207 protein-coding genes, 1 tRNA gene and 3 pseudogenes (2 of these 211 cut by a window edge) are annotated in these 226,760 nt (G+C 64.2%); 105 read left to right on the forward strand and 106 right to left on the reverse strand.

The window, feature by feature from the left end:
• Positions 1–488, forward strand: partial view of a DUF3137 domain-containing protein gene (locus N7E70_RS11790; RefSeq protein ID WP_263006446.1) — the 3' portion only. 448 nt of this gene lie to the left of the window's left edge; 488 of the gene's 936 nt are visible here — the last part of the coding sequence; the start codon falls outside the window, past its left edge; its stop codon occupies positions 486–488.
• A gap of 111 nt (positions 489–599) precedes the next feature.
• Here the strand turns inward: N7E70_RS11790 and N7E70_RS11795 are convergent, their stop codons facing one another.
• Positions 600–857, reverse strand: coding sequence for a SemiSWEET family sugar transporter (locus tag N7E70_RS11795; protein ID WP_263006447.1), 258 nt, complete (start codon positions 855–857; stop codon positions 600–602).
• A 463-nt stretch (positions 858–1,320) separates the two neighbouring features.
• Between N7E70_RS11795 and N7E70_RS11800 the strand changes: the two genes are divergently transcribed.
• Positions 1,321–1,563, forward strand: a complete 243-nt coding sequence (locus N7E70_RS11800) for a DUF1344 domain-containing protein (RefSeq protein ID WP_067959585.1) — start codon at positions 1,321–1,323, stop codon at positions 1,561–1,563.
• Positions 1,564–1,707: 144 nt separating this feature from the next.
• On the opposite strand, the gene N7E70_RS11805 is transcribed toward N7E70_RS11800, so the two are convergent.
• Positions 1,708–2,121 (reverse strand): hypothetical protein, encoded by a 414-nt coding sequence (locus N7E70_RS11805; protein WP_192315124.1) that lies wholly within the window; start codon positions 2,119–2,121, stop codon positions 1,708–1,710.
• Positions 2,122–2,369: 248 nt separating this feature from the next.
• On the opposite strand from N7E70_RS11805, the gene N7E70_RS11810 reads away from it, so the two are divergent.
• Positions 2,370–3,308: a diacylglycerol/lipid kinase family protein gene (locus N7E70_RS11810; protein WP_263006448.1), complete on the forward strand. Its 939-nt coding sequence runs from the start codon at positions 2,370–2,372 to the stop codon at positions 3,306–3,308.
• A gap of 153 nt (positions 3,309–3,461) precedes the next feature.
• A protein-coding gene (locus N7E70_RS11815; protein WP_263005224.1) for an IS630 family transposase occupies positions 3,462–4,405 on the forward strand; the annotation gives its coding sequence in 2 pieces (ribosomal slippage) (positions 3,462–3,798 and positions 3,798–4,405; 945 coding nt in all).
• Between the two features lie 12 nt (positions 4,406–4,417).
• Here the strand turns inward: N7E70_RS11815 and N7E70_RS11820 are convergent.
• From N7E70_RS11820 to N7E70_RS11835, 4 genes are all read right to left on the reverse strand, one after another.
• The gene (locus N7E70_RS11820; protein WP_263006449.1) at positions 4,418–4,639 is read right to left on the reverse strand and encodes a DUF6500 family protein; all 222 of its coding nucleotides are present in this window, start codon (positions 4,637–4,639) and stop codon (positions 4,418–4,420) included.
• Positions 4,640–4,848: 209 nt separating this feature from the next.
• On the reverse strand, positions 4,849–5,766 hold the full coding sequence (locus tag N7E70_RS11825; RefSeq protein ID WP_263006450.1) for an NAD(P)-dependent oxidoreductase: 918 nt from the start codon (positions 5,764–5,766) through the stop codon (positions 4,849–4,851).
• Positions 5,767–5,773: 7 nt separating this feature from the next.
• The gene (locus N7E70_RS11830; RefSeq protein ID WP_263006451.1) at positions 5,774–6,985 is read right to left on the reverse strand and encodes a mandelate racemase/muconate lactonizing enzyme family protein; all 1,212 of its coding nucleotides are present in this window, start codon (positions 6,983–6,985) and stop codon (positions 5,774–5,776) included.
• 88 nt (positions 6,986–7,073) lie between these two features.
• Positions 7,074–8,690, reverse strand: a complete 1,617-nt coding sequence (locus tag N7E70_RS11835) for a GMC family oxidoreductase (protein WP_263006452.1) — start codon at positions 8,688–8,690, stop codon at positions 7,074–7,076.
• Between the two features lie 181 nt (positions 8,691–8,871).
• On the opposite strand from N7E70_RS11835, the gene N7E70_RS11840 reads away from it, so the two are divergent.
• Positions 8,872–9,264, forward strand: coding sequence for an acyl-CoA thioesterase (locus N7E70_RS11840; protein WP_154384803.1), 393 nt, complete (start codon positions 8,872–8,874; stop codon positions 9,262–9,264).
• Positions 9,265–9,463: 199 nt separating this feature from the next.
• Here N7E70_RS11840 and N7E70_RS11845 read toward each other — a convergent pair whose 3' ends face one another.
• A complete protein-coding gene (locus tag N7E70_RS11845) occupies positions 9,464–9,832 on the reverse strand; it encodes a winged helix-turn-helix transcriptional regulator (protein ID WP_067959608.1) in 369 nt (122 codons plus the stop codon).
• A 102-nt stretch (positions 9,833–9,934) separates the two neighbouring features.
• On the opposite strand from N7E70_RS11845, the gene N7E70_RS11850 reads away from it, so the two are divergent.
• Entirely contained in the window at positions 9,935–10,540 is a 606-nt protein-coding gene (locus N7E70_RS11850; RefSeq protein ID WP_154384804.1) for an NADPH-dependent FMN reductase, read from the forward strand.
• Positions 10,541–10,709: 169 nt separating this feature from the next.
• On the opposite strand, the gene N7E70_RS11855 is transcribed toward N7E70_RS11850, so the two are convergent.
• The 6 genes from N7E70_RS11855 to N7E70_RS11880 all read right to left on the reverse strand — a co-directional run bounded on the left by N7E70_RS11855 (position 10,710) and on the right by N7E70_RS11880 (position 17,190).
• On the reverse strand, positions 10,710–12,080 hold the full coding sequence (locus tag N7E70_RS11855) for an IS1182 family transposase (protein ID WP_192316544.1): 1,371 nt from the start codon (positions 12,078–12,080) through the stop codon (positions 10,710–10,712).
• 245 nt (positions 12,081–12,325) lie between these two features.
• The gene (locus N7E70_RS11860) at positions 12,326–13,615 is read right to left on the reverse strand and encodes a hemolysin family protein (RefSeq protein WP_263006453.1); all 1,290 of its coding nucleotides are present in this window, start codon (positions 13,613–13,615) and stop codon (positions 12,326–12,328) included.
• Between the two features lie 93 nt (positions 13,616–13,708).
• Positions 13,709–14,416 (reverse strand): LssY C-terminal domain-containing protein, encoded by a 708-nt coding sequence (locus tag N7E70_RS11865; RefSeq protein ID WP_067966277.1) that lies wholly within the window; start codon positions 14,414–14,416, stop codon positions 13,709–13,711.
• Between the two features lie 147 nt (positions 14,417–14,563).
• Complete coding sequence (locus N7E70_RS11870) at positions 14,564–15,565, reverse strand: extensin-like domain-containing protein (RefSeq protein ID WP_263006454.1); 1,002 nt, start codon at positions 15,563–15,565, stop codon at positions 14,564–14,566.
• 112 nt (positions 15,566–15,677) lie between these two features.
• The gene (locus N7E70_RS11875; protein ID WP_263006455.1) at positions 15,678–16,262 is read right to left on the reverse strand and encodes an extensin-like domain-containing protein; all 585 of its coding nucleotides are present in this window, start codon (positions 16,260–16,262) and stop codon (positions 15,678–15,680) included.
• Between the two features lie 502 nt (positions 16,263–16,764).
• Positions 16,765–17,190 carry a DUF3775 domain-containing protein gene (locus N7E70_RS11880; RefSeq protein ID WP_067959620.1) on the reverse strand — a complete coding sequence of 142 codons (426 nt, stop codon included), beginning with the start codon at positions 17,188–17,190 and terminating at the stop codon, positions 16,765–16,767.
• 154 nt (positions 17,191–17,344) lie between these two features.
• On the opposite strand from N7E70_RS11880, the gene N7E70_RS11885 reads away from it, so the two are divergent.
• Positions 17,345–17,695, forward strand: coding sequence for a DMT family protein (locus N7E70_RS11885; RefSeq protein ID WP_067959623.1), 351 nt, complete (start codon positions 17,345–17,347; stop codon positions 17,693–17,695).
• A gap of 61 nt (positions 17,696–17,756) precedes the next feature.
• Complete coding sequence (locus N7E70_RS11890; protein WP_263006456.1) at positions 17,757–18,329, forward strand: tetratricopeptide repeat protein; 573 nt, start codon at positions 17,757–17,759, stop codon at positions 18,327–18,329.
• Positions 18,330–18,373: 44 nt separating this feature from the next.
• Here the strand turns inward: N7E70_RS11890 and N7E70_RS11895 are convergent, their stop codons facing one another.
• Positions 18,374–18,847, reverse strand: coding sequence for a hypothetical protein (locus N7E70_RS11895; protein WP_263006457.1), 474 nt, complete (start codon positions 18,845–18,847; stop codon positions 18,374–18,376).
• Positions 18,848–18,973: 126 nt separating this feature from the next.
• Here N7E70_RS11895 and N7E70_RS11900 point away from each other — a divergent pair, with 126 nt between their 5' ends.
• The 6 genes from N7E70_RS11900 to N7E70_RS11925 all read left to right on the forward strand — a co-directional run bounded on the left by N7E70_RS11900 (position 18,974) and on the right by N7E70_RS11925 (position 22,165).
• Positions 18,974–19,513, forward strand: coding sequence for a tetratricopeptide repeat protein (locus N7E70_RS11900; protein WP_263006458.1), 540 nt, complete (start codon positions 18,974–18,976; stop codon positions 19,511–19,513).
• Between the two features lie 158 nt (positions 19,514–19,671).
• The gene (locus N7E70_RS11905; protein WP_263006459.1) at positions 19,672–20,571 is read left to right on the forward strand and encodes a LysR family transcriptional regulator; all 900 of its coding nucleotides are present in this window, start codon (positions 19,672–19,674) and stop codon (positions 20,569–20,571) included.
• 70 nt (positions 20,572–20,641) lie between these two features.
• Entirely contained in the window at positions 20,642–21,100 is a 459-nt protein-coding gene (gene msrB / locus N7E70_RS11910) for a peptide-methionine (R)-S-oxide reductase MsrB (RefSeq protein WP_263006528.1), read from the forward strand.
• Entirely contained in the window at positions 21,097–21,606 is a 510-nt protein-coding gene (gene msrA / locus N7E70_RS11915; protein WP_067959640.1) for a peptide-methionine (S)-S-oxide reductase MsrA, read from the forward strand. Before msrB ends, msrA begins: the two co-directional genes overlap by 4 nt.
• 268 nt (positions 21,607–21,874) lie before the next feature.
• Positions 21,875–22,018, forward strand: a complete 144-nt coding sequence (locus tag N7E70_RS11920) for a hypothetical protein (protein ID WP_246790387.1) — start codon at positions 21,875–21,877, stop codon at positions 22,016–22,018.
• Positions 22,019–22,033: 15 nt separating this feature from the next.
• A complete protein-coding gene (locus N7E70_RS11925) occupies positions 22,034–22,165 on the forward strand; it encodes a hypothetical protein (protein ID WP_263006460.1) in 132 nt (43 codons plus the stop codon).
• A 122-nt stretch (positions 22,166–22,287) separates the two neighbouring features.
• On the opposite strand, the gene N7E70_RS11930 is transcribed toward N7E70_RS11925, so the two are convergent.
• Entirely contained in the window at positions 22,288–23,421 is a 1,134-nt protein-coding gene (locus N7E70_RS11930; RefSeq protein ID WP_263006461.1) for a PQQ-dependent sugar dehydrogenase, read from the reverse strand.
• Positions 23,422–23,702: 281 nt separating this feature from the next.
• On the opposite strand from N7E70_RS11930, the gene greA reads away from it, so the two are divergent.
• The 6 genes from greA (at position 23,703) to N7E70_RS11960 (ending at position 29,052) form a co-directional block, all read left to right on the forward strand.
• Positions 23,703–24,176 carry a transcription elongation factor GreA gene (gene greA / locus N7E70_RS11935; protein WP_067959647.1) on the forward strand — a complete coding sequence of 158 codons (474 nt, stop codon included), beginning with the start codon at positions 23,703–23,705 and terminating at the stop codon, positions 24,174–24,176.
• A 43-nt stretch (positions 24,177–24,219) separates the two neighbouring features.
• Entirely contained in the window at positions 24,220–25,305 is a 1,086-nt protein-coding gene (locus N7E70_RS11940; protein WP_067959649.1) for a glycosyltransferase family 4 protein, read from the forward strand.
• Positions 25,306–25,600: 295 nt separating this feature from the next.
• The gene (locus tag N7E70_RS11945) at positions 25,601–26,455 is read left to right on the forward strand and encodes a glycosyltransferase family 25 protein (RefSeq protein ID WP_263006462.1); all 855 of its coding nucleotides are present in this window, start codon (positions 25,601–25,603) and stop codon (positions 26,453–26,455) included.
• A gap of 12 nt (positions 26,456–26,467) precedes the next feature.
• Positions 26,468–27,241 carry a glycosyltransferase family 25 protein gene (locus N7E70_RS11950; RefSeq protein ID WP_263006463.1) on the forward strand — a complete coding sequence of 258 codons (774 nt, stop codon included), beginning with the start codon at positions 26,468–26,470 and terminating at the stop codon, positions 27,239–27,241.
• A gap of 44 nt (positions 27,242–27,285) precedes the next feature.
• Positions 27,286–28,077, forward strand: coding sequence for a glycosyltransferase family 25 protein (locus tag N7E70_RS11955; RefSeq protein WP_263006464.1), 792 nt, complete (start codon positions 27,286–27,288; stop codon positions 28,075–28,077).
• A gap of 102 nt (positions 28,078–28,179) precedes the next feature.
• Positions 28,180–29,052 (forward strand): FkbM family methyltransferase, encoded by an 873-nt coding sequence (locus tag N7E70_RS11960; RefSeq protein WP_263006465.1) that lies wholly within the window; start codon positions 28,180–28,182, stop codon positions 29,050–29,052.
• 29 nt (positions 29,053–29,081) lie between these two features.
• Here the strand turns inward: N7E70_RS11960 and N7E70_RS11965 are convergent, their stop codons facing one another.
• Positions 29,082–29,552, reverse strand: a complete 471-nt coding sequence (locus N7E70_RS11965) for an Lrp/AsnC family transcriptional regulator (protein WP_067959664.1) — start codon at positions 29,550–29,552, stop codon at positions 29,082–29,084.
• Between the two features lie 240 nt (positions 29,553–29,792).
• On the opposite strand from N7E70_RS11965, the gene trxB reads away from it, so the two are divergent.
• The 5 genes from trxB (at position 29,793) to N7E70_RS11990 (ending at position 33,221) form a co-directional block, all read left to right on the forward strand.
• Positions 29,793–30,767, forward strand: a complete 975-nt coding sequence (gene trxB, locus N7E70_RS11970) for a thioredoxin-disulfide reductase (protein ID WP_154384817.1) — start codon at positions 29,793–29,795, stop codon at positions 30,765–30,767.
• Between the two features lie 32 nt (positions 30,768–30,799).
• Positions 30,800–31,696, forward strand: a complete 897-nt coding sequence (locus N7E70_RS11975) for a LysR family transcriptional regulator (protein ID WP_067959672.1) — start codon at positions 30,800–30,802, stop codon at positions 31,694–31,696.
• 292 nt (positions 31,697–31,988) lie between these two features.
• Positions 31,989–32,303, forward strand: coding sequence for an ArsR/SmtB family transcription factor (locus N7E70_RS11980; protein WP_067959677.1), 315 nt, complete (start codon positions 31,989–31,991; stop codon positions 32,301–32,303).
• A 2-nt stretch (positions 32,304–32,305) separates the two neighbouring features.
• Positions 32,306–32,773 carry an SRPBCC family protein gene (locus N7E70_RS11985; RefSeq protein WP_263006466.1) on the forward strand — a complete coding sequence of 156 codons (468 nt, stop codon included), beginning with the start codon at positions 32,306–32,308 and terminating at the stop codon, positions 32,771–32,773.
• A 28-nt stretch (positions 32,774–32,801) separates the two neighbouring features.
• Complete coding sequence (locus N7E70_RS11990) at positions 32,802–33,221, forward strand: GFA family protein (protein WP_263006467.1); 420 nt, start codon at positions 32,802–32,804, stop codon at positions 33,219–33,221.
• A 47-nt stretch (positions 33,222–33,268) separates the two neighbouring features.
• Here the strand turns inward: N7E70_RS11990 and N7E70_RS11995 are convergent, their stop codons facing one another.
• Positions 33,269–33,808, reverse strand: a complete 540-nt coding sequence (locus N7E70_RS11995) for a methyltransferase family protein (protein WP_192315154.1) — start codon at positions 33,806–33,808, stop codon at positions 33,269–33,271.
• Between the two features lie 756 nt (positions 33,809–34,564).
• Here N7E70_RS11995 and N7E70_RS12000 point away from each other — a divergent pair.
• Positions 34,565–34,999, forward strand: a complete 435-nt coding sequence (locus tag N7E70_RS12000; protein WP_246340511.1) for a GFA family protein — start codon at positions 34,565–34,567, stop codon at positions 34,997–34,999.
• A 106-nt stretch (positions 35,000–35,105) separates the two neighbouring features.
• Here N7E70_RS12000 and msrP read toward each other — a convergent pair whose 3' ends face one another.
• Positions 35,106–36,065: a protein-methionine-sulfoxide reductase catalytic subunit MsrP gene (msrP, locus tag N7E70_RS12005; RefSeq protein ID WP_263006468.1), complete on the reverse strand. Its 960-nt coding sequence runs from the start codon at positions 36,063–36,065 to the stop codon at positions 35,106–35,108.
• 175 nt (positions 36,066–36,240) lie between these two features.
• A complete protein-coding gene (locus N7E70_RS12010; protein WP_263006469.1) occupies positions 36,241–38,292 on the reverse strand; it encodes an elongation factor G in 2,052 nt (683 codons plus the stop codon).
• 297 nt (positions 38,293–38,589) lie between these two features.
• Between N7E70_RS12010 and N7E70_RS12015 the strand changes: the two genes are divergently transcribed.
• Both N7E70_RS12015 and arsK read left to right on the forward strand, forming a co-directional pair.
• Positions 38,590–40,179: an ABC transporter substrate-binding protein gene (locus N7E70_RS12015; protein ID WP_263006470.1), complete on the forward strand. Its 1,590-nt coding sequence runs from the start codon at positions 38,590–38,592 to the stop codon at positions 40,177–40,179.
• A gap of 253 nt (positions 40,180–40,432) precedes the next feature.
• Entirely contained in the window at positions 40,433–41,626 is a 1,194-nt protein-coding gene (gene arsK, locus N7E70_RS12020; RefSeq protein WP_263006471.1) for an arsenite efflux MFS transporter ArsK, read from the forward strand.
• Positions 41,627–41,657: 31 nt separating this feature from the next.
• On the opposite strand, the gene N7E70_RS12025 is transcribed toward arsK, so the two are convergent.
• Together N7E70_RS12025 and N7E70_RS12030 are read right to left on the reverse strand one after the other, a co-directional pair.
• Positions 41,658–42,572: a pyridoxal-phosphate dependent enzyme gene (locus N7E70_RS12025; protein WP_067959700.1), complete on the reverse strand. Its 915-nt coding sequence runs from the start codon at positions 42,570–42,572 to the stop codon at positions 41,658–41,660.
• A gap of 115 nt (positions 42,573–42,687) precedes the next feature.
• Positions 42,688–43,365: a winged helix-turn-helix transcriptional regulator gene (locus N7E70_RS12030; protein WP_263006472.1), complete on the reverse strand. Its 678-nt coding sequence runs from the start codon at positions 43,363–43,365 to the stop codon at positions 42,688–42,690.
• A 97-nt stretch (positions 43,366–43,462) separates the two neighbouring features.
• Here N7E70_RS12030 and N7E70_RS12035 point away from each other — a divergent pair, with 97 nt between their 5' ends.
• A complete protein-coding gene (locus tag N7E70_RS12035; protein ID WP_067959704.1) occupies positions 43,463–44,956 on the forward strand; it encodes an MFS transporter in 1,494 nt (497 codons plus the stop codon).
• 103 nt (positions 44,957–45,059) lie between these two features.
• Here N7E70_RS12035 and N7E70_RS30910 read toward each other — a convergent pair.
• A pseudogene (locus N7E70_RS30910) lies at positions 45,060–45,431 on the reverse strand (DUF3291 domain-containing protein).
• Between the two features lie 145 nt (positions 45,432–45,576).
• On the reverse strand, positions 45,577–46,023 hold the full coding sequence (locus N7E70_RS12040; RefSeq protein WP_192315163.1) for an Rrf2 family transcriptional regulator: 447 nt from the start codon (positions 46,021–46,023) through the stop codon (positions 45,577–45,579).
• 211 nt (positions 46,024–46,234) lie between these two features.
• On the opposite strand from N7E70_RS12040, the gene N7E70_RS12045 reads away from it, so the two are divergent.
• Positions 46,235–47,128 carry an NAD(P)/FAD-dependent oxidoreductase gene (locus N7E70_RS12045; RefSeq protein WP_263006473.1) on the forward strand — a complete coding sequence of 298 codons (894 nt, stop codon included), beginning with the start codon at positions 46,235–46,237 and terminating at the stop codon, positions 47,126–47,128.
• A 71-nt stretch (positions 47,129–47,199) separates the two neighbouring features.
• Here the strand turns inward: N7E70_RS12045 and N7E70_RS12050 are convergent, their stop codons facing one another.
• From N7E70_RS12050 to N7E70_RS12065, 4 genes are all read right to left on the reverse strand, one after another.
• Positions 47,200–49,086 carry an MFS transporter gene (locus N7E70_RS12050; protein ID WP_067959711.1) on the reverse strand — a complete coding sequence of 629 codons (1,887 nt, stop codon included), beginning with the start codon at positions 49,084–49,086 and terminating at the stop codon, positions 47,200–47,202.
• Between the two features lie 329 nt (positions 49,087–49,415).
• On the reverse strand, positions 49,416–49,586 hold the full coding sequence (locus N7E70_RS12055; protein WP_018428911.1) for a hypothetical protein: 171 nt from the start codon (positions 49,584–49,586) through the stop codon (positions 49,416–49,418).
• 125 nt (positions 49,587–49,711) lie between these two features.
• On the reverse strand, positions 49,712–50,104 hold the full coding sequence (locus N7E70_RS12060; protein ID WP_154384827.1) for a hypothetical protein: 393 nt from the start codon (positions 50,102–50,104) through the stop codon (positions 49,712–49,714).
• 220 nt (positions 50,105–50,324) lie between these two features.
• Positions 50,325–51,527, reverse strand: a complete 1,203-nt coding sequence (locus N7E70_RS12065) for a pyridoxal phosphate-dependent aminotransferase (protein ID WP_263006474.1) — start codon at positions 51,525–51,527, stop codon at positions 50,325–50,327.
• A 280-nt stretch (positions 51,528–51,807) separates the two neighbouring features.
• Between N7E70_RS12065 and N7E70_RS12070 the strand changes: the two genes are divergently transcribed.
• The 3 genes from N7E70_RS12070 (at position 51,808) to N7E70_RS12080 (ending at position 54,262) form a co-directional block, all read left to right on the forward strand.
• Positions 51,808–52,719 (forward strand): EAL domain-containing protein, encoded by a 912-nt coding sequence (locus N7E70_RS12070; protein ID WP_182573279.1) that lies wholly within the window; start codon positions 51,808–51,810, stop codon positions 52,717–52,719.
• Positions 52,712–53,548: an EAL domain-containing protein gene (locus N7E70_RS12075; protein ID WP_182573278.1), complete on the forward strand. Its 837-nt coding sequence runs from the start codon at positions 52,712–52,714 to the stop codon at positions 53,546–53,548. The genes N7E70_RS12070 and N7E70_RS12075 overlap by 8 nt, the downstream gene beginning before the upstream one ends.
• Positions 53,549–53,650: 102 nt before the next feature.
• Positions 53,651–54,262 (forward strand): glutathione S-transferase family protein, encoded by a 612-nt coding sequence (locus N7E70_RS12080; RefSeq protein ID WP_067959727.1) that lies wholly within the window; start codon positions 53,651–53,653, stop codon positions 54,260–54,262.
• A 286-nt stretch (positions 54,263–54,548) separates the two neighbouring features.
• Here the strand turns inward: N7E70_RS12080 and N7E70_RS12085 are convergent, their stop codons facing one another.
• A complete protein-coding gene (locus tag N7E70_RS12085; protein WP_067959730.1) occupies positions 54,549–54,758 on the reverse strand; it encodes a cold-shock protein in 210 nt (69 codons plus the stop codon).
• A 333-nt stretch (positions 54,759–55,091) separates the two neighbouring features.
• Here N7E70_RS12085 and N7E70_RS12090 point away from each other — a divergent pair, with 333 nt between their 5' ends.
• Positions 55,092–55,418 carry a hypothetical protein gene (locus N7E70_RS12090; protein ID WP_154384829.1) on the forward strand — a complete coding sequence of 109 codons (327 nt, stop codon included), beginning with the start codon at positions 55,092–55,094 and terminating at the stop codon, positions 55,416–55,418.
• A gap of 92 nt (positions 55,419–55,510) precedes the next feature.
• Here N7E70_RS12090 and N7E70_RS12095 read toward each other — a convergent pair whose 3' ends face one another.
• Entirely contained in the window at positions 55,511–56,029 is a 519-nt protein-coding gene (locus tag N7E70_RS12095) for a methylated-DNA--[protein]-cysteine S-methyltransferase (RefSeq protein ID WP_263006529.1), read from the reverse strand.
• 235 nt (positions 56,030–56,264) lie between these two features.
• Between N7E70_RS12095 and N7E70_RS12100 the strand changes: the two genes are divergently transcribed.
• Both N7E70_RS12100 and N7E70_RS12105 read left to right on the forward strand, forming a co-directional pair.
• Positions 56,265–57,359, forward strand: a complete 1,095-nt coding sequence (locus N7E70_RS12100) for a lytic transglycosylase domain-containing protein (protein WP_263006475.1) — start codon at positions 56,265–56,267, stop codon at positions 57,357–57,359.
• A 2-nt stretch (positions 57,360–57,361) separates the two neighbouring features.
• Positions 57,362–57,850 carry a GNAT family N-acetyltransferase gene (locus N7E70_RS12105; protein ID WP_442866510.1) on the forward strand — a complete coding sequence of 163 codons (489 nt, stop codon included), beginning with the start codon at positions 57,362–57,364 and terminating at the stop codon, positions 57,848–57,850.
• Between the two features lie 70 nt (positions 57,851–57,920).
• On the opposite strand, the gene N7E70_RS12110 is transcribed toward N7E70_RS12105, so the two are convergent.
• From N7E70_RS12110 to N7E70_RS12125, 4 genes are all read right to left on the reverse strand, one after another.
• Entirely contained in the window at positions 57,921–58,286 is a 366-nt protein-coding gene (locus N7E70_RS12110) for a hypothetical protein (protein ID WP_067959738.1), read from the reverse strand.
• Positions 58,287–58,511: 225 nt separating this feature from the next.
• Positions 58,512–58,886, reverse strand: a complete 375-nt coding sequence (locus N7E70_RS12115; protein ID WP_246340509.1) for a hypothetical protein — start codon at positions 58,884–58,886, stop codon at positions 58,512–58,514.
• Between the two features lie 307 nt (positions 58,887–59,193).
• Positions 59,194–62,688, reverse strand: coding sequence for a carbamoyl-phosphate synthase large subunit (carB, locus tag N7E70_RS12120; protein ID WP_263006477.1), 3,495 nt, complete (start codon positions 62,686–62,688; stop codon positions 59,194–59,196).
• A 391-nt stretch (positions 62,689–63,079) separates the two neighbouring features.
• Positions 63,080–64,084 carry an NADP-dependent oxidoreductase gene (locus tag N7E70_RS12125; RefSeq protein ID WP_263006478.1) on the reverse strand — a complete coding sequence of 335 codons (1,005 nt, stop codon included), beginning with the start codon at positions 64,082–64,084 and terminating at the stop codon, positions 63,080–63,082.
• Positions 64,085–64,214: 130 nt separating this feature from the next.
• On the opposite strand from N7E70_RS12125, the gene N7E70_RS12130 reads away from it, so the two are divergent.
• Positions 64,215–64,811, forward strand: a complete 597-nt coding sequence (locus N7E70_RS12130) for a TetR/AcrR family transcriptional regulator (RefSeq protein WP_263006479.1) — start codon at positions 64,215–64,217, stop codon at positions 64,809–64,811.
• Positions 64,812–64,908: 97 nt separating this feature from the next.
• On the forward strand, positions 64,909–67,305 hold the full coding sequence (locus N7E70_RS12135; protein WP_263006480.1) for a DNA/RNA non-specific endonuclease: 2,397 nt from the start codon (positions 64,909–64,911) through the stop codon (positions 67,303–67,305).
• 47 nt (positions 67,306–67,352) lie between these two features.
• Here the strand turns inward: N7E70_RS12135 and N7E70_RS12140 are convergent, their stop codons facing one another.
• Complete coding sequence (locus N7E70_RS12140; protein WP_263006481.1) at positions 67,353–68,108, reverse strand: metallophosphoesterase family protein; 756 nt, start codon at positions 68,106–68,108, stop codon at positions 67,353–67,355.
• Between the two features lie 2 nt (positions 68,109–68,110).
• Complete coding sequence (locus N7E70_RS12145) at positions 68,111–68,452, reverse strand: ArsR/SmtB family transcription factor (RefSeq protein WP_067959756.1); 342 nt, start codon at positions 68,450–68,452, stop codon at positions 68,111–68,113.
• Positions 68,453–68,600: 148 nt separating this feature from the next.
• Between N7E70_RS12145 and N7E70_RS12150 the strand changes: the two genes are divergently transcribed.
• The 7 genes from N7E70_RS12150 to N7E70_RS12180 all read left to right on the forward strand — a co-directional run bounded on the left by N7E70_RS12150 (position 68,601) and on the right by N7E70_RS12180 (position 76,825).
• A complete protein-coding gene (locus N7E70_RS12150; protein WP_263006482.1) occupies positions 68,601–69,773 on the forward strand; it encodes an MFS transporter in 1,173 nt (390 codons plus the stop codon).
• A 183-nt stretch (positions 69,774–69,956) separates the two neighbouring features.
• Positions 69,957–72,506 carry an AMP-binding protein gene (locus tag N7E70_RS12155; protein ID WP_263006483.1) on the forward strand — a complete coding sequence of 850 codons (2,550 nt, stop codon included), beginning with the start codon at positions 69,957–69,959 and terminating at the stop codon, positions 72,504–72,506.
• A gap of 115 nt (positions 72,507–72,621) precedes the next feature.
• The gene (locus N7E70_RS12160; protein ID WP_263006484.1) at positions 72,622–72,810 is read left to right on the forward strand and encodes a hypothetical protein; all 189 of its coding nucleotides are present in this window, start codon (positions 72,622–72,624) and stop codon (positions 72,808–72,810) included.
• Between the two features lie 117 nt (positions 72,811–72,927).
• The gene (gene ypfJ / locus N7E70_RS12165; RefSeq protein ID WP_263006485.1) at positions 72,928–73,839 is read left to right on the forward strand and encodes a KPN_02809 family neutral zinc metallopeptidase; all 912 of its coding nucleotides are present in this window, start codon (positions 72,928–72,930) and stop codon (positions 73,837–73,839) included.
• A 14-nt stretch (positions 73,840–73,853) separates the two neighbouring features.
• Positions 73,854–74,771 (forward strand): aldo/keto reductase, encoded by a 918-nt coding sequence (locus tag N7E70_RS12170; RefSeq protein WP_263006486.1) that lies wholly within the window; start codon positions 73,854–73,856, stop codon positions 74,769–74,771.
• Between the two features lie 198 nt (positions 74,772–74,969).
• Entirely contained in the window at positions 74,970–76,226 is a 1,257-nt protein-coding gene (locus N7E70_RS12175) for a TCR/Tet family MFS transporter (RefSeq protein WP_263006487.1), read from the forward strand.
• Positions 76,226–76,825, forward strand: coding sequence for a YdeI/OmpD-associated family protein (locus N7E70_RS12180; protein WP_263006488.1), 600 nt, complete (start codon positions 76,226–76,228; stop codon positions 76,823–76,825). The genes N7E70_RS12175 and N7E70_RS12180 overlap by 1 nt, the downstream gene beginning before the upstream one ends.
• A gap of 43 nt (positions 76,826–76,868) precedes the next feature.
• Here the strand turns inward: N7E70_RS12180 and N7E70_RS12185 are convergent, their stop codons facing one another.
• The 3 genes and pseudogenes from N7E70_RS12185 to N7E70_RS30840 all read right to left on the reverse strand — a co-directional run.
• Positions 76,869–77,390 carry a hypothetical protein gene (locus tag N7E70_RS12185; RefSeq protein WP_263006489.1) on the reverse strand — a complete coding sequence of 174 codons (522 nt, stop codon included), beginning with the start codon at positions 77,388–77,390 and terminating at the stop codon, positions 76,869–76,871.
• 168 nt (positions 77,391–77,558) lie between these two features.
• The gene (locus tag N7E70_RS12190) at positions 77,559–78,320 is read right to left on the reverse strand and encodes an ABC transporter ATP-binding protein (RefSeq protein WP_263006490.1); all 762 of its coding nucleotides are present in this window, start codon (positions 78,318–78,320) and stop codon (positions 77,559–77,561) included.
• 61 nt (positions 78,321–78,381) lie between these two features.
• Positions 78,382–78,636: pseudogene (locus N7E70_RS30840) on the reverse strand (ABC transporter substrate-binding protein); the annotation flags it as partial.
• 298 nt (positions 78,637–78,934) lie between these two features.
• Between N7E70_RS30840 and N7E70_RS12195 the strand changes: the two are divergent.
• The 3 genes and pseudogenes from N7E70_RS12195 to N7E70_RS12205 form a co-directional block, all read left to right on the forward strand.
• Positions 78,935–79,276 carry an ArsR/SmtB family transcription factor gene (locus tag N7E70_RS12195; RefSeq protein ID WP_263006491.1) on the forward strand — a complete coding sequence of 114 codons (342 nt, stop codon included), beginning with the start codon at positions 78,935–78,937 and terminating at the stop codon, positions 79,274–79,276.
• Positions 79,277–79,302: 26 nt separating this feature from the next.
• The gene (locus N7E70_RS12200; RefSeq protein ID WP_263006492.1) at positions 79,303–79,788 is read left to right on the forward strand and encodes an SRPBCC family protein; all 486 of its coding nucleotides are present in this window, start codon (positions 79,303–79,305) and stop codon (positions 79,786–79,788) included.
• Positions 79,789–80,043: 255 nt separating this feature from the next.
• Positions 80,044–80,619: pseudogene (locus tag N7E70_RS12205) on the forward strand (alpha/beta fold hydrolase); the annotation flags it as partial.
• 211 nt (positions 80,620–80,830) lie between these two features.
• Here the strand turns inward: N7E70_RS12205 and carA are convergent.
• Positions 80,831–82,033 (reverse strand): glutamine-hydrolyzing carbamoyl-phosphate synthase small subunit, encoded by a 1,203-nt coding sequence (carA, locus tag N7E70_RS12210; RefSeq protein WP_263006493.1) that lies wholly within the window; start codon positions 82,031–82,033, stop codon positions 80,831–80,833.
• Between the two features lie 289 nt (positions 82,034–82,322).
• Here carA and N7E70_RS12215 point away from each other — a divergent pair, with 289 nt between their 5' ends.
• Positions 82,323–82,772: a GatB/YqeY domain-containing protein gene (locus N7E70_RS12215; RefSeq protein ID WP_115733732.1), complete on the forward strand. Its 450-nt coding sequence runs from the start codon at positions 82,323–82,325 to the stop codon at positions 82,770–82,772.
• Between the two features lie 126 nt (positions 82,773–82,898).
• On the opposite strand, the gene N7E70_RS12220 is transcribed toward N7E70_RS12215, so the two are convergent.
• The 3 genes from N7E70_RS12220 to N7E70_RS12230 all read right to left on the reverse strand — a co-directional run bounded on the left by N7E70_RS12220 (position 82,899) and on the right by N7E70_RS12230 (position 86,900).
• Positions 82,899–83,483 (reverse strand): glyoxalase superfamily protein, encoded by a 585-nt coding sequence (locus N7E70_RS12220; protein WP_263006494.1) that lies wholly within the window; start codon positions 83,481–83,483, stop codon positions 82,899–82,901.
• A 205-nt stretch (positions 83,484–83,688) separates the two neighbouring features.
• The gene (locus N7E70_RS12225) at positions 83,689–84,852 is read right to left on the reverse strand and encodes an amidohydrolase (protein ID WP_263006495.1); all 1,164 of its coding nucleotides are present in this window, start codon (positions 84,850–84,852) and stop codon (positions 83,689–83,691) included.
• A gap of 383 nt (positions 84,853–85,235) precedes the next feature.
• A complete protein-coding gene (locus N7E70_RS12230; protein ID WP_263006496.1) occupies positions 85,236–86,900 on the reverse strand; it encodes a Na/Pi cotransporter family protein in 1,665 nt (554 codons plus the stop codon).
• Between the two features lie 353 nt (positions 86,901–87,253).
• Here N7E70_RS12230 and dnaG point away from each other — a divergent pair, with 353 nt between their 5' ends.
• Together dnaG and rpoD are read left to right on the forward strand one after the other, a co-directional pair.
• Positions 87,254–89,194, forward strand: a complete 1,941-nt coding sequence (gene dnaG, locus N7E70_RS12235; RefSeq protein WP_067959808.1) for a DNA primase — start codon at positions 87,254–87,256, stop codon at positions 89,192–89,194.
• Between the two features lie 325 nt (positions 89,195–89,519).
• Positions 89,520–91,544 carry an RNA polymerase sigma factor RpoD gene (gene rpoD, locus N7E70_RS12240; RefSeq protein ID WP_263006497.1) on the forward strand — a complete coding sequence of 675 codons (2,025 nt, stop codon included), beginning with the start codon at positions 89,520–89,522 and terminating at the stop codon, positions 91,542–91,544.
• A 113-nt stretch (positions 91,545–91,657) separates the two neighbouring features.
• Here the strand turns inward: rpoD and N7E70_RS12245 are convergent, their stop codons facing one another.
• The 3 genes from N7E70_RS12245 to N7E70_RS12255 all read right to left on the reverse strand — a co-directional run bounded on the left by N7E70_RS12245 (position 91,658) and on the right by N7E70_RS12255 (position 93,742).
• Positions 91,658–92,296, reverse strand: a complete 639-nt coding sequence (locus N7E70_RS12245; protein ID WP_263006498.1) for a DUF930 domain-containing protein — start codon at positions 92,294–92,296, stop codon at positions 91,658–91,660.
• A gap of 98 nt (positions 92,297–92,394) precedes the next feature.
• A complete protein-coding gene (locus N7E70_RS12250; protein WP_263006499.1) occupies positions 92,395–92,952 on the reverse strand; it encodes a class I SAM-dependent methyltransferase in 558 nt (185 codons plus the stop codon).
• Positions 92,953–92,983: 31 nt separating this feature from the next.
• The gene (locus N7E70_RS12255; RefSeq protein ID WP_263006500.1) at positions 92,984–93,742 is read right to left on the reverse strand and encodes an SDR family oxidoreductase; all 759 of its coding nucleotides are present in this window, start codon (positions 93,740–93,742) and stop codon (positions 92,984–92,986) included.
• An 86-nt stretch (positions 93,743–93,828) separates the two neighbouring features.
• On the opposite strand from N7E70_RS12255, the gene N7E70_RS12260 reads away from it, so the two are divergent.
• Positions 93,829–94,437, forward strand: a complete 609-nt coding sequence (locus N7E70_RS12260; protein WP_263006501.1) for a TetR/AcrR family transcriptional regulator — start codon at positions 93,829–93,831, stop codon at positions 94,435–94,437.
• Here the strand turns inward: N7E70_RS12260 and N7E70_RS12265 are convergent.
• On the reverse strand, positions 94,434–94,820 hold the full coding sequence (locus N7E70_RS12265; protein ID WP_263006502.1) for a DUF1801 domain-containing protein: 387 nt from the start codon (positions 94,818–94,820) through the stop codon (positions 94,434–94,436). The two genes, N7E70_RS12260 and N7E70_RS12265, sit on opposite strands and share 4 nt — an antisense overlap.
• A 72-nt stretch (positions 94,821–94,892) precedes the next feature.
• On the reverse strand, positions 94,893–96,098 hold the full coding sequence (locus N7E70_RS12270; protein ID WP_263006503.1) for a citrate synthase family protein: 1,206 nt from the start codon (positions 96,096–96,098) through the stop codon (positions 94,893–94,895).
• A 74-nt stretch (positions 96,099–96,172) separates the two neighbouring features.
• Here N7E70_RS12270 and N7E70_RS12275 point away from each other — a divergent pair, with 74 nt between their 5' ends.
• Positions 96,173–97,255: a citrate synthase gene (locus tag N7E70_RS12275; RefSeq protein WP_263006504.1), complete on the forward strand. Its 1,083-nt coding sequence runs from the start codon at positions 96,173–96,175 to the stop codon at positions 97,253–97,255.
• Positions 97,256–97,374: 119 nt separating this feature from the next.
• Positions 97,375–97,629 carry a putative hemolysin gene (locus tag N7E70_RS12280; RefSeq protein ID WP_154384850.1) on the forward strand — a complete coding sequence of 85 codons (255 nt, stop codon included), beginning with the start codon at positions 97,375–97,377 and terminating at the stop codon, positions 97,627–97,629.
• A 4-nt stretch (positions 97,630–97,633) separates the two neighbouring features.
• Here N7E70_RS12280 and N7E70_RS12285 read toward each other — a convergent pair whose 3' ends face one another.
• The 4 genes from N7E70_RS12285 to N7E70_RS12300 form a co-directional block, all read right to left on the reverse strand.
• Positions 97,634–98,290, reverse strand: a complete 657-nt coding sequence (locus N7E70_RS12285) for a methyltransferase family protein (RefSeq protein ID WP_263006505.1) — start codon at positions 98,288–98,290, stop codon at positions 97,634–97,636.
• A 155-nt stretch (positions 98,291–98,445) separates the two neighbouring features.
• Positions 98,446–98,706, reverse strand: coding sequence for a YiaA/YiaB family inner membrane protein (locus tag N7E70_RS12290; protein WP_263006506.1), 261 nt, complete (start codon positions 98,704–98,706; stop codon positions 98,446–98,448).
• Positions 98,707–98,747: 41 nt separating this feature from the next.
• The gene (locus N7E70_RS12295; protein WP_263006507.1) at positions 98,748–99,686 is read right to left on the reverse strand and encodes an IS481 family transposase; all 939 of its coding nucleotides are present in this window, start codon (positions 99,684–99,686) and stop codon (positions 98,748–98,750) included.
• A gap of 94 nt (positions 99,687–99,780) precedes the next feature.
• A complete protein-coding gene (locus N7E70_RS12300) occupies positions 99,781–100,479 on the reverse strand; it encodes a PspA/IM30 family protein (RefSeq protein ID WP_263006508.1) in 699 nt (232 codons plus the stop codon).
• 75 nt (positions 100,480–100,554) lie between these two features.
• Here N7E70_RS12300 and N7E70_RS12305 point away from each other — a divergent pair, with 75 nt between their 5' ends.
• Positions 100,555–101,235 carry a TetR/AcrR family transcriptional regulator gene (locus N7E70_RS12305; protein WP_263006509.1) on the forward strand — a complete coding sequence of 227 codons (681 nt, stop codon included), beginning with the start codon at positions 100,555–100,557 and terminating at the stop codon, positions 101,233–101,235.
• 42 nt (positions 101,236–101,277) lie between these two features.
• On the opposite strand, the gene N7E70_RS12310 is transcribed toward N7E70_RS12305, so the two are convergent.
• Both N7E70_RS12310 and N7E70_RS12315 read right to left on the reverse strand, forming a co-directional pair.
• Entirely contained in the window at positions 101,278–103,446 is a 2,169-nt protein-coding gene (locus N7E70_RS12310) for a right-handed parallel beta-helix repeat-containing protein (protein ID WP_263006510.1), read from the reverse strand.
• A 306-nt stretch (positions 103,447–103,752) separates the two neighbouring features.
• Positions 103,753–104,022: a DUF2798 domain-containing protein gene (locus N7E70_RS12315; protein WP_263006511.1), complete on the reverse strand. Its 270-nt coding sequence runs from the start codon at positions 104,020–104,022 to the stop codon at positions 103,753–103,755.
• Positions 104,023–104,257: 235 nt separating this feature from the next.
• On the opposite strand from N7E70_RS12315, the gene N7E70_RS12320 reads away from it, so the two are divergent.
• Together N7E70_RS12320 and N7E70_RS12325 are read left to right on the forward strand one after the other, a co-directional pair.
• Positions 104,258–104,869 (forward strand): LysE family translocator, encoded by a 612-nt coding sequence (locus tag N7E70_RS12320; protein ID WP_192315216.1) that lies wholly within the window; start codon positions 104,258–104,260, stop codon positions 104,867–104,869.
• An 84-nt stretch (positions 104,870–104,953) separates the two neighbouring features.
• The gene (locus N7E70_RS12325; protein ID WP_263006512.1) at positions 104,954–105,424 is read left to right on the forward strand and encodes a GNAT family N-acetyltransferase; all 471 of its coding nucleotides are present in this window, start codon (positions 104,954–104,956) and stop codon (positions 105,422–105,424) included.
• A gap of 24 nt (positions 105,425–105,448) precedes the next feature.
• On the opposite strand, the gene N7E70_RS12330 is transcribed toward N7E70_RS12325, so the two are convergent.
• Positions 105,449–106,279: an N-acyl homoserine lactonase family protein gene (locus N7E70_RS12330; RefSeq protein WP_263006513.1), complete on the reverse strand. Its 831-nt coding sequence runs from the start codon at positions 106,277–106,279 to the stop codon at positions 105,449–105,451.
• 152 nt (positions 106,280–106,431) lie between these two features.
• Here N7E70_RS12330 and N7E70_RS12335 point away from each other — a divergent pair, with 152 nt between their 5' ends.
• From N7E70_RS12335 to N7E70_RS12350, 4 genes are all read left to right on the forward strand, one after another.
• Positions 106,432–107,325: a helix-turn-helix domain-containing protein gene (locus N7E70_RS12335; RefSeq protein WP_182573264.1), complete on the forward strand. Its 894-nt coding sequence runs from the start codon at positions 106,432–106,434 to the stop codon at positions 107,323–107,325.
• Between the two features lie 131 nt (positions 107,326–107,456).
• Entirely contained in the window at positions 107,457–107,750 is a 294-nt protein-coding gene (locus tag N7E70_RS12340) for a GYD domain-containing protein (protein ID WP_067959851.1), read from the forward strand.
• A gap of 104 nt (positions 107,751–107,854) precedes the next feature.
• Positions 107,855–108,145: an HlyU family transcriptional regulator gene (locus N7E70_RS12345; protein WP_067959855.1), complete on the forward strand. Its 291-nt coding sequence runs from the start codon at positions 107,855–107,857 to the stop codon at positions 108,143–108,145.
• A 139-nt stretch (positions 108,146–108,284) separates the two neighbouring features.
• Positions 108,285–108,986, forward strand: coding sequence for an outer membrane protein (locus tag N7E70_RS12350; protein ID WP_263006514.1), 702 nt, complete (start codon positions 108,285–108,287; stop codon positions 108,984–108,986).
• A gap of 63 nt (positions 108,987–109,049) precedes the next feature.
• Here N7E70_RS12350 and N7E70_RS12355 read toward each other — a convergent pair whose 3' ends face one another.
• From N7E70_RS12355 to N7E70_RS12375, 5 genes are all read right to left on the reverse strand, one after another.
• Positions 109,050–109,739: a glutathione S-transferase family protein gene (locus N7E70_RS12355; protein WP_263006515.1), complete on the reverse strand. Its 690-nt coding sequence runs from the start codon at positions 109,737–109,739 to the stop codon at positions 109,050–109,052.
• Positions 109,740–109,756: 17 nt separating this feature from the next.
• Positions 109,757–110,347, reverse strand: coding sequence for a VOC family protein (locus N7E70_RS12360; RefSeq protein ID WP_263006516.1), 591 nt, complete (start codon positions 110,345–110,347; stop codon positions 109,757–109,759).
• A 191-nt stretch (positions 110,348–110,538) separates the two neighbouring features.
• The gene (locus N7E70_RS12365) at positions 110,539–112,161 is read right to left on the reverse strand and encodes an ABC-F family ATP-binding cassette domain-containing protein (protein ID WP_067959867.1); all 1,623 of its coding nucleotides are present in this window, start codon (positions 112,159–112,161) and stop codon (positions 110,539–110,541) included.
• A gap of 145 nt (positions 112,162–112,306) precedes the next feature.
• The gene (locus tag N7E70_RS12370) at positions 112,307–112,606 is read right to left on the reverse strand and encodes an AzlD family protein (protein WP_263006517.1); all 300 of its coding nucleotides are present in this window, start codon (positions 112,604–112,606) and stop codon (positions 112,307–112,309) included.
• Positions 112,603–113,343, reverse strand: coding sequence for an AzlC family ABC transporter permease (locus N7E70_RS12375; protein ID WP_263006518.1), 741 nt, complete (start codon positions 113,341–113,343; stop codon positions 112,603–112,605). Before N7E70_RS12375 ends, N7E70_RS12370 begins: the two co-directional genes overlap by 4 nt.
• Before the next feature lie 171 nt (positions 113,344–113,514).
• On the opposite strand from N7E70_RS12375, the gene N7E70_RS12380 reads away from it, so the two are divergent.
• Complete coding sequence (locus N7E70_RS12380; protein ID WP_067959879.1) at positions 113,515–113,973, forward strand: Lrp/AsnC family transcriptional regulator; 459 nt, start codon at positions 113,515–113,517, stop codon at positions 113,971–113,973.
• Positions 113,974–114,026: 53 nt separating this feature from the next.
• On the opposite strand, the gene N7E70_RS12385 is transcribed toward N7E70_RS12380, so the two are convergent.
• Positions 114,027–116,513 carry a PIG-L family deacetylase gene (locus N7E70_RS12385; RefSeq protein WP_263006519.1) on the reverse strand — a complete coding sequence of 829 codons (2,487 nt, stop codon included), beginning with the start codon at positions 116,511–116,513 and terminating at the stop codon, positions 114,027–114,029.
• A gap of 398 nt (positions 116,514–116,911) precedes the next feature.
• Positions 116,912–117,547 carry an FMN-dependent NADH-azoreductase gene (locus N7E70_RS12390; RefSeq protein ID WP_263006520.1) on the reverse strand — a complete coding sequence of 212 codons (636 nt, stop codon included), beginning with the start codon at positions 117,545–117,547 and terminating at the stop codon, positions 116,912–116,914.
• 110 nt (positions 117,548–117,657) lie between these two features.
• Here N7E70_RS12390 and N7E70_RS12395 point away from each other — a divergent pair, with 110 nt between their 5' ends.
• On the forward strand, positions 117,658–118,593 hold the full coding sequence (locus N7E70_RS12395) for a LysR family transcriptional regulator (protein ID WP_067959886.1): 936 nt from the start codon (positions 117,658–117,660) through the stop codon (positions 118,591–118,593).
• Between the two features lie 3 nt (positions 118,594–118,596).
• On the opposite strand, the gene N7E70_RS12400 is transcribed toward N7E70_RS12395, so the two are convergent.
• On the reverse strand, positions 118,597–119,202 hold the full coding sequence (locus N7E70_RS12400; RefSeq protein WP_263006521.1) for a TetR/AcrR family transcriptional regulator: 606 nt from the start codon (positions 119,200–119,202) through the stop codon (positions 118,597–118,599).
• A gap of 69 nt (positions 119,203–119,271) precedes the next feature.
• Between N7E70_RS12400 and N7E70_RS12405 the strand changes: the two genes are divergently transcribed.
• Entirely contained in the window at positions 119,272–119,697 is a 426-nt protein-coding gene (locus N7E70_RS12405) for a VOC family protein (RefSeq protein WP_067959892.1), read from the forward strand.
• A 74-nt stretch (positions 119,698–119,771) separates the two neighbouring features.
• Here the strand turns inward: N7E70_RS12405 and N7E70_RS12410 are convergent, their stop codons facing one another.
• The 5 genes from N7E70_RS12410 to N7E70_RS12430 all read right to left on the reverse strand — a co-directional run bounded on the left by N7E70_RS12410 (position 119,772) and on the right by N7E70_RS12430 (position 124,753).
• Complete coding sequence (locus N7E70_RS12410) at positions 119,772–120,296, reverse strand: hypothetical protein (protein ID WP_083948758.1); 525 nt, start codon at positions 120,294–120,296, stop codon at positions 119,772–119,774.
• 539 nt (positions 120,297–120,835) lie between these two features.
• Positions 120,836–121,264, reverse strand: coding sequence for a PACE efflux transporter (locus N7E70_RS12415; protein WP_067959901.1), 429 nt, complete (start codon positions 121,262–121,264; stop codon positions 120,836–120,838).
• Between the two features lie 187 nt (positions 121,265–121,451).
• Positions 121,452–121,670 carry a hypothetical protein gene (locus tag N7E70_RS12420; RefSeq protein WP_157097055.1) on the reverse strand — a complete coding sequence of 73 codons (219 nt, stop codon included), beginning with the start codon at positions 121,668–121,670 and terminating at the stop codon, positions 121,452–121,454.
• Positions 121,671–121,825: 155 nt separating this feature from the next.
• A complete protein-coding gene (locus tag N7E70_RS12425) occupies positions 121,826–122,362 on the reverse strand; it encodes a TIGR00645 family protein (protein ID WP_067959907.1) in 537 nt (178 codons plus the stop codon).
• Positions 122,363–122,668: 306 nt separating this feature from the next.
• On the reverse strand, positions 122,669–124,753 hold the full coding sequence (locus N7E70_RS12430; protein WP_263006531.1) for an OmpA family protein: 2,085 nt from the start codon (positions 124,751–124,753) through the stop codon (positions 122,669–122,671).
• A 202-nt stretch (positions 124,754–124,955) separates the two neighbouring features.
• On the opposite strand from N7E70_RS12430, the gene N7E70_RS12435 reads away from it, so the two are divergent.
• Both N7E70_RS12435 and N7E70_RS12440 read left to right on the forward strand, forming a co-directional pair.
• Positions 124,956–125,402 carry a YcgN family cysteine cluster protein gene (locus tag N7E70_RS12435; RefSeq protein ID WP_263006532.1) on the forward strand — a complete coding sequence of 149 codons (447 nt, stop codon included), beginning with the start codon at positions 124,956–124,958 and terminating at the stop codon, positions 125,400–125,402.
• A 208-nt stretch (positions 125,403–125,610) separates the two neighbouring features.
• Complete coding sequence (locus tag N7E70_RS12440; protein ID WP_263006533.1) at positions 125,611–126,015, forward strand: hypothetical protein; 405 nt, start codon at positions 125,611–125,613, stop codon at positions 126,013–126,015.
• A gap of 216 nt (positions 126,016–126,231) precedes the next feature.
• On the opposite strand, the gene N7E70_RS12445 is transcribed toward N7E70_RS12440, so the two are convergent.
• A complete protein-coding gene (locus N7E70_RS12445; protein WP_115731300.1) occupies positions 126,232–126,945 on the reverse strand; it encodes an SIMPL domain-containing protein in 714 nt (237 codons plus the stop codon).
• 136 nt (positions 126,946–127,081) lie between these two features.
• Between N7E70_RS12445 and N7E70_RS12450 the strand changes: the two genes are divergently transcribed.
• Both N7E70_RS12450 and N7E70_RS12455 read left to right on the forward strand, forming a co-directional pair.
• Positions 127,082–127,157: transfer RNA gene (locus tag N7E70_RS12450), tRNA-Ile, on the forward strand.
• Between the two features lie 284 nt (positions 127,158–127,441).
• Positions 127,442–128,947 (forward strand): winged helix-turn-helix domain-containing protein, encoded by a 1,506-nt coding sequence (locus tag N7E70_RS12455; protein ID WP_263006534.1) that lies wholly within the window; start codon positions 127,442–127,444, stop codon positions 128,945–128,947.
• Positions 128,948–129,100: 153 nt separating this feature from the next.
• Here the strand turns inward: N7E70_RS12455 and N7E70_RS30915 are convergent, their stop codons facing one another.
• From N7E70_RS30915 to N7E70_RS12485, 6 genes are all read right to left on the reverse strand, one after another.
• Positions 129,101–129,814 carry a hypothetical protein gene (locus N7E70_RS30915; RefSeq protein ID WP_442866511.1) on the reverse strand — a complete coding sequence of 238 codons (714 nt, stop codon included), beginning with the start codon at positions 129,812–129,814 and terminating at the stop codon, positions 129,101–129,103.
• Between the two features lie 34 nt (positions 129,815–129,848).
• Positions 129,849–130,265: a hypothetical protein gene (locus N7E70_RS12465; protein WP_263006535.1), complete on the reverse strand. Its 417-nt coding sequence runs from the start codon at positions 130,263–130,265 to the stop codon at positions 129,849–129,851.
• Positions 130,266–130,355: 90 nt separating this feature from the next.
• Positions 130,356–133,463: an efflux RND transporter permease subunit gene (locus tag N7E70_RS12470; protein WP_263006536.1), complete on the reverse strand. Its 3,108-nt coding sequence runs from the start codon at positions 133,461–133,463 to the stop codon at positions 130,356–130,358.
• Positions 133,460–135,103: an FAD-dependent monooxygenase gene (locus N7E70_RS12475; protein ID WP_263006537.1), complete on the reverse strand. Its 1,644-nt coding sequence runs from the start codon at positions 135,101–135,103 to the stop codon at positions 133,460–133,462. Before N7E70_RS12475 ends, N7E70_RS12470 begins: the two co-directional genes overlap by 4 nt.
• Positions 135,100–136,239, reverse strand: a complete 1,140-nt coding sequence (locus N7E70_RS12480; protein ID WP_263006538.1) for an efflux RND transporter periplasmic adaptor subunit — start codon at positions 136,237–136,239, stop codon at positions 135,100–135,102. The genes N7E70_RS12475 and N7E70_RS12480 overlap by 4 nt, the downstream gene beginning before the upstream one ends.
• A 417-nt stretch (positions 136,240–136,656) precedes the next feature.
• The gene (locus N7E70_RS12485; RefSeq protein WP_263006539.1) at positions 136,657–136,959 is read right to left on the reverse strand and encodes a hypothetical protein; all 303 of its coding nucleotides are present in this window, start codon (positions 136,957–136,959) and stop codon (positions 136,657–136,659) included.
• Between the two features lie 106 nt (positions 136,960–137,065).
• On the opposite strand from N7E70_RS12485, the gene N7E70_RS12490 reads away from it, so the two are divergent.
• The 3 genes from N7E70_RS12490 (at position 137,066) to N7E70_RS12500 (ending at position 140,558) form a co-directional block, all read left to right on the forward strand.
• On the forward strand, positions 137,066–138,226 hold the full coding sequence (locus tag N7E70_RS12490) for a DUF930 domain-containing protein (RefSeq protein WP_263006540.1): 1,161 nt from the start codon (positions 137,066–137,068) through the stop codon (positions 138,224–138,226).
• A gap of 174 nt (positions 138,227–138,400) precedes the next feature.
• On the forward strand, positions 138,401–139,567 hold the full coding sequence (locus N7E70_RS12495; RefSeq protein WP_263006541.1) for an MFS transporter: 1,167 nt from the start codon (positions 138,401–138,403) through the stop codon (positions 139,565–139,567).
• 31 nt (positions 139,568–139,598) lie between these two features.
• Positions 139,599–140,558 carry a GlxA family transcriptional regulator gene (locus tag N7E70_RS12500; protein ID WP_263006542.1) on the forward strand — a complete coding sequence of 320 codons (960 nt, stop codon included), beginning with the start codon at positions 139,599–139,601 and terminating at the stop codon, positions 140,556–140,558.
• Between the two features lie 130 nt (positions 140,559–140,688).
• Here the strand turns inward: N7E70_RS12500 and N7E70_RS12505 are convergent, their stop codons facing one another.
• The 8 genes from N7E70_RS12505 to N7E70_RS12540 all read right to left on the reverse strand — a co-directional run bounded on the left by N7E70_RS12505 (position 140,689) and on the right by N7E70_RS12540 (position 152,132).
• Positions 140,689–141,501: an ATP-binding cassette domain-containing protein gene (locus tag N7E70_RS12505; protein ID WP_263006543.1), complete on the reverse strand. Its 813-nt coding sequence runs from the start codon at positions 141,499–141,501 to the stop codon at positions 140,689–140,691.
• Positions 141,494–142,531 (reverse strand): ABC transporter ATP-binding protein, encoded by a 1,038-nt coding sequence (locus tag N7E70_RS12510; RefSeq protein WP_263006544.1) that lies wholly within the window; start codon positions 142,529–142,531, stop codon positions 141,494–141,496. Before N7E70_RS12510 ends, N7E70_RS12505 begins: the two co-directional genes overlap by 8 nt.
• 1 nt (position 142,532) lies before the next feature.
• Complete coding sequence (locus N7E70_RS12515) at positions 142,533–143,429, reverse strand: ABC transporter permease (RefSeq protein WP_263006545.1); 897 nt, start codon at positions 143,427–143,429, stop codon at positions 142,533–142,535.
• Positions 143,426–144,433, reverse strand: coding sequence for an ABC transporter permease (locus N7E70_RS12520; RefSeq protein WP_263006546.1), 1,008 nt, complete (start codon positions 144,431–144,433; stop codon positions 143,426–143,428). The genes N7E70_RS12515 and N7E70_RS12520 overlap by 4 nt, the downstream gene beginning before the upstream one ends.
• Positions 144,434–144,490: 57 nt before the next feature.
• The gene (locus tag N7E70_RS12525) at positions 144,491–146,062 is read right to left on the reverse strand and encodes an ABC transporter substrate-binding protein (RefSeq protein WP_263006547.1); all 1,572 of its coding nucleotides are present in this window, start codon (positions 146,060–146,062) and stop codon (positions 144,491–144,493) included.
• Positions 146,063–146,146: 84 nt separating this feature from the next.
• Positions 146,147–149,998 (reverse strand): hydantoinase B/oxoprolinase family protein, encoded by a 3,852-nt coding sequence (locus N7E70_RS12530; RefSeq protein ID WP_263006548.1) that lies wholly within the window; start codon positions 149,996–149,998, stop codon positions 146,147–146,149.
• 17 nt (positions 149,999–150,015) lie between these two features.
• Positions 150,016–150,753 (reverse strand): IclR family transcriptional regulator, encoded by a 738-nt coding sequence (locus N7E70_RS12535; RefSeq protein ID WP_067960057.1) that lies wholly within the window; start codon positions 150,751–150,753, stop codon positions 150,016–150,018.
• A 224-nt stretch (positions 150,754–150,977) separates the two neighbouring features.
• Entirely contained in the window at positions 150,978–152,132 is a 1,155-nt protein-coding gene (locus N7E70_RS12540; protein WP_263006549.1) for a M20 aminoacylase family protein, read from the reverse strand.
• A gap of 154 nt (positions 152,133–152,286) precedes the next feature.
• Here N7E70_RS12540 and N7E70_RS12545 point away from each other — a divergent pair, with 154 nt between their 5' ends.
• Positions 152,287–153,459: a M20 aminoacylase family protein gene (locus N7E70_RS12545; RefSeq protein ID WP_263006550.1), complete on the forward strand. Its 1,173-nt coding sequence runs from the start codon at positions 152,287–152,289 to the stop codon at positions 153,457–153,459.
• A 150-nt stretch (positions 153,460–153,609) separates the two neighbouring features.
• Here N7E70_RS12545 and N7E70_RS12550 read toward each other — a convergent pair whose 3' ends face one another.
• The 4 genes from N7E70_RS12550 to hglS form a co-directional block, all read right to left on the reverse strand.
• Positions 153,610–154,905, reverse strand: a complete 1,296-nt coding sequence (locus tag N7E70_RS12550) for an NAD(P)/FAD-dependent oxidoreductase (protein WP_263006551.1) — start codon at positions 154,903–154,905, stop codon at positions 153,610–153,612.
• A gap of 158 nt (positions 154,906–155,063) precedes the next feature.
• Positions 155,064–156,578, reverse strand: coding sequence for an L-piperidine-6-carboxylate dehydrogenase (gene amaB / locus N7E70_RS12555; RefSeq protein WP_263006552.1), 1,515 nt, complete (start codon positions 156,576–156,578; stop codon positions 155,064–155,066).
• Positions 156,579–156,627: 49 nt separating this feature from the next.
• Entirely contained in the window at positions 156,628–158,049 is a 1,422-nt protein-coding gene (locus tag N7E70_RS12560) for an FAD-binding oxidoreductase (RefSeq protein WP_263006553.1), read from the reverse strand.
• Complete coding sequence (hglS, locus tag N7E70_RS12565; RefSeq protein WP_263006554.1) at positions 158,049–159,440, reverse strand: 2-oxoadipate dioxygenase/decarboxylase HglS; 1,392 nt, start codon at positions 159,438–159,440, stop codon at positions 158,049–158,051. Before hglS ends, N7E70_RS12560 begins: the two co-directional genes overlap by 1 nt.
• Before the next feature lie 113 nt (positions 159,441–159,553).
• Here hglS and N7E70_RS12570 point away from each other — a divergent pair, with 113 nt between their 5' ends.
• Complete coding sequence (locus N7E70_RS12570; RefSeq protein WP_067960082.1) at positions 159,554–160,453, forward strand: LysR family transcriptional regulator; 900 nt, start codon at positions 159,554–159,556, stop codon at positions 160,451–160,453.
• Positions 160,454–160,477: 24 nt separating this feature from the next.
• Here the strand turns inward: N7E70_RS12570 and N7E70_RS12575 are convergent, their stop codons facing one another.
• Positions 160,478–161,335 (reverse strand): MurR/RpiR family transcriptional regulator, encoded by an 858-nt coding sequence (locus N7E70_RS12575; RefSeq protein WP_263006555.1) that lies wholly within the window; start codon positions 161,333–161,335, stop codon positions 160,478–160,480.
• Between the two features lie 290 nt (positions 161,336–161,625).
• Here N7E70_RS12575 and N7E70_RS12580 point away from each other — a divergent pair, with 290 nt between their 5' ends.
• The 9 genes from N7E70_RS12580 (at position 161,626) to N7E70_RS12620 (ending at position 172,204) form a co-directional block, all read left to right on the forward strand.
• On the forward strand, positions 161,626–163,215 hold the full coding sequence (locus tag N7E70_RS12580; protein ID WP_263006556.1) for an ABC transporter substrate-binding protein: 1,590 nt from the start codon (positions 161,626–161,628) through the stop codon (positions 163,213–163,215).
• A gap of 18 nt (positions 163,216–163,233) precedes the next feature.
• Positions 163,234–164,160, forward strand: coding sequence for an ABC transporter permease (locus tag N7E70_RS12585; protein ID WP_154386365.1), 927 nt, complete (start codon positions 163,234–163,236; stop codon positions 164,158–164,160).
• Entirely contained in the window at positions 164,157–165,008 is an 852-nt protein-coding gene (locus tag N7E70_RS12590) for an ABC transporter permease (RefSeq protein WP_263006557.1), read from the forward strand. The genes N7E70_RS12585 and N7E70_RS12590 overlap by 4 nt, the downstream gene beginning before the upstream one ends.
• Before the next feature lie 2 nt (positions 165,009–165,010).
• Positions 165,011–165,964, forward strand: coding sequence for an ABC transporter ATP-binding protein (locus N7E70_RS12595; RefSeq protein ID WP_263006558.1), 954 nt, complete (start codon positions 165,011–165,013; stop codon positions 165,962–165,964).
• The gene (locus N7E70_RS12600) at positions 165,961–166,950 is read left to right on the forward strand and encodes an ABC transporter ATP-binding protein (protein ID WP_067960101.1); all 990 of its coding nucleotides are present in this window, start codon (positions 165,961–165,963) and stop codon (positions 166,948–166,950) included. The genes N7E70_RS12595 and N7E70_RS12600 overlap by 4 nt, the downstream gene beginning before the upstream one ends.
• Positions 166,951–167,020: 70 nt before the next feature.
• On the forward strand, positions 167,021–168,376 hold the full coding sequence (locus N7E70_RS12605) for a serine hydrolase domain-containing protein (RefSeq protein WP_067960104.1): 1,356 nt from the start codon (positions 167,021–167,023) through the stop codon (positions 168,374–168,376).
• Positions 168,377–168,537: 161 nt separating this feature from the next.
• Positions 168,538–170,028, forward strand: a complete 1,491-nt coding sequence (locus N7E70_RS12610) for a M81 family metallopeptidase (RefSeq protein ID WP_263006559.1) — start codon at positions 168,538–168,540, stop codon at positions 170,026–170,028.
• 28 nt (positions 170,029–170,056) lie between these two features.
• Positions 170,057–171,316, forward strand: a complete 1,260-nt coding sequence (locus tag N7E70_RS12615) for an NAD(P)/FAD-dependent oxidoreductase (protein ID WP_067960110.1) — start codon at positions 170,057–170,059, stop codon at positions 171,314–171,316.
• A 123-nt stretch (positions 171,317–171,439) separates the two neighbouring features.
• On the forward strand, positions 171,440–172,204 hold the full coding sequence (locus N7E70_RS12620; RefSeq protein ID WP_067960113.1) for a GGDEF domain-containing protein: 765 nt from the start codon (positions 171,440–171,442) through the stop codon (positions 172,202–172,204).
• Between the two features lie 36 nt (positions 172,205–172,240).
• Here N7E70_RS12620 and N7E70_RS12625 read toward each other — a convergent pair whose 3' ends face one another.
• Genes N7E70_RS12625 through N7E70_RS12635 form a run of 3 tightly spaced genes read right to left on the reverse strand, consistent with a single transcriptional unit; the run spans position 172,241 to position 176,083 of the window.
• Positions 172,241–174,328 carry a polysaccharide deacetylase family protein gene (locus N7E70_RS12625; protein ID WP_263006560.1) on the reverse strand — a complete coding sequence of 696 codons (2,088 nt, stop codon included), beginning with the start codon at positions 174,326–174,328 and terminating at the stop codon, positions 172,241–172,243.
• Positions 174,325–175,269 (reverse strand): glycosyltransferase family 2 protein, encoded by a 945-nt coding sequence (locus N7E70_RS12630; RefSeq protein ID WP_263006561.1) that lies wholly within the window; start codon positions 175,267–175,269, stop codon positions 174,325–174,327. Before N7E70_RS12630 ends, N7E70_RS12625 begins: the two co-directional genes overlap by 4 nt.
• Positions 175,270–175,279: 10 nt before the next feature.
• The gene (locus tag N7E70_RS12635; RefSeq protein WP_246670837.1) at positions 175,280–176,083 is read right to left on the reverse strand and encodes a glycosyltransferase family 2 protein; all 804 of its coding nucleotides are present in this window, start codon (positions 176,081–176,083) and stop codon (positions 175,280–175,282) included.
• Between the two features lie 744 nt (positions 176,084–176,827).
• Here N7E70_RS12635 and N7E70_RS12640 point away from each other — a divergent pair.
• Both N7E70_RS12640 and N7E70_RS12645 read left to right on the forward strand, forming a co-directional pair.
• A complete protein-coding gene (locus N7E70_RS12640) occupies positions 176,828–177,169 on the forward strand; it encodes a hypothetical protein (RefSeq protein ID WP_263006562.1) in 342 nt (113 codons plus the stop codon).
• A 154-nt stretch (positions 177,170–177,323) separates the two neighbouring features.
• On the forward strand, positions 177,324–178,364 hold the full coding sequence (locus tag N7E70_RS12645; protein ID WP_263006563.1) for a hypothetical protein: 1,041 nt from the start codon (positions 177,324–177,326) through the stop codon (positions 178,362–178,364).
• 58 nt (positions 178,365–178,422) lie between these two features.
• On the opposite strand, the gene N7E70_RS12650 is transcribed toward N7E70_RS12645, so the two are convergent.
• On the reverse strand, positions 178,423–179,490 hold the full coding sequence (locus tag N7E70_RS12650) for a GNAT family N-acetyltransferase (RefSeq protein ID WP_263006564.1): 1,068 nt from the start codon (positions 179,488–179,490) through the stop codon (positions 178,423–178,425).
• Positions 179,491–180,015: 525 nt separating this feature from the next.
• Here N7E70_RS12650 and N7E70_RS12655 point away from each other — a divergent pair.
• From N7E70_RS12655 to N7E70_RS12675, 5 genes are all read left to right on the forward strand, one after another.
• A complete protein-coding gene (locus tag N7E70_RS12655) occupies positions 180,016–180,852 on the forward strand; it encodes a glycoside hydrolase family 16 protein (protein ID WP_083948543.1) in 837 nt (278 codons plus the stop codon).
• Positions 180,849–183,323: a phosphotransferase gene (locus N7E70_RS12660; RefSeq protein WP_263006565.1), complete on the forward strand. Its 2,475-nt coding sequence runs from the start codon at positions 180,849–180,851 to the stop codon at positions 183,321–183,323. Before N7E70_RS12655 ends, N7E70_RS12660 begins: the two co-directional genes overlap by 4 nt.
• Positions 183,320–185,215, forward strand: a complete 1,896-nt coding sequence (locus N7E70_RS12665) for a hypothetical protein (RefSeq protein ID WP_263006566.1) — start codon at positions 183,320–183,322, stop codon at positions 185,213–185,215. The genes N7E70_RS12660 and N7E70_RS12665 overlap by 4 nt, the downstream gene beginning before the upstream one ends.
• Positions 185,216–185,545: 330 nt before the next feature.
• Positions 185,546–187,564 (forward strand): tetratricopeptide repeat protein, encoded by a 2,019-nt coding sequence (locus N7E70_RS12670; RefSeq protein WP_263006567.1) that lies wholly within the window; start codon positions 185,546–185,548, stop codon positions 187,562–187,564.
• Between the two features lie 44 nt (positions 187,565–187,608).
• Positions 187,609–189,951, forward strand: a complete 2,343-nt coding sequence (locus tag N7E70_RS12675; RefSeq protein ID WP_263006568.1) for an SEL1-like repeat protein — start codon at positions 187,609–187,611, stop codon at positions 189,949–189,951.
• A gap of 6 nt (positions 189,952–189,957) precedes the next feature.
• Here N7E70_RS12675 and N7E70_RS12680 read toward each other — a convergent pair whose 3' ends face one another.
• Positions 189,958–191,073 carry a hypothetical protein gene (locus tag N7E70_RS12680; protein ID WP_154386354.1) on the reverse strand — a complete coding sequence of 372 codons (1,116 nt, stop codon included), beginning with the start codon at positions 191,071–191,073 and terminating at the stop codon, positions 189,958–189,960.
• 79 nt (positions 191,074–191,152) lie between these two features.
• Entirely contained in the window at positions 191,153–191,842 is a 690-nt protein-coding gene (locus N7E70_RS12685) for a N5-glutamine methyltransferase family protein (RefSeq protein ID WP_263006569.1), read from the reverse strand.
• Between the two features lie 283 nt (positions 191,843–192,125).
• On the opposite strand from N7E70_RS12685, the gene asnB reads away from it, so the two are divergent.
• From asnB to nadE, 4 genes are read left to right on the forward strand one after another with little or no spacing between them, the layout of a single operon-like run.
• Positions 192,126–194,069: an asparagine synthase (glutamine-hydrolyzing) gene (asnB, locus tag N7E70_RS12690; protein ID WP_263006570.1), complete on the forward strand. Its 1,944-nt coding sequence runs from the start codon at positions 192,126–192,128 to the stop codon at positions 194,067–194,069.
• Positions 194,070–194,091: 22 nt separating this feature from the next.
• Complete coding sequence (locus N7E70_RS12695) at positions 194,092–194,379, forward strand: acyl carrier protein (protein WP_067960158.1); 288 nt, start codon at positions 194,092–194,094, stop codon at positions 194,377–194,379.
• A gap of 17 nt (positions 194,380–194,396) precedes the next feature.
• The gene (locus N7E70_RS12700) at positions 194,397–195,932 is read left to right on the forward strand and encodes a class I adenylate-forming enzyme family protein (RefSeq protein ID WP_067960160.1); all 1,536 of its coding nucleotides are present in this window, start codon (positions 194,397–194,399) and stop codon (positions 195,930–195,932) included.
• Complete coding sequence (gene nadE, locus N7E70_RS12705; protein ID WP_263006571.1) at positions 195,929–196,930, forward strand: NAD(+) synthase; 1,002 nt, start codon at positions 195,929–195,931, stop codon at positions 196,928–196,930. Before N7E70_RS12700 ends, nadE begins: the two co-directional genes overlap by 4 nt.
• Before the next feature lie 51 nt (positions 196,931–196,981).
• Here the strand turns inward: nadE and N7E70_RS12710 are convergent, their stop codons facing one another.
• The 3 genes from N7E70_RS12710 to N7E70_RS12720 all read right to left on the reverse strand — a co-directional run bounded on the left by N7E70_RS12710 (position 196,982) and on the right by N7E70_RS12720 (position 199,115).
• A complete protein-coding gene (locus N7E70_RS12710; RefSeq protein WP_067960166.1) occupies positions 196,982–197,638 on the reverse strand; it encodes an SH3 domain-containing protein in 657 nt (218 codons plus the stop codon).
• Between the two features lie 79 nt (positions 197,639–197,717).
• Positions 197,718–198,026, reverse strand: a complete 309-nt coding sequence (locus N7E70_RS12715; protein WP_067960169.1) for a MoaD/ThiS family protein — start codon at positions 198,024–198,026, stop codon at positions 197,718–197,720.
• A gap of 9 nt (positions 198,027–198,035) precedes the next feature.
• The gene (locus tag N7E70_RS12720; protein WP_067960172.1) at positions 198,036–199,115 is read right to left on the reverse strand and encodes a WD40/YVTN/BNR-like repeat-containing protein; all 1,080 of its coding nucleotides are present in this window, start codon (positions 199,113–199,115) and stop codon (positions 198,036–198,038) included.
• Positions 199,116–199,419: 304 nt separating this feature from the next.
• On the opposite strand from N7E70_RS12720, the gene N7E70_RS12725 reads away from it, so the two are divergent.
• Positions 199,420–200,739, forward strand: a complete 1,320-nt coding sequence (locus tag N7E70_RS12725; RefSeq protein WP_263006572.1) for an NAD(P)H-dependent oxidoreductase — start codon at positions 199,420–199,422, stop codon at positions 200,737–200,739.
• A gap of 96 nt (positions 200,740–200,835) precedes the next feature.
• A complete protein-coding gene (locus N7E70_RS12730; RefSeq protein ID WP_246670835.1) occupies positions 200,836–201,252 on the forward strand; it encodes a DUF1801 domain-containing protein in 417 nt (138 codons plus the stop codon).
• A 73-nt stretch (positions 201,253–201,325) separates the two neighbouring features.
• Here N7E70_RS12730 and N7E70_RS12735 read toward each other — a convergent pair whose 3' ends face one another.
• Together N7E70_RS12735 and N7E70_RS12740 are read right to left on the reverse strand one after the other, a co-directional pair.
• On the reverse strand, positions 201,326–202,384 hold the full coding sequence (locus N7E70_RS12735) for a succinylglutamate desuccinylase/aspartoacylase domain-containing protein (protein WP_263006573.1): 1,059 nt from the start codon (positions 202,382–202,384) through the stop codon (positions 201,326–201,328).
• Positions 202,385–202,503: 119 nt separating this feature from the next.
• Positions 202,504–203,604: an NADH:flavin oxidoreductase/NADH oxidase gene (locus N7E70_RS12740; protein WP_263006574.1), complete on the reverse strand. Its 1,101-nt coding sequence runs from the start codon at positions 203,602–203,604 to the stop codon at positions 202,504–202,506.
• A 135-nt stretch (positions 203,605–203,739) separates the two neighbouring features.
• Between N7E70_RS12740 and N7E70_RS12745 the strand changes: the two genes are divergently transcribed.
• The 9 genes from N7E70_RS12745 to N7E70_RS12785 all read left to right on the forward strand — a co-directional run bounded on the left by N7E70_RS12745 (position 203,740) and on the right by N7E70_RS12785 (position 214,291).
• A complete protein-coding gene (locus N7E70_RS12745) occupies positions 203,740–205,041 on the forward strand; it encodes an amidase (protein ID WP_263006575.1) in 1,302 nt (433 codons plus the stop codon).
• On the forward strand, positions 205,038–205,292 hold the full coding sequence (locus N7E70_RS12750; RefSeq protein ID WP_263006576.1) for a DUF2087 domain-containing protein: 255 nt from the start codon (positions 205,038–205,040) through the stop codon (positions 205,290–205,292). Before N7E70_RS12745 ends, N7E70_RS12750 begins: the two co-directional genes overlap by 4 nt.
• Positions 205,293–205,386: 94 nt before the next feature.
• Complete coding sequence (locus tag N7E70_RS12755) at positions 205,387–206,445, forward strand: sugar phosphate isomerase/epimerase family protein (RefSeq protein ID WP_263006577.1); 1,059 nt, start codon at positions 205,387–205,389, stop codon at positions 206,443–206,445.
• A 79-nt stretch (positions 206,446–206,524) separates the two neighbouring features.
• Complete coding sequence (locus N7E70_RS12760; RefSeq protein WP_263006578.1) at positions 206,525–207,697, forward strand: Gfo/Idh/MocA family protein; 1,173 nt, start codon at positions 206,525–206,527, stop codon at positions 207,695–207,697.
• A gap of 224 nt (positions 207,698–207,921) precedes the next feature.
• On the forward strand, positions 207,922–210,147 hold the full coding sequence (locus N7E70_RS12765) for a right-handed parallel beta-helix repeat-containing protein (RefSeq protein ID WP_263006579.1): 2,226 nt from the start codon (positions 207,922–207,924) through the stop codon (positions 210,145–210,147).
• Positions 210,148–210,306: 159 nt separating this feature from the next.
• A complete protein-coding gene (locus N7E70_RS12770) occupies positions 210,307–210,753 on the forward strand; it encodes a universal stress protein (protein ID WP_263006580.1) in 447 nt (148 codons plus the stop codon).
• Between the two features lie 194 nt (positions 210,754–210,947).
• Positions 210,948–211,970 (forward strand): amino acid ABC transporter substrate-binding protein, encoded by a 1,023-nt coding sequence (locus tag N7E70_RS12775; RefSeq protein ID WP_263006581.1) that lies wholly within the window; start codon positions 210,948–210,950, stop codon positions 211,968–211,970.
• Between the two features lie 76 nt (positions 211,971–212,046).
• Positions 212,047–213,195, forward strand: a complete 1,149-nt coding sequence (locus N7E70_RS12780; RefSeq protein WP_263006582.1) for an amino acid ABC transporter permease — start codon at positions 212,047–212,049, stop codon at positions 213,193–213,195.
• Between the two features lies 1 nt (position 213,196).
• Positions 213,197–214,291: an amino acid ABC transporter permease gene (locus N7E70_RS12785; RefSeq protein ID WP_263006583.1), complete on the forward strand. Its 1,095-nt coding sequence runs from the start codon at positions 213,197–213,199 to the stop codon at positions 214,289–214,291.
• 74 nt (positions 214,292–214,365) lie between these two features.
• Here the strand turns inward: N7E70_RS12785 and N7E70_RS12790 are convergent, their stop codons facing one another.
• Positions 214,366–214,860: a YciE/YciF ferroxidase family protein gene (locus N7E70_RS12790; RefSeq protein WP_263006584.1), complete on the reverse strand. Its 495-nt coding sequence runs from the start codon at positions 214,858–214,860 to the stop codon at positions 214,366–214,368.
• 204 nt (positions 214,861–215,064) lie between these two features.
• Here N7E70_RS12790 and N7E70_RS12795 point away from each other — a divergent pair, with 204 nt between their 5' ends.
• A complete protein-coding gene (locus N7E70_RS12795; protein ID WP_263006585.1) occupies positions 215,065–215,358 on the forward strand; it encodes a DUF1236 domain-containing protein in 294 nt (97 codons plus the stop codon).
• Between the two features lie 126 nt (positions 215,359–215,484).
• On the opposite strand, the gene N7E70_RS12800 is transcribed toward N7E70_RS12795, so the two are convergent.
• From N7E70_RS12800 to N7E70_RS12830, 7 genes are all read right to left on the reverse strand, one after another.
• Positions 215,485–216,534, reverse strand: a complete 1,050-nt coding sequence (locus N7E70_RS12800; RefSeq protein WP_263006586.1) for a sulfate/molybdate ABC transporter ATP-binding protein — start codon at positions 216,532–216,534, stop codon at positions 215,485–215,487.
• Positions 216,535–216,547: 13 nt separating this feature from the next.
• Positions 216,548–217,432, reverse strand: a complete 885-nt coding sequence (gene cysW / locus N7E70_RS12805; protein WP_269441459.1) for a sulfate ABC transporter permease subunit CysW — start codon at positions 217,430–217,432, stop codon at positions 216,548–216,550.
• Positions 217,425–218,276 (reverse strand): sulfate ABC transporter permease subunit CysT, encoded by an 852-nt coding sequence (gene cysT, locus N7E70_RS12810; protein WP_115731359.1) that lies wholly within the window; start codon positions 218,274–218,276, stop codon positions 217,425–217,427. The genes cysW and cysT overlap by 8 nt, the downstream gene beginning before the upstream one ends.
• 22 nt (positions 218,277–218,298) lie before the next feature.
• Positions 218,299–219,327 (reverse strand): sulfate ABC transporter substrate-binding protein, encoded by a 1,029-nt coding sequence (locus N7E70_RS12815; protein ID WP_263006589.1) that lies wholly within the window; start codon positions 219,325–219,327, stop codon positions 218,299–218,301.
• A 220-nt stretch (positions 219,328–219,547) separates the two neighbouring features.
• Positions 219,548–219,958, reverse strand: coding sequence for a DUF7674 family protein (locus tag N7E70_RS12820; protein WP_263006590.1), 411 nt, complete (start codon positions 219,956–219,958; stop codon positions 219,548–219,550).
• A 5-nt stretch (positions 219,959–219,963) separates the two neighbouring features.
• Entirely contained in the window at positions 219,964–222,063 is a 2,100-nt protein-coding gene (gene pbpC / locus N7E70_RS12825) for a penicillin-binding protein 1C (RefSeq protein ID WP_263006591.1), read from the reverse strand.
• 167 nt (positions 222,064–222,230) lie between these two features.
• Positions 222,231–226,760: the 3' portion of an alpha-2-macroglobulin family protein gene (locus N7E70_RS12830; protein ID WP_442866519.1), read on the reverse strand. Its footprint extends 906 nt past the window's final position; 4,530 of the gene's 5,436 nt are visible here — the last part of the coding sequence; its start codon lies beyond the right edge, outside the window — the gene reads right to left on this strand; it ends in the stop codon at positions 222,231–222,233.

Below are 226,760 nucleotides of genomic sequence, written 5' to 3' on the forward strand. Positions count from 1 at the left end.
AGCTGTACGAAACACTGCTCACGCAACGGGCGGAAAAGCACGACTCCACGACCTTTCAGGGCGTGATCGTGGCGTTTGGACTGAAGAAGCCGTTTGAGGGTACGCTGGTCGCAACGATCCGGACCAATGCGGTCCTGAGCTTTTTCGGCGAACTCTTTGGCAGTGGCCTGAAGGAACTCCGGTCGGGGGTCCAGGACCTTGATATGGCCTACGAGTTCCGTAGCGACAATGTCGAGGCTGCGCAGCCGCTGGTGTCGGGGCAGATGGCGCAGGCGCTGACCTGGCTCAAGGAGGCATGGCCGGGCGAGCCGGCGCGGATCGCGCTGTCGGGCACGAGCGGATTTCTGCTGTTGCCACACCAGAAGGATTTTTTCGAGCTGCCGGCGTCGGATGTGGCTCTCGACTACAAGGTGCATGTCGAGCCGATGATCGCCGACATGGCGACGATCCTGGCGACGGCCTCGCTGGTGCGCAAAATCGGGTCGTAGGGCGCGGTTGGAGCGGCGCGCGTCCGTACGGACGCGCAAAAGAATGCTCCAATACCTTGAAGCGCTGTATTGTGCTTTCCGAAATCCGAATCCGGTATTCGGGCCGATCCGCTAGCCGAAGCGGAGCTTGAGCCCGACGATGGCGAGGATGAAAACCAGCGTGACGATGTTGGACACGATGACCGGCAGCGAGCCGAGTGCGATGCCGTAGACGATCCACAGCGAGATGCCGGTGGCGAGTGTGGCGTTGGTGCCGAGCGAGATGTCGCTTGTCTTGCGCTCCCGCAGGATCTTCATGATCTGCGGCAACCAGCACAAAGTGGTCAGGATGGCGGCGACGGCGCCGACGATTTCAAACAGGGGGTTCAAGACGGGAGCTTCCCAAAAGCACAAATCGTGCGGCGCGAGCTATGCCAGAATCACCGGCTGCTGTGAAGGCAACCGGGCGAGCTGGACCAACGAAACGACGGCGCAAAACGTCGCGGGAGGGTGGCGGCCCGCGCGGAAAAAATCTGTCCACGCCGATGTCGAACGGCGTTTCGTGATCGGCCATTCCGGAATCGGACCTTGGGGTGGCGGCGCGATGACGGCGGTGTGACGCCGGTCAGCGTATGGCTGGCAAGGGCTAGGGCGAGATCGGGGTGATGGCGAAGCATCCAGACATGTGCCGGTTGCGGTCAAATGCGGCGGAAATAAGCCTATGATTACGTTCGATAATTTCACGCTTCGTGATTTGCGTCGGACCATTCCGCAGGTCAGTCTCCATCTCGTTCGGCGGGCCTTGCTACGAGGGCAGGACCAGCCGGGACAGACCTGAACGGGAGCACCAGACATGAACAAGATCCTTGCAACGACCGTCGCTTCGCTCGCCTTCATCGGTGCCGCCTATGCCGCCGAGGTCCAGGGCACGGTCCAGTCGGTCGATCCGGCGACACGCTCGATCACGCTCGACGACGGCAAGACCTATGTCATCCCCGAAACCCTCAAGGTCGACGGCCTGGCCGCCGGCGCCAAGGTCAAGGTAACAGTGGACGACACGACAGGTGCTGTGACCGCGATTGAAGCAGCCTCGTAACGGCCGTCTGCACAGCCGCCCTGCCGGCACTGCCATGCGCCCGGCGGGTTGGGTGAGGTTCTTGAGACCTTCCAAGACGCAGAACCAAACTATGGCCGGCCTCTTCCCGAGGTCGGCTATTTTTCATGCCGCCGGACGGTCGGCTCAGAAGCCGATATTGGCCGCCAGCCAGCTCGACGAGCGTTTTGCTGCGGCAACCGTGCCGGCGGCGGCATCGCTGAGGCCGCTGCGCGCCAGCGCATAGCCATTGGCGGTGCGATAGAGGACCGAGCGTCCGCCTTCGACGATGCCGGCAACGGTGGTCCGCTCGGCTGGCTCGGCTTGCTTGATTTCGGCCGGGGCCGATGCCAACTGCGGCTCGGCAAATACCGTGGTGCGGCAGATGCCGGTCACCAACGGATAGGCGTGGTTGCCTTCTCGCAGGATGCGGCTCTTCATCGCCGCCTCGCAGTCGGCGACTGACGTCCACTGTGCCGGCGTCTCGCCGATATATTCGCAAAGCTTGGCGTCGCAGTCGCAACCGACGATGGTCATGGCGACAAGGGCAGACTTGATCACGGTCCGAATCCTCAAGGATTGTTGACGCCGCGATTTCTCCGCTCCGATCGCGGCGCCAGTTGGCCGCAATCATGGCATGACGGTGGCGTTATGCATGCGCGGCAGCGTTGTAGCCATCCGGCGACATGTTCTTCCGCCAAGGCGGCCGACAGGATGTGAACTTCGCAACCTTTCCCTTGCGCATTTGCCTCTGCGGCTAACAATAAGGCGGAGGCGGCGGCGCGTTGGCTGCCGGGGAGGGTACGTTCGTGAAAGTCGGCGTCGTCAGGAATCCGGTGGCCGGCGGCGGCAGACTGGACACGCATTGGACCGAGGTTGCGGCAGCGCTGACGCAGCGCTTTGGCGAAGTCGAGTTTCGCGAGACGACCGAGCCGGGCGACGGCGCGGTTCTTGCCCGCGACCTGGTGGCGCTTGGCTGCGAACTGGTCGTCGCCGCGGGCGGCGACGGCACGATCAGCGAGGTCGCCGACGGGCTTTTGCAGATGCAGGCCGAAACCGGCGATGCGGCCATTCTCGGCGTGCTGCCCTGCGGCACCGGCTCCGACTTTGCTCGCGGTATGGGCATTCCCGTCGAAATATCTTCGGCGATCGCGCGCATTGCCGAGGGCAGCGACCGTCTGATCGACGCTGGCCGTATCTCCTTCGTCGAGGACCATGGCCGGCTGGCGAGCCGACATTTTGTCAACATCGCCAGTCTCGGCATGTCGGGGGCGACGGTGCGGGCGGTCAACAACGACCGGCGCAAGCGCTGGGTGCCGGCCAAGGCGCTGTTCTTCTGGCGCACGGTGATCGAGTTCGTGCGCTACCGCTTCCAGGACGTACGCATCACCGTCGACGATGGCGAACCGGTCGAGGCCAGGGTGGCGCTCGTGGCGGTGGCCAACGAGCGGTTCTTCGGTGGCGGCATGATGATCGCCCCCGATGCCGTTCCCGATGACGGGCTGTTCGACATCGTCATCCTGCGCGCGGCGAGCAAGCTCAAGCTGATTCTCGACCTGCGCCTGCTTTATGGCGGACGCCACCGCAACCATCCCGCCATCACCATTCTGCGCGGAAGCAAGGTGACGGTCGAGCCTTTGGGCGATCCGCTCGCCAATGCCGCGCTCGTCGACATTGACGGCGAGTCGCCCGGGCATATTCCGGCGACCTACGAAATGGTGGCGAAGGCTTTGAAGGTGAGGTGTTGATTCAAGGGGCTCGGGTTCTGAGTCCGACGATTGGCGTAAGTCGCTGAAATTGAAGAGGTGGAAGCTAGAGCACGTCCCGCAATCGATGAATCGATTGTGAAGTGACGGGCGCGTTCGGTGCTGATTCAACATCTATCTCGATGGAGGTGGAGTATGGGGAAGGCACTGAGCGGAGATCTTCGGTTGCGGGTCTTGAAGGCTTCAGACGAAGGCATGTCGGCGCGCAAGGCGGCGGCGCGGTTCGGGGTGGGCGTATCGAGTGCGATCCGCTGGATTGCGCGGGCGAAGATCGGCGAACTGGCGCCGCGGCCGCAGGGCCGCCGCCGCGCTTCCAGTCTCGACGCGCATGAAGGCTTCATCGTCGGGATGATCGAGGAGCACAAGGACATCACGCTCAACGAGATGGTGGCTCGCCTGGAGGGGGAACAGTCGGTGCGGATCAGCCGCAGCGCGCTGAGCGCCTGGCTTGGCCGGCGCGGCTGGACGTATAAAAAAAGTCCGCGCACGCATTGGAGCAGGACCGCCCCGACATCCTGATGCGCCGCCGTGCCTGGTTCGACGGCCAACTCGACCTCGAGCCGGCGCAGTTGGTGTTCATTGATGAAACCGGACTATCGACCAAGATGGCCCGCCTGCGCGGAAGAGCGCCACGCGGCGAGCGTTGCCGTGCCGGTGTGCCGCATGGCCACTGGAAGACCACCACCTTCACCGGAGCGCTGCGGCTGACAGGCATGACCGCGCCCTTCGTCTACGACGGCGCCATGAACGGCAACGTGTTCCTCGCCTATGTCGAGCAAGTACTGGTCCCGACGCTCAAGCCCGGCGATGTCGTCATCATGGACAATCTGCCCGCTCACAAGGCTGCCGGCATTGGCGATGCGATCGAGGCTGCCGGCGCGAGACTGCTCTACCTGCCGCCCTACAGTCCTGACTTCAACCCCATCGAGAACGCATTCTCGAAGCTCAAGGCTCTGCTGCGCGCAAAGGCCGAGAGAACGATTGCGGCACTGTGGGACGCGGTCGGATCGGTCATCGAACTCTTCACCCCCGCAGAATGCGCCAACTACTTCAAGGCAGCCGGCTATGACCCAGATTAAACAGGATGCGCTCTAAGCTTCCATCGCTCTGACCATGGCTTCTATCTTGGTGGCCTTTTCGAAGTGGTCGAGCTTGTGGGTCCTGATCCACCATTCGGCAGCCTCCATCAGAAGCTCTGGGTCGTCGTTCCTGTTGGCGAAGAAGGCGTAGAAGGACAGTCCGACGTCGGGGCCCTTGGCGGCGATCTTGCGCGCGCAGACGTCGAGGATTTTGGCACGCAGGCTAGGCCGCATCGGAGAATCCTTCTCGGGTGGTGTGGCGAGAGGTAAGTCGAGCCGAGGGCGGTGTCAAAAGGTGCGAGAAGAGGGGCGGTGCCAGGCGCGTTTGGCCGCCCCTTGTGGGAGGCCGATCCGTGAAGCGGAGCTGGGCTCAGAGCCTGGCACCCCCATCCCGGCGCTACGCGCCGACCTTCCCACAAAAGGAAACGTAAGAGGCGTCAGCCTCACAGCTTCGACGGGAATCCCGGCGCGCGCAGGTCGGTGGCCGTCGCGTCCTCCAGGAGCTTGACGATCATCGTCGACCAGGCGTCGCCGCCATAAGCCGCCTTGCCCTGTTCGAAGATGGCGTTGACGCGGGCGGCGAGGTCGAGCGGGACGCTGCTCTCACGGGCCATGGCGAGCGCGAAGCCGAGGTCCTTGAGCGCCAGGTCCATGGTGAAGCCGATGTCATAGGAGCCGTTGAGCACCAGTTGGCTCTCGGTCTCGTGGACGAAGCTGTTGCCCGAGGAGGCAACGATGGCGTGGTAGGCCTGGGCAAGGTCGAGGCCGCCCGTCTTCGCCAGCATCAGCGCCTCGCCGGCGGCGACGAGATGGATGAAGGCGAGCATGTTGGTGATGACCTTGATCACGGCGGCCGAGCCGATCGGCCCCATCAGGAAGGCGCGGGCGCACATCGCCTCAATGGCCGATCGGTGGCGCTCGTAGAGCGCCGCGTCGCCGCCGACAAGTGCAGTGATCTTGCCCTCGGCGGCGAGATGCACGCCGCCTGTGACGGGGCATTCGAGCGTGTAGACGCCGGCCTCAGTGGCCAGGTCGGCAAGGCGCAGGATTTCGTCGCGGCCGTTTGTCGACATCTCGATCCAGGTGCCGCCCTTGGGCAGGCCTGACAGCAACCCGTCGGGGCCGACCAACACCGCCTCGCTAACCCTGGGCGAGGGCAGGCAGGTGATGGCATTGCCGGCGCGGGCGGCCGCGTCCGCAGGGCTTTTTGCAGCGGCGGCACCCCGCGCAACGAGGTGCTCGACGGCTTCGGGGGTTCGGTCGTAGACGACGACCTCGAAGCCGCCGCGCACAAGGCATGCCGCGAGATTGGCGCCGAGATGGCCAAGGCCGATGAAGGCGTAGGCGAGGGGCTGGGTCACGCGCGCCTCACGGCATCAGCGGGGTCTGCACCATCTGCAGGTGCAGGTGGGGACCGTCATATGGATTGGCCTCGCACACCGCCTCGTCGAGCTCGACGCCGAGGCCGGGCTCTTTCGACGGGATGACATGGCCGTCCTGCCATTCGATCTTCTTTTCCAGCAGCTTGGCGTGGAAGCCGTCCCATTGCTTGAGCGATTCGAGGATGAGGAAATTGGGTAGAGTGACGGCGAGCTGGATGTTGGCTGCACCGACGATCGGGCCGCAATAGCAGTGGGGTGCGATCTGGATGTGGTAGGCCTCGGCCATGGCGGCGATCTTCTTGGTCTCGAGAATGCCGCCGGAGCGGCCGAGATCGGGCTGCAGGATAGTGGCGGCGCGGTTTTCGATGACGCGGGCGAACTCGAATTTTGTGGTCAGCCGCTCGCCTGTCGCGATCGGGATCGATGTGCCGCGCGCGACCTGGGCCATCACCTCCGGCATGTCGGGCGGCACCGGTTCTTCGAACCACAAGGGATCGTAGGCCTCGATGGCGCGCGCCATGCGCAGGGCGCCGGATGCGGTGAACTGGCCATGCGTGCCGAACAGGATGTCGGCACGGGTGCCGACGGCCTCGCGGATGGCCTTCAGCATGCGCACCGACAGGTCGATGTCGATGAGGCGGGGCTGGTGGCCGTCATAGGCGGTCCAAGGACCGGCCGGATCGAGCTTCACGGCGTCGAAGCCCTGGTCGACATAGAGAGCTGCACATTCGGCTGCCATGTCGGGGTCGTTGTAGACGTTCTTGGGAGCAACGTCCTCGGTATGGACGCTGCCGGTGTGTGGATAGAGATAGGTATAGGAGCGCAGCGTCTCGTGCACCTGACCGCCGAGCAGCTTGTAGACGGGCTTGCCGGCCTCCTTGCCGACGATGTCCCAGCAGGCCATTTCCAGCGCCGAAAAGCAGCCCATGGCCGAGACGTCGGGGCGCTGGGTGAAGCCGGAGGAATAGCTGCGGCGGAACAGGTTTTCGATGTCGTGCGGGTCCTGTCCCACGAGGTAGCGCTCGGCCATGTCCTCGATCATTCGCGCGGTGACATGGGCGGAGAAGGTGGCGTTGTAGGCCTCGCCATAACCAACGACGCCGCCGTCGGTGGTGAGCTTGACGAAGATGAAATACTTGCCGCCGATGCCGGGCGGCGGGTTATTGACCACGAAGGTCTTGACGTCGGTGATCTTCATCGATGGTCCTCCCGGTCGCGTGACATCGTCGATTTTTGGCGTAGCCCTCAGGGTAAGGATGAGCGGCTGCGCCAACATCGGAAACTGCTCACCCCGCATCCTCCAGCACCAGCTGCGCGCCCTTCCAGCCAGTCATGATCGAGGCGGCGTTGGTGTTGCCGGTGATGTTGTCGGGGAAGATCGAGGCGTCGATGACGCGAAGCCCGGTGAGGCCGTGGACGCGCAACCGCGGATCGACAACCGAGCTCGTCGGATCCGGGCCCATGCGGCAGGTCGACACCGGGTGATAGACGGTGCCCGAGCGCTTGCGGAAATCCTGAATCAGGTCGGCGTCGGAAGTGATTGACGGGCCTGGCAAAACCTCTTCTGCGATGATGTCTGCGATGGGCGATTGCGCAGCGATGCGGCGCAGGAATTTGACCGCGTCGAGCATCTCGGCGACGTCGCTGTTGGTCGAATAGGCGTTGACGGTGATGCGCGGCTGCACGGTCGGATCGGCTGAGCGGATCATGATCTCGCCGCGGCTCGACGGGCGGCAATTGGACAGGCCGATGGAAAAGCCGGGGAAGGGGTCGGGCGTCAGGATCGGGCGCTCGCCGGCCTTGGGCAGCACGGTGGAAAAGACCTGGAAATAGAGTTGCATGTTGGGGCGGGCGCGGCTCAAGTCGGTGCGGAAGAAGCCGCCACCCTGGTTCATGCTCATCGACAGCGGGCCCGAGCGCAGCAGAAGATACTGCATGCCCGCCAGTGCCTTGCCCCACCACGGGCGCAACAGCTGGTTGAGGGTCGGCACCTTGGCCTTCCAGGTGTAGTTGATGCCCTGGTGGTCCTGCAGGTTTCGACCGACATGTTCGTTTGCGTGCAGCACATCGATGCCGAGATCGGCGAGCAGGGCTGCTGGGCCGATGCCGGAGAGCTGCAGCAACTGCGGCGTGTTGACCGAACCACCCGACAGGATCACTTCGCGCCCGGCGCGGGCCGTCTGCTTGGCACCGTTCTGCAGATATTCGACGCCGCAGACGCGCTTGCCCTCGAACAGCACCTTGGTGACCAGTGCATCTGTCTCGACGGTGACGTTGGCGCGCTTCATCGCCGGGCGCAGGAAGCCGCGCGCCGCCGACATGCGGCGGCCGCCTTGGGTGGTGATTTGATAAACACCGACGCCCTCTTGGGCCGCACCGTTGAAGTCCTGATTCAAGGGCAGGCCGGCCGCTTGCGCGGCAGACAGGAAGCGATGGGTCAGCGGATGGACGTTCTTCCTGTTGTCGGTGACGTGGATCGGACCGCCAATGCCCCGCAGGTCGGTGCCGCCTGCCTGGTTGTCTTCGATCGCCCTGAAGGCTGGCAGGAGATCGTCAAAACCCCAGCCCGGATTGCCGGCCTCGCGCCAGGCGTCGAAGTCTTCGGCAGCCCCCCGGATCCAGACCATGGCGTTGATCGAGCTCGACCCGCCGAGGATTTTTCCACGTGGCCAGTGGTCCTTGTTGCCGGCAAGGCCGGGGTCGGCTTCGGCCGCGTAATTCCAGTTCACCTTGGGGTCGAAGAAGGTTTTGCCGTAGCCGAGCGGCATCTGGACGAAGAAGCGGCGGTCGGTGCCGCCGGCCTCGAGAACCAGCACCGAGAAGCGTCCGCTCGCCGACAGCCGCTCGGCCACCACCGAACCGGCGGAGCCCGAGCCCACTACAATGAAATCGAACGTCTGCATGCTGTCGGCTGCCTGTCGAAATTCCACGATGCGGTCAGACTATCGCCTCAGTCGCAGGCTTCGGCGTCGGTTGCGGCATGGCCTGTGAAAAATACGACCGGGCGATGCAAGAGATGCGTCGTTGACGCGGCTGCTGCCACGACGATACGGGTGGTCAGAGGAAATTCTGAGGGAAAAGACGATGGTTCAGTATGCCGATGGCCAGCCGACGGGCGAGCTCACGCTGCGGACGCTGGCGATGCCAGCCGACGCGAATGCAGCCGGCGACATCTTCGGCGGCTGGGTCATGGCGCAGATGGACCTTGCCTGCGGAATTCGCGCCGCCGAGCGCGCGCGCGGTCGCGTGGTGACGGCAGCGGTCAAGGAAATGGCCTTCGCCAAGCCGATGAAGATCGGCGACACTTTGTGCATCTACACCCATGTCGAGCGTGTCGGCCGCACCTCGATGACGCTCAAGGTCGAGGCCTGGGCGCAGCGTTATCTCTCCGACCTGATGGAAAAGGTGACCGACGCCGATTTCATCATGGTAGCGCTGGACGGGCAGGGCAAGCCGAAGCCGGTGCCGGCGGAGTAGGCGCGCGTCCCTCAAGGCTTGAGCCGCGTGCGTCGGCGGTGTCAGCACTTCACCTGCCCATGGATGCAATGCGCTGGCTCTAATGTCCGGCGCTGCCACGGTTCTCATCCTGAGGTGTGAGCCGGCAGGGCTAATGTGATTTTGGCGCGGCGTGCGCGGCGAGCTCTCAAAGGGCGCAGCGAAGATGCCGCCGCGCGCGTCACTCCACCGTCGTATCGAACTTCATCCGTGCCTCGGCGACACGGGCCTGGTTGAGCCTCGCCCACTCGCCGAGCGCGAACACCGGCACCAGCAGTTCGCGGCCAAGGTCGGTGAGCTCGTAGTCGACGCGCGGCGGGATTGTCGGGAAGACGGTGCGGGTGACGAAGCCGTCGCGCTCCAGGCCGCGCAGGGTGGTGGTCAGCATCTTCTGTGAAATGCCACCGACGGCGTGGCGCAGTTCGTTGAAGCGCATCGGACCGTCGCCGAGCTTGCCGACGACGAGCACCGTCCATTTGTCGCCGACGCGCTGCAGGATATCGCTGACGGCGCGGCAATCCTCGGTGCGGTGCGGGTGCCTCGGTATCAAAAAAGTGCCTCCTTGTGCGGTTGATTTTCAGTCACCTATATAGCGTCGGTATCCATTTGTTACCAGTGTCGTTCAGATACTCACGCCCGAAAGGTTCCTACCATGTCCAAACCCAAGATCGCCATCGTCGTCGGCTCGACGCGCGCCGCACGCTTCGCCGACACGCCGGTGGAGTGGATTGCCAGGATCGCAAAATCCCACGCCGATATCGAGGTCGAAATCGTCGACCTCCGGGATTTCCCGCTGCCCTTCTTCGACGAGGTCGCCTCGTCCGCCTGGGTGCCGTCGCAGAACGAGGTTGCCCAGCGCTGGCAGAAGAAGGTGGCCGAGTTCGATGGCTACATCTTCACTGCCGCCGAATACAATCACGGTCCGACCGCCGTGCTGAAGAACGCGCTCGATTATGCGGCCACCGAATGGAACAAGAAGCCGGCCGGTTTCGTCGGTTATGGCGGTGTCGGCGGGGCGCGGGCCGTCGAGCAGCTGCGCATGCATGCGGTGGAACTGCAGATGGCGCCGACCAAGGCCGCCGTGCACATCGTCTGGGCAGACTTCCTGGCTGTGCGCCAGGGCGAGAAGCAACTCTCCGACTTTGAGCACCTCAACCAGTCGGCGAACGGGCTGGTCTCCGAGATTGCCTGGTGGGCCAAGGCGCTGAAGGTCGCGCGCGAGGCCGACGTTCTTGCCGAAGAAGCCAAGGCTGCCTGAGCAGCTTCGGACCTTTTCCTCCCAAGGGAGTCTGGGGCGGCCTTGTGCCGCCCTCAGACTGCTGACAAACCCCGTCGAATTTCGGCGGGGTTTTGTTTTGTGGGTTGATTGAGCTTTTGGATTGATGTCGGGGAGCAGATGCCAAGGCCGTTGCGAGCCGGCTTTGGCCTCATGCGAGGCTTGGTTTTGGCTTTGGCCAGAGGCTGATTGCGATCTTTTTCATGTTCTGGGCGGCGGCTGCGATCAGGCACTGGCAGGCGACGCGTGTTCGCCCTCGGAAGCGGGCATAGCGATGGCCGAAGAGCTGCTTGGCATCGGCGAAGGATCGCTCGACCGTCTCCTTGCGGCGTCGATAGATCGCCTTGCCCCATGCGGTTAAGCGGTTGGCATCGACCCGCTCGCGGACATCCTGCCAGACATGGCGCGTGATGGTGCGCTCGGCCTTGGCGTTTGATGTGCAAGACGCCAGCAGCGGACAGTTGCGGCAGATCGTCGGGTCGCTCCTGTAGTGGCGATAACCGCCGCGATCGGTGGTGGCGTAAGTGAGCAACTGGCCCTGCGGGCAACGATAGCCGTCAAGGTCCGGCTCATGGACGAAAGCGCCCTTCCTCATCTTGCCAGGCTTTGGCCGGGTCGGGTTGCGATAGCCGACGACACCGTGGATGTTCCTGTCCTCCAGGCCCTTGGCGATGCCTGGCGTGGCATAGCCGGCATCCAGCCCCGCCGCCGTGACGTCGAAGCCGAAACGCTCCACCTGGCGGTCGAGCCGGTCGAGATAGACGATCGAGTCATGCACGTTGGCCGGCGTGGCAAACGTGTCGGTGATGATGCCGAAGCCGCCATCCACCGTGCGGTGATCGAGATAAAAGAAGCCCTTCGGCTTGCCCTCGCGCACCATATAGCCAGCCTCAGGATCGGTGCGCGAGACCTTCGTCTCTTTCACCGCAGGCTGCCGCTCCTGCTCCTTCAGCGCCTTCTGGCCGTGCAACGCCCGTTCGGCATCGATCGCCCGGTCGAGCTCGCCCCAGTAGTCGGCACGCGACTTGGCGACCATGGCAAGGTCGTACTTGCCCTTGTTGGCATTGGCCTTCAGGTGCGTGCTGTCGGTGTAGAGCACCGTGCCGTCGACCAAGCCTGCCCCGATCGCCTGCTCGACAATGCGGTCGAAGATCGCCTGCGCGATCGTCTCGTCCTGGTAGCGCCGGCGTCGGTTCTGCGACAATGTCGAGGCGTCGAACACCTTGTCCGTCAGCTTCAGCCGCAGGAACCACCGGTAGGCGACATTGACCTCGATCTCTCGCACCAATTGCCGCTCCGAGCGCACCCCGAACAGGTAGCCGATGAACAGCGCCTTGAACATCAAGGTCGGATCAAGTGGCGGGCGACCATTGTCGGCGCAGTAAAGCGGCGCTGTCAGATCGTGGATGAACGAGAAATCGATAACACCATCGATCTTGCGCAGAAGGTGATCAACTGGAACCAGTTGATCGAGCGTGACGATCTCAAGTGCGGTTTGTTCAGGGCCGGCTCGCTTCAACATCACCCACTGAATCACAAACCCCCAACTCTCGCCAGGGGTTTGTCAGCAGTCTGGGGGCGGCCTTGTGCCGCCCTTTTTCGTTGTGCCTTTGGGGCACCTGCCATGCCGTGACAGCCAAGAGTCAGACACGGTCCAAAACCATGACGGCAAAACGTCGGCCCAAGACCATCACCAAGCCTCGCAACGCGAGCTGCAGTGGCTCAGCGGCCCGGTGTATCCGGGCCAGCACCAACCCGGTCGCTGTGTCAGCCGGGCAGCTTCGACGCCAGCACCTTGTCGATGCGGCGGCCGTCGAGGTCGACGACCTCGAAGCGCCAGCCCTGCGCGTCGACGCATTCGCCGGTCGCGGGCAGGTGATGCATATGCGACAGGACGTAGCCGGCGACGGTTTCGTAGTCGCGGTTCTCCGGCAGGTCGATGCCGAGCTGGTCGGCCATCTCGTCGGCCTGCATGTAGCCGGCGAGCAGCCAGGAGCCGTCCTCGCGCTGGACGGCATTGTCGACGTCGTCCTCGTCGAGGTCGGAGCGGAACACGCCGGTGATGGCTTCAAGGATGTCGGCGGGCGAAACGACGCCTTCGAAATGGCCATATTCGTCATGGACCAGCGCCATCGGCACGTCGGACTGCTTGAGGGTGGCGAGCACGTCGAGCGCGTCGGCCTGATCGTGCACGATGGGTGCTGTGCGGACATGCTTACGCGGGTCGAAAGCACGGCCGGCAAGCAGCGAGGCGAGCAGTTCGCGGGTCTGGATGACGCCGACCATGGCGTCGACGGAGCCTTCGCCTGCGGGCAGGCGAGAGTGCTGGGTTTCCATCAGGAGCTTGCGGGTGGCGGCCTCTTCGGCCTGCAGATTGATCCAGTCGACTTCGGTGCGCGGGGTCATGACGGCGCGCACGGCGCGGTCACCCAGGCGCATGACGCCAGCGATCATGCGGCGTTCGTCGGATTCGATGGTGCCATGATGCTCGGCCTCGGCGACCAGCATCTTGATCTCCTCGTCTGTGACCTTTTCCTCGCTCTCGCCGCGCTGACCGAGAAGCCAGAGCACCGAGCGGCCGGAAATGTCGAGCAGCCAGACCAGCGGCAGCGCGACCTTGGCAAGCAGCGACATGGCGGGGGCGACGCGAGAGGCGACGCCTTCGGGGTCGCGCAGGGCGATCTGCTTGGGCACGAGTTCGCCGATGATCAGCGAGCCATAGGTGATGATGGCAACGACGATGCCGACGCCCAGCGCATTGGACGCGCCGGCACTCATGCCGTTGGCGGCGAGAAAGCCGCTCAGTCGTTCGCCGAGCGTGGCGCCCGAGAATGCGCCGGAGAGAACGCCGACGAGGGTGATGCCAATCTGCACCGACGACAGGAATTTGCCCGGGTTTGCGCCGAGTTCTAGTGCGCGCCCGGCGCCCTTGACGTTGCGGTCGATCATCGCCTTGAGGCGGGCTGGACGGGAAGAAACGATGGCAAGTTCGGACATTGCCAGAAGGCCGTTCACACAGATGAGGACGACCACGATAGCGATTTCAGCGTATAACATGATGCTCGCTGCATAGCATTGCTTAAGGCCTTTCGAAAAGACGGCAGCAAAAATACTCTTCCCCAGCGGCACAAGAGCGGGTCGAGGCTGGGGCTATCTGTCAGGCACCAGAACTGCCATCAGCATCTTTCCGTCGGTGTAATAGGGGTCACCCTCGCCATTGCGGCCGGCCTTGGTCAGGCCGATGCCTGACATCGTCTTTACCTCGATGATGCGTCCGGCCGATGTCAGATCGCCGATCAGCGAATCGCGCTCGGCATCGATGTCGGGTCCGATGTGATGGGTGACGGCGCCGGTGTCGTGGCTGACGCCTATGCCGCGATCGAAGCTCGCCGCACCGTACCAGGTCGGGCGCCCGTCGGCACCGGGCGTGAAGGTCAGCCACAGCCGAACATGGTGGCGGACGTCGGCGCTTTTGCCGACAGGCTTTTCGAATGCGAGATCCTGGCGCCGGCCGTTGAACAAGAGCGTGCTGACGGGCGCGTCGGCATAAGGCCGGTCGAGCAGCACGCTTTCGCCGATTTCCAGCGCTGATTTCACCGACAGTTTGTCGGCGCGATCCCAGCCGGCGGCGGCAAACGCGGCGGTCACGTCCAGCTCGCTGCCGACGAGGCCGATATTGATCGGGTCACCCGGGATGCCTTGTTCCGTCGTGGTGAGCAGCGATTCAGGCCGGGGGCCGTCGCGCAGGAAACGGAGCGACCAGAATTCAGGAGCCGCGAAATAGGCGAGCGCGAGATAGCTCACGCAGAGCGCAATGAACCAAAGGGTCGCCTGTCGGTGCAGTTTTCCCCGTAGCATCAAACCCCGCTGCCGATGGGTCGAGCCAAAGCAGTGGCGCGACATTGAACTCGGGACAAATCATGGGTTGCATCGGCAGATTAAGTATTAGAGATGTCTTTTGTAAAGCGCATCTTGCCTGGCTTCATGACACGTGGCGCGCAAACGCTAGCGGCAGGCGCGGTACCCGTTGCGGCGCTGCTTGATGTCGAAGTGGAAATGGTTGCGGTGGTCATAATTGTAGCCGGGGCCAAGCACGGTGTTGAAATAGCTGCAGCCGTCGGCGCGAATGGTGTTGAGGAAGCCGCGGGTGCGGAAGGCGAACAGGCCGGGCTTTTCGACGTCGATGTCGCGGCCGCTGTTCAGCTCGATGCGCATGATGTCCAACGCATTGCCCTTGCCATGTTCTGACAGGGTGCGGGTGCCGGCGATCTTGCGGCAGGAATAGCTCGAGCCCTGGTGGATGGTCTTGACGCCGGAGAAATAGCGCAGCCGGGCGGAGGGGACGAGGTCGCGCTTGGTCCAGGCGGCGAAACTGGCGGCCATCTGGCAGGTGACGACAGCTGCCGGCTTCATCTGCACCGAGCCGATGGCCGACACCTTGACCGGATAGTCGATGCCGCAGGCGGCACCGTCGCGGATCGGCGGCAGGTCGCGGTAGGTGACGTCGAGTTTCTTCAGGTCGCTGCGGCAGTCAACCTCGTCGGCCGGCATGACGGCAGGCCGTATCGGCGCACTTTGTGGCTCGTTGGAGGGATCGTCGAGCTTGGGATAGGCGACCATATAGGGGTTGGACGGCACCAGCGTCTGCATGCCGCGCCCCTGGGCAGGCGCGAGCGCGGCGGTCTGCACAGGCTGTGGCGCTTCAGGCTGGATCTGCTCGAACTGCGCGGCCTGTGCGTCGAGCGTCGGCTCGATCATGGGCGCCGCCTGCGCGACAAGCGCCGGATCGGACTGTGGCTCGACAATGACAGGAGCGGCCTGTACGGGGCCGAGCGACGCTGTCTGGGAGCCGACATCGACGGCGGGCTGGAGCGCGAACACATCGCCCGATGTGCATGAGCTGAGGCCGAGGCCGACGGCGACAAGGGTCGTGGCGAGCAGCAGCGTGCGCTGGCGCGCGGCTCGCGGCGATCCGACCGGGATGGTGGCGCGCGAATCTGCGGCCATGCGAAGGCTCCTGTCCCCTTGAGGGAATAAGCCTAGCCGCCAAGGGTAAAGGAAAGATCAGCGGCAGCGTTTACGGCTGGGGCCGAATTGCGGCGTGGGTGGCGGGGCAGGCCTACTGGCAGAATGTGCCGCCATTCTTGCGCGGGGCGAGGTCGATATGCAGGTGCCGGGCGTGGTCGGCGTCGCTGCCTGGACCGAGCACCGTCTTGAACGGCCCGCAGGCCGCCTTTCGTATAGCATCAAGGAACTTGGCATTCTTCTCCGGCGGCGCCGGCTCGACCTCGACCGACGTGCCACCGGTCAGGGTAAAACGGGCAATGTCGAGGGCGTTGCCGAAGGCATGCTCGGACAGTTTGCGGGTGCCGTTGCGCGGCCGACAGACATAGGCCGAAGCCTGCCCGACGACGGTCAGTGCCTCGCCGAGCTCGGTTCTCGCGGCAGGGGCGATGACTTCCGTGGCGAAGCGGGCGGAGGTCTCGGCGGTGGCACAGTTGATGATCGCGTCGGGCTCGATGTCGATGGACCGCGAGAGACGCTTCAGCTTGAGCGGAAAGGGCAGGGCGCAACCGTCGGCGTCGCTTTGCGGCGCCTGTTCCTCGAACTCGGCGCCGAGCACCTTCAGGCGCGTGCGGCAGGCGGTCTCCTCGATCGGCATCGTTGCCGGCCGCGCGACGTAGGAACGCTTGTCGGGCAGCATCTTTGGCGCCGGCGGACCAAACATCTCTCGCCCACGTGGTGCTTCGGGGCCATCCGGGCGCGAGGACGGAATGGGGACGGTTGTTGGTATTGCTTCAGCCTTCGACATCGCTTCAGGAATTGGCGGGCCAAACATTTCTCGGGCTCGCCGCTGGTCGGGAACGTCGGGATGCGGCTCGGGTGTGGGAACCAAAGCCTGCCCGGCTTGTGTCGACGCAGCCGGGGGCGGTTTGGGCATGGCCTGCACGGGTGCGGCCCGTGGCACCGGAGCTCGATTGGGTAGTGACGTCTTGCTTGCTTCGACCTTGCTGGCTTCGGCAAAGCCGTGCGGGGGCGCTGCGAAGGCCGCCAGCGGCAGGACAAGGATCAGGGAAAGCAGGCGGGATTTGGCTGTGTGCATCGCCGCTCAACGTTGTCGATCGTTCGCGGTTGCCGAGGGGACGCTGCCGCGCGATCAAATTCGGTGACGGCGTTGTCATCTGGCGGAAGTGTCAAGCGATGCTTCAGGCGCCCAGGGCCTCGAGGCCTTCCTCGAGCCAGTCGCCCAGCATCGGCATGCCGAGCAGGTATTTGGCGGTACGACGATTGCCGCGCTGCCGTGCCTCGGCGACCGCGTCCGCCCATTCGGCGGCGTCGTAGTCGCCGCGCCCAACCCAGGCGAGCGCCACCAGTTCGGCAGCCTGGTCGACATTGAGGTCGGCGATCAGCCCGCGTAGCTCTTTTTCGGTGAGGTTTTCCGCCTCTTCCTCGGCGAGGCCATCATGGCGATGGTTGTCGTGGGTGTCGCCGTCATATTCGACCTCGTGCTCGGCGCCGTCTTCATAGTCTTCGTTGACGCCGGCGCTGATCGCCTTGGCCTTGAGGATGAACAGCCGGACGGTGTCCGGGCCAATGGTCAGGTCCCACTCTTTTTCGCGCCGCTGCTGCACGAGCGTGCTCCTGTTGCCTTCCCCCCGGCTGATGATAGCGCATTTGGCGGCGACGTCACTGCCTCGATATTCGCGGCGGGGTTGCCGTGGTTGACATGACTTTAGGAGAGGCGGATATAGCGCGCCTTCCTCCCCCCTCCAGACGGTATTCCCCATGGCTTTTCTGCTTTCGCCCAAGGTTCTTCCTGTGCTGATGCTGATTGCGTCCAACGTGTTCATGACCTTCGCCTGGTACGGGCACCTGAAGTTCAAGGCGGCTCCGCTCTATGCGGCGGTGATTTTCTCCTGGCTGATCGCCTTCTTCGAATACTGGCTGGCGGTGCCGGCCAACCGCATCGGCCACGAGGTCTATACGGCGGCGGAACTGAAGACGATGCAGGAGGTGATCACGCTCAGCGTCTTCGTGATCTTCTCGGTCTTCTACCTCAAGGAAGGCCTCACCTGGAACCACGCCATGGGTTTCGCGCTGATTGCTGGCGGGGCAGCACTGATTTTCCGCGGCTGAGGACGAAAAGCCTCAGCCGATGCGTTTGCCTCGACGGGGGGACGCAGCGGTGGAGGTCGCCATGCATAGCCAATATATGAAGCTTCTGGCCGGCGCGCTGGTGGCGCTGCCGCTGTTTGTCGTCCCCGTGATCTCCGCCGATGGGGGTGGAGGAGGCGGCGGTGGCGGCGGAACGGGTGGCGGCAGTGGTGGCGGCAGCGACCCGGTGAAATGCCGCACCGGCCTCGTCTACAACAAGAAAACCAAGAAATGCGAGCCGCCCAAGGCGGGCATGATAGATGACGACAGCCTCTATCTGGCCGGGCGTGCGCTGGCCATGGACGGCCGGTATGACGACGCGATCAAGGTGCTGACGTTGGCGCATGACAAGACCGACGCCCGCATCCTCAATTATCTCGGCTATTCGCACCGCAAGGCGGGGCGCATCCTCGTCGGTCTCGGCTACTACCAGGAGGCGATCCTCAACGATCCCGACTACCTGCCGGTGCGCGAATATATGGGCGAGGCGCATCTGACCCTCGGCGATGTCGCTGGTGCCAGGCTGCAGCTGTCGGAGATCGAAAAGCGCTGCGGCACAGGGTGCCGCGAGTACGGGTTGCTGCGGGAACAGATCGACGGCTATCTGAAGGGCTGACAGGCGTGGCCTGCCGGAGGTCGTCGCAGGCGCCGCTGCGGCGGTCAACTGTTGAACAGGCCCCCGACGCGTTCGCGAAAAGCGTCAGCGGTGTTGCGCGTGCCGAAGTCGCGGGTGTCGAAGCGCTTGCAGTCGCGGGCGGTCGACGCGCCAGGTGCTGGGCCTTCCATGGCAGGGCATTCCCGGGTTTCGAACCGTTCGATCTGGTCGGGCCCGAAGAGGTGATGCCTGGCCTGCCTGAACGGACGCTTCTCGACAATTTCGATGCGGCCGGAGCCGACTGTCCAATGGATCGCCGGCCCCGTCAGGCCGCCCCAGATCGCCGGCACGCCGACGGACCAGGCGCCGAGAATGAGGCACAGGAGGAACGGGCTCGTGGCATTGAGCGGCCAGACGCCACGGTAAAGCTCCCAGGTGGCGATGCTGACGACGAAGGCACCGATGGCGACCAGGCCGACGCGAAGGGCAGGTGCTGGTATGTCGAGCTGCAGCAGCCCGTCGCCGTCAATCTCGTCCATGCCGCAAGCCTCCGCGCGTCCACGCTAGCAGCTGGGCATGAACGGTTCGCTACGCGATTTCAGCGCGGGATGAAAAGCAGCTCGATCTGCGTTAGTCTGTCGATGGGCGCATGTTAGGAGGTAGCGATGCAGACCCGATTTGTGAAAGTGCTTGCAGGTGCAATGGTGTCGCTGCCCTTGCTGGCAGTGCCGGTGTTTTCGGCCGACAGCGGCGGAGGCAGCAGCGGTGACGAGCCGAAATGCGACAATGGCCTGGTCTACAACAAGAAGACCAAGAAATGCGAACCGCCCAAGGCCGGCATGATCGACGACGACAGCCTCTATTCGGCCGGACGTGCGCTTGCCATGGACGGCAAGTATGACGAGGCGATCAAGGTTCTGACGCTGGCCCAGGACAAGACCGACCCGCGCATCCTCAATTATCTTGGCTATTCCCACCGCAAGGCCGGCCGCGTGCTCGTCGGCCTCGGCTACTACCAGGAAGCGCTCCGCAACAACCCCGACTACACGCTGGTGCGCGAATATATGGGCGAGGCGCATCTGATGCTCGGCGACGTCGCGGCCGCCCGCCTGCAGCTGTCGGAAATCGAAAAGCGCTGTGGCAAGGGTTGCCGTGAATACGGCATGCTGGAAGAGCAGATCGACGCCTATCTGCGCGCCGGCTGATTTGTGCCGATGACATGATCCAAAGGACCGGGCTTGGCCCGGTCCTTTTCCTTGACACGAATGCGGTGACGGCAGTGCAGGTCGCGCGGCCTTCATTCTGCGCAACTCCTGACTGAAAGCCGCTGCACATTTTTCCCGGAATTGCTTAGGGTTGGGCCATGAACCTCGCCCAGATCCGCTACTTCCTGACCCTTGCCGAAACATTGAACTTCACCGACGCGGCGCGATTGTGCGGTGTCGCGCAGCCGACGCTGACGCGCGCGATCCAGAAGCTCGAACATGAGCTTGGCGGCACGCTGGTCTACCGGGACGGCAAGGACACACGGCTGACTTCGCTCGGCAGCGATGTCCGTGAGGAGTTCGCGGCCATCGTCGGCGCCGAAGACAGGATCCGTGCTTCGGTCAACAGTCGCATCTCGGGCCGGCGCGAGCGCCTCAATCTGGGGATTGCGCATTCGGTGGCGCCGGCGCCAATCAGCCGGTTCATCACGCACGCGCTCGGCGAGATGCCGATGCTGGAGATCCTGCTTCATCCAATCGACGGGAAGATGGGGCCGGGACTGCTGCTGGCCGGCACGCTGGACGGCGTCTTCCTCGCCGACAAACCCGCCGACGATACGAAGCTGTCGGTGATCGAGCTGTTCAGCGAGAGGCTGATGCTGGCTTGCGCGAGCAGCCATCGGCTGGCGAAGTTCGACATGGTTCCGCCGGAGGAAATCGGTGTCGAAAGCTATCTCGACCGGCTCGGCTGCGATTTTCGCAGCCAGGCAATCGACTATTTCATGAACGCCGAGCTGGTGATGCGGCCGCGGCTGCAGTCCGAACGCGAGGACTGGATGCAGCAGGCCGTCGCCGATGGCGCCGGCATTTGCCTGTTGCCCGAATTCTCCGCCATCGTGCCGGGGCTGGCCCTGCGCCCGGTATCGGGGCTGAATCTTGAGCGCCGGGTGTCCTTCGTTTCGGTCAGCGGATCGGGCAATGCGCCGGCACTGCGCCATCTGCGCATGATGGTCGGCTCGCATCGCTGGCCGCATTCAGCCGGTGCATCGAAACAATAGCCAACATGCATTGGCGCAGGCACCCCTCCGATACCCATCTCTGCCTCATCACCGAAATGGAGGACAGATGATGAGGGCCTACAACAAGAATCCCGACGCCGTCTCGGCACTGTCGCCGGAGCAGTATCGCGTCACCCAGAAGGATGGGACCGAGCGTCCCTTCACCGGCGAGTACTGGGACAAAAAGGAGCCGGGCCTTTATGTCGACGTGGTTTCCGGCGAGCCGTTGTTCGCCTCCGTCGACAAGTTCGACAGCGGCAGTGGCTGGCCGAGCTTCACCAAGCCGGTCGATGCCGAAAATGTCGTCGAGATCAGCGACCGCAGTTATGGCATGGTGCGCACCGAAGTGCGCTCGACGCATGGCGACAGCCATCTCGGCCATGTCTTTCCAGATGGCTCGCGCGACGCCGGCGGCTTGCGCTATTGCATCAACTCGGCGTCGTTGCGCTTCGTGCCGGTCGACGAGCTCGAAAGCGAAGGCCTCGGGCACTATGTGAAGCTATTCGTGAACAAGGGAGACGTTGCATGACAACCGAAACTGCAATTCTGGCCGGTGGCTGCTTCTGGGGCATGCAGGACCTGATCCGTCGGCTTCCCGGCGTCGTCTCCACCCGTGTCGGCTATTCGGGCGGCGACGTCCAGAACGCGACCTATCGCAATCATGGCAGCCACGCCGAGGCGATCGAGATCGTGTTCGATACGTCGAAGACGGATTTCCGCAGCATGCTGGAGTTCTTCTTCCAGATCCATGACCCGTCGACGAAGGACCGGCAGGGCAACGACCGCGGTACGAGCTATCGCTCGGCGATCTTCTACACCTCCGAGGCGCAGAAGGAGATTGCCGAGGAGACGATCAAGGACGTCGATGCCTCCGGACTGTGGCCGGGCAAGGTGGTGACCGAGTTGGCGCCGGCCGGCGACTTCTGGCAGGCCGAGCCCGAGCACCAGGACTATCTGGAGCGCTATCCCAACGGCTACACCTGCCACTTCGTCCGCCCGGGCTGGAAGCTGCCGCGCCGGTCGAGCGCCGCCTGATCTGACGACGTCACCGCAAAGAACTGCAACCGGACGCCTTGCTGACGCGGGCGACCGGAACGGTTTAGCGTGTCTAGGAGGATGCCATGGAACTCGGACTCCTGGGGCGTCGCGCCCCTGAGCTCAGGGGCGGAAACTGGATCGACGCCGGCAGCCGCTGCGGCTTTCCGACCTGAGCGACGGCTGCAAGATACTCTACTGCTTCCAGCACTGGTGTCCCGGATGCCATGCCCGTGGATTTCCGACGCTGAAGCGGCTGGTCGAGGCATTGCCGGCCGACAAGTTCGGTTTTGCCGCCATCCAGACGGTGTTCGAGGGTGCAAGCATCAACACCGACGACAAGCCGAAGCTCGAACAGGCGCGCTACAGGCTGATGATCCCGTTCGGGCACGACGTCCCGCCGGAGGGCTAACACTATCCGACTGTCATGCAGGACTATCGTACCGGCGGCACGCCGTGGTTCATTATCATCGATCCGGCCGGCAAGGTCGTCTTCAACGACTTTCATCTTGATGCCGACCTGCTGATCTCGGCGATGAGCAGCCCGACCACCGCCTGACGCATTGAAACCACGCGAGCGCTAGAGAGATTTCGCTTTTCTTCGAATCGCGGAATCTCTCTATCGCTTTGTTTTCCGCAATTCCGGACGGAAAACCGCTGCACACTTTTCCTTGAATTGCTTTAGTCGCCGCGCGACAGCCTGACGATCATGCCGTCGCCTTCGTCGGTCAGAAGCCAGATCGAGCCGTCGGGCGCAACGTTGACGTCGCGGATGCGACCGAAGGCGCCGTCGAGAATGCGCTCCTCGTCCAGGATGTTGCCCTTTGCGTCGCGGTCGAGGCGGCTCAAAAGCTCGAACTTCAGCGAGCCGATCAGCAGGTCGCCCTTCCATTCCGGGAACATGTCGCCCTGGTAGCTGGCGAGGCCTGAAGGCGCGATCGACGGATCCCAGTAATAGAGCGGCTGCTCGTAGCCCTTGGCCGAGGTGCCGACGCCGATCTTGGCGCCGGAATAGTCGCGGCCATAGGTGATGACTGGCCAGCCATAGTTCTTGCCGGCCTGAGGGCGGTTCAACTCGTCGCCGCCCTTGGCGCCATGCTCGACAGTGATAAGGCTGCCCAGAACGGGATCGAAGGTCGCTCCCTGCAGATTGCGGTGGCCCTTCGACCAGATTTCGGCTGCCATGGCCTTGCCGTCGGGCGAGGGATTATCCTTGGGGATGGAGCCGTCGGCGTTGATGCGGATGACCGCGCCGGCATGGTCCTGCATGTCCTGGGCGCGATCGCCCTGGCCGCGGTCGCCGGTCGTGACGAACAATGTGTCGTCGTCATTGACGACGATGCGCGAGCCGAAATGGTGACTGGTGCCGCTCTTGCGGTTCATCGAGAAGATGACCTTGACATCTTCGAGCCGCGCCTTGGCTCCGTCCCGGACCAGCTTGGCCCGGGCAAGCGCCGTGCCGGCGCCGCCGCGTCCCGGCTCGGAGAAGCTGACGAAGATCGTGCCAGACGTTGCGAAATCGCGGGCGACGGCAATGTCGAGCAGGCCGCCCTGGCCGCTTGCGGCAACCTCGGGCACACCCGACACAGGTTCGGACAAGCCGTTCTGCGACAGGATGCGGATCTGGCCCGAGCGCTCGGTGACGATTGCCTCGTTGCCGGGCAGAAAATCGAGGCCCCATGGATGATCGAGCCCTCCGGCAATGACGTCGGCGCGCACGGTGACGGCTTCGGTGTTGAAGCTCTGGGTCTGGGCGAAGGCCGGCGAGGCGGCCAATGCGAAGATGAATACGAAATGCGGTGTGTTGATGCTCATCTATCCGACATAGGTGCGTTGGCTGCTGCGGCAACCGCAACAGAGCATCAAAGCGCGACAGCTTCAATCACAAGCGGGTGAGAGGGCGCAGCGTCAGGTTGCGCTGCTGCAACGTCAGTGGTGGCCAACGCATTTTTTGACGTGAATTCTGCGACAGGATTGCTATATTCAACGGAGATAGAGGTGAGACGGTTCCGTTAGCCGAGGCTGCCGGACCGTTTTCTTTTTTTGTGCCTCGCGGCAGCATAAGGCCGCGCGGCAAAGGCCAGGAGAGGTCGATTATGAACAAGGTTCCGATGACTGCGGGTGGTTTCGCTGCGCTGAAGGAAGAACTGCGCTGGCGCCAGCAGGAAGAGCGTCCGCGCATCATCGAAGCCATTGCCGAGGCACGTTCGCACGGCGACCTTTCGGAAAACGCCGAGTATCACTCGGCCAAGGAAGCGCAGAGCCTCAACGAAGGCCGCATCAACGAACTCGAGGACCTGATCGCGCGTGCCGAGGTGATCGACGTCAGCAAGCTCAATGGCGACAAGATCAAGTTTGGCGCCACCGTCGTGCTGCTCGACGAGGATACCGAAGAGGAAAAGACCTACCAGATCGTCGGCGACCAGGAAGCCGATGTGAAGTCGGGCCGCATCTCGATCTCTTCGCCCATAGCGCGCGCGCTGATCGGCAAGGAAGTGGGCGACGCCGTCGAGGTCAACGCCCCGGGCGGCGCACGCGGCTATGAGATCGTCCAGGTCCAGTTCATCTGAGGCAACAGGCGGCATTGGCTGTGGCGATGCCGGATCAGACACGATGAACAAGGCAGGCAACCGCGCCGAAAACGCCGGCGCGGTCGACATGGCGCGCACCGAAGTGATCGCGCCCAATCTCAAGCAGCGGCTTTCCGGCGTCACCAGCACCATCGTGCAACTGGTGCCGGTGCAGGCGCGCAACCTCGGCATTGCCGTGTTCGGGCCTGGTCTGCCCGACAGCCTGCCCAAGATGCGCTGGTGGCAACTGCCTTGGCTGCTCAGGCGGCCTGAGACCGGGCGGCCGCGCATCTGGCACGCCAGGCGCAACACAGAGATGGTGGCAGGGCTTGTCCTGCGCCACGTCTTTCGGGCGCAGATCAGGCTGGTGTTCACCTCAGCGGCACAGCGCGACCACAGGCCGTTCACCAAATGGCTGATCCGCCAGATGGATGGCGTGATCGCGACCAGCCTGATGTCAGGGCGTTTCCTCGAGGTGCCGCACAAGGTGGTGATGCACGGGGTCGACCTCGAAAAGTTCCACCCGCCGCGCGGGCCCGACGACGCCTTTGCAGCCGCGGGGTTGCCCGGCAAATATGCCATCGGCTGCTTTGGCAGGGTCAGGCATTCGAAGGGCACCGACCTGTTCGTCGATGCGATGATTGCGTTGCTGCCGCACTATCCCGAGTGGACGGCTGTCATCACCGGGCGCATCACGGCGGAGCACAAGGGTTTCGGCGACGAGCTAAGGCAGCGGATCGCGGCAGCCGGCTTGTCGGAACGGATCCTGCTGCTCGGCGAGGTGCCCGACGTTGCCGTGTGGTACCGGCGCGTCACACTCTATGTCGCGCCGTCGCGCAATGAAGGCTTCGGGCTGACGCCGCTCGAGGCGATGGCATCGCGCACGGCTGTCGTTGCCAGCGACGCCGGCTCCTATTCGGAGATCGTGACGCGAGGCGTGACCGGCGATTTTGTTGCCGCCAATGACGGAAATGCGTTGCGCGAGGCGATCAGGCCATATCTCGCCGATCCGGCTCTTGCCGAGGCTCATGGCGCTGCCGGGCATGAAGACGTCTCCACACGCTTCCGGCTCGAAAACGAGGCGGCCGGGTTGCGCGAGATCTATGACCAGGTGTGGGCGAAGGGTTGACAGGGGCCTGGAACCGGCTTGCCGCATTGGCCCGAGTTTCTCCGCCGATTCTAATGTAACGCCCGCTTAAATGCTTTGATTTTCTCGTATTAAGTCAGTTTTGCTTTCCGGTTCTCCACCGGAAGCTGCAACAAGGCGATTGATGCGGAAAAACACTTGGGCGCCTGAAATAATGCTGAATTCTTGATCAAGGTTGCTCTATATTGCACCGCAATGCGCCCCCGGCTTGCTGCCCGCCCTCGCTTGCCTTATGGCAACCGCGGGTCGGGGGCACGACTATGGTAGAGATCGTGCTTTGAAAATCTATTTCATCAATCTCGACCGGTCGCCAGGCCGGCTCGATTGGTTCATGGCGCAGGTCGCCGGCATGGACGTTGCAACAGTCCGTGTGCCGGCGGTCGACGCCAGACAGCTGCCCGAACGGGAGTTCGAGCGGCTGCGGTGCCTGTCCTCCGGCGTCAACTCGATGTCGCCCGCCGAGGTGGCCTGCCTGCTCAGCCACCGCAAGGCGTGGGCGCTGGTGGCCGAAGGCGATGACGACTGGGCTTTCGTCGCCGAAGACGACATCCATTTCTCCGCCGATGCCGCCAGCTTTCTGAAGTCCGACCGCTGGATTCCGGCGGGGGTGGATCTGGTCAGGGCCGAAACGGATCTGGCCCGGGCCGAATTGTCCCACAAGACCTGGGGCGAGCCTGCCGGACACGAACTGCGCAGGCTGAAATCGGCGCAACTGGGGTCGGCAGGCTACTTCGTGTCGAGGACTGCCGCGCGCCGCCTGCTCGGCTATACCGAGCGCCACTGCGAACCAGCCGACGTCATTCTTTATTCTCCGGAGCGTGGCATCCTTGATGAACTCGTGGTGCTGCAGCTGATGCCGGCGGCCTGCATTCAAGACATGTGGGCGCCGAACGCTACCGTCGGCGGCTCGCTGACGAGCCAGATTGCCCAGGACCGGCGCCAGTTTCACCGTAGCGATCCTCGTTCCGCAAGACGGCGAGGGATCGCGAAGCTCACGCATGAATTTTGGCGGGTCGGGCGCCAGCTGGCGAGTCCCTTCCGCATGGCGCTGCTGGCGACTGCCAGGCAGTCGGTGTTCAAGAAGGTGTCCATCGAATTGACGGTGCGATCTGACACGCAGCGCGCAGGGTAAGCGTAAGCGGGAATGAAGAGTTTTGTCATCAATCTGGACCGCGCACCGCAGCGCCTCGAGCGCATGGCGTCGCTGTTTGGCGAGCTGGGGCTCGACTTCACCAGGGTGTCGGCCGTCGACGGCCGGGACCTGGCTGGCCGACAGGCTCGCAAGGGCATGTATTACGACCTGGGCAGTGGCGAGATCGGCTGCTTTCTCAGCCATATCAAGTGCTGGGACGCTGCGACGAAGGCAGACGGCGAGTACACCGCGATCTTCGAGGATGACGTCCACTTCGGGGCCGGTGCACGAGAACTGCTTGTCGACACCAGCTGGATTCCAGCCGATGCCGACGTGGTGAAGCTTGAAACCACCTTGGTGCGGACGCTGGTCGACCGCGACAGTGCTGCCCGTGCCGGCGACCGCTCGGTACGGCGCTTGCGCGATACGCATCCGGGGACGGGCGCCTACATCGTGTCGCGCAAGGGGGCGCGCAAGCTGCTCGAACTGAGCGCGGATTTCGCCGATCCGGTCGACCAGTTCATGTTCAATCCGGTCTCCGTCGCCTGGAATGCGCTGACGATCTATCAGGTCGACCCGGCGATCTGTGTCCAGGAGGTGGTCGTCGGCAAGGATAGTGCCGCCGATGCCTTGGCCAGCGGGCTGAAACACGAACGGCCGGTGCAGGAAAAAGCGCGCGGCACGGAAAAGCTGATGCGGGAGATTGCCAGACCGCTTGGGCGCCTTGCCGCGTCCGTCGGCGCAGGTCTTCGGGGGCAGCGATGGGGCAAGGTGCGGTTCCGCTGACCGGCGCCGGCCACTTGTTGAGGCAGGATTTGAACGACCATCCAATGAACATCTACCTGATCAATCTGGATCGCTCGCCCGATCGCCTGCAGCGTATGGCCACGATCTTCAGCGATCTCGGCCTCGACTTCACAAGGATGCCGGCTGTCGACGGAGCGAAGCTGATTGCCGAGGGCAAACTGCACCGACCTGAGCGGGCAGGGCTGATCTACCAGCTCGGACCTGGGGAAACAGGCTGCTTTCTCAGCCACCGGGCGTGCTGGGAGGCGATCGCCAACGCCGAGCAGAACCATGGGGCGGTCTTCGAGGACGACGTCCATTTCGGATCCGGCCTCGCCGAATTGCTGAGCAACGATGCCTGGATTCCTGGCGATGCCGACGTGGTGAAGCTGGAGACCACCAGGGTGCATGCCCTCCTCGACAGAACGGGCAACAAGCTTGCCCTGGGACGTTCTCTCAAGAGGCTTCGGTCAACACATACTGGTGCAAGCGGCTACCTCTTGTCGAAGTCGGCCGCTCGGAAGCTCATTGCTTTGAGTGAGGATTTTGTCGATCCGGTCGATCAATTCATGTTCAATCCGGCTTGTACGGCTTGGGCTGATCTTACGATCTACCAGTTGACGCCAGCAATCTGCATTCAGGATATGCTGGTTGGAGCAGGTAGCCAGGTTGTCGGTTTCCAAAGTACTCTCGAAGATGAGCGGCCCGAACTCAAGAGCCAAAAAGAGCGGCTGAGCAAGCCGCTAAGAGAAGTCATGAGACCCTTACGGCAGGCGTGGATGTTCTTGAACTCGCGCTTGCGCGGCCTTGAGCGGATCAGGGTTCCTTTTTCCTGAGTTTTGTTTATCCCTGTGGCCGGCTACAGGCCATTCTTGCAGACACTGTATTTGGACGTTGGAAAATACGGGACTGAAACAGCAGTTTTGGATTGAGGGATTGTGAAGATCGCCGCTTTAAAGGGAATAGAAAACGCCCTGAGAAATTGGAAGGTTGCGTTCATCCGGAAACTGGTTTCCGGCAAGCATGGCCGACGCGTTTCATCCGAGGTGCTTTTGACGAACGTCACCTCGGTCACTATGAAATTCGATGACCACTTCATGTCTTTTTCGCCACATGAGTACATCGGGAGAAGTATTTTTCTCTTGGGAGATTTTGATCGGCATCTCTCTGACGCATTGGTCGCCTTCCTATCTCGTCGAGGCTATTTGCCGAGCGGTGGGGCGACCGTGCTGGAGATAGGCGCGAACATCGGCACTCAGACGGTGTATTTTTGCCGGTCTGGCAAAGTAGCGAGGGTTATCGCCGTCGAGCCGGATCCGAGAAACTTGTCTTTGCTTCGGCGCAATGTTGCGGACAACGATCTTGAGCAACGTGTCACCATCATCCCTTGTGCGGTCGGAAACGATATCGCGGCAGGCAATTTGCATCGCGCTGAAGGCAATTTCGGCGGCAGCAGCCTGTTTCCGTTGCCGAATTCTGAAGGTGAGGTGGCGGTCGCGATCAAGCCCATGGCGCAGGTGCTTGCAGAGGCTGATGTTCTTGCCGCCGACATCGATTTCGTGTGGATGGACATCGAAGGGGCGGAGCCCCTTGCCAGCCAATCGATGCACGAACTTTTCGAGCGTCGTGTGCCGGTCATGTTCGAGTACTCGCCTGGCGTCTATCCACCGGGAACCGCTCGTGAGTTCATAGCGCTTCTGTCGCGCTACTACGAAAAGTGCATGATCTTCGATGGACATAACCAAGCGGAGATGAAGGTCGTCGACCTTCCGATCAGCATCGCCCAAACAAACATCCTGCTGCTGCCATAACGCTTGGCAGGCAGGGCGAGGGTTGTAGCCTAGATCGCCACCAGGCCGTCGTCCTTGACCTGCCTGATGGTCAGCGCCGTGCGCACCGTGTCGACGTTAGGGGAGGAGGTCAGTTCCTCGATGACGAAGCCCTGAAAGGTGCCGAGGTCGGGAGCGAGGCAGTGCAGCATGAAGTCGGATTCGCCCGAGACCATCCAGGCGCTGCGGACGATCGGCCAGTTGCGGGTGCGGTCGGCGAACGCCTTGAGGTCGACTTCCGACTGGCGGTTGAGGCCGACGAGGCAGAAGGCGACGACGTCCATGCCGAGCGCGGGCGCGTTAAGCAGGGCGCGGTAGCGCTGGATGATGCCTTCGTCCTCCAGCCGCTTGACGCGGCGCAGGCAGGGCGGCGCCGAGATACCGACGCGGCGCGACAATTCGACATTGGTCATGCGGCCGTCGTCCTGAAGCTCACGCAGAATCTTCCAGTCGATGGCGTCGAGGTCGGCCTTGATCGGCATATGTGCTCCGCGTTTGCGCAAGAATCTTGCGCAATGACGTAATAAAACTACTCGAAGCCCTTGGGAAGCCCATGGCTGGTGAAACGCCGCAGACGGAACAATTGCACCGTTCGGTGCACAGCTTTCGGGGGAGTAACATCTTGCCGCCTTGCGCGGGGTATGGGTGAACACCTAGATTAGGACGATCCGCAGCCCGTTTTGACGGCTGCAGCATTTTCCATCGACCACGAAGGCCCTGCGATGACCGCCAAACATGCGCCAGTTCTCATCATCGGTTCCGGACCTGCCGGATACACGGCGGCGATCTATGCGGCGCGTGCCATGCTGAAACCGGTGCTCGTCGCCGGCATCCAGCAGGGCGGCCAGCTGATGATCACCACCGAGGTCGAAAACTATCCCGGCTTCGCCGAGCCGATCCAGGGCCCGTGGCTGATGGAGCAGATGCGCCTGCAGGCCGAGCATGTCGGCACCGAGATGATCAACGACATCATCACCGAGGTCGATCTCGACGTCAGGCCGTTCCGCGCCAAGGGCGATTCCGGAACCATCTACACCGCCGACGCGCTGATCATCGCCACCGGTGCTCAGGCAAAGTGGCTGGGCCTGCCCTCCGAGCAGGTGTTCCAGGGTTTTGGCGTTTCGGCTTGCGCCACTTGCGACGGCTTCTTCTATCGCGGCAAGGACGTGGTGGTCGTCGGCGGCGGCAATTCGGCGGTCGAAGAGGCGCTCTATCTCTCCAATCTGGCCAAGACGGTGACCGTCGTTCATCGCCGCGATCATTTCCGCGCCGAGCGCATCCTGCAGGAACGGCTGTTTGCCAAGGCCAACATCAAGGTGATCTGGGACTCGGCAGTCGAGGAGATTGTCGGTGCGCCGGCGCAGAAGCCGCTGCCGCCGTCGGTCAACGGCGTGAGGCTGAAGAATGTGCATACCGGCGCCATCACCGAAATGACTACGGACGGCGTGTTCGTGGCGATCGGCCATGCACCGGCGGTCGAGCTGTTCGTCGGCAAGCTCAAGCAGAAGCCGAACGGCTATCTCTGGACCGAGCCGAATTCGACGCGGACCAACGTTGCGGGCGTGTTCGCCGCCGGCGACGTGACCGACGACATCTATCGCCAGGCGGTGACGGCGGCAGGACTTGGCTGCATGGCAGCGCTTGAAGCCGAGAAGTATCTGGCGGGAGTTGAAGTGCATCGCGAAGCGGCCGAATAGGCCGACCAAACGCCTTATAAACGAGGGGAAAAATGGCGTTGGATTGGGATAAGTTGCGCGTGTTCCACGCAGCGGCGGAGGCTGGCTCTTTCACGCACGCGGCGGAGACGCTGAGGCTGTCGCAGTCGGCGATTTCGCGTCAGGTGAGCGCGCTCGAACACGACATCGGCGTGCCCCTGTTTCATCGGCACGCGCGTGGCCTGGTGCTGACCGAGCAGGGCGAGATGCTGTTCCGCACGGCGCATGACGTCTTGATGAAGCTCGAGACGATCAAGACGCGGCTGACCGAAACCAAGGACCGGCCGTCTGGTGTGCTCAAGGTGACGACGACCGTCGGCCTCGGCGCCGGCTGGCTGACCGAGCGCATCCAGGAGTTCCTCGAGCTCTATCCCGATATCCAGATCCAGCTGATCCTCGCCAATGAGGAGCTGGACCTGACCATGCGCCAGGCCGATTGCGCGATCCGCCTGCGTCAGCCGCAGCAGCCGGACCTGATACAGCGCCGGCTATTCACGGTGCATTTCCACCTCTATGCGTCGCCGGCCTACGTCAACAAATACGGCAAGCCGACATCCATCGCCGACCTCAAGAACCACCGTATCGTCACCTTCGGCGTGCCGGTGCCGACGCATCTGAGCGAGCTCAACTGGCTGGAAACCGTCGGCGACTTCGAGGGCGGCCAGCGTGTGCCGACGCTGCAGATCAATGACATCCTGTCGATCAAGAAGGCGGTGCAGACGGGTGCCGGCATCGCCATGCTGCCCGACTATGTCATCGGCAAGGATGCCGGACTGGTGCAACTCCTGCCCGAAACCGAGGTGCCGTCCTTCGACACCTATTTCGCCTATCCCGACGCCATGCGCGAGCAGGCCAAGCTGCACGTCTTCCGCGACTTCGTCATCGCCAAGGCCAGGAGCTGGGCCTACTAGGCTCCCACTCCGATCACGCCCGCTGCGAAAAGCCCTCGTTTCGGCGAGGGCAGGCTTTCCCGCGCGTGAACGCAGGCGCGCCCCGACAATCGGTTTCCGTTCCAAGCGACAATGCGGCTGCGTTGATCGGCCTGTTCCCAGCTACCTGGCGCCTGTGCGTGGACCGGGCAGGCTGTACCGCTCGACAACCCGAGCGGACGAAGGTGTTCACATTAATATGCAGGCAAATACCTGCATGACTTGACATGCAGGTATTTGCCTGCATATTAATGGCGGTCAGTGAGTGAGGACGATGGACGCCGACGACATATTCAAGGCCTTGAGCGACCCGACCCGCAGGAAGCTGCTCGATCTTCTCTTCGAAAAGAACGGACAGTCGCTGGGTGAGTTGTGTGCAAACCTCGATATGGCTCGGCAATCGGCCACCCAGCATCTCGGAATACTGGAGGCGGCCAACCTGGTCACATCGGTCCGGCGCGGCCGCGAGAAGCTGCATTTCATCAACCCCGTTCCGATCCACGAGGTTTACGAGCGGTGGGTGCGCAAGTTCGAGGTCCAGCGGCTCAGCCTGCTGCATGACCTGAAGAAAGAACTCGAAGGAGAATAACAATGACCAGCCAGGAAAAGACGAGCTTCGTCTACGTGACCTACATCGTCTCGACACCGGACAAGGTGTTCGAGGCAATCACCAAGCCTGATGTCGCAAGGCGCTACTGGGGCCACGAAAACATTTCCGACTGGAATCCGGGTTCGACGTGGGAGCACGTCCAGGCCCATGGCGAGCGAGCCGTCAAGGTTGTCGGCAAGGTCGTCGAGACCGTTCCGCCGAGCCGCCTCGTCATGACCTGGGCAGACCCGTCCGAGGCTGCAAATCCTGCAAGCTACAGTCGGGTGACGTTCGACATCGATGAATACGACACCATGGTTCGGCTGACCGTTACCCATGACGAACTCGAAGCCGGCAGTGGCATGGCGAAAGGCATCAGCAAGGGCTGGCCGATCGTTCTGTCCAGCCTGAAATCCTTCCTCGAAACGGGACGCCCCCTCGACGTTTTCGCCAAGCCAAAAACGGCATGATTGGCTGCCCGCATCCCGGAGAACCCCAATGACGACCAAGCTTTATGCCGGCGGCTGCGCCTGTGGTGCTGTCCGCTACGAGACGACAAACGAGCCGATCTTCCAGAACCACTGCCAGTGCCTGGATTGCCAGAAGCGTAGCGGCACCGGGCATGGCTCGTACCTGACCTTTGCCCGGCGCGCCGAGATGGCGATGACGGGCGATGCAAAGCATTGGCGGGTCGTGGCCGACAGCGGCAAGGACAAGATCCATGGCTTCTGCCCTGAGTGCGGAACGCCTGTGTTCGTGACCTTCGCCGCAGCGCCCGAAGCGATCGCGATCCATGCCGGCAGCCTGGATGATCCGGGACAGTTCCAGCCTCAGGTGCTGACCTACAGTGCCCGAGGCCACGCCTGGGACAGGATCGATCTCGATCTCGTGGCCTTCGCGGGCATGCCGAGCGGCTGAACGTTCGCCTGCCGACATCGTTTCCGGCTGGCCGATCTTGTTCCGGCCTAAGCTCCACGCCAGGGCGTGAGCCGGGGCAGCCAGCCGGGAACGTTTTGGCGGTAAGCTTCATAGTCGGCACCGTATTGCCGCAGCAGAACCGGCTCCTCATAGATCCGGACGAAGGTCGCCATCACAGCGCCCATGATGACGGCATAGGCGGCAAGCTGCCAAGATGCAAAGATCAGCGCCTGACCGAGGATGATCGACAGCACGGCGACATACATCGGGTTGCGCACGTGGCGGTAGACGCCGCCGACCACCAGCCTGTCCGTCGGCGCGATCGGGGCAGGGGTGCCGAGCCCTTCCAGCGCGAAACGGGCGAAGGCGTGCAGCACCACGCCGAGGCCGACAGCGACCAGCGCGGCGCCCAGGATGGCGAGTGGCCACGACGCCACCGGCAGGCCGTAGCGCCCGCTCGCGAGCCACGGCACGAGGCCGGCGACGACACCAGGTGCCGTGATGAAGAAGATGGCGCTGCCGAGGATGGCGGACGGTTTGCGCGAGGCTTGCACTCCTCTTGATCTCTCAGGTCGAAAATTCCGCATGTTGCCTATTGGCTTGGCTTTCGCCGCAACAATGAGCGTGCCGTGCCCGATTTGCCAGCATCTCCCGGCGCGGGGCATTTCAGGTCATCCTTGGCGTCGCCACGGCTGTTTGTTGTGCATTGCAGCATGCTCAGGCTGCGATTTTCGGGGCGAAAACTGGTCCTATCGGGCTTCTAACGTCGTTAGACCACAGCCTGTATGTTTTTGCATGCGTGCATTGCAAAATAGATGCTTGTTTGTTGGGCAAGGAGAGCACATATATTGATCATCTCCAGGGCGCGTTCCTCCTCCCATTAGCGCCCTCGAGTGTTCCCCTCTGGAGGTTAGCCTTAATCGGCACTTCCAAACAAACTCAGCCGGATCTTCTTGGATCCGGCTTTTTTGTTGCCTGAAACAGGCCAAACCTCCCGCGTAACAGTGACATGTAACCCCCGGTAACATTCCCCGTACCCCGGGACGCGCCTAGTTTTTACATGGACGCGGTGATGGTGCGTCGGGAGATGGGGGCATCACCCGTGCGCGCCAGGTTCAGGCAACGCGCCGCGTCCAGCAGATTGCCGACGACCCAAGACGTTGGCCACGTAGCGGCGGACCTGCCGTCCCGCCTCCCGCGGAACGGTCCGCAAAAAAGCGGTGTCCGAGGATATCCTCGGGCGCCGCTTTTGTTTTGTCGGCGGCCGGTCAAGGCTGGGCGACATTGCTGCGAATCCATATTTTGCCAGGTGCGGCCAGATGGATCTTTTGGGGGGGGCATTCATGAGCATGACAGATGCGGCCAAGGGCGCGAGCAAGGCGGGTGTGGCCAAGGCCAAGGTCTTTGGTGGCGGCTGCCTGTGCGGCGCAGTCCGCTTCGAGGCGACCGGACCGGCCGGCAAGCCGCATACATGCTCGTGCCGCATGTGCCAGCGCCACACAGGTTCGCTGACCGCTTCCTGGGTCGAATTTCCAAGCGACCGCGTGACGTGGACCGGGCCGGGCGGCGCGCCATCGGTCTATCGCTCGTCCGACTATTCCAGTCGCGCCTTCTGCCCGGCCTGCGGCAGTTCATTCGGCGCTATCGACGACGCGCCCGTGGTCGCACTGCTGCTCGGCGTGTTCGACAAGCCCGGCGCGATTGAGCTCATGCCGAAGAGCCACTCGTTCAAGGGTGGTCGGCCAAAATGGTGGCATGTCGAGGCGAAAGCGGAGTAGGGCACCGCGCGCACAAACTGGCGCGCGGACACCTCCCAAGTTCTTTTTGACACTGCATGATCCCTCTCGACAATCGCTTCGATTTTTCGAGGGCATGCAGGTGGGATCACATGTAAAGCTTGGCGGGATCCTTGCCTGCGTAGAGCTGACCTATTTCGGCGGCATAGCCGTTGAACAGCTGTGTCGGCACCTGTTCGCCGGTGCCGAGCACGCGCTCCTTGGCCTGGCTCCAGCGCGGGTGCGGGACCTCGGGATTCACGTTCGCCCAGAAACCGTATTCGCTCGGCTGGATCGCTTCCCACAGGCCCACCGGTTGTTCGGCGACGAAGTCGATCTTGCGGATCGACTTGATCGACTTGAAGCCGTATTTCCACGGCAGGACGAGCCGTATCGGCGCGCCAAACTGCTTGGCCAGCGGCTTGTCATAGGCGCCGGTGACGAGGAAAGGCAGGTCGAGCGCCGCTTCCTCGATGGTGACGCCTTCGACATAGGGCCAGGGATAGACGAAGTCGTTCTGGCCGGGCGCCATGGACGGATCAAGGAAGGTCTCGAAGCGGATGAATTTTGCATCCGTCTTGGGGCTCGCCATGGCGACAAGCGCCTTCAGCGGGAAGCCGCTCCACGGGATGGTCATCGACCAGGCCTCGACGCAGCGGTGGCGGTAGAGCCGCGTCTCGAGCGGGAATTTGCGGATCAGGTCGTCGATGGCAAGCGTCATCGGCTTGTCGACGAGGCCGCCGATCCGGATGTCCCACGGCCGCGTCTTGAGCTGCTGGGCGTTGGCCGCGATTTCCTTGTAGGTGCCGTATTCGTAGAAGTTGTTGTAGTTGGCGTTGATCGCTTCGGGCGTCAGCGCACGGTCGAGCTTGTAGGTGGCATTCGGCTTGGCCGGATAGAGATCGGCGGTCGGATCGGCCTCCTCGGCGCGCGCCTTGCGGGGCAGGGCTGCGGCCGCGAGCCCAAGCCCCATGCCGGCCAGAATGCTGCGGCGGTTGAGGAAGATGTGCTCGGGTGTCGCCAGCGCTTCCGGAATTGCCCAGGACGGTCGGCGGTGAATGAATGCCATGCTTGCTCTCCAATAGGCTGGCCGCAAGGTCGCCCCTGCGGACGGCGAAATCAACGCTGTCACGTTCACATACGCGTGGAAACGTCGTCGCGTTACAGCGCCGTCCCGGATGGGAGATCAACAGAGCGTGAGGAGAGCTGCCGGACGACCCGCGTGGACCGCCCGGCTGCTGATCTCACGCGGCCTTGCCGCCCGACTGCATCGCTTCGTCGGCGAGGCGGCCGGTGAGTTCGGCCATGTGGTCGAACTCGGCGCGGTAGGTGGCGGCACCGGCGGTGGCTGAGCGCAGCTCGATGATCAGGTCGCCGATCTCCGATTGCGGCATCGTCGCCTCGACGACATCCCAGCCGGGCCAATCGGTACGGGCGTCGTAGCCGAGGATCTGGCCGCGGCGCTGCGGCACCAGTGCGATGATGCGCGCCGTGGCATCGGAGGGGGTGAAGATCTCGACCTTCATGACCGGTTCGAGCAGCACCGGCGAGCAACTCGGCATACCCTCCTTCATCGCGATCTTCGCCGCCATCTGGAACGCCATGTCGGAGGAATCGACCGAGTGAAACGAACCGTCAGACAGGTTGATGGCGATGTCGACGACGGGGAAGCCGAGCGGGCCGGTCTTGAGGAAGTCGCGCGCGCCTGCTTCGACCGACTGGATGTATTGCTTGGGCACGACGCCGCCTGTGATGGTGTCAGTGAACTCGAAACCCGAGCCGCGCGGCAGCGGCTTGATCTCGATGACGACATCACCGAACTGGCCGTGACCGCCCGATTGCTTCTTGTGGCGGCCGCGCTGCTGGACCGATTTGCGAATGGTCTCGCGATAGGGCACCGCCGGCGCGTGACCCTCGACGGCGATCTGATTGCGGCCTTCGAGCCGCTCTCGCACCACCCTCAGATGCATCTCGCCATGGCCGGATAGAACAGTTTCCGCCGAGTCCTGGTTGTGGTGCAAGGTGAGCGAGGGATCTTCCTCGGCCAGGCGCTGGATCGCCGCCGACATCTTGACCTCGTCCTTGCGCTCCTTGGGGCGCAGCGCAAAGGCATAGACCGGCTTGGGCGGCTCCAGTTTGACCAGCGGCTTGATGCCGCCCTTGGCCGTGGTCAGCGTCTGGCCGGTCGCGGCATGTTCGAGCTTGCCGAGCGCGACGGTGTCGCCGGCGCCGGCGCCCGACTGCTTGGACTGGTCCTTGCCGAGCAAGCGGTAAATGCCCGAGACCTTCGAGGTGTCGGTGGCGTTGAGCCAGAGCTCCGTACCATCGGCGACCTGGCCGGACAGGATGCGCGACACCGACAGCTTGCCGGCGTGGGAGGTGTGGATGGTCTTCATGACCTGGACGACCGCAGCGCTGCCGTCGGATATGCCGAGGCGCTTGCGCGTTGCCTCGATGTCGGGGGCGTCGTGGCGGATCGCCTTGAGCAGGCGCAGCGCGCCATTGCCCTTTTCGGCCGAGCCGATCAGCACCGGCGTGACCGCGCCGTCGCGCAGGTCGGCGGCAAGGTCATCGAAGATTTCATCTTTGGGCGGCTCGATCTCCTCGAGCAACTGCTCCATCAACTGGTCGTCATGGTCGGCGAGGGTTTCCAGCATGGCGAAGCGGGCTTCGAGTTCGCGCGCCTTGTCGTCGCTTGGGATGTCGGCGATCTCGCTCTCGGCATATTCGCGGTAGATGTAGGCGCGCTCCAGCGCGAGGTCGATCGAACCGACGACGACGCCGTCCTTGCGCAGCGGGATCTGACGCAGGAGCAGCGGCGTGCGGCTGACCGGCTGCAGCAGCTTCAGCGTGTCGCGGACGCCGGCGGCTGCCTTGTCGATCTTGTTGAGGAACAGGATACGCGGCACGCCGAGATCGTCGAGCTTGCGCATGATCAACTGCAAGGCTGGGATCTTCTTCTCGTCGGGCTCGGCGACGACGACGGCGAGGTCGCAGGCGGCAAGGATGGGCTCGGCCTCGAAGGCGAACTCGACCGAGCCGGGGCAGTCGACGAAGGTGATGGCCTCGCCCATGAACTGGGTGTTGGCGAAGACAGCCTCGACGCTCATGGCATGCGCCTTGGCCTCGGCCGAGTGGTCGGAGACCGTGTTGCCGGAGGCGACCGGGTGCTGCTTGGAAATGGCGCCCGTGCGGGCGAGAAGGGCTTCGAGAAGTGTGGTTTTACCGCTGGCGAAGGGACCGACGATGGCGATGCACTTCGGTCCCGTGCGTCTTCCTCCGGCGCGACTACCCATGAGAGCTGACCTCCACTCAGGCATTTTTCCCTGAATGCGGCGGCCGGCCTGTGCGGCCGTCGCGGGCAAATTCGTCTGAGAACTTCCTCCCCGTTGGCGACATCGTCACACGGCTTTGAAGGCAGGGCAAGAGCCTTGCAAGGCAAGGGTTGATGCGGCGGCAGCAGAAAGCCAGCTATTCCAAAAGCGCCATCAGATGTCGCGTCCGGCGGGCAGCGTGAGACGGCCCGCCACTCAATATTACGTTGGGGAACCATGACGACATCAAGTCGCGCCCATCTGGAGGAACGCAGTCCAATGTCCCGTGAACTCGACCATCTCAGTCGTCTCGTCGTCAGTGGACGGATGTCGCGCCGCGACTTTCTCGGCCGTGCCGCAGCCCTTGGAGTCACGGCCCTTTCGGCCAACACGCTGCTGGCCGGTGCCGCACAAGCGCAAGCGCCGGTCAAGGGCGGCGTGCTCAAGGCCGGCATGGTCGGCGGTGCCGCCACCGACAGCCTCGACCCGGCGACATGGGCGAGCCAGGTGCCCTACACGCTTGGCCGCAGCTGGGGCGAGCAGATGCTGGAAGTGTCGCCGGCGGGCGAGATCGAGCCGCGCCTGGCCGAAAGCTACGAAGCCTCCGACGACGCCAAGACCTGGCATTTCAAGATCCGCAAGGGCGTGACCTTCCACAATGGCAAGGAGCTTACGCCTGATGACGTGATGGCGACGCTGGAGCGCCATGCAGACGCCAATTCGAAATCGGCGGCACTCGCCTTCGTCAGCCAGTTCGAAAGCATGAAGGTCGACGGCGACTATGTCGTCATCCAGCTCAAGGAGGCCAATGCCGACCTGCCTTACGTGGTCAGCGACTATCACCTCATGATTCAGCCAAATGGCGGCAAGGACAATCCGACCGAAGGCATCGGCACCGGCCCCTACAAGGTGATGGTCAACGAGCCGGGCGTGCGCCATGTCGGCGAGTTGAGCAAGAACTACTGGGGTTCCGACAAGCGCGGCCATGCCGACCAGATCGAGATCGTTGTGATCAACGACGCGACAGCGCGCACTGCCGCACTTCAGGGCGGCCAGGTCGATCTGATCAACCGGGTCGAACCGAAGATCGTCGACCTGATCAAGCGCGTGCCGGGCGTAGAGATCCGCAACGTGCCGGGCAAGGGCCACTACGTCTTCATCGCTCATTGCAACACCGCACCCTTCGACAACAACGATCTGAGGCTGGCGCTGAAATATGCCGTCGACCGTGAGGAGATGGTCAAGAAGGTGTTGAGCGGCTTCGGCTCGATCGGCAACGACATGCCGGTGACCAAGGCCTATGCGATGTTCTCCGACGACATCGAGCAGCGCGCCTACGATCCTGACAAGGCGGCGTTCCACTACAAGAAGTCGGGTCATAGCGGCCCGGTGCTGCTGCGGACCTCCGACGTCGCCTTCCCAGGTGCTGTCGATGCCGCCCAGCTCTACCAGCAGAGTGCGGCCAAGGCCGGCATAACGCTCGAGGTCAAGCGCGAGCCGGGCGACGGCTACTGGTCGGAAGTGTGGAACAAGCAGCCCTTCTCGATGTCCTACTGGACCGGCAGGCCGACGCAGGACCAGGTCTATTCCATCGCCTATCTGTCCAAGGCCGAGTGGAATGACACCCGCTTCTTCCGAGACGATTTCGACAAGCTGATCCTGTCGGCGCGCGGCGAGCTCGACCAGGCCAGGCGCAAGGACCTCTACCGTCAGGCAGCCGTGATCCTGCGCGACGAGGGCGGCGTCATCGTGCCGATGTTCAACAACTACATCGACGCGACCGGCACCAAGGTCGGCGGCTGGGTCGACGATCCCAATGGCGAGCTGATGGGCGGTCATGCGCTGACCAAATGCTGGGTGAATGCATAGGCGAGGGCGCTTCGCCTGCTCCGGTAACGCTGGAGCAGGCGTTGTCTGCTGTTTGGACTGCGCAGTCTCTCTGGACGACGCGCCCAACCTGCTTGCGGTTGGGTGGGCGCACGCTTCGAACGTTGCTTCGATCACCAAGGCTTGGCTTTTTACCAGGGCGCATGAGTTGTGCCAGGGCCTCACGCCGCTTGACCTGATGCGGCGGACATCGGAAGGAGGCGGCAGCAAAGACCGAGAACGAGCCGATTTCCCGATGACCGCCGTGCGTTCGCCGATTGCCGCCGTCATCGCGCTCGGCATCACCCAGATCGTCGGATACGGCACGCTTTACTACAGCTTTTCCATTCTTGCCCACGACATGGCCAAGGACTTGTCGTGGCCGGTCGAGTGGCTGTTCGGCGCGCTGTCGGCGGCACTGCTCGTCGGCGGACTGACCGCGCCCTGGCTTGGCAACTGGATTGACCGCTATGGCGCCGGCCGCATCATGACGGCCGGTTCGGCTGTCGCGGCCACAGCACTGGTCGCCTGTGCGGCAGCTCCTGAAGCGATCAGTTTCGTCATCGCGCTGGTGGCGATCCAGGTCGCCTCGAACCTCGTCCAGTATGGCGCGGCATTTGCGCTGCTCGTCCAGATATCGCCGCGCGACGCCCAGCGCAACATCACCTATCTGACGCTCATCGCCGGCTTCGCCTCGACCGCCTTTTGGCCAATCACCACGGCACTGCACGCGCAGATGTCTTGGCAGGGGGCCTATCTCGTCTTCGCCGTCCTCAACCTGGTCGTTTGCATGCCGCTGCATGCCTGGCTGTCGTTTCGCCGGACGGGGCAAGGCCAGATTGCCACCGAGCCGCACCAACATGTCGAGGGTTCGCTCGCCGCTGCCGTGCGTCCGCTCGGTTTCGCCCTGATGGTGATTGCGCTCTCGGTACAGAACCTGGTGAGCGCGGCAATTCTGGTCCACATGGTGCCGTTGCTCTCAGGCCTTGGGCTCGGCGCCACGGCTGCCGTCGTCGGCACGCTGTTCGGACCCGCCCAGGTGCTCAGCCGCTTTATCAACATGGTGGCCGGCATCAACCTCGCGCCACTAACACTCGCGATCATCTCGGCTGTGTTGATGACCGCTGGCGTGGGTGTGTTGCTGGCAACCGCTCCGTCGATAGCGGGTGCAATGACCTTCGCCGTCATCTTCGGCATGGGCAATGGTCTGTTCAGCATCGTCACCGGCGCGCTGCCGCTGGCGCTGTTCGGCAGCGACGGCTACGGCCGGCTGCAGGGCCGCGCCATGTCGGCCCGGCTGATCGTCTCTGCCGTCGCCCCCTTCGCACTGGCCTTCGCCATGGCCACCATCGGCATTTCCTGGGCGCTGTCCTTTACCATCCTGCTCGGCGTTGTCGCGCTAGCGATCTTCGTCGCCATCGGCCGCCTGGCCGCGCGCTCGCCCTGGTAGGTCGTCGCGCACCAAGGCCGATGCCTAAGGATCAGGCAGTGTGCCACGCCTGCAACTGGGCCAACGACGCGGTGGCGCCGCCGCAGGCGATCATCAGTACGCGGTTGTAGCGCGAGAGCGCATCCATATGGCTGTAGGCGAGAGCAAGCGTTGCGCCGCAGGCCGGTTCGACCAGTACCCGGTGATCGTCGAGGAAGCGCAGGCAGGCCTCGACGGCAGCATGGTCGCTGACCACGACGCTGTCGACGGACTGGGTCTGCGTCACTTCGAAGGCGCGCTCGCTGACAATGCGGGCGCCGAGTGAGGTGGCGATGCTGGTAATGGCCGGCAACTGCACCCGCTGGCCGGCCTCCATGGCGTCAGCAAGCGAGGCAGCGCCCTCTGTTTCGACCGCGATGATCGGGATATGCGCGAGGCTGTTGCGGGCCAGGCCCTCGACAATGCCCGACATCAACCCGCCGCCGCCGACCGACAGGGCAACCGCGTCGAAGGACAAACCTTCCGCGACGACCTCGTCGATCATCGTCGCGTGGCCGGTCCAGAGCAGCGGGTCGTCGAAGGGGTGGATGAAGGCCGTGTCGGCATCGAGCGCCGACATGGCGCGTTCGTTGGCCTCTTGCCATGACGCGCCATGGACGATGACCTCCGCGCCCTCCTGGCGGATCAGCGCCTTGGCCAATTCCGTTGCCGTTTCCGGGACAAAGACCGACACCGGCATGCCAAGCCGGCGGCCGGCGTAAGCGACCGCGATGCCGGCATTGCCGCCGGAGGACGAGACGAAGCGGCGCTTGCCCGCCTTGGCATGATGTTCGCAGGCAGCACCTATGCCGCGAATCTTGAACGAGCCCGGTGGCTGCAGCGCATCCATCTTCAGCCAGATCGAGCGCCCGGCGGCGAGGCTCAGCGGCCGGGATTCGAGCAGCGGCGTGTTGATGTGCAGGGGCATGGAGTGGCGACCTCGGGGAAAGATGTCTGGTGCTTATGAGCCAAGCCCAGGACCTGCGCCAGAAAGCAGGTGCGGGAAACGACCAAGCCAGTGCCCTCAGCGCGCCGGCATGCCGCTAGGGCGCCAGGCCGGGCGCTGCCGGCGGCATCGGGAATGCCCGCAGCAGCTTGGCCATGGCCGACATGTCCCCGGTGATCCTGGCATCGCCCGCCTTCAGCGCCGCCTCGACGGAGACGCCGCCGAACAGAATGCTGTCGAGAACGCTTGAGGTGCCGGAGAACATGGCTTGCGCTGACTTCAAGGCCTCGTCGCCGAACTGGATGTCGAAGCCTTCAGCTGTGCCGGAGACGACAGCCGTGCCGTCGGGCATGTCGAGGCTAATGCAGAAGCCGCCGTCGTCTTGTGGTCTGTACATCGCCCGCATGGCCAGCAGCAACCCGGCCCGGCTGATCGGCAGGCCCTGTTCCAGGAACGGCGAACGGGCGGCCCATTTGCCCAGAGTGACGATGGTGTCCTCGAGCTCGCTGCCCCACTCGGTCAGTTCATAGATCCAGGACGCGGCAGGCGGCGGCAGCTTGCGCCGGCGCACGATGCCTGTTGCCTCCAGCGCTTCCAGGCGCTGGGTCAGCACGTTGGGGCTGATGGTGCGCAGGTCGGTGCGCAGGTCGGTGAAACGCTTGGGCCCGAAGAGCAACTCGCGGACGACAAGCAGCGCCCAGCGCTCACCGATCAGGTCAAGCGCATGCGCCGTCGCACAGCCGTCGTCGTAGCTTCTGCTCTTTTCAGTTCTCATTCAAAACCAAGTGGTTGCTTTTTAGGAGTAATTAGTTCACACATATCCACATTGTCACGTGCGTACCTGTCGATCAAGCGCTCCAGGAGAGGCGAAGATGGAAGAGCATGGCGATTTGCCCCGGGCGGGGCGCCGTGAATGGTTGGCGATGGCGATCCTCGCCTTGCCGTGCCTGCTGTACTCGATGGACCTGACGGTGCTGAACCTCGCACTGCCGGAGTTGGCGGCCGATCTCGACCCGACGCCGGCTCAGCTGTTGTGGATGGTGGACATCTATGGCTTCATCCTGGCCGCCGCGCTGATCCCGATGGGCGTCGTCGGCGACCGCATCGGCCGCCGGCGCCTGTTGCTGTGGGGCGCATTCGCCTTCGGCGTGGCGTCTCTGATCGCTGCCTTCGCGAGCTCGGCGCCGATGATGATCGCGGCGCGCGCGCTGATGGGCATTGCCGCAGCGACGCTTGCGCCGTCGACGCTGTCGATGGTGCGCAACCTGTTTCCGCACCCCGAGGATCGCAGCAAGGCGATCGGCGTCTGGATCGCCAGCTTCTCCGCCGGTGGTGCCGTCGGTCCACTGGTTGGCGGCGTGCTGCTCGAATATTTCTGGTGGGGATCCGTGTTCCTGATCAACCTGCCCGTCATGGCCCTGCTTCTGGTTCTTGGCCCGAAGATGCTGCCGGAAGCGCGCGACGGCGCGGCGCCACGCCCCGACGTCGCAAGCGCGCTCAGCTTGCTGGTGGCGGTACTTGGCCTGGTCTATGCCATCAAGAAGGTGGCGATGGACGGCTGGAGCGGCGAGGCCGGTCTCGCGCTGGCAGTGAGCATTGTTGCCACGACATTGTTCCTGCACCGGCAGCGGCGGCTCGCGGTTCCGTTCCTCGACCTCGATATGTTTGCCTCGCCGCGTTTTTCGGCAGCGCTGACGATCAACATTCTCGGTTTTTTCGTTGCCTTCGGCATGTTCCTGCTGATGGCGCTGTATTTCCAGCTCGGCCTCGGCCTGACGGAGTTGCAGGCCGGAGTGGCCTCGGCGCCGTCGGGCGTGGCGTTCATCGCCGGTGCAATTGCGGCGCCGGCGATTGCATCACGCCTCGGCACGGTTGCGTTGATGGCGCTCGGTTTCCTCGTCGCAGCCGGTGGCTTCGCGCTGGCGGGAGCCGCAGCCGCCAGCGGCGATCTCACGCTGATGATTGCGGCCTACTGCCTGTTCTCGCTTGGGCTGGCGCCAGTCTTCACCATGACGACCGACGTCATTGTCGGCTCGGTGGCGGCATCACATGCCGGTGCCGCCGCCGGCTTGTCCGAGGCCAGCACCGAACTGGGCGGTGCATTTGGCATCGCCGTACTCGGCAGCCTGCTGACGATGCTCTACCAACTGGCGCTTGTGGACCATCCGCAGCTTGCGGCGTTGCCGATGAACGCAGCACTTGGGCCGGACAATGCCGGTGTGCAGATCGAGGCGGCGCGCGATGCCTTGGGACAAGCGCTCAAGGTCGCCGCATTGCTGTGCAGCGCCATCGCCATCTGCGGCGCCGTGCTGAGCTTGCTGCTGCGTGGCCGCGGCGGGCTGCAGACCGACACGCAAGGCGGCTGAGGGGGCGGATGCACAAGGGTTGCTGCCCGACGACAGTCGGTTCGGCAGCGCTACTTTCGCCAGCCGTATACTCGATCTGACAATCCGGATTCTTGAAGTGAGATCAGTGCTCCCAAGCTTCAGCGAAGGTTGGTCTGACGTTGCTATTCTCAATGAACCAGGTGACCAGCTGAGGCTCATCTATCTTCTCGAACCATTCGGAGGTTCGCTTGAGGTAGATGCCATGCAGTGAGTTGAAGGTTTAATCGTGGAGATCGTCCAGGCTCCTCCAGAGCGAGACAGTTGCGGACATGCGATTGTCGAAGCCGCAGGCCTTCGTTTCCGCAGCTATTGCGTCATCAGCTATCCGCCACAGGAACCCAGGGTGAGCTTCTGCCAAGCGGTAGACGTCTCCAAGGCCGTCCATAGATTCTTTCAATCGCGGATCGTTGGCCGGGCACTTCAGTCGCCCCCAATTCATCTGCGCTATTGTCATTTATGGCTCCTCCCCAGACCCCGGTTTCTATCGACGTAGAACCCGTTGTTGCTGGAGAGAGAATTCCATCGTCGGTTTTGTGAAAGCTCGTTAACCGTCAGCCTGCGGATGATCGTCGCCTGCAGTGAGATCGCGAAGAAAGACCCTAAAGGTGCTCCATCGTCAGCCTGCCGTTTGCGACCTTCGCCGCGCCCTCGGCCAGCTCCGCCAGCGTGACCTTGCCGAATTTGGCCAAAAGGATCGCCTCGGCCGCGTCCATCGCTTCGGCGAGCGAGGTGTTGACCGCCTGCTCGATGGTGCAGCTCGGGTTGTCGCCGGCGAGGCCGATGGCGAAGAGCTGTGGGGTGCCTAGCGCCTTGTGGATGTCGAGCAGCGTGATCTCCTCCAGCGGCCGCGCCAGCAGCCAGCCGCCGCCATGGCCCTTCTCCGAGCGGACATAACCCTGATCGCGCAGGCCGGCCATGGTCCGGCGTACGACCACTGGGTTGGTGCCGAGCATGATGGCGATTGCGTCCGAGGTCGCGGTTCCCTCGTGGTGCTGCATGTGGATCAGCACATGCAGCATGCGGGAGAGGCGGGTGTCGGATCTCATCGTGCTGTTCTTTCGGCTTTTTGGCGCGGTTCAGCTCGCTGCCGGCGTCTGGTCAGGCCTAACAGATAGTCGGTCACGCAACAACAGGAGTTGCGTGAAGCTTGACGACCACAGTCATGTAACATATGAAGTGTCGTGAAAATGCGAAAGCTCTTCGACCCGCTGGGGAAGCACAGCGCGACCACAGGGCCGCTTCAAAGGATTTTTGGCCATGGACTACGACGTCATCATCGTCGGCGGCAGTTATGCGGGGATGTCGGCGGGCCTGCAGCTTGCCCGCGCCAGGCGCAAGGTTCTGGTCATTGACGTGGGCGAGCGGCGCAACCGCTTTGCCGCGCATTCCCATGGCTTCCTCGGCCAAGATGGCCGCGAGCCGGGCGCGATTGCCGCCGAGGCGCGTGAGCAGCTCGAGCGTTATCCCGGCGTGACGTGGCTGGAGGGCAGGGCAGAAGGTGCGCGGCGGATCGAAGGTGGTTTCGCCGTCGATCTCGGCACTGGCCGTGTGGCGAGCGCCAGGCGATTGGTGCTGGCGGCCGGGGTCTCCGACAGCCTGCCCGAAATCCCCGGCCTGCGCCAGCGCTGGGGCAGATCCGTCTTTCATTGTCCTTATTGCCATGGCTATGAGCTGAACCAGGGCCGGATCGGCGTGCTCGCCGTTTCGGAGCACTCCATGCATCACGCCCTGATGCTGCCCGACTGGGGCACGACGACGCTGTTCGCCAATGGCGTGTTCACGCCCGACGCCGAGCAGCTTCGGCAGCTTGCTGCGCGCGGCGCGACGGTCGAGGCCGCACTCGTCCGCGAGGTCAGGGGCGAGGGCGCCGACCTCGTGCTCGACGATGGTCGGATGTTTGAACTGGACGGGCTGTTTACCATGCCCAGGACATCGCTTCAGATCCCGTGGGTCGAACAGCTGGGCTGCGAACTGGAGGCTGGGCCGATGGGCAATTTCGTCAGGACCGACGCGATGAAGCAGACGACGGTGAAGGGCGTGTTCGCATGTGGCGACATTGCGCGGGCGGCAGGCTCGGTGGCGCTGTCGGTGGGCGACGGGGCCATGGCAGGGGCTGCCACGCACCGCTCGCTGATGTTCGAGGCTGACTGAAGGGTCGGACCAGGAAAAGAAAAAGCCCGGCAGGTTTGCACCTGCCGGGCTCTTCTTACTGGTGCCGCGGATCAGTCCTTGGCGTTGAGGTTGGTGCCCAGCGTGTCCTTGACGAAGATCACACCGATGATCAGCGTCATTGCGGCAATCGCGATGGGGTACCACAGGCCGTAGTAGATATCGCCGGCCGCGGCACTCATGGCGAAGGCGGTCGCAGGCAGCAGGCCGCCGAACCAGCCGTTGCCGATGTGGTAGGGCAGTGACATGCCGGTGTAGCGGATGCGGGTCGGGAACATTTCGACCAGGATTGCGGCGATCGGGCCATAGACCATCGTCACGTACACGACCAGGATGAACAGGATGCCGATCACCATGGGCTTGTTGACGGCAGCCGGATCGGCGACCATCGAGAACGAGCCGCCGCCGGGGATGTTGAAGAAGCCGACTTCAGGTGCACCGGCTGCTTCTTCCGCGGTCACAAGCTTGTCCTTGATCGCCTGTTCGGTTGGCATGGTTGCCTTTTCGCCACCGCGGATCGCGGCTGCGTCGAGCTTCAGCTCGGGGTTGGCAGCGACGAAGGCGTCCAGCTTCTGGTCGGCAACCTTGGCGGCACCACGGACCAGCGGATAGCCGCCGTCGTGGAGAGCGATGTTGACCGCCTTGACGAAGGCGGCGTCGTTCGCCTTGGCGGCATCGCCGGCGGCGACGGCGTCATAGGAGGTGACGGTTGCTTCGCCGATCTTGACCGTGGCAGGAGTGCCGGCGGCGGCCGTGGTGACGACGTCATAAGGAACCGAATTGCGGGTCAGGAACGACGTTGCGATATCGCAGGAGGTGGTGAACTTGGCTGTGCCCACCGGGTTGAACTGGAACTTGCAGTCGCCAGGAGCGGCAGTGACGGTGGCACGAACGTTCTGCTGGGCAGTGGCCAGTGCCGGGTTTGCGGCCCAGGTCAGCGCCTTGAACAGCGGGAAGTAGGTGACGATGGCGAGCGCCAGGCCGGCCATGATGATCGGCTTGCGGCCGATCTTGTCCGACAGCCAGCCGAAGAAGACGAAGAAACCGGTACCGAGCAGCAGCGAAACGGCGATCATGATGTTGACCGACTGTGCATCGACCTTGAGCACGTTTGTCAGGAAGAACAGCGCGTAGAACTGGCCCGAGTACCACACCACGGCCTGGCCGGCGGTGAGGCCGAACAGTGCGAGCAGCGCGATCTTGGCGTTCTTCCACTGGCCGAAGGCTTCCGACAGCGGCGCCTTGGAACCCTTGCCCTCTTCCTTCATGCGCTGGAAGGTCGGCGATTCCGACAGCGACAGACGGATCCACACCGAGATGCCAAGCAGGATGAACGAAAGCAGGAACGGAACGCGCCATCCCCAGGCGGCGAAGTCTTCCTTGCCGAGCCAAGTCTGGACGACCAGGATGACGACCAGCGACAGGAACAGGCCGAGCGTCGCCGTCGTCTGGATCCACGAAGTGTAGTAGCCGCGACGGTCGTCGGGCGCGTGCTCGGCGACATAGGTCGCAGCACCGCCATATTCACCGCCGAGTGCCAGGCCCTGCAGCATGCGCAGCGCAATCAGGATGATCGGCGCGGCGATGCCGATGGTGGCCGAGCCGGGCAGCAGGCCGACAAAGAAGGTCGACAGGCCCATGATCAGGATGGTGACGAGGAAAGTGTATTTACGGCCGACGAGATCGCCGATGCGGCCGAAGACCAGCGCGCCGAACGGGCGAACCAGGAAGCCTGCCGCGAAGGCGAGCAGCGCGAAGATGTTGCGGGTGGCCTCGGGATACGAGGCAAAGAAGGTCGCACCGATGAAGGCAGCGAGTGAACCGTAAAGATAGAAATCGTACCATTCGAAGACGGTACCGAGCGACGAAGCGAAGATGACTTTCTTCTCTTCTCGCGACATGCCGCGCGCACGGGCGCCGGCGGTTGCCGAAATTGCCATAAAAATCTCCTCCCAGAGTGCCGGCGGCAAGGGCCTGGAGAGCAATCTCCGCACGAATCCGCCTGACCAAACGACGTCGAATTGATAACGCCGCGATACGGCCGTTATCCATCGCTGCTTTGGGATTATGACTTTGGTCGTAGAGGCAAGCGCGAAGTCGTCGCGGGCTTTTATGCTGCATTGCAAACGATGATGCAGGGCCTGGCGAGAAAACGCGGACGGCTGAACTTATGCGTTTGCCCGTGAAGAAGACCTGGTATGCCGGGCAAGTCCGGCGGATGCTGCCCGGCGCCAAGTTGCGCGCCGGGCAGGGTTGCGGGGAAGCGGGCTCAGGCGGCCCGTTCTTCCTTCTCGACGAGGTAGCCGCGATCGCGCAGCCACCTTGCAATGATGATCTCAACCATCGATGACACCGAGCGGTGGTCATCCTTGGCTGCCTTGACGAGCGCCTCCTTGAGGTCGCGTTCGATACGGAATCCGAGTGGATGAGTCTTAGACATGATGATTCCTGAGACTGTTTCGGGAATGTCCCGGAGGGGGCAGATGTGACCAGCCCTGACGGCGAGCTTGATGCAGTAGCCGCTGCCGACCGATCATGCGGCGCAGGTGGGGCGCGTTGCGCCGTTCAGGCGCGAGCCGGAGGCGCGCGCGGCTCGCTGGTTCGGTAGCGCAGGAAGCTGAAAAGCGGGTCGATGGCCAGCGAACCGCTGGTCAGATCGACGGCCGAAAGGGTGTTGGCGATACGCAGCAGGGCGCTGTCGTCGCTGCCGTCCCCGTTCAGTTCGGCAAGGGCAAGGCATGTGTCGCTGCAGGCGGGAAGCGTACCGGGGTCATCGGTGACCCGATCGGTGCCTTCGTCGAGCGAGAGATTTGCTTCAGGATGATAGCCGGCCGCGTGCGCGTGGGTCGATGCAACCGAGACGCTGAGTGCAGCAAAGAGCGATAGCAACAACAACAACAGGCATGAGAGCAGACTTCTGCTCCTTCGCCCCTGCTGCTGCTGTCTGCGCTGATACAATTGCTGCCTCTGACTGCCTCTGCACGATTCCGCCAATGGGGGCGGATATAGTTACTTTAGAGTAACAGATTGTACCGGCACGGCAATATGCAAATGTATGATAGCGTATGAGATTCAGAAGGTTTCTGTTGGCATCTGCATACAATTAAAAGTTGCCTTATGCAACCGGCAAAGGAAGCCCGGCCGAAGCCGGGCTCCCTTTTTCGCCTTAGGGCTTTGCTCAGACGAGCGATGCCGTGAAGCGCTGGATGCGCGTGCAGGCTTCCTCGAGCAGCTTCTCCGACGTCGCGTAGGAGATGCGGAAGTTCGGGCCGAGGCCGAAGGCCGAACCGAACACCACCGCCACGCCTTCGGCTTCAAGCAACTCGGAGCAGAAGGTTTCGTCGCCGTCGATGATCTTGCCGCCTTGCGTCTTCTTGCCGATCAGGCCGGCGCAGGACGGGTAGACGTAGAAGGCGCCTTCCGGCGACGGGCAAGTGATGCCGCGCGCCTGGTTGAGCATCGACACGACGAGGTCGCGGCGGGCCTGGAAGATCGCCTTGTTCTTGGCGATGAAGTCCTGCGGGCCATTGAGTGCTTCGACCGACGCCCACTGAGCGATGGTGCAGGCGCCCGAGGTCTGCTGCCCCTGGATCATGTCCATCGCCTTGATCAGCGCGATCGGACCGGCGGCATAGCCGATGCGCCAGCCGGTCATGGCATAGGCTTTCGACACGCCGTTCATCGTCAGCGTCCGGTCATAGAGCGCGGGCTCGACTTCGGCGATGGTCTTGAAGACGAAGTCGCCATAGGTCAGGTGCTCGTACATGTCGTCGGTCAGCGTCCAGACATGCGGATGCTTGAGCAGCACGTCGGCGATGGCGCGCAGCTCGGTTTCGGTGTAGGCGGCACCTGACGGGTTCGACGGCGAGTTCATCAGTAGCCACTTGGTCTTCGGCGTGATCCTGCGCTCAAGTTCCGCTGCCGTCAGCTTGAAGCCGTTGTCGATCGACGTTTCGGCGAACACCGAGGTGCCGCCGCAGATCGCCACCATCTCGGGATAGCTGACCCAGTAGGGACGGGGGATGATGACTTCGTCGCCGGGGTTTAGCGTCGCCATGAAGGCGTTGAACAGGATCTGCTTGCCGCCTGTGCCGACGATTGTCTGCTCCGGCTTGTAGTCGAGATTGTTTTCGCGCTTGAACTTGGCGGCAATGGCCTCGCGCAGCGGTGCGATGCCGGAGACCGGCGGGTACTTGGTCTCGCCGCGGCGGATCGCTTCGATCGCTGCATTCTTGATATTGTCCGGGGTGTCGAAGTCCGGCTCGCCTGCGCCGAGGCCGATGACGTCGCGACCGGCGTTTTTCAGCTCGCGCGCTTTCTGCGTGACCGCGATGGTCGCGGAAGGCTTAACGCGGGAAAGGGCATCGGCAAGAAAGGCCATGACTTCAGGTCTCCGGTTCGGAAAGGGCGCGGTCGCTCGACCGCCTTTGCGCATCCAACGGAATGCGCGGCGCTGTAATGTCGCATGACGCAGGGAATCGCAAGCGGATTGACGTTTCGGGAGGCCTGGATGTGATGGTCCAGAAGCCGGTGGAAGCTGTGCATAAACAGTCGGCTGGGCGGCGTTCGTTCAAGTTTGAGCCATCGCGTTAACCGCCGATCAAATCTTCGATGAGATTTTGGCGGGGCAATTTCGCAGCTTTCCGGAAATAGGACGGACCGTGTCGAAGAGCATCGGGCTCGCCCAAATCATCCGGCACGACGACGGATCTGCGTCCGGCGTCTGGGGTGTGCATGCCCTGCGCAGCGCGTTTCAGCCGATTTACGCCTTTCAGTCGGGCCGCTTGCTGGTCACCGCCTTCGAAGGGCTGATCAGGCCGTTTCGCGGGACTGAGGCCGTGCCGCCAGGCATCTTCTTCGCTGCCGTGGAAGGCATCGAGCGGCTGCATGTCGAAACGCTGACCCGGACGCTGCACCTCCTGAACGCCGCCGTGTTCCTACCCAAGGAAGCGTCGATCTTCATCAATTTCGATCCATCGGTGTTTCTCGACCGCTCGATCTCGGAACACGCGCTGCGCGACATGCGCCAGGTGCTCAACGAAACCGGCATCGATCCGCGCCGCATCGTCTGCGAGGTCACCGAGAAGAAGCCAGCCTCCGAAGAGGCGCTGTTCGAATTCGTCAGGGCGCTGAAAGGGAGCGGCCTGCGCATCGCAGTCGACGATTTCGGCTCGGACGACTCCGACATCAAGCGCATCCGGGACATCAAGCCCGACATCGTCAAGTTCGATGCCCACTGGATCAGCCGGCTGATGGAATCGGGCGCGGGTTTCGCGCTGCTCAAGGAGATGGTGGCGAATTTCGAGGACAAGGGCATCCGCACAGTTTTCGAGGGGCTCGAGGAAAGCTGGCAGTTGCAACTGGCCGAGCGTTCCGGTGCCTCGATGGTGCAGGGCTTCGTTCTGGCTCTGCCGGAAATCGTGCCGGCGAATTTTTCCCACTTCGAACCGGTGGCGCCCGAAGCCGCCGGAGATCACCGGACGGAGCTTTTGCCCGCCGGAGTTGCCGATGCGGTTGCCGTTCGCGCGCCGCGATCAAGCCGAAGCTTCGGCAAGAGGACAGTGCATGAGTGACGTGGTTTTCGGGTTTGGCGCGTTGCCTCGGGACCTGGTGGCAAGGATCGCCGCCGACGAAATTGGCCTGGAGTTCGGCGTTCACGGTGAGTTTCGCCTGCGTTGCGCGATCCAGCCGATCTTCCGGCATGAAGACGGCCGCCTGACGCCGGTCGCCGCCGACGCCCAGGTGGTGCCGTATCGCGAGGGACGGCCGGTCGCGATTGGCGAATTCCTCGCCGAGATAGCCGATGAGGAACGCGCGATCGTCGGACGTGTCTGGGCGGTGTTGCCGCTTGCCAACGCCCACAATATGGGCGTCAAGGGCATCGCGCTGCTGTTCAGGCAGGACATCAATGGTGATGCACCCGATCTCGACGATCTGGGTTTCATGGTCCGGCGCCTCAAGGGCGAAGGTTTCGAGGCGTCGCAACTGATCTGCGAGATCGGCGGCGACGAAAAGCTGGCTTGCGAACTGCGGGCGCTTGGAATGCGTGTCGCTCTGGGGCAGCCAGGCTCGGCGCAGCATGACGTCGACGCCGTCAAGCGTGTGCTGCCCGATATCGTCAGGCTCGATCGCGCCTCGTTCGAACGCTTCTGCGCCGACGCCGCGACCGGGCGGCTGCTGCGTCCGGTGGTGTCGGAACTCAAGACGCTTGGTGTCGACGTGCTCGTTGAGGGCATCGACAATGAGAGCCGCCTGGAAATTGCGCTTGGCGCCGGTGTCGACCTGTTCCAGGGCGATCTGCTCGAGCCTGCAAAGCTGGTCGGCAGTGTGTTTGCCGAAGGGGCGCGCGAAACGTCGCAATATCGTCGCGGCGAATGCGTGGTGGTGCCGCTGTTCGGCTGACGCGGTACGAAAGATCACCAAAGCTGATGCCTCGCACCAGAACAATTCGCTGGATCGACTCACCTCAGGGACGATAATCGCTGACCAAATGGGGTGAATGCGATGATCACGATCTATGGAATGAGCGACAGCGGCAACAGCTACAAGCCGCGGCTTTTGATGGCCAAGCTCGGCCGGCCGTTCCGCCATGTCGAGACCAGCTCGCGCGACGGCTCCACACGTACGCCCGCTTACCTCGCCAAGAACGCCAACGGAAAGGTGCCGCTGCTTGAGCTCGACGATGGCCGCTTCCTTGCCGAGTCCAACGCGATCCTGCTCCACATGGCCGAAGGGACACGGCTTTTGCCGGCAGACGCCTACCAGCGGGCGCTGGTCTTTCAATGGCTGTTTTTCGAACAGTACAGCCACGAACCCTTCGTTGCTGTCAGGCGGACGATGTTTCTCTACCCCGAGCGCGCCGCCCAGGCGACGCCGGAGCGCATGCAGGCTTTGCTCGACGGCGGCAACAAGGCGCTTGGGGTGATGCAGGTGCAGCTCGAGAAGACGCCGTTCCTGGCCGGAGATGCGATGAGCGTCGCCGATATTGCACTCTATGCCTACACCCATGACGCGACCATCGGCGGCTATGACCTGGATGCGTTCCCTGCGGTGAAGGCCTGGCTTGCCCGCGTGGCAGCGGACGAGGGCCATGTGCCGCTGACCTGGCTGCCGTGAACGCCTGATCCTGAAATGCAAGAAGGCCCGAAGATGCGATCTTCGGGCCCCTTTCTATGACGTCGAGGCGAGTTTCGAGCCGCGACCCTGTCTGCGCAAAAAGAAAAAGGCGGGGTGTGACCCCGCCTTCCGCTGTCAGCAGCTGATCCTGGATCACCTGACCCGGGCTCACGGCAATCTGCCGCATCGTCCTTCGGGTCAGAGATTCCGGCGCGCTTGTCGCGCAGCCGCCAGTACATCCGTGACTTGCATCGCGATTGGAGCTTTCGCTCCCGCGCGCCTTAAATCAGACTGCCTTGAGCTGGCCAGCCGACGAACGGCCCGTGCGACGGTCCTGCTCGATTTCGAAGCTGACCTTCTGGCCGTCGGCCAGCGAGCCCATGCCCGAACGCTCGACAGCCGAGATGTGGACGAAAACGTCCGCGCCACCTGCGTCGGGCTGAATGAAGCCGAAGCCCTTGGTTGCGTTGAACCACTTAACGGTGCCAGTAGCCATATTGAATATCCTTGTCGTTTGCAGTTTTTCTTGACCAAGCGAGCATGCCCAGTCGTGGTATCGAGATTTTGGGGAGAGACGTCTGCAAACGCGAGAGTGTCGCGGGGCACGGATCTGTCGGCCGAAATATCAACGTGCCGGATATAAGGGCAAATGGCCGCAAGTGCAAGCCCTTGCAAATAGTGGCGCTTGAAACCTGCCTCAATTGCCATGCAACCATGGCGGGCGCAGGGTGTTATATTGCCTGGCGCCCATGGCATTGCGAGCGATGCAAGATGAGGCGCTGTAACGTTCGGCCGGCGCCAGCCGTTGCGCGAAGTCCGGGAGGTTCTCATGAAAGCCATTTTGCTTGCCGCGTGCCTGACACTGATGGCAGCCGAAGCGCAGGCCGCGTCGCGCTACGTATCGACGAAAATGAGCTGCGCCCAGACGCAGAGCGTCGTGCGCAACCAGGGCGCGGTGATCCTGCGCTGGACGTCGCCGACGTCGGGCGTGCCGCGTTATGATCGCTATGTCGCCAACGACCATTTCTGCTCGGCCGGCGAAGAGGCGCGCCGGGCATATGTACCGACGGCCGATGCGCGGTCCTGCCCGGTCTACAATTGCAAGCGAATCGAGCGCAATTTCTTCAAGCGCCGGCTGTTTCCGCTGAGCGACTGAACGCAAGCGGACAATTGATCTCGCTCTGAAACGCTTTCTGCGCGCCGTCAGGCGCAGCTCTCGCAGTTGTGTGCTCTTCTTTTCATCCCCTGTCAGAACCCGAATGATGCTTGGGTGGATGGTGGCGGGCCGATGCGCACGCCTTCGAGCACCAGCATCCTTTCCTTCATGTTCGAGCCACCGGTCGCCGAGAATCCGCCGATCTTGCCGCCGGCGGCGAGGATGCGGTGACACGGAATGACGAGGGGAATAGGGTTCGCCCCCAGTGCCGAGCCAGTTTCGCGGAACAGACCCTTCCGGCCGGCCTTCTCGGCCAGCCCGCCATAGGTGGTGGTCTCGCCATAGTGAAGGTTTCGGGCGGCGGCATAGATGTCGCGGCGGAAATCGTCGATGCCGGCGAGATCGACCGGGACATCGGAGAAATCGACGTCCTCGCCGTCGGCATAGCGCCTGATGTCGGCGATCAGCACGGTGATCCATGGTGGCGGCGTATGGTCGCCCGCGGCCGTGGCCTGACCGGCCAGTCGCAGCAGCCGGCGCTCGGCGGCGTCGCGGGTTTTTTCCGGCAGGCAAAGCCTGACAAGCCCGGTTTTGCTCCATGCGAGCGCCATGAAGCCGAGGGCCGTCTCGAAGACGGCGCGACCGGGCAGGGGATGGAAAATGCTTGGGTCCACGACCGTTCCTTTCGTCCTGGCAGCTGGCGTGAATTCGGTACAAAACAGGAACAATGTGCCATGATCTGTGTGCGCATGCCACCCGAAAACCGTATCCACCTGTGGATTGCCGGGGCTCATACGTTGTTGTAGAGAGGGTCGGGCGGGACGAAATCATTAACAGAGTGTGCATTTGGCGGCGATAAAGACTCACCTGCTGATCTCGGTGGCATTGGCGACGGCATTGCTGTCGGGCTGCCAGACCAACACAGCGGCTCTCAACACCGATCTTTCGACGGCCGCCGACGTGGCCTTGAACGCCGAGATTGCGCCCGCTTCGACGGAGGTCGCCGATCTCGCGCTGCCGGAAACCGTGGCAGTGCTGCCGACCGCATCATATGCCTCCACCGAAGCTTCGCCGGCCACTGCCGTGCTCGCTGCCGCAGCGCCCGCTGCCGATGCTTCGGATGTCGCGGGTGCCGCTGACGCCGCGACGCCGGCCACAAGCGAGGCCGCTGCCGTGACCGTTGCTGCCGCGCCGCCGGTGCCTGCTGCTGGTGCCGAAAAGGCGACTGGCGCTGCTGGTGGCGAAAAGGCAGATGCCGCTGCGCCGATCGCGCCTGCTGCTGATGCCGCAAAAGCTGTTGCCGTTGCCGCCACCGCGCCCAAGGCTCCTGCCTTGGCCAAGGGCCCGGTCGACCCGATGTCGGTGCCGATGGCCGGCGGCGAAATCGTTGCCACAGCCGACAAGCTTGTCGGAGAGTTTCCGTCCGCGCCGACGATCGCCGACTATGCCCTGCCGGCCAGCGCGCCGGTGCCGCGCAGCTACCAGGTCGCGTCGCTGGGCAATGTCGCGCCCGAAAGCTTCGCCACCTCGTCCTATGCCGCGCCCGACAGCCCGGCACTTGCCTCTCGCGGCAAGATCGACGAGCTGATCTCGAAATACGCGGCTCTCTATGAGGTGCCCGAGCGGCTGGTGCGGCGCGTGGTCAACCGCGAGAGCACCTTCAACCCGATGGCCTTCAACAACGGCCATTGGGGGCTGATGCAGATCAAGCACGCCACCGCGCGCGGCATGGGTTATGACGGCCCGGCGCGCGGCCTGTTCGATGCCGAGACCAATCTGAAATACGCGGTCAAATATCTGCGCGGCGCTTTCATGGTCGCCGATGGCGACGAGGACAAGGCCGACAAGCTTTACCAGAGCGGCTATTACTACCACGCCAAGCGCAAAGGCCTGCTCGACGAGACCGGGCTCGGCCGCGACCGCGCCCGTCACCGCGGCTAGACTTGCCGATGCCATCGCCGCAGGGGGAAAACGACGTCCGCCTGCGCAGGGTGCTGCCCGGCGAACTGCAACCTCCGCGCTGGCCCGCCGGCTTTTCGATGCGGACGTTTCAGGCCTCCGACGCGGTTGCACTTTACGATCTGCTTGAGCTCGTCTTCGACGACGGCATGAACGGCCCGTTCGACCAGTGGTGGCCACGACTCGAGGCCGACTCGGAATTTGACCCTGAACTTTGTTTCCTGGTCTTCGATAACGAGGGCCGGCTGACCGGGGCTGCCTTGAGCTGGACCAGCGGCTTCCTGAAAGACCTTGCCGTTCGTCCCGACAGTCGCGGCAAGGGTATCGCCGAGGCGCTGCTGTGGCACGTCTTTGCCACCTTCGCCGCGCGGGGCGCGAGCCATATCGACCTCAAGACCAACCTGGTCGACAACTCGGCTGCTGTTCGGCTCTATCTCAGGCTCGGCATGACCGAGGTGGACTGGGGTGGCTAAATTCTGCAGCCGAGAATAGCAGCCATCATGGATGTTTTCGATTTTGGGCTATTCAGATAATCGAGCAGCATTACGCCTGATCAGCGATAGCGCGTTTCATCTCCAGAGCCCAAGCGCGCCCTTCATCCCCTCCCCAGAGCAGCCAGGCGATGTAGCCGGCTGACGGGTTCTGCTCGTTGCCAAAATTCTTGCCGCGCTTGTCGACCTCGTGGCGGGCGAAGTAGCTGACCATGCGCTTGATGGTATGGGGCGTAAGCTCGGTACGGGCGACAAGCTCCTCGGCGCGGCCGACGCCGATCTCTGTGCCGCCGCGGCCGAACTGCCTTCTCAATACGAGTCCCCTGGCGGCGTTGTCGGCGACCACCTGTGGCGGGATCAGGCTGACACCGGATGCCTCGCGGCGGATCTCGTCGAACGGGTCGTAGGCGTATGGCATGCGGCGATTCCTGGCTGGCGGGGCAGGGTAGCCGGATGGGGGTGGGATGACGAGGGGGTGAGGTGACGGGCTTCCGAGGGTGGTTTCGCCGAACGGCTGTTCAGACAGCAGGCGAGGTCTGGCGCGGTGCCAGTCTGTGGGCGGCGTGCGCTTCTTCGACCACCCCCACCCCGATCCGCGTCGCGGATCGACCCTCCCCACAAGGGGGAGGGTAAGTCCGGCCTCTCACTTCGAAGCGTAAATGGCGCAGTTGCCGGTGGTTTTCATCTTGTACTTCTTGCCGACCGAATTGCAGCGCTCTAACGCTTGCTTTTCGGCTGCTGCCTGGGACGGCGCGTTAAGGGAAGCGCCGCAGTAAAAGGCTTCGACGGCGCCAAGATGCGTCTGGGCATAGGCCGAGTGGCCGGGGGCGGCGACATACTTCTTATAACCGTCCTTGCATGGACCAGTCGTGTTCCCGAACTGCGCCGCGTACCGCTTCTTGCCTTCGTTGCCGGCCAGCGAGCCCTTGTCCTTGGCCATTGCCGCGACCGGTACGGCCGCAACCAGAAGTCCCGCCAGCACCGGTGCCAGCGCCAGCCGCATAGTTTTCAGTTTCATTCGCAAATACTCCCCACCTGATGGTGAAGAGTTAGCTGCAATCTATGCGGGTGGGAAGGTGGGGCGAGGCAATTCAAGCAGTTTCGTTAAGACGACGCCTGCGTATTTCAGTTCTGCCGTAGTGCTTTGCCGGCAGGAAGCCGCAGGACGCCCCGGGCTGGTTATGCGCCGGTGAAGCTCTTCTTCTGCCCTGCAGCTGAATGCGCCACATGGCAAGTGTGCCAGCGTTTGCGCTGCCCCTCATCTGCCTGCCGGCATCTTCTCCCCGTAAACGGGGAGAAGAGAAGCTGTGGCGACGTCCTGGCTTTTACTTGAAGTAATCCTGCAGTGGACGCACTTCGAGCGAGCCGGCCTTCAGCGCGGCGATGGCCTCGGCGACGGCGGCAGCACCCGACAGGGTGGTGTAGTAAGGCACCTTCTGCATCAGTGTGGCGCGGCGGATCGACTTCGAGTCCGAGACTGCCTTCTGGCCATCGGTGGTGTTGAAGACGATCTGGATCTGGCGGTTGCGGATGGCGTCCTCGATGTGAGGGCGGCCTTCGAGCACCTTGTTGATCTTCTCGGCCGGCACGCCGTTTTCATTGAGGAAGCGCGCGGTGCCCGAGGTTGCCAGCACCTTGAAGCCGAGGCCGGACAGGCGCTGGACGGCGCCGAGGATGCCGGCCTTGTCCTCGTCGCGGACCGAGACGAACAGCGTGCCCGAGCGCGGCAGGTCGACTCCGGCACCGAGCTGAGCCTTGGCGAAGGCGAGCGCGTAGTCGCGGTCGAGGCCCATGACCTCGCCGGTCGACTTCATCTCAGGCCCGAGCAGGATGTCGACGCCGGGGAAGCGGGCAAACGGGAACACCGCTTCCTTGACCGCGATGTGGCCGGGATTGCGGGCATCGGGCTTTTCGCCATAGTGGGCAAAGGCCTCGTCGAGGCTCTCGCCCGACATGATGCGGGCGGCGATCTTGGCGATCGGCTTGCCGACGGTTTTGGCCACGAAGGGCACGGTGCGCGACGCTCGCGGGTTCACTTCCAGCACATAGATGGTGCCGTCCTTGATGGCATATTGCACGTTCATCAGGCCGCCGACATTGAGCGCGCGCGCCATGGCCGAAGTCTGGCGCTCGAGCTCGTCGACGAGGTCGGACGGCAGCGAGTGGACCGGCAGTGAGCAGGCCGAGTCGCCCGAGTGGATGCCGGCTTCCTCGATATGCTCCATGATTCCCGAGACATAGGTCGTCTTGCCGTCGCAGAGGCAGTCGACGTCGACCTCGATGGCCCCGGAGAGATAGGTGTCGAACAAAAGCGGGTTCTTGCCGAGCAGTGTGTTGATCTGGCCGGTCTTGTCGTTGGGGTACTTCTGCTTGATGTCCTCGGGCACCAGGCCCGGCACGGTGTCGAGCAAATAGGACTGCAGCATGCCCTCATTGTGGATGATCTGCATGGCGCGGCCGCCGAGCACGTAGGACGGGCGCACGACCAGCGGGAAGCCGAGCTCGCCGGCAACGGTGCGGGCCTGCTCGACGGAATAGGCGATGCCGTTCTTGGGCTGCTTCAGGTCGAGCTTGTGCAAGAGCTTCTGAAAGCGGTCACGGTCCTCGGCGAGGTCGATGGCGTCGGGCGAGGTGCCGAGGATCGGGATGCCGGCTTTTTCAAGCGCATCCGCGAGCTTGAGCGGCGTCTGGCCGCCAAACTGGACGATGACGCCATGCAGGGTGCCGGCGGCCTGTTCGGCGCGCAGGATCTCGAGCACGTCTTCCGCCGTCAGCGGCTCGAAATACAGGCGATCTGAGGTGTCGTAGTCGGTCGAGACGGTCTCTGGATTGCAGTTGACCATGATCGACTCGTAGCCTGCCTCGCGCAGTGCATAGGCGGCATGGACGCAGCAATAGTCGAACTCGATGCCCTGGCCGATACGGTTGGGGCCGCCGCCCAGGATGACCACCTTCTTACGGTCGGAGACCTGGGCCTCGTCGGCCACAGCGCCAGCGAAGGGCAGCTCATAGGACGAGTACATGTAGGCCGTCGGCGAGGCGAACTCGGCGGCGCAGGTGTCGATGCGCTTGTAGACCGGGTGGACGCCGAGCTTCTGGCGTTGCTTTTGAACGGCTTCGGCCTCGGTCTTGGTGAGCGAGGCGAGGCGGGCGTCCGAAAAACCCATCGACTTCAGCATGCGCAGGTTCTCGGCATCCCCAGGCAGGCCGTGCTCGCGGACGCGTGCTTCCATCGCAATGATGCCTGATATCTGCTCAAGGAACCACGGGTCGATCTTGCACATGGCGTGCACGTCTTCGAGCGAGGTGCCCATGCGGATCGCCTGGGCAACCATGCGCAGGCGGTCGGGCGTCGGCGTGCCCAAGGCAGCACGGATGGCGTTGCGGTCGTCGCCGCTGTCGCCGTCGGTGCCGATGCCGGGGATCTCGATCTCGTCGAGGCCGGTAAGGCCGGTTTCGAGGCCACGCAAAGCCTTCTGCAGCGATTCCTGGAAAGTGCGGCCGATCGCCATGACCTCGCCGACCGACTTCATGGCGGTGGTCAGCACGGGCGAGGCGCCGGGGAACTTCTCGAAGGCGAAGCGCGGGATCTTGGTGACGACGTAGTCGATCGACGGCTCGAACGACGCGGGCGTGGCGCCGCCGGTGATGTCGTTTTCAAGCTCATCGAGCGTGTAGCCGACGGCGAGCTTGGCCGCGATCTTGGCGATCGGGAAGCCGGTCGCCTTGGAGGCGAGTGCCGAAGAGCGCGAGACGCGCGGGTTCATCTCGATGACGACGAGGCGGCCGTCGGCCGGATTGACGGCGAACTGGACGTTGGAGCCGCCCGTCTCGACGCCGATCTCGCGCAGCACCGCGATCGAGGCGTTGCGCATGATCTGGTACTCTTTGTCCGTCAGCGTCAGCGCCGGGGCCACCGTGATCGAGTCGCCGGTGTGCACGCCCATCGGATCGATGTTCTCGATCGAGCAGATGATGATGCAGTTGTCGGCGCGATCGCGCACGACCTCCATCTCGTATTCCTTCCAGCCGAGCACCGATTCCTCGATCAGCACCTCGGTGGTGGGGGAGGCATCGAGTCCGCTCTGGACGATGTCGAAGAATTCCTGACGGTTGAAGGCGATGCCGCCGCCGGTGCCGCCCATGGTGAAGGACGGGCGGATGATGGCGGGCAGGCCGACGTGGTCGAGTGCCTGGGCGGCTATCGCCATGCCATGGTTGATGTAACGCTGCTTGCGGTCGCCTTCGCCGAGGTTCCACTGGGTTTCGAGCGCGTCGAGGGCTGCGTCGAGATTGGCGGGCGCCTCGGCCTTGAGGGCGGCGCGCTCGGCTTCGTGCTTCTTGCGGTCGGCGTCCTTGACGTCGGAGGCGTTGGCCAGCATCGAGCGTGGGGTTTCCAGGCCGATCTTGGCCATGGCTTCGCGGAACAGCGAGCGATCCTCGGCCTTGTCGATGGCGTGCGCGTCGGCGCCGATCATCTCGACATTGTAGCGCTCGAGCACGCCCATGCGGCGCAGCGAAAGCGCGGTGTTCAGCGCGGTCTGGCCGCCCATGGTCGGCAGCAGCGCGTCGGGGCGCTCCTTGGCGATGATCTTGGCGACGACTTCGGGCGTGATCGGCTCGATGTAGGTGGCATCCGCCAGTTCCGGATCGGTCATGATCGTCGCCGGGTTGGAGTTGACCAGGATGACCCGGTAACCCTCTTCCTTCAGCGCCTTGCAGGCCTGGGTGCCGGAATAGTCGAACTCGCAGGCCTGGCCGATGACAATGGGACCGGCGCCGATGATCAGGATGGACTTGATGTCGGTGCGTTTTGCCATTGTGTACGGTCCGTAAGATATGCCTGCGCGAAGAACCGGGACGGGAGAATCCCGGCCGGTGCGCAAGAGAGAGTCAACTAGAGGCTAGGCGCGCCTTATAGGGGAAGGTTGGGGAGGGGGGAACCCCAAAAAATGCTTTTCCTGTGCCGGGATGCGGCTTTGATGCGCGTCGGTTGCGCGCAAGGCATGTTCGGATAACGGAAGGGCAGCCGCTGACGACAGCGACTGCCCGTTTGGAGTGCTTTTTTGCCTACCTCGCCTCCGTGAAGCTGGCGTCGAATGCCCCTAAGTGCTGGATCGCCCAGTCGGCTTGGAGGCCGGGCTTGTGCTTTGCCATTCGGGCACACGCCGATCGGAAAGGGAAGACAGCGAGCGAACCCGCCGCCCGAGGTCAGGCGAGCTTGACCAGCATCTTGCCGAGGTTCTCGCCGGAGAAGAGCCCGATGAAGGCCTGGGGCGCGTTTTCGAGACCAGAGACGACCGTGTCGCGATAGGTCACGCGGCCATCGGCCAGCCAGCCGGCCATGTCGGCGATGAATTCAGGCAGGATGTCGAAGTGATCCAGCACCAGGAAACCGCGCATGCTGATGCTCTTGATGACCATTTCGGCGAGATTGTCGGGGCCGGGAACGGGCTTTTCGTCATTGTAGCCCGAGATCATGCCGCAGATCGCGAAGCGGGCTCGGGGCTTGGCCGCTTCGAGCGCCGCCCTGAGATGGTCGCCGCCGACATTGTCGAAATAGACGTCGATGCCTTCGGGCGCGGCTTTCCTCAGCGCCTTTGTCAGGTCGCCCGCTGTGCGGTAGTTGATGACGGCGTCGGCGCCGAGTTCCTTGACCCAGCTAGCCTTTTCTTCGGAGCCTACGGATGCGACGACACGGGCCCCCTTGAGCTTGGCGATCTGCACGGCCATCGAACCGACAGCACCGGCAGCGGCCGAGATGAAGACGGTTTCGCCTGCCTTGAGCCCGGCGATCCGGAGCAGGCCGACATAGGCGGTATGGCCGGGGATGCCCAACGGGCCGAGCCAGGCTTCGGCCGGCGCCTTGGAGGCGTCGATCCTGTTTGCGGTCGCGGCATCGACAAGCACGTGGTCGCGCCAGCCGGAGAAGTGGCTGACCAGGTCGCCGGCCTTGAAGTACGGATGGGCTGATAGCTCGACGACACCGACAGCGGAGCCTTCAAGTGGCTGGCCGATCTCGAAGGGGGCGATGTAGCTCGGCCTGTCGGTCATGCGGCCACGCATGTAGGGGTCGACCGACATGAACAGCGTCTTGACCAGCAATTGGCCCGTGGCGGGAGCCGGCAGGTTGCGTTCGACGAGTTGGAAATTGTCGGCACCCGGCAAACCGGACGGGCGGCTCTTCAGGTGGATTTCACGGGCTGCAATGGACATTGATTTCCCCTATATGTGTAGGCATCTACCATGTGTAGCTTACTCTTTGTAAGTTACTAGTGGTAACATATGTGGCGTGTGGCGATGTTCAAGCCACGGGCCGAAAAATTTCGGACCGGATGTGACGGCGATGACGACTGCAAGTTCGACGAAAAAACTGCCGAAGGCCGAACGGCGTGCGCAGTTGCTGGAAGCGGCCCAGGAGATGGTGCGCGCGGAGGGCACCGACGCGCTGACGCTCGCCCGGGTCGCCGAACGGGCAGGGGTGAGCAAGCCGATCGCCTATGAGCATTTCGGCACCAGGGCGGGGCTACTGATGGCGCTGTTTTCTTCCTATAACGAGCTGCAGCTGGAGACGCAGCGTGAGGCGCTTGCCAGCTGCGGCAAGACACTGCGCGACGTGGCAGGCATCCTGGGCGAGGCCTATGTGCGCTGCGCCAGCCGGGCAGGTCCCGAAGCGGGCGCGGTGTTCGCGGCACTATCGGGCACGGAGGAGATGGACGAGTTTCGCCAGACGCTGCGCAATGGTTATCTCAAGGAATATCGCGATGCGGTTTCGCGCTTCGTCGATCTGCCCGCCGATATCGGCGAACCTGTCTTGTCGGGACTTCTCGGGGCGGCCGAGGCCGTGTCGCGTGATACGGCGGCCGGGCGTATCTCATATGACGATGCCGTTGCAGCGTTGACCGAGCTGTTCACGGCGACGCTGGAGCGGTTTCGCCGCTGATTTCAGGCATATTGCCCGTAAAGGCTGTCAACAAAACGTCGCTACCTCCGCGTAGGCTCTCAAGTTATACTTGGGGTCTTCAACAAAGGGGGCGGGCATGGTTGATATCCAGACCTTCGGTGAAGTTGAACGTGTCGTTCGTGAACGGTTGAAGAAAAGCAGACCTGAAATAGACACGTCGCTGGCGCGCATCGCCGAGGGCAATCCGCTGGCGGCGGAGCCCGAGCGCCGACGCCGCGTCGAGCGGCTGCAGGTCAAGGCCGAGTTGACCCGTGAACAGGCCGAGATGATCTCGACGGCGATCGAGACTGTTGCCGAGCCGGCAAAGGCCGGACGCAAGCCTGCGATGGCTGCCGCCAAGCCGATGGGACCGGAAGCGATCCAGGGATCGACGCTGGATTTTGTCGGCGTTGCCTTTCTGGAGCGCGGCCGCCGTGCCGCCGATGCCGTTGGCCGGGTCGCCTTTCTCAACGAGATGCCACAGGGCACGGGCTTCCTTGTCGGGCCGAACCTGTTTTTGACCAACCACCACGTCATACAGACGGCCGCCGACGCTGCCCGGTTCCAGGTGCAGTTCGACTATGAGCGCGACAAGTTCAATGAACTCAGGCAGCCGACGTCGTTCTTCCTCGATCCGGAGCTGTGCTTCGTCACCGATGACATTGACGGGCTCGACTACACGCTGATCGGCATCGGCCAGCGCCGGCGCGGCCCGCGCGCGCTCGACGAGTTCGGCTTCCTGGTGCTGTCCAGCGCCGGCGACAAGCATATGCTGGGCGAGATCGCCAATGTCGTGCAGCATCCCGATGGCCGGCACAAGGAGCTGGTACTGCGCGAGAACCATCTCGTGGCGCGCGACGAGACGCTGCACGTGTTGCACTATGTCGCCGACACCGAGCAGGGCTCGTCAGGCTCGCCGGTCTTCAACAACGAATGGGAGCCGATCGCCCTGCATCACTGGGGTGGGCCTTGGCACGAGGTGATGGGCACCGACGGCAAGCCGCTGGCCAAGGAGATCAACGAGGGCATCCGCATCAGCGCCATCGTCAACGACCTGGAAACGCGGCTAGCCGGCATGGACGCCCGCAGCCGGGCGGCGGTGACGCAACTGCTCGACGTCTGGGAAGAGGCGGGCCGTCTGAAGCTGCAGCCGGTGCCGGAGGGCGTGGAAGAACCGGACAGGGCGGTGGCGAAATCAGGCAAGGCGCAGGCCGTGGCGTCGGCCGGCGATGGCGAGCCCAAGGCTCGGCTGGGCGACGATGGCTCGGTGACATGGACATTCCCGATCGAGATCAGCGTACGCGCGCCTTTGATGGCGAAGGTATCGACTGGCGCCGCGCCGAAATCCGGCGATGTCGGGACGGCCCGTCCGGGTGCCGAGGCGGCGAGCTGGAAGACCGAGAATTTCGACGATCGCGGCGGCTACGAGCCGGGCTTCGTGCCAGGTTTCGTGTTGCCGCTGCCCAAGCATGACGGCGCGCCGGGGCGAGCGGCCAAAAACCTGTTGGCCAAGCCGGGCGACGATCCGTTCGAGTTGCCCTACCACCATTTTTCGGTGGTCATGAACGCCGAACGGCGGCTGGCATACTTCACCGCCTGCAACATCGACGGATCCCGCATCAAGGCGGTCAACCGCGACGACAAGACGGTGACCGAGGATCCAAGCCTGAGCGAGCTTGGCATCGAGTCGATCGGCGGGGCGGAAGCCAGCGATGACTTCCGGCCCGACCGCCGCGTGCTTCTGGAAGAGCAGATGAACAAGCCCTTCTATGACGCGCAGAAAGTGGCTGGGTTTCCGATCGCCACCTCGAACGAACGCAAGGCGCGGATCTTCCAGAAAGGCCATATCACCTTGCGCGGCGATCCGGCCTGGGGCACCGACGCGGAGGCGGTGGCGGCCGAGCGCGACACGTTCTTTTACACAAATGCGGCGCCCCAGCTCGGCTTCTTCAACCAGGGCGGCGCGCTCAACCGGCCGGGCTCGAAAGGCAAGCTGCGTTGGCGGGCGGTCGAGACCTATGTGCTGCGCAACGCGGTGACAATGCGCCAAAGGGTGACAGTGTTTGCCGGGCCGGTGTTCGCCGACAGCGACCCGCCCTATCGTTTCGAAAGCAAGGTGCCGCTGAAATTCTGGAAAATCGCGGCGTGGAACGACGGCAACGACCTGCGCGCGATAGCACTGCTCGCCGACCAGGGGCCGCTGATCGAAGTGATGCCCGAAGGCATGGCGGAGGCGTTTGGCGATGCCGAGGAACTGGCGCGGGTGTCGGAGTTCCTGACGACCGTCGCTCATGTCGAGAGCCTTACCGGGCTTGATTTCGGCGACACGCTGCGTGCTGCCGACGTCCGCGCCGGGCAAGAGGCGATCGGCAGGCCGGCGCTGACACTGGAGCCGAAGGATTTGGCAAGGGACGGCGCGCTCAAACCGGCGACGAAGCCGGCGCGCTCGGGTGGCGTCAAGAAGACGTCGAAGCCGGGCCGGCGTAGGAAATAGGCCAGTCAGCCGGGAGCTAGAGCCGATAGTGGCGGCGAACTGCCGGATCAGTCCGGCATGAAGCCGGTGCGCAAGGCATGAGCCCATTCCGGGCGGCCGCCCTCGACGGCGCGGTGGGCTGCGGCTTCATAGTCATAGGTCACTGCAAGCGCATCGACACTGGTGACAATGCCGGCAGCGTCGAGTTCGACGAGGCCATAGCGCGCCAGCGGCGAGCCCTGCTCGGAGACATGGGCAGGCGCAGTGTCGTCGTCATAGGCTGGGGCGCCGACGCTGCCGGGATTGAACAGAAGACGCCCGCCGGAGAGCTGGACGAGATCGGCACGGTGGCTGTGGCCGGCGAGCAGCAGCCGATATTTGGGGTCGACCTGCCGGAGGCGGCTTTCGATGACTTTCAGCGGCGCGCGGATGAGCTGGCCTTCATCGATGACCTCGGAGAGATAGCGCTCGTCGTGATCGGGGCGGGCGTGGAAGGCGAGAACCGACGGAGCGCTCTCCAAGGTCAGCGGCATCGCCTTCATCCAGTCACGCTGGGCTGGCGTCAGGCGATCATAGGCGAAGCGGTCGGACGGGCCCATGTCGGAGAGCGCGTCGGTGGCGACGCGGCGGTCATGGTTGCCACGCACGGTCGGCCAGCCAAGGGCCTGCAGCGTCTCTGCCGTTTCGCTGGGCCAGAGCGGACCGGAGACGAGATCGCCGAGATTGACGACGACATCGGCGCCGCCGCGCCGGGCGAGGTCGGCGATGACAGCCTCCAGTGCAAGGATGTTGCCATGGATGTCGGCGATGACGGCAATGCGCATGCTCAGGCCTCGTCGCGGAGGCGCTCGAGTGCGGGGAGTTCCTGGGCCGCGGTGATGATCGAATCGAGCAGGCCGGGGAAGCGGCTGTCGAGATCGGCGCGGCGCAACGAGATCAGCCGGCTGGTACCTGCCACCTCAGTGTGGGTGATGCCGGCCTCGCGCAGCTTGGCCAGATGGTAGGACAGGTTCGTCTTGGAGCCGAACTCGGAAAACTGGCCGCAGCTCACCGCCAGACCCTCGTTGCAGGCGAGATAACCGACAATGGCGAGGCGGGTCTGGTCGCCAAGCACTGACAGCACGTTGGCAAGGCTGATCTGGTCGAGATTTGGATGGGGCAAGGACATGGTTCTAGAGGTAACGGTGCTGGTTGGTCGGTTCAAGGTTTTGGACTGGCTGCTGACATGAGGATGGCAGCAGAGGTCGAATACACAGATTGACATGACGGGGGGATAAGTTCAATAGTTCAACATATTTTGAACTAAGGACACTGTCATGGACAAGCGCCTTATCTGGCTGGCGGTCGGTTCGTTCGCCATGAGCACCGTCGGCTTCGTGTTTTCCAGCCTGTTGCCGGCAATCGCCGGCGACGCGCATGTGTCGATACCGTTCGCGGGTTACCTGATCATGGCGTTCTCGCTTGCCTATGCGATCGGCGCGCCAGTCTTGTCGGCGCTGGCCGGCGAGATCGACCGTCGCCGGGTGCTTGCCGCGACCATGCTGGTGTTCGTCGCCGGCAACATCATTGCAGCGATGAGCAGCTCCTTTGCCGGGCTTCTGATCGCGCAGATCGTGATGGGCATGTCGGCCGGACTTTATGCTGCGACTGCCCAGGCAACCGCCGTGTCGCTGGCCGGACCTGAGCACCGGGCGCGGGCGATCGCGGTCGTCGTCGGAGGCACGACCTTTGCAGTGGCACTCGGCGCGCCGGTCGGATCGTTGATTGCCACCATGTGGGGCTGGCGCGGCACCTTCGTTGCCATTGCACTGCTTGGCATCTCCTGCGCGGCGATCTTGTGGGTGCGGCTGCCCCGGGGCTCGCGCGGTATCAAGTTGACGCTCAGTGAGCGCTTCACCGCCATTGCCCGGCCCGGCATCCTGCCCTCGCTCCTGGTGACGCTGCTCTATCTCGCCGGCGGATTCACCGTGATTTCGTACATCGCACCGCTGGCGCTCGAAGGAGCGGGGCTGCCTGAAATAGCCCTTCCAGGCATGCTTTTGGCCTTCGGCGTCGGGGCCGTCATCGGCAACCTGTCGAGCGGCTATCTCGCGGACCGTATCGGCGCGACACGCATGGTGGTGATCTCGCTCCTGATGTCATCGGGCTTCTGCATCGCCATTGCGCTGACCTTGAAGCTGCTGCCGCACCATGTCGCCGGCCCGGTGCTGATTGCGCTGATGGTGCCGTGGGGCATCATCGGCTGGGCCTTCCCGCCGGCGCAGGCGAGCCGCATCGTCGGCTTCAGTCCGGAGATCGCGCATCTGACCCTGTCGCTCAACGCCTCGGCACTCTATTTCGGCATCGCCTTCGGCACCGTCATCGGCGGCCGCGTGCTGGAGTTCGCCCGGCCGTCCGACCTCGGCCTCGTCGCCGCCGCTTTTCCGCTGGTGGCGCTGGCGGTGCTTGGGGCGAGCAGCAGGTCGATCCGGCTCGCCGCTGCCCGATAGAGTTGACCCGCCATTCCAGTCGGTCGAGCGCATGTCTTGCGCTCGGCCGGCGAAGCCCGATGTTGCCCGCCGGGCGACATATATATTAGCCGCCTTGCGTTCTCTTGATGCAAATTATCAGGAATAGCGCTATCGGCTCGCGCGTTCATGTGGCTGCAAGCGAAGCGGCGGGGCGGGCGAAGAATGGATTTCCTGCAGGGACTTGCCGGTTTTGGCGAGCGGATAGCGCTGGTGTTTCCGGGTCGCGCCGCCATCAGCTATGCCGAACTGGCGCGCCGCGTTGCAGCGATGGCAGCGGAGTTCGGCGCGGCGCGCAAGCTCGTGGCGCTCGAAGCGTCCAATTCCGAGCATGCCATCGTCGCTTATCTCGCCGCTCTGGCCGGCGGACACGCGGTGGCGCTGATTGCGCCTGGCGATGCGGCGGCGTTCGACGCATTCGAAGAGGACTTTCACCCCGATTTGTGCGTCAGACGGTTCGACGGGCGCTGGCGCCTCGTTGAGGGCGAGGACGCAGGCGAGACGCTGCATCCCGACCTGGCCGTGCTCTTGGCGACATCGGGCAGCACCGGCAGGAGCCGCTTCGTCCGGCTGTCGCGGACCAATGTCGAGAGCAATGCTCGGGCGATCGCCAGTTATCTCGGCCTGGCGCCGGCCGATCGCGCGGCGTTGATCCTGCCGTTCCATTATTCCTACGGCCTTTCGGTGCTCAACTCGCATCTGGCAGTCGGTGCCAGCGTGTTCGTCTCAGCCAAGGGCGTGGCCGACAAAGGCTTTGTTGACGATCTGCGCGCGGCCGGTGTCAGCAACATTAGCGGCGTGCCCTATTCCTACGAACTGATGGACAAGACTGGCTTCAGCGCCGAGGAATTGCCGTCACTGCGTTTCATGACGGTGGCGGGCGGCCGCATGCCGGCCGGCCTCGCCGAGGCGTTCCGGCGCAGGCTCGAAGCCGCGGGACGGCAGCTGTTCCTGATGTATGGCCAGACCGAAGCCACGGCGCGCATCGCCTATGTGCCGCCGGCGGCACTGGCTGACAATCCTGACAGCATCGGCATCGTCATTCCGGGTGGTGAGCTGGCGCTTGCCCATGAGGACGGGAGCCGGATCGACGGCTGCAGCGAGGCGGGCGAACTTGTCTATCGCGGGCCGAATGTGATGATGGGGTATGCGCTCGGCCGCAACGACCTGGCGCGCGGCGCCGAGATCGGCGAGCTGCGCACCGGCGATCTGGCCGAGCGTTGCGAGAACGGCTTCTTCCGCGTCGTCGGCCGCCTCAAGCGCATGTCGAAGATCGCGGGCTTGCGGATCAGCCACGAGGCGGTGGAGCACGCGCTTGCCAGCCGGGGCGTCGTGGCGGCGGTCACCGGCGACGACCGGCGACTGGTCGCGGCGTTTTCGTCGGGTGAGGCGCCTGAGGATGTTTGCAAGCTGATGATCGAAGCGAGTGGACTAACGGCGCTGCATGTCGACGCGGTGGCGGTCGACACCTTGCCGCGGCTGGCTTCGGGCAAGGTCGACCACCAGGCGGTGGCGCAGCTTGCGCGGCGAAACCAGAAGGCCGATGCCGGGATCATCGAGGCGTTTGGTGGGGCCTTCTACCCCAAACGGGTGACGCCGGCTGACAGTTTCGAGGCACTCGGCGGAGATTCGCTGCTCTATGTCCAACTGTCGCTGACGCTGGAGCGCAAGCTCGGCCGTATCCCCGAAGGCTGGGAGAAGATGCCGGTCGGCGCGCTGGCCCGGCTGGGCAGGCAGAAGGGAAGCCATCGCGTCGTCGACACCGACATGCTGATGCGGGCGCTGGCGATCCTGCTCGTGGTTTTGCACCACGCCACACTGTGGCCCATTCCGGGCGGGGCGGCGGCGCTGGTGATGCTTGTCGGCTATGGCCTGGCGCGGTTCCATGGTGCGGCGCTGATGCGCGGCGAGACGTCGAGGCTGTTGCGCGCGGTGACGACAAATCTCGCCGTCTATGCGCCGCTGGTCGCCTGCTTTTCGATCGCACGCGGCGAGGTGCTGTGGCCGTCGGTGTTCCTCGTGGGCAATCTCGGCATCTTCGATCCCAAACACATGCTGCCCTACCTCTACTGGTTCGTCGAAGCCTATGCGCAGGTGATGCTGATCGTCGCGGTATTGTTCTCGTTGCCGGCAGTACGCAAGCAGGTAGCGGCCAGGCCGTTCGCAGCGGGAATGACAGCGCTTGTCGTCACCATCGCGATCAAAATCCTGGCGCCAAAGGTCTGGGCCGTCGGCGCGGTGCAGATCTTCACCGTGTCGGACGTATTCCATCTCGCTGTCTTCGGCTGGTGCGCCTTTCACGCGCAGACGGCGCGGCAGCGCATGGCGGTGCTCGGCATGGCGACCATGGCCTTCCCGTTTATGGCTTATTGGGGCGGCAACTGGACCGGTTCCTGGGTCAAGTTCATGCTGCAACTTGCCTGCGTCGCCATGCTGCTCTACGTCCCGCGTATCACAGTGCTGCGGCAGGTCGCGGCACTGGCTTTGCCGGTGGCGGCGGCCGGATATCACATCTACCTGTTCCACCGCCTGGTGCCGGAGCTCGTGCTGCCGCAACTCCAGCTGCCGTGGCCTGTGCTGACCACGCTGAGCGTCGTGACCGGCGTCCTGACCGGCGTCGCTGCGTTCCACTCCCAGAAATTGCTGACGGCATGGCTGGCCAACCGACGCAGCCAGGGTGCCGCGCTCGAGGCACAGGCAATACCGGCGGAGTAGCTCGCCCCTCAGCCGTCTACGGCGTGGTCGAGCTGGTGCAAGCAGGGAACGAGTGCCGCCGGATCGCGTTAGCCTGAGCGTCGCAATGCCGCGACGCTTTCGGGAGGAAGCGACAATGGCGATCACACAGGCACCCACCGCCAAGGGAAAAGAGGCTGCCAGGGGCCTGCGCAAGGCAGCGGCGAGGGAAGAACGCAAGGTCGAGGCCAGGACCGGCCACGACTTCGCGAAGGGCGAAAAGCGCTTCGAGGAACGCGCCAAAAGCTCCGACGGCAAGAGCGCGGGCAGCAAGCAGAAAAGCTGATTTGGTGCCGCCGGGCCGGCGGGTGGCCCAAGCAAAAACCCTGTGACTTGCCGCAGGGGTTAAGCTAATTGTCTCAAGTGAGCGGCCGAGGCTGCGACAACATCGAGGGATACGCCTATGCGCTGGAGAGGCCGCCGCCAGAGTGACAACGTCCAGGATACGCGCGGTCAAGGCGGCGGTGGTGGGCTCGGCGGAGGCCTGGGTGGCGGACGCCTGCCGATGGGCCCGCGCATGTCGACGGGCGGCGGCGGACTGTCCGGCATCATCATCCTTGTCATTCTGTTTTTTGCGTTGCGCGCCTGCGGCATCGACCCGATGCAGATCCTGGCCGGCGGCGATGGCGGCCCGGTCTCCGGCGGCGGCCAGGTGAGCGAGGGCGGCGCGCCCGCCAATGACGAGATGACCCAGTTCGTCTCGACCGTGCTGGCCGAGACCGAAGACACCTGGAACGGCATCTTCCAGGCCGAGGGGTTGAAATACCAGGAACCGAAGCTGGTGCTGTTCTCAGGGCAGGTGCGCTCGGCCTGCGGTTTCGCCTCCTCGGCATCCGGCCCGTTCTATTGCCCTGGAGACCAGAAGGTCTATCTCGACACCGCCTTCTTCGGCCAGCTGGCCAAGCAGTTTGGCGCTGCCGGCGATTTCGCCCAGGCTTATGTCATTGCCCACGAGGTCGGCCATCACGTCCAGAACCTGACCGGCATTCTGCCCAAGTTCAACCAGATGCGGCAGCAGATGAGCGAGGCCGACGCCAACCAGATGTCGATGCGCGTCGAGTTGCAGGCCGACTGCTTCGCCGGCGTCTGGGGCCACTACACCGACCAGAAGGGTCTGCTCGAACAGGGCGATATCGAAGAGGCGCTGAACGCTGCCCAGCAGATCGGCGACGACACGCTGCAGAAGCGCATGCAGGGCTATGTCGTGCCGGAAAGCTTTAACCACGGCACCTCGCAGCAGCGTCAGCGCTGGTTTGCCGCTGGCTTCAAGAGCGGTAAGCTGTCGGACTGCGATACCTTCAACAATCCGATCTGACGATGGCCGATCGGATGACTGTCTCTCCACGCATCGAACTGGTGCCGGGAGGCCTGTCGCTATCGCGGCTGGTGTTCGGCGCCTGGCGGCTGCTCGACGGCCAGAACCCTGGCGCCCAGGAGGTTGCACGGCTGATCGATACATCAGTCGATCTCGGCCTGACCAGCTTCGACCATGCCGACATCTATGGCGGCTACGCGGTCGAGGAGGCGTTTGGCGCCGGGCTGGCGCGGTGGAAAGGCCGGCGCGCCGGCATCGAGCTGATCTCCAAATGCGGCATCATGCTGGCCTCGTCCAACCGGCCGCAGAACCGACTGAAGCATTATGACACCGGTGCCGCCCATATCGAGGCCTCGGTCGAACGTTCGCTGAACAACCTTGGCACCGACTATCTCGACCTCTTGCTGATCCACCGGCCCGATCCGCTGATGGACGCCGACGACACGGCGCGCGCCTTCGAGCGGCTGGTGGCGGCAGGTAAGGTGCGGGCCGTCGGCGTGTCCAACTTCACGCCGGACCAGTTCGACCTGCTCGCCTCGCGGCTGCCGTTCCCGCTCGTCACCAACCAGATCGAGCATTCGGTGCTGGAGACCTCGGCCCTGACCGACGGGCGACTCGACCATGCGCAAAGGCTGCGCTACGCGCCGATGATCTGGTCGCCGCTGGGCGGCGGTTCGCTGTTCACCGGCGAGGGCGCACGCGAGCAAAGGGTGCGGGCAGCGCTGAGGGCGGTCGCCGAGGAGATCGGTGTCGCCGACATCTCGACAATTGCCATTGCCTGGCTGCTCAGACATCCGGCACGGCTGGTGCCGGTGCTGGGCACGATGAAGGCGGCGCGGCTGGCCGGGCTGGTCAAGGCGCTGGACATTAGGCTCGACCGCCAGCACTGGTTCGCCATTCTCGAGGCAAGCGAGGGCCGCGCGGTCCCGTAATGTTCCGCCGGATGGCGTCCTGGCATGAAGATAATTGATATGTTCACGTATTGTTCTTGATGAGTGCTTGATCTATAAGCAGGGTTTCCGCACGCCCCCGGCGGATCGATGCCGGCATTTGAGCGCCTGTCGCGGTGCAAAATGCCGGCGCAGCTCGACTGATCTTCGCGGCCTCGAAGCGGCGCCTGTGGGTTCGACATGGTTGATGAGAAGACCGCCAGACGAGGCCTTGCGCTCGTCTTCGTCACATTGCTGCTCGACATCATCGGCTTCGGCATCATCATGCCGGTACTGCCGGCCTTCCTGCAGGAGCTGACCGGCGTCGGCGTCGGCGAGGCGGCGATTGAGGGCGGCTGGCTCTTCTTCGTTTATGCGGCGATGCAGTTCCTGTTTGCGCCGCTGATGGGCAATCTCAGCGATCGTTTCGGGCGCCGGCCGATCCTGCTCGCCTCTGTACTGACATTCGCCATCGACAACGCCATCTGCGCGCTCGCCTGGTCCTATCCGATGCTGTTCGTCGGCCGCGTGCTCGCCGGCATCAGCGGTGCGAGCTACTCGACGGCCGCAGCCTTCATCGCCGACGTATCGAACGACGACAACCGGGCCAAGAATTTCGGCCTGCTCGGCATCGCCTTCGGCGTCGGCTTCATCATCGGGCCGGTGCTCGGCGGCTTCCTTGGCGAGTTCGGGCCGCGCGTACCGTTCTGGGGTGCCGCAGCACTTGCCTTCGTCAATTTCCTGGTGGCCCTGTTCTTCCTGCCCGAGACGCTGGCGCGCCACAACCGGCGCGCCTTCGAATGGCGCCGCGCCAATCCGCTCGGCGCGCTGAAGCAGATGCGCAAATACAAGGGCATCGGCTGGATCGGGCTGGTGTTCTTCCTGATGGCGCTCGGCCACATGATGTATCCGGCGGTCTGGTCCTTCGTCAGCAGCTACCGCTATGGCTGGAGCGAACGGCAGATCGGCTTCTCGCTCGGTGTGTTCGGCCTCGGCGGCGCGCTTGTCATGGCACTGGTGCTTCCCAGAGTCATCCCCAGGCTGGGCGAGTGGCGTACGGCAGCCATCGGTCTCGGTTTCACCGCCGTCGCTGCCTTCGGTTATGCCGCAGCATGGCAGGGTTGGATGATCTATGCGGTGATCGTGGCGACTTGCCTCGAAGCACTCGCCGACCCGCCGCTGAGGAGCCTGGCCGCCGCCAAGGTGCCGCCGGATGCGCAGGGCGAGTTGCAGGGCGCGATGACCAGCCTGTTTTCGATCACCAGCATCATCACGCCGCTGCTCTACACCGGCATCTTTGCCTGGTTCACCGGGCCGAGCGCGCCGGTGACATTTGCCGGCGCACCCTATGCCGTCGGCGGGGTCTTCATCGGTCTGGCGCTGATGGTGTTCTTTTTCAAGGTCGAACGGCCTGCAGCCAGGAAAGCTGCAGCCGTAGAAGCGGAGCAGGTCAACTGATGGCACCAGTCTATGTCGATCCCGCCAAGGTTCATGAATTCACTGACGCCGCCAGCTTTTATGCCTGGCTCAGCAGGAACCACGACAGCCAGGACGAGGTCTGGATCAAGGTCCACAAGGTCGGATCGGGGCTGGCCTCGATCACGCCGAAGGAGGCGATCGAAGTCGTCTTATGCTGGGGCTGGATAGACGGCGTGCGCAAGGGGTTCGACGGCAGGAGTTTCCTGCAACGCTATTCGCCGCGCGGCAAGAAGGGCACCTGGAGCCAGATCAATGTCGACAGCGTGGCGCGCCTGGTCGCCGAGGGGCGGATGACCGAGCATGGCATGAAGCAGGTCGAGGCGGCCAAGGCTGACGGCCGCTGGGACCGGGCTTACAAGAGTGGCAAGGACATGCTGATCCCTCACGACCTGCAGGCGGCGATCGATGCCGAGCCGGAGGCGAAAGCAATGCTCGGCAAGCTCAGCGAGCAGAACCGCTTTGCGCTCGCCTTCCGCACCCACAACATGAAGACCGAGGCCGGGCGCAAGAAGAAGATCGAGACCTTCGTCGCCATGCTGAAGCGTGGCGAAACGATCTATCCGCAAGGCAAGAAGTGAGAGGATCGCATGCGTAGATGCGGCGCCTGCCGCTAGTGGCCGGCTACGCTGGCGGTTTGGTTAAATCGCCGAGCTTGCAGCCCTGGATAACCTTTTCCATCGCCTTGGTCGAACCTCTGGAGCCGAATGACGCCGAATTCTGGCTGCCGCCGACCTCAAAGCCGACATTCAGCTTCGAGCGCGCCTCCTGGATCTCTTTGACAGCGGCAAGGACCTGAGGGTCTCTGCCGGAAACGACAACACCACCGTAGTTGTCATTCCAGGCGCGTAATTCCGCCGGCAGTTTGAGCGGCTCACTTGATGCTCCTTGCAGGTAGAGGGTCGCCGGTCCGGAGGTTACGTCCTCGAATTCCTTCTTCCGGAAGATAAAGGCGACGAATAGGTCTTCCTTGCTGTCGCATTGAACGACCATGCCGTCGCGAAGGCCGCCGACCGTTGCTATGACCTTGGTGACGCCAAACACGTCCGGGCCTTCAACGTTTGCATCCCAAGCGAGCGCTATCGATGAGCTTCCGGCAAGCAGCGTTGCTGCAATAAATGTCGTCTTAAGCAATTCTACCCCCATAGAAAAATGCTTCTAGAGCGTAGTCGCGGAGATGATGTCAGGCAACAATATTTCCGCAAGCTTTTATGGGTGACGCCCAGTTTCTGGGTGCCTCTAAGGTGTTGAAGCAAAAGTAGCGAACATGCCGAATGGCCTGTCGACCATGTGTAAGAGCGACGTTGGCCTCGTTCAATGCAGGCCGAACTCGCACAGCAATTCCTCTCGATAGCGGACGAAGCGAGGTTCGCTGCGGTCGCGCGGGCGGGGCAGCTCGATGTCGATCAGGCGGGCGGCGGCACCCTTCTCCTTGGGCAGCACCAGCACCCGGTCGGCGAGATAGACCGCTTCTTCGAGATCGTGGGTGATCATGACCATGGTCACGTTCTTCTCGCTCCAAAAGCGGGCGAGCTCTTCCTGCATGGTGATGGCGTCGAGCGCGCCGAGCGGCTCGTCGAGCAAAAGGATCTCGGGCTGTACGGTCAGCGCGCGGGCGATGCCGACGCGCTGGGCCATGCCGCCCGAGAGTTGCCTGGGATAGGCATCGGTGAAGTCGCCGAGGCCGACGAGCCCGATATAGTCGCGCGCCCGCTCCTCGGCGCGGGCGCGGTTTTCGCCACGCACCTCGAGGCTGAAGGCGACGTTGCCGAGCACCGTCAGCCAGGGCAGCAGCCGCGGCTCCTGGAAGATCACGGCGCGGTCGGAGCCGACGCCATGCACCGGTTCGCCGTCGATCGCCACCCGGCCGCCATCGGCCACTTCGAGACCGGCCAGCACGCGCAGCAGCGTGGTCTTGCCCGATCCCGACGCGCCGACGATGACAAGGCATTCGCCGGCGCGGATGTCGAGGTTCAGGCCCTTCAGCACCGCCAGCGGTCGGCCGTTGATGGCGAAGGATTTCGAGAGGTCGCGGATCGAAACCTCGCCGCGGTGGCCGCTGTCGATGCTGGTCATGCTTTTTCTCCGATGTCTTTGGCCAGGCCTTTTCAGGCTCAGTTCGATTTGGCTTCGGCGTTGGGCTGGACAGCAGGTCGGCGGCCTTGAGCTTGCCCTTGGGTAGCGACCCCTCGCGTTCGAGCACGGCGATCCAGAAGTCGAGGTCGCGGGGAACCGCCTGCGCGCCTTCGCGGAGGCCGAAGCCGGTCCAGTATTTGACCAACTCGGCGTTCTCGCCGCGCTTCGACAGGATGGATGCCAGCACCTTGCGTGCTTCATCGGGGTTCTGGCGCGACCATTCGGCGGCGCGGGTCGACTGCTCGACGAAGGTGCGGCGCACGCGCAGCGCTGGCTTGGGCGAACGGCGTAGGGGGGCGGAGGAACGGGCCTTTGGCGGGTCGAAAGAAGTGGCCATGAGTGCGTCAGAGCGCTCGCATCTGGCTGGTGTCGCGGGCTGGACAGCTCATTTCGCGCATGCCCGGGTCGTGCAGAATTTTTGCGACGGGCAGGGCGCGCCACCCGTCTTTTCACGTCGGTGAGATTTGCCGGATGTTCTCAACCAACTGGTTGACAACCGCTTGAGCGAACTGTATTCAACCAATAAGTTAATAACTAGTTGGTTGAATAGTGACATGACTGATCCTCTTTCCCTTACCTTTTCCGCGCTGGCAGATCCGACGCGTCGCGCCATCCTGGCCCGGCTTTCCCAGGGGCAGGCGAGCGTCGGCGAACTGGCTGCACCCTACGACATGAGCCTGGCGGCGGTGTCGAAGCACATCAAGGTGCTCGAAAACGCCGGCCTGATCTCCCGCGAGAAGGACGCGCAGTATCGCTACTGCAAGCTCCAGGCCGGCCCGCTTCAGGACATCGACGGCTGGGTTGGCGCCTATCGCGACCTGTGGCGCGACAATCTCGATCAGCTCGACGCCTATCTCGCCGACATGCAGCGCGGCGACGACACCAACAAGCAGTGATTTCACGAGATACGAAAGGGAATGACATGAACAAGATGCTTGTCGAGACGCCGGAGGGCGAACCCATCATCCGCATGAGCCGCAGCTTCGATGCGCCGCGCACGTTGGTTTGGCGGGCCTGGACCCGGCCCGAACATGTGGCGCGCTGGTGGGGTTCGCGTGCCATGGGCGCGACCAAGGTGGTCAAGCTCGACGTCCGCCCCGGCGGCGAGTGGCGCTTCGAGCAGACCACGCCTGATGGTACCGTCTTTGCCTTCATCGGCAGGTACATCGAGGTCGACGAGCCGGAGAAGCTGGTCAATACCTTCGCGCTGGAGGGCATGTTCGAAGACAAGACTGTTATCGAGACCCATCGCTTTGAGGAGAGGGACGGCAAGACCCATTACAGCGGCGTCACCCGCTTCGACAGCATCGAGGATCGCGACGGCATGGTCGCCTCGGGCATGGAAGCCGGCGCGCAGGACAGCATGAACCAGCTCGAAGAGCTGCTCGGCGAACTGATCTCCGCCTGATCTTAGACCGGATCCGGCCGGCAATTTCTCCACCGCAATCGTGACCCAAGCGGCTGCATCGGCGACCGGGTGGGATCGCTCATCCCAAGACAGGAAACGACAATGAAAACGCTGGCAATCGCGGGCGCGGCTCTGCTCGCCCTTTTTTCCACCATCGCACCGTCAGCCGTCTCGGCCGGGGATGCAGCGCCGCTGGAACTGCATCACCAGATCCACGGGGAGGGCGCGCCGCTCGTCCTGCTCCACGGCGCCTTCATGACCATCGAGACCAACTGGGCGACCAGCCTCGGCGAACTCGCCAGGTCGAACAAGGTCATCGCCGTCGAGCTGCAGGGCCACGGCCGTACCGCCGACCGCGACGAAGGGCTGAGCTACGAGACCATGGCCGACGATGTCGCCGGGCTGCTCGACAAACTCGGCGTCGCGAAGGCCAATGTCGTGGGCTACTCGATGGGCGGCAACGTCGCCCTGCAACTTGCCCTGCGCCATCCCGATCGCGTCGAGCGCATCGTCGCCGTGTCGGCATCGGCCAGCGACAAGGGTCTGGCCGCTGGGCACAAGGAGATGGTGCAGCACCTGACCGCCGACATGTTCACCGGCGCGCCGATGGTCGCGGAGTATCAGAAGCTGGCGCCCAAGCCGGACTTCCCGGCGTTGGTCGAGAAGGTCAAGCAGCTTGAGCTGACGCCGTTCGACTGGACCGCGGACCTGGCCAGGATCGCGCAGCCGGTGCTTCTTGTCGCCGGTGACGCCGACGTTGTGACGCTCGGCCATCTCGCCGAAATGTATGCCGCGCTCGGCGGCCACGCCAATGGCGACGTCAACGGTCCGTCGCGCAGCCAGCTCATGGTGCTGTCTGATACAACCCACATGGGCATCCTCGCCGACCCGGCAAAAGCACAACAGGTGGCAGTGGCGGCCAACGCTTTTCTCGGTACTCCGGCGCGAAGTGAGGCTGGGCTGTCGCCACGCAACTTGACGTCAAACGCAAACAGGCCCCGCGGTGCGGGGCCCGTTTCTCATTGTCCGATGACGTCGAACCTCAGCGCTCGGCGAGTGCCGGTTCGCCCTGCCGTGCGCGGATCAGGTTGGCGAAGCGGCGGAAGAGATAGTGCGAGTCCTGCGGGCCGGGCGAGGCCTCGGGATGGTGCTGGACCGAGAATACCGGGCGGCCGGTGAGCGCGATGCCGCAATTGGTGCCGTCGAACAGCGAGACGTGGGTCTCCTCGACGCCCTCAGGCAGCGACCCGGCGTCGACCGCGAAGCCGTGGTTCATCGACACGATCTCGACCTTGCCCGTGGTGTGGTCCTTGACCGGGTGGTTGGCGCCGTGGTGGCCCTGGTGCATCTTTGCCGTCTTGCCGCCAAGGGCAAGCGCCAGCATCTGGTGGCCGAGGCATATGCCGAACACCGGCAGTTCGGTCTTGAGCAGGTCCTTGATGACGGGCACCGAATACTCGCCCGTTGCCGCCGGGTCGCCGGGGCCGTTGGACAGGAAGATGCCATCCGGCTTCATCGCCAGGATGTCTTCAGCCGAGGTCTTGGCCGGAACGACGGTCACCTTGGCGCCGAGGCCGGCGAGCAGGCGCAGGATATTGCGCTTGACGCCATAGTCGATGGCAACGACGTGCATGGTTTCTTCAGCCCGCTCGCCATAACCCTCGTTCCAGACCCAGGGCGTCTCGGTCCAGTTGGAGGACTGGCCCGAGGTGACGTCCTTGGCGAGGTCGAGGCCGACGAGGCCGGACCAGGCGCGGGCTTGGGCCCTGAGGTTCTCGATGTCGAACTTGCCGTCGGGGGCATATGCGATGACGGCGTTGGGCATGCCCTTTTCGCGGATCAGCGCGGTCAGCGCGCGGGTGTCGACGCCGGACATGGCGACGATGCCGCGGCGCTTCAGCCACTGGTCGAGGTGACCGGCGGCGCGATAGCTCGACGGGTTGGTGACGTCGGCCTTGAACACCGCACCCACGGCACCCGAGCGCGTCGCCGGGTTCAGGTCCTCGATGTCTTCATCGTTGGTGCCGATGTTGCCGATGTGCGGGAAGGTGAAGGTGACGATCTGGCTGGCATAAGAGGGGTCGGTGAGGACCTCCTGGTAGCCGGTGAGCGCCGTATTGAAGCAGACTTCGGCGACGGCACTGCCGGTGGCGCCGAGGCCTCGGCCGGTGATGACCGTTCCGTCGGCCAGAACCAGTACGGCGGTCGGCACTTCGGTTGCCCACGGGGCGGTCTCTGAGGCCATGGCGATGCTCCTGCGTAACGGGCGCCGCGACTTGAAAAATGGCTCGCAAGGGGCCATATCGCGCAGCGAAAAGCACGGACGACCACCGTCAGGCGGGCCCCGTGCACAAAACAAACAAGTCCTTGCAAGGCGCGGACAATAGGCGAAGGCCGGCACATGGTCAATGACCGTTCCGGGATTCGTGGCTAATTATTTTTCCTAGCAAAAACAGGAAGTTGGCCATTGTCATTCGGTTTGCCACTGTGGCAGGTCGGCGCTATTGTTTGCGACACGTTCAGGAGTAACGGCCATGCGCGAGACACTCGCCGAGGCACTGAAGACTGCATTGAAGACCGGCGACAAGCGCCGCACCTCGACGCTGAGGCTGATCCAGGCGGCCATCCAGGACCGCGACATCGCCCATCGCGGTGCCGGCAAGGACCCTGTCACCGACGAGGAAATCCTGCAGATCCTGACCAAGATGGTCAAGCAACGCCAGGAATCGGCCAAGGCCTTCGAGGAAGGTTCGCGGCTGGAACTGGCCGCCCAGGAGCGCGACGAAATCGCCATCATCTCCGATTTCCTGCCCAAGCAGATGGAGGAGGGGGCGGTGCGCAGCGCGGCACAGCAGGTGATTTCGGAAGTCGGCGCCGATGGCTTGCGCGACATGGGCCGCTGCATGAACGCGCTCAAGGAGCGCTATCCCGGCCAGATGGATTTCGGCAAGGCCAGCGGCATCGTCAAGGAGCTGCTGCAGTAGGCAGCCATGGCCTTGTGCCATGTGAACAGAAACGCCCCGCCTGCGATGCAGCGCGGGGCGTTTTTCGTTTGGGGCGCGAGGGTAGCCGCGCCTTTCCTTCTGCCCTTGCGGGAGAAGGAAAGGTCATCACGCGGCGTGGCGGAGCTTGACCGGGGCCTTGTCGCGCAGGCCCCAGATGTGGCCGAACGGATCGAATACGGTTGCGCCGCGGCGGCCGTCGGTTGCCGCAGCCAGGTTTCCACGAATGGTTGCTCCGACCCCGATCGCTCGTTGCAGCGCGGCGTGCACGTTGGCGACATCGAGGATGAAGACGGCGCTGACCGCACCATGGGCCTTGGGGAAGAACGGCCCGCCGCGCTGCGGTTCCTGTTCTCGGCGGGGATTGGCGCCGCCAACCTGCAGGGCGACACCGCCGATCCGCAGGTCGATCGAGATCGGAACGCCCTCGAACAGGTAGGATCCGCCGCGAATGGCACCGAACGCCCTCTGGTAGAAACTGGCTGCCTCTTCCTCACGGCCATGCTCGACGACGACCGAAACGGCAAGCTCGGCCTTGGCGTCGGACGTCGCCTTGAGGGTGTTCCAGTTGTCGTAGCCGAACTGGCGGGCGACGATCTCGAGACAGGCGCTGTGGGCAAGGTGGATGTCTTGCGCGGCCAGGCCTGCACGCAGCTCCTTGGCCATGGATTTCACGCGATCAAGCGATGGCATGGGATGTTCCCTTGAAGAGGGTGACATACAGCGTCAGTGCTCGCATTGCCGACGGTCACCCCAAGGGTCAAACCATGTTATCCGGTGCATTCGCCAATCCCGAGGGAGCGAGCGGCAGGCTGCACGGCTTGGGTCGAGTGTCGCCAAGGACGGCGATTCGGGCAAGTTCAAATGGGCTGCGATGGCGGCGTTTCCTTTTCAAAAATCACGTCACCGGCAGGCGCTGGCGGGCGATGGCCGCGTGGAAGCGGGTGCCGTGGATCAGGGCGTCGTCGTTGAAATCAAAGGACGGGTTGTGCAGCGGCGCCGAGGCCTCGCCATTGCCGATATAGGCGAAGCAGCCGGGGACATGGTCGAGGAAACGGGCGAAATCCTCGGATGCGGTGACGATCTCGCCCTTGCCGTTGACCGCACCGGCGGCAAACACGGAGCTGGCGGCTTCGAGCGCGGCTGCGGTGGCCTCGGCATCGTTGACCAGCGGCACGAACTCCCTGCTGTAGGTCACCTCGGCCGTGCAGTTGTAGGTCAGTGCGGTGCCTTCGGCGATGATGCGCATCTGCCGTTCGATCTCGGCGCTGACCTCCGGGCGGAAGCTCCTGGCATCGCCGAGGATGCGGGCGAAGCCTGGCAGGGCGTTGCGGGTGCCGTCGGTGATGAGTTCGGTGACCGAGACAACGGAGATGTCAGCCGGGCTCAGCCGGCGTGACACGATGGTCTGCAGGTTGGTGACGACGGTGCAGGCAGCAACCAGCACCTCGCGGCCGAGATGCGGGCGGGCAGCGTGACCACCGAGGCCGCGCAGCACGATCTCGAAATTGTCCTCCGCCGACATGATCGGGCCGGGCCGGGTCTCGAAATGGCCCAACGGCAGGCCGGGCATGTTGTGCAGGCCATAGATCTCTTCGAAGGGAAAACGCGCCATAAGCCCGTCGTCGAGCATGGCGAGCGCGCCCTTGCCCCATTCCTCCGCCGGCTGGAAGATGAAGCGCACCGTGCCGTCGAAGCCGCCTTCGTTGGCAAGCAGCTTCGCCGCGCCCAGGAGCATCGCGGTGTGGCCGTCATGGCCGCAGGCATGCATGACACCGGGATTTTGCGAAACGTGACCGTGGCTGGCCTGCTCGGAGATGCGCAATGCGTCCATGTCGGCGCGGAGCGCGATGGCCCGGTTGCCCGATCCACGGCGCAGGGTGCCGACGACGCCGCTGCCGCCGACGCCTTCGACGACCTCGTCGAGGCCGAAAGCCCGGAGTTGGGCTGCAACGAAGGCTGAGGTGCGCTTTTCCTCGAAGCCGAACTCGGGATGGGCATGCAGGCCGCGCCGCCAGGTTGTCATCTCGGCGACGAGGGTGTTCTGGTCGAGCGCGGCCATTGTGCTGATCCCTAGGATTGGAGGAAACAGCGTCGCCCGGATTAGCTGTGGCAGGCAAGAGCGGTTGGTAGGGCCAGTCGCTGAAGCCGAAGACCCCTCTCCGTCACGGCTTTGCCGTGCCACCTCTCCCCCACTCCGTGGGGGCGAGGAACCCAAGTTCTGCGAGCGCCGGCTCTGACAGCAAAGTCCTGAGAGCCTGAGTTTTTTTGCGCGCCTGCGTCCGGTGGGGCGGCACCCTGCGAGATTGGCGTTTCCTCCCCACAACGTGGGGGAGAGGTGGCGCGGCGAAGCCGTGACGGAGAAGGGGCTGCGGTAGCGGCCTGCGCCTGGCGGCTCCCGTCCAAGCTTCGCTCCGGGTTCCGGGATACGGCTCTTGCGCCCGCTCAGCTCGCCTTCAGACGCGAGCCGCGGAGCAGGCCCTGCTCCTCGAGCACGGGATAGGCCATGGAGGCGAGCAGGGAGTTGATCTGCTTGAGATCGCGGATGGTGTCGAGGTGGATCGAGCTGGTCTCGACGCTCTTGATGGTGCCGTCGCGCAGGCGCAGGAAATGGCTCTGGCTGGTCTGCTTCTCGACGTCGCGCAGCCGGTCCTTTTCGAGCACGAGCTGGCGCGCGGTGTTGGCGTCGCGCGACACCAGAACGTTGAAGGCCAGGCGCGCATTGGCCATCACCGAGGCGTGGAAGGAAGTCAGCTCGCGCCAGCCTTCGGGCGTGAATTCGAGGCCGCGGTCGAGCTTCTTCTGCACATGAGCCAGCATGTTGCGGACGATGATGTCGCCGACCTGCTCAAGCTTGACGCAGGCGCCGAGCAATTCCTGGCAGCGCAGCGTCTCGTCCTCGGTCATCGGCCGGATGGTGGCCTTGGCGAGGTATAGCTTGATCGCCTGGTGCTTGCGGTCGACGCGGTCGTCGAGCGAGGCGAGTGCCTTGATCTTGTCGGCGTCGGGGCTCTCATAGAGCTCGATGATGCGCTGGAGCATGATCTCGACGGTCTCGCAGACGCGGACCGTCTCTCGGGTGGCGTTGGCAAGGGCCTGCGAGGGGGTGTCGAGGGCGGCTTCGTTGAGCGCGCTGAGCTCGGCGACCGCCATCTCCTTGGCCGGATCGGTCCTGGTGCCAAGCGCCACGATCTTTTCCGAGGCGCTGTAGACGAGTTTGGCGAGCGGAATGCCGGCGACCAGGATGATGCAGTTGAACAGGATGTGGGCGTTGATGATCTGGTCGGGGCCGGTCGAGCCGAGGAACGCGGTCGACGGCTTGATCCAAAGAAACGCCACCAGCATGACCAGCGAGCCGGCGCCGCGCATCAGCAGGTTGCCGATCGGCACGACGCGCACGCCCGGCTCGGCGTTGCGGGTGAGCAGGGGGGCGATGATCGAGCTGCCGAGATTGACGCCGAGCACCAGCACGATGCCGAGCTCGGGCGGCACGAAGCCGCGGCCGGCAAGGGTGACGATCAGCAGCACGGCGGCGATCGAGGAATGGAACAGCCAGGTGACTATGGCCGCGAGCAAATAGGCGGTGACGGGGTCGCCGGCGAAATAGTCGATGATGACGGGCAGCAGCTTGCTTTCGCGCAGCGGCTCGGAGGCCTGGCCGACCATTTCGAGCGACAGCACGAGAAGGCCGATGCCGACGAGGATGCGGCCTGTCTGCTGCCAGCTGCGCCGGTCGGTGGCGAGAAACATCGTCGTCCCGGCGACGAGACACAGCGGCACCAGCAGCGACAGGTCGAAGGTCAGGATCTTGATGACCAGCGCCGAGCCGATCTCGGCGCCGCGCACGGCGAGCTGGCCGGCGATGCCGCTGACGATGCCGGCACCGGCGAAGGAGCCGACAAGCAGGGTAACGGCGGTCGAGCTCTGGAAAGCGATGGCCAGGGCCGTTCCGGCAAGCACCGCCAGGATCGGGTTGCGCATCGTGTTGCGCAGCTTGTGGCGCAGCACGTCGCCATAGGCACGCTCGACGCCGGTGCGCACCATTCGGGTGGCAAACAGGAGCAGGGCGACGGCGCCGGCGAGGTGCAGCAGGACGACGGAGCCACTCATCGGGAGCACCCGATGGACGTGCTGCCGGGGGCTGTCTGGGAGGCTGCCACGGTGCTCCTGGTGCGGATGCGAATCACTGTCATGAACATGCCATTTAGATTAGCCGGATAATATTTTTCGTCCATAGTGCACACGTGTGCACGCAATCGCAAGATGCGATCATCCATATTGTGACAGGTAGGGCGGCAATTCCGGTTCGACAGCGACCGGCCGACGGCGCAATCGAGATGTCTGGCCGGATGTTTGCGCTGCTGAGGCCCTGTGAACAGCGGGCATGTCCGCAGGCAGGCAACGAATAGGAGTCGTGTCCGGCGAGGCGAGCGCCTATATCAGTTTGAAACAAGCAGGACCCGATGCGCTTTTCCGACGGATTTTTGAGCGAGATACGTGACCGCGTGCCGATTTCGGCCGTGATCGGCCAGCGCGTGACCTGGGATCGCAAGAAGACCAACACCCAGAAGGGCGATTTCTGGGCCTGCTGTCCGTTCCATGGCGAGAAGTCGCCGTCGTTCCACTGCGAGGACCGCAAGGGCCGCTATCACTGCTTCGGCTGCGGCGTGACGGGCGATCATTTCCGCTTCCTGACCGAAATGGATGGGCTCAGCTTCCCCGAGGCGGTCGAGCGCATCGCCGAGATGGCCGGCGTGCCGATGCCGGCGCGCGATGCGCAGGAAGAGCGGCGCGAGCGCGAGCGCGCCTCGCTGCATGACGTCATGGAACTGGCGACCAAATTCTTCGAGGACCGGCTGCAGACGTCCGATGGAGCCCGTGCCCGTGCCTATCTGCGCGACCGCGGGTTATCGCAGGTGACGCAGCAGCAGTTCCGGCTCGGCTTCGCGCCCGACAGCCGCAATGCACTCAAGGAGTTCCTCGCCTCCAAGGGCATCGAGAAGGCGCAGATGGAGGCCTGCGGGCTGACCGTCTTCGAGGACGTGCCGGTTTCCTATGACCGCTTCCGCGACCGCATCATGTTTCCGATCCCGGATTCCCGCGGGCGCATCATTGCCTTCGGCGGCCGTGCGATGTCGGCGGAGATTTCGGCCAAGTACCTGAATTCGCCCGAGACCGAGCTCTTTCACAAGGGCAACGTGCTCTACAATTTCGCCCGCGCCCGCAAGGCGCTGCAGAAGGGCGGCACGGTGATCGCCGTCGAAGGCTACATGGACGTGATCGCGCTCGCTCAGGCCGGTATTGAAAATGTCGTGGCGCCGCTCGGCACGGCGCTGACCGAAAACCAGCTCGGACTGTTGTGGCGCATGTCGGGCGAGCCGGTGTTGTGCTTCGACGGCGACAAGGCCGGCTTGAAGGCTGCCTACCGCGCCGCCGACCTGGCGCTGCCGCTGGTAGCCCCTGGGAACACGGCCCGCTTCGCATTGCTGCCAGAGGGCAAGGACCCTGACGACCTGGTCAAGGCGGAAGGGCCGGAAGCGTTCCGCACCGTGCTCAACGCGGCGCGACCGCTGTCCGACATGATCTGGATGCGTGAGACGTCGGGCGGGGTGTTCGACACGCCGGAACGGCGCGCCGAGCTTGAAAAGACGCTGCGCGAGCTGACCGGCAGGATCAAGGACGAGAGCGTCCGCTACCATTACCAGCAGGAAATGCGCGAGCGGGTGCTGAATTTCTTCGGCAGCCAGCGCGGCCGCCAGCAAGGGCAAGGCGGCAGGGGCTCGTTCAGCAAGGGTAGCGGCGAGCGCGGCCAGTGGAAAAAGGGTGGTGCCGGTGCCGCCGCGGGTCGGCTTGCCGTGTCCGAAAGCCTGGCGCGTTCGGCGCTGGTCAAACGCACGGCCGGCATCATGCCTCTGCGCGAGGCGGCACTCGTCGTCGCTCTGGTCAACCACCCCGCGCTGATCGACGAGAATTTCGAGCATGTCGAACGGCTCGACCTCAGCCATGGCGAGCTCAAGCAGTTGCATTCGGTGCTGATCGATGCGATGGCGCATGGCGAGGCCAACACCCGCGAAGCAGTTGTGGCGGCGATCGAGCGCGCCTCCTGTGCCGAGATGTGGGGGCGGGCGGTGATGCTGGCGCGGCGCGCCCGGCAGTGGACGGCGCTGGAAGACGCGGCGATCGAGGACGCCCGCGACGCCTTCGCGCAGGCGTTGCACTTGCACCGCAGCGCCCGCACCTTACATAAGGAGCTGAAACAGGCCGAAGCTGCGCTGGCTACAGATCCTACCGACGAAAACTACCGACATCTGGTGGAAGTTCAGGCGCAGTTTCACGACGTGCAGGCCACCGAAGCGCTTATCGAAGGCTTCGGGGTGTCTTCGGGCCGGGGCGGTCGTAACTGACGCTGCGGACCGATTATCCCGCAATTGATTCGCTTTTTTGGCGCGAATCATGCGAGAGGCGCTTGACCTTCCGACGGAATGACGGAATCAGGTCGATTCGAAAAAGTTAACCGGCGGCCAGGTCGCCAGTCGTGTCGATGGCCTGAAAATGCGGATTGGGGCACTTGTCACTGGACAGGAAGATATTCCGCCACAGATATCACGGTTAATCTGGACTTAACACAGGTACAGCTACTGGCAGTTCAGGCGCAGGTTCGATGAGCGCATCTGATTTGCACTGTCCAAGAGTTTAAGCGGCTGACGGGCCGCCTGGAGAAAGCGAAGAATGGCGACAAAAGAAAAGGAAGAGGTCGAGACCGAACGCGAAGGCACCCCAGACGGACCTTTGCTCGACCTTTCCGATGACGCTGTCAAAAAGATGATCAAGGTCGCGAAGAAGCGCGGCTATGTCACCATGGACGAGCTGAATTCGGTGCTGCCCTCGGAGGAGGTGACCTCCGAGCAGATCGAGGACACCATGGCGATGCTCTCCGACATGGGCATCAACGTGGTCGAGGACGACGAGCAGGGCGAAGAGGCTGAGGCTTCCGAAGGCGATGCCGAAGAAGATGCCAATGAGCTTGCCGAGCAGACCGGCACCGCCGTTGCCGCGACCACGACCAAGAAAGAGCCGACCGACCGTACCGACGACCCGGTGCGCATGTACTTGCGCGAAATGGGCTCGGTGGAGCTTCTGTCGCGCGAAGGCGAAATCGCCATCGCCAAGCGCATCGAGGCTGGCCGCGAGACGATGATCGCCGGCCTGTGCGAAAGCCCGCTGACCTTCCAGGCCATCATCATCTGGCGCGACGAACTCAACGAAGCCAAGATCCTGCTGCGCGAGATCATCGATCTCGAGGCGACCTATGCCGGTCCCGAGGCCAAGCAGGCGCCGATCGTCGAGCGCCTCGAGGAAGACGCCAAGCCCAAGGACGAGCCGAAGGCGGGCCGCCGCCGCGGTGGCGACGAGGAAGACGACATCACCAATGTGGGTGGCGACACCCGTGGCGAGGACGACGAGGAAGACGAGGACGAGGCCAGCCTGTCGCTGGCGGCCATGGAAGCGGAACTGCGTCCGCAGGTCATGGAAACCCTCGACGTCATCGCCGACACCTACAAGAAGCTGCGCAAGCTGCAGGACCAGCAGGTCGAGAACCGTCTCGCCGCCGCCGGCACCCTGTCGCCGAGCCAGGACCGCCGCCTGAAGGAGCTGAAGGATCAACTCGTCAAGGCCGTGAAATCGCTGTCGCTCAACAACGCCCGCATCGAAGCGCTGGTCGAGCAGCTCTACGACATCAACAAGCGCCTGGTGCAGAACGAAGGCAAGCTTTTGCGTCTCGCCGAAAGCTATGGCGTGCGCCGCGACGAGTTCCTGAAGGAATATCAGGGCTCCGAGCTCGACCCGAACTGGATCCGCTCGATCTCGAACCTGTCCAGCCGCGGCTGGAAGGAGTTCACCAAGAACGAGAAGGACACGATCCGCGACCTGCGCGCCGAGATCCAGAACCTCGCCACCGAGACGGCGATTTCGATCCTGGAATTCCGCAAGATCGTCAATCAGGTGCAGAAGGGCGAGCGCGAGGCAGCGATCGCCAAGAAGGAAATGGTCGAGGCCAACCTGCGTCTCGTCATCTCGATCGCCAAGAAGTACACCAACCGCGGCCTGCAGTTCCTGGATCTGATCCAGGAAGGCAACATCGGCCTGATGAAGGCCGTCGACAAGTTCGAGTACCGCCGCGGCTACAAGTTCTCGACCTATGCCACATGGTGGATCAGGCAGGCGATCACCCGTTCGATCGCCGACCAGGCCCGCACCATCCGCATCCCGGTGCACATGATCGAGACGATCAACAAGATCGTCCGTACCTCGCGCCAGATGCTGCATGAGATCGGCCGCGAGCCGACGCCGGAAGAACTGGCCGAAAAGCTCGCCATGCCGCTCGAGAAGGTGCGCAAGGTGCTGAAGATCGCCAAGGAGCCGATCTCGCTCGAAACGCCCGTCGGCGACGAGGAAGATTCGCATCTCGGCGACTTCATCGAGGACAAGATGGCGATCCTGCCGATCGACGCGGCGATCCAGGCGAACCTGCGCGAGACCACCACGCGCGTGCTCGCCTCGCTCACCCCGCGTGAAGAACGCGTGCTGCGCATGCGCTTCGGCATCGGCATGAACACCGACCACACGCTTGAAGAGGTCGGACAGCAGTTTTCGGTCACCCGCGAGCGTATCCGCCAGATCGAAGCCAAGGCACTGCGCAAGCTCAAGCATCCGAGCCGCTCCAGGAAGCTGCGCTCGTTCCTCGACAGCTGATCGCAGCGATATCGTTCAAAAGCCCGGCTCTGGCCGGGCTTTTTCGTTTGGGGGGCTCATACTCCTGCGCAATTCCAGCCGGAAAACCGCCAGGCCCTTTTCCTGCAAATCCTCTAGTCCTCCGGGTTTCCAGCAACGAGATTGTATTCGGCCCATCTGGCCTCGGGAATTGCCTCGCCGACGCTGAACTCGAAGGCCGCGACAGCGCCTGCGGTCACATCGCAAGAGAAGACTACGCCGTACCAGCGGCCCCCGGCCCGGAAGGCTCCGCCTTGCGCATGAATCGAGCCGCCAGCGATCCTGAGATCGCCGGTCGCATAGGGGACGACAAGATCGGGACGGAGCTCCGCCTTCCAGCGGTGGATCTGCTCCATGGCCTCGATGTTGCACAGCTGGATGGCACGTTCGTCGGGAGCAAAGGTCGCCAGCGCCTGCCTGGCATGGCGGCTGCGCGGGTCGGCGAGCAGCGTTGCCGCGTAGAAACTGTGCGCCTTGACCATAGAGGGGGGCTGAGCGGTGGGCGCCTCGGGCTTGGGGGTGGTGGCAGGCGCAAGGGTACGTCCAAGCGGTGCGGCGGAGGCTGCCTGTTGTCGCGGCAACTGGACTGGTGCGGGCGCCGGTGCCACCAGTTCGACCGGCACTGCATCCTCGGCCGGAACCCTGAATGGCTGTGGCCTCGGCAACAGCAAGAGGGCGGCCAGCAAAAGGGCATGCAATGCCAGCGAGACGGGCCAGCTGGGATCCAGTTTCACGACAGGCGACATGCGACCCGGGTTTTTGTGCAGCCAACTGGTTCGCCCGTCACTGTGGCGCGATTGCGGCGCCGGATATCGGTGCTGCGCAAGCCTGCCTAATTGCGCCTGCGCCGGTAGACGTAGACGACCGCCGGCGGCAGGTTGCGCCAGACGCGGGGCGAACGGGTGAATTCCAGGCCGAGGCTTTCGGCAATGTTGCTGCGCACCGGCGAGAACAGCCCATAGGTGAACTGGATATAGACGCCATCGGGCCCGAGCCGCGAGAAGGCGGCGGACAGGATCGCCTCCTGCTGGCTTGATGTCATCGACAGCAGCGGCAGGCCAGAGACGACGGCGTCGACGTGCTGCGGTCCTACGGACGCCAGTTTTTCCGCAGGTTCGTCAAAAATGGTCACTTCTGGGTGGCGGTCGCGCAGCATGCGGCAGAAGACCGGGTTGAGCTCGTAGAGGAAGAGGTCGGCGGGCGCGATGCCGAGCTTCAGGATTTCACGGGTGATGTTGCCGGTGCCGGGGCCGAACTCGGCGACCCGCCGGGCCCAGCGCGGCAGCTGGCTGGCCATGAGCTGGCACAAACTCGGCGACGAAGGGGCAAGGGCCGACACCTGACGGGGCCGGCGTAGCAGCTGGGCAGCGAACGCATTGAATTCGGTCATTCTTGCGGGTCCTGGCTTTTGGCGTAGGTGGTTAGCGGTCGCGCATGATGCAATAGGCAAGCTCGGGCGAAAGCCGATGCACGATGCGCAAGAGCTTGGTCTTTTCGATCCAGATCTCGTCGAGGCCGCGTTCGATGCCGGCTATGAGTTCGGCGGCGGCCAGCGCCGGCGGATATTTCCGGAGCGGACCGGCGCACGACAGGGTGGTGTCGACAAGCGTCATGACGGCTTCGGTGAGCTGGATCGGAAGCTTGGCCGCGCGGCATTGGTCGCGCAGCGAACGGGTGAAGCTGCGCAGGGCAGCCTTGCTGGCACAGTAGACGGCGGCCTCGCGCTTAGGCGCGATGGCAAGCCCGGAGGTGACGTTGACGATGGCCGAGGAGGGATGAGCCGACAGCACCGGCAGCATCGCCACCGACAGTTGCAGCGGCGCGGTGAGGTTGACCGCAATTTCGGCCGACATGGCGTCGAGCCGGGCCTGGCTGTCCACCGTCAGATCGGTGTGATGCATGATTGCGGCGTTGTTGATCAGCGCGCTGCATTGCGGGCGCGTTTCGGCCACCCATTGAGACAGGGCCTCGGCACTGCCTGATGTGCCGAGATCGACTTGCCGGATGGTGACCGAGCCATGGAGTTGCATCGCCAGCGCATCCAGCGAGGCAGCGTCGCGTCCGACCGCGATGACATACGCGCCCTTGGCGGCCAGCTGGCGGGAGAGCTCCAGGCCGATGCCGCGTGCGCCGCCGGTGACGAGCACGGTCCTGTCGTTGAAGTCGAAACTGTCGTGCATTCCCTGACCTGGTGGGCTTGGCCGTTGACCCGTACTTGGGTGCGGGAAATATTGCGAATAATCGTGTCCCGCACTACTCGCATCCCATGAACGCTTCAAATTCCCGGCTGAACCGCCGCAAGACACCGCGTCAAGAGCGCAGCGCTGCCACCTGCGCTGCGATCCTGGAGGCGGCTGCTCGCATTTTGGAGACGTCGGGCAGCGCCGGACTCACCACCAATCATGTCGCGGTGTTGGCAGGCGTTTCTGTTGGTACGCTCTACCAGTACTTCCCCGCGAAGGAGGCGATACTGGCCGAGCTGGTCCGCCAGATGCGACAGGAGATGCTGGCCGATTTCGTCGGTGCCGTGCGCGGGGCCGAGGGCAAGGGGCTTACCCATGCCGTCGATGCGATGGTCTCTGCGAGCCTGCGCCATCATCTCAGGCGGCCGACGCTGGCGCAGGCGCTGGAGCACGAGGAACTCGAGCTCAAGCTCGACAAGGAGACGGTGCAGCTGAAGGCCGACATGCGCGACCTGATCGTCGGCGTGCTGCGCGACCACGGCGTCGACCAGCCGGAGCGCACGGCCTTCGATCTGATGTCGCTGTCCAGGGGCATCGTCGACGCCGCCGTTCGGGCCGGCGAGAGCGATTTCGACGATCTGCAGGCGCGCTTGCGCCGGGCGGTTGCCGGCTATCTCGGAATTCTTGCCTAGCTGCTCTTCGTCGGGTCGCCGACTTCGGCGTTCAGCCGCATCGCCTCCCGGACGAGTTTTTCGGCAAGCGCCGCATCCACCGTGTCACCCTCGCGATATTCCATGGTGGCGAGCTCGTATTTGCCGCCGGCCTTCAGCCTTGGCTCGATGCCGCGCAGCCGCTTGCCGCGCCAGAAGCCGAACAGTACGCGGACTTCCTCCGCCCGGATGAGCAGGACCGGGCCATTGGAGAAGCAGACGATGTGGCCCCATTTGATGCGCGCCTCGGGATCGCCCGCGGCACGAGTGGCTGCGCGCAACGCCTCGACGATGTCGAGGCGCCAGTCGCTCAAGGCCTTGATATAGGCCTCCGGGCTCTCCGCTGGCACTTCCTTGCGCATCATCTGGCTGTTCTCCCCCTGCAGGCACGCTATCCCGATCGCGTTGGCCGCGCCATATCGTGTGCAGTTCAGCCCCTAGCTGCCGCCACGCCCCAGCGCGGGTCCGACATAGCGGGCGCGCGGGCGGATCAGTACACCTGACGTCAGCTGCTCGATGGCGTGCGCGACCCAGCCGATGGAGCGGGCGATGGCGAAGAACGCTGTCTCATGGCCGATCGGCAGCCCGAAGGTGCGCACCATCACCGCCAGCGCATAGTCGATGTTGGGGTGCAGGCCGGTGGCTTCGGTGATCAGCGTCGGTGCCTCGACGGCGAGGCGCCTGTCGGCGCCCGCCTCGGCCAGGGCTGTCAGCAGGCTGTCGGCGCGAGGGTCGCCGTCGCGATAGACGGTGTGGCCGAAGCCGGGGATGCGGTCGCCGATGGCGACACGTTCGCGGATGTTGGCGGCGACGTCGGTGGCGGCGAAATCGGCCACCATATGCGCTGCCAGCGGGCCGGCGCCGCCATGACGAGGGCCCTTGAGCGCCACCAGGCCTGATATCAGCGCATCGTAGAGGTTGATGCCGGTGGAGGCGGCGCAGCGCACCGTCCATGTCGAGGGGTTGAGCTCGTGGTCGGCAAGCAGCACCAGCGCGCGGCGGAAAATTGCCTCGGCACTGGGATGGCCAGACGCCCAGGCGTTGGCCACCTGCAGATGGATCGGCGCAGGCGAGGGCGAGGTGCCAAGGATGCCTGAGGTGAGCAAACGGACGGCACGGGCACCAACCTCGATGCGGCCCTGGCGCGAGCGATTGAAGGCGCGTGAATCGTTGCCGCCGGCCAGCGCGAGCATGGCGATGGCACGGGGGATTGGCGCTTCACCCGTGGTGACCGAGGCCACGGCGCGCATGGTGTCGCTGATGACAGGCATGTTGGCGGCGGCGAAAGGGTCGGCGTCGTTCATGTCCCACAGCAGCGTCGCTGCCTGTTCCAGCGTCGCGTGCTCGGCCAGTGCCACCGCCTGAACGCCGCGATAGACCGACCCTTCGCTGGTGATGGTCGAAATCGCTGAATCGAGAACCGGCGCCTCGGTCTCTCCGGCGCTGGCGAGGCCGGCCGGGGCACGCCGCGCCAGAAGGGCTCGGACGTCGTCGGCACGGTAGCGCCGGGCACGGGCGTCGTCGGACGGTTCCGAGCGGATCAGGCCGCGGCTGACATAGGCATAAAGCGTAGCCGGCGAAACGGCGAGCTCGCCCGCGGCCTCGCGGGCCGAGAGATAGAGCGGTTCGGAGGCTTTTTTCATATTGATCAAGCTAATCAAGATTGATCAATATGAAAAGAGCTTCATCTTTCTGCAGCGCAGCAAGGAGCAAGCCCATGACACTTCATCAGACCACCGCCGGACTGGACGGCGTGACCGCGGCCATGACCGCACTTTCCCATGTCGACGGCGAGGGTGGCGAACTGATCATCGCCGGCAGCCGCGTCGCCCAGCTGGCCGCCGAGACGGATTTCGAGGGGGCTGCCGCCCGCCTGCTTTCGGCCGCCGGCAAGGAAACCGCAGCCGGCGAATTGAGGGCGGAGCTCGGCGAAGCACGTGCCCGTGCCTTTGCGCGGCTCGAAAGGATCCTGCCCGCGACCGAAAGCCTGGCGCTCGGCGCCGGCTTCCGCGCGGCGATCGCCGCGATCGATCGGGAAGACGGTCTCGACGACGAGGTGGCGCTTCTCGGCGCCATGCCGGTTCTTGCGGCAGCACTGGCGCGCAGCGCCGAGGGACTCGCCCCCGTTGCGCCCGATGCCAGTCTCGGCCAGGCGGCCGACATGCTGCGCATGATGCGCGGCACGGCTGCGAGCGACGCAGAAGCGGCGGCGCTGGACGCCTATCTGGTGACCGTCAGCGACCACGGCATGAACGCCTCGACCTTCGCCGCGCGTGTTGTCGCCTCGACCCAGGCGGACCTGTTCATGGCGGTGACGGCAGGCTACTGCGCGCTGTCGGGCCCGCTGCATGGCGGCGCACCGGCACCTGTCCTCGACATGCTGGAAGCCATCGGCAAGGCCGACAACATCGCACCATGGATCGACGCGGCATTGGCGCGCGGCGAGCGCCTGATGGGTTTTGGTCACCGCATCTACAAGGTGCGCGACCCGCGCGCCGACGTGCTGAAGCGGTCGGTGGGCACGTTGGGCTCGGAGGGTATGGATCTTGGCCTTGCCGCCGAGGTCGAGGGATATGCCCGCGAGGCGCTCGCCCGCGCCAAGCCGGGCCGTCGTCTCGACACCAATGTCGAGTTCTACACCGCGATCCTGCTTGGTGCGCTGAAGATCCCGCGCGAAGCGTTCACCCCGGTCTTCGCTGTCGGCCGCACGGCGGGCTGGGTTGCGCATGCGCTGGAACAGCAGCGCACCGGCCGGCTGCTGCGCCCGGCCTCAGTCTATACCGGGCCGATGCCGGCCTGAGAGCATGCTGACGGATTGCGCAAAGCCCGGGGCATGACCCCGGGCTTTTTCATTTGGCAATTGCCTCTGGACGGTACGACGCTAGATGCAGCGGTGGAAGCTTGAAGGGAGAGGGCCCGATGCGGCTGGTGGCGAGTTCTGTGGGATTGGCGGCCATTTCGCTTGCCGTGATGGGCGCTGCGGCGGCACCGCCGCAAAATCCGATCGGCATGGCGAACCCTGCCTCGGTGCATTGCGGCAACATCGGCGGCAAGCTCGAGATCCGCAAGGACGCCGGCGGCAACGAGACCGGCTATTGCCGCATGCCCGACGGCAGCCTCTGCGAGGAGTGGGCGCTTTTCCGCGACCAGAAATGCGTGGCACCGAAGGATTAGGCACTCAATACAGACCCGGCACCAGCCGCCATGTGCGGCGGGCGTAGTCGTCATATTCCGCGCCGAAATGGGTGCGCAGCAGGAGCTCCTCGGACCGGATGCGGGCGACCAGCGGCACTAGGGTGAGGCCGACGAGGATGACGCCCACGCCCGAGCGGAAGACAAGAGCCCAGCCAAGGGCGTTGACCAGCAGGCCGAGATAGCTGGGATGGCGGATGAGCGCATAGATGCCCGAGGTGACCAGCCTGTGCCCGGGCTGGATGGCAACCAGCCCGCTGAAGCGGCTGCCGAGGACGAAGAACGGCCACAGCCGGAGCATGCCGCCGGCGGCAAACAGCGCGACGCCGATCCACCGGATCGTTTCGCCGCCGATGGTCCAGAAGTCGATACGGTCGTCATAGGCCGGCAGGAAGGCAGTGAGCAGGCCGATGACGCCGAGCGCCGGCAGCACCCAGCGATTGGCGCGGTCCTCCTGCTCGCCCGGGCTGAGATTGGCGCCGCTGAGCAGGGCGACGACCATCAGGACGACGGTGAGGACTGCGGCAGCGGTGCGGGACGGGTTTGAGAAGAATGCCATGAAGCCGCCCGCGCCGAGAATCGCAAGCCCGAGGCTGACAAGCGTGCCGGCCACGCCAAGGATGAGTATTTTGAGAGAGGGCATTGTTTTCCACGTCGCCGATGCAAGCGTTCCCACCTTAGCCGAAAGCAGTGCCTAGAATGCAAGGGCGGCCTGTGCGGTGTGTAACCGTGGGCCGTACCTTGAAGAATCAAGATTCCGACCCGCGCGATCTTCACCGCGCGGGTCGGGCTACTTGCTTACTCCTTGCCGACATACTCGCTGAGCAGTCTTTCGTTGCGGGCTTTTTCGATCTTGGCGGTCAGTTCGGCGGCGAGACGATCGTCCATACGATACTTGACCAGATTGACGAGGGCGCCGGTGAGCAGAAGCACGCCCATGCCCCAATAGCCCTTGGTCGAGAGGTCGACCGGCGCCAGCCACAGCGACAGGGCGAGCATGAAGTAGGCGACGGCGACGGACGCGGCATTGAACAGGATATAGGTCTGGTTCGGGCTCATGATTTTCCTCCTTGAGTGACGACATTGCGGGGTGGCGAGATCTAGGTGTCGTTTCCAAGAAGGTTGTTCAGTCTTTGGAACGGGCTGATGCCTCCAAGGGCCGAGTGTGGGCGTGCCAGGTTGTAGTTGGCTGCCCATTGGTGAATGGCCTTGGCGCGTTCGTTCGATGAGGCGTATGGCCTGGCATAGGCGCATTCGCGCAGCGAAGTCTGGATGAAGCGCTCGGCCTTGCCGTTGGTGCGCGGGGTGTAGGGCCTTGTGCGGATGTGTCGGGCACCGGCACCTTGGAGTGCCTGGGCGAACAGTTTGGAGCGATACGCCGAGCCGTTGTCGGTCATCACCCGCTCAACCCTGGCGCCCAGCCTGGCGTACCAGGCCAGTGCCCGGTTGAGGAACCCGGTGGCATCATCCCGGCCCAGGCTGGGCAGCAGTTCGACATAGGCGAGGCGCGAGGCATCGTCGATGGCGACATGCAGGTGTTCGTAGCCGATGCCTCGGGCGCGATGATGGCCTTGGTGCTGACCCGTGATCCGATGGCCAACGCCGTCGATACGGCCCAGGGTCTTGATGTCGATATGGATCAGTTCGCCCGGCCGCTGCCGCTCGTAGCGCAACACCGGGGGCCGGGGATCGAGCCAGGCCAGCCGGTTCAGTCCTAGCCGGCGCAGCACAAGGCCCACCGTCGAGCGCGCCAGGCCCAAGGACCGGGCAATTGCCGGCCCGGTCATGCGCTGGCGCCGCAACTGCTCGATCCGCGACACCTGCATGGCTGCCAGCCGATGCCGGCAGCGGTGCGGCGCCGAACTGCGATCGTGCAGAACCCGGTCGCCGGCCCGGTAGCGGTCGAGCCAGCGATAAGCCGTTCGTTCCGAAACCCCGGCCGAACCGGCAGCACGCCGCACGCTCCAGCCCTGTTCAATTCGTTGCACCAAAAGCACTCGACCTGACGGCGTCAGACGCGCATTCTTATGGACGTTCATTCGGGGAGCTCCACTGAAGGTTGGTTGGCTTCGCAACCCCAGCTTCTCAGTCCCTCCTCGAATGAACAACCTTCATAGCTTCGACATCTAGGGATCAGTTGGGTGACGAGATTTCGGTGGCGGTTGCGAGACGCTGAAGGACCTGGGTCGCGTCGACCCTGACGGGCAGGCCGTGGCCGGCATTCGCCAGTCTCGTGCGCACCGCATCGCCGCTCAATTCGTCGTCGATGGCATCGATGACGAAGGCTTCCTCCAGCGGATCGCTACGGTCGTGGATGCGGGCGATGAGAGCCTCAGCCTCCTTGAAGCCGGTGGCCCTGCCGAGCGAGCGGTTGAGGCCGCGCTGGGCCCGATGCTCGGCGTCGAGCGCCTTGGCCGAGATCAGGCCCTGGTTGAGGTCGACAATCTTGGCATGGGCCTTCTCGATCGAGAGCCGCATGCGGGTGATCCGCTGCTCCAGCGCTGCCAGCGTCGCCTGGCGAACCGCGCGTTCGTTCTCCAGTTCGGCGATGACGGTTGCGCCGTCATGCGCCAGTTCATTGGCGCCGGCATGAAGCGCGCTGGCGGTCCGCTGTTCGAGGTCACTGAGGCGCTGGGCAAGGCGCGAGAGCGCCGACTGTTCACCGCGGTGGCGGATGACGATCGTCGCCAGGGTCTGCTTGGCGGCGCTCAGGCCGGATTGTGCGTTCCTGATGTGTTGTTCGATCAGGTCGATGGCAAAGCGGTTTTCAAGGCCGGTTTCAGCTTGGGCTCCCGCAACCGCCAGCAACGACTTGAAGACATTCCTTATCATGCTTCCCTCCCTTGAACACTGTTCATATTTGAAGGCTACCACAAAATGAACATTGTTCAAGGGGTATTTTGAACGATGTTCATTTTGGCGGCGTTGTGCTATCTGGATGGCAATGGCGGGCCTTCAACATTGGCAGGAAACAAGATGGCGCTGGATCGCAACGAGACGAAGGAGCGGGTGCTCGGCATCGCCGAAAGGCTGCTCAACGAAGGGGGGGCTGCCAAGCTGCAGGCGCGCACGATCGCCAGCGAGGCCGGGATCGCGGTCGGCTCGATCTACAATCTGTTCGGGGACCTGACCGGTATCTTGCGGGCGGTCAACACGAGGTTGCTCGAACGACTTGATACCGTCGGCAATCAGGTGCTTGGCGACCTGGAGCGTCAGGGCGTGACCGATCCGGTCCGGCTGCTTCTGGCACTGGCCGGGATCTATCAGCGTTTCGTCGTTGAGAACCCGGGAAGCTGGCAGTCACTTCTGGCCACTGGCCTTGCGGGTGAGCCCTCGGACGAAACCAGGGCATACGAGGAGCGGCTTTCGAGCAGCTTCTTGCTGATTGCCGACATCCTGGAAAAGAGCGGGCTGATTACCGATCCGCGTCTGAGGGGAACGGCCGCGCATGCCTTGTGGTCAAGCGTCCACGGCATCGTGACGGTCGGCTACGCGACCGATGCCATCGAGGGTCGGCGAGGGGACGTGTCGGAGCAGATCACGCTTCTGGTGACGACCTTCGTCGCCGGCCTCAGGCAGAGGGTATGACGGGAGGGACCCACGCGACGGATGCCGCGCGGATCGCGTTTGTCACTTGCAGGTGGTCTTCAGCTTGTTCGCTTCGATCGCCGTGCCGTTGAGCTTCAGCACCGAGCCGTCGGTCTGGGTCAGCGAAGTGCCCGACCAGGCGCCCTGATCGGCGAGGCAGTTGAGCGGCGTGTCGACGACGGTGATATTGCCGCGGATGTTCTCGGCAGGGCCTGAGAAATAGAGACCTGCCTTGCTGGCGCCTTCGACGCGCATGTTGCCGAAGTCGATGTTCTTGACCGGGCCGCCGAGGAAGTCCCACTCGCTGCCGTAGATGTAGGCACCATAGGTGCCGGCATTGGTGATGGTGACGTCCTTGAAGCTGATGCCGGAGACGGGGTTGAGGAAGATGCCGGCGTTGCGGGTGCCGTCGATGGTGAGGCCGTGGACATTGACGTTGGTCGTCACCGCATTCTCAGGCAGGGTCGAGGCGGTGACGAGCATCAGCCCGTTGATGCCGCCCTTGAGCGTCATGTCGGTGATGGAGACATTGGAGGTGCCCTGGAGCACCACCAAGTCCATATCCAGGCCCTGTTCGGAATTGTCGACGGTGACTTTGTTCATCGTCACGTCGTTGGCGGCGACGAGCAGGATGCCTTCGCGGCGCGACTTGCTGATCCTGACGTTGTCGATGACGATGTCGCTGGCGGCGTGGGTGATCACCTCCGGCCAGTCGCTCTGGTCGATGCGGCTGCCGGCGAAGATGCCATAGGTGACGCTGTCGATCACCGTATCGCGGACGGTCAGCCCGCTGGTGCCGAGCGCGGCGATCGCGGCGTGCGGCGCGCGATTCGGCCGGCCGACCGCGAACTCGCAATTGGTGTTGCTGTTGCAGATGTAGAGGTCGTGGATGTTGGCGCCTGATATCGTGGCGCCGGTGACGTTGTCGAGGCGGATGCCGTCGCCCGCGGTCTTCGAGATGTCGACGTCGCGGATCGAGATGTTGGAGGTATCGCTGCTGGCGATGCCGGCGAGGCCGCCGGTGATGGTCAGTCCGGCGATCTCGCTGCCCGAGGCCATGCCGACGACGTGGGCGGCGGCGTTGGTGCCAGTCAGCTTAGCTGCGTCGCCGCCATTGCGGAACGCGGCCTCTATGCGACTGTTGGCGCCGCGTACGGCGATCGATCCGCCGCCGCCGACCATGTGCTGGCCGGCGCCGAGCTGCAGCGCCTGGCCGAGCGTGATGCCGCCATTGGCCAGCACAAGCGCGTTGGTGCCGGCGGTGCTGAGTGCTGCATTGATGGCTGCCGCATCACCCGCTGCCTGCGAGATCGGGACGACCTTGCCGACGGCCTGACCGCCGTGGACAAACTCAGCGGCCTCGTTCACGCCATCGCTGTCAGCATACGTGCGGATGAAATCGGCACGTTCGACGCGCTGGAACATCGGATCGAAGGCGGCCTTGCCGGTGCGGCTCGATCCGCCGAGTGGCACACGCAGCCGCGCGGTGAGGCCGAATTCGGTCTGGTCCTCATTGTCGTAGGAAATCGAGGCGCCGAGCGCCAGCATCGAACCGGAGACACCGGGCAGGCCGGAGAAGCTGACCTCGGTGCGCGCCTTGACGCCAAGCGTGTCGTCGAGGCCGCGCGCGCCATCATACCAGTAGGCGCCGCCGAAAACCTTCATCTCGGCGTTCATGCTTTCGGGGAAGACGGGCAAGCGCAGGCCGACTTCCGTGTCGGCGCCGGTGCGGGCGAATTCGCGGCCGGCCTGGAACTTGAGTTCGCTGCCGGAGACGAAGGCGTGGCTCAGGCTTGCTGCGACCTTGTCGTCGCCGAGGGGGAGATAGGCGTTGGCGCGCGCTTCGTAGACCGGGCCCAGCGCTTCGACGCCGAATGACAGCTGGTTGAAGCTGTTGCCGTGTTCGCTGTTGAAGACGTCGAGATAGCCATAGCCGCCGAGCAGCCAGCCACCTTCGACACGGTGGCGGTAGCCCATGCCGAACGAGGCCTGCCGTGCCGAACCTTCGACGAAGCGGCCGCTGGCGTCGAAGAAGACGCCATTGCCGTTGTCGAGCAGGAACGGCATGAAGATACCGATGCCGCCATTGCCGACGCCATAGGCAAGGTTGCCTTCGAGTTCGAGGATCGGCTGCTGGGCTTGCGCAAAGGCGCAGGTCGAAAGGGCGGTGCCGGAGGCCAGCGCCACTGCAAACAGGCTTGGGAATTTCATGGCAGGTACTTCAAATTTCCGATTGAACGTCGGTGAGCTAAAATACCTGAATTGAAGAGTCCAGATTAAATCGGAGACTGTACGGGCGTCGCCTGTTGACGACGTTTTTCCTTTTGTTTCAATGCGTTGATGCTAATTTAGGCCGTTGCTGGGTTGGTTTGTTAGAAACCGCTGCGGACGCTGGGGCAGATGGCGACCACGCGCCGGACCGCAGCGGTCGTTGCCGACTGCTGCGGCAAATTGGCTTTCCATTGGGCCAGACCGCGCGCCGGGGCAGCCGCTCATGCCGCCCGGCGCGTTTCGCTTCTAGTTTGCCTTAGGTGCCGCGACGACAAGTGCCACGATGCGCCTGACCAGCGGCAGGACCAGAAGCAGCGTCGGGAACGCCACCAGCCAGGACAGAGCCCAGGCGGCGGGCCAGGTCGACAGGAAGGCCGGCGTCGGCCCAAGGCTCTTCAGCGTCGAGATGGCCGAGACGACAGACGACATCAGCACCGAGAGCACCAGTGGCATGATGATGGCGGCATAACGCGCGGGCAGCTTCCCGCATGTGCGGGGATGGGAACGTAAGCTCATGGGATCACTCATTGGAAGCAGTCGATCACGAGAGTGCAAGTCATGGCATTCCTCCCGGTCGCGACCGGTTGAATGCGTTGCTTGACGTGAGACGCTTACGGCATGCATGGAACGCAGCGCGACCTAGATAGCTTTGACCGTTGCGGAATGCAACGGTGCCGGGCATAGCTTTTCGGGTGGCTTTTGCCGGTGAAGGTCTTGCTTTATGGTCGCCGCACCTTGAGGGAGGACACCAGTGTCGATCGAATTCCTGCTGACCACACTGATCATCGTCGCATCGCCTGGCACGGGCGTCGTCTACACACTGGCGGCGGGGCTGTCGCGCGGCGGCAAGGCGAGCATGCTTGCGGCATTCGCCTGCACGCTCGGCATCGTGCCGCATCTGATCGCCGCGCTGACCGGCCTTGCCGCGCTGCTGCACACCAGCGCGCTGTTGTTCGAGGTCGTCAAATATGCCGGCGTTGCCTATCTGCTCTACATGGCCTGGCAAAGCCTGCGTGAGCAGGGCGCGCTGAAGGTCGAGGCCGATGCCGATCCGCGCAGCGCATGGCAGGTACTGGTCGACGGCATCCTGATCAACGTGTTGAACCCGAAGCTGTCGATCTTCTTCGTTGCCTTCCTGCCGCAGTTCATTGCGCCCAACGAAGCCAACGTGCTGGGACGCATGCTCGAACTGTCCGGTGTATTCATGCTGGCGACCTTCGTCATCTTCGCCATCTACGGCCTGTGTGCAGCGGCCGTGCGCGACAAGGTGACGGGTAGCCCGCGCGTCATGACCTGGATGCGGCGGACGTTCGCCGCCGCCTTTGTCATGCTCGGCGCCAAGCTGGCCCTGACGGAACGCTGAAAGTGGTCCTGTCGGCCGGGTTGCCCGGCCGTCGTGGCTGCGCTTTAGTCGGGTTCGATGCCATTGTGAGCCGAGCCGGACGAAATGCAGTTCCAAATTGCCCTGGAAGATCCAGCCAAGCCTGACGTGATCGCGCTTTTGGAGGCGGGCGACGCCTATGGCGCTTCGCTTTATCCTGCCGAAAGCAACCACTTCCTGCCGCTCGAGGCGTTGCGGGCGCCCAATGTGCGCTTCGTCGTTGCCCGCGACAGGCAGGGCACGGCACTCGCCACCGGGGCCGTCGCGCTGTCGGACGATTTTGCCGAGCTCAAGCGCATGTGGGTGGTACCTGAAGCCAGGGGCAAGGGCATTTCCAAGGCCGTTCTCGCAGACCTCGAGGCGCGGGTGATCGAGGCTGGCCAGTCGTTGTTGCGCCTGGAAACCGGCATCGACAATCATGAAGCCCTGGCGCTCTATGAGCGCCAGGGCTTTGTCCGTCGCGGGCCCTTCGGCGACTACCGCGAGGACCCGCTCAGCGTGTTCATGGAAAAGCAGTTCGGCGCGGCCGCCGCCTGATCAGCGCCGCCCCGGAGTTTCCGCTTACTTCGCGCTCGCCGGGAATGCGGGCAGCTTGGCGATGTCGTTGGCATCATGCTGGACGACGAGCGTCGCATCAAGCGCCTTCGCCATGTCCTGAAGCCTGCCCATCGAGGCCAGCGACTGTGCTCTGTCGACGTTGAAGGGCGGCACGCCGTTGTTCGTGAACTGCTCCTCGAAATGTACGGTGTCGCCGCTCAACAGCACGGCTCCCTTGCCGGCGAGCCGGACAAGCAGCGAGTAGCTTCCATGGGTGTGGCCGGGCGTCGACAGCATGACGACGGAGCCGTCGCCGAACACATCCTTGTCGCCTTCGACTGTATTGACCGGCGCCTTGCCGTCGAGCCATGGCTTGACCAGCGACGGGTCGACGGCGAAGGCCGGCGGTTCGGCGCGAAAGCCGTCGAGGTCGGCCTTGCCGATCAGCAACCTGGCCTGCGGGAAGTCGGTGGCCTGGCCGACATGGTCGAAATGGTTGTGGCTGATGCCGACGGTTTCGATCTTGTCAGGCGCCACGCCGATCTCGGACAACTGGTCCTTGATCGTCTTTGACAGGCTCGGCTTCATGCCGTTGCCCTCCTGCGATGCGCCGAGCAGTGCGGCCGGCAGGCCGGTGTCCCACAGCATGTAGGATGCGTCGTGGCGGATCAGGTAGCAGCTGTCGGTCAGCGTGCGTTGTTCGCCCTGATAGCGCAACGTGTCGGAGAAGGCGGAGAGATCGCTGATCTTGATCGATCCACAATCGAAGCGCCAGAGTTCGATCTCGGCGGCCTGAGCGGTGTCCATGGCCGGCAGGGCCAGCATGGCGGCCAGCAGAAATTGTGCAGTTTTCACTTGGGATCTCCTTGAATGCGGCTGCGGCGATTGCCGACGCCGCGCAAAATGGCCTGCTGGCGCAGGGCGAGCGTGCCCGGAATGGCGGCGATATGTACCCGAAACGCTCAAAGTGACGTCGACAGCGCCATTGCCGGTGCTACTGTTGGGGTATGCTCAAACCAGTCGAAGACGCCCAAAGCACATTGTCGCGACGCCTGCTGCAACTCCTGCGGCCGCTGGAGATGTCGAGCCGCACGGCGCGCGGGCCGGGGCTGCACACATTCGCCCGCCAACTGTTCAGCTATTGCTGTATCGAGCGCGAGCGACTGGTGAGCGTTGTTTCGGAAATGCCGAGAATCGGCATCGTGCTTAGCGGCGAAAAGGAGTTCTGGCTTGGCGACGCCGGCCAGCGTTTCGTGGCGGGTGATGTGTTCGTGCTGCCGGCGGGTACGCCGTTCGACGCGGTCAACATTCCCTCTGAAGCCAACGGCCTCTACGAGTCGCTGCTGCTCGAGGTCACCCAGGTGCCGAAATGGGTGCAGGAAATGCCGGGCGCTGCCCGCCCAGTCGTCGGCTTCGACCTGCGCGTGCCACTGTCTCAGGAACTCGTCGATGCGCTCGGCCATGCCGCCATCTCGCTCGGCGGGTCCGATCATGCCGCGGTGCTGGCCGAACATCGCCTCGCCGAAGTGCTGATCCTGCTCAGGAAGTTGCCGGTGGCACAGCCGCTGTTTGCGCAGTCGCTGGCCGAGCGCGCAGCATGGCTGGTGGCGCGCGCGCCGGCCAGGCGCTGGACGGCCGAGGAGATCGGGCGAGAGCTCGGTGTCGGCGCCTCGACGCTGCGGCGCAAGCTGGTCGAAGCGGGCACCTCGTTGCGCGGCGTCCAGGCGTCGGCCAGGATGCAACTGGCGCATGAGATGCTGGCGCGCGGCGAGGGCAACATCACCGATGCGGCCGATGCCGCCGGATACGCTTCGAGGTCACATTTCGCCCGCCGCTTCCAGGCGGTCTATGGCGCGTCTCCGGCTGAAGTCCGGCTGCGCCAGCCAACGCAGCAGGGTTGATCCGCGCAAAACCTTGCCGGAAGGCCGGCGGGGGAGGATACTGCCTCTCCGTGGATGCATTTTAGGGCGATGACCCGGATGCCCGCCCCGGCCTTCATGCCGTGCTCCGTGGCACCGGAGGGAGGTGTGCAGTGACGACATACATCATGCTGATCAACTGGACCGACCAGGGCGTGCGCGACGTTCGCTCGTCGCCCAAGCGGCTCGACGCGGCCAAGAAGCTGCTCGGTGAAATGGGCGGCTCATTCAAGCAATTCTATCTGACCATGGGCGAGTACGACATGGTGGCGGTCGCGGAGGCGCCCGACGATGCGGTGGTGGCGCGTTTCGCGCTGATCCTGGGACAGGCCGGCAACATCAGGACACGCACGCTGAAAGCCTTCCCCGAACTTGCCTATCGCGAGATTATCGCTTCGATGGGCTAGGCGGATCGCCACGGCGCAAGCCCGCTGCCTGCGCCGTGGCTCGAAACGCCTCGACTGAATCAAGATGACCGTCTAAGCTTCGGAAAAACAACGGGAAGAACCAGATGTCGTTTCTGAAGAGACTTTTTGGCGGGGGCGGGAGCTCTGTCGAGACCCAGACGGCAGCGGTGGCCAAGGAGATCGAATACAAGGGCTTTGCCATCAAGGCGATGCCGTACAAGGAAGGCGGCCAGTTCCAGACCTGCGGCATCGTTTCCAAGGATGTCGAGGGCGTGGTCAAGGAACACAAGTTCATCCGCGCCGACCGTTTCGCAGCGCTCGACGACGCGGTCGAGGTGTCGCTGACCAAGGGCCGTCAGCTCGTCGACGAGCAGGGCGAACGCATGTTCGGCTGACGGAGCGCGCGCCTCGTGCCGCTTCATCATGTTGCCCTAATGCAACTTTTTGTCGCAATGAGAGCTTTCTGTTCGATCCTGCCTTGCATGGCGGATTCTTGAAACCCTAGGGTTGTCGCATCCGAATCTGGGAATGCTCATGAAAGCCGTTCTTCTCGCCTCGTCGATCCTCTTCGCCGCAACCGGCGCCGGCGTGGCTGCCGATGCGGTCGCAGCTGACCCGGTGGCAGCACCTTACAACTGGACCGGCTTCTATGCCGGCGTTCATGGCGGCTACTCTTGGGGCAGTGGTGACGGTGCTTATCCGCACCCTGTCATCGGACGCTTCGAGACAGCGTATCCCGAGGCCCGCGGCGGCCTGCTGGGTGCCCAGGTCGGCTACACCCATCAGTGGGGTTCATGGGTTCTCGGCCTGGAGGGCGATCTGTCCTACTCCTGGGCGGATGGGAGCTCCAGGATCAACGAATTTCCCGCCGAGACGGACAATGGTGCGCGCAACGACAACGAGTATTCGTTCCTTGCCAGCATCACCGGCCGTGCCGGCTACGCGGTCGACCGCACCTTGTTCTATGGCAAGGCGGGCATTGGCTTTACGCGGCTCGAAATGAGCGACTTCACGGACCCGAACACCTTCAACTCACGTGGATCCAAGACGCTGACCGGCTGGACGATTGGCGGCGGCGTGGAGCATGCGCTGAACGACAAGTGGTCGGTGAAGGGCGAGTACCAGTTCTATCACTTCTCGGGCGACGTGGCGCTGGACGATCCCATTCCGTTTCGCACCTATGAGGGCGATTTCAACGTCCACGCCGTCAAGATCGGCCTGAACTACAAGTTCTGAGGCGCGCCATATCAACCCTGGCCTCGCGCCGGGTTTTTTTGTTTCCGAGGGCTGTGGCCAAGCCTAGCCGAGCGACCTGACATAACCGATGTAGCCGCGCACGTCGCTGGCTGGTTCGGTGTAGGCGTCGCCCAGCGATTTCTCCATGGCCGCAACATAGGCCCTTGCCCAGGCCGGCAGCGGATAGTCGATGACGGCGAGGAACTCCAGGGTCGCGGCGAGCCTGATGTCGGCGATTGACGGGCTGTCGCCGCCGATGAAGGGCTTGTCCTTGATGTAGAAGGAGCGAAACACGTCGAGCGGCTCGGCGAGGGCTTCGACGGCGGCCTGGCGCGCCTTTTCCTTTGTCGGCGCGTCAGCGTCGCTGTGGCCGACTTCGCCGGGATATTGCGGGAAGTTGAGTGCCGGGTAGGTGGCGCGCGCGAGATAGGGATAGAATGTGCCGATGAGGTAGAACATCGCGCTGTCGATCATCGCGCGCCGCTCGGCATCCCTGGGGTAGAGGTTGTCCAGTCCGTGCTTGTTGGAGAGGTACTGCATGATGGCGCAGCTCTCCCACAACACGCCGTTTGGCAATTCGGCGCTTTCGATCATCGGTGTGAGATGGGCCGGACATGCAGCGAGATATTCCGGCGTGCGGGTCTGGCCGTAGACGTCCTTTTCGGTGAAGCCGAGTCCCGAGGCACGCAGGAACACCCGCGCGCTCAAGTTGTTGACGCTTGGCTTGATGACGTTGAGCGTGATGTCGGCCATGTCAGCTTCTCCCGGGTTCAGCTCTTGCGATAGGGATCCTTGGGTTCCCGCCCGGCCGACAGGGTCGACCGGCTGCGCTCGGTGAGCGCCTCGATGGCGTCGGCAAGGTGGATTTCCGCGATGTTGTAGTCACCGCGGGCGACCCTGACCTTGTGCGCCTCCATCAAAACGTCGGCATGGGTATGCCCCGCCGGCGGCTCGAACCGGTAGGAGGCGAGCTCGATCAGGAGGCCGAGGGGATCCTCGAAATAGATCGAATCCATGAAGCCGCGATCCTTGACGCCGCTGTGCTTGATGGCGCGCTCGTCGAGGCGCTCGACGGCCTGCAGGAACGTCACCCGCGAGACAGAGAAGGCGATGTGGTGCACGCAGCCGATGTCGGTCGGCGTCCGCTTCGGGTCAGGCTTGCGGTTCTCGTCGGTGAAGATGGTGATCAGGCGGCCGTCGCCGGGATCGAAATAGAGGTGGCTCTCGCTTGCCTTGTCGAGATTGGGTTGCTCGAAGATGAAAGGCATGCCCAAAATGCCTTCCCAGAAGTCGATCGAGGTGTTCCGGTCAGCGCCGACAAGGGTGATGTGGTGTACGCCTTGCGTCTGGAGCTTTCGCATGTGCAATCCTCCGTCGGCAGCAGTGTCGCACAAGCCCCATCACAAGCAATAGACCGAAGGAGTGGCGCTGTCAGGTCTTGCTGACACTTGGACGTGCACGCTGCAATCGAATTTCAAACAAAAAACCCCGGCATTGGGCCGGGGTCTGTGTGTGCCGCGTGCGAACGAAGCCTTGGCGCCAGAGCGTCAGCTCAGCTCCTGAGGCCGGGGGCTTCCTGGCCGGTGCGCTCGACATATTCGGTGTAGCCGCCGCCATAGGTGTGGATGCCGTCAGGGGTGAGCTCGAGCACGCGATTGGACAAGGCGGCGAGGAAATGGCGGTCGTGCGAGACGAACAGCATGGTGCCCTCATATTGCGAGAGCGCAGTAATCAGCATTTCCTTGGTGGCGATATCCAGATGGTTGGTCGGCTCGTCGAGCACCAGCAGGTTGGGCGGATCAAACAGCATGATCGCCATCACCAGGCGGGCCTTTTCGCCGCCTGACAGCACGCGGCACTTCTTCTCGATCTCGTCGCCGGAGAAGCCGAAGCAGCCGGCGAGCGCGCGCAACGGTGCCTGGCCGGCCTGCGGGAAGGTGTCCTCGAGCTGCTGGAATACGGTGCGATCGCCGTCGAGCAGATCCATGGCGTGCTGCGCGAAATAGCCCATCTTGACGCTGGGGCCGCGCGCGACCGTGCCGTTGTCGGGATTGGAGGCGCCAGCGACAAGCTTCAGCAGCGTCGACTTGCCGGCGCCGTTGATGCCCATGATACACCAGCGTTCCCTGCGGCGAACCTGGAAGTCGAGGCCTTCATAGATGGTCTTCGAGCCATAGCTCTTGTGCACGTTCTTGAGCGTGACCACGTCCTCGCCCGAGCGCGGTGCCGGCTGGAATTCGAACGACACTGTCTGGCGGCGCTTGGGCGGTTCGACCTTGTCGATCTTGTCGAGCTTCTTGACCCGGCTCTGCACCTGGGCGGCGTGCGAGGCGCGCGCCTTGAAGCGTTCGATGAAGGCGATTTCCTTGGCCAGCATCGCCTGCTGGCGTTCGAACTGGGCCTGCTGCTGCTTGTCGGCCAGCGCTCGCTGCTGCTGGTAGAACTCGTAGTTGCCGGTGTAGGCGGTCAGCGAACCGCCGTCGATTTCGACGACCTTGTTGACGATGCGGTTCATGAACTCGCGGTCGTGCGAGGTCATCAAAAGCGCGCCGTCATAGTTCTTGAGGAAGGCTTCGAGCCAGATCAGGCTTTCCAAGTCGAGATGGTTGCTCGGCTCGTCGAGCAAAAGCGCGTCGGGGCGCATCAACAGGATCTTGGCGAGTGCAACGCGCATCTTCCAGCCGCCGGAGAGCGCGCCGACGTCGCCGTCCATCATTTCCTGGGAGAAGCCGAGACCGTCGAGCACCTCGCGGGCGCGGCCGTCGAGTGAATAGCCGTCGAGCTCCTCGAAACGGCCCTGGACCTCGCCATAGCGCTCGATGATCTGGTCCATCTCATCGGCGCGGTCGGGATCGACCATCGCCGCTTCCAGCTCGCGCATCTCGGCGATCAGCTCGCTGATCGGACCGGCGCCGTCCATCACCTCGGTGACCGGGCTGCGGCCTGCCATGTCGCCGACATCCTGGCTGAAATAGCCGATGGTGACGCCGCGGTCGACCGAGACCTGGCCTTCGTCGGGCTGCTCCTGGCCAGTGATCATGCGGAACAGTGTCGTCTTGCCGGCGCCGTTCGGGCCGACGAGGCCGACCTTCTCGCCCTTCTGCAGGGCCGCCGAGGCCTCGATGAAGACGAGTTGCTTGCCGTTCTGCTTGCCGATGTTTTCGAGACGAATCATGATTTGTAGGACCCAGAGGATTGGTCGGGTCACCACGCCATCGGTTGCGCCCGCAAAAGAGATCGCCCGTAAAGCACTCTGCACCTTGGCGCGCAAGGGCCGCCGATGTCACAGGCACCGGCGGCCCGGAGACAAAAGCATCTTGCTAACCGAGCAAGTGGCGCAGGACGCCGGCCGACGCGATGCCGACGATGACGGTCGGCAGCATCGACAGCCGCCTGGCCGCAAGCACGGTGATGGCGAGCGCCAGAAGATCGGCCGGATTGTCGGAGACAAAATCAGGCGCGATGACCGAGATCAGCACGCAGCCCGGTGCTGCTTCCATGACAGCAGTGGCGCGCGGGCTCAGCGTCCGGTTGCGCAGCATGACGTAGCCGCCGATGCGGGTGAGGTATGTGACGCTGGCCATCAAGACGATGGCGAGAAGGTTGATCTGGTCGATCATGCTTCACCTGCCAGGACATAGGCCGCAACGAGGCCGGACAATGCGCCGGCGGCGACATACCAGGCGCCGGGAACCAGGAGATAGACGATGGCGGCAACGACGAGGCTGACCAGCCATGGCCGTGCGGCGGCGACGCCTTTCCACATGCCGGCGAGCAGCACAAGGAACACCGCCGGGAAAGCCATGTCGAAGCCATAGGCCTCGACGTCGCCGAGCACCGGGCCAAGTGCGCCGCCAAGCCCGGTGAAGACGACCCAGGCGAGGTAGAAGGGGATCGATGCGCCGGCATAATAGGGCAGGCTGAAGGCCGGGCCTGAGCCCGCCGCAGCACGTTTCCTGGCGTCGGCAAGCCCGAGCGCCCAGCTCTCGTCGCACATCAGGAAAAGTGCCGGAAATACCTTGCGCCTGGGCAGGTGGCGCAGGAACGGCGCAAGGGCCGCTCCCATCAAGAGGTGGCGGCTGTTGACCAGGAAGGTGATGGCGACGATGAGCAGCACATACGGCGGCGAGGTCCACACCTGGATCGCGGCGAATTCGGAGCCGCCGGCGAAGTTCAGGCCGGTCATCAACGGCACCTCGACAGGGCTCAGCCCCTTCTGCGCCGCCTGGGCGCCAAGCACCAGCGCATAAGGCACGATGCCGAGCAGCACCGGCGTGCAAGAGCGCATGCCGCGCCAGAACTCGGAACCGCTGCCGCCTTCTGCCCGGTCGGACAATGTGGCCTGTGAAACACTCATGCAATCATCCCGCGCGCCTTGCGGGGCGCGCTTTCCCAAAAGGTTCGAAGTGATGGTGTCGAACGGCAATCTAGTCCAAGGCTGGCGCAATTTGGTTGCGAAGATTGTTGAGTTTGGTGCCGATATGGCATCTGATGCCGCAGGTATCTAAAAAATTGGAATTCTGAGCCAATGAAGCTGGATGACATCGACAAGCGCATCCTGCGTGCCTTGCAGCGCGACGGCCGGATGGCCAACAATGATCTGGCGCGCGAGGTCGGACTGTCGCCGTCGCCCTGCCTGCGGCGCGTCAAGCTGCTGGAGGAGGCGGGGGTCATCGACCGCTACGTCGCCATGCTCAATCCGGCCAAGATCGGCAAGGGGCAGACTTTTTTCACCCGGATATGGCTGAAAGCGCAGGACGAGGACACGATCGAGCACTTCGCCGCCGAGGTGGCGAAGCTGCCCGAAGTGCTGGAATGCTACCTGATGCTCGGCGACTGCGATGCCATGGTGCGCGTCGTGGCCGCCAACATCGACGCCTACCGGCGCTTCCAGTCCGAGCATCTCAGCCGCATCAAGGGCGTGCAGAACGTCAAGACCGACGTGCCGAGCCAGACGATCAAACAGACGTCGGAGATGCCACTCTAGGCGGCATTGGGGGAGAAAAGGGCCCCGGCGGTTGCCGGGGCCATTCGTTTTCGTCAGGCGGGCTGGACCAGGTTGGCCAGCAGGCGGAAGGCGCCGGGCACCAGCTTGTCGAGCTGGTGGTGCAGCACGAGCGAGGTGTGGGTGTGGCGGCCCTTGCCGATCTCGGCCGACAGCAGCGAGCCTTGCAGCTTGTCCTCGCCGTTGTCGCTCATCGCCAGCAGCGGCTTGTAGGCCTTGTCCCACTCGGAGGCGAAGTAGAGGCCGCGCTCCTTGTCCCAGTTGGCCCAATCCTCCGGCCCGATCTTGTTGGGCTTGTTGAGCAGCGGGTGCTCGGGCTCCAGGATATCGACCTCGGAACTAGCGTCGGTGACGCGGTAGCGGATCGAGGGCGAGCCGATCTTGAGGAACAGCGGTGGCACTTTCTCGGCATCCCAGCCGTCGCTCGGGCGGTGGTAGAGCGTGACCAGATGGCCGCCATCCTGCACCCACTTGTGCAGTTCGGGCACGGCTTTGGCGAGGTCCTTGCGCTTGCCGAAAGCGAAGATGCCGACGACGATGGTCTTGAGGTCGCGATATGCACCCTGTCCGACTTCGGCCGGGCTGAGCTCGACGACATCGATGCCGAGGCGCTTCATCCACAGGCCGACCTTGTCGCTGCCGCCGCCGATATAGCCGACCTTCAGGCCGGTCAGCTGGGCGCCCACCGTCTGTACCGGAACCGACACCCTGGTCGGCACGACGGAGCGGCCGATATGTGGGTAGGTGAAGGTGTTGATGGCATAGGCGTCCTTGCCGAGCAGCTGGGGTTCGATGGCAAAGCGGGTTTCGCCGGGTTTCGCCGGCGGCTGCAGGTCGAAGGTGCCTGAGTTGCCAGACGCCTCACCCGACGGGTTGAGTGCCCAGCCTTCCGGCAGATCGATCTTGAGGTCGCCGACCTTGGCGTTGGTGACGGTGGCGGTCATGGCGACGGGTGCCAAGTCGGCAGCGGTATTGAACACCACCGCGTCCGGCTTCAGCTCGAGCGATGCCGCGGGCACCACCCGGAGCGCGTCCTCGAGGTCGACGTCGAGAACCGCCGAATGGCCGCCGATGTTGGCAGTCAGGCGCACGAAGGCATCGCCGTTGCCGCCGAGCGGGTCGAACTGCTCGGTAAGCGGATTGGTGAGCTCGGCGTCGGCTGCGACGGAAAGCTGGTCATTGCTCGCCGTCAGGCCCTTGCGGGCGATGATCTCGGCCGATTCAACGACAACGTTTTCAGGGGCTTCGACCAAGGTCTTGATGGTGATACTGTCGCCCGGCTTGAGGTCTTCGCCTGAGGTGAACGCTCTGACATGCATGCCTGCGGCGGTTGCCAGAACCAGGTCGATTTCGCGCGCCTTGCGCTCGAGGCGATGGGCAACCTCGGCGCGCAGCTCCTGCGGCAGCTGCTTGCGGGCCTCTGATATGGCCTTGGCAATCTCGACGGCCTTGGCGGTCACCACGACGGGGTCGCCATAGTCGGCGATGGCCTCGTCGATCAGGCCCTGGGCGTTGCGCAGGGCGTCCGCCGAGGAGGCCGGCATGCCGTCGAGCTTGGCGATGTCGCCGACGGTGGCGATCAGGCCCTCGCGGATGTCACCTTCGGTCTTTGCCGGCTCACCCTTGGCGACGCGGGCGAGATGCAGCTGCCACTCGGTCTGCGGCTCTTCCCGCCATTTGCCCATGCCCTGGGTCAGGTGGCAGGAGCGCGACCACTCGCCCATCTGCGGGAAGGTCGCCCCCGAGATCTTGTCGCGCTCGGGCGCAGTGACGGTCAGAGTGGTCGGGGGCGGGGGCGTTTCATCGTCATAGACGCCGCCACCACCGCCATAGGCCGGTGAATAGATCTTGGGCACGTTCCATGGGTCGAGGCCGGCGGCGAGCTGTTCGGGATACTCCTTGGCGTCGCCCGAAATGTCGGCGGAGATGAAGGTAGCAACGACGGCGGCGCGGTGCTGGCCGTGCTGGCCAGGCACATCGAGGAAGCAGTTCATGACGATGTCGGGCTTGTACTGGCGGAACGCCCAGGTCATTCGCTCGACGACACGGTCGCGGCCCCAGCGGTCGATGGTGGCGTTGGGACCCTTGGAGAAGCCGAAATCGTGCACCGAATCGGAGTGGCCGCGGCCGCCGAAGGCGAGCGAAGCGTCGAGTGAGCGCGAGGCTTCCTGCATTTCGCGTGTGCGAAGCACGCCAAGCACCGAACCGCGCTCGGCGCCGATGCTGTTCTGGCCGCCTTCGCCGCGGGTGATGCAGTAGAGCACCGGGCGGATGCCGTAGACGTGGCGCAGGGCGGCGAGCAGGCCGCTTGGCTCATCATCGGGATGGGCGCCTGTGGTCATGAATGTGAGCGTCGAGGTGAGGCGCTCCAGGCGGCGGTGCAGGGTCACGATTGCCGGCTCAAGCTTCTGCCTGGCGATCAGTTCGAGGTCGGTGGCGGGCGTGGCGTGCGCGGCGGTGCGCATTGCCAGAAGGGCAGGCGGCAACGAGGCGATGAACAATCGCCGGGTCATCGTGGACATGGAAATCTCCTCTCGTAATCAGGCGGCGCCGTGAGGTGGCAGCTCCCCTCCCTTGGGCGCCTGCGCTGGCCAATGGAGCCAGCAAGCAGACTATGGCCAGCAAGATAAAATAACTCAAGTAAGTTTATGTAATTGAGAAGGTGCTTACCTATGGTGAGGAGCCGACGGCGGGGGTATGGGAAAGTGATGCCCTCTGCGCCTGCAGCGGCGGTGTTTTTCGCCTGTCGTCGCTTGCTTCGTCCTGTGCCTGCGACATTGAAGGCAGATGCTGGTCCGGCATCGAAAGACAATTGGATCAACGAGGGTGGGCAAGCACGGTGCCGGCACGCACCGACAATAAGAATCGGGCGAACGCTGACTGCGTCCGCCCGATGGCAATCGTGGCGATCGTAAGGGTGCTATGCGGCAATGGCCGTATGGACTGAGGATGCAACCAGCGCATCGACCTTGGCCGTTGCCTTGGCGAGGGCTGCCGTGACTGCGTCCGGGCCCATGCCGACGCCCTCGATACGGACGACCTCGACGTCGGTCATGCCGATGAAGCCGAGCACGCTGCGCAGATAGGGGATGGCGTGGTCCATCTGGACGGCAGCACCTTCCGAATAGATGCCGCCTGAGGCCAGCACGATATAGACCTTCTTGCCGGTGACCAGGCCTTTGGGGCCGTTTTCGCCATAAGCGAAGGTCTTGCCCGAGCGGGCGACGTGGTCGACCCACGATTTCAGCGTCGACGAGATGTTGAAGTTGATGAAGCCGGTGGCGAGGATGACGGTGTCGGCGGCAAACAACTCGTCGAGCACGGCGTCGGACACGCCGACGACCTCGGCCTGGCGCTTGGTCCGGGCTTCAGCCGGCGTGTAGATACCCGTGGCGTAGTCGGTATCGATATGCGGCAGCGGGTTGGCGACGAGGTCGCGGACGACGAGAGTGGCCGCGGGATCGGCGGCCACCAGCTTGTGGGCAAATTCGGTAGCGATGCGGGTCGAATGCGAGGCGGCACCGCGGGGGCTGGACGTGACAAGCAGGACGGACATGGCGGTTTCTCCTGGGGTTGGATTGTTCGATGCGTTGAATATGGTCGAGCCAACCCATTTGAAAAACTGGCATATTTTATATATGATCCATCGATAATCTGGATGGATAGATGCAGCCCAATCCCACCCTCGACCAGCTACAGGTCTTTGTCGTCGTGGCGGAAACCGGAAGTTTTTCCGCCGCCGGCCGCAAGCTCAACCGTGCGCAGTCGGTCATCAGCTATGCCATTGCCAATCTCGAGGCGCAGTTGGGTCTCAGGCTGTTCGAGCGCGAAGGCACGCGCGAGCCGCAGCTGACCGACGTCGGCAAGACGATGCTGGAAGATGCGCGCCGCATGATCGGCGTGCTGCAGCGGATCCGCTCGCGGGCCAGCGGCCATCAGCAGGGACTCGAGGCGGAGGTCGCGATGTCGGTCGAGGTCGCCTTGCCGTCGCCGGTGCTGGTCCCGGTGCTGAAGGCGTTCGAGGAGCGATTCCCGACCGTGGCGCTGCGCCTGCATGTCGGCTCGCTCGGGCTGATCGTCGATCAGGTCATGACCGGGCAGGCCGATCTCGGAGTGGGCGGCATAACTGGCGAGGCCGAGGTGCAACTTGTTCGCCTTGGCTTCATGTCCATGGTGCCGGCAGCCGCTCCCGATCACCCGCTGGCGCAGATTTTAGGACCGGTGCCGCTGGAGGAAATGCGCGAGCACATCCAGCTTGTCGTGTCGGACCAGTCGGAGCGGACGCGCGGACGCGATTTCGGCGTGTTCGCCTATCGCACCTGGCGGCTGACCGACATGCGCACCAAACATGCGCTCATGCGCGAGGGGCTCGGCTGGGGCGGTCTGCCGCGCTGGCTGATCGCCGACGATCTGGCCAATGGCCGCCTGGTCGAGCTCAATCTCGAGCCTTACAGCGAGCAGCGCTCGCCGCTGTTTGCCATGCACCGCGCCGACAGCACGCCAAAGCCGGCGGCGGCCTGGCTGATCGAGCAGTTCAAGCGCGAGCTTGGCTGTTTCAACGAGTTCGAGCCGCAGCGCCAGACAGCGACCGGCATGGCGTGAGCGTCAGGCCGGCTGCTCGGCCGTCATCAACCCGTCGATCAGCGCCGAGATGACCGCCATCTGGTCGGCGAAGGGCGCGCCCGTATCGATCGCCAGCGCGGCGCGATCGAAGGTGGCTGCGAGCAGGCTGGTAAGGGTGGTCAGCGGTAGCTTGCGCATTGCGCCGGCACGCATGGCCGCTGCGAGGCCTTCGCGCAGCGTGCGGTTGCCATGGCGGTCGTCGATGGCGTCCATGCCGGGACGGCCGAGCACCGCCGGGCCGTCGAGCAGCAAAAGCCGCGTCCGTCCCGGCATCTGCATCGCCCGGAGATAGGCTTCGGTACCGACAAGAAGCGCTTCGCGGGCGCCAAGGGAGACGGGTGCCGCGCGTTCGATCTCTTCGGCAACCGCATGCGCCTCCTGCTCGACGACCGCCGCAAACAGCGCCTGCTTGTCGCTGAAGTGGTGATAGAGCGCGCCGCGCGTGACGCCGGCCGCAGCCACGATCTCCGGCGTGCCGGTTTCGGCATAGGATTTTTCGGTGAACAGCCTGCGCGCGGCAGCGATCAGGTCGCCGCGCGTCGCCTCGGTGCGGTCACGGTTGGAACGGCGCTCGGTTTTCACTTGCATACATTCAGCCTGTATGTTAATTCGAATTTACATGCAGACTGTATGTTGATTGAGGAGAGAAGGAAAGCCATGAAAACGACAAGCTATTATCCCGTGATCATGACCGGCGACGTCGCCGGCACCGCCGCGTTCTACGTCAAGCACTTCCGCTTCGAGTCACAGTTTGATGCCGGCTGGTATGTCCATCTGCGGTCGGCGGAAGACAGGGACGTCAATCTCGCCATCGTCCAGGGCGACCACGAGACGATCCCCGAAGAGGGGCGCGGGCGGGTCGCCGGCCTGCTGATCAATTTCGAGGTCAAGGATGTCGATGCCGTGCATGCGCGGGTCGTCGCGGAAGGGCTGCCGATCCTGCGGTCGCTGCGCGACGAAGACTTCGGGCAGCGCCACTTCATCACCAGGGACCCCAATGGCGTGTTGATCGACGTCATCACGCCGATCCCGCCGAGCCCCGAGTTTCTGGCGCTGTATGCGCCGGGTACGGTTGACGCCTGAACGCAAACGAAAACGGAGGCGCCGCGAGGCGCCTCCGTCACTTTATCACTATGGCTTCAACCTGGCCGGCAGGCTCAGTCCTGGATGTAGCAACGCTTGCGCATGCCGGGCGCCGGATCGCCGAAGGTCTCGTTGTCGCAATCGACGCCGTCGCGGAAGACGCCTTCTTCGAACTGGCTCATCGTGCCGTAGCGCACTCGCTTGCGGCCGTAGAAATCGCAATAGTCGTTCTCGCTGGCGCAGGCCACCCAGCGCTTGCGGCGCGGTTCGCCGTAGCCGCCATCGCCATAGTCGCGGCTGCGCCGGCCGCGCTCGACGATGTAGCATTCCTTGCGCAGGCCCGGTGCCGGATCGCCGAAGCTGCGGTTCGAGCAGCGGACCGCGGGCGCGTCGATGAAGCGCGAGGTGGTCCTGCCTTGCGCGCCATAGACGACTTCTGCCGGATAGGGCAGGCGGCAGGTGCCGCCTTCCGATGCGCAGCGGATCAGCCGTTGAGCCTCTGCAGGGGTGGGGGTGACGGCGGAGACGGTTGCCGCCAGTCCGGCGACGCAGATCGATGCGAAGGCCGTTCGCATCGTAAGGGTTTGGGCGATTGACACGATAGAAGTCCTCGAATCGTTGGAGGCCTCGACCTTAGCGAGCATGGCTTGAACGCAAGATGAATGCGGCGTTTTGAAGAAAGGTTCGGCGCCCGGCCAGACAAGATGCCCACGCAAAAGCTGCCAGCAGAAAACCGGCTATCACCCTTGCCTTGTCCACTTGCGGGGCTCTGGTGAGGAGCGGACGCAACCTCGCTCGACAACGGCCAATATCATGCCAATACCTCCACCAGCGCCGTGCGCCGCGTACCTTCGTACATTTCAGACTGCCGTCCGGCGCGACGGCGCTGGTGTGGCGCCAAAACTGACAGGAAATAGGCGCTCACATTTCCCCTGTCGAACGCGAGCACGACGCTCCAGGTCTCTCCGGATGGCCAGTCCACGTCTTCTTCAAACCTTGCAGTGGTTGAATAGACCCCATCTGTCGGTTCAGGGTCGCCACCAAACCAGGTGAGGCGAACGCGTGCGGCAGGGATTCCAATCTGCTCGAGGATGCTGTTTCCAGTTTCGCGAGGCCAGAACCATTGGCAGCGCCTGATCTAGGCCTTGGCCGGGCGCTCCTGCACCGGATAGACCCGGTCGTAGGCCAGGTTGAAGACGAATGCGTAGGCCATGTAGAAACCCGCAAAGGACGCATCCATCAGCAGCGCCTGAAGAAGGCTCACGCCGAGATACCAGGCAATGAACGGCATCAGGACGGCGAGAAGCCCGACCTCGAACAGGACAGCGTGAGCGACACGCACAGGCAGCGATTTCCGGACGCTGCCTTTGATCGCCAGAAGCAGGTGGTCGAAGCCGAGATTGAACAGGTAGTTCCAGATCGTTGCGATCGTCGCGCTGACGATGGCGACGGCGCCGATGTCGCCCATCGGCATGTGGAAAGCCCAGGCGCCAAGCGGCGTGACCAGCGCCAGCCCGATCAGTTCGAAGCTGATGGCGTGGCGAACACGATCAAGAGTGGTGCGCATATTAGCCCCCGTGGGATTTCGGCCCGTTCCGAAAAAAGCGTCCCAGATGGGGGAGATGGTCCTCGCTTCGGAAGCAAGATTAAGAACCGTGCCAGATGTTCAGTACTGCCATGGTCGGTTGTTCGATGGTGCCAGGGACGATCGCAGGCCTGTAACTGCCGTCCCGCGCGGCGCCGGTATTGTCCGGCTACTTCCTGCGATGGGAAAGGATCGTGCCGGCGCCGGCCAGCGTCAGCACGGCGCCGGCAATGAAGGGCGGGATGAATACGGCGAGCGCCTCGGTGTCTTCCCAGCGCAGGCGGAAATCGTTGCAGCCGGTGCCGCAGCCATGGGCGTTCAGCCAGATCCAGCCGCCGAAGGTCGCCGAACAGACCAGGACGCCCAGGACGAGCAGTGCATATCCCAACAGCCGCAGCAGAGCCTCCTGCGCAAACAAAAACGGAGGCGCCTGTGCAGCACCTCCGTCCATTGATGTCAATCGGCGCCCTAACGGCCGAAGGTGAGCCAATCCAGTGGCTTGGCCGGTGCGGTTGAGAAAATGAATCCGGCCGACGGTCCCTCCTAGAGGCTCGGGCCGTCCTCGCCGGCGGCCTTCTTGTCGCCTTTGGAGAGGCCGGTCAGGCGGTCGATATAGGCAAGCAGCAGCGCTGACAGCACGAAGGCCAGGTGAATGATGGTCAGCCACATCAGCTGGTCGGAGGTATATTGCTGGGCGTTGAGGAAGACCTGCAGCAGGTGGATCGACGAGATTGCGACGATTGTCGAGGCAACCTTGATCTTGAGCGAGCTGATGTCGATCGTGCCGAGCCAATGGACCTCGCCGTCATGGTTGTCGAAGCGGCTGACAAAGTTCTCGTAGCCCGAGATGATGACCATCACCACCAGCGAGGCGACAAGGGCCGCGTCGATCAGGCCGAGCACCTTGAGGATGGTGTCGGTGTCGTCGAGCACCATCACCTTCATGACAAACTCGTAGAGCTTCTTGACGAAGGACAGCGCGTAGATGCCGAGCGCCACGGCGAGGCCGAGGTAGAACACCACGAGCAGCCAGCGCGAGGCGAGAATGATGGATTCGACGGCGTGTTCGAGGCGTTTCATGAGACGTCCGAAAATGGCGATTGGAAAATGAGGCGGTGCCGACGCATGCAACAGCTTGGCGGATAAAACAAGGCCCGGCCGCTGGAGGGGGGATTCGGCCGGGCCTGATCTCCTGAAACGCCGGAGATGGGACGGGGCAGGGAACCACGTCATCCACAAAGTGGCATCAAAATCCAGCGATTCAATGGCCAAAGCCGGGTGATCGCGTGATTGTTACCGGCGATTTCATGTCCGAAAAGGATGCTTTGGCGGCAAAAACCCGCCCTGCAGTGCGCGGGGCGGGTTTCGTTTCAGTGTCTTCAGCCGCTAGTTGGCGCTGGCGATCGGTGCCACCAGCGGGGTGATGCGGCGGATGGCGACGCGGCGGTTTTCGCGCTCCGGCTTCTGTGACTTCACCTTGAGGTAGCGCTCGCCGTAACCCTGCGTCGACAGGTTCTCCGGCTGGATGCCGAAGACGTTTGTAAGCGCGTCCGCCACGGCCTCGGCGCGGCGATCCGACAGCGCCAGATTGGCGACATCGGAACCGACGGCGTCGGTGTGGCCCTCGATGAGGAAGGTTTCGGCCGGGTTCTTCTTGAGCAGCTTCTCCATCGCGTTGGCGACGCCCTCGAGCTTGGCGATCTCGCTCTCGGGGATCGAGGCCGAGCCGAACTCGAAGCTCAGCGTGTCGAGATCGACGCGCCGGGCGATGTCGCGGACACGGGCCGAACGCTTGACCTCGTCGACCGAATAGAGCCGCTTGACGCGTTCCACAGGAGGACGTTCGAGGAAGTCATAATAGGCGTCGTCATCCTCGACATATTGCGCGTCGAGAATGTACTCGTTGCGCGGAATGTGGAGCTGCAGCGGCGGCAGGTCGAGACCCGGATCGCGCCACTCGTCCATCTCCTCGTAATAGCGGTCGTCGACATAGCTCAGCACATATTCGCGGCCATCGGGCGTGATGCGCGAGCGCTGCACGATGTCGCCATAGCGGTTGCGAATGGTGATGATCTGGTTGCCGTTGTCGCGGATGATGACCTCGCGGGTACGACCGCGCGGCAGCTCCTCGTAATAGACGTCCTGGGCGTCACGGGTGATGCGCGGACGGTCGTTGCTCTCGACGATGATCTGGTTGTTGATCTGGATGATCACCCGGTCGCCGATCTCGCGCACCACTTCGGTGCCTTCAGGGCGCGGCCTGCGGCGCAGGTCGACCTCGGGCATCTTTTCGATGCGGGTGCCCTTTTCGGCGGTAACGGCCTGGATCTCGACGGGCTGGGCCGCTTCGGCGGCCGTCTTGTCGTCGACCGGCGGCGGGCCCGGGTCGACCGGCACCGGCTGCGCCGTCTGCTGGCCACCTTCGGTGGACGGCTGTGCGGGCTGGCCTTCGGCAGCAGGCTGCTGGCCACCGGCCTCGGCGGGCGGTGTTTCCTTCTGGCTGTCGAGGATCGGCGCCTCGTTGGGGTTCACTGGCGGCTGGTTTGCCTCGCCCTGCTGGGCAGGCTGTTGCGGCTGCTCGCCCGTCGCCGGCTGTTGGGGCTGCTCGCCCGTCGCTGGCTGCTCTCCTGATGCCGGCTGTTCGCCCGATGCGGGCTGCTCGGTCGAGGGCTGCTGTGTGGCAGGCTGTTCGCCTTGGGCGGGCGCTTCGCCTGCGGGAGCCGTGGTTTCGGGCGACGGTGCAGGGGTGGGAGCCTGTTCCGGTGTCGCCTCGGCAGGCTTCTCCGCCGGCTGCTCTGCAGGCTGTTCGGCCTGGGGTTTCTGCTCGGGTTGGGCCTCTGGTTGAGGCGCGACCTCGGGCGTCGCGGCTGGCTCCTCGGCGGCCGGAGCCTGCTCCTTCTGCTTGCGCTTCTTTGGCGCCGGCTCTTCAGCCTGCGGCTCGGGCTGGGGCGTTGCCTCCGGCTCGGCAGCGGGCTGTTCGGCCTGCGGCTGTTCCTGCTGCTGTTGTTCGGCAGCGGGCTCGCGTTTCTTGCGCTTGGGGGCGGGCTCTTCCGGTTGCGGCTCGGGCTCTGCCTGCGGTGCTACCTCCTGCTGAGGTGCCGGTTCGTCGGCCGCCGGTGCCTCGCGCTTCTTGCGGCGTGGCTCGGGCGCGGGCTCTTCGGCCTGCGGTGCCGGCTGTTCGGCCTGTGGCGCCGGCTGTTCGGCCTGCGGCTGCGGTTCTGGCTGGGGCTCCGGCTGCGGGGCAGGCTCGGGCTGTGCCTCGGGGGCAGGGGCCTGCTGACCGCCGCCCTGGCGCGCAGCACACGCTTCCGCCGATTCGCCTTCCTGGCAGTCGGACTGGACGCGGATGAGCGGCAGCGTTGCACCTGCTTCAGCCAGCGTTCCGTTCGGCAGCGGCATGGCGCCCAACGGCGCGGATGCCATGAACAGGCCGATTGCCGTGCCTGCGAGAATCCGTGGTTGGCGTTTCATCGTTGGAAATCTCCTCGAAATGAACTTTGGTCCCGTCCCGGCCCAAACAGATGGAACCTGATATGGTTCCGCTTGCCGCCGAAGTCGCACCGCATCGGGGCGATTGCCCGACAGCAACATGGCAATATCGTGGTTTCGCTGAACTGGCGATGAATGCGCGGAGCAGCTTGACGCGCCTCGGCATCGGGGCCAAATGCCTGCCATGGACGATGCCTATTGGAAAACGACGCCGCTGGAGGCGATGAGCCCGACCCAGTGGGAACAGCTCTGCGACGGCTGCGGCAAATGCTGCCTGTCCAAGCTCGAGGACGAGGATACCGGCGAGATCTACTGGACCAGTGTCGGCTGCCGCCTGTTCGACGGCGAGACCTGCCGCTGCGCCGACTATACCAACCGCCTCGCGCGCGTGCCGGACTGTGTCGGGCTGACGCCTGAGAACGTGCGCACCATCTCCTGGCTTCCGAGCACCTGCGCCTATCGTCTGGTCGCCGAGGGGCATGATCTTTACTGGTGGCACCACCTCGTCTCCGGCAGCTACGAGACGGTGCACGAGGCCGGCATTTCGATGCGCGGCAAGCTGACCGCCTCCGAGGACGACATGGCCGAGCCGGAAGACTATTTCGACCACATGCTCGACGAAGAGCCGTAAGCGGAGGCCTTCAATTGGCCGTGCCCAGGGCCACGCAGCGCCTCACGCCGTGTTGCGGAGTGTAAGAAATAATCATTAAAATCAACAATTTGCTAGATGAACCGAAAATGAATGCATGGTTCGAAAACGGTTCAGCTTGGGTGGCGCATTGTCTGCCCATCGCTCAGGCGGAGATGGCCTGACGCCTCGAGTTCAAGGAGAAGACACAATGTTCGACAAGATCAAGACTGCGGCCCTTGCAGCCGTCATCGGTTTCAGCACGCTGGCTGCCGCCCCAGTGACCGCCCAGGCCGACGGCCTCTATCTCAATCTCGGCCAAGGGTCGCCAAATGTCGGCGTCTACGTCCAGGACCGGGACAATCGTAACGGCAACTGGGACAATGGCGGCCGCTGGGACAACCGCCACGACAATCGTTGGGGTCGCCCCGGTGGCCGCTGGGACCGCGCCTGCTCGCCTGACCGCGCTGTCGACAAGGCCGAGCGCATGGGCCTGCGCCGCGCCCGCATCGTCGACGTCAACCGTCGCTCGATCACGGTGAGCGGCCGCAAATATGGCGAGCGCGTCGCGATCACCTTCGCCCGCGCCCCGAATTGCCCGGTCGTCCGCTGGTAACTTCAAAAGCGTCGGACACGTCCGATCGCAGTAGCGGGAGCCCCTTTTCCCCTCGGGGAAGGGCGGTGGCTCCAAACAAAACCCCGGAGGCCTGGCCTCCGGGGTTTTTCATTGTCTTGAGCGGCTGATCGTTGTCGAACCAACTTGCCAGCGATCTGGATGAGTTCTGCCGCGCTGTTTCATGCGCGGCAGAGCTATTCCGGATTTGGTCGCCCGTCAGTTCTTCAGTTCGAAGGTGACGTTGACCTGGACGCGGTAGGCGTTTTCGCCGGCCTCGACAGGCGCGGCGCCGGCGGCGCGGTCGAACGACTTGGCCTGCATCGGCATGGGCGGCGGGGCATAGGACTGGTCGGTGATCTCGAGCACCTTGCCGACCTTGACGCCTGCCGCCTCGGCCAGGACCTTGGCCTTGGCGATGGCGTCGGCCACCGCAAGCTTGCGCGCCTCGGTGATGACACCTTCCGGCTTCTCGTTGGTAAAGCTGATGCCGCCGCCCTGGTTGACGCCGAGAGAGACGGCCTTGTCGAGGATCTCGCCGGTCTTGGCGATGTCGCGAACGCGCACCGACAGGGTGTTGATCACCTGGTAGGCGACAAGTTCGGCATCCTGCGAGCCGTCCGGCTTGTTGGTGTAGTTATAGCGTGGTTGGATCTGAATTCCGGCCGTCTGCAGGTCGCGGTCGGCGACGCCGGCTGCCTTCATCGCGGCGATCACTGCGGCCATGGCGTCGTTGTTGGCGTCGAGTGCCTCGCGCGCGGTCTTGGCCTCGCGCATCACCGACAGCGACAAGAGCGCCAGATCCGGCGCCACCGACGCTTCGCCTTCGCCCGTCACGACGATGCGCGGCGACGGTTCGTTGTCGGCGCGGGCGGCAGCCGCAGGAAGCGTCAGTGCTGCTGCAAGTGCCAGCGCCATGTATTTGCGATTCATAATATAATCTCCGTTGTCCTGAGCCCTTCAGGAGTGTCAGATAGGGGCGGATTATGGGTGGATTGCGGCAGCGCGCAACAGATGCGCGAAGATGGCTTGTGCCAGCGCGCAAAACTGACTATCCAGCCCGCGTGTGGGGCCTGTAGCTCAATGGTTAGAGCCGGCGGCTCATAACCGCTTGGTTGGGGGTTCGAGTCCCTCCGGGCCCACCAAAATCTTTGTCCGTTTTCGAGTCTGAGTGGAAACCAAAAACTGCACTGGAGCGCGGGTATCCTAGGCAAACGGGATTCCGGCTATTCCTTCACCCCTAAGGATGCCAATCGAGCGGACCCTGCCGATCCCTTTCGGGTGCGGCTCCGGCCGAATAACGCAGGGAGCAGCCCCGGGTACTGTACCGGCGGCGGTCGAAGGAATGGATGCCGGCGAAAATTGCAATGACTTTGCCGCCGGCAAGGGCCATAGGTGATGGCGATAGTCTCCGACCCGAGCCGTGACAATGGCCCAAGACGTGGAAAATCAGCTCTTTCGATTTGCCGCCTTCGAGCTTGACCTCGAGAGAGGGATGCTGCGGCGGGGCAGCGAGGCGATTTTCCTGCGACCCAAAGCTTACGGGCTCTTGACGCATCTCGCCCGCAACATGGGCCGGATCGTGCCGAAAATCGAATTGATGGACGTGGTGTGGCCGGGTGTCTTCGTCACCGAAGATTCGCTTACCCAATCGATCCGCGAGATCCGCAAGGCGATCGGCAACGACTTGGTGCGCACGGTTTCGAAGCGTGGCTACATGCTGGCCGCCGAAGCAGAAACCGCGCCGGAAATTGGCAGCCAGCCGGTCGTGGCCGTATTGCGTTTTCGCAACGAAGGCGGCGACCAAGTCGACGATGTGCTTATCGACGGTTTTGCGGAAGACATCATCAACGGCCTCGCACGCTTTCGTGCCGTGACGGTGCTGGCACGCAATTCAAGTTTCTCCTTCGCCTCCTACGCCCACTCGGAATGGACTGAAATACGCGCTCGCATCGGTGCCGATTTCCTGATCGAAGGTTCGGTGCGGCGTCAGGATGACAGGTTCCTTGCGACGGTGAACCTGATCGACGTCGCGACGGCCAGCCAATTGTGGGGCGATCGTTATCAGGCGCGCGACGAAGGCCTGTTCGCCATTCAACAGGACATCATCGAGGAGATCGTGGGCCGCCTCGTCACGCGGGTCTACAATGCCGGCTTGCAGAAGACCTCGCGCAAGCCGGTCACCAGCCTTGCCGCATACGAACTGACGTTGCGCGGTGTCTCCTTGCTCCGGGACCCGGCGCAGAGCGACCTGAAGAATGCCGAAGCCTTGTTCGAGGCGGCAATAGCCAAAGACCCGGCCTACGGGTTAGCCTATACTTACCTTGCCTTGTCGCGTGCGCTCTACGGCGAATTCGGCTCGGTCAGCGTAGAGACGCTCACGGCGGCGCGCGACTTGGCGGACAAAGGTGCGGCTCTTTCGCCGGATCAGGCCGAATGCCGCCGGATTCAGTCGCTGTGTCGGCTTTACCTGCGGCAGCATGAGGCGGCCGAACACCATCTGCGCATCGCGCTGGAACTCAATCCTTATGATGCGGAGTGCATCGAGCAGATGGGCTTTCTGCTCACCATGCGCGGCCGTCCGATGGACGCACTGGGCTGGCTGGCGCGCGCCGTGCGCATCGATCCCTTGCAACCCTACTGGTACCAGTACGACCGCTCTCTGGCGCTCTATCTGATCGGCGAATACCGCGCCGCCGCCGACGTGCTGGAGCAATCGACCCGTCCCACGCCCTGGATCAGGACGCGCCTTGCCGCTTGCTACGCCCAGCTTGGCGACATGGCGGCGGCGCGCCGGCACGCGGCATCGATCAATGTCGATGGGCCAGAATTTTCGCCCGTCGACTACGCCAAGGGCGGGGTGCCGTTCGAGCATCTCGCCGATGCACAACACTTCGAAGAAGGCGTTATGCTGGCGCTCCAATCGGCGGGCTGAAGCGCCTGTCCTCACTCGCGCCGCCTGCAAAGGCTTCGCCAACCAGCACAGGCCAATGCCGAGCAGCGGGTGGTCGAGCCCAGCCAGGCAAAGTGCAGATAGCATCGCTACGCGGCCCGTAGCCGGAGGTGGCCGGCGCGTATGTTCCCCATTTCATTTGACGGTGACGACGACGTAACGGCCGCGATACGGCTGGTAGTACGTGCTGCCGCAGCGCCACACGGTGACGCCTTCGATCGAGGTACGTGTGCAGGCCGGCGGCAGCGTCGCGACGAAGATCGTCGAGCGACGGATGACACGGCGGGTCGTGCGCCGCGCAACGCCGGCGCCGCTGGCCGGGGTCCAGGGCTGGCCGACACGTGCTTCCGCCTTGCCAACGAAGGCCGGAACCGGCGCGATGTCGGTGAAATCCGCGGCCAGCAGGGCGAGCCCGATGCCGCCGGCGACGGACATGCGCTTCAGACCGTCACCCCAGCGACGCTGGGCCACCTCCGGCTGCGTTGCGGCGGAACGCCAACCGAGATAACACAGCGCCAGCATCACGACATTGCCAACGGCATCGAGCAAACCGATCGGCGTCAGCATCGGCTCAACGGCATAAAACCAGTAGTCGAAGGCGAAAAAAGGCAGCAACACGATCGCATAGGCAGCGAAGGTTGCGCGGGTGAATTTCGCGAACAGTGCAAACGTGCCGGCAATGATCGCCTGCGCGCCGAATGCGGCGACGAGGATCGGCACGATCGGCGAATCGGACTGGTATTCGGGCCGGATCGCCAGGTCGAGCACGGTCGATGGCGAAACGAGGCACCAGCCGCCCAGGATGAGGAAAACGGATGCCAAGAGGTACTGGATGGTTCTGGTGGACATGAGATTCTCCTGAGGTTTGATTTGAGGATGGGGATCAATTGCGCGCGTCGGTGACGAGATGCCTGGGGGCATGAACCGGGATCGCCAGCGCGATGGAGTGTGCGACAATCAAAGTGACGTGCAGGATCGTGGTGGCGTAGCCGAGCAGGCCAATGGCGACGAAATACTGCCAGAACAGCAGGTTGACGCCTGCGAACAGTGCATGAACAGCTGCCAGACCGAGATGCCATTGGCGCGCGTAGGCTGAACGCCAGGCGGCTATGCCGATGATAAGCGCCAGCCCATGCGCTTCGATGAAGCCGATGCCGGCACCGGGTGAGCCTGCGAGAAGCGTCGCCTCGGCGCCGTGCCCGAAAAAAGAGCCAGCGATGTCGGTAACCAATCCACCCGCGGAGGCGAGAATCAGGAACAGGGCATTGCCCCGGATGACGGGATTTCTGAACGTGGTCATGGGTCCGTAATCCTTCGAATGTTGCGGAATGCGGGACGTGTGGCCGCGGCGGAGCGCCGCCGCGGGGAGTGTCTTCAGGGCAGGTGCCTCTCAGGCGGCGGACGGGGCCGGTTCCGCGAATTGTGTCGCGTGATCCGCCATCGGCTCGGCAGCCCGCCTCGCCGGCGCCTTGATGCGGAACCAGGCGACGTAGAGCGTCGGCAGGAAGACCAGCGTCAGCACGGTTGCCACGACCAGTCCGCCCATCACGGCATAGGCCATCGGTCCCCAGAACACCGTTGGCGCGATCGGGATCATGCCGAAGATCGCGGCCGCCGCGGTGAGCAGGATCGGCCGCAACCGGTGTTCGGTGGCGCTGATCACCGCCGCCCACGGCTCCTCGCCGTCGGCGATGTGCCGGTCGATCTGCGTGATCAGGATCACCGAGTTGCGGATCACCATGCCGGTCAGCGACAGCACGCCAAGGATCGCGACGAAGCCCATGGGCGAACCGGAAAGCAGCAGTGCCCCAGCGACACCGATCAGGGCCAGCGGCGCGGTCATGAACACCAGCACCAGGCGCTGGAAGCTCATGAGCTGCACCATGAGCACCGTGGTCATCAGGAACAGCATCAGCGGGAACACCACGAAGATGCTGGCCTGCGACTTGGCGCTGTCCTCCATCACCCCGCCAAGCTGGACGTCGTAGCCGGCCGGCAGCTCCGCCTTGAAAGCGGCGATGGCGCCATCCAGTTGTTCGGCCACCGCGGCCGGCTCGACGCCTGGCGCGACGTCGGCCTGCACGGTCACCGTCGGCACGCGGCCACGGCGCCACACCAGCGGCGGCTCGATCTCGTAGGACAGCGTCGCCACCTGGTCGAGCGGGATGCGGCGACCGCCCGAGGCACTGAGCGTCAGCGAACGCAGCGTCTCGATGTTGGCCCGCTCCTCCGGCACGGCACGCGCCACGACGTCGACCAGCCAGGTTGCGTCGCGCATCTGGGTGATCTTCGACCCTGACAGGATCGAGTTGATCGAATCGGCGAGCTGCTGCGAGGACAGGCCGAGCGCGCGGGCGCGGTCCTGGTCGACCTCGACCTTGATCACCTTGGCCGGCTCGTTCCAGTCATAGTTGATGTTGCGTACCTGAGCGTTGCCGCCGAGCACCTGGGCAAATTCCAAGGCATAGGCGCGGGTCTTGTCCTGGTCCGGGCCGCTGACGCGGAACTTCAGCGGCCAGCCGACCGGCGGTCCCATTTCAAGCGGCGTGACGCGGGTCATGACATCGTCGATGCCGGTGGCGAAAGCCTGCTCCAGCCGTTTGATGACATGTGCCCGCTCCTCGTGCCCCTTGGTGACGACCACCGCCTGGGCGAAGAAGTCGTTGGCGAGTTGGGTGTCGAGCGGCAGATAGAAACGGATCGCGCCTTGACCGATGTAGAAGCTCCAGTGGTCGATGCCGGGATCGGTCTTGAGGATTTCCTCGACACGGCCCACCAGTTCCTCGGTTGCCTTGATCGACGCGGTACGCGGCAAGGTCAGGTCGACCATGACCTCGGGCCGATCCGATTTCGGGAAGAACTCCTGCGGCACGAAACTCATGCAGACGACGGCCAGCGCCAACAGGCCGGCTGTGGCGGAAAGCACGACCCACTTTGCACGCATGGCCATGTCGAGCACGGCCTTGAAGGCCCGGCCGAAGCGTGAAGAGCCATGCTCTGCTTGCCTGGCCATCGTCGCCGGCAGGATGGCGACGCCCATCAGTGGCGTGAACAGGACTGCCACCACCCAGGACACGACCAGCGCAATACCGACGACGGCAAACAATGAGAAGCAGTATTCACCGGCGCCACTTTTGGCGAAACCGACTGGCACGAAACCGGCGATCGTCACCAGCGTTCCTGTGAGCATCGGGAACGCGGTCGAGCTGTAGGCATAGGTGGCGGCCGTGACCCTGTCGGCACCTTGCTCCATCTTCGAGATCATCATTTCGACCGCGATCATGGCGTCATCTACCAGCAGGCCGAGCGCGATGATCAGTGCGCCCAGCGAGATGCGCTGCAGCGAGATGCCCGAACACTCCATGGCAACGAAGGTAATGGCGAGTACGAGCGGTATGGCGATCGCCACGACGACGCCGGGCCGCCAGCCAAGCCCGAAGAAGCTCACCGCCAGCACGATGGCGATGGCCTCGCCGAGGCTCTTGGTGAACTCGCCGACCGATTCTTCGACGACTTGAGACTGGTCGGCGACCAGGCTCAAATCGACGCCGACCGGCAGCTCCGACGACAGCTCGGTCACCTTCTGCTTGACGTTCTTGCCGAGCGCCAGAGCGTCGCTGCCGCTCGTCATGGAGACCGCGATGCCGATTGCCGGCATGCCGTTGAAGCGGAACATCGGCTGTGGCGGATCGGCATAGGTGCGCTTCACTTCGGCGACGTCGCCGAGGCGGAAGAACTGGCCGTTGGCATAAAGGTTGATGGCCTTGAGGCTTGCCTCCGAGGTGAATGCACCCGAGACGCGGATGGCGATGCGCTCCGGTCCGGCGTCCACTGTGCCGGATGGAGTGAGCGCATTCTGCGCCTGCAGCACCTGCGACAGTGAGCCGACGTCGAGGCCGAGGGCGGCGACTTTTGCGGTCGAGAATTCGAGATAGATTTTTTCGTCCTGCTGGCCGATCAACTCGACCTTGGCAACGTCCGGCACCTCGAGAAAATTGGCGCGCAGGCTGGCGGCCAAATCCTTCAATTCGCGATGGCTGAGGCCATCCGAGGTCAGCGCATAGATCAGCGAAAAGGTGTCGCCGAACTCGTCATTGTAGAAAGGCCCCTGCACGCCCGAAGGCATGGTCGACTTGATGTCGTCCATCTTCTTGCGCACCTGGTACCAGAGCGGCTGCACCTCGTCTGCCGCAACCGTGTCCTTGAGGTTGACGAACACGACGGATTCGCCGGGCTTGGTGTAGCTCTTGACGTGGTCGAGGTTCGGAATTTCCTCGAGCTTCTTCTCGAGGCGGTCCGTGATCTGCTCGACCGTGTCGGTGGTGGTGGCGCCTGGCCACGTGGTCTTGATCACCATTGTCTTGATGGTGAAGGCCGGGTCCTCCTCCCGCCCGAGGCTGAAGTAGGAGAACAGGCCAGCGATCGCCGCCGCGATCATCAGGTAGACGACCAGGCTCTTGTTGCGCAGCGCCCATTCGGACAGGTTGAACGAGGTCATCGGTCTGCTCCCTGGATGGTGTGGACGCGCTGCTGGTTGCGCAGCAGGTCGATCCGGTCGGCGATGAACACGATTTCTTTCGAGGGGCCGTCGGCATCCGGTTTCGTATGGTCGGCGGCGTAACGCGGATGCAGGCCAAGCTGGGCGATGTAGTTCAGCACGCGAACGCCGTCTGGCCCTGTCGCGGCGGCAATGTGCCCGTCCGGCCGTACCAGATAGACGGCGTCGCGGGCGAAGCCCGCCCGCCTGGCATGGGCGGTCCAGTCGAAGACATGCAGCGGAAAGCCAATGCGCGCCAACTCGGCCTGGAACTGCAGGCTGGGGCGCCCATGAACGTGCACCTGCCAGTCGAGCGAGGCGAGCGGCGCGAAGTTGTCGCCGTCACTGCCTTCGACATAGGGCAACCGGTCGCCGGCCTTGATCTTGCCCGCCTCTCCGATGCTGATTGCACTGTTTCGGTACTCGATGCGCGTCTGCGAGATCATGCCGAAAAAGGCGCGCTTGCCGGTGTTGGTCGCCAGCAGCAGCCGCAGCAGCTTTGGCATGAGATGCTGGCGGAACAGACCGACGGCCTTCGAACGGCTGGTTGCCATCTTGAACGCCTGGTCGGTTCCGTCGATGAGCAGCCGCGCGAAGGCGATGCGCTCCGGCTCGTAGGTATCAAGCAGCTTTTCACCGGCACGGCCCTGCAGCACGGCTGCGAGCTTCCAGGCGAGGTTCACCGCGTCGCCCATGCCGGTGTTCATGCCCTGGCCGCCGGCCGGGCTGTGGACATGGCCGGCATCGCCGAGGATAAACGCCCGCCCATCACGGAACTTGTCAGCGACGCGATGGTACACACGGTAGGTCGAGAACCAGTTCACCGAATTGACCTTTATGCCGGTGTCGCGTTCGACTTCGGAGCGGATCGTGTCGAAGGTGATACCGGTCTTGGCCTCATGCTCTTTCGGCACGACCCCGATCAGTCGCAACGAACCTGACTGGCGCACCGGCATGACAATGGCGAATCCATAGGTCGAGACGGTGGTGTCCATGCCGTTGCGGGTCACCTCGCCGGTACCCTCGACGTCGGCGACGTAGAATGACTGGTCGTAGGCACCGCCCGGAAAGCCGATGCCCAGCATATGGCGCACCGCGCTGTGGGCACCATCGGCGCCGGTCAGGTAATCGGCGCGCACGAACTCGCTGACGCCACCCTTGCGAAGCTTGGCGGTGACGCCGTTGGCGCCGTCCTGGAAGCTGACCAGCTCGGTATGACGCTCGACCTCGACGCCCTCGCGCTCGAGACTGCGGATAAGGACGCGCTCGTGAATGTCCTGCGGCAGTGCGAAGGCAAACGGGTAGGCGGTCTTACCCGTGCCAAAAGTGGCGAGCGGAAGCCGGGCGGCCACGCCCGCCGGGGTGCGTACAGTCAGCTGTTCGATCTTGACGCCGGCCTCCAGCACCTCGTCAACGATGCCGATCTGGCGATGGAACTCCAGCGTGCGCGCTTGAACTGCCAGAGCCCGCGACGTGCCGCCGGGGCCGGCGCTCTTGTCGATGATGCGCACGGCGACGCCGAGGCGGGTCAGCCACAGGCCAAGCGTGAGGCCGGTCGGACCGGCGCCGACGATCAGAACCTGAGTGTTTTGGACGATCATTTTTCTTCTCTTTCGAAACGGACTTTCTGGTTTTCGCGAAGCCGGTTCACGCCGGCGGTGACGACGACCTCGCCCGCGGCAAGGCCTCCGGCGACGATCACCCGGTCGGCCTCATAGCGGGCGACGACGATGGGCCTGAGTTCGACTTGCGATCCCGCGCCGATCACCCAGACGGAAGGCTTGCCGTCCTTGTCGAACAGCGCGCTGCCGGGCAGCACGGCGACTGGCGCGCTGCTGGCTTCGATGCTGCCGTCGACGCTGGCGCCGAAGCGCATAGCCTCGGGTGCGCCCTCGAGCGAAACCTTGACCTGGTAGGTCCTGGTGGCAGCGTCGGCGACCGGCGCGACCTCGCGCAGTCTGCCTGTGGCCGTCAGGACCGGATTGCTGAGCAGAGACACGGTGATCGCCGGGATGTCATTGCTTTGCGCGGTATTGGCGAAGTTCGCCTCGGCGATCGAGAACACCGCATCCTTCGCCTTGGGATCGGCGAGGCGGACGACCATCTGGCCGGTGCTGACGATCTGGCCGACTTCCGATGCAGTCGCCGTGACGATGCCGTCGAAATCGGCATGAAGCTCGGTGTAGGCGAGTTGATCGGCGGCCAACGCCAGTGCGATTTTCGCCGACTCCAATTTGGCCTCGGCCGAGCGCAGGTTCTTCAGCGTCGCGTCATGTTCGGCGCGGGTGGTGTAGCCCTTGTCGAGCAAAGTCTTGATGCGGCGCTCGGAGGCCTGCGCCTCGACCAATACGGCTTCGGCCGCTGCCTTGTCTGCCTTCGCGCTGAGCAGCCGGTTGCGATAATCCTGATCCTCGATGCGAGCGAGTGTTTGGCCCTTTTTCACCGTGGCGCCGACATCAACGCTACGTATCGCCAGCTTTCCAGATACGCGAAAGCCGAGATCGCTCTCGCGGCGCGGGCGGATGTCGCCGATCGCACGACGCTCGTCAGGGATGGACCGCAGCGACACCGTCGTCACGCGCACCAGCTTTATCTCAGGATGGCTGGGGGCAGCCGTCGCCCCGGCGCTGGCGGTCTGCTGCCAGGCGATGAAGCCGAGACAGGTCGCGCCGATCATGGCGGACGAAAGGGCGATGAGGCTATGCGTCCTCGCCAGGCGTAAGAATGCCCGATGCATGTTCTTCTCCATGACAATCTGAACTCTGCCATCGCAGGTCACCCAGGACCTGCATTCGCGGCGATGCGCCGAGCCTTCAGCCCGGCATGGCTTCAGATGCCATCAGAGAGCCCGGCAAATCCCGAGTGGTTTCTGAGAAATTTCCGATGTTTTGGGGGGAGACGCCCTCTTCGCTTCCTCGTTGGCCAGCTCAAGGAAAAAGGCGATAGGCATTTGGAACTATGATCCGGCAATCAGCAGGACGGCCTACAAGAGCACCCGTCGGCAACTGGAGCCAGGCCGGCCGCGAGGCTGAGTTAGATACGGGCGATCCGGTGCTTTCTGAAGCGCGAAGCTCCCAGGCGGCATTGTGCGCTTTCTGAAAGTCCTCCATGCGCAGGGCAGGGTCGGCAAGCTGTATACACGCCGGTGTTGGCGTCATGCGTAGCGCGAGAGGACCTCACGCAGATCCCGCTTGGTGCGCGTTGTCTGGCTTAGGTTGGCCCACTCGAACACCTGCCGCAGATGTTGGACGATGGCTGCCGCACTGGCCGTTGGTTGACGTGAACGCAGAGCCTGCAGGATGGCAGTGCGCTCTTCGACGCTGCAGTCGGTTTCCTTGTGGGTGCTGTGCTGGGCAAGGATCAGTGACGTCCGCGAAGTCAGCGACTTGAGCATGCCGGCCAGGTCAAAATCTGCACTGCAAAACCATTGGTGCATGTATTCGCGGACGTACGCCAAGCAGCTTGCCGAGCCTAGCAATCCTGCCCAGCCAGGTCTGCCAAGCCAATTGAGCGCCCGCTGCCTTTCCGACTGATAATTTGCGTGATGCCGACGATCATGCTTGATGCCGCCAATATTTCACTGCACATCGCTCGGCATGTCGGATGAGGCAAGAAACCTGCGTCGGGATTTGCTGTGGGCCTGGCCCGCATCGCTGATTCTGCATGGGTTTCTGATCGCGGTGATGCTGGCCTACAGCCAGCCGAGGCTTCCTGAACAGCAGCAGGAGGAGGCGGTAAACGTCACTCTCGTGCCGCCGCCAGCACAGCCGATGCCGAAACCGGCTCCTCCGCCTCCCGCGAAGGCCGAAGCCGAAAAGCCTGCGGAGCCGAAGCCGTCGCCGGCGCCGGAGACATCGCCGTCCAAGCCGGCGCAAGTCGAGGTTCTGAAGCCTGTCTTCAGGTTCGGAGACAAGGATGCCGGTTCCGGCAAGTCTCCGGAGAGCGGCAGCGTCCAAGACACCGCGCCGTCCCCGGCAAAGGACGAGACTGTGAAGGCGCCTTCCGAGGAACGGCTCGATGCAGCCGATGACGCCGCAAAGCAGGCGGCGGCTGCAAAGGATTCCGGGGTGGTTCAGGACGCGGAGAGCGAGCCAGCTCCAAACCAGAACAATGGCAAGCAGGAAGCAGACAAGCAGGAGGGACTGACGGAGGGTGCCGACACGCAGGCAGCGTCGGCGCCAGCGCCGCTGGGCGCCATCGGCAATGACGGCGAGATCGTGCTGCCCGCCATGGCCACGGCGCCTGAGCCCAGGCCCGCAAATACGCCGAAACCCAGTCTTGCGCAGATCCCTAAACCTGGAAGCGGCAAGGCCAGGGCCCCAGCCTCCGGCAATGCGAACGCTGCCGCCTCGCAGCCCTTTTCGGGATTGCCGGGGGTTCGAAGGCCGCAATCGCAAGGCGCTACCGGTGCTGCACTGAGCACGACGGCGATGGCCGGCTTGCCTCGTGACAAGCGGGCTGCCCAACTCTGCGCCAGCGCGCTGCAACGGCGACTGGTCGACGCTTCCTATTCTCCCGACCTTGTGCCTCTCGTCCCGCTCAGGCGCGGCAATGTGCTCGACGTTCCGGAGGCGGCCTTCCGCACGCGCACGGCATGGCACGCGTTGAGCTTCCGATGCGAGGTCGATGCCGAGGCGACAACGATCCGGTCCTTGTCCTTCCGCGTCGGCGCGACGATCCCGCCCGGCGAGTGGGCGCGGCTGGGGCTCCCCGCACGCAACTAGGCGGCTCCCGATCTTGGCCTTGGTGCTGCGCTGCCCTTCCGCTGCAGCGCCATTGCGTGATATCAAGCTGCTAGAGGGATAACCGAAGCTCAGCCTCGAAACCCGGCAAGCACGTGCTGTGTCGGGGCGGTTTTCTCCTTCCGGCATGGCGCAGTCATGATCGGAAGGCAGAATATGGACCCTCGAATCTTTCTATTGGCACTGGCGACGTTCGCCACCGGCACGGCCGAAAACATCGTCATCGGCATTCTGCCCGATGTCGCCTTGGGCCTTGGCGTTTCGCTTGGGCTTGCCGGTCAGCTGACGGCCGTCTTCTCGTTGACCTTTGCGCTCGCAGCGCCGGCAGCGCTTGTGCTGACCCGGCGCATGGAGCGCAGGACGATCCTCGTTTTCGCCTTGGCGGCGTTCGTTCTGAGCAATCTGGCTGCAGCCTTGAGTCCTGGCATCGCGGTGCTGTTTGCAGCACGCATCGCCATGGCAGCGGCAAGCGCCACCGCCTGTCTCGTGGCCACCATGCTGGCGACCGAGCTCGCCGGGCCCGACAGGCGCGGACGGGCAATCGGCCTGATCTTCATGGGAATCAGCGGGTCGATGGTGCTGGGTGTGCCCGCCGGAATGTTGATCAGCGGCCTGTTTGGCTGGCGCATCGTGTTCTTGGCGCTGGCGTTGCTGGCCTTGTTGATTCTTGCGCTCTGCCAGCTATTGCTGCCTGTTTCAAGCAGAGGGCCGCGCGACATGGCGGGCTATCGTCGCCATGTCGGGTCGCTGCGGCTTTTGTCCGGGCAGCTGGTGTCGATCCTGATGATAGGTGGTCACTTCGTCCTGTTTGCCTATCTCGCACCTTATGCAGTCGACGCGGTCGGCTTCGACGACGACACGCTCGTACCCATCTTCGTGGCCTTTGGCGTGGCCGGCGTCAGCGGCGGCTATCTCGGCGGCTGGCTGACGGACGTCGTCACGCCGCGTGCCGCGATCCTTGTCGTCCCGCTTGCCTATCTGGCGGTCCAGCTTGCCATTCCGGCCGTCTCTTCCATGCCGATGGCGTTCCTCGGCCTGATGATGGTCTGGGCCTGCATTAGCTGGATGATCTCGCCAGTGGTGCAGAGCTTCCTGATCAGCGCGGGGCCTGAGACCGCGGAAGCCGGCGTCAGCCTCAACCTGTCGGCGATGCATGTCGGCGTGGCTCTTGGCACCGCGATCGGCGGGCTGGCGCTCGATCGAGGTTCCGCAGCGGCCTTGCCGTGGACAGGCGCCATCCTCGCGGCCATTGCCGTAGCGGCGAGCCTGATTGCTTCCTGGCGCGCCGGAAGCAAGCAGGGGAGACCAGCCATCGGAGTTTGAAAAGTCGGAATTTTCGGTCGACTATGCCGGCATGAAGCGCTTCGCATTCGTCCTCGCCCGCGACTTTACGCTGTCGCCGCTGTCGTTGTTCGTCGACACGCTCCGGCTGGCCGGGGATGAGGGTGACCGCAGCCGACGTGCGGCCTTCGACTGGCAGATCATCGGCGAGCTGGGGCTGCCCATCCGGGCGAGTTCCGGCATCGAGCTGATGCCGACCGCACCGGCCCTCCGGCCTGAGGATTACGACAACATCCTTGTGGTCGGCGGGCTGCTCGGGCGGAAAAACTCGCTGCCGGCATCGGCCGAGCGCTTCGTCGAAAGCGCGGCAAGAAAGTGCGTTCCCGTTGGTGCCCTGTGCACCGGCAGCTTCGTACTTGCCGAGATGGGCTTGCTCGACGGCCACAGGGCTTCGGTGAGCTGGTTCCACATCGAGGATTTCCGCTCCCGTTTCCCCGACGTCGACGCTTCCTGCGACCGGCTTTTCATCGTCGATGGCAACAGGGCGACATGCTCGGGCGGGGCAGGCGCCGCAGACCTCGCGGCCCATCTGGTCTCAGGGGTCATCGGCGAGCAGTCGGCCGCCAAGGCGTCGCGCATCTTGCTGCTCGACAGGGTCAGGGATGCCGATGCCGTGCAGCCCAATCTCGAGCTTTTCCCCGAGGCGAAGACGCTTTCGGTACGCAGGGCCTTGCTGGTGATGGAAAGCAACCTCCAGGAACCGCTTGCGATCGTCGACGTAGCCCGGTCGGTCGGCGTGTCCACCCGGCAGCTCGACCGCGATTTCGCCAGTCAGCTCGGAACCAGCCCCGCGCGCGCCTATCTGAAGCTGCGCATTAGCCTGGCCACCCGCCTGTTGAGCTCCGGCAAGAATCCGGTCGGCGATGTGGCGTTCCAGTCCGGCTTCGCCAATGCCGGGCACTTCAGCCGGGTGTTCCGTAAGATGACCGGCCTGTCGCCGACGGAAGCCTCCCGTCGATCGCCGGCGCTGTGAAGCTGTAACATCGGTATATTTCGATTGGGTGCCTATTGGAGCCCACGGGCCACCGCTGGCGTGTATTGGCCGGGCGTAGTCAGGCCGAACCGTCGGCATTTCTTTCGAACTGCGGATATTCCGTGATCACTCAGGCAGTCTCCGGCACCTTCACCTCCGGCATAGCGCCGATCAGCATGCGGGCGTACTCGCTTTTCGGGGCGTCGAAAATCTCGGCGCAGTCGCCCTGTTCGACAAGTTCGCCGCGGTTGATCAGCGCCACCCGGTCGCAGAGATAACGCACGACGGCGAGGTCGTGGCTGATGAAGAAGTAGGTCAGGCCGAGGCGATCCTGAAGCTCGCACAGGAGATTGAGAACCTGCGCCTGCACCGAGACGTCGAGCGCCGAGGTCGGCTCGTCGAGCAGCAGAAGCTCCGGGCCTGAGGCAAGGGCGCGTGCGATGCAGATGCGCTGGCGCTGGCCGCCGGAGAATTCGTGCGGATAGCGGTGCAGGTGCTGCGGGCCCATGCCGACGAGCGAAAGCAGTTCCGCGGCGCGGTCGCTGCGCTGTCTGTTGGTCAGGCCAAGGGTCTCGTGGTGGATGACCAGCGGCTCGGTGACGATGTCGTAGACCGACATACGCGGGTTGAGCGAGGCATAGGGGTCCTGGAAAACGATCTGGACGCGCGAGCGCAGGCGGCGCAGTTCGGCGTCGGAAAGTTTGCCCAGGTCCTGGCCCTGTACGCGGATACTGCCAGATGTCGGCGTTTCCAGATGCAGGATGGAGCGCGTCAGCGTTGTCTTGCCCGAGCCGCTTTCGCCTACGAGACCAAAACTCTCGCCCTTGCGCACGCTGAGCGACACGTTCTTCAGCGCATGGACTTCCGGCGACGTGCCAAAGATCCCGCGACGCCCCGGGTAGATCTTCGAGACATTGTCGATCTCAAGCATGATCTCAGTCATCGACGAGCGCCTCCATTTCGTTGACGCGGATGCAGGCGGCGGCATGGCTGTCGCCGACCGACACCAGCGGTGGCATGGCCGTTGTGCAGGCGGGTTGGGCAAACTGGCAGCGCGGTGCGAAGCGGCAGCCCGGCGGCGGCGTGATCAGGTTCGGCACCGAGCCCGCCAGGCCGCGAAGCTCGCCGCGTTTGGTCTCGCGCGTCGGGATCGCCGACATCAATGCGCGTGTGTAGGGATGGACGGGATTGCCGATGACGGCCGCGACCGGCCCGCTTTCGACGATGTTTCCGGCATACATGACCGCAACGTGGCTGCATGTCTGGGCGACGACGCCGAGATTGTGGGTGATGAGCACGACGCCCATGTCGAAGTCTTTGACGCTGTTCTTGATCAGTTCGAGGATCTGCGCCTGGACCGACACGTCGAGGGCCGTCGTCGGCTCGTCGGCGATCAAAAGGTCGGGGCGGCCGATCAGCGCCATGGCGATCAGCACGCGCTGGCGCATGCCGCCGGAAAACTGGTGCGGATAGTCGTCGAGGCGCGCGAGAGCATTGGGGATGCCGACGCGGGTGAGCATCTCGCCGGCCAGCTTGCGCGCGGCCTGGCGGCGTTCGCGCCGGCCGGCTTTGGCCGCACAGCCGATGACGTCAGGATCGCGTTCGGCGGCGGCCAGCGCCACGTCGACGAGCTGCTCGCCGATGCGGAAGGCCGGGTTGAGGTTGGTCGTCGGATCCTGGAAGATCATGCCGATGCGCTTACCGCGCAGGCGCTGCATCTCAGTCTGGCTGAGCTTGAGCAGGTCCTGGCCTTCGAGCAGAATCTCGCCGGCGGTGTAGTGCGCCGGAGGCGTCGGCTGCAGGCGCGAGACCGACAGGCCGGTCAGCGACTTGCCGCAGCCGCTTTCGCCGACGAGACCCCAGATTTCGCCCCGCTTGACGGTGAGGTTGATGCCGTTCAGCACATGCGCCCGGCCGTCGAAGCTGGACATTCTAAGGTGCAGGTCGCGGATAGACAGGAGAGGCTGGGTCATCTCAACGCCTCGCCTTCGGATCGAGAATGTCGCGCAGGCCGTCGCCAAGCAGGTTGAAGCCGAACACGGCGAGGAACATCGCCATGCCGGGCGCCATCGCCGTCCACCAGTAGTCGGGCATGTAGGAACGCGAAACCGACAGCAGGGTGCCCCATTCCGGCGTCGGCGGACGGACGCCGATGCCGATGAAGCCGAGGCCGGCGACGGTCAGGATGGCGAAACCCATGTCGAGCGACATCTTGACGATGATCGGCGAAACGACGTTGGGCAGGATGTGGCGGAACAGGATGCGCTTGGGGGTGGCGCCAAGCGCCCTGGCGGCGGTGACATAGACCTCCTCGCGCGCTGCCAGCACCTCGCCACGCACCAGCCGCGCATAGCCGGGCCACCATGACAGGGCAATGGCGATGACCATATTGCCGAAACCCGAGCCGAGGGCCGCAGCAATCGCCATGGCAAGGATCAGGCCGGGAATGGTCAAGGTGAGGTCGGTCAGCCGCATCAGCACCTCGTCGATCCAGCCGCGGGCAAAGCCGGCGACCGCACCGACCAGCGTGCCGATCACCGAGCCGATGAGCACGACGCCAAAGCCGGCGAGCACCGACACGGTGGTGCCGGCCATGACCAGCGACAGCACGTCCTGGCCGAGTTCATTGGTGCCGAAGGGATGGGCTGCCGATGGCGGCATGAAGCGCGAAGCGGTGTCGACGCCGCCGGCGACATGTTCGGGATAGGGGGCGAGCACGGTGCCAAAGACGGTGAAGAAGATCACCGCCACGACCATGACGGCGCCGAGCATCGACAGCTTGCTCTGTGAAAAGCGGAAGAAGGCGCGGCGCAGCCTGTCGCGGCGCGGCGTGGCGAAATCGTCCGCAATGTTGTGTTCGGTGATGCTCATGAGTAGCGGACCTTGGGGTTGATGACGCCGTAGAGCAGGTCGATGACGAGATTGGCGAAGACGAACAGCAGGCCGATGACCAGGGCGACGCCGATCACCGGCATCATGTCCTGCGAGACGATGGCCTTGGTGGCGTAGAGGCCGAGGCCGGGCCAGTCGAACACCGTCTCGACCAGCACCGTGCCGCCGAGCAGCCAGCCGAAATAGAGACCGATGACGGTCAGCGTCGCCGAGACGGCGTTGCGGGCGACGTATTTGGTAATGATCTTGCGCTGCGGCAGGCCAAGCGCGCGTGCCGTCATCACGTAATCCTGCTGCATCACCTCGATGGTCGAGGCGCGCATCATGCGCATGATGGTGGCAAGCGGAGACAGCGACATCGCGATCGCCGGCAGCGCCAGGTGGCGCAGCGACATTAAGAAGGCGTTCCAGTTTCCGGCGATCAGGGAATCGATTGTCAGGAAGCCGGTGACGAAGCGTGGCGGGATGACGACGATCGGCAGGCGGCCGCCGAGCGGCAGCCACATCAGCCACATCGCAAAGCAGAGCTGCAAAAGCAGGCCAAGGAAGAAGCGCGGCATCGAGATCGCGCCGATGGCGCCGACCTGGGCCAGGTAGTCGGGCCAGCGATTGCGCCAGACGGCGGTGATGAGGCCGAGCGGAATGCCGACTGCGACGGCGATGAACATCGCTGCGAAAACGAGTTCGAGGGTCGCGGGCAGGTAGGCCTTGATATCGGCAGCGACGGGTCGGCGCGTCAGCAGCGAGGTGCCGAGGTCGCCATGCATCAGGCCGGAGACATAGGTGCCGTACTGCACCCAGACCGGCTTATCCAGGCCATACTCCACGGCAAGCGCTGCGATTTCGGCCTGCGTTGCGTTCGGACCTGCGGCGAGTGCCACCGGATCGCCCGGGAGGAGGCGAGCGATGGCGAACATGATGATCGTCAGTCCGACGATGACCGGTATGAGCAGCAGAAGCCGCCGCAGGATGAAATGCAGCATTGCCGATGTCCTTTGGTTGGAGCTTTGGCGGGCCCGAAGGCCCGCCAAATGTTCGACTTAGCCGAGCGACAGGCCCCAGGCCTCGATGGCATTGGAGGCGACCGGGGTGAAGTGATAGTCCTTCACGGTGTCGCGCATGGCGAGCTTGCGGCGCTCCAGCACGCCGAAGACGTCGGGGGCGTCCTCGACGACCTTCTTCTGGAATTCGCCATAGATCGCAACGCGCTTTGCCTGGTCGATTTCCTTGCGGCCGGCCTCGATGAGAGCGTCGACTTCGGCGTTCTTGTACACCGCGTTCTGCCATGCGCCGTTGCGCGACGAGTGGTAGGCCGCATAGGCGATGTTGTCGGGGTCGCCGTAGTTTGCCGTCTGGTAGACCGGGAACAGGTCGGGGAAGGTTTCCGGCGACTTGCAGGCGGTGACCATGTCGGGCCAGTTCATAGGCACGATCTCGAGGTCGATGTTCAGCTGCTTGAGGCTGTCGAGCATGATCAGCGCCCAGCGGCGCTGCTGCTCGAGACCCGAGACGTGGTACATCTTGAGCTTGAAGCCGCCTTCCGGCTTGGCCGACTTGGCCATGAACTCCTTGGCCTTGGGCATGTCGGTGCCATAGGCGGCAAGGTTGGCGTCGAAGCCGAGGATGCCCATCGGCAGCGGGCCTTTCATCAGGTCGGCATAACCCGCGGCGTCGAGGATCGCCTGGTAGTTGGTGGCGTAGGAGATCGCCTTGCGCAGGTTGATGTCGGCGCAGGGGCCGTGCTGGGTGTTCATCTTGATCGAGAAGGTGCGGTATTCCGGCTCGATGACGCTGACGACGCCCGAGGCGTCCTTCAGCGCGTCCATATCCTCGCTGGTGAGGTCGGTGGCGATGTGGGCTTCGCCGCGCTGGATCATCAGGCGCTGGGTGGCGGTTTCGCGGACGATCTGCCAGATCACGCCTTCGAGGTTGCCGCCGCTGGCCTGCCAGGCCTCAGGCGCGCGGGCAAGTTGATAGAGTGTGCCGACCTCGAAGCGGGCAACCGAGAATGGGCCGGAGCCGGCAGTATTGGTCATAAGATAGGTTTCGCCTGAATCACTGCCGAGATTGGCTTCGACCACCGCCTTCTCGACGATGAAGATCCAGGGCAGAACCTGCAGGAACGGCGCGAAGGGGGCGGTGAGCTTGAACTTGACCGTGCCGGCGTCGACGGCCGTCACGCCCTCGGCGGTGACGATATCACGAATCATCCAGGAGTTGCCCTTGGCGAGCTTCAGCGCACGGGCGAAGGAGTAGACGACGTCGTCTGCCGTAACGGCATTGCCGGAGTGGAACTTGGCGGCCTTGTTCAGGACGAAGGTGAATTCCGTGCCGTCGGGGCTGACCGTCCAGCTCTCGGCGATGCCGGGGGCGGGCACCGGCGGGTTGCCCGAGATGCGCACCAGCGGGTCATAGACGTTGCGCATGAAGAACGAGGCGGAATAGCCGGTCGCGGTGTGCGGGTCGAAATTGGGGATGTCCTGGCCGGCGGCGATGATCAGGACGCCGCTCGACTGGGCGAAGAGCTGACGCGGGAACACCGTGGTGGCGAGGCCGACGCCGGCGAGGGCCAGAAGGCCGCGCCGCGAGATGTTGAACTGGTCAGAGGTCATTGCATTGCTCCTGTCGAATGTCTGGTCGTCATTGCAAATGGGCGGCGCCAGTTGGCCGGGCGCCGCCGGATCTCGATGGGGCAGTCAGGCCCAGGCCACATTTTCCTGCGGTGCCACGGTGCCGGACGTTCCCGGTTCGTGGCGGTAGTTGAGCGCGACGTGGTCGGGCGTGACGAAGCCAAGCGCGAGGTCGCGGGAGATCGCTGCCGGGGAACGCTCGGCGGAGTTGCCGTAGCCGGAGCCGCCGGCGAGCACGAGCTCGACCACCTGGTCGGTCCGATGCAGCGACACCAACTCGCCGGTGCCGCAATCGCGCAGCACGCGGCCGTCGGTGGAGAGCACCCGGCCGCGGGCACCACCGCCGGCCTGGCCGCCGAACAGGCCGTCGATCGGGTTGTCGACACCTTCTGGGTAGACGGAGACGAGCATCTCCAGTCCGTCCTCTTCGCGCTTGCGGAAGCGAACGACCTGGCCGAGGCCGCCGCGCATCTTGCCGGCACCGCCGCTGTCGGCGCGGAATGCCTTCTCCAGCACCAGCACTGGAACGCGGCTTTCCATCAACTCGATGGAGGTGTTGGCAGCCGAGGTCGGCCACAACAGCGAGGAGTGGCCGTCGCCGCGCTCGGAGCCGCCCTGGCCGCCGCCGCAGAAGAGCATGTCCGAATAGAACTGCCCGTCCTTGGTCTGGCCGTAGACGTTCGCCGCAACCGCAAGCCCGGTGAAGGATTGGACCATTTCGGGTGAGGCCGACGACAGGGCCGCGAAGATGTTCGGCGCGAGATACCAGCCGGTGCGGGTGCGCAGGTTCACGGCCGCCGGATATGTCGGATTCAGGATCGAACCTTCTGGTGCCGTCACCGTGAACGGGCGATAGCAACCGGCATTGCCGCGCACCGCAGGCGTCAGCATGCACTTCAGCGGGTAGGTCGCATGGGCTGCGGTATAGTTCAGCGTCGAGTTGAGACCACCCTGTGGCAACTGCGGCGGGGCGCCGTCGAAATCGACAGTGATGCTGTCGCCTTCGACCTTGACCAGGACGGGGTAAGTGATGGTCTCGCCGAGCGGATTGTTGGTGATGACCGATCGGTACTCGCCATCGGGCAGTGCGCGGATTGCGTCGCGCATCGCCTTTTCCGACAGGCCCTGCACCACTTCGGCGAGGGCACCGAGGTCATGCATGCCATAGTCATGCATGAAGGCATCGAGACGTTCCGCGCCGAGCTTGTTGGCTGCGACGAAGGAGAAGATGTCGCCCAGCACCTGTTCGCCGTTGCGGACGTTCTGGCGGATGAGCTGGATCAGGGTCTCGTTGGGCCGTCCCTCCTCGAAGATCTTCATCGGGGGGATCTGCAGGCCTTCTTCATAGATCTCGCGGGCATGCAGCGAGTCCTTGGTGCCGCCGATGTCGGAGACGTGGCCGACTGTGCCCATCAGGCCGACGAGCTTGCCATTGCGGAAGGCCGGCGTGACGATGGCGATGTCGAACAGGTGACCGGCGCAGAGCCACGGATCGTTGGTGATCAGCACGTCGCCGGGCTTCAGCGTCTCGGCCGGATAGCGCTCCAGCAGGGCCTTGACCGCGCGCGGCAGCGTGAGGTTGAACACCGGCATGGCGCGCGGGCTGTGGGCCAGCGTCTCGCCGTCCTTGTCGAGCAGCTCGCAGGCAAAATCCTGCGCCTCGGCGATGACGAGCGAGAAGGCGGTGCGGCAGACGGTAAGCCACATCTCCTCAACGACGTTGACGAGACGCGACCACATGATCTCGAGGCCGATCGGATCGCCCTTGATGCGGGCGACAGCCTCGGCGCGGGTCATGTCGTCTGTGACGAACGCATCGGCGGCCTTGAGCGCGCCGACCTGGACGCAGAGGTTCTGGCCGGCGTCGATCGTGACGCTGTCGGATGGGCCGACAACGGTTGTGGATTCACGCTCTTCGATGATTGCCGGACCCGCAATGGTGTCGCCGCTGCGCAGCGCGTAGCGATCGTAGACGGCCGTCTCGAACTTGCCTTCGTCGAACCAGCAGACGCGATGGCCCTTGATCCGAGCTGCAGTATCGCCGCCGCCGGTGGCGCCGGTGAGCGACAATTGCGGCGTCGGGCCGGCGACGCGGACGCGGAAGTTGACGGATTCGAAACGCGCGCCCTCGAAAGGCTCGGCGTAGCGGGCCGAGTAGGCGCGGACGAAGGCTTCGCGAATGGCCGGCAGATCGGCTTCGCCAAGAGTCGTCGTGGGCAGCGCCACGCTGATGTCGTGCATCTGGCCGACGAGGCGCATGTCGGCGCTGCGCTCGACAACAATGTCGCCTGCCGCGATGCCGGAGCGGGTCAGCTGGTGCCGTCCCTCGTCTTCGAGGGCGGTCAGCACGCCATTGACGGCGTCCGTGTCAAAGCCAGTCTTCAGCTCGACACGCAGCGACCGCACACCCTCGAAGGACAGTGGGGCTGCAAGGAAGCCGAGGGCAGATGCCGCACCTGATGCCGGTGGGATCAGCACGGAGCTGATGCCCATGGCACGTGCCACGTCGACCGCATGGGCCGGACCGGCGCCGCCGAAGCCGACCATGGAGTATTCGCGCGGGTCCTTGCCGCGTTCGACAAGGTGTACGCGGGCAGCCGAGGCCATGCTTTCGACCACCACCTTGTGGATGCCAAGCGCGGCTTCTTCGATCGTCAGGTTCAACGGTTCAGCCACCCGCGCAATCGCTGCACGTGCGGCCTCGAGGTCGAGCTTCATGCGACCGCCGAGGAAGAAGTTGGGGTCGTAATAGCCGAGCGTGAGGTTGGCGTCGGTGACCGTCGGCTGCTTGCCGCCCATGCCGTAGCAGGCCGGGCCCGGATCGGAGCTGGCGGAATGCGGGCCGACCTTCAGCAGGCCGACGTCGTCGATGGCGGCGATCGAACCGCCGCCGGCGCCGATCTCGATCATCTCGATGACGGGGGCCTTGATCGGCAGGCCGGAACCCTTGACGAAGCGGTGGACGCGCGCGGCTTCCATCATCGGCGAAATTTCGGCGCGGCCGTCTTCGATCATGCAGGCCTTGGCGGTGGTGCCGCCCATGTCGAAGGAAATGACGTCGGACAGGCCGGCAGCCTTGCCGAACAGGGCGGTAGCGAGACCGCCACCGGCCGGGCCGCTTTCGAGCAGCCGGATCGGGAAGTCGCGTGCGGTTTCCAGAGACATCAGGCCGCCGGCCGAATGCATCAGCCTGAGCGCGCCGGCAAAGCCAGCACCGCGCAGCGATTTCTCGAGCTTGGTCAGATAGCGGTGCATCAAGGGCTGCACGAAGGCGTTGGCGCAGGTGGTGACAATGCGCTGGTACTCGCCCATTTCGGCGACGACTTCGCTCGAGATCGAGACCGACAGCTCGGGGAAGGCGGCGCGGATGATGTCGGCGGCGCGGCGCTCATGCACCGAATTGGCATAAGAGTGCATGAAGGCGATGGCGACCGCCTCGCAACCCTGCGCGACGAGCGCCTTGGCCGCCTGCAGGACCTGGGCTTCGTCGAGCGCGGTCTCCACCTCGCCCGAGGCATTCATGCGCTCGTCGACCTCGAGGCGCAGGTCGCGGCTGACCATTGGATCGGGGAAGGAGACGAACAGGTCATAGATGTCATAGCGCTGCTCGGTGCCCATTTCGAGCAGGTCGCGGAAGCCGCGCGTCGTGATGAGACCGACCGGCGCGCCCTTGCGTTCGATGACGGCGTTGGTGACCAGCGTCGTGCCATGGACGATCTCGCCGACGTCGCTATGCTTGATGCTCTTGAGATCCAGCAGTTCCTGCAGGCCGAGCAGAGCCGCCTGGGACGGATCGTGTGGCGTGGTCAGGCGCTTGTGCAGCGTGACTGAATGGTTCTGGCTGTCATAGAGCACGAAGTCGGTGAAGGTTCCACCAATGTCGAACCCCACGCGCCAGCGGTTGGGCAGATCACTCATTACTGATGTCCTTTTCTTCAGATCCGGGGGGCGACGAAGGCGCTGTCGCCCAGGTCCTCGGCTATGCGGGCGGCCCCCTTGGCGAGGGCGGCAATCATCTCGTCACGGCCTTTGGTGTCGACGAGTGCGTGGGGGTAGACGATGCAGAGGCTGACGGCTTCGTCGGTGCGCGGATCGGCGACCGATATCGCGATGGCGTCGACGCCGGGCGTGGCTTCCTGGCTCGAATAGGCGAAGCCCTGGTGCCGCACTTTCGAAAGCTGCTCGCTCAGTTCATGCAAAGCGCTGTGCCCGGCATAGAGCGCATGCACTGCCTCCTCGCCAAGCCGCGCCAGCAGCGACCGACCGGTCGCACTGAGATGGGCAGGCAGGCGGCGGCCGATGTTACTGACGACGCGGAGCGCGTTGGTGCCCTGGAAGTCGGCGACGGCAGTCACTTCCTTGCCGTCGCGCACCGAGATGTATCCGGTATGGCCAAAGGTGTTGCTGGCTTCGGCGACGACTTCGCTGGCGCGGCCGATCAAAAGCGAGGAACGGCGGTAGGCGGCGGCGAGATCGAGCATCAGCCGGCCCGGGCGATGCCGGTGACTGTCGCCGATCGTCTCCAGCATGTTCGCCTCCCGCATCGCCTTCAGCAGGCGCGACGCATTGGCTTTCGGCATGCCGAGCAGCCGCACGACGTCCGAAACCGTCAGGTCGGGACAGTCGTTTCCGAAGCACCTCAGCACGTCTGCGGCATTGTTCAGGACCGACATTGCTCCTCCGAGTCGTTCCATTAAATGGAACTCAAGTTCCACTTTATGCAACTAATGCTCTCGTCCTTGCATTCGGTCAAGCTAAAAAATGAGCCGACTTTCCGATGCCGCCGGCCCGGTGGCATCGCGGATCGCACAGGCAAAGCTCCGCCCATCCCGGCAGCGATGTCGGGATCGAGCGAAGTCCTCAGATCAAGAAATTGATTTTGTTGGCGCGGCCGCGCTCAGGCGGCGCCGCGCACCTCGACCAGCCGGGCCAACAGGCTGGCGCCGACAGGCAGGATCGTGTCGTCAAAAATAAATCCGGAATTGTGCAGCGGAACGGTTCCGCCATGCCCCAGATTGAAGAAGGCACCCGGAACGACGCGCAGGAGATCGGCCATGTCCTCCGATCCCATCGTCAGTTCGGCGCTCGGCTGCGCCTTGTCGCCGACGATCTCCTGGGCCACCTCGATGAGGTTGTCGACCCGCTCCGGATCGTTCGACAGCACGTCGAAGATATTGCGGATGTCGGCGACAATGTCGATTTCGTGGGCGAGTGCGAAGCCGGCGCACAGCTTGCGGATGCGGTTTTCGATCAGTTCGCCGTCAGCGTCGTGGAAATAGCGGAAGGTGCCGCGCAGCACTGCGGTTTCCGGAATGACGTTGTAGGCGGAGCCGGCGTGGAACTGCGTCACCGAAACGACGGCCGGATGCGTCGGGTCGGTGTTTCGCGAGACGATCTCCTGCATCTCCTTGATCAGGCCGGAGCCGATGGTGATCGGATCACGGCTGGCCTGGGGCATGGCGCCGTGGCTGCCGCGGCCGTGGATCGTAATGTCGAAGAAGCTGGCGCCGGCCTGCGCCTTACCCGGCCGGATCGTCAGCTGGGAATGGCCCTGATAGGGCGAATTGTGCATTCCGTAGAGCTCGTCGCAGGGGAAGCGGTCGAACAGGCCGTCGCGCAGCATGGCGCGCGCGCCGCCGAGGCCTTCCTCCGCCGGCTGGAAGATCAGCACGGCGCGGCCGGCGAAGTCGCGGTTTCCGGCGAGATAGCGCGCCGCACCCAGCAGCATGGTGGTGTGCCCGTCATGGCCGCAGCCGTGGAACACGCCCGGGTTCTTCGAGGCGTAGGGCAAGTTGGTCAACTCGTCCATCGGCAGGGCGTCCATGTCGGCGCGCAAGCCGATGCTGCGCCCCGGCCTGTTGCCCTCGATGATGCCGACGAGGCCGGTGCCGCCGATGCCGCGCTCGACAGTGACGCCCCAGCTGGTGAGCAGATCCGCCACACGCTTCGAGGTGCGATGCTCCTCGAAGCCGAGCTCGGGATGCTGGTGGAAATCCTGGCGTATCGCGGTGAGATCTGGGGCGAACTGGGCGATCTGTTCAATCACGGGCATGGCGAACCGTCTTTCGTGGCTTTTGCCCGTCAGTGGCACTGGCGTCTTGTGAAGGCAAGCGTTTCGTCCTAGGGCGTCAAAGACGTGAACGAAGGCGAGGTCGATGACCGCCGGTCGCCGACGCTTCAGATTCAGCCGCCTGAGAGGAAAAAGAATGTCGGTACAGACGATCGAGACGATTGCGGAAGAAGCCGGGCAGTGGCGCCGCCACCTGCACCAGAATCCCGAGCTCCTGTTCGATCTGCCCGAGACATCGGCCTTCGTCGCCGACAAGTTGAAGTCCTTCGGCTGCGACGAGGTCGTCACCGGTATCGCCAAGACCGGCGTCGTGGCGGTGGTGAAGGGAAAGCTGGGCGCCGGCCGCACCATCGGCCTGCGCGCCGACATGGATGCGCTGCCGATCGCCGAGCAGACCAATCTGGTCCATGCGTCGAAGAACCCGGGCAAGATGCATGCCTGCGGTCATGACGGCCACACGGCGATGCTGCTCGGTGCAGCAAGTCACTTGGCCTCGACCAGGGATTTTGCCGGCACTGCCGTGCTGATCTTTCAGCCAGCGGAAGAGGGCGGCGCCGGCGGTCGCGTCATGCTCGAGGAAGGCCTGCTCGAACGTTTCGGCATCGAGGAGGTCTTCGGCATGCACAACGAGCCGGGCCTGCCAGTCGGCTCGTTTGCGATCAAGCCCGGTCCGATGCTGGCCGCTGCCGACCGCTTCGTGGTCAAGCTGAACGGCAAGGGCTCGCATGCCGCGTCCCCGCATGAATCGCGCGATCCGGTCCTGATCGCGGCGCATCTGGTGACGGCGCTGCAGTCGATCGCCTCGCGCAACGTCGATCCTTTCGACCCGGTCGTCGTTTCGGTGACCTATCTCGCGGGTGGCAGCGAGGCTGCACTCAACGTCATTCCCGAGCAGGCCGTCGTCGGCGGCACGATCCGCACGATCAACCCTGAGACACGCAAGGCCGTCGAGCAGCGTTTCCGGGATATCGTCGCCAACACCGCGCGCCTCTTCGAAGCCCAGGCCGAGATCGACTGGCGCCCTGGCTATCCGGTAACCGTCAACGACCCTGAAATGACCAAGGCAGCGATTTCAGTCGCCTCCGACGTAGTCGGTGCGGACAAGGTCAATGGCAACTGCCAGTGCACCATGGGCGCGGAGGACTTCTCCTATATGCTCGAAAAGCGCCCCGGCGCCATGATCTGGCTGGGCAACGGCGACTCCGCCGGCCTTCACAACCCCGCCTACGACTTCAACGACGGCGCCATCGTCCATGGTATCAGCTACTGGACGACGCTGGTCGGCGAGCGGCTGGCGAACCGCGGCTAGACGATCGAGGGCCGCCGCAGATCGCCCTTTTGGAGCAACAGTCGCCGATGGCATCGTCAACCCGGTCTCAGGATAAAGGCTGGGGTCAACCTGTCGCTGCGAGCTGTGCATGCGGTTGGCATGCGCTTTGTCAGCGCTGCACGACTGTTGTCAGACCAGATGGGCGACCTGGGCCCCGGCTTCGTACCAGGCCTCGCGGCTCCGGCGGAACGGCGCTGATGTAACCTCGGAGACCGGCAGCGGCAGGTCGGCGTAGGTCTTCTCGCCCGTGATCAGCAAAGCGAGCTCGCGGCCGAATACAGTGCCGGGGGCGATGCCGCGGCCGTTGTAGCCGGAAAAACCGATGGCGTTGGGGCCGAATGTGTGCAGCCTCGGTATCGCATCGCCGGTCATGCCGATCTGTCCGTACCACTCATGCTCGAAACTGATGTCGCCAAGCTCGGGATAGAGCCGGGACAAGGCGCGGCGAGCCCAGGCCTTGTGGATGGTCGTGCCGGAGTAACGCAGCGCGCCGACGCTGCCGAACACCAGCCGCCCGGCGCGGTCCATCCGGAAGGAGGAGAGTATGGTCTTGGTGTCCCACACGCCTTCGCGCCCGGGCAGGATCTTGCGCAGCAGCTCCGGCGAGAGCGGCTGAGTGGCCAGGTTGAAATAGGGCAGGTGGACCTGCTCGGTGCGCACCATCTGCCACGGGCCGGTGCTGTAGGCATCGGTGGCAACGACCACCCAGTCGGCGTCGACGCTGCCACTTGGTGTGGTCAGGTGCCAGCGCTTGTCCTTCCGCTGGGCAGTCGTGACTGGGCTGGATGTATGCAGCATCACACCCGCCTTGACGACAGCGTTCGCGAGGCCGCGCGCATAGGCCAGCGGCTGCAGCGTTCCGGCGCGCGCGTCATGCAGCGCGCCGAGATAAGCCGACGTGCCGAGCCGTGCGGCAGTTTCCGCAGCATCGAGCGCCCTGACCGGCGCACCACGCTTTTGCCACTGCGCCTCGCGCTCCCTGATCTCGGCGAGGCCTGAAGCGCCGACGGCGCAATGCAGCGTGCCGTTGCGCTCCAGCTCGCAGTCTATGCCGTGCCTGTCGATCAGCGCCATGACCTGTGCCGGCGCGTCGCCGAGCAGCTTGAGCAGCCGTTCGCCATGGTCGGGGCCGAGAGCCGAAGAGACGTCGTCAGGCGCGAGCCACAGGCCGGCATTGATCAGGCCGACATTGCGCCCGGCGCCGCCGAAGCCGATTTCCCTGGCTTCCAGCAGCACCACCCGGCGGCCGGCCTCCGCAAGATGCAGCGCGCAGGACATGCCGGTATAGCCACCGCCGACGATGACGACCTCGGCCGAAACATGCCCGTCGAGCGCTGTCGTTGCCGGTGCCGCCGGCGCCGTCGCGTCCCAAAGCCCATGCGAGCGCGGTCCATGGGAATGCGGCTTGTGAGGGGTGCTGAGCATCGGCAGACGTCCGTGGCTGCAGGTTGGCGGGGAGGGATTGGCCCGGGCATGACATCAAGCCGGGGCCATTCACGCCGCCCGCTTCTGCGGACGGCGCCTGAAGTCATGCGGCGGCTACGGCGTGGCCGATGCCAGCGCCGCAACCGGTGTCGGCTTGCTCAGTCGATGTCGAAGCTGACGCCCTGGGCCAGCGGCAGCGCCCTGGAGTAGTTCACCGTGTTGGTGGCGCGGCGCATATAGGCCTTCCAGGCGTCCGAGCCGCTTTCGCGGCCGCCGCCGGTCTCCTTCTCGCCGCCGAACGCGCCGCCGATCTCCGCACCCGAGGTGCCGATGTTGACATTGGCGATGCCGCAGTCCGAACCCTCGACCGACAGGAAGCGCTCGGCTTCCTGCAGGTCGAGCGTGAAGATCGACGACGACAGGCCGGCGCCGACCGCATTGTGCAGGTCGAGCACAGCATCGAAGTCGGAATATTTCATCACATAAAGGATCGGTGCGAAGGTCTCTTCCAGCACCGGACCTGTCTGATCAGGCATCTCGACCAGTGCCGGCTTGACGTAATAGGCGCCGTCATGGCCCTGGTCGACGCGCGCACCGCCGGTGATCTCGCCGCCGGCCTCGGCCGCGTGCTTCAGCGCCTTCTGCATGCCGTCGAAGGCGGCCTTGTCGATCAGCGGGCCGACGAGGGCCGAGCTCTCCAGCGGGCTGCCGACCGAGACGCTCTGATAGGCCTTCTTCAGCCGCGGCACGAGCTGGTCGTAGACGCTGTCATGGACGAACAGGCGGCGCATGGTGGTGCAGCGCTGGCCGGCGGTGCCCATGGCGCCGAAGGCGATGGCGCGTAGCGCCATGTCGAGATTGGCCGAAGGGCAGACGATGCCGGCATTGTTGCCGCCGAGTTCGAGGATGGCGCGGGCGAAACGTTTGGCCAGACGCGGGCCGACGTCACGGCCCATGCGGGTCGAGCCGGTGGCCGAGACCAGCGGCACCTTGGGGTGGTCGACAAGCACCTCGCCGATGGCGCGGTCGCCGATCAAAAGCTGCGACAGGCCTGCGGGCGCATCAGCGCCAAAACGGTTTGCCGCACGCTCGAAGATCGCCTGGCAGGCAAGAGCGGTCAGCGGCGTCTTTTCCGACGGCTTCCAGACCACCGAATTGCCGCAGACAAAGGCCAGGGCTGCATTCCACGACCACACCGCAACGGGGAAGTTGAAGGCCGAGATGACGCCTGTGACGCCGAGCGGATGCCAGGTTTCCATCATGCGATGGCCGGGACGCTCGGTGGCAATGGTCAGGCCATAAAGCTGGCGCGACAGGCCGACGGCGAAGTCGCAGATGTCGATCATCTCCTGGACTTCGCCGAGGCCCTCGGAGGTGATCTTTCCCACCTCGATCGAGACCAGGCGGCCGAGATCGGCCTTTGAAGCGCGCAGCTCCTCGCCGAGCAGGCGGACAAGCTCGCCGCGCTTCGGCGCCGGCACGTTGCGCCAGGCTTTGAAGGCGGCATCGGCGCGGGCAATTACGGCTTCCGCCTCGGCTGATGAGATCGACTTGAGCGCGCCGATCTGGTCGCCCGTCACCGGGCTGCGCACGATCAGGTCGCCGCCGGTGAAGGCAGCTGACGCAACGCCAAGCCGCTCCAGAAGAGCGGCGGTTTCTTTTGCTAAGGTCATTTTCTTGTCCTTTTGTTTGTCGGGTTCATTGTGGCGCTGTACGCCATGATCAGCCCAGCCGTGCGGTGCCGATCGGAGCGGGGGCGACCGCCTGTTTCAGCTGCGCGGCCATCGATTTCAGTTTTTCCGTCGTGTAGCGGTCGTAGAAACGCTGGTTGCGGCGTCCAAGTCCGTGTTCGGCGCTGAAGCTTGCGCCATGCTCCTCGACGGCAACCGAGATCACCCGCTCGCGCAACGCCTCGGCGGTTGCCATGTCGTTCGTCCCGTCCGCCAGCTTCGGCACGACTAGATTGAAATGCACGCCGCCGTCGCCGACATGGCCGAAATCGCAGATGGCGACAGCGGGGAATTCCAGGGCCAGCAGGTCGCTCATGTGCTGGCGGAAGCGCATCAGCTCGCCGCGGCGGAATGACAGGTCGAGGCCGACGACATAGCCCGACGACTTCACACCTTCGGACAGAGCGTGGCGCAGCGCCCACATTTCGTGCACGGGACCGACGAAGGCGTCGCCCAGCGGCTCCTCCGGCAGGCTCCATATGTCTGCCAGCACCTCTTCGAGCACGGCGTCGAGCTGCTGCTCGGCCGCGCGTGGCAGCCATGACCTGGAAACCTCGGCGAGGATGACGAAATCGGGCACGGCCCCGCCGGGGAACGGATTGCGCAACGCTTCGACATGGGCGAGCGTGCGGGTGATCGCTGCGCCCGACATGCCTTCGAAGGCGCTGAGATAGGTGCCTAGGCGCTCTTCCATGGCGTTGAGCAAGACGGTCACATGCTCGGGTGAACGCGGCACCAGATAGGCGGTCGCCACCTGCTGCGGCAGCCTTTCCAGGTTGAAGATGCATTCGGTGATGACGCCGAACGCACCTGACGTGCCGATGAAATGCTGCTTCCAGTCGACGCCGGTGTTGTCCTTGCGCAGTCCGGCGCCGAAATCGACAACGGTGCCGGCTGCGTCGCCGAGCACCACCTTCATGCCCAGCGTGTTGCGGCGGACGTCGCCGAAACGCAGGAAACGCGCCCCGCCGGTGTTGCTCGCGACCATGCCGCCTGCCATCGGGTCGGCGCCAAGATCGATCGGGAAGAACAGGCCGTGCGGTTCGAGCCGGGCGTTGATTTCGGACAAGCGGAAGCCGGCGTCGACGCGCACCGTGCGATTGTCGAGGTCGAGCTCGAAGGTCGAGCGCAGGCGATCGAGGCTCAACACGCCCTGCGTGCCGCTGTCGTCGGGCGTCGAACCGGCAACGAGCCCGGTGTTGCCGGATTGCGGCACCAGCGGGATGGCATGGCGCGCGCAATAGGCGACGACAGTCGAGACGGCCTCGGTCGAGGCCGGGCGTGCCACGAAGGCTGCGCGGCCGCTATCATAACGCGCGCCCCTTTCGTAGCCGGCCATGTCGGCTTCTGCGGTCAGTAACCCGCCTGCGCCGAGCAGGGCGCCGAGAGTGTCGATGTGTTCGCGCGCCAGCATCAAGCCGCGTCCGAAAACGCCTTCAGCGCGGCTAGGCAGCGCTCGATCGATGCCCGTTCGATGCCGGCATAATGCTCGAACTCGTTAAGGACGGCGGCCCCCAGGGCTTTTTCGAACAGGCGCTGGTTGGGGCTGGCGGTGAACTCCTGCACAGCGTCGTCACCCAGGTTGGACTGGAAGATGCCGGCGGCCGAGACCGGCAGGAAGTCCTCGTAGACAATTGCGTCGAAACGCACCGCACCGGCGGCGATCAGGATTTCGATGTCGCTGCCGCGCGCACCGGCGACTGCGTCGTCGACGGTGTAGAGGAAATAGCCGAGGCCGGCCTTGCGGATGGCGTTCCAGTCGTCAGGGAATTCGGCAAAGCTCCGAGTGAGTGCTACGCGGTAGGCGTCCGCATTCGAACCGTCCGGGGCAGGGCGCACCGAGGCGCGAGCCTGGTTCAAAAGCTTGTCGTAAAGGCTTCGACCCTTGGGCGTGAGCGCTATGCCGCGCTGCTCGATCTCGCCGAAGCGCGCGGTGTGCGAGCCTGTCTGGAGCTTGCCGTTTTCGTCGGGAAACGACACGCGCTCCTCGACGGCCTTGAACGACGTCTGGCGCAGCAGGATGGGGCAAGCGCGGCTGGGCGGCCCCTCGACGACGGCCTTGGGAACGATGCCGCGCGATGGCATCTGGTCCTGCACGGCGTCGATATCAAGCGTGCGCGGCGTCAGATGGTTGATGTGCGGGCCCTTGAACGAGACCACGTCGGCGATCAGCCGGTGCGCATCGTGCAGCCTGGCATAGAGCGCCCGGTCGACGCTTGCCTCGCTGTGCCAGCGGAACGTGTCGAGCACTTCAGTGACGAACAGTCCGGCATCCTCCTGCGACAGGCCACCGTCACGTTCAGCCTTGTCGACGAGTGCCACGGCCGCGTCGGAAAAGATCTGCCGGCGGGCCAAGGTCTGTTCGGCGGTTGCGCGCAGGCCTTCGTCGGCGATCAGGTCGAGCCGCAGCAGCGAGGTGAACACCCGGAACGGGTTGATGTTGAGCGCGGTCTCGCCGACCGGCCGGAAGGCGGTGGAGTGCACCGGCACGCCGGCTTCGCTGAGATCGTAATAGCCGACCGGGAGCATGCCCATGACGGCGAAGACACGCCGCATCATGGCGAGCTCGGCTTCGGTTCCGAGGCGGATGGCGCCGTGGCGCTCCTCGCTGATGCGGGCGAGCGTCTCTGTCGCTTCCAGGCTGGCGTGCAGCGCCGGCTGGCTGGCGAGGGTGGCTTCGTTGACGTCGGCGACCAGGGCCATCAGCGTGCCATAGGCGGGCACTTCATCGCGGTACATCGCCGACATGGCGGCCGAGAAGGCGGCGCGGATGGCATCGGGCGACAAGAAGGGAGACGGAGACATTCGAACCCTCTGTTTCACGTTCGGCATGGGCGACTTCATGCGTGAACAATGCTATATACGGTTCTGTCGGCGCTGAGTTGCGCTGAATCCATCTAGGTTGATGCGGAAACCGAATGACTGCTGCGCGCACGCTCCTTCCCGACCTGGGCAAGCTGCAGGCCTTCGAGGCCGCTGCCCGCCATGGCAACGTCACGCTGGCAGGGCGCGAGCTCAACCTCTCGCAAAGCGCTGTCAGCCGGCAAATCCGCGATCTCGAGGCCCAACTCGGCCTGCTGCTGTTCGAGCGGGTGCGCCAGCGCGTGGTGCTGTCGGCGGCCGGTCAGAAATTCCTGCCCGACGCGCGCAAGCTGCTTGAGCAGGGCGAGGCGGCGATGCTGAGGGCGATGGCCAGTTCGGGCGTATCGCTGCTCAGCCTCGCCACCTTGCCGACCTTCGGCAGCCGCTGGCTGGTGCCACGGCTACCGGGCTTCCTGAAAACCCATCCCGGCATCGCGCTCAACGTGGTGTCGCGCGCCGAGCAGTTCGACTTGGAGGAACAGGGGTTTGACGCGGCGATCCATTACGGCCAGCCGGTCTGGGCCAATGCCGTGTGCCGCTATATCTGCCGCGAAGTGATCGTGCCGGCGGCCAGTCCGGAGTTTCTCGCAGGCCGCGACATCGGCTCGCCCGAAGCGCTGGCGCATGCGCCGCTGCTCAACATGGCGACGCGACCAAAGGCCTGGGCCAACTGGTTCCAGGCCGCCGGCGTCGAGGCGCAAGGCGCCTATCAGGGCCATCGCTTCGACCAGTTCACCATGTTGATCGAGGCGGCGGTTGCCGGCCTGGGGGTGGCTCTGCTGCCGCGCTATCTCGTCGAAAGCGAGCTGCGCGACGGCAAGCTGCAGGTCGTTCTCGATATGCCGCTGCAGACCGAAAAGAGCTACTACTTCGTGGTTCCCGAACGAAAGGCGGCGGGCCAGCTGACCAATCAGCTGTTCGACTGGATCCTGGGGCAGGTGACGCCAGAGGATTGAAGCAACAGGGCTTGGGCACTTCGGCTAGTCGCCGACATAGCCGGTGATCTTGCCGTGCAGTTCCGAGACCTTGTTCATGCGACCTTCGATCGCGACGCCGAGTTCGTTGAAGATGCCGTTGATCAAGAGGTTGCCGAGGCTGGCCATCTGCGCTGTCGATTCCCAGAACATGCCGAATTCGGTGGGCACGACGAACATTTCGTCGGCAAGGTCGCGGCCCCAGTCGCAGAAGGCGTCGGTGACCAGCGTGATCGGGATCTTCGCCTTTCTGGCTTCCTGCGCCAGCAGGAGGTTCAGGCGCGAATAGCGGCGGGCCTCGAAAATCACCAGGCATGTCGATTTGGATGGGCTCAGCAAGATCTCCGAAAAGTTGCCGCCGGCAATGTCGGCGAGCTGGACGCCTGGGCGGAGATACTGCAGCTGATTGGCGAAGTACTGGGCGATGCCGCGCTCCGTCTGGAAGCCGGCGACGAAAAGCTGCGGCGAGGTGGCCAGGCGCTTGACGGCGCGGGCCCATTCCTTGGTGTTGGCGAGCTCGTAGATCCTCAGCAACGCCGCGATCTCCAGCTCCAGACTGCGGGCGAGGGCATCGCCGTTCTGGCTGCGGTCGCGGAACTCCTTCAGGCGGTCGCCGGCCAGCCAGGGCTGGGCGCCAATGTTGTCGCGGAGATCCTCCTTGAGGTCCTTGAAGCGGGCGTAACCCAGCGTCCGGCAGAAGCGCCCGACAGTCGGCTCGCTGACGCCGACCTTGGCGGCCAAGGTTGCCGAGGTCTCGAACGGCACGCCGTTGAGGTTTGCCAACATGTAGTTGGCAAGCGCCTTCTCGGCATTGGTGGCGGTAGCCAGGCTTTCGACCAGCCTGCGGCGAACCGATTCCGTCATTTTGCTCTCCCTGTGCGGGGCGGGATTTCTTGTAAGAATTCTATCACAGAATCGATTGACGTTTGTTTTTTTTCAAAATAGCTTGAACGCACCCTCGTTGAGGAGCGGGGAAGAAAAATGTTGCTGAGCCGCTGGATATTGCCAGTAACGCTCAGCAACCGGGAGGAAACGACGCGCATCTGGCTCAGGTCATATGACCATGCCACATCGCGAATTCTTGTCTGTTGTCGAGAAAATGCTGCTTCCGCGGCATGGCTGGCTTTTGCCGATTTTCCAAGGGGAGGTTGAACATGAATCGACGTGGGTTTCTTGCTTCGGTATCGGTGGTCACGCTGGCCGCGGGCCTCGGCCTGGCTGGGGGATATTCGGCGCGAGCATCAGAACCGGAGGCCGTGTTTGCTCTCGGCAGTGCCGAAATCGGCGCCCCTCATCACGATCCAATTCGCGCCACCTTGCTCAGCACCGTCGCGACCCTGATCTACGACCGGCTGATCGAGCAGGATGTCGACCAGAGCTATCATCCCCACCTCGCCGAATCCTGGGAGAACAGTCCCGACGGTATGACCTGGACCTTCAAGTTGCGGCAAGACGTTCGCTTTCATGATGGTGAACCGTTCAATGCCGCGACCATAGCGTGGTGGATCCCCAAGTTCAAAGGTAGCCCGAACGAGTACCTTGTCGACGCCGTCGACCGTGTCGAGGTCGTCGACGACCATACTGTTCGCTTCGTCATGAAGCGGGCGGAGCCAAATCTGATCTACAATCTGGCATCGTCCTTCATGGGCATCCCGTCTCCTAAGGCCTACGACGCGGCCGGCGACAATTTTGGCGTGACCGAGGCCGTCGGAACCGGACCCTTCACGTTCGAGAGCTTTGCCGTCGGACAGGAAACCGTGCTGGTCGCCAATGAGGACTACAGCTGGGGCAGCGACCTCTCGGACAACAAGGGAGCACCGCACGTCAAGCGGCTGACCCTGCGCGAAATTCCCGACGCCTCGACGGCCTTCCTCGAACTGAAGACAGGCGGCGTCGGCTTGCTGCTCGGCGTGCCGGACCAGTTCCTGCCGCAACTTCAGGCGGAAGAGATGTTGGACTTCCGGAGCCTGCCTGGCTTCGGGATCACCTATCTCGCGTTCAACACCCGAGCCGAGCCGTTCGGCGACGCCGCCGTGCGCCAGGCAACCGCATTGGCGGTCGACCAGGGCGCCATCCTCAAGAGCGTCTTCAACGGCATAGGCCTCGAAGCGCACCAGTTCCTCATCAGCACGCTGGTGGAATCCAAGATCGATCCCAAGCTGGAAATCCACCACGACCTGGCCAAGGCCAACGAGCTTCTGGACAAGGCCGGCTGGCAGCGAGGTGATGACGGCATCCGGGTCAAGGGCGGCAAGCCGCTGAAGATCAAGCTGACGGCGCAGTCGGAGACGGCGATCAAACGTACTGCCGAGATCGTCCAGGCGCAGCTCAAGGCAATCGGCATGGTTGTCGAGATCGACATCTTCGACAGCACGACGGTCGTCGACCAGCTCAAGAAGGGCCAGCATCAGCTCGCGGTGCGTCAGTATGGCTGGAACAACGCCGACATTCTCGATTGGTTCTTCAGCACCACCAACATTCCCTATCCGAACTCCTCCGGGTGGCAGGACGAGAAATCGCAGGAGCTTCGCAACGTCGCCATGCAGCAGTCGAAGACGCAGGACGAGCGGGTGGCCAATTTCAGGAAGTATCAGGAGAACCTGATCGGCAACTTCCTGTTTGTACCGATCCACGAGCCGGTTCAGAACTACGCGTTCAACAAGACCATGCTCGATGTGCCGGCAAAGCTGCGTGGCACGCAGCTGGTGCAGGCAACGGCCGTCGACATCAAGGTCATTGGCTGAGCGGGTCGGCAGAACGTCATGATCGGCTTCACCTTGAGGCGGCTCGTCCTGCTGCTGCCTGTCTTCTTTGTCGTCTCACTGGTGGTGTTCTTCATCATCCATCTGGTGCCGGGTGACCCCATCGACAATCTCATGCGCGCCGGCTCGACGCCGGAGCAGCGCCTGCAGATTGCGGCGAAGTACGGTCTCGACCGCAGCCTGGTCGAGCAATATGTCACCTGGATGGGGCGGCTGCTGACCGGCGACCTGGGCACCTCGATCATCCAGGGGCGCCCGGTCAGCGCCCTGATCGCCCGGAACCTGCCCTACAGCCTCGAGCTGGGCATCGCAGCACTACTGTTTTCGACGCTGACCGGCATCGCCGCCGGCGTGATCGCGGCGAGCTATCAGGGCACCCGCGTCGACGACTCGATCACCGGCTTTATTCTGCTCGGCTCGACGGTGCCAAGCTTCTGGCTCGGCCTGCTGCTGATCCTTGTCTTCGCGGTCTGGCTCGGCTGGGTCCCGGTGTCGGGCGCGCGCGGCTGGAGTTCGCTCATCCTGCCGACCATCGCCGCCGGCCTCGGCGGTATCGCACTCGTGGCCCGCGTTACGCGGATCGCCATGATCGAGACCTCCAGGCAGGATTTTGTGACACTGCTGCACGCCAAGGGGCTGCCGCCCTTCATCATCCAGCTGCGGCATGTGCTGCGCCACGCCATGGTTCCGGTCGTCACCATCCTCAGCCTGCGCATCGGCTGGGTTTTGGGAGGCGCCGTGACGATCGAATATGTCTTCGCCCGTCCCGGCCTCGGCTCGCTGCTGATCCGGGCGCTCAATCAGCGAGACTACCCGCTGGTTCAGGGCTGTCTTCTCATGCTGGCCATGGCCGTCATCATCGGCGCCCTGATCGGCGACATCGTCCAGGCGGCGATGGATCCACGCCAGCGCGAGGCACGGGCATGATCAGACATCGTGCATTGGCAATGCTCAAGGCCGTCTCGACCTTCAAGGGCGGCATATCGGGAGCGTTTCTGCTGCTTCTGGTCATCGGCGCGCTGTTTGCGCCGTGGCTGTCGCCATATCCCTACGACCAGCAGGACCTGGGCATCATGAACCAGGCGCCGTCGCTGACGCATCTGTTCGGCACCGACGAGTTCGGACGCGATGTGCTGTCGCGGATGATCACCGGGGCCCGCACCTCGCTCTCGGTCAGCATCACAGCGATCGGCATCTCCGTGGCGCTCGGCCTCGTCCTCGGCGCCACCTGCGGCTATTTCGGCGGCACCTTCGACCGCATCGTCATGACGGTGATCGACCTGACATGGTCGTTCCCAGAAATCCTGATCGCGCTGATGCTGGTGGCGATCATCGGGCCCGGGCTGGAAGGCGTGGTGATCGCCATCGCCATCGCCTACCTCGCGCAGTTCAGCCGACTGACGCGAACCCAGATCATGTCGCTGAAGAGCGAAACCTACGTCGAGGCGACAATCAGTCTGGGCGCCGGCCACGCCCACGTCCTGTTCTCGCATCTCCTGCCCAACGCGCTGGCGCCGGTGCTGGTGGCGGCGATGCTGGCAACCGGCGATGCGATCATTCTCGAGGCAACTCTCGGCTTCTTCGGTCTGGGCGCCCAGCCGCCGACACCGAGCTGGGGCGCAATGATGAGTTCCGGCACGGCCCAGCTGTTCATTGCGCCCTGGGTGATTCTGCTTCCCGGTCTCGCCGTGGCGCTGACGGTCGTCTTCATCAACCTGTTCGGCGACGCGGTGATCGCTGCGCTCGATGTCCGCGCCAAGTTCAGGGAGGCGTAACGATGCTGCTGGATCTGGAAATGCTGCGCATCAGCTTTGGTGCCTTCGCGCCGGTCGACCAAGTCACGCTCAGCGTCGACCGTGGCGAAATCCTCGGCATCGTCGGTGAATCCGGTTCGGGCAAGTCGCTGACGGCAACCGCGATCATGGGATTGTTGCCGCGCATCGGCGGCCAGGTCGCTGCCGGCACCATCCGCTTTGACGGCACCAATCTCGTCGGGCTGCCGGAGCGGCAGATGCGGAGGCTGCGCGGCGGGCGCATCGCGCTGATTACGCAGAACCCGATGACTTCGCTCGATTCGATGATGCGGATCGGGCCGCAGATCGATCAGGCCGCACGCCTGCATCTCGGCCTTGGCCGGAGTGCGGCGCGGGCAAAAAGCCTGGAATTGATGGCCGACCTGCGCATTCCCGATCCCGCCTCGGTCTACGACCTGTTTCCGCACCAGCTCTCCGGCGGCATGAAACAGCGTATCGTCATCGCCATGGCGCTTGCCGGCGACCCGGAGCTTCTGATCGCCGACGAGCCGACCACGGCCCTCGACGTCACGGTGCAGGCGCAGATCGTGCAGATCCTCGTCGACCTGGTGCGGCAGCGCGGCCTCGGCCTGATCCTAATCACCCACGACATGGGCGTCGTCGCCCAGGCTTGCGACCGGGTGGCCGTGATGTATTGCGGCCGCGTGGTCGAGCTGGCCGAGGTCGACGCACTCTTCGCGCAACCGCGTCATCCCTACACACAGGCGCTGATCCGCTGCATCCCCAGGCACTATATGGCGCGCGGCACGATGAGCGCCATCCCAGGCGTGGTCCCGAGTGCCGCAGCACAGCCGCCGGGCTGTAGGTTCAATCCGCGCTGCGCCCGTGTCGCCGACCGCTGCCGCATCGAGATCCCCGAGCTGCGCATAGGCGTCAGCGGCAATGGCGTGGCCTGCCACGTGGCGGAGGCAGCATGAGCGATCTTCTCACCGTCAACGGGCTCAGCCGCCGTTTCAGTGATGGCGGGCTGTTGCGCAAGCGCAAGACGTTCCATGCCGTCAGCAACGTTTCTTTCGCGTTGAAGAAAGGTCAGATCCTCGGAGTCGTCGGCGAGTCCGGCTGCGGCAAGTCAACGCTGGCGCGGCTGGTGCTGCGCCTGATCACGCCCAGCGAGGGGCAGGTCACGTTCGACGGTGTCGACATGGCATCGCTGTCGCGGCAAGACATGCGTCGCCTGCGCCAGCGCATGCAACTGGTGTTCCAGGATCCCTATTCGGCGATCGATCCGCGCTACTCGATCCGGGACGCGCTGCTCGAACCGTTCCGCGTCCAGGGCGCAATGCCAAGATCCGCCGATGAGACCGTCGCATCGCTGCTCGACATGGTCGGTCTGAACAGCGCGCTGGCGGCAAGCTATCCACATCAGTTGTCGGGCGGCCAGAAGCAGCGTATCGGCATCGCACGTGCCCTGGCGCTCAACCCGTCGCTGGTGGTGCTCGACGAGCCGACGGCTTCACTTGACGTTTCGGTGCAGGCGCAGATCGTGTCGCTCTTGGAGCGGCTGCGCCAGGATCTCGGGCTGACCTATCTGTTCATCTCCCACGATCTCGGACTGGTGCGCTATTTCTGCGACCAGATCCTGGTCATGTATCTCGGCCGCATCGTCGAAGTGCTGCCGAGCACCGCGGCGCCCAAGCATCCCTACACAAGAGCGCTGCTCGACAGCACCTTCGAACCCGATCCGAAGCGGCGCCGTACGGTGACGCGGCTCGCCGGTGAGATCCCCAGCGGCTACGACCTGCCGACCGGCTGCGCCTTCGCCAACCGTTGCCCGCGCGTCACCGATCTCTGCCGCCGCGAGCTGCCGACGCTTTGGTCACAAGGCGGTGCGCATCAGGTCGCCTGTCACCATCCGCTCACCGCCGCGCCCGACGCGATTATCGACGAGAGGTCGGTCGCATGAACGCCAATCACCGAGACGCTTCAGGCGCTTCGCATCGTTTGCAGATGACTTTGAAGACCAGGAAATCAGCATGAGCTACACCGGAGAACTCGACCGCTACCTGCAGTCGGAAATCGACAACAGCCAGGTTCCCGGACTCGGCGTCGCCATCGTCCATGATGGCGAGATCGTGCATCTCGGAGGTTATGGCCTTGCCAATGTCGAGAACCAGGTGCCGGTGACGCCCGATACCGTTTTCCATTCCGGCTCGACCGGCAAGATGTTCACCGCGGCGGCGGTGATGTTTTTGCTTCAGGACGACCACATCAAGCTCGACGACCCGTTGATCCGCTATATTCCGGAAGGGCCCGAAAGCTGGTCCGTCATTACCATCCGCAACCTGCTGTCGATGATGGCCGGCTTCGGCAATTTCGACATCGCCTTCTCGGCGGGCGAAGGCGGGGAGGGTGGCGCCGTGCCGCTCAACCTGTGGCAGGACCATAGCGACGAGCAACTGATCGACCTCGCCCGACGTTCGCCGTTCATGTACCGACCGGGCGAGGGCTATCAGTACAGCAATACCGGCTACATCCTGGCCGGGCTGGTTGTCGCCCGTGTTTCGAACAAGCCTTATTACGAGCTCCTGCGCGAACGGCTGTTCGAGCCGATCGGCATGGCGACGGCGCGCGAGGCCTCGTGGTTCGACATCGTGCCGAACCGCGCCGCCGGCCACTGTATCCGCGACGGCAAGTTGGAAAACCGCTACTGGGCGGCGCCGACACTGCAGCGCACCGGCGATGGCGGGCTCTATTTTTCGCCGCGCGACATCGCCCATTGGCTGCTTGAGCTCGACAATCCCACGGTGCTGAGCCCTGAAAGCATCGCACTGGTGTCCGAGCCGGTGCTGATGAAGAACGGCCAGCCGTCGTTCAACAATTATGCGCTGGGCTGGCAGAATTCCACGATACGCGGTCATCGCAAGATCCGGCATGGCGGCACCTGGGACGGGTTCCGCGCCGAGATCGCTCGCTTCCCGGCGCGCAAGTTGTCGGTCTGCGTGCTCGGCAACACTGACGAGGCCCAGGTCGCCCGGATAGGCCAGAAGATCGCCGGCATCGTCGATCCGGCGCTCGCACCCTACGAACCGATCGCCGACGGCAACGAAGCTCTGACCAGGCGCGACCACGAGCTGCTGCAGGCCATCGTCGAGCGCCGTGCGCCGCGCGAGAGCTTTGGCGAAGAGGCCTGGCGCCTGTGGAGCAACGGCTGGTTCGAGCAGATCGCGGCAAGCGGCGTTGCGGTGGCTGGAGTGCCGCTCGAGCTCACCCATCAGGAAGGCGACGGCGGCCGACGCTACCGGCTGGAGATGGGCGGCTATCACCTGCACTGGACGATCAGCCGCGACAGCGAGGACCGGGTGAGCGAAATGCGCTTCCACATGGAGTAGCCGCAACGGTGGCCGCGGCCCAGCCGGCGAGGCCACCGTTGCTGACACGTCAAACCAACTGCTGAGCCTGATCAGGCGCTGCGTATCCCTCGGCGAGGGACGCAACGGACAAGTGCGCCTGTTCGATTCGAAATGCCTGAACGACCAGATGGAGACCGATAATGAGCTTTCGTGTTCTGACCGCAGAATTCGCCCATGAGACCAACACGTTCAGCGTCCGCAAGACCGGCTATGACGCGTTTACCGTCGAAGGCGTGTTGTTCGGCGACGACGCCATTCGTGCCAGGGGCGACGCGAACACCGAGATTGCCGGCTTCCTCGATATCGGCCGCAAATATGGCTGGGCCGTCGAGCATGTTCTGAGCACCGCGGCCGAACCGGCAGGACCGGTGACGCGCGATGCCTTCGACCGGATCGGCGGCGCCATCGTCAAGGCGGCTGCCGGCAACAAGGGCAAGATCGACGGCATCCTGCTTGGCCTGCACGGAGCAATGGTCACCGACTTCTCGCCTGATGGCGAAGGTGAACTGCTGGAGCGGCTGCGCGCCGTCGTCGGGCCGGACCTGCCGATCGCTGTCACGCTCGACCCGCATGCCAATGTCACGGCCAAAATGTGCGAGCTCGCCGACATACTGATCTCGTTCAAGACCTATCCGCACATCGACATGCGGGCGATCGCCCACCACGCTGGCGAGTTGCTGCAGCGCACGATGGCCGGCGAGATCCGTCCGAAGACGCTGTTGGTCCGCCGGCCAATGCTGGAGGAGGCCAATGCCGGTCGTACGGATATCGGACCGATGGTCGAGTGGATCGCCAGAGCCCGCGCCTATGAAGAGACGCCTGGTGCGCTGGCCGTCAGCATCAATGGCGCATTTCCCAACGCCGACATTCCCGAGGTTGGGCCGACAGTGCTTGTCACCTATGACGGCGACCCGGCGCGGCACCGCACCTTCGCCGAAGGCATCGCCGACGAGATCTGGGACAACCGCTTCAATGTGCTGAACACCTTCTACACGGTGATGCAGGCTGCCGAGATCGCGCATGACTATCGCGGCGACCGTCCGCTGATCATTGCCGACTATGCCGACAATCCCGGCGCCGGCGGCTATGGCGATGCCACCGCCTTGCTTGGAGCGCTGCTCCATGTCGGCGTAGATGATGCGTGCTTCGGCCCGATCGTCGATCCGGAGACGGCCAACCAACTGCACCGCGCCACGGTCGGCGACACCGTCAAGCTCAGGCTCGGCGGCAAGACCGATCCGCGCTTCGGCGGCGATCCGCTCGAAGTGACCGGCAAGCTGCTCGTCATCAGCGACGGCAAGCTGATCGGCGACGGAGAACAGCTGGGCGGGCTGGAGTTCTCGTTTGGCCCGACGGCCGTGGTGCAGATCGACGGCATCGCCGTGCTGGTCGTTACCGAGCCGTCGCAGATGCGCGACCTCCAGCAGTTCCGGGCCTTCGGAATCGATCCGGCGCGGCATCGCGTGGTCGGGCTCAAGTCGATGCAGCATTTCCGCGCTGCCTTCGAACCTATCGCCGGCAAGGTCATCGTCTGCGACAGCGGCGCACTCTGCACCATGGACTATTCCAGGATGCCCTATCGCAATGTCGCACGACCGATCTTCCCGCTCGACCGCGACATGACCCTTTGAGTGTATGGCAATGACAGCAAGGAAACCGATGGCGCAGTCACATATCCAGCAGGCCGACGTCATCGTGCTCGGTGCCGGGATCATCGGCGTTTCGGTCGCACTGCAGCTGCAGCGGCGCGGCCGTTCCGTCATCCTCGTCGACCGCCGCGACGCCGGCGAGGAAACGAGCTACGGCAATGCCGGGCTGATCGAACGCTCCAGCGTCGTACCTTATGGTGCGCCGCGCGAGCTTTCGAAGCTGATGCGCTATGCGTTCAATCTGTCGACTGAGGTGCGTTTCGACTGGCGGCAGATGCCGCGCATCGCACCGTGGCTGTGGCAGTTCTGGCGCGAGTCGGCGCCCAAGCCGTTGGCTCGCGCCGCAGCCGACATGCAGCCGCTGATCGAGCGCTCGGTGAGCGAGCACGAGGCGCTGATGTCGGAGGCCGGCGCATTGCCACAACTGCGCCGGGCCGGCTGGCTCGAGGTCTATCGAAATGAAAAGACCTTCGAGCAGGCGCGAGGAGCCGCCACCGCCCTTCACCCATTCGGGCTGAACTACGAAGTCCTCGACCGTAAGGCGCTGCAACAGCGCGAACCGCATCTCACCAATGCCGTGGTTGGCGCCGTGCACTGGCTCGATCCGGCCACCGTTGCCGATCCGGGCGCACTGGTGAAGGCCTATGCCCGTCATTTTGTCGAACGGGGTGGGGTGTTCCTGCGCGGCGATGCGCTTCATCTGCAACGGGAGGAAACAGGGTGGAGCATAGCTGCCGGCAGCGCTCGGCTCGAGGCGCCGGAAGCGGTCGTGGCACTTGGGCCCTGGACGGACAAGATCTCGCGTTCGCTTGGCTACAAGGTCCCGCTGGTGATGAAGCGCGGTTACCACGTGCATTTCGAAGCCGAGGGCGACGCCTTGCTCAATCATCCCGTCGTCGATGCCGATGGCGGATTCGTGCTGGCGCCGATGGCCCAGGGCGTCAGGCTGACCACCGGCGTCGAATTCGCCTCGCGCGGCAGCAGGCCCAGCCCGGTCCAACTCGACAGGACAGAACCTCTGGCGCGCCAGATCTTCCCGCTCAGGCAGCGTATCGAGCCAAAACCCTGGATGGGATCGCGCCCGTGCTTGCCCGACATGAGGCCGGTGATCGGCCGGGGCTTCAGGCACAAGGGGCTGTGGTTCGCCTTCGGCCACAACCACCACGGCCTGACGCTCGGCCCGATCACCGGACGCCTGCTCGCCGAAATGATGACGGGCGAAAAGGCATTCACCGATCCTGCGCCTTACGCAATGGAGCGCTTTGGCTGACACGTATCTCTGCCGTGTCGCCTACTCGAAGGCCCAGCGAAACAAACAATTAACAAAGCCAGTCAGGCTGGTCTTTACCAATTGCTGCTAATCCCAAGCCGCAACAGGGAGGGCGGCCAGGGAATGGTTGGGGCAAGTCGCATCGCTGAACGGTTCAACGGCCTGTCGGTGCTGGGGCAGTCCTGCGTGATCGTGGCCACCGCGACGCTCGGTGCCGACCTTTTGACGCTGATCTTCTACTCGATCTTCTTCTCGGACCGGCTGCTGCTCGACCTCGTGCTGACAAGCCTGATCGTTGTCGCCGTGGCGGGGCCGTTGTCCTATTTCTTCATGGGCCGCAGCGCCAGGCTGGTCGAGCTTGCGGCCGAGCTCGACCGGGCCAATCGCCTCGATGACCTGACCGGCCTGCTGAACAGGCGAACCTTCCTGCTTCAATCCAGGCAGATCGTCAGTGACCACGCAGATGGCAAGGGCGCCGGAATGCTGCTCTTTATCGATGCCGATCATTTCAAGGCGATCAACGACCGCGAGGGTCACGCCATGGGCGATGCCGTGCTGCAGGAAATCGGCGCGGCGCTGGCTTCGAGCATTGGCGCTGGGGATATTGCCGGGCGGCTGGGCGGTGAAGAATTCGTCGTGCTGCTGGTGGGTGCCGGCGAGGACACGGCAACGCTGGTGTGCGAACGCCTGCGGCGCAAGGTCAAGGCGATATCAGCCATCGTCGGCATGAGCGGCCGCGAGGTCACTGTCAGCATCGGCGTATCGAAACACCAGCGGGGCCAAAGCCTCGATGCGCTTCTCCTGGCCGCCGACAGGAACCTCTATCTCGCCAAAGCCAATGGTCGCGACCGTATCGTCAAAGCCGATGGCAAGCTGGCTGCCGCCTGAACAGCCTTGTCGCTCCGATTGCTCTGCAACTCGATCCTAGCTGCCGGCATGCGCCATATGCTGGAAGCGGCGAACCATGCGCCAGCCAGAAGCCACCAGCCGGTCGGCCGGCGGCGCCACCGGCAGCACCGGCTGGGTTAGCATACGGCGCAATTCGGCTGGCCCGATCTCGCTGGTCATGACGATGCGCGACAAGGTGTACGGGTCTTCCGTCGTCGTCGTCATCGCATGCCTGACCCGGCACGCCGAGGTGAAGCCGGCGCCGCGCACCAGCGCGCGCGTGGTGCGACTCGAATAACCATGCGGGTAGGCGAAGCTGTGCACCGGCCGCTTCAGGCCGTGTTCGAGGGCGAGCTTGCTGTCATGTATCTCGCGTGCGGCATCGCTGGCCGACAGGATGTCCAGCTGCGGATGGCTGACTGTATGGGCGCCGATTTCGATGCCTTCGCAGGCCAGCGCGCGCAGATCACCCCACCCGAGCATCGGCCGGTCGCCTTCGCCAGATGAAGCAAGCCACTGGCTGGTCTTGCCGACCAAGCCAGAGACGACATAGAGCGTCGCGGCAAAACCGTGGCGTTCCAGAATGGGCATGGCGCCGATGAGAAAATCCTGCAGCCCGTCGTCGAAGGTGATGCAGACGGTGCGCGGCGGCAAAGGCCGCTTTTCCCTGAAGATCGTCGCCAGCGCCGAGATCGTCACCGGGCGGAAGCCGCCTTCGGCCAGCGCCTGCATGTGGCGCTCGAACTCGTCGGGCAGCATCATCCAGCGCCGGTAGGGCGCAGCACAGCTGGTGTCGATGCTGTGATAAACAAGGATAGGCACGGATGGGCGCATAGCTGTCGATCCTCCCTTGAAGGCGACCTCGTGCCCGTTTGCCGAGGGAGCGATGCCGGATGACGGGCTGCGTGCTGCGGCATAGCGGCTGCGCAGATAGCCCGGCACGCCAGCAGCGATGCCGAGCCTCTCGCGCCAGACCAGATTGCTCGGATAATCGCCCGGCAGGCGCTGGTTCTTGGGCGATGTCGGGCCGGCCATGTGGGCGATGCCGGCGGGCATGGCGCGCGCCAGCCGCAAGGCTGCCGCCGGTTCGTCGATGACGACCTTAGTGAGATAGGCGCCGAGGCCCATTCCATAGCCGAAGGCTTGGCGGCGCATGCCGTCCTCGCCGCGGCGATGATGGTGCCAAAGCAGCGCACGCGGGTCGTAAACAAGCTGGAAGCCGGCCTGGACCACGGCGTAGAAGGAGGCGAGATCGTCGCCGCCGCGCGCCAGTGTGCCGGCGCCCAGCGCTGAATCGAAGCCGCCAATCTGACGCAGCGCCTCGGTCCTGAACGCCATGTTGGCGCCCGAACCGAACTGTCCGGCGGTGAAGGGAAAAAGCGACCCCGCCGGCCTGTTGCCGGCGAGATCGAAGACCTTACGCGCAAAGCCCTTGCCGAAGCCGCCATGGCGCTCGGTCCAGAGTTGCGCGCGTGTGTCGAGCTCTGCCGGCAGGATCAGGCCGGTGACGCAGCCGACCCGGCCGTCGCGGTCGAAATTTGCGGCCATCGCCGCCACCCAGTTGGGGTCGACGACGACATCGTCGTCGGTGAACAGCGCCAGCTCGGACGACAGGTTGGCAAGCCCGGCATTGTGGGCGCGGCCAAGGCCCGGCACGTCTTCCCTGACATAACGCACCGCGCGCGCACCGCCGTAACGCCGGGCGATCAGATCAGCAGTCTGCGAGGAGGACGGCGCATTGTCGACGACGACGATCTCGAAGGGCTGATAGGTCTGGAGCAGCAGTGAATCGAGGCATCGCGCCAGGCTTTCGGCGCGATCGCGCGTGGCGATGACGACGCTGGCGAACGGCCCGTCCTTCCTGGGCAGCGGCGCGTCGTGCTGGAACGTGCTGTCCTGCACCGCCTGGTTCTCGCTGATGCGGCGGCGCAGCTCGAACGTCGTCAGCACGTCCTCGTCGAAATCGAACTCCATGATCGTCACCGGACGGCCTTGACGGCGAATGAGACAGAAGACGCCGCCGTAGCGCTGGTCGGTTGCCGCGTCGAACATCGGCACATCGTTCATCGGCCGGCAGACGTCGACGTCGAGGATCTTGATCGGGTGAAACTCGGGCACGCTCATGCTTGCCTCCGTGGGCGGCTCAAGCGGGCGCCGACATAACCCATCGTCGTGTAGCCAAGGCCGAAGAAGATGCCGGCCGCGCGGGCAAGCCCCCACATGTCGAACTTCAGCATCGCATCGCCAAGCCCACGCAGAACGCCTGCCGGCAGGACGCGCATGACATAGCGCTGTTCGCTGGACAATCCGTCCAGCGCGCCCACGGCGTTGACGACCTGCGTCTTGGAACGACCTTCGGCGAGGCAGCGCTTGCGGAAGTAGCCCCAGGCGGCACGCTCGGCGGTGACCTGATGGTGCACGCTCATGTCAGGATCGTAGAGGATGAGCGAGCCGGGAATGGCCTGGAGCGCGCGGATGCAGAGCTCCGTCTCCTCGCAGCCGGCAGCATCGGCCGCGGTGCGGCCGATGCCTTCGCGGAACCCCCCGGTCAACTCGACGATGTTGCGGCGGAACGACATGTTGCAGCCGATGGGATTGCGCACCGGCTCGACCTTTTCGGGCTGGCCGCGATAGCTGCAGCCGACAACCCACTGGAACTCTTCCGGGAACCAGCGCGGACGATCGACCTGCCACATCGGCAGCACCTGGCCGCCAAGGCCGATGACCGAGGGGTTGCGATAATGCGGCAGCATCTTTTCCAGCCAATCCGGGGCGGCGACCGCGTCGTCGTCGAGGAAGGCCAGGATTTCGCTGCTCGCCCGCCTGACGCCGGTGTTGCGGGCACCCGAAAGGCCGCGCGCGCCTTCGTTCACGATGACGGTTATGGCCGGATAGGTGGCGAAGAAAAAAGCCCACAGCGGCATGTTGTGGTCGATGACCACGATGATCTCGGTCGCCTTGGTGCGTTGCGCGAGCACGGAGGCGATGGCGCGATGAAGCTGTTCGCGACGGTTGTCGGCGTAGGCGCAGATGATGACTGATACCGAAGTCGCCGACGCCGTCATGATCGCTGGCCTAGACGCTGGGTTGGTGTTGTCCGGTCGAGCTGCGGGGCGGGACGGCCGGTCGTGCCGGGCGGGAGACGCCAAGGCGAACGATCGTCTTCAGCACCCGCCAACCATCGGGAATGGTGCGCAGGTTGCTGACGCCATGGATGCGCGGGAACTCCTTGCTCGCAACCTCGAACACATTGAGGTTGGCGCGCAGTGCCTGGACGTTCATTTCGGTCTCGATTTCGAAACCCGTCGCGTCCTCGATGTTGAGATAAGGCAGCACGTCGCGCCAGAAGGCATTGTAGCCGTAGCAGAGATCGGTGAATTTGCCGCCGAAGCGCATGCGCACGAGCGTCAAAAGTCCCCAGTTGCCGAGCCGGCGATACCACTCCATGTCAGTGGTATCGCCGCCCTGCATGAAGCGCGAGCCCTTGACGAAGTCGGCGCCCGCGAGCAGCGCGCCGACGAAGGCCGGGATCTCGCCGGGATCGGCAGAGCCGTCGGCGTCGAGCGTGACGATAATGTCACCCTTGGCGGCGTTGAAGCCGGTGCGCAGGGCAGCACCCTTGCCGCGTCGATCCTGCTGCAGCACGACGATGTCGGGCAGAAGCGACCTTGCGACCTCTATCGTGTCGTCGGTCGAGTTGCCATCGACGAGGATGACCTCATCCACCCATACAGGGATGTGCGGCAGGACGTGAGGAAGGTTCTTGGCCTCGTTCTTCGCCGGCACCACCACACTGATGCGCGGTGTGCCGCTGGTCGCCAAGCCTGCCAGCTTGAAGACCTCCATTGCAGGCCGATGCGGAAATGCTGCCGCCGTCATACTGGTTACTCCAACCCAAAGTTGGTGCGGCATATCCAATGACGACGCGAACCAAATGTTACAGACGCAGCACAGCACAGCCTGACGAGCACAACTTCGCAGGGAGGTCGTTACCGATCAAAAAATCTGGACGCAAGTGTCTTGTTAGCCCCACTCGCCGATATGAAATTTACCATATATTGTGTTTTTGTAAACCATATGTAGTATTCGTGTGAAGTTTCCGCGCTATTGGTTCTGCTGGTAGATGTGGATTTGTATGAACTTTCCACATCAATGTTTATTATTAGAAAAACAGATGTTAATCTGAATTAAACTGCTGCGAACGCGTTGGCATGCGCTCTGCGACAGGCATACGTCAATTCATGCGCGGCGTATTAGGTGGTGCTTTAATATTAAATCCTTTCACTCGAAGTCTCGGCAAATTCGGGTATTCCTGGTCGAGATGCACGCTGCAGTCCCGTGATGGTTGCACGCAGCCATGCCGTGCACGAACCGTTCGCAATATTGTGATCAGCATGAAAAGCGTGATCTTGCCGCCGCCTGGCGCCGGTGCGGCGAAATCGCAACATTCATACATATGTCTGTTAGCAACTGCTGAGATAATGCCTGTGGTTGAATGACGGGCCGGGGCGTTCATGTTAGGTTGGGAGGAAATCAGGAGGCGGGGGCCACCAGCACGATCAGCGGCGTTCGGACACAGCGCCTGTGACATGTTCCGTGCGCCCGATTGTTCGAGGACCAAACTTGCCTAGCCCACAGCGACCCGAAACTCCTCCTGCCCCCGATGCTTTCGACGACTGGGTTCTCCTGACCCGCAAGTGGGACGAGGCCTACAAGGACTACCTGACCGTACGCGAAGCGCGGGCCACGGCTGAGGCCGCGTCAGGCACGCCTGATCCTGAGTTGAAGCGCTGGGAGGACGAAGCGCTGGCTACGTTGGCTGAAATCAAGGCCGAGATGGACAAGGTCGTGGCCGAGACGCGGCTACGACGCCAGCCCCTCGGCGGCTCCCTCGTCGTCGGCAGGATCGGTCGTGACGAGGGCGAAACGTCTCCCAGTTCCGAGCACGATCCCGACAAGAAGTAGGCGCGAGCTGCACCGTGCCGGGCGATCCGCTCGCGTGGTGGCCGCGCACGCAACCTCCACGGGCCTGGACATCTAAGGGCTATTTCCAGCGTGCGCGGTTGCGGTGTATTTAGGATGAGTGAGAACGCGAGACGCCCAGCGAAGCGCATTTTTCTTGCCGGCCATCGTGGCGACGCTGGCTTGGCTGGCGATGCTATCGCTGTTTGCCGGTCCGACCGTCGCCGCAGAGTTTCCCTCGATCGAACTCGAGACGACGTCCAGTGACACGCTTGACGGTGTGCTGCGCGCCGCGTTGAACGCTCCCGAGCTCGAGCGCGCAGCAGAGGGAGGGGACGCAAAAGGCTGGCAACCCTTCGTCGAAGCCGAACGCCACCGGCTGGAAGAGCTGATCCGCGGCCAGGGCTATCTCCACGCGCGGGTCGAGATGCCGGATGCTGCCGATGACGCGGGCTCTTCCGACAAGGTCACGCTCAAGCCGGTCACCGGCCCGATTTTCCGTGTCGGCATGGTCGAGGTCGACGGTCTCCAAGACGTTGCCACCGATACGATGCGCGACGACGTTTCCCGACAGATGATGGAGGCGGTCGGCAAGCCAGCACGCGGCGATCTTCTGGCGACCCTCGAAGACGAAGTTTTGTGGCGGCTTCGCACTGCATCCTATCCGTTTGTCCGCGTCACCGAACGCGAGTTGCTGCCGATCCCGGGGCGGGCGCTGGCGACAGCCCGTATCGTCGTCGAGCCGGGGGCGTCGGCGCGGTTTGGCGCCGTCGCCTACAGTGGCCTTGTCGGTCTCAGGCAAGACGAGCTGGGCCGCCTGCAGCCCTTCAAGCAGGGCGATCCGTACAATCCCGATGTGCTCGAGCGTTTCCGCGAGGCGCTGCTCGGACATCCGTCGGTCAAGGCCGTCAGGCTGCGGCTGCCGGAGGCGGTGGACGCCGACGGCCAGTTGCAGCTTCGCGCCGAAATCGAGGAAGATCAGCTCCGCGCCGAAGACGTGGCCGGCAATTATCGGACCGGGCTCGTTGCGGCCGTTTCGGCGATTGCCGCGCTGGCGATCCGGCAGGTTTCAGTCGCCAGCCTGCGTCCTGGCCGCTCGCGCTGGCCACTCTGGTTCGAGGTGGTGCCGGTGCTGCTGCTCGCCGCTGCATTCTACGTGATCGCGCAAAGGATGCTGCTGTTGGCGTTCCCTGGCTGAGGGGCGGGACACGGCAATTCCAGGAAAACTGCGTAGCGTTTTCCGTCCGGACAGAACTCTAGGTATCCTTGAAGCCGATCGTCCATTTCGCCGCGTGCCGCACGCGGGCGTCGACGGCGGTGATCGGCAGCTTTTCCAGGAAGTATTCGGCGTGCGCGTGCGGGGTCGCGCCAAATCGCTGCTTGTAGTGCGCAAGCGAGGCCGAGGCGCCGGTCTCGCCGAAATGGTAGTAGCGGCAGCCGCTGTGGCAGGCCTCTTCGATGGCGAGCTTCTGGATCAGGTCGTTGGCGCCTGAGCTGCCCAGCGCATGGCGGTCGATCGCGCCGCGGGCGTCGTTGACGTTGCCATATTGCAGCACGAAGGCGGCTGCCGCCGGCTTGCCGTCGACCCAGGCGACCCAGATGCGGCAGGCCTCGCCGAAATGTCGGGCGATCGAGCTGAATTTCGTGATCGGATCGCGCCTGCGCCCACGCAGATGCGCCAGCATGCGCGGTTCGTGCTGCTTGTCGGCCCAGCGGTCGAAGGATGTGCGCAGCAGCTGGTGGAAGACGGGCACCAGCTTGCCGGTGGTGTCGCGCTCGACGACGATGCCACCGCGTTCGGCCTTGCGCACCCGCGTCCGCGTCGTCTTCTTGAAGCGCGTCGACCAGACCGCGTCGAAGCCGCCGTCGAGGTCGAGGATGTGGGCAAGGCCAGGCACCGAGGTGACATGGGCAGGTGCCGCGGCGGCCCACAGATGGGCATGGCGCGGATTGGGTCTTACCGAGATCCTGAGGTAGGGCAGACGGCCCAGGTCTTCGAAAATCGCGCGCAGATGTTCAACCTTCGGTACTAGCGATGAGAGCACGCCGCCGCGACCCCAGGCATAAGGCATCGACTCGGCGACCGACAGCCGGGCCGGCAGGTGCCTGTTGCGCACCATCGGCAGCACGTAGTGATGTCCGCCTGCAAAACGGTAGGCGCGGCTGGCGTCCTGGTATTTGCCGAGGGCGCACAGGCTGTCGAGCCAGGCCGGCGACTGGTAGGGCAGGGCTTCGGGATCGGCGAGCATCAGGCTATGCCATAGGTCGCGCGGCGCCGGGCTCTGCACGTCGAAAACCGCCGTCGTGCTCGCCGCGGCGTGCACGTCCTGTGCGCTCCCAAAATTTGTCGGATCGGTATCCGTCCGAAGCCTCCCACTTTCCACCCAATGTCGCAGATTTTGTGAGATATCACTACCTTTGCAGCCTCGGCGTTGCTTTCCAGATTCGCCTTTGTTCAGATACGGTTACCGCACTGCCATAAAGATATTGTGTATCACAATTTTGTTATTTCTTCGTGATGGAAAACAATCTCCGAAACGCCAATCAAAGTCAAAGCCACGTAAATAAAGCATTCCGGACAGATAGCCGCTATTTCGACAAGCAAGTCGACGCGTGGAAAATCCCAGAACATGATCTTGGATATGAGTGGGAATGGGTCATGTCATTTACCTGGCGCGGTGAAACAGCTTGACGCGGCGTCTGGCAACCGTCCTAGTTAACAGATCGTAAGCGACAGATTTCCGGGTAACCGGCAATGCGCGCGAACCGCCTTTCGCGGAACCACGCAGGCAACGGCCGGCACCCCCTATCGCGACGAGCCAGTGTGTTCAGGCCTATCGGGTTGGTGCATGGGTAAGGAGTTGTGGGGCGTGGCGCTGGCGGGCGCCTGGTGGTTCGGGCATGCGAGCGCCTTGGCGCAAGGCGTCGAGCCGCCACTGATCAAGGGGCAATGGGAGCGGATCTTCACCGAAGAGTTCGACCAGCCAAAGCTCGATCGCGACAAGTGGACCCGCTGCTACTGGTGGGACAAGGACGGCTGTACCAATCTCGCCAACAACGAACTGCAGTGGTACATGCCCGACAATGTCAGCGTCGCCGATGGCGTGCTGCGCCTGACGGCGCGGCCGGAGACGGTGACCGGCCATGAAGGGCGCACCTTCGACTACACGTCGGGCATGGTGACCACGGGGCGTGATTATCTCGAGCGCGCCAAGCCAGACCGTTTCGCCACCACATACGGCTATTTCGAGATCCGCGCCAAGATTCCCAGGGGCAAAGGGCTGTGGCCGGCGATCTGGCTTCTGCCATCGACGCAGGAGCCGCGTCCGGAAATCGACATCCTCGAAGTCCTGGGTCATGCGCCCGACGTCTACGAGATGCACCTGCATTATCTCGACAAGAAGAAGGACTGGAAGAGCGAGGGCAAGAACGCCAAGGTGGTCGACCTTTCGGCCGACTGGCATGCCTATGGCCTGGAATGGCGCAAGGATGCCGTCGTCTGGTATCTCGATGGCAAGGAGATGTGGCGCTACACCAAGCCAGACGGCATCTCGCAGGAACCGATGTACCTGCTCATCAACCTGGCCGTCGGCGGCAACTGGCCGGGGTCGCCTGACGCCAGGACCAAATTCCCGGCCGATTTCCTGATCGACTATGTTCGTGTCTGGCGGCGTGCCGGGTCATGACCGCGCACCCGCCCACCCTGCGGCACCGAGAGCCCACGGCACAGGCGGGCGGCAGTGGTTGGCGATCACTCATCCCGCAGGCGCTGATGGGCTCGTCGCTGATGCGCAACGGCTACGCGCTGATCGCCAACAGCGGCCTGAGTGCGGTGCTGGGGCTGGCGTTCTGGTTCCTGGCGGCGCGTTACTGTTCGCAGGAGGCGATCGGTCTCGGCGGTGCCATCACCGCCACCATCGTCAACCTGTCCAACGCTGCCCAGCTCAATTTTGGCAACCTGCTGGTTCGTTTCGTGCCGACTGTCGGCGGCCGCGCCGGCCGGTTGATCCTGTTCGCCTACGCCACGTCCTTCATCGCCTCGGTCGTCGTCGCTATCGTCTTCCTGCTGGTCGTCGGCGCCTTCATGCCCAAGCTCGACGTGCTGACCGAGAGCGCGGGCGTCATCCTGTGGTTCGTGGCGACCGTCGCCGTCTGGTCGGTGTTCGCGCTGCAGGACAGTGCGCTGTCGGGCCTGCGCCAGTCGATCTGGGTGCCGGTCTCGAAGACAATCTACCAGGTCGTCAAGATCGCCATGCTCATCCCGCTGGCGCTCGCCGGGCTCGGATGGGAGGCCATCGCACTGTCGTGGACCGCACCGGTTCTGGTCTTCGTTCTCGCCGTCAACCTGCTGATTTTCAAGCGCCTCGTGCCCAAGGCGCAAGCCGGAACCGGCCATGCCAATCTGATTGACCGCCGCGCCATGGCGCGCTTCTTCGGCTGGGACTACATCGGCTCGGTGTCGATGATGGTGGCCTGGACGGCGACACCGCTGGTCGTGCTCAATTTTGTCGGCGCGGCCGAAAGCGCCAGCTTCTTCGTCGCCTGGACGATCTTCACCTCGCTTTATTATGTCGGCAGCTCGATGGGGCTGTCGCTGCTCGCCGAGGGCGCCAGCGACACCGGCCGGCTGCGCGCGCTGGCGGCGGATGCGGCTGTGATGTCGGTGCTGCCGCTGCTCGGCCTCGTCGCGCTGATGCTGGTGTTCGCCCATCCCATCATGTCGGTGTTCGGTGCGGCCTACGCCACCGAAGGTGCTGCGATCCTCAGGGTGTTCACACTGGCCAGTGTCGTATCGGCCGTGCTCTCGATCTATCTGTCGATCGCCCGCACCAAGGGCTGGATGCGTTCGGTGGCGGCGGCCGAAGTCGCGACGCTGGTCATAGCCCTCGGCGCCGGCGCGCTTCTGGTGCGCAGTGAAGGGCCGATCGGCATGGCGCATGCCTGGCTGCTGGCGATGCTGGTGGTGACATTTGGCGTCGGCGCGCTCGCCCTCGTCACCAGCCGCCGCCACAGCATGCACGACTGGGGTCTGGCGGTTGCCGCTTCGCTGAAGTCGCTCTCGGCCCAGTTCCTGCCTTTCGGCCGCAACAAGGGCATTGCCATTCCTGGTGACGCCGAGCTCCGGCCGCTCCTGGCAAAGACCGGAAGCTCCGCTGCCTCGGGCTGGCATGCGCTGAAATCCGAGCATGGACCCGAAGGAACTGACATCGTCTATCTCGGGGACCCGGTGCTGGACGAGGCGGTGCGGCACGCGCCCGTTCGGTCGCAAGGCACTTATGCCGTTCTCCGCAGCGCGCGCAACCCGATCGCCGCCGCCTATCTCGAGCGCTTGGTCGACAATCTCGACCTGCTGCACGCGGATACGCGTCTTCAGGCGCTGTGGCCGATCTTGCCGACGAGGCTGTCAGTCACCCGTATCGGCGGAGCCGTCGATTGCATCGAGGCGATGGCACCTGGGACGGATGGGCGGGCGCTGCTGCGCGACGCGTCCGAGCGGCAGACGGGCCTCGAAGCCGCGGCGAAGGCCGTGGCCATCTTGCACGGCCAGACAGCTGCCATGCGGACCATCGACGACGTCTGGTTCCACGAATGGGTCGAACGTCCGGCGGCGAAGCTTGCGCAGCTCGGCGGATCGACGATGTTGGCAGCGGCACGGCGTCGGGCGATAGAACGTTTCGTTGGCCAGCAGCGGCGCTACTGGCTCGGTCGCCAGGTGCGTCTCGGCTGGTGCCATGGCGATCTTTGGCCGCAAAACCTGAACTTCGCCTCGGGGCAGGGCAGTGCCACCCGACTTGCCAGCCTGCTGGAATGGGGCAATGCGCGATCCAACGCGCCACGTGGCTTCGACGGCTGCGTTCTGGCTGTCGCCATGCGCATGATGACCAGCAGCGAGCCGCTCGGCGCGGCCGTTGCCGATCTCTTGTGGACGCCGGAGTGGCGCAACGACGAGCGGCAGTGGCTGGGCATCGGCTCGGACGGGGACGATGACTGGAGCGGTGATGGCGCGGCGATCCGTGCCATGGTCGGCCTCGTCTGGCTGCATCAGGTTAGCGAGCGGGCGCGGCGCCCGGCGCATTCGGGCGTCGGCCGGCTTTGGATTGCGTCAAATGTCGACCGTGTTCTTAGGATCGTCTCCACCGATGGAGGCGCAATATGAATGTGATGACGCGGGAATCCAGTCTTGCCATGTCGCCGGCGCTGAAGGCGCCGCCCTTGGCGGATGCTGGCCGTGTCTCGACAGCGCCGTTCAACCTCGCGTCGATCTGTCTTTGCCTGGCCTTTGCTTTGTGGCTGGCCGTCCTGTTCGTCACCGATCCTGCCGGTGTCGACGACTATGGCTTGATCTCGATCCTGCCAGGCATCATCTGGGTGGCCTATGCCGCCGTCGGCCTCGGCTTTGCCTTCAGCCTGAGGCGCGGCGTCTGCGAGACGCGGATGCCGCTGTTGATGATCGTCATGCTGGTGCTGCTGCTTCATGGCACCCCGGCCATCGTCTATGACGAGTTGCGTTACGCCTGGGCCTGGAAACATGTCGGTGTCGTCGACTATGCCCAGCGGCACGGCCAGATCGATCCGAAGGCGCCATTCCTTGCCACCTACGCCAATTGGCCCGGCCTGTTTGTCTTCTGCGCCGCGATCGCCAACCTGTTCGACATCAAACCGATCCAACTGGCTGACATCGCCCGCTTTTCGCCGCCGGCGCTTAACCTGCTCTATGTGTTGGTGCTGCCACAGATCTATCGCCGCTTCACCGCCGACCCACGGTTGGTGTGGGGCGGGGTCTGGCTGTTCGTCATCGGTAACTGGATCGGCCAGGACTATTTCTCGCCGCAGGGAGTCGCCTTTCTATTCTATCTCTTGCTGGTCGCGCTTTGTGTCGGCCCGCTGCGGATCGTGCCCGGCTGGGCCGACCCGAACGGGCGTGGCTTTTCCAAGTTTTGCGGCCGTTATTTCGCCTTCGTCTCGCGTGGCCAGCCGCCGGTGACGCTGGCCGTCCCGCCAAAACTGCGTGCCGTAGCCTCACTGGCGGCCATGGCGCTGATCGTGATGATCACGGCGACCCACCCGCTCACGCCGATAGTCGTGCTCATGGCCCTTGGCGGCCTCTGGGTCATCGGACAATTGAGCCTTGGCTACCTCATCTTTGCCGGCCTCGTCGAAGTCGCGTGGCTGCTGTTCTACGCCGACGGCTACATGGCCTCGGTCCTGCCCGAGCTGGTCCAGCGTTTCGGCGACACCTCGAACGAGATCAGCGAGCGCCTAGTGGATACCTCGATCGTCAGTGAAGGACAGGTGGTGGTGTCCTTGGCGTCGCGAGCGCTGACCGGTGCGATCGCGTTGGCGGCGGTCCTCGGCGGTCTGCGCCGGCTCGTGGCGGGGTTCCGCGACGGTCCGGCCATCGTGCTGACGCTGGCTCCAGCCTTCATGATCGTTGCCACCTCCTATGGCGGCGAGATCGTGTTCCGCGTCTATCTCTTTGCACTGCCTTTCCTGACCTTCTTTGCCGCGGCACTGTTTTTCCCATGGTCCGGCTCCCAGCGCGACGCCATCGCGCGCTACGCCATCGGCACGTTCGGCGCCGTGCTCACGGTCGCTTTCGTCCTCGCCAACAACGGCAAGGACCGCCAGTACACCTTCTCACGGGCCGAAGTGGAGGCGTCGGAATGGCTCTACAGCAACGCGCCGGCCGGTTCGGTGCTTGTCGAGGGCGCGCCCAACTATCCCGAGCAGTTCATGAACTACGAGAATTTCACCTATGTGCCGATCTCCAACGAGAGCAAGCAATCCATTTCAGCGGTTCTCGCCGATCCGGCTACCGAGCTCGGGGACTGGTTGCGTGCGGTGCCGGCAGGCTCCGCCTTCATCATCATCACGCGCAGCCAGAAGGCCTACATCGACGATCTCGGCGTGATGCCGAAAGGCTCGCTCGACGCGATCGAAGAAGCCTTGCGCGGCTCGGCGCGCTTCCGCCTGGTGCGCGCTACGGCCGACGCGAGCGTCTTTGCGCCAAACGAACAGGGAATCGGGATGGGCGAGTGGATCAAGTAATGAAGGCGGCGAAGCATGAACATGAAGAAGCCGCCGGTCACATCGGAGGATACGGCTTCGTGAACGGTGCTGCTCAAGAATGCTCTTGCCGGAAAAATGCAATGACTGTTTCATATTAGCTGCGGCGCATCCTGGATGCGCCAGCGCTGTTGGGAGCGTGGGCCCATGCGTATCGGCTGGTTGTTGGTTGCCAGCGTTGTTGTGTCGGGAAGTGCTGAAGCCAGTCCCGCCGGACAGGCTCCATCATTGCCGGCGCTGGGCTTCGCGTCCCCTGATGTACCCCGGGCAATCCAGGCCGCCAAGCCCAGCGAAGAAAGCCGGGATGGCTTTGTGCTGGCGCTTGCGGCGTCCTACATCGCCTTGGGCGACCTCTACCGCGACGGCAAGACCACGGCCGCGGCGGCGGAGGCCGCGCTTGCCTATTATCGCGGCCTCGACAACCCAGGCCGTCCTGCCGCGATCTACGCAGTCATCTCACCGTCCGACCTGATCGGCGTCGTCAAGGACGCGCCAGCCGATCCGTTCGCGGCATCGAAGCTTTATCTGCAGGCGGCGAATATGGGCAGCTCGGAAGCCCTGATGCGGCTCGGCGACCTTTATCGCGAGGGCAGGGTGGTCGCGGCCGACGGCAGGCGCGCCTATCTGTTCTACGACCAGGCCGCCAAGGCCGGCAACGCTGACGGCAAGCTGCGTGTCGGCGAGATGCTGGCGCGCGGGCAAGGTGTTGCGCGCGACACTGGCAAGGGGCTGGCGATGATCGCAGCACTCGCCGATGCCGGCAATCCCGAGGCGTTGGTGCTGCTTGGCGACCTCTATCGCCCCGGCGCCCAGGGCATGGTCGCGATGGAGCCGGACAAGGCGCTGGACTATTACCGCAAGGCCGCCAGCCTTGGCTACGACGTCGGCAAGCTGCGCGTCGGCGAGATGACAGCTACCGGCCAGGGCACGACGCAGGACGTCCAGGCCGGGCTCGCGATGATCGAAGAGGTGGTGGCGCGCACGCGCAACCCGGCAGGGCTCGTCCTGCTCGGCTCACTCTACAGTCGCACCGATGGCGGTGTCATTGCCATCGATCTCGGCAAGGCCTTTGGCTATTTCCGCCGCGCCGCCGACAGCGGCGACGAGACCGGCATCCTGCGCACCGGCGAGATGCTGGCGCGGGGACGCGGCACTGCTCAGTCCTATCAGGCTGGGCGGGCGATGCTGACCGGTCTTGCCGATCATGGCGATACCTTTGCGCTGATCGCGCTCGGCGATTTGCTCAGCGATGCGGCGGTCGCCCCCGTCGACCTTGCCGCTGCCGTCACATCCTATGAAAAGGCGGCGTCGCTCGGCCACAGCGACGCACTTGTCAGGCTCGGTGATCTCTACAGCCGCAACGGCGCGATCGCCTCCGACCCACCCAAGGCATTCGCCTATTATGTCAGGGCGTCGCGGGCCGGCAATCTGGCCGGTAAGCTGCGCGTCGGCGAAATGACGGTTCTCGGACAGGGCACCGACCGCAATGTCGCTGCCGGCCTGGCGCAGATGAACTCGCTCGCCGACGAAGGCGATGCCAATGCGATGAACCTGCTCGGCGGGCTTTACCAGCGCGGCATAGGCGGACTGCTGCCGGCCAATCCGGTGACGGCGTTCGACTATTTCAGCAAGTCTGCCGAGGCCGGCAGCGTGATGGGCGCCGTCCGTGCCGGCGAAATGAAGGTGCGCGGACAAGGGACGTCAAAGGACGTCGTGGGCGGCCTGCAGATGGTCAAGGCGGTGGCGGATGCCGGCAATGGCGAGGCGCTGATGTCGCTGGCCGCCCTTCTGGCCGACGGCTCGACCGGCAAGGTCGACGCGACGGAAGCCGTGCTGGCCTATGAGAAGGCAGCGGCGCTGGGGCGTCCTGATGCGCTGGTGCGCATCGGCGACATCTATCGGTTAGGCGGGACGATACCAGCCGATCCCGCCAAGGCGTTCGACTATTACCGCCGCGCCGGCATGGCCGGCGACGAGACCGGCAGGCTGCGTCAGGGCGAGATGACCGCACGCGGCGAAGGCACGCGCCAGGACATTCCGGCCGGTCTCGATCTGGTCAGGCAGGTCGGCGTCGCAGGCGATCCCTACGCCTATGTCGTGCTTGGCGACCTGCATCTGTCTGGCGCGGTCGGGCCGGTCGATGGTGCTGCCGCTGTCGCGGCCTATGAGAATGCGGCCCGGAAGGGACGCGCCGATGCCTTGCTCAGGCTCGGTGACCTCTACCGTGACGGCAAAGGCGTTCCGGCCGACGGTGGCAAGGCGGCCGAATATTATCTGAAGGCAGTCGACGCGGAGAATCCGGCGGCTTCAGCGGGAGATGTGCAGAACTGAGTTTTGCTGGCGCCGCTTGCCAGGCGCCAGTCAGGGAGTTGGCATTGTCGCGTATCTGCCATGTGGCTCTGATGACGGTGTTCGCCGCACTTTCGGCGAGCACCGCCTTGTCGGCGGAAGCCGCGCCCGACGCGGGCGCGCCGGCCACGCCAGGCGCTGTTACCCGGGAGCGTGCGGTCAACGCCGACGCCTTGTTGCGGCTCGGCGATCTCTACAGCAATGCCGACAACGCCAACCGCGATCCGGCCAAGGCGTTCGACTATTACCGCCAGGCGGCGGATGCCGGCAGTGCTGCGGCGCGGCTCCGCGTCGGTGAAATGCGCGTGCTGGGCGAAGGCACCGAACGCGACATCAGCGCTGGGCTTTTGGCCATCGAGGAGGTGGCATCGGCCGGCGACGGCGCAGCACTCGCCTCGCTTGGCGGCCTCTACAGCCATGCCGACAACAGGGCGATCCCGCTCGACCTGCCGCGCGCCTATGACTACTACCGCCGTGCCGCCGCTGCCGGCAACGAAACCGGCATCCTGCGCAGCGGCGAGATGCTGGCGCGCGGCCAAGGTATCGCCAGGGACAGCGCAGCTGGGCTGGCGCTGGTGCGGTCGCTTGCCGATCGCGGCAACATCTATGCGCTGGTCTCCCAGGGCGACCTGATGAGCGATGTCGATGCCGGCGTGCCCGACATGCCAGGGGCGGAGGCAGCCTATGCCAAGGCAGCCGCACTCGGGCATCCCGACGCCTTGCTGCGCCTCGGCGATCTCTTCGGCAGTGGCCGCGCCGGCAAGCCCGACTATGCCAAGGCGTTCGGGTATTACGAAAAGGCTGCCGAGGCCGGTCAGCAGGTCGGCAGGCTGCGCGTCGCCGAACTGACATTCCGTGGTCAGGGCACGCGGCAGGACGTCGAGGGCGGACTGGCGTCGATCAAGGAACTGGCCGATGGCGGCGACGCCGAAGCACTGAGCTTCCTTGGCGATGTCTACAGCGGAGCCACGCCAGCGCCGGTCGCAAAGGATCCTCTTGCGGCGTTCGCCTACTACCAGCGTGCTGCCGACGCCGGCAACACGCGGGCGGCCCTGAGGGTCGGCGAGATGACGGCGCATGGCTTGGGTACGTTGCGCGACGTCTCGGGTGGGCGCGACATGGTTCGCCGGCTCGCCGATGCGGGCAATCCGCTGGCACTGATCAGCCTTGGCGACCTGCTGCGTGAGCCGGAGTCGGGCGCGGTCGACGCAGACGGCGCCGTTGCAGCCTATGAACGTGCAGCCGGCCTGAGCGAACCGGAGGCGCTGGTGCGCCTGGGCGACTTCTACAGCGACGGCATGACCGTTGCCGTGGATCTGCCCAAGGCGCTCGACTATTACAGCAAGGCCGCCGGGCTCGGCGATGTCATTGGGGCCGTCCGCGCCGGCGCCATGTTGGCGCGCGGACAAGGCATAGCCCAGGATGTCGCTGCCGGCCGGGCTATGGTGAAGGCTGCGACCGAGAGCGGCGAAGCCGAGGCGCATATCGTGATGGGCGACCTTTTGAGCCGGGGCGATGGCGGCCCGCCCGATGTTCAGGCGGCAATGCGCTGGTATGCCGAGGCGGCGGCGCTCGGGCGGACGCAAGGGCTGATCAGGCTCGGAGATCTCTATCGCGAAGGCAAGCTGCTGCAGAGCAACGGCAAGAAGGCCGCCGGCTATTATCGCCAGGCGGCCGAGGCAGGCGATGCTTACGGGCTGCTCATCCTCGGCTCGGCGCTGTCGGAAAGCCTGTTGCGCAATGCGGGCAAGCCGGCCGACGGAGTTGCCGCCTTGCGTGAGGCCGAAGCAACGGGTCTGGACGATGCTGCGACCGCGCTCGCCGACGCCATGCTTTACGGCATGGGCACCAAGCGTGACGCCAAGGCAGCCGTAGCCCTGCTTGAACAGGCAGCCGGCACCGGCAACGTCGCGGCGGCGCGTCATCTGATCAGCTACTATCGTGACGGCCGCCGTTATGGCCGCACCACCTTCATCAAGGCCGATGCCAAACGCGCCGAGCAGCTGATGACAGGCGTGTCGCCATGGCTGTCGCGCGGCGATCGCCTCGTCGAGGAGATGCTGTTTGCCGCCGCCGCAAATGACACCAAGGGCTACCAGTCGATCGTGGCGCGCATGCACGAACTTTCTGCCGAGCAGCGCCAGTCGCTGGTCCGCATGATGCGGACGACCCATCCGAACGGCTACATCTATCTGGCACAGCAGCAACTCAAGCAGGCCGGCTATTACAACGGGCCTGTCAACGGCGTGCTCAGCGGCTCCACGACGCGCGCGGTCAGCCGCTTTTGCGCGGCCAGGTCGCTGCCCAATGCCTGCCGCTTTGGCCCGATGAGCAGCCAGGCCGGGGACGTCCTGTCCTACGCGTTCTAGATTACGTCAGTCGAAATGATCGCCGAAGATGCGGCTCCAATGCTCGCCCACCAGCCCGTTGAAAAAGCCGTTACCAGTCTGGAACTGCCGGACGAGCTCGGGATCACGCGAATGCACCACCGTCGAGTTGACGTTGATGAAGATGATGCGCCGGCCGAGCATCGCTTCCAGCAGGGCTGGCTGGGTCCTGCCTCTGAGACCGGCGAGGCCGACGCCGGCGGCATGGTTGATCAGGCAGTCGATCACGGCACCAGCCTGGCCGGGCAAGGCCAGAACCTGGAGCACATGGCCGATGCCACCGGGCCGGCCGAAATAGACAAAGGCACCGATCACGGCACCTGTGCGCGCCGCAACCGTAGAGCGGCAGATGTCGCCGAAATCCGTCTTGGCCGAGGCATCCGACATGATGCGCGACAGTGCGTTTTCGTTCCAGTCCGGATGAATGGCGAAGCGCGAGGTGAATTTGCCGAGCAGTGCGGCGAAGCCGTCGGCATCGATGCTTGCCACTGTGTAGCGGCCTTGCGAGGCCGCCGCGTCGCCGGCGCCGAACCAGCGCGAAAACTCGCCGCTGCGGCGAAGGCCGAGACAGGCATCGACGGCGCGGGCCAGCGGCGCGCCGAGGCGTGCGATGGGCAGGCGCTGTCTGGCACCGGCAACGGCGAAGGCTGCCGGTCTGAATACCTTGATCCAGTCGAGGCTGTAGTCAGGCAGGATCGAGCCGCGCAGCGTCGTCCACATATTGGCGGTAACGTCGCTTGCCGTCTCGCTGAACGACAGGTCCTGCGGACCGGCGAGAAATGCCTTGAGCAGCCTTGCGCCGGACAGGTCGTTGCGCTGGTCCTCGTCGACCATCAGCGAACCGCAGATCGAAGCGTTCAGCTTCCTGTCACCAAACCGCATGGGCAGTGACGTCACGCCGATGAAGCCCGAAATGCTGCCGTCGTCGGCGACATTGACCAGGGATGGCGACCCCGCCGTAGCGTCGGTGGAATTGAGATAGAGGCGCTGGAGATAGCCGGGCAGCGAGGCGGGCGTCGGCGTGCGCCGCTTGCGCAGCACGCGCTGGAACATGTCTGCGACGACCGCCATATCAGCGGCCTGCAATGGACGAATTTCAGGCATCGGGCGAAGCCTCGGTCATGTCACGGCAGCAATGGCTTAGGCGGGAAACATCTAGGAAGGGTGAAGGTCGGGCTCCCGGTCACGCGGGATCGAGCTTGCGGACGATCGCCGCGCGCGGTGTCTTGGCGGCGTCGGAGACGAGTTCCACCGGTGCATAGACGCGCGCCCGGGCAAGCAGGGCTGCCACCTGGCGGTCCTGGCCGACGCCGAATTCGAAGGCGAGCCAGCCGCCGGGCTTGAGGAAGGTCACCGCATCGCGGATCAACCGCTGGTGGATCGACAGACCGTAGGGGCCGCCGTCGAAGGCTTCCCTCGGTTCGGAGGCCAGCAATTCGCTGCGATCGCCTTCGAGGCGTGCAGACGAGATGTAGGGCGGATTGCAGACGACAAGGTCGATGGACCCGGCTAGGTCCATCCCGTCGAAGGCGCCGAACAGGTCGCCCTGGGCAATGGTCACCCGGTTGGCCAGACCGAGACGGTCGGCATTTCGACGGGCGGTGGCGACGGTGCTGTCGGTCAGGTCGGCGCTCCAGACGCGCGCGCCCGGCATCTTGGCGGCGATCGCCAGGCCGAGATTGCCGGAGCCGCAGCACATGTCGATTACCCTGGCGTCGGCGCCGCGGCCGTAGAGCAGGCCGAGCGCTGCACGGCCGAGGATTTCGGTTTCCTCGCGCGGCACGAGCACGTCGCTCCCGAGCTCGAGCTCGATGTCCATGAATTTGTGCAGCCTAATGCCAGACTTGTCGCCGTTGTTCTCAACGATATGCATGGTTGCCCTCGCCAAGTCCTTTGCCCGCTCCATGACAACCCCAGCGCCCCGGATCGTCAACCGATCAATGCTTCTCCCGGGTGCGATTGTCATCAACATGACTTGTTCATACAATTCGTTACACAAAGAACCTTCTATCAATATCTACTATCGTATCGACGGTTGCGAAACCGAGACTATCGGCTTTGTGATGTGTTTTGATATCGGAAGTGTGCTTTCCTGCCATTGGTTAACTTGCGCTAAACACGTGCGCTTGTCGCACTAGCGAAACAGAGTCCGGCGTATGTGTGGATTTGTCGGGTATCTCGGGAATGTCGAGCCAGCAACGGCTGACGGGCTGCTGCGGCGCATGACCGGCAGCATCGCCCATCGGGGTCCCGACGAGCAGGGCGTGTTCGTCTGTCCTTCGGCCGGCCTTGGCCATGCCCGCCTGTCGGTCGTCGGCCTTGGCGACGGCCAGCAGCCGATGGCCAGCGCTTCGGGCGACCTCCACATCGCCTTCAACGGCGAGATCTTCAACTATGTCGAACTGCGCGACGAGCTGAAGGCGCGCGGCCGCCGATTTCGCACAGGCAGTGACACCGAAGTGATCCTGCATCTCTATGAGGAGATGGGCCCCGACTGCGTCGACCTGATGAATGGCGACTTCGCCTTCGTCATCTGGGACGCGCCGCGGCAGCGCATGTTCTTCGCCCGGGACCGGATGGGGGTGCGACCGCTGTTCTACACCGAAGTCGGCGGCACTTTGTATTTCGCTTCAGAGGTCAAGGCCTTTGCCAGGGTGCCCGATTTCACCGCCGAACTCGACGAAATCGCGCTCGACCAGATCTTCACCTTGTGGGCGCCGATCGCGCCGCGCACCGCCTTCAAGAATGTCTACGAGCTCGAACCCGGGCACATCATGATCGCCGACAAGGGCGGGCTGGTGACGCGTCCCTATTGGCAGCTTGATTTCCCCGATGCCGAAGCATCCCGGGCGCCGCGCGACGAGAGGCAGGCGGCGGAGGAACTCCGGGAGCTTCTGACCGACGCGACCCGCATCCGCATGCGCGCCGACGTCACCGTCGGCTCCTACCTCTCGGGCGGTCTCGATTCCTCCATCGTCTCGGCGTTGGCAGCACCGATGGCGACCGGGGGCTTGCGCACCTTCTCGGTGACCTTCGACAGTGCCGAGCATGACGAAAGCGAGTTCCAGGAAGAGATGGCGCTGGCCATCGGATCGCACCACAGCGCGGTCAATGTCGGGCCCGGCGACATCGCCTCGATCTTCCCGGAGGTGATCAATGCCACGGAGCGGCCGGTCATCCGCACGGCACCGGCGCCGCTCTATCAGCTCTCCGGGCTGGTGCGCGCCAAGGGCATCAAGGTGGTGCTGACGGGCGAGGGCGCCGACGAGGTCTTCGCCGGCTACGACATCTTCAAGGAGACGCTGGTGCGGCGCTTCTGCGACCGCCAGCCCGGTTCGGCCAGCCGGCCGCAACTGTTCCGCAAGCTCTACCCCTATCTGCCGGGGTTGCAGAAGCAGTCGGCGTCCTATCTCGCCGCCTTCTTCGGCGCCGGCAAGGACAGCCTCGACGATCCGCTCTATTCGCATCTTCCGCGCATGCGCAACACGGCTGCTGCCAAGCTGTTCTTCTCCGGCGACCTGCGCGCCAAACTCGCATCCTATGACGCGGTAGCCGAGCTCGCCTCGCAACTGCCGGAGCGTTTCGCCCGCTGGCATCCGCTGCACCAGGCGCAATATCTCGAAAGCCGCTACCTGTTGCCGGGCTACATCCTGTCGAGCCAGGGTGACCGCATGTCGATGGCGCATGGCATCGAGGGCCGCTTCCCGTTCCTAGACCATCGCCTTGTCGAGTTCGCCAGCCGGCTGCCACCCGGCATGAAGCTCAAGGGGCTGGTCGAAAAGCACATCTTGCGCGAGGCGACCAAGGACCTGTTGCCGCCGTCGATCGGCCAACGCATGAAGCAGCCCTACCGCGCTCCGGATTCGCAATCTTTCGTCGGCACCGGCGAACAACCGTGGCTGCGAGAGGCGGTGAGTTCCGAGGCGATCGCCGATTCAGGATTCTTCGACGTTTCGACGGTAAGGAAGCTGACCGAAAAGTGCCGGCAGCAGGCGGTGACGGGCTTCCGGGACAACGCTGCCTTCGTCGGCATCCTGTCGACGCAGCTGTGGCACCGGTCGTTCGCCGGATCCAGATCCGATGTCACCGAGGCCGCCTGACGATGAAACAAAAGGAGAGAGCATGACGCAGCAGATAAAGGACACGGTCAAAGCCTTCATCATCGACAACTTCCTGTTCGGGGACACGTCCTACGCGCTCGCCGATGACGTTTCGCTGATCGAAAGCGGCGTGATCGACTCCACCGGCGTGCTGGAACTGGTGACCTATATCGAGGACCAGTTCGGGCTCGAAATGGCGGATTCCGACATCGTTCCGGCCAATCTCGACTCGCTGGTGCGGATCGCGGCTTTCATCGAGGCGAAGCAGGCAGCAGCGCAACCCGTAAAACAGGCAGCTGGCGCCGCCTGAGGCGCTTGGGAGGGGCAATGCGACTGGAGCAGTTCTTACGCGACAGTGCGCGGTTGCGGGGCGACAAGACCGCGCTGATTGCCCGCGACATGCGCCTGACCTACGCCGAACTCGACAGCATGTCGGACCGGCTGGCAGCAAGGCTCGGCGATCTTGGCGTCGGCCGTGGCGATCGCGTGTTGGTCTTCATGGACAATTGCTGGGAAGCCGCGGTGTCGGTGTTCGCCATTGCCAAGGCCGGTGCCGTCTTCAGTCCGATCAACCCGTCGACCAAAGCCGACAAGCTCGATTTCATCATCGGCAACTGCCGCGCGCGCGCCGTGCTGACCCAGGCCCGGCTGCTGCCGGTCGTCACCGAGGCGAATGACGGCGGCGAACTGATCGTCGTGTCAACGGCTGCCGGCGGCAAGGCACCGGAAGGTGCGGTCTCATTCGAAGAATGCCTGCAAGGCAGTGCCGCAATGCCCCTTCATGGCGGCATCGACGTCGACCTTGCCATGCTGATCTACACCTCGGGCTCAACCGGCCGGCCCAAAGGCGTGATGATGACCCACCGCAACATCGAGGCGGCGGCCGGTTCGATCACCACCTATCTCGAGAACACACCAGACGACATCATCCTCAACGTCCTGCCGCTGGCCTTCGATTACGGGCTCTACCAGCTGATCATGTCGATCAAGATGGGCGCGACGCTGGTGCTGGAGAAGTCGTTCTCCTTCCCGCAGGCGATCTTCGACGTCATCCGCGCCGAGAACGTCACCGGCTTCCCGCTGGTGCCGACAATGGCGGCGCTGATCCTGCAGATGCGCGACATCAAACCGGGCTTCCTGCCCAGCCTGCGCTACGTCACCAACACCGCCGCCGCCCTGCCGCCGGCCCATATCGCACGGCTGCGCGAGCTGTTCCCCGGCGCCCGGCTCTATTCCATGTATGGCCTGACCGAGTGCAAGCGTTGCACCTACCTGCCGCCGGCGGAGCTCGACCGGCGCCCCGGATCGGTCGGCATCGCCATTCCCAACACCGAAGCCTTCGTCGTCGACGATCTCGGCCAGCCGGTGCCGCCTGATACACCGGGCGAGTTGGTCATCCGCGGGCCGCATGTCATGCAGGGCTACTGGGAGAATTCGGAAGCGACCAACCGCATGCTGCGCCCGGGCTTCAACCCGTGGGAAAAGCTGCTCTACACCGGCGACCTGTTCCGCCGCGACGCCGAAGGTTTCCTCTATTTCGTCGGGCGCAAGGACGACATCATCAAGACGCGTGGTGAAAAGGTGGCGCCCAAGGAGGTCGAGGCCGTTCTTCACGCCTGTCCCGGTGTCGCCGAGGCGGTGGTGATCGGCATACCCGACCCTATCCTCGGTCACGCCATCGGCGCGCTGATCGTGCTCTCCGATCCCAACCTGACCCAGCGTGAAATCCTGCGCCACTGCCAAGCCAATCTCGAGGATTTCATGGTGCCCAAGATCATCGAGTTCCGATCCGAATTGCCCCGGACCGACACCGGCAAGGTCAGCCGGCGTCTCGCCGCCGAATCCATGGAGCCGACGCAATGAACATGCCATTGGCGCAAACCGGCAGTTTCGGCGCGGCGACGCTGACCATCGATCCCGAAGCCGAAGCGACGAGAATATCAGCCGCCTTGCGCAGCCAACTGACCGGCACGCTCCACCGGCGCGGGCTTGTGCTCGGCCTGTCGGGCGGCGTCGATTCGAGCGTCAGTGCTGCCCTCGCGGTGCGCGCCGTCGGCGCCAAGAACGTCTTTGCTCTGTTCATGCCGGAGGACGATTCCGATCCCGAAAGCCTGCGTCTCGGACGCCTCGTCGCCGAAACCTTCGGGATATCCGCGGTCGTCGAGAACATTGGCCCGACGCTCAAGGCGATGGGCTGCTACGAGCGCCGCGACGCCTTCATCCGTGAACTGGTGCCCGAATACGGCGCCGGCTGGGCGTGCAAGATCGTCATCGCCAATGCGCTGACCAACGAAGGCTACAACATTTCGTCGCTGGTGGTGCAGGATCCCGAGGGCAAGCAGACCAAGCTGCGCATGCCGCCGCATGTCTATCTCGGCATCGTCGCCTCGACCAACATGAAGCAGCGGACGCGCAAGCAGGTCGAATATTTCCACGCCGACCGACTCAACTACGCCGTCATCGGCACACCGAACCGGCTGGAATACGACCAAGGCTTCTTCGTCAAGAACGGCGACGGTGCCGCTGACGTCAAGCCGATCGCCCATCTCTACAAGTCGCAGGTCTACCAGTTGGCCGCCCATCTCGGCGTGCCGGAGGAAATCCGCCGGCGGCCGCCGACCACCGACACCTATTCGCTGCAGCAGACGCAGGAGGAGTTCTATTTCTCCTTGCCATATGATCGCATGGACCTGTGCCTCTACGGGCTCAACAACGGCATTGCGGCGGAAGAAGTCGGCCTTGCTGCCGGGCTGACCGCCGAGCAGGTTGGCCGCGTCTGGACCGACATCGCCTCCAAGCGCAAGACGACGCGTTACCTGCACAGCGGCCCGCTTCTCGTCGATCCCGTGCCGGAGATCTGAGGCGCCTGATGGAGGCCACCGTTTCGCCGGTGGCCCTTTCCGCGACTGATCTTATTCCGGGCGCAGGAAGCGGCCGTTAACCCAGCCTTCCTGGCCGCGATAGCGCACCTTGCACCAGCTCTGGCGATCCTGGCAGCCGAGATTGCGCAGGCCGCTGGCATCAAACGGGATTTCGGCGATCAAGAAACCGCGCGGCGAAGGCGTCGAGCGCATGTTGAGCACGTCGTTGGGCGTCACGCCGACGACACGCCAGGAGCGCGGATCGGGCCCGGGGCCAGGACCCGGGTTCGGGCCCGGGCCGGGCTCGCCACCGCGGCCGAAGATCGAGACGCTGAGCGAGAAGGGGGCGGGCCGATTGCGCCGCGCTTCGGCACGCACCAAATAGATCTGGATGGTGTAGAGGCCGGAGGCGGGCAGGCGTCCGTCCCACCGCGTCTGCTCACGCGCGATGGCGCGGCCGCGCGGGTCGAGCACGTTGAAATAGAGGAAGGTGTTGCGCGAATTGAGGTCGAGGCTCATGCGCTGGCCGGCTCGCGCCTCGAGCCGGTAGGAGGCGCTGATCGGGCCGAAGACAATGCCGCGCACCGTCGTCTGCGTAGCACCAGGGCGCATGCGCAGCGTTTCCATGCGCTCCTGGGCTGCCACGACCTGCGGCACGGCAGGCGCAAAGGTCAGCATCACTGCAAAGAGAAGACCGAGTTTCCGCATCTGGTATCCCCGCTGGATCAATAGCTTGGGGATGTTAGCCGATGTGCCGGCACAGAGTAATCCAATTTCGACGGAAGCCCTAACCGCCGCTGATCGCCGTCAATACGAAGACTTCGACACCGGGCTTGAGCCTGGTTGTCAGCGTGGCGCGTTCGCCTTCGACAAAGACGTTCATATGCTTGCGGATCGCCGGGCGGCTGTCGCAGATGCGGTCGCGCATACCGGGCCAGCGGCTGTCGAGCTCGTCGACCATGTCGCGGACGGTTTCAGCCGGAACTTCGACGCGCCTCGAAGCACCCGGAAACAGATCGACCAGCACCCCGGGCAGGCGCACCACGACGGTGGCGAGCGCTGCTTTTCGGCTTTCCGGGGCAGGGCTGTTGTCCACGGCCGCCGCTCAGTCTACGACCAGCGTTTCGACCGACAGGATTGCCGGCAGGTGCTGGGTGACGTTGACCCAACTCTCGCCTTCGTCGGCACTGGCAAACAGCGCGCCCGAACTGGTGCCGAAATAGACGCCGGCGGGGTCGAGCCTGTCGGTTGCCATCGCCTGGCGCAACACGCCGATATAGGCGTTTTCCTGCGGCAGGCCGTTGCGCATCGCCTGCCACTCTCGGCCGCCGTTGCGCGTCCGCCAGACGGCGGCCTTGGCGTCGGGCACGTAGCGGCCTGCGCTGTCGCCGTTGAGCGGCACGAGATAGAGCGTTTCGGGATCGCGCGGGTGCGCCGCGGCCGGAAAGCCGAAGGTCGAGGGCAGGCCTTTTTCGATGCTCACCCAGCGCTTGCCGCCATCGTCTGACCGGTACATGCCGCAATGGTTCTGCTGGTAGAGCCGGTCGGGCATGCCCGGCGCCATCACCAGATTGTGCACGCACTGGCCGAATTCTGGGTAGTTTTCGCCCTCGGGCATGAAATCGGCGCGGGTGCCGAGATTGCGCGGCTCCCAGGTTGCGCCGCCATCGCCAGTGTAGAACACGCCGGCCGCCGAAATGCCGATCCAGATGCGGTCCTGGTCGTCGGGATCGAGTACCAGCGAATGCAGGATGAGGCCGGCGCCGCCGGGGTTCCAATGTGGCCGGGACGGGTGTTGCTGCAAGCCGTCTATGTGCTGCCAGCTCTGGCCGGAATCGTCGCTGCGGAACAGGCCGGCCGGCTGCACGCCGGCATAAAGGCTGCCATTACCCTTGGCGAGGCTCCACACCGCCTTGATCGGCTCTTCGCCCTCGGCATATGCGAGCCCCTCCGACGAATGCGTCCAGGTCTCGCCGAGATCGGTCGACTTCCAAACCGCCGGCCCAAACCACTCATTGCCGCCGGCGCCCCAGATGGTGCCGGTCGACTGGTCGGCGACGACATGGTTCATCGGCCAGGTCTCGCAGAACGGTCCGCGCAGTTTCCAGCTCTGCCGTGCCGCATTGCTTTCGGCGATGAAGGCACCTTTCTTGGTGCCGAGCAGGACAAGCACTTTCTCTGCCATGTTCTCCTCCCGCAATGCCGATCTTCAGGGATCGATTCCGGATCGGCTGCTATCGCATTTCAAACACTGGCTTTTCCCGGCAATGCCGGCTCGGGATCCCGGCTCCTCCCGGGGATGATCCAGATGCTGACAAAGACAGCCGACCATAGCGGCAAAGCGGCAGGCGGGCCAGATTGAGCTGCCATGCTCCTGACAAACGGCAGCCCAGACTGTGCCGGCGACATTCGAGTTGACAGGGCGCCATAATTCAATACCCGTCGCGCTTTAGGTTGGACATATCAGCGTGCTCGGGAGGAACCATCGGATGACCATCAACGTAGCCCCTGTCGGCTTGGCGCGGGATCTTGCCGAGCGTGGCAAGTCCGGCAAGCCGATCCGCATTGGCCTGATCGGCTCGGGCGAGATGGGCACCGACATCGTGGCGCGGGTGGCGCACATGCCCGGCATCGAGGTCGGCGCGATCTCAGAGCTCAACCTGCCCAACGCGCATCGCGCCGTCGACATCGCCTATCAGGAGAAGGGTCACGCCCGCGAAGTTGCCTCCGGTTCGGCGCTGAACGAAGCCATCGAGGCCGGCAAGGTCGCGGTCACCAACGATGCTGATCTGATCCTCAACAGCGGCCTGATCGACGTCGTCATCGATGCGACGGGCGTTCCTGCCGTCGGCGCCGAGATCGGCCTGCGCGCCATGGAGCATGGCAAGCATCTGGTGATGATGAATGTCGAGGCCGACGTCACCATCGGTGCCTATCTCAAGTCAGAGGCCGACCGGCTTGGCGTCACCTATTCGCTTGGCGCCGGCGACGAGCCGTCGTCCTGCATGGAACTGATCGAGTTCGTCTCGGCGATGGGCCACACCATCGTTGCCGCCGGCAAGGGCAAGAACAACCCGCTCAACATCGATGCGGTGCCGCACGACTATGCCGAGGAAGCTCAGCGCCGCAACATGAACGTGCGTATGCTTGTCGAGTTCGTCGACGGCTCCAAGACCATGGTCGAGATGGCGGCGATCGCCAATGCCACCGGTCTGGTGCCGGACAAGGCCGGCATGCACGGCCCGGCCGCGACCTTGCCGGAGCTCAACAAGGTTCTGGTCCCGGAGAAGGACGGCGGTGTTCTCTCCAAGGTCGGCGTCGTCGACTATTCGATCGGCAAGGGGGTTGCCCCCGGCGTGTTCGTCATCGCCGACATGTCGCATCCGCGCATCCGCGAGCGCATGGAAGATTTGAAGATGGGCCATGGCCCGTATTTCACCTTCCACCGGCCCTATCACCTGACCTCGCTCGAGGTGCCGCTGACCTGCGCCCGTGTGGTGCTTTACGGCAAGGCCGACATGGTGCCGCTGGCCAAGCCGGTGGCCGATGTCTGTGCGGTGGCCAAGAAGGATCTTGCGCCCGGCGACGCGCTCGATGCCATCGGCGAATACACCTACCGCGCCTGGATCATGACGGCGGGCGAGGCCCGTGCGGCAAAAGCGATCCCCTGCGGCCTGCTGCAGGGCGGCACGGTGACGGCCCCGATCAAAAAGGGCGAACTGATCACCACGGCCAACGCCGCCGTTGCGCCAGGTTCGAAGATCGCCGAGCTGCGCGCAAGGCAGGACAGGCTGGTTTACGGGGCATAAGGCAACGAGCTGGCCGGCAGGCGAGCGAAGCTTGCGATCTGGGCGTTGGCGGACGCCCAGATCGTGGACGACGATCATGGAAATGAGGAGATGACCATGGACAGCAACTCGGGCGCGACGCCCTCGCAACTGATCGATGCACGGATCAAGGACCTGGGCGACTGGCGCGGCGAGACGCTTGCCCACGTCCGCGCTTTGATCAAACAGGCCGCCCCCGAAGTGGTCGAGGAGTGGAAGTGGCGGGGCGTTCCCGTCTGGGAGCACGCCGGCATCATCTGCACCGGCGAGACCTACAAGAGCGTGGTCAAGCTGACCTTTGCCAAGGGCGCGTCGCTCGAGGACCCGTCCGGCCTGTTCAACTCCAGCCTCGATGGCAACACCCGCCGCGCCATCGACATCCATGAGGGCGACACGCTCGATGAAACGGCGCTGAAGGCGCTGGTTCAGGCGGCGGTGGCGCTGAACATGTCGGTCAAGGCTGCCCGCGCGCCGAAGAAGGCAAAGAGCGGCTGAGGCGTAAGGCCCGCTTCGGCGGGCAGGGCTCCTTGGTCCGCTGCCTGCTTGCATTTCGGCTCGCCAGCTTAGGTTACGCCTCCAGCGCGCCTGTTCGCGCATCGCTGCTGGGGGCCACGCCGACCAGTTTGACGAGGTCGTCGCCGGCGCGCGTGGCGCGGTGCGAGCGGCGGGTGAGGATGAATCCGTCCTGCGGTGCCAGCACCTCGACCCTGCCGCCGTCCTCGCCGGCCGCGCGCACGATCGTCGCGATATGGGCTCCCGCCTTGACGGTGTCGCCCGGATTGACGTGGTAGAGGATGGCGCCCGCGCAAGGGGCGGGCACCATCTCGATATGGTCGATCGGCGCTACCACGCCGGCGAACGTCTTCTGAGTTTCGATCCACGTGTCCTCGATCACGCCACGCGCCACAAGCAGGCGATAAAGGCCCTGTGCGTCGGCTTCGGCAACGGTGGCATAGACATCGGAGACGCCGCGATACTCGACTGTCGTGACGACGCGGCTTTCGAGCCGTGCTTCCTTGCGCGGCATCTTGAGATAGGGATGCAGCGAGGCTTCATCGAAGGATGAGCCCGACTGGCCGCTCCACAGGATGACGGCCTCCACGCCCATGTTGGCGGCACAGTCGGCCATCGCCGGCCACAGCTCGTCGGGCACGTAGAGATAGGCGACACCCTCGTCGTCGCAATGCAGGTCGAGCACGATGTCGTGGCCAAGCGACAGCTTGAGCAGGCGCGCCTTCAGCCGCCTGTCCGACGACATCGGTACCTCGTCACCCGGCAACAGCGCGGTGTCGGGCCTGTCGAGCAACGGGAAATCGCGATTGTAGTTGACGCGTGTGCCGAGGTCGAAGCGGCCTTGCGACGCCCCGAACAGCAACTGATTGGCGCCGATCGGGTTGGCGCGCGGCACGATTGTGACGTTGCCACGCACGCGGCCTTCGTTTTCCGCCTTGCGCAGTTTTGGCATCAGCGCGTCGATGGCGACGACGCCGGGGAGTTCGTCGCCATGCAGGGCCGCCTGGATGTAGGCCGAGGGCGCTTCGGACGAGGTGCCCGAAATGCGGTAGAGCGCAAATTCGTAGGCGATGCCCTCGCTGTCGCCCCTGATCGTCTCGGCCGATTTTTCCATGCCATGTCCCTCGATGCTTCGACTGCTGCCTAACCGCTCGGCTGGTGATTCACCAGAGCCGTGGTGGTGTGTCATGGTCCAGCGCGCCGCAGCCGCAGCTCCAGACGTGTCGCCACTCCTCAGGCCGCCGAGCCCCATTGCTTCATCAGCGCCGCCGAGCGGGCCAACTGCGGGGCAGGATGGAACTCGTGGCCGAGCCTGGCTGCGGCACGCCACGGCCAGCGCGGATCGGCGAGCAATGCGCGGCCAAGCGCCACCATGTCGGCCTGGCCCTCGCGGATTATGGCATCGGCCTGCTCAGGCTGGTCGATCATGCCGACGGCGCGGACCGGGATGCCCGTCGCCTTCTTCACCGCCTCGGCGAGGTGGACCTGGTAGCCGGGGCCGGTACGCAGGCTCTGGTGTGGGGAATTACCGCCGCTCGAACAGCATAGGTAAGCGACGCCCGCCTCACGATAGGCCTTGGCGACTTCGATCGCCTCCTCGAGGGTGAAGCCGCCATCGACCCAGTCGGTCAAAGACATGCGGGCGCCGAGCATCAGGCTTGGCACCGCTTCCTTGACGCGGCGGGCGATCGTCATGGCAAAGCGCATGCGGTTTTCGAGCGAACCGCCCCAGCGGTCGCTGCGGTGGTTGGACAGCGGCGACAGGAACTGGTGCAGCAGATAGCCATGCGCCGAATGCAGCTCGATGAAGTCGAAGCCGGCGCGTTCGGCCCGCTGCGCTGCCTGGACGAAATGGTCGATGGTCTGCTCGATCTCGTCTTCATCAAGCGCATGCGGCACCTGCCAGCCATCGGCATAGGCAAGCGCCGAGCATGACACCACAGGCCATGCATCCTCTTCCGGCTTGAGCGGGCCCGAGCCGTCCCAGGGGCGGTGGTTGGAGGCCTTGCGGCCGGCGTGCGCAAGCTGCACGCCGAACTTCGCACCTGGCGTCGCCACCCGCCGCGCTGCGTCGAGGGCGCGTTTCGCAGCCGCTTCGTTGGCATCGGAATAGAGCCCCATGCAGCCATGGCTGATGCGGCCGCGCCGTTCGACATCAGTCATCTCGACGGTGACCATGCCTGCGCCGGACATGGCGAGGTTCATCCAGTGCTGCAGGTGCCAGTCGGTCGCGGAGCCGTCGTCGGCGGAATACTGGCACATCGGCGCAACCGCGATGCGGTTGGGGAAATCGAGCGTGCCGAGCTTGATCGGCGAAAACAGATGGGCGGTCATGACGCCTCCTGGGCTTGGTAAGGCGACTGTAAGATGTTTGACGGGGCGGGCAACCGTGTTGCATGGGGCCAGACCGTGCTAACAGTCGCGACCCTGCCGCGGCCCAACGGCGGCAATGGCGAATCGGAGGGGTGGATGACCACGACCAGGGACCGGCTGGAGGCGATCCTTTCGCGGCTTGCTGCGCGCGCTGGTGAAGAACGCGTCTTCATGAAGCTCTATGCCGATGTGTCGCGCGCCGCCGCCGATGCCGCTGATGCGCGCCGCCGGGCAGGGCTGATGCTCGGGCCACTGGATGGCACAATCGTCTCGATCAAGGACCTGTTCGACGTCACTGGTGAGCCGACGCTGGCCGGCTCGGTGCTGCGGCGCGATGCCGAATCGGCACGGGACGACGCGCTGGTGGTCAAGCGCTTGCGCCGCGCCGGTGCTGTCATCATCGGCAAGACCCATATGACCGAGTTCGCCTTCACCGCGCTCGGCATCAACCCGCATTACGGCACGCCGGGCAACGCCGCCGATTCCAGGCTGATCCCGGGCGGCTCGTCCTCGGGCGCCGCAGTCTCGGTCGCCGAAGGCAGCTCCGACATTTCGATCGGCTCGGACACCGGCGGCTCGGTCAGGGTGCCCGCCGCCCTCAACGGTGTCGTCGGCTTCAAGCCGACGGCACGGCGCATTCCGCTCGACGGCGCGTTTCCACTGTCGCCGTCGCTCGATTCCATTGGTCCTTTGGCAAGGTCAGTGGCGCAATGCATCGCCACCGACGCGGTCATGTCGGGCAAGGAGCATTTTTCGCTGCCAGCTCTGTCGCTCGCCGGCCTGCGCATCGCCATGCCGCGTGGCCGGCTGCTTGACGACATGGCGCCTGGCCTGGCGGCCAGCTTCGAGCGCGCGCTGCACCTGCTTTCGGCTGCTGGTGCGGTGATCGGCGACTGCCAGATCGACGACCTGTTGGCCGATTTCCGCGCCGCGACACGGACCGGCACCATCGCTGCGATCGAGGGGGCCTCGATCCACGCCGACTGGCTGGCCAATGGTGCGTCTGTGCCCATCGACCCCAATGTCAGCGGCGCGCTTGGCCGCGCCATGCAGGTTCCGGCGGTCAGCTACATCAGGACGATGAACCGCCGCGTCGAGCTTGCCGCCGCCATGGACGCGCGGCTGTCGGCGCATGATCTCGTCGTGCTGCCGACGACGCCCGTGCCGGCACAGCCGATGTCAGACATGCTGGCCGACCTTGCACACGCCAACCGCATCGAGGGGCTGTTGTTGCGCAATACCCAGGTCGCCAACCAGTTCGACCTCTGCGCCCTGTCGCTGCCGATGGCCGGTACGGCGCTGCCGTCCGGCCTGATGCTGATGGCGCGCCATGGCCACGACCGCCGACTGCTTTCCGCTGGCCTTGCCGTCGAGGCACTGCTTAGGGATAGGCCATGACCGGTTTGATCACCGACGACGGCGTCGTCACGCGCTGGCCGGCCAAGGCCGCCGACCGGCTGGTGGTGCTCGATTTCCTCGTCGCAAAATTCGAGACCGGACGCGACTACAGCGAGCGCGAGGTCAACGACGTCCTCAAGCGCTACCACAGCTTCGGCGACTGGGCCCTTTTGAGGCGCGAATTGTTCGAGAGCGGGCGCTTTTCGCGCAACCCTGTCACCGCCATCTATCGCCGTGCCGATGCCCGTTAAGTCGGAGGTTTGCTGGCCTCTTGCGGAGCTGGCCTGAATAATGGTCATCTGGCCGCTACAACGTTGCAGGCCGGAATCGGACGAGGAGTTTGCCATGCCATCGACAATGAAGGGTCCCGCGATCTTCCTCGCCCAGTTCGCCGGCGACGCTGCGCCGTTCAATTCATTGAAATCGATTACATCGTGGGCAGGTGGTCTCGGCTACAAGGGGGTGCAGATCCCGACGCCCGACGCGCGCCTGTTCGATCTTCAGAAGGCTGCGACGTCGAAGACCTATTGCGACGAGATCAAGGGCACCTGCGCCGATGCGGGTGTCGAGATCACCGAGCTGTCGACCCATCTGCAGGGCCAGCTGGTCGCCGTCCACCCGGCATATAACGTGCAGTTCGACGCCTTTGCGCCTGCCGAAGTGCACGGCAATGCCAAGGCGCGCCAGCAATGGGCGGTCGAGCAGATGAAACTCGCCGCCAGGGCGTCGCAAAATCTCGGGCTCACGGCCTGCGTCTCCTTCACCGGCGCGCTGGCCTTTCCCTATCTCTATCCCTGGCCGCAGCGCCCTGCAGGCCTGATCGAAGAGGCCTTTGCCGAGCTCGGCAAGCGCTGGACGCCGATTCTCGACGCCTATGACGAGGCCGGCGTCGATCTCTGCTTCGAGCTGCATCCGGGCGAGGACGCCTTTGACGGCGCGACCTTCGAGATGTTCCTCGACGCCGTCGGCGGCCACAAGCGCTGCAACATCAACTATGACCCGTCGCATTTTCTTTTGCAGCAGCTCGACTACCTGGCCTTCATCGACATCTATCACGAGCGCATCAAGGCGTTTCACGTCAAGGACGCCGAGTTCAATCCCGACGGCCGCCAGGGTGTCTATTCAGGCTATCAGGGCTGGCTCGGCCGCGCCGGGCGCTTCCGTTCCCTGGGCGACGGCCAGGTCGATTTCACCGGCATCTTTTCCAGGCTGGCGCAATATGGCTACGACAGCTGGGCGGTGCTCGAATGGGAATGCTGCCTCAAGCATCCGGAAGACGGTGCCGCCGAAGGCGCGCCCTTCATCGAAAGCCACATCATCCGCGTCACCGACAAGGCGTTCGACGATTTTGCCGGCGGGTCGAGCGACCGGGCGATGCTGCGGAAGATGATGGGGATCGCGTAGCCTCCTTCTCCCCCTTCACGGGGAGAAGGTCCCGGCAGGGGGATGAGGGGCGGCGCCAACATATCAAGGGAGGACACACATGGTCGGTGCATCGAAATCCGGAGACGGCGCTGGCCCGATCCGCTACGGCATGGTCGGCGGCGGGCAGGGCGCTTTCATCGGTGCAGTCCACCGCATCGCCGCCCGCATGGATGGCGACTTCCAGTTGGTTGCGGGTGCGCTGTCGTCCAACCCGGAGCGAGCCAAGGTCTCCGCCGCCGAGGTCGGCCTCGATCCCGAGCGCAGCTACACCTCCTATGCCGAGATGGCCAAGGCCGAGGCGAAACGGCCCGACGGCATCGAGGCGGTGGCCATCGTCACGCCCAACAACGTACACTATCCCGCCGCCAAAGCCTTCCTCGAAGCCGGCATCCACGTCATCTGCGACAAGCCGCTGACGGCGACGCTGGCCGAGGCGAAGAAACTTGCGGCGCTGGTCGAAAAGACCGGCAAGGTCTTCGTGCTCACCCACAACTACACCGGCTATCCGATGATCCGGCAGGCGCGAGAGATGGTTGCCAAGGGTCAGCTCGGCGACATCAGGGTCGTCCAGGCCGAATACCCGCAGGACTGGCTGACTGAAGATCTCGCCGCGACTGGCCAGAAGCAGGCTTCCTGGCGCGCCGATCCAAAACAGTCGGGCGTCGGCGGCGCCACCGGCGACATCGGCACCCATGCCTACAATCTCGCCCGCTTCGTCACCGGCCTGGAGCTCGACAGCCTGTCGGCCGATCTCGACGCCTTCGTGCCGGGCCGGCTGCTCGACGACAACGTCAACGTCATGCTGCGCTTCAAGGGCGGAGCCAAGGGCATGATCTGGGCAAGCCAGGTGGCGCCGGGGCATGAGAACGGGCTCAAACTGCGCGTGTACGGCTCGAAGGGCGGCATCGAATGGGTGCAGGCCGATCCGAACTATCTCTGGTACACGCCCTTCGGTCAGCCTAAGCAGCTGATCACCCGCGGCGGCGTCGGCGCCGGCCCGGCCGCAGCGCGCGTCACCCGCGTGCCCTCAGGCCATCCCGAAGGTTATCTCGAAGGTTTCGCCAACATCTACCAGGAAGCCGCCCGCGCCATCCGCGCTGCACGCAGGAAGGGCGGCAAGCCGGGCAAGGACGTCATCTACCCGACGGTGCAGGACGGCGTCGAAGGCGTTGCCTTCGTCGAGGCATGCGTGCGCTCTTCGAAGAAGAACGCAGCGTGGACGAAGCTCTAGGCGTTGGTCAGTCCCTGTTCGTCGACATCGTCAGTCCAACCGGTCGGCGATGCTCACGAACCAACTTTGGTATCATCGCCCTGACCGGCTAGCCGTGACCGGTGCCCCGTGGCCACCAGCAGATCTTTGCATCTGCTGGACATCTATTCATGCATTCGAGATGGGCTCTTTCAGCGTCTCTGTTGGCGATCTGTGCCGCTTCACCAGTCTACGCGGACGATGCCTTGGCCAAGCGATGGGGGCCGTGGGTCGAAACCGGCGGGCAGTTCAGCAGTGGACGCTCGCTTGGCGAGGTGAACCTGTTCGTCCCGCTACTCCAGAACAGCGACACGCTTGTCTTCACCGATCTGCGCGGCAAGTTCGACAACAACGATTCCGTCGAGGGCAATTTCGGCCTCGGCATCAGGCACATGCTGCCGTCCGGCTGGAATCTGGGAGCCTATGGCTATTACGACATCCGCCGCTCGCCCTATGGCAACAATTTCCATCAGGTGACGCTCGGCGCCGAAGCGCTGAGCGAGGTCTTCGACCTGCGCGCCAACGCCTATCTGCCGGTTGGCGAGACCGAGCGGCGCATGGACCTCGGCGCGACGACAACAGTTGGCCCATGGAGCACCGAGGCGGTGCTGACCGGCACCTCGCTGGCAATCCGGCACCAGGCGGTGCAGACGACGACCATCAGCTATCGGGTCGAGAAGGCGCTGGCGGGCGCGGACGCTGAGATCGGCATCCGGCTGCCGGTGTTCGAGCCGGATTCGGGCTTCGACATGCGCGCCTTCGTCGGCGGCTATTATTTCGGCGGTTCCGACGTCGAGGCTATTTCAGGGCCGCGCGCGCGTCTCGAATTCACTGCTGCCGACTTCGCCGATCTGCCTGGCGTCAAGGTGACCGCAGGACTGATCTTCCAGCATGACGATGCCCGCGGCGAACAATGGATTTCTCAGGCGCGGCTGCGCATTCCCCTGCAGGCCGCCTCATCCGCCGAGCGCCAGCCATTGTCCTATATGGAACGGCGCATGACTGACACCGTGGTGCGCGATGTCGATATCGTGACGAACACCCACAATGGGGCGCGGTCGAGTAACGACACGCTCACCTCCGCCGAAGACGCGGTCAACGCTTGGAACGGCAAGACTGTCACCTCGGTCATGCGGATCGACGGGACAATGCAGGACCAGGCGGCCCTGCAGGCCGCGCTCGACAGCGTCGGCGCCGACGGCATCGTGCTGTTGAACGGCAACCTTGTGGCGACGAGCGCCATCTCCCTCAATGACAAGCAGTTGCTTGTCGGCGGCGGCACGGTCCTGAAGCTCACGGGCGCGACCAGCGGCGTTGCCGTCGACTATGCCGCGCCAGGCAGTTCGGGCCGCATTTCCGGTGCGGTTAACGACGCCTTGGTCAGGATGGCAACGGACAGCACGATGCGGGGGATCTCGGTGGAAAACACCTCGTCGAACGCCAATTCCTGGGCCATCTCTGGTGCCAGCGGCGCCAGCCTGCGCGACGTCACCGTCGTTTCGGCCGCCAACGGGCTGAAGGTGGACAATACCGCGAACTTCACCTTGCAAGGCGGCAGCATCACCGCGGCCCAGGGGGCGGCCGTCCGTCTGGCCGACAGCACCGGGGTCGGTATCAGCGGCGCCACCATCGTCCAGAATGGCGCCAGCAGCATTGGCATCGTCGCCAATAATGTCGTGGGGCATATCGAGGGCAACACCATCACCACCAATGGCAACGGCAACGGCTACCCAGACACCCATACTTTGGCGCGCCCGGCCCATGGGCTATCGATCAACAACAGCGGCGGCCTGAACATTGCCAGCAACGTCATTACCACCAATGGTGAGCAGGCCAACGGCATCCACGTGACCGGTAGTGCCGGCATCGCGATTTCCGGAAACAGGGTAACAACCAACAACTACCAGAGTCGCGGCATTCGCCTGCTCGAAAGCGATGGTGCCACCATTTCCGGCAACACCATAGCCACAAACACAACGAACGATGCCTATATTTCGATCCTGACGGCGGCATTCGGCATCATGACCGAAGAAAGCGACAAGCTGACGGTCAGCGGCAATGCTGTCACGACGCGCGGGCGCGGTGCTGCCGGCATCGTTCTGCGCTATAGCGCAAACAGCACCGTTTCCGGCAACACAGTGACGACCAATGGCCAGAACGCAACGGCCGTCGCCCTGGTGGGGTCGACCTCCAACACAGTCAGCGGCAATACCCTGACGACCACGAGCCCGGACTATTCGTATGGCGTATCCATAGGCCTCAACAGCCACAACGGGGTGGTGGAAAACAACACCGTGACGTCAGCTGGTCCGCATGGCGTTTATGTCTGGTCCTCCGGCGTGGCCGTACGCGACAATCGCCTCGTCGGGCGAGGCAACAGCGGTGTTCTGACAACGGCAGGCGACACCATCGTCACTGGAAACACGCCGTAAGGAGGCCTTCGTCGAAGGCTACACGCGCTCGCCTCCGAAAGAGCGCGGCCCGGAGCAGACTTTGGTCATGCGACCTGCACCGCTATTTGACCTATGTCAAAACCGCAACGGCGGCGAGTGCTACACCTTGCCTCGATGTCATCGAGAAAGGGGAATAGCATGTACAGTCACATTCTTGTTGCGACCGATGGATCAATCATCTCACAAAAGGGTGTCGAACACGGCCTCAAGCTGGCCAAGAGCGTCGGAAGCAAGGCCACTATTGTCATAGTGACAAAGCCATTCCCGCTGCAGGGCACGACGGTGACGGGCTGGGTTGCAGGGGACAACGACATTCGCCGCTACGATGCCAGCCAGAAGGAGTTTGCCGAGACAATCCTGGGGTTGGCCAAACAAGTCGCCGACGAAATCGGCATCGCCCCTGACCTTGTTCAGGTTACGGCCGATTCTGCTGCGGAAGCCATCGTGGAGAAGGCTCAGAAGCTTGGATGCGACCTGATCGTGATGGCCTCTCATGGCCGTCGTGGGGTCGGCCGCTTGCTGCTGGGCAGCCAGACGGCCAAAGTTGTCCAATACGCCCATACGCCGGTCCTTGTCGTTCGCTAGGCGGCTTCCAATGCGCCCTGCCAGTCAGGCCAAGTCCAATCCAGACCTCCGGATAATTGTATACATATCTCCCAACATTAATCTTCCAAATCGTACACAATACATGCATACATAGTCCCGCGACAGATCGAGGTGACGCCGTGCCGGGGGAGACATGGCATGGCGGCCTGCGGTCAAATCAAGGGAGGGAAAGCATGAAACGTAAATTCCTGGCGCTGTGCGCCGCAACGGCTGCGCTGATGGTGGGGGCGAGCGCGGCACAGTCAGCCACCACGCTCGAAACCGTCAAGGCACGCGGCAAGCTGATCTGCGGCGTCTCGCTCAGCACGCCGGGCTTCGCCGCCGCCGACGACAAGGGCCGCATGCAGGGGTTCGATGCCGACGTCTGCCGCTCGATCGCGGCAGCCGTGTTCGGCGATCCCGACAAGGTCGACTTCGTCCTGACCAACATCAACACACGCTTCCAGGCGCTGCAGTCGGGCGAGATCGACGTCCTGTCGCGCCAGACGACGGCGACCTTCTCGCGCGAAGCCTCGCTCGGCATCGATTTCGGCCCGACCGTGTTTTATGACGGCCAGGGCCTCCTGGTGCCCAAGTCGCTCGGCGTCGCCTCCGCCAGGGAGCTGACCGACGCTGCGATCTGCACGCTGCCTGGCACAACCACCTCGCAGAACCTGACAGACTTCTTCCGCACCGTCGGCGGCAAGTTCGAGCTGGTGGTTTTCGAGAGCCCCGACGAAAACCGCGCCGCCTTCTATTCCGGCCGCTGCGAGGCGATCTCCTCCGACCGTTCCGACCTCGCCTCGATCCGCGCGGTCGCCAACAATCCCGACGACTATGTGCTGTTGCCCGAAACCATCTCCAAGGAGCCTTTGGCGCCGGCCGTGCGCCAGAACGATTCCAACTGGCGCGACATCGTCTCCTGGTCGGTTTACATGCTGATGGCCGCCGAGGAGAAAGGCATCACCCAGGCCAATGTCGACGAGATGGCCAAGAGCGAGGACCCCGAGATCCAGCGCATGCTGGGCGGTGCCGACGAGCTCGGCAAGATGCTCGGCCTCGACAACAAGTGGGGCTACAACGTCATCAAGGGCGTCGGCAACTATGCCGAGGTGTTCGACCGCAATCTCGGCGAAAAGACCAAACTCGGCATGACGCGCGGCCCCAACACGCAGTGGAATGCCGGCGGCCTGCTCTACGCTCCGCCGGTCCGCTAAGAAGATGCAAGGTCCGCGCCGAAATCCGGCGCGGACCTTTTCTTGTCCCATCGGTTTTCCTGACGTCGGCGCGCCCATGCTTTTTTTGAACGACGCGCGGTTTCGCGCAGTCTTCTACCAATTCGTTGCCATTACGCTGGTGCTGCTCGCCGCCTGGGCGATGTATGCGACCGCGAGCGCGAACCTTGCCAAGCAGGACATCGCCACAGGTTTCGACTTCCTGTCGCGACAGGCCGGCATCGCCATCAGCGAAAGCTCGATTTCTTACGGTCCGACCGACACGGTTGCCCGCGCCATCCTCGTCGGGCTCATCAACACCATCAAGGTGTCGTTCCTCGCAGCCTTCTTCGGCACCATCATCGGCGTGCTTGTCGGCATCGGCCGCATGTCGACCAACCCGTTGCTCAGCCGCCTGATGCTTGCCTATGTCGAGCTGCTGCGCAACGTGCCGCTGCTGCTCTATCTGTTCCTGTGGTACTTCCTGATCATCCTGGTGTTCCCGCCGGTGCGCCAGGCGATCCAGCTGTTTCCCGGCTTTTTTCTCTCCAATAGCGGCCTCGCAATGCCATTGCTCGAATGGCAGAGCGGTTTCGGGCTGACGTTCGCAGCGCTCGCATTCGGCATAGTCGCCGCACTCGTCGTGCGCAACATCAGCCAGCGCCGGCGCATTGTCAGCGGCAAGGCCAATGCCGGCTGGATTTTTGCCCTTGTCCTCCTCGTTCTGCCGGTGCTTGCCGTAGGGGCCAGCGGCGCGGTCTCGCTGAGCTGGAGCGCGCCCGAGGCCGGGCGATTCCGCCTCACCGGAGGGTTGCAGATCCGCCCGGAATTCGTCGCGCTGCTCGTCGGCCTGATGCTCAATCTATCTGCCAGCGTCGCCGAGATCGTCCGCGCCGGCATCCAGGCGGTAAGCCGGGGCCAGTGGGAGGCCGCCCAGGCGCTCGGACTGCCGCGCTCGCGCACGCTCCGGCTCGTCGTGTTGCCGCAAGCACTCCGGGTCATCATCCCGCCTCTGACCAACACCTATCTCACCGTGTTCAAGAACAGCTCGCTTGCGATCGCCATCGGTTATCCCGACCTTGTCATGGTCTCCAACACCATCATGAACCAGACCGGCCAGGCGATAGAGACCATCGCCATCTTCATGGGCATCTATCTCGGCCTGTCGGTGGCAATCTCGCTGTTCATGAACTGGTACAATGCGCGTGTCGCGCTGAAGGCGCGCTGAGATGAGCGACACCCAGGTCCTTGCCGCAACCGTCAACCCCACCGCCCGCCCGGCGCGGCGTTCCGAGTGGCGCAAAGCCTATTTCGGCACGCCGGGCAACGCGCTCACAACGCTCGTCTGCGGTGCACTCATCCTGTTGCTTGCCAAGCTGGCGCTCGGCTGGCTGTTCGTGAATGCCGTCTTCGACGGCGGCGCCGACGCCTGCAAGCAAAGCTCCGGCGCCTGCTGGCCGTTCCTTGCCGACAAGCTGCGATACATGCTGTTCGGCTTCTATCCGTTCGAGGAGCAATGGCGCCCGCTGGTGGCCCTTTGCCTGTTCCTCGGCGCCTGCGGCGTGTCGATGGTCCCACGTGTCTGGGGCAGGGGGCTGCTGCTTGCCTGGGCGATCGTCATCCTGCCCGGACTCTACGTTCTCATGGCCGGCGGCGTCCTCGGCCTCACCGCCGTGCCGACCTCGAAATGGGGCGGCCTGCCGCTGTCCTTCATGCTGTCCTTTGTCGGCCTCGCCTTCGCCTTGCCGCTCGGCATCGGCCTGGCGCTTGCGCGCGCCTCGCATCTGCCGGCTATCCGCGTGCTTGGTGTCGGCTTCATCGAACTCGTGCGCGGCGTGCCGCTGATCAGCATCCTGTTCATGGCCGCCGTCATGCTGCCGCTGTTCATGCCGGACGGTGTCACCATCGACAAGCTGTTGCGCGCCCAGGTGGCGATCATCCTGTTTGCCGCCGCCTACATCGCCGAGATCGTGCGCGGCGGCCTGCAGGATGTGCCGTCGGGCCAGTACGAAGCTGGCCGTGCGCTCGGCCTGCATTACTGGCAGGTGATGCTCAAGATCATCCTGCCGCAGGCGCTGAAGAAGGTCATTCCGGCGCTGGTCAGCCTGTTCATCGCCTTCTTCCAGGACACCACGCTTGTCACCATCATCGGCCTGCTCGACTTTCTCGATACAGTTCGCACCGCGCTCCGCGACCCCGACTGGCAAGGCATCGCCGTGCTTGAGGGGTATGTCTTTGCCGCTGCGGTCTACTTTCTGTTCAGCGCGCTGATGGGAGCTTACAGCCGGTTCCTCGAGTGGCAATTCAACACGTCGTATCGCTAAGGGGCCGGTCCCATTTCCCATCCAGCAAGGCCTCGCCCGCAGGAGGAGGGGCGGGGCCAACCGGCGGCTCCGGTCTAAGCCGCCCTGGCCGCGGGTGACGCCTTGCTTATAGCCGTCACAGCCAAGTTCGTCAGTTTGTTGTTGGTCGCTTTTTCCTGGTCGAGAATTTCGCTCAGCAATGTATGTGCCTCGTCGTGGCCAAGATCCTTGGCCCATTCGCGAAGCGAGCCGTAGCGCGCGATCTCGTAGTGCTCCACCGCCTGGCAGGCCGCGAGCAGGCCGGCATCCAGAGCCGTGCCCGATGCCTCCTCTATCAAACCGTCGGCCTCCTTGATCAGGCCTTCGATGGCGTCGCATTTCTCGCCCGATGCCTTCTTGCCGATCGATTTGAAGACCTGTTCGAGCTTCTTGATCTGACCCTTCGTCTCCTCGAGGTGATCCTCGGCAGCCTTCTTCAGTTTGGCGTCCTTGGCTGCCTTGGCTACCTTGGGAAGTGCCTTGGTGATGGCGTTCTCGGCGAAGTACATGTCCTCGAGCGTGTGCTCGAGAATTTCGTTCAGCGTTTTCATTGATGTCGCTCCTTGCGGGAAATTGCAGGGAGGGAATGGATCAAGTCGCTGAAGGTTCCCGCAGAAAATGGTGTCCCTGAGAACGCCCTTACCACACTGCTGTGCGCTGGACGGCGCAGGCAAGGGCTGACGTTTGCCACACCCTGCACGGAACTGTTTCCCTCCCCACCAGTTGTTACCCCATCAACCGAGGAGGTTAGTGATATGACTTTCCGAAGCACACTTGCTGTAACCATGCTGCTCGCCGGCACCGCGTTCGCCGCTGCCCAGACTGTGGTCATTACTCCCGAAGAACAAGTTGTCGTCCGCGAATATGTGAAGACCAATCCGGTGATCGTCGAACGTCCGTCCAACTTTGAACTTGTCGTTGGCGCGATCATTCCGGACATTTTGAAGCCAGGCGCACTTGCCGACAACAAGTATCAGTATGTCGTGATGGACGGCCGTACTGTTCTCATCGACCCGCAGACGCGCAAGGTCGTCTACATCATGGACTGACCGATCGGGCCTGATCCACAGGCTGTATCGTGCGACTTCAGTTCTCCCCATCCCGCAATTATCGAGGTGTCGCCGCTGGCGGTGACACCTCGCACATCCAGTGGGCGAGGGGCCTTAGTCTCGTTTTCAGCCTTCGACCGGTTTCGGAAACACCTTCCAGCGCTTTGGCCTGAACGCGACCCGGCTCTTCTGCGCCGCGGGGTGACCGACCGGCAGCTCGATCTCGATGCGCTCGCGGCTGCCGCCGACTTCCAGCTCGACACGGCGGGTGCCGGCGACGCGGCGGCTGGCCGCCACCGTGCCGGCAATGCAGCCATTGCACTCCTCCAGCAGTTCGATGTCGTGCGGGCGGAAATAGAGGGTCGCCTCGCCATCGGCGAGCTCGGGTGTCGCCAGCCCGATCGGGCGGTCCGAAATCCACACCTGGCCGTCCTCGACCTTGACCGGCAGCGAACTCGACTCGCCGATGAAGCCGTAGACGAAGGGCGAGTTCGGCGCGTCGTAGACCTCGTCGGCGGTGCCGATCTGCTCGATGCGGCCCTGGCTCATCACCACAACGCGGTCGGCGAGTTCGAGCGCCTCTTCCTGGTCGTGGGTGACGAATATGGTGGTGTGGCCGGTGGCGTCGTGGATTTCGCGCAGCCAGCGTCGAAGTTCGCGCCGGACCTGGGCGTCGAGCGCGCCGAACGGCTCGTCGAGCAACAGCACCTTGGGCTCGATAGCCATGGCGCGGGCCAGCGCGACGCGCTGGCGCTGGCCGCCCGACAGCTGCGCCGGATAGCGTTTTTCCAGTCCGCCGAGTTGCACAAGGTCGAGCAGTTCGGAGGCACGGCGGCGGATCTCGGCCCTGGTCGGCCGTTTGGCCGAGGGTCTGACCTTGAGGCCGAAGCCGACATTGTCGGCCACCGTCATGTGGCGGAACAAAGCGTAGTGCTGGAACACGAAGCCGACATTGCGCTCCTGGATCGTCCTGTTCGAGGCATCCTCGTCGCCGAAGAAGATCGTGCCGCGCGTCGGCCGCTCGAGCCCGGCGATGAGGCGCAGAAGCGTGGTCTTGCCGGAGCCAGAGGGGCCGAGCAGCGCGATCAGCTCGCCCGACCTGATGTCGAGCGAGACGTCGCGCAGCGCCGGAAACCGGTCGAATTCCTTGCGCACATTTGAAACGCGAACTTCCATCAGTCGACCTCTGTCAGTGTCCGCGCGTGGCGGCGATCTCGGCACCGTAGCGGAGCTCGAGAAGGGTTTTGAGCACAAGCGTTACAAGCGCGAGGCCGGCGAGCACGGACGCCACGGCAAAGGCGCCGACGGCATTGTATTCGTTGTAAAGGATCTCGACATGCAGCGGCATGGTGTTGGTCATGCCCCTGATGTGGCCCGAGACCACCGACACCGCGCCGAACTCGCCCATGGCGCGTGCGTTACAGAGCAGCACGCCGTAGAGCAGGCCCCATTTGATGTTGGGCAAGGTGACATGCCAGAAGGTCTGCCAGCCATTGGCGCCGAGCGACAGGGCTGCCTCCTCGTCTCCGGTGCCTTGTTCCTGCATCAGCGGGATCAATTCGCGGGCAACGAAGGGGAAGGTGACGAAGACAGTCGCCAGCACGATGCCCGGTACGGCAAACAGGATGACGATGCCGTGCAGCTTGAGCCAGGGCCCGAGCAGGCTCGATGCGCCGAACAACAGCACATAGACAAGGCCCGAAATAACAGGCGAGACCGAGAAGGGCAGGTCGATCAGCGTGATCAGGAAGGCTTTGCCCTTGAACTCGAACTTGGCGATCGCCCAGGCGGCGGCGACGCCAAACACCAGGTTGAGCGGCACCGAGATGATTGCGACCAGAAGCGTCAGCCTGATCGCTGCAATCGTGTCATGCTCGTTGATGGCGTCGAGGAAGGCGCCGATGCCGCGAGAGAACGCCTGCTCGAACACCACCACCAGCGGCAGAAGCAGGAAGACGGCGAGGAAACCGAAGGCGAGCAGCATCAGGGCCGCGCGCGCCAGCGGACGTTCGGTAACCGCGAGCGAGGCGTGCTCGTGATGGACGTCGGCGGGGTAAAGCTCTGGATCAGCCATAGCGTTTGCGGGTCCATGACTGGATAAGGTTGATGACGAGCAGCATCGCAAACGACAGCGCCAGCATGATCGTGGCGATCGCGGTGGCCGCCGCGTAGTCGTACTCCTCGAGCCGGATGACGATCAGCAGCGGTGCGATTTCCGAAATGTAGGGCAGGTTGCCGGCGATGAAGATGACCGAGCCATATTCGCCGACGCCGCGCGCGAAAGCGAGCGCGAAGCCTGTCACGACAGCGGGCGCCAGCCCCGGAAACAGCACCAGGAAGATGGTCTGGAAGCGGTTGGCACCCAGGGTGGCTGCGGCTTCCTCAACCTCCTTGTCGATCTCCTCGATGATCGGCTGCACCGTGCGCACGACAAAGGGCAGGCCGATGAAGACGAGTGCTATGACGATGCCGAGCGGGGTGTAGGCGACCTTGATGCCGAGCGGCGCCAACAGCGCGCCCATCCAGCCCTTGGGCGAATAGAGCGTGGTCAGCGCGATGCCGGCGACGGCCGTCGGCAGGGCAAAAGGCAAATCGACCATCGCGTCGATGACGCGGCGGCCGGGAAAACGGTAGCGCACCAGCACCCACGCAACGATGGTGCCGAACACCACGTTGATGCTTGCTGCAATGAAGGCCGTGCCGAAGCTGATCTCCAGCGCTTTGACTGTGCGGCGGTCGGTGGCGATGGCCCAGAAATCGGTCCAGCCCAGCGATGCCGAACGCCAGACGAGCCCCGAGAGCGGGATGAGGATGATGAGCGTGAGGTAGGCAAGCGAGAAGCCGAGCGTCAATCCGAATCCCGGAATGACGCTCGGCTGTCTGAACCGCCACCCTGCCTTGGCGGGTGCTGTGGTCATATCGTCCTGGTCTTACCTTGGCTTACTGGGCCGGCTTGTAGATCTGGTCGAACATACCACCATCTCCGAAGTGATAGGGCTGCGCTTTCTTCCAACCGCCGAAAATCGGGTCGTCGATAGAAACCAGTTTCAGATCGGGCAGCTTCTGCAGGTCCCCGGCCGGAACCAGCTCCGGCTTGGACGGGCGGTAGTGATGCTTGGCGGCGATCGTCTGGCCTTCCGCCGAATAGAGGTAGTTGAGATAGGCTTCGGCGACCTTGCGGGTGCCCTTGGCGTCGACATTGGCGTCGACCACGGCGACCGGCGGCTCGGCCAGGATCGACTGCGGCGGAAAGACGATGTCGAACTTGTCGGCGCCGAATTCGTCGAGGGCGAGATAGGCCTCGTTTTCCCAGGCGAGCAGCACGTCGCCCTGCTCACGCTCGGCAAAAGTCACCGTCGAGCCACGGGCACCGGTGTCGAGGATCGGCACATGGGCGTAGAGGTTGCCGACGAATTCCTTGATCTTGGCTTCGTCGCCATCAAACTGGCCGTTGGCCCAGGCCCAGGCTGCGAGATAGTTCCAGCGTGCGCCACCCGATGTCTTCGGGTTCGGCGTGATCACCTGGACGCCGTCCTTGATCAGGTCGCCCCAGTCGTTGATGCCCTTGGGATTGCCCTTGCGCACCAGGAAGATGATGGTCGAGGTGTAAGGCGAGGCATTGTTGGGCAGCTTCGCGCGCCAGTCGGGATTGATCTTCTTTGACTTCTCGACGATCGCGTTGATGTCGCTTTCGAGCGCCAGCGTCACCACGTCGGCGTCGAGGCCGTCAATCACCGCGCGGGCCTGCTTGCCCGAGCCGCCATGCGATTGCTGGATCGTCACCGCCTCGCCGCCCTCCGCCTTCCAGTGCTTGGCGAAGGCCTCGTTGTAGTCCTTGTAGAGCTCGCGCGTCGGGTCGTAGGAGACGTTGAGGAGCGTCGTGTCGGCATGGGCAAGGCCCAGGCCCCCGAACTGGACTGCGCCGGCCAGCACGGCCGAGAGCAGGAGTGTTCTGCGTGAAGTCGTCATTTCCGCCTCCGTTCGAATATGGTTCTATTCTATCGAACTGGTAGAAATTAGATGCGGCGAATGTTCCGAATTTCGCGCCGCATGGGCAAATTTCGTGCGACCTGCCGAGGTGCCGGAAATTTTTTTGCTCGCTTAAAAAGTCCTGCGCCGCAGGCGCGATCGAAACGTTCGACACGAACGATGACAGCTAGGGGAGTTGCTGGGGGCGGCAAGGGGGCCGTCAGGCCTTGGCGATCTGCCCCGACCAGAATCGTTCGGCCTCGATCCATCGCCCCGCCTCGATCCATCGCCCCGCAGCGAGCGGGCCCAGCCATTGTTTCAACTGATCCGGCGACGTGGATTTGTGAACGTTCAGGTTCTGGAGGTCTTCCAGCAGCCCGATGGTCGCCGCTTCCTGTACCAGCTCATCGCCGTCGGCGAGCCAACGCTCGACGACCGCGAAGATTTGCTGAAGCTCATCGGTCCGGCCGCTCTCCAGCTTGCCGACCACGTGGCGAGCCAGATCCCCCAGGGCCAGGTAAAGCGGCAGTTCGATCTGGTCGCGCCATTTGTCGGCAAACGCGTCCCAGACCGGCTGGAATGTCGGATCGACTTCCAGAAGCACGTCGAACATGTCCTGCCGCGAGATCATCTCATCTACTCCACGATCACCCTGACGCTCGCCGCGCGGCCCGCTGCGTCGATGACAGTCAGCGTCGAAAAACCGGTACCGTCGGGCTGCCATGTCGCCTCGCGGCGGCGGGCGAGGGTGGCGAGTGGCTTGCCGTTGGCGAGCCAGCGGAAGGGAGCGCGGCCACCCTGCAGCTTGAGCACCAGCGGCGAGGCAGCCGAGGTCGCAGCACCCAGTTCGACGCGGGCGCCGTCGGGTGGGAAGACGATCTGCGGCGCCGGTTCGGTAATGACGGCTGCGACGACCGGCAGTTCGGTGGCGGTCGAGAAACGCTCCAGCGTCACCGGCAGGTCGGTGCGAGCGGTGCGCAGCGTGCCGGCGGGCGGGCGCGGCAGCGGCATGGACGGCAGGCCGGAGCGGACGAAACCCTCGAACAGGATCGGGGCGGCCGAGACATAACCCGACAGGCCGGGCACGGCACCAGCGTCGGGACGGCCGGCCCAGACGCCCAGCACATAGCGGCCGTCATAACCGATCGACCAGGCGTCGCGGTAGCCATAGGAGGTGCCGGTCTTGTAGGCGATGGTTCGTTTCGCGGCACCCTCGGGCGGCTTGACGCCTGAAAGGATGTCGGCGATCTGCCAGGCGGCCTGTTCCTCCAGGACCGTGCCGTTGGCGAGCGGGGCTGGCACGGCCGCCTCCGCTCCGTCGCGAAGGATCTTGGCGCGGCCGCCATTGGCCAGCCCGGTGTAGAGCTGGACGAGGTCGCGTAGGCTGACACCGACGCCGCCGAGGCCGATGGCGAGGCCCGGCACTTCGTTGGGCGGCAATTGCGGAGTGACCCCAGCCTGGCGGAAGCGCGCCGTCAGCCGTTGCGGCCCGACAGCGTCGAGCAGGCGGATCGCCGGTACATTGAGCGACAACTGCAGTGACTGGCGCACCGACACGTCGCCCTGGTAGCTCATGTCGAAATTCTTGGGCCGGTAGCCGCCGAAATCGGCCGGCCGGTCCTCGATCATCGTTTCCTGCGCCACCAGCCCCTGTTCGAAGGCAAGACCGTAGATGAAGGGCTTCAGCGTCGAGCCGGGCGAGCGCACGCTGCGCGTCATGTCGATCCAGCCGGAGCGCGAGGCGTCGAAGAAATTGGCGGAACCAACTTCGCCGAGGATTTCGCCTGTCATCGCGTCGGCTAGAACCATGGCGACCGAGATTTTCGGCCCGAGACGGATGGCTGCCTCGCGCGCCACGGCTTCCAGCCCTTGCTGCACGTCTCTGCGCAAGGTCAGGCGATGGCTGACGAGGCCCAGCTGGCTGCGAAGCGCCGTGTCCGAGGCGTGCGGCGCAAGCTGCGGCAAGGCGAGCCGGGTGGCGGCGACTGCCTCTAGGGATGCTCGCGCCGCTTCGGTCTCGCCGAGCAGGCCGGCCGTAACCATGCGGTCGAGCACGCGGTCGCGTGCGGCTCGGGCATTTGCAGGGTTGCGGTCGGGCCGGCGGCGCTCCGGCAATTGCGGCAGTGCGACGAGGAGCGCAGCTTCGGAAACCGTCAACCGTTTCGGCTCCTTGCCGAAATATGCGAGCGCTGCCGCACGCACGCCTTCGAGATTGCCGCCATAAGGCGCAAGCGTCAGGTAGCGTTCGAGGATGTCTTGCTTCGACAGCCGCCGCTCGATCTGGACAGCGCGGGCCAGTTGCTTGAGCTTGGAACCGAAACTGCGGCTTTCGCGCGGCTCGATCAGGCGCGCCAACTGCATCGACAGCGTCGAGCCGCCGGAGACGATGCGGCCGTTGCGCAGGAACTGCCAGGCGGCGCGGCCCAGCGCCAGCACGTCGATGCCCTCATGGTCCCAGAAGCGCTTGTCTTCATAGGCGACAAGCATTTTCACCAGCTGTGGGTCGACCTGGTCGAGGCCGGTACCAAGCCGCCAGTGGCCCGACGGCGTCGCATAGGCCCTCAACAGCTGGCCGTCGCGGTCGAGCACCTCGGCGGACACGGTGAGCTTTTCCCTCAAGGGCGGCGGAAAGGCGTGATCGAGCGTGACCAGCCCACCGAATGTGATGGCCGCCAGGGCGGTCGTCACGCCGGCGGCCAGCAGCAGTTTGCGCAGAGTCTTTCCGGTCGGGCGCATAGCTGCCCCTCATCCTCTGCCGGACCTTCTCCCCGTCACAACGGGGAGAAGGAGGCTGGCCGCAACGTCGACGCCTCCCTCGCCCCGTTTTTCACGGGGAGAGGGTAAGGGTGAGGGGCTATGTTTCGGGCAGCCGTTTTCGCAGGACATAGGCATCCGAAGGCGGATCACTCCGCTTTCACCTCCATCATGCCGGTCGCCGTCCGCGCCGAATATTGCGGCCGGTACATGTCTTCGACATTGGCCGCCGGATGGGCGTAGGTGCCCGGCGTCACCGCACGCACGACATAGGCCAGCGTGAATTCCTGGTCCGAACCTTCGCCGCTGTTCATGGCGGCGACGAAGCGGTCGTTGCGGAATTCGAGATGAGCGGCTTCCGTCTGTTCCAGCCAGGAGAAGTTCGACAGGTTGGCGCTGTTGACCAGCCCCGGATTGTCGATCTCGAAGCCGGCCGGCAACATGTCGGCCACCACCACGCGCGAGGGCCAGTCATTGAGCTCGTTGATCTTGAGCACGACGACGAAGCGCTCGTTCTGCTTGACCTCGGTGACGTTGGCCTCGCTGCCGTCGAGCCGGTAGTAAGTGCGCTCGATGGTGAAGCCATCGCCACCGGCGGGCAGCGGCTGGGCCGGGGCGGCGACTGTCGTCACCACGGCCTGCAGCGCGTCCTTGCCGGTGTTGGCGATGACGATCGGGTTGGTCAGAAGTTCAGACCCGTCGACGCGCTCGGAATAGGCGCCATTATGGGCCGTACCGTTGACGTCGAGCGAGATCGCCTCGTTGCCGGCCTTCAGCGCGCGCGCCGCAAGCAGCATCCAGGCGTCGTCCTGGGTGCTGGTCCAGCGGGCGGCGGCACGATCAGCCTCGACCATCTTGACCAGCGCCGGCACCACCGAAGGCAACGGCTTGCTTTCGGCGGCGAGCGCCAGCATAGCAGCGCCGTCGCGCAGGCGCGAGCCGTAGTCGGAGCGATTCCAGTCATGCTCGGTCGTCGTCCTGGCGATCTGCAGGGCAGCGCCGAACAGGCTTTCCGAGCGCTGGCCATCGCCGTACAGCGCCAGACTCGCGCCGAGTTGGGCCACCGCCATCGCGCTGGAGAAGGCCTCCAGCTTGGTGTCGGCGAAGTAGCGCAGGTCGCCGACAGAGGCCTTCTTGTTGCGCGCCAGCACATAAAGCGCATAGGCGATCTCCGAGCCGCGGTCTTCGACATCGACGTCGTAGCCGATCGAGTTCTGCAGGTTGTTGAGGGCCTGCATCATCGCCTGCTGCGGCACGTCGAAGTTCTTCTCGCGCGCCCGGGTCAGGAAGTCGGAGACATAGGCGTCGAGCCACAGGTCGCCCGAACCCGGACCCCACAGGCCGAAACTGCCTGACGAGGACTGGTAGTTCAGCACGCGGTAGATCGCGCCCTGGATACGTTCGCGCAGCTCGGGGTCTTCGGCCATGCCGTTCTCGGCTGAGAGTTCGCTGACATAAAGCAAGGGCAGCGCCCGGCTCGTCGTCTGCTCGGCACAGCCATAGGGGTAGCGGTCGAGCGTCATCAAAAGCGACGGCACGTCGAAGGCAGAGGCCAGCGACACGCCGATGCTGACATGGGCGTCGTCGAGCAGGCTTGCCGCCAGCAACTCCTTGTCGACGCGCAGCGATGTCGCCGGCTTGAGGTCGACCACCATGCGGGTGGTCACAGGCAACTGGCCGGGGCGTATCGGCAGCGACAGCTCCTGTTCGACCTCGAGGCCGTCGGCATTGGCGAGCTTGATGGTCAGCCCGGCAGTGCCGGCGGTGACGGGCATCAGCGGGATCCTGATCGTCTGCCGTTTGCCCGGTTCAAGCGTCAGCTTCTCGGGCAGAGCGGCGTCGCCGGTCGAAAGATCGCCGGTCGTTGCAACGGAGAGGCTGTAATCGCCCGCCGGTGCGTCGGTGTTGGCGATGTCGAGCGTCATCTCGGCGAAATCGCCCGGGGCCATGAAGCGCGGCATGCCCGCCGTCAGCACGATCGGATCGCGCACGATGACGTCGCCGGTGGCGTGGCCGACAGCAGTTCTGGTCCAGGCCACGCTCATCACGCGCACCGTGCCGTTGAACTGCGGAATGTCGAAATCGACCGTCGTCTTGCCGTCGGCGTCGAGCTCGACGATACCTGAGAAGAAGGCGACGAGCTTTTCCTTGGGGGGGCTGCCTTGCGAGGTCAGTGCCGCACCGTCGCCGCCGGTGCGCAGCTTGCCCATTGCACCTAGCGAGCCGTCGATCAGGCGGCCATAGAGGTCACGCAGTTCAAGCCCCAGCATGCGCTGGCCGAAGTACCAGCCTTCCGGGTCCGGCGCCTTGTAGTTGGTCAGGTTGAGGATGCCGACATCGACGGCCGCGACCGTGACATAGGCCTTTTCGCCTGCTGCGGCGCCGGTCACCGAAACCGGGATCGACAGCGCCTTGCGCGGTTCGGTCTTCTCGGGCAGTGCAAGTGTAACGTTGAGTTTCTTGTCGGCAGGATCAACCGCCAGCCACTTCAGGCCGATGGCGCGGGCCGGCATGCGCGATTCCTGCGCGTCGCCGGGCCGGTAGAGCGTGGCGGTGACGTAAGCGCCGGCGCCCCAGTCCTCGCCGACAGGGATGTCGACGGTACCGCCTTCCGCCGGGATCGAGGCGGTCACGGTCTTGAGCAGCTTTTCGGCGCCGATGGTCACTAGGAGCTCGCCGGCAAAGCGTGGCGAAACCTGCAGCTTGGCGACTTCACCAGCCACATATTTTTCCTTGTCGAGCGCGACCTCGAGGCCGTCGGGCGTCTCGGTCGAGGTCGCCGAGACATACCAGCCGGCGTCGAACTCGTAGCTTGTCGCCGGGCCGGCCGGATCGGCCGTCTCGACTTCGAGGCGGTAGCGGCCCCAGTCTACGGGCAGCGAAACGGTTGCTTCGGCGCCAGCGGTGAGATCGACCTGACCTGATGCCACCGACTTGGTGAAGGTCACCGGCTCGTAATTCCACGAATTGCCGGAGCGGTACCACTGGTAGTTCCGCTCGACCTTGACCAGCGACCACTGCGCGCCCTTGAGCTCGGTGCGCTTGCCGCCGGGTTCGGCGGCGATCAGGCTGAACTTGGCGGTGCCACCCTGCGGCACTTCCTCGCCTGAGAAGTCGGGCCGGATGCCGATCATCGTTGCCTGCGGACGGATGCCGATGTCGAGCTTTTCCTCGACGGCGCGTCCGCCCGTCTCGCGCATGCGCACGCTGAGTGCTGCATTGATCAGGCGCGTCGTCGACGGCAGTTGGTCGACGGAGATGGGGAAGGTCGCTTTGCCGTCATCGCCGACGACAGGCAGGTCGGCCAGCGGAATACGTGTAGCTTCGCCTTCCTGCTCGTCGGCGAGGCCGAAATAGTAGCCCTTGAAGCTGTCCCACTGGCGCTTGGTCGACAGCGTCAGCTCGCCTTCGAGTGCCAGGCCCGCAGCGGGTGCGCCATAGAGGAAGCGGCCGTCGACGGTGGCTTCGGCGGTTTCGCCAGCGGCGATCTCGTTACGGTCGGAAGTTAGAGTGAACTCGATGCGGTCGGGTACGAAATCCTCGACCAGGAACATCTGACTCGACACCGCCGGCTGCTTCGGGTCGGTGTAGATGGCAAGCGTCCAGGTGCCGCGCATGGCGGCTGACGACAGCGGCAGGTCGACGCTATGGCCGCCTGAATTGCCGCCCTGGCTGACGACGCGCCGGTCCTCGACGCCGTCGGGGCGGGTGAAGATGAAGGTCAGCGGCAGGTTGTCGACGCCATTGGCAGCATCATCGCGGGCAAGGGCTGCCGCATGGACGGTTTCGCCGACGCGGTAGATGCCGCGCTCGGTCCAGGCATAAATGTCGAGCGCAGCCGGTGCGGCGCGTCCGGTGACGCCACGGTCGGACAGGTCGAAGCCTGCGCGGGTCATGTCGAGGAAGACGAAATCAGCGTCGCCTTGCCTCGCCATCAGCACGGCCGGCGCCAGGCCGCCATTGCCGCGGGTCAGGCCCGGATTGAAGGTGGCGCGGCCCTCGGCGTCGGTCTTGCCGGTGCCGAGGATTTCGTTATTGCGGGCAAGCAGCGTCAGTTCCGCGTCGGCGATAGGCTTGGCCGAGGCGAGCGAGCGAGCGAAGACGTTGAGCCCGTCCTGGCCGGTATAGGTAGAAAGCCCGATGTCGGAGACAACGAACCACTGCGTCGCCTTGGTCGCCCAGGTGTCGCTCTTGTCGTCGACAGGCTGGGCGGTCAGCACATAGACGCCGGGTTTGCGGTTGGGCAGTGCCTCGTCGACCGGGAAGGAGGTCGTCACTTCCTTGTTGAGCTCGTTTGTGATCGCCAGCTGGCCTTCCCACACCGGCTCACCCATCTGGTCGGCGATCGAGGACAGGTCATAGCCGTCGAGCTGGCGCAGGAACTGATAGCCGGAAAGCAACTGCGCCAGCGAGCGGTCGCCGATGCGGTAGAGCTTCATGTCGGCAGCTTCCATGTTGACCGTCACGACGGGGATGCCCCGGCGGGCGGTCGACGGCAAAACGAAGCTGTCGCCGGTGAAGCGGGCAGACTGGCCGCGATCCTGGACATAGACAGAGAGCACGACGGGTGCTTCCAGCACCTCGCCGAGCGCTGCCGGCAGGCCGGAGCGGAAGGTCACGCGGTAGTGCTGGCCGTGCTGCAGACCCTCGACGCAGATCTGCTGGTCCTTGGCCTCGAC

It is taken from the genome of Aminobacter sp. NyZ550 (assembly GCF_025628925.2).
Lineage (GTDB): Bacteria > Pseudomonadota > Alphaproteobacteria > Rhizobiales > Rhizobiaceae > Aminobacter > Aminobacter ciceronei.

Coding starts and splice junctions, on each gene's coding strand:
- N7E70_RS12010 (WP_263006469.1), bottom strand. CDS start 38,292: ATGGGTAGTCGCGCCGGAGGAAGACGCACGGGACCGAAGTGCATCGCC.
- nadE (WP_263006571.1), top strand. CDS start 195,929: ATGAACATGCCATTGGCGCAAACCGGCAGTTTCGGCGCGGCGACGCTG.
- N7E70_RS12290 (WP_263006506.1), bottom strand. CDS start 98,706: ATGAGCCCGAACCAGACCTATATCCTGTTCAATGCCGCGTCCGTCGCC.
- N7E70_RS12140 (WP_263006481.1), bottom strand. CDS start 68,108: ATGCGCATTGCCGTCATCGCCGACATCCATGGCAACATCCTTGCACTG.
- N7E70_RS12435 (WP_263006532.1), top strand. CDS start 124,956: ATGGACGATGCCTATTGGAAAACGACGCCGCTGGAGGCGATGAGCCCG.
- N7E70_RS12660 (WP_263006565.1), top strand. CDS start 180,849: ATGACCGCGCACCCGCCCACCCTGCGGCACCGAGAGCCCACGGCACAG.
- N7E70_RS12635 (WP_246670837.1), bottom strand. CDS start 176,083: ATGACGGCGGCAGCATTTCCGCATCGGCCTGCAATGGAGGTCTTCAAG.
- N7E70_RS11895 (WP_263006457.1), bottom strand. CDS start 18,847: ATGGACGAGATTGACGGCGACGGGCTGCTGCAGCTCGACATACCAGCA.
- N7E70_RS12695 (WP_067960158.1), top strand. CDS start 194,092: ATGACGCAGCAGATAAAGGACACGGTCAAAGCCTTCATCATCGACAAC.
- N7E70_RS11890 (WP_263006456.1), top strand. CDS start 17,757: ATGCATAGCCAATATATGAAGCTTCTGGCCGGCGCGCTGGTGGCGCTG.
- N7E70_RS11885 (WP_067959623.1), top strand. CDS start 17,345: ATGGCTTTTCTGCTTTCGCCCAAGGTTCTTCCTGTGCTGATGCTGATT.
- N7E70_RS12720 (WP_067960172.1), bottom strand. CDS start 199,115: ATGGCAGAGAAAGTGCTTGTCCTGCTCGGCACCAAGAAAGGTGCCTTC.
- N7E70_RS12795 (WP_263006585.1), top strand. CDS start 215,065: ATGACTTTCCGAAGCACACTTGCTGTAACCATGCTGCTCGCCGGCACC.
- N7E70_RS12315 (WP_263006511.1), bottom strand. CDS start 104,022: ATGAGCTTACGTTCCCATCCCCGCACATGCGGGAAGCTGCCCGCGCGT.
- N7E70_RS11980 (WP_067959677.1), top strand. CDS start 31,989: ATGGACGCCGACGACATATTCAAGGCCTTGAGCGACCCGACCCGCAGG.
- N7E70_RS12415 (WP_067959901.1), bottom strand. CDS start 121,264: ATGCGCACCACTCTTGATCGTGTTCGCCACGCCATCAGCTTCGAACTG.
- N7E70_RS11965 (WP_067959664.1), bottom strand. CDS start 29,552: ATGCCGATCAAGGCCGACCTCGACGCCATCGACTGGAAGATTCTGCGT.
- cysW (WP_269441459.1), bottom strand. CDS start 217,432: ATGGCTGATCCAGAGCTTTACCCCGCCGACGTCCATCACGAGCACGCC.
- N7E70_RS11875 (WP_263006455.1), bottom strand. CDS start 16,262: ATGCTGCCCGACAAGCGTTCCTACGTCGCGCGGCCGGCAACGATGCCG.
- N7E70_RS12490 (WP_263006540.1), top strand. CDS start 137,066: ATGCCGCCAATATTTCACTGCACATCGCTCGGCATGTCGGATGAGGCA.
- N7E70_RS12190 (WP_263006490.1), bottom strand. CDS start 78,320: ATGACCAGCATCGACAGCGGCCACCGCGGCGAGGTTTCGATCCGCGAC.
- N7E70_RS12820 (WP_263006590.1), bottom strand. CDS start 219,958: ATGATCTCGCGGCAGGACATGTTCGACGTGCTTCTGGAAGTCGATCCG.
- N7E70_RS12725 (WP_263006572.1), top strand. CDS start 199,420: ATGACCATCAACGTAGCCCCTGTCGGCTTGGCGCGGGATCTTGCCGAG.
- N7E70_RS12195 (WP_263006491.1), top strand. CDS start 78,935: ATGACTGATCCTCTTTCCCTTACCTTTTCCGCGCTGGCAGATCCGACG.
- N7E70_RS11975 (WP_067959672.1), top strand. CDS start 30,800: ATGGCGTTGGATTGGGATAAGTTGCGCGTGTTCCACGCAGCGGCGGAG.
- N7E70_RS12475 (WP_263006537.1), bottom strand. CDS start 135,103: ATGATCGTCCAAAACACTCAGGTTCTGATCGTCGGCGCCGGTCCGACC.
- N7E70_RS11930 (WP_263006461.1), bottom strand. CDS start 23,421: ATGAGCATCAACACACCGCATTTCGTATTCATCTTCGCATTGGCCGCC.
- N7E70_RS12680 (WP_154386354.1), bottom strand. CDS start 191,073: ATGCCTGAAATTCGTCCATTGCAGGCCGCTGATATGGCGGTCGTCGCA.
- N7E70_RS12515 (WP_263006545.1), bottom strand. CDS start 143,429: ATGAGCATCACCGAACACAACATTGCGGACGATTTCGCCACGCCGCGC.
- N7E70_RS11995 (WP_192315154.1), bottom strand. CDS start 33,808: ATGCGGAATTTTCGACCTGAGAGATCAAGAGGAGTGCAAGCCTCGCGC.
- N7E70_RS12325 (WP_263006512.1), top strand. CDS start 104,954: ATGCAGTTCCAAATTGCCCTGGAAGATCCAGCCAAGCCTGACGTGATC.
- N7E70_RS12790 (WP_263006584.1), bottom strand. CDS start 214,860: ATGAAAACGCTGAACGAAATTCTCGAGCACACGCTCGAGGACATGTAC.
- N7E70_RS12495 (WP_263006541.1), top strand. CDS start 138,401: ATGGACCCTCGAATCTTTCTATTGGCACTGGCGACGTTCGCCACCGGC.
- N7E70_RS12055 (WP_018428911.1), bottom strand. CDS start 49,586: ATGTCTAAGACTCATCCACTCGGATTCCGTATCGAACGCGACCTCAAG.
- N7E70_RS12375 (WP_263006518.1), bottom strand. CDS start 113,343: ATGAGTGTTTCACAGGCCACATTGTCCGACCGGGCAGAAGGCGGCAGC.
- N7E70_RS12220 (WP_263006494.1), bottom strand. CDS start 83,483: ATGCCATCGCTTGATCGCGTGAAATCCATGGCCAAGGAGCTGCGTGCA.
- N7E70_RS12370 (WP_263006517.1), bottom strand. CDS start 112,606: ATGATCGACCAGATCAACCTTCTCGCCATCGTCTTGATGGCCAGCGTC.
- N7E70_RS12550 (WP_263006551.1), bottom strand. CDS start 154,905: ATGCTCAGCACCCCTCACAAGCCGCATTCCCATGGACCGCGCTCGCAT.
- hglS (WP_263006554.1), bottom strand. CDS start 159,440: ATGTCTCCGTCTCCCTTCTTGTCGCCCGATGCCATCCGCGCCGCCTTC.
- N7E70_RS11830 (WP_263006451.1), bottom strand. CDS start 6,985: ATGAAGATCACCGACGTCAAGACCTTCGTGGTCAATAACCCGCCGCCC.
- N7E70_RS12175 (WP_263006487.1), top strand. CDS start 74,970: ATGGTTGATGAGAAGACCGCCAGACGAGGCCTTGCGCTCGTCTTCGTC.
- N7E70_RS12615 (WP_067960110.1), top strand. CDS start 170,057: ATGGCGCAGTCACATATCCAGCAGGCCGACGTCATCGTGCTCGGTGCC.
- ypfJ (WP_263006485.1), top strand. CDS start 72,928: ATGCGCTGGAGAGGCCGCCGCCAGAGTGACAACGTCCAGGATACGCGC.
- N7E70_RS12625 (WP_263006560.1), bottom strand. CDS start 174,328: ATGAGCGTGCCCGAGTTTCACCCGATCAAGATCCTCGACGTCGACGTC.
- N7E70_RS12305 (WP_263006509.1), top strand. CDS start 100,555: ATGTTCATTTTGGCGGCGTTGTGCTATCTGGATGGCAATGGCGGGCCT.
- N7E70_RS12775 (WP_263006581.1), top strand. CDS start 210,948: ATGAAACGTAAATTCCTGGCGCTGTGCGCCGCAACGGCTGCGCTGATG.
- N7E70_RS12755 (WP_263006577.1), top strand. CDS start 205,387: ATGCCATCGACAATGAAGGGTCCCGCGATCTTCCTCGCCCAGTTCGCC.
- N7E70_RS12800 (WP_263006586.1), bottom strand. CDS start 216,534: ATGGAAGTTCGCGTTTCAAATGTGCGCAAGGAATTCGACCGGTTTCCG.
- N7E70_RS12160 (WP_263006484.1), top strand. CDS start 72,622: ATGGCGATCACACAGGCACCCACCGCCAAGGGAAAAGAGGCTGCCAGG.
- N7E70_RS11900 (WP_263006458.1), top strand. CDS start 18,974: ATGCAGACCCGATTTGTGAAAGTGCTTGCAGGTGCAATGGTGTCGCTG.
- N7E70_RS12045 (WP_263006473.1), top strand. CDS start 46,235: ATGGACTACGACGTCATCATCGTCGGCGGCAGTTATGCGGGGATGTCG.
- N7E70_RS12425 (WP_067959907.1), bottom strand. CDS start 122,362: ATGAAACGCCTCGAACACGCCGTCGAATCCATCATTCTCGCCTCGCGC.
- N7E70_RS12335 (WP_182573264.1), top strand. CDS start 106,432: ATGCTCAAACCAGTCGAAGACGCCCAAAGCACATTGTCGCGACGCCTG.
- N7E70_RS12780 (WP_263006582.1), top strand. CDS start 212,047: ATGCTTTTTTTGAACGACGCGCGGTTTCGCGCAGTCTTCTACCAATTC.
- N7E70_RS12465 (WP_263006535.1), bottom strand. CDS start 130,265: ATGACCACGTTCAGAAATCCCGTCATCCGGGGCAATGCCCTGTTCCTG.
- N7E70_RS11950 (WP_263006463.1), top strand. CDS start 26,468: ATGAAGAGTTTTGTCATCAATCTGGACCGCGCACCGCAGCGCCTCGAG.
- N7E70_RS12300 (WP_263006508.1), bottom strand. CDS start 100,479: ATGATAAGGAATGTCTTCAAGTCGTTGCTGGCGGTTGCGGGAGCCCAA.
- N7E70_RS12255 (WP_263006500.1), bottom strand. CDS start 93,742: ATGCACGACAGTTTCGACTTCAACGACAGGACCGTGCTCGTCACCGGC.
- carA (WP_263006493.1), bottom strand. CDS start 82,033: ATGGCCTCAGAGACCGCCCCGTGGGCAACCGAAGTGCCGACCGCCGTA.
- N7E70_RS12730 (WP_246670835.1), top strand. CDS start 200,836: ATGGACAGCAACTCGGGCGCGACGCCCTCGCAACTGATCGATGCACGG.
- N7E70_RS12700 (WP_067960160.1), top strand. CDS start 194,397: ATGCGACTGGAGCAGTTCTTACGCGACAGTGCGCGGTTGCGGGGCGAC.
- N7E70_RS12115 (WP_246340509.1), bottom strand. CDS start 58,886: ATGAAACTGAAAACTATGCGGCTGGCGCTGGCACCGGTGCTGGCGGGA.
- N7E70_RS12770 (WP_263006580.1), top strand. CDS start 210,307: ATGTACAGTCACATTCTTGTTGCGACCGATGGATCAATCATCTCACAA.
- N7E70_RS12180 (WP_263006488.1), top strand. CDS start 76,226: ATGGCACCAGTCTATGTCGATCCCGCCAAGGTTCATGAATTCACTGAC.
- N7E70_RS12270 (WP_263006503.1), bottom strand. CDS start 96,098: ATGAAAAAAGCCTCCGAACCGCTCTATCTCTCGGCCCGCGAGGCCGCG.
- N7E70_RS12250 (WP_263006499.1), bottom strand. CDS start 92,952: ATGACCGAATTCAATGCGTTCGCTGCCCAGCTGCTACGCCGGCCCCGT.
- N7E70_RS12685 (WP_263006569.1), bottom strand. CDS start 191,842: ATGCATATCGTTGAGAACAACGGCGACAAGTCTGGCATTAGGCTGCAC.
- N7E70_RS12360 (WP_263006516.1), bottom strand. CDS start 110,347: ATGCGAAAGCTCCAGACGCAAGGCGTACACCACATCACCCTTGTCGGC.
- N7E70_RS11990 (WP_263006467.1), top strand. CDS start 32,802: ATGACGACCAAGCTTTATGCCGGCGGCTGCGCCTGTGGTGCTGTCCGC.
- pbpC (WP_263006591.1), bottom strand. CDS start 222,063: ATGCGCCCGACCGGAAAGACTCTGCGCAAACTGCTGCTGGCCGCCGGC.
- N7E70_RS12655 (WP_083948543.1), top strand. CDS start 180,016: ATGGGTAAGGAGTTGTGGGGCGTGGCGCTGGCGGGCGCCTGGTGGTTC.
- N7E70_RS12710 (WP_067960166.1), bottom strand. CDS start 197,638: ATGCGGAAACTCGGTCTTCTCTTTGCAGTGATGCTGACCTTTGCGCCT.
- N7E70_RS12275 (WP_263006504.1), top strand. CDS start 96,173: ATGACACTTCATCAGACCACCGCCGGACTGGACGGCGTGACCGCGGCC.
- N7E70_RS12520 (WP_263006546.1), bottom strand. CDS start 144,433: ATGCTGCATTTCATCCTGCGGCGGCTTCTGCTGCTCATACCGGTCATC.
- N7E70_RS30915 (WP_442866511.1), bottom strand. CDS start 129,814: ATGTCCACCAGAACCATCCAGTACCTCTTGGCATCCGTTTTCCTCATC.
- N7E70_RS12395 (WP_067959886.1), top strand. CDS start 117,658: ATGCAGCCCAATCCCACCCTCGACCAGCTACAGGTCTTTGTCGTCGTG.
- N7E70_RS12605 (WP_067960104.1), top strand. CDS start 167,021: ATGAGCTACACCGGAGAACTCGACCGCTACCTGCAGTCGGAAATCGAC.
- greA (WP_067959647.1), top strand. CDS start 23,703: ATGAACAAGGTTCCGATGACTGCGGGTGGTTTCGCTGCGCTGAAGGAA.
- N7E70_RS12745 (WP_263006575.1), top strand. CDS start 203,740: ATGACCACGACCAGGGACCGGCTGGAGGCGATCCTTTCGCGGCTTGCT.
- N7E70_RS11865 (WP_067966277.1), bottom strand. CDS start 14,416: ATGCTACGGGGAAAACTGCACCGACAGGCGACCCTTTGGTTCATTGCG.
- N7E70_RS12015 (WP_263006470.1), top strand. CDS start 38,590: ATGTCCCGTGAACTCGACCATCTCAGTCGTCTCGTCGTCAGTGGACGG.
- N7E70_RS12260 (WP_263006501.1), top strand. CDS start 93,829: ATGAACGCTTCAAATTCCCGGCTGAACCGCCGCAAGACACCGCGTCAA.
- N7E70_RS12740 (WP_263006574.1), bottom strand. CDS start 203,604: ATGACCGCCCATCTGTTTTCGCCGATCAAGCTCGGCACGCTCGATTTC.
- N7E70_RS12750 (WP_263006576.1), top strand. CDS start 205,038: ATGACCGGTTTGATCACCGACGACGGCGTCGTCACGCGCTGGCCGGCC.
- N7E70_RS11835 (WP_263006452.1), bottom strand. CDS start 8,690: ATGCAGACGTTCGATTTCATTGTAGTGGGCTCGGGCTCCGCCGGTTCG.
- N7E70_RS12150 (WP_263006482.1), top strand. CDS start 68,601: ATGGACAAGCGCCTTATCTGGCTGGCGGTCGGTTCGTTCGCCATGAGC.
- dnaG (WP_067959808.1), top strand. CDS start 87,254: ATGCGCTTTTCCGACGGATTTTTGAGCGAGATACGTGACCGCGTGCCG.
- N7E70_RS12505 (WP_263006543.1), bottom strand. CDS start 141,501: ATGACTGAGATCATGCTTGAGATCGACAATGTCTCGAAGATCTACCCG.
- N7E70_RS12510 (WP_263006544.1), bottom strand. CDS start 142,531: ATGACCCAGCCTCTCCTGTCTATCCGCGACCTGCACCTTAGAATGTCC.
- N7E70_RS12630 (WP_263006561.1), bottom strand. CDS start 175,269: ATGACGGCGTCGGCGACTTCGGTATCAGTCATCATCTGCGCCTACGCC.
- N7E70_RS11855 (WP_192316544.1), bottom strand. CDS start 12,080: ATGTTGAAGCGAGCCGGCCCTGAACAAACCGCACTTGAGATCGTCACG.
- N7E70_RS12095 (WP_263006529.1), bottom strand. CDS start 56,029: ATGGCGCTCGCATGGAGCAAAACCGGGCTTGTCAGGCTTTGCCTGCCG.
- carB (WP_263006477.1), bottom strand. CDS start 62,688: ATGGCAAAACGCACCGACATCAAGTCCATCCTGATCATCGGCGCCGGT.
- N7E70_RS12390 (WP_263006520.1), bottom strand. CDS start 117,547: ATGTCCGTCCTGCTTGTCACGTCCAGCCCCCGCGGTGCCGCCTCGCAT.
- N7E70_RS12350 (WP_263006514.1), top strand. CDS start 108,285: ATGAAAGCCGTTCTTCTCGCCTCGTCGATCCTCTTCGCCGCAACCGGC.
- N7E70_RS12215 (WP_115733732.1), top strand. CDS start 82,323: ATGCGCGAGACACTCGCCGAGGCACTGAAGACTGCATTGAAGACCGGC.
- N7E70_RS12785 (WP_263006583.1), top strand. CDS start 213,197: ATGAGCGACACCCAGGTCCTTGCCGCAACCGTCAACCCCACCGCCCGC.
- N7E70_RS12440 (WP_263006533.1), top strand. CDS start 125,611: ATGTTCGACAAGATCAAGACTGCGGCCCTTGCAGCCGTCATCGGTTTC.
- N7E70_RS12455 (WP_263006534.1), top strand. CDS start 127,442: ATGGCCCAAGACGTGGAAAATCAGCTCTTTCGATTTGCCGCCTTCGAG.
- N7E70_RS12400 (WP_263006521.1), bottom strand. CDS start 119,202: ATGCAAGTGAAAACCGAGCGCCGTTCCAACCGTGACCGCACCGAGGCG.
- N7E70_RS12365 (WP_067959867.1), bottom strand. CDS start 112,161: ATGATTCGTCTCGAAAACATCGGCAAGCAGAACGGCAAGCAACTCGTC.
- N7E70_RS12000 (WP_246340511.1), top strand. CDS start 34,565: ATGAGCATGACAGATGCGGCCAAGGGCGCGAGCAAGGCGGGTGTGGCC.
- N7E70_RS12585 (WP_154386365.1), top strand. CDS start 163,234: ATGATCGGCTTCACCTTGAGGCGGCTCGTCCTGCTGCTGCCTGTCTTC.
- N7E70_RS12355 (WP_263006515.1), bottom strand. CDS start 109,739: ATGGCCGACATCACGCTCAACGTCATCAAGCCAAGCGTCAACAACTTG.
- arsK (WP_263006471.1), top strand. CDS start 40,433: ATGACCGCCGTGCGTTCGCCGATTGCCGCCGTCATCGCGCTCGGCATC.
- N7E70_RS11905 (WP_263006459.1), top strand. CDS start 19,672: ATGAACCTCGCCCAGATCCGCTACTTCCTGACCCTTGCCGAAACATTG.
- amaB (WP_263006552.1), bottom strand. CDS start 156,578: ATGACCTTAGCAAAAGAAACCGCCGCTCTTCTGGAGCGGCTTGGCGTT.
- msrA (WP_067959640.1), top strand. CDS start 21,097: ATGACAACCGAAACTGCAATTCTGGCCGGTGGCTGCTTCTGGGGCATG.
- N7E70_RS12085 (WP_067959730.1), bottom strand. CDS start 54,758: ATGGCTACTGGCACCGTTAAGTGGTTCAACGCAACCAAGGGCTTCGGC.
- N7E70_RS12075 (WP_182573278.1), top strand. CDS start 52,712: ATGAGTGACGTGGTTTTCGGGTTTGGCGCGTTGCCTCGGGACCTGGTG.
- N7E70_RS12540 (WP_263006549.1), bottom strand. CDS start 152,132: ATGCCCGTGATTGAACAGATCGCCCAGTTCGCCCCAGATCTCACCGCG.
- cysT (WP_115731359.1), bottom strand. CDS start 218,276: ATGACCACAGCACCCGCCAAGGCAGGGTGGCGGTTCAGACAGCCGAGC.
- N7E70_RS12035 (WP_067959704.1), top strand. CDS start 43,463: ATGGAAGAGCATGGCGATTTGCCCCGGGCGGGGCGCCGTGAATGGTTG.
- N7E70_RS12735 (WP_263006573.1), bottom strand. CDS start 202,384: ATGGAAAAATCGGCCGAGACGATCAGGGGCGACAGCGAGGGCATCGCC.
- rpoD (WP_263006497.1), top strand. CDS start 89,520: ATGGCGACAAAAGAAAAGGAAGAGGTCGAGACCGAACGCGAAGGCACC.
- msrB (WP_263006528.1), top strand. CDS start 20,642: ATGAGGGCCTACAACAAGAATCCCGACGCCGTCTCGGCACTGTCGCCG.
- N7E70_RS12535 (WP_067960057.1), bottom strand. CDS start 150,753: ATGTCGGTCCTGAACAATGCCGCAGACGTGCTGAGGTGCTTCGGAAAC.
- trxB (WP_154384817.1), top strand. CDS start 29,793: ATGACCGCCAAACATGCGCCAGTTCTCATCATCGGTTCCGGACCTGCC.
- N7E70_RS12570 (WP_067960082.1), top strand. CDS start 159,554: ATGACTGCTGCGCGCACGCTCCTTCCCGACCTGGGCAAGCTGCAGGCC.
- N7E70_RS12230 (WP_263006496.1), bottom strand. CDS start 86,900: ATGAGTGGCTCCGTCGTCCTGCTGCACCTCGCCGGCGCCGTCGCCCTG.
- N7E70_RS12135 (WP_263006480.1), top strand. CDS start 64,909: ATGGTTGATATCCAGACCTTCGGTGAAGTTGAACGTGTCGTTCGTGAA.
- N7E70_RS12580 (WP_263006556.1), top strand. CDS start 161,626: ATGAATCGACGTGGGTTTCTTGCTTCGGTATCGGTGGTCACGCTGGCC.
- N7E70_RS12385 (WP_263006519.1), bottom strand. CDS start 116,513: ATGTCCACGATGACCCGGCGATTGTTCATCGCCTCGTTGCCGCCTGCC.
- N7E70_RS12280 (WP_154384850.1), top strand. CDS start 97,375: ATGCGGCTGGTGGCGAGTTCTGTGGGATTGGCGGCCATTTCGCTTGCC.
- asnB (WP_263006570.1), top strand. CDS start 192,126: ATGTGTGGATTTGTCGGGTATCTCGGGAATGTCGAGCCAGCAACGGCT.
- msrP (WP_263006468.1), bottom strand. CDS start 36,065: ATGGCATTCATTCACCGCCGACCGTCCTGGGCAATTCCGGAAGCGCTG.
- N7E70_RS12170 (WP_263006486.1), top strand. CDS start 73,854: ATGACTGTCTCTCCACGCATCGAACTGGTGCCGGGAGGCCTGTCGCTA.
- N7E70_RS11955 (WP_263006464.1), top strand. CDS start 27,286: ATGAACATCTACCTGATCAATCTGGATCGCTCGCCCGATCGCCTGCAG.
- N7E70_RS12185 (WP_263006489.1), bottom strand. CDS start 77,390: ATGGGGGTAGAATTGCTTAAGACGACATTTATTGCAGCAACGCTGCTT.
- N7E70_RS12155 (WP_263006483.1), top strand. CDS start 69,957: ATGGATTTCCTGCAGGGACTTGCCGGTTTTGGCGAGCGGATAGCGCTG.
- N7E70_RS12200 (WP_263006492.1), top strand. CDS start 79,303: ATGAACAAGATGCTTGTCGAGACGCCGGAGGGCGAACCCATCATCCGC.
- N7E70_RS11940 (WP_067959649.1), top strand. CDS start 24,220: ATGAACAAGGCAGGCAACCGCGCCGAAAACGCCGGCGCGGTCGACATG.
- N7E70_RS12525 (WP_263006547.1), bottom strand. CDS start 146,062: ATGACCTCTGACCAGTTCAACATCTCGCGGCGCGGCCTTCTGGCCCTC.
- N7E70_RS12345 (WP_067959855.1), top strand. CDS start 107,855: ATGTCGTTTCTGAAGAGACTTTTTGGCGGGGGCGGGAGCTCTGTCGAG.
- N7E70_RS12080 (WP_067959727.1), top strand. CDS start 53,651: ATGATCACGATCTATGGAATGAGCGACAGCGGCAACAGCTACAAGCCG.
- N7E70_RS11860 (WP_263006453.1), bottom strand. CDS start 13,615: ATGTTATACGCTGAAATCGCTATCGTGGTCGTCCTCATCTGTGTGAAC.
- N7E70_RS12430 (WP_263006531.1), bottom strand. CDS start 124,753: ATGAAACGCCAACCACGGATTCTCGCAGGCACGGCAATCGGCCTGTTC.
- N7E70_RS12545 (WP_263006550.1), top strand. CDS start 152,287: ATGTCGGTACAGACGATCGAGACGATTGCGGAAGAAGCCGGGCAGTGG.
- N7E70_RS12065 (WP_263006474.1), bottom strand. CDS start 51,527: ATGGCCTTTCTTGCCGATGCCCTTTCCCGCGTTAAGCCTTCCGCGACC.
- N7E70_RS12405 (WP_067959892.1), top strand. CDS start 119,272: ATGAAAACGACAAGCTATTATCCCGTGATCATGACCGGCGACGTCGCC.
- N7E70_RS12040 (WP_192315163.1), bottom strand. CDS start 46,023: ATGAGATCCGACACCCGCCTCTCCCGCATGCTGCATGTGCTGATCCAC.
- N7E70_RS12595 (WP_263006558.1), top strand. CDS start 165,011: ATGCTGCTGGATCTGGAAATGCTGCGCATCAGCTTTGGTGCCTTCGCG.
- N7E70_RS12470 (WP_263006536.1), bottom strand. CDS start 133,463: ATGACCTCGTTCAACCTGTCCGAATGGGCGCTGCGCAACAAGAGCCTG.
- N7E70_RS12025 (WP_067959700.1), bottom strand. CDS start 42,572: ATGCCCCTGCACATCAACACGCCGCTGCTCGAATCCCGGCCGCTGAGC.
- N7E70_RS12030 (WP_263006472.1), bottom strand. CDS start 43,365: ATGAGAACTGAAAAGAGCAGAAGCTACGACGACGGCTGTGCGACGGCG.
- N7E70_RS12500 (WP_263006542.1), top strand. CDS start 139,599: ATGAAGCGCTTCGCATTCGTCCTCGCCCGCGACTTTACGCTGTCGCCG.
- N7E70_RS12480 (WP_263006538.1), bottom strand. CDS start 136,239: ATGCATCGGGCATTCTTACGCCTGGCGAGGACGCATAGCCTCATCGCC.
- N7E70_RS12590 (WP_263006557.1), top strand. CDS start 164,157: ATGATCAGACATCGTGCATTGGCAATGCTCAAGGCCGTCTCGACCTTC.
- N7E70_RS12295 (WP_263006507.1), bottom strand. CDS start 99,686: ATGAACGTCCATAAGAATGCGCGTCTGACGCCGTCAGGTCGAGTGCTT.
- N7E70_RS12530 (WP_263006548.1), bottom strand. CDS start 149,998: ATGAGTGATCTGCCCAACCGCTGGCGCGTGGGGTTCGACATTGGTGGA.
- N7E70_RS12815 (WP_263006589.1), bottom strand. CDS start 219,327: ATGACGACTTCACGCAGAACACTCCTGCTCTCGGCCGTGCTGGCCGGC.
- N7E70_RS12600 (WP_067960101.1), top strand. CDS start 165,961: ATGAGCGATCTTCTCACCGTCAACGGGCTCAGCCGCCGTTTCAGTGAT.
- N7E70_RS12610 (WP_263006559.1), top strand. CDS start 168,538: ATGAGCTTTCGTGTTCTGACCGCAGAATTCGCCCATGAGACCAACACG.
- N7E70_RS11925 (WP_263006460.1), top strand. CDS start 22,034: ATGCAGGACTATCGTACCGGCGGCACGCCGTGGTTCATTATCATCGAT.
- N7E70_RS12560 (WP_263006553.1), bottom strand. CDS start 158,049: ATGCTGGCGCGCGAACACATCGACACTCTCGGCGCCCTGCTCGGCGCA.
- N7E70_RS12380 (WP_067959879.1), top strand. CDS start 113,515: ATGAAGCTGGATGACATCGACAAGCGCATCCTGCGTGCCTTGCAGCGC.
- N7E70_RS12125 (WP_263006478.1), bottom strand. CDS start 64,084: ATGTCCATTGCAGCCCGTGAAATCCACCTGAAGAGCCGCCCGTCCGGT.
- N7E70_RS11820 (WP_263006449.1), bottom strand. CDS start 4,639: ATGCGGCCTAGCCTGCGTGCCAAAATCCTCGACGTCTGCGCGCGCAAG.
- N7E70_RS12130 (WP_263006479.1), top strand. CDS start 64,215: ATGACGACTGCAAGTTCGACGAAAAAACTGCCGAAGGCCGAACGGCGT.
- N7E70_RS12285 (WP_263006505.1), bottom strand. CDS start 98,290: ATGCCCTCTCTCAAAATACTCATCCTTGGCGTGGCCGGCACGCTTGTC.
- N7E70_RS11850 (WP_154384804.1), top strand. CDS start 9,935: ATGTCCAAACCCAAGATCGCCATCGTCGTCGGCTCGACGCGCGCCGCA.
- N7E70_RS11800 (WP_067959585.1), top strand. CDS start 1,321: ATGAACAAGATCCTTGCAACGACCGTCGCTTCGCTCGCCTTCATCGGT.
- N7E70_RS12050 (WP_067959711.1), bottom strand. CDS start 49,086: ATGGCAATTTCGGCAACCGCCGGCGCCCGTGCGCGCGGCATGTCGCGA.
- N7E70_RS11985 (WP_263006466.1), top strand. CDS start 32,306: ATGACCAGCCAGGAAAAGACGAGCTTCGTCTACGTGACCTACATCGTC.
- N7E70_RS12090 (WP_154384829.1), top strand. CDS start 55,092: ATGAAAGCCATTTTGCTTGCCGCGTGCCTGACACTGATGGCAGCCGAA.
- N7E70_RS12760 (WP_263006578.1), top strand. CDS start 206,525: ATGGTCGGTGCATCGAAATCCGGAGACGGCGCTGGCCCGATCCGCTAC.
- N7E70_RS12445 (WP_115731300.1), bottom strand. CDS start 126,945: ATGAATCGCAAATACATGGCGCTGGCACTTGCAGCAGCACTGACGCTT.
- N7E70_RS12575 (WP_263006555.1), bottom strand. CDS start 161,335: ATGACGGAATCGGTTCGCCGCAGGCTGGTCGAAAGCCTGGCTACCGCC.
- N7E70_RS12110 (WP_067959738.1), bottom strand. CDS start 58,286: ATGCCATACGCCTACGACCCGTTCGACGAGATCCGCCGCGAGGCATCC.
- N7E70_RS12620 (WP_067960113.1), top strand. CDS start 171,440: ATGGTTGGGGCAAGTCGCATCGCTGAACGGTTCAACGGCCTGTCGGTG.
- N7E70_RS12145 (WP_067959756.1), bottom strand. CDS start 68,452: ATGTCCTTGCCCCATCCAAATCTCGACCAGATCAGCCTTGCCAACGTG.
- N7E70_RS12310 (WP_263006510.1), bottom strand. CDS start 103,446: ATGAAATTCCCAAGCCTGTTTGCAGTGGCGCTGGCCTCCGGCACCGCC.
- N7E70_RS11870 (WP_263006454.1), bottom strand. CDS start 15,565: ATGGCCGCAGATTCGCGCGCCACCATCCCGGTCGGATCGCCGCGAGCC.
- N7E70_RS11840 (WP_154384803.1), top strand. CDS start 8,872: ATGGTTCAGTATGCCGATGGCCAGCCGACGGGCGAGCTCACGCTGCGG.
- N7E70_RS12665 (WP_263006566.1), top strand. CDS start 183,320: ATGAATGTGATGACGCGGGAATCCAGTCTTGCCATGTCGCCGGCGCTG.
- N7E70_RS12225 (WP_263006495.1), bottom strand. CDS start 84,852: ATGGCCGCGCTCGACCAGAACACCCTCGTCGCCGAGATGACAACCTGG.
- N7E70_RS12265 (WP_263006502.1), bottom strand. CDS start 94,820: ATGATGCGCAAGGAAGTGCCAGCGGAGAGCCCGGAGGCCTATATCAAG.